Below are 228,302 nucleotides of genomic sequence, written 5' to 3' on the forward strand. Positions count from 1 at the left end.
GATGTCGCTGATGATCTGCTGCGCAATCGCCTGAACCTGTTTTTTGGTCATGGCCGACATAACGCCTTCCCAGGCCGACGATGAGGTGTCATAGGTCCGGGTTCCTATCAGGCTCCCCGATTTCAAGTCAGAAAAGTCTGCACTTGAATTGACCCAGGCGTTGCCCACCATAATGCCAGCGCCATAGCGTGCACCCGGCGTCAGGTAGCGAAAGTTGCTCACGTTGATGGTGATGCCAACGCCATCCTTGGTGCCCGAACTCAAGGTCTGAGCCTCTGTGAGGCCGTAGCCGGCACGGGCGGCCTCTGCTTGCAGGGCTTCATTCCAGTCGCGCTGTAAAAGCGGCCAATCCTCATTCTGCTGGACCTTGGTGTTCCCTTTGAAATTGACCACCAGGTTTTGCTTCGCTGACTCCTGGATGGCCAGCGTTCCTGCGCCGCCACTTTTCACCGATGCCGCGCAACCCGTCAGAAGTGATAGGGCCAGGAGGCATGAAAAGGAGAGCAAAAACTTTGGATTTTTCATTGAATCTCCATATCCAGAACGATTGGGTTGGCAGTAATAGTCGGTAGTGGCGATCTGATGGCAGATATCAGGGCGCGCAATCTTGAGGTGCAGCCACTTATTTCGTCAAGCTGCTCGGCAGCTTTCAATGAACCGACGCCCAAATGAGGCTCACTCCAGCAGCCGCAGTGGCCTGAAGCCTGAATGACCAAACCCCAGATGCAACAAAACCCGCACTTGGCGGGTTTTGTCTTGCTTCGTATTTGGTGGAGCCGGGGGGATTTGAACCCCCGTCCGCCAGTACTCCGCTGTCGGTACTACATGCGTAGCCGTGTCTATTGAGTTAACCCTCAGCGACCCGACGGGCAGGGTGCTTTGGGCGAGTTGTGTAAGTTTTAGCCGCTTCGTCCACAACGTACTGCACGGCGATTCTGTTCTATATGACAATCACTTTGGGTTTACAGACATCCCCTGATGATTGCTGGACCCGAAGGTACCAGAAGGGAAGGGCTAAGGCTGCTTACGCAGCGAGAGCGTATTCCCCGTAGGTTTCGTCATTGGCAACTATAAGAAGTTGCAACAGTGGATTTACGAGTTCTGTTACCAACTCGGCATGCACCTAAAGTTTCGCAACCGGCGTCGAATCCTAAACGGCCCCGAGCCTATTGCTCTGTGAATCAAAGTGAGCAACAAGCCTGCGCAGTGTACGCCAACGCGGCTCAGAAGGCCAACCCGAAGGTTGGCCACCACAGATTATGGGTTGGGTTCGTTGCGCTGTTTGTCAGCGAGTGCCGATGCCTGGGTGGCCTCGGTGACGCATTTTTTGTCGTCCCCGGAAGCTTGGGAAGCTTCGGCGCTGGACACCAGTCTTTTGATCTCCATTGCGGTGTTGCCGGAGTTCGCCGGCAGTGAATTCACTTTGCTTTTGAGCTCTTGCAGCTTGCTCGTACAAAGGTTGTTGTCCGCAGCAAAGACGGGAGAGGCCAACATTGCAGCAGAAATGAACAGACCAGCGAGTGCGGTACGTTTCATGGATATCTCCTTGAACTGATGGTCTCGGTGCTGCCGTATGAGCGTGCGGCTCGGCCGAGGTCGGAAAATAAGCCACGATTGAATGGGCCTACTTAAAGACTGCGATATTGCGCAAGAATTCGTTTACTGCAGAAGAAGCTATGAAAATGACCCAACCCCAAATGCAACAAAACCCGCGGATTGGCGGGTTTTGTTTTGCCTCGTATCAGCTGGCGCCGGGGGAGCCAGAAGGCCAACCCGAAGGTTGGCATTGTGCTGGGGTTATTGTTTGCCGCCGTCACTTGTTTTCTGAATGGCCTGAATAGTTTGGGTGGTCTCGGCGATGCAATCATCAGTCCCTTGCTTGGTGCCTTTTGCATGATCAGTTTTGGCTTTCTCGACGCTGTCCATTACCTGTTCAGTCATTTCCGGAGGAATCTGTGCCTTGGCATTTTCGATGGTTTTCAGGTTGACCGCACAGAGGTCTTCGACGGCAAACGAGGGGGACGCCATCAGCGAGACAGTAACGAACAGACCTAACAGTACAGAACGTTTCATGTGTATCTCCTTGAACTGAGGGTCCAGGCATTTGCTGGCCATCAGGACGGGCTGCCGATTTTGGGTAAGGCCCGGCAATGACCGGGCTTAATCAGTGGACTACGGCGGTGCGTCAGGGTTCTATTTTTCTTCAGAGGGCCCTCGCCCGAGTCACCCGATCCACCAGATAGACCAGCCCGTGGTAGTCAATTCCACCGTGTTGCGTCAGACCGATCTCACAGGTGCGACTGGTGGAAATCCCCTCGCTGCACTGTTGCACCGCATCCTTGAGCGTGCGCAGCGAATGAGCGTTCAGCTCCGGCGTGGTAAAGCCCTTGTCGCCGGCAAATCCACAGCAGTGAATACCTTCGGGAATGACCACGGATTTGCTGCACTTGCGCGCCAGATCGATCAGCGCCTGACTTTCCCCCAGGTGCTGAGTGCTGCACGTAACGTGTACCGCGATTGGCGCTTCCTGCGGCGTGAATTCGAGCCTGTCCATCAAATGCGTACGGATGAAACGCACTGGGTCGTACAGGTCCAGTCGAGCATCACCCGGGTCCTGAGCCAGGCGCAGAGTGCAGGGGCTGGTGTCGCAGTAAATCGGATCGAGCCCGCCACGGCTGGCGTGCAGTAACGCGCCAATCAGCTCCTGGCGTTTGTGTTCGGCCTGTTCGGCGTAGCCCTTGGAGGCGAACGGCTGACCGCAGCAGAGACTGTCCTGATTGTCCGGAAAGACTACCTGGTAACCGGCTTTTTCCAGCAAGCCACGGGTTTTGTCGTACAGCGACATTTGTTCTTTATCACCGGCTGCCGGACCCATCACCCGCGAGACGCAGGCCGCCAGGTACACCACTCGCGGACGCGCATCCGTCACGGTCGGGCTGAAGCGAATGGCCTTTTCCGGCTGCGGCATGGCATTGGTCCATTGCGGGACCTGACCTTTGGATAGCTTCGTCAGCGTTGCCGAAAGTTTCGCCAGACGCGGCGCTCCCAGCAGCATCCGCGCACCGTTGGCCACGTGCAGGGTGAAACGTGCGCCTTGCAACGCGGTGGCGAAATTGCCTTCAAGCCAGTTGGCAGTTTTCGTATGCGTCGCCTTACGGCTGCGGAGCTTTTTCACCAGCTCGCCGGTATTGATTCCTACAGGGCAACGCTGGGCGCACAACCCGGTGGCGGCGCAGGTGTCGATGCCCTGGTATTCGTAAGCGGCTTCCAGTTCGGTGGTATCCACGCCTGCACGTTTCTTCGCCTGAATGTCACGCCAGATCACGATGCGCTGGCGCGGGCTCAGGGTCAGGCCTTTCGACGGGCAAACCGGCTCGCAGAAACCGCACTCTATGCACTTGTCCACAATCTCGTCGGCGGCCGGCAGCGGTTTCAGATGCTTCAGGTGGATCTGCGGATCGTCGCTCAGCACCACGTCGGGATTGAGAATGCCGTTAGGGTCGAGCAGGCGTTTGAGCTGCCACATCAACTGGTAGGCATCGCTGCCCCATTCCAGTTCGACGAAGGGCGCCATGTTGCGGCCGGTGCCGTGCTCGGCCTTCAGCGAACCGCCGAATTCCACGGCGACCAATTGTGCGACGTCATCCATGAACGCCTGATAGCGTGCGACTTCTTCCGGGTTGTTGAAGCCTTGGGTGAAGACAAAGTGCAGATTGCCTTCCAGGGCGTGTCCGAAAAGAATCGCTTCGTCGTAGTGATGTTTGTCAAACAGCTCGATCAGACGGTTTACGCCGATGGCCAGTTGTTCTACCGGGAAGGTCACGTCTTCGATGATCACCGTGGTGCCGGTTTTGCGCACCGCACCGACGGCGGGGAAAGTGTCCTTGCGAATGGCCCAGAGACGAGCGTTTTCGACTGGGTCTTCGGTGAAGTCGACCTGTTTCTCCACCGGGAATGAGGCCAGTGACGCCATGATTTGCGCCAGTTGCTCATGCAGCAAAGTGGACGACGCAGCGCGGGATTCGATCAGCAGGGCGCAGGCATTGTTCGACAGATGCTGTACGAAAGCCGGCATGCCCGGCTTGTTCTGCACCGAGCGCAGACTGCGGCGGTCCAGCAGTTCCACGGCCGACACCGGTTGGCTTTTCAGCACGGTGACGGCGTTGCAGCAGGTTTCCACATCCGGGAAAACGATCAGCGCTGAGGCCTTGTTCGGGTGGTCGATCACGGTGTCGTAAGTCACTGCGCTGATGAACCCGAGCGTGCCTTCGGAACCCACCAGCAAGTGGCTCAAGATATCCACAGGTTCATCGAAATCCACCAGGGCGTTGAGTGACAGGCCGGTGGTATTTTTCAGACGATATTTGTGGCGGATTTTTGCGGCCAAATCGGAATTGGCGCGGGTCTCGCGACCCAGTGCCGCCAGACGATCAAGCAGCGCTGCGTGGCTCTCGCGAAACGCCGCGACACTTGCCGCATCTTCGGTATCAAGGCAGCTGCCGTCGGCGAGCACCAGGCGAATACCGGCCAGCGTGTGATAGGTGTTTTGCGCCGTGCCGCAGCACATGCCGCTGGCATTGTTGGCGACAATGCCACCGATTTTGCAGGCGTTGATCGACGCCGGGTCCGGACCGATCTTGCGCCCGAACGGTGCCAGCCACGCATTGGCCTGCGCGCCGATCACGCCCGGTTGCAGGCGGATTTGCGTGCCCTGGCCGCGGATCTCTCGACCGTTCCAGTTATCCCCAAGCACGATCAGCACCGAATCGCTGATGGCCTGGCCGGACAGGCTGGTGCCGGCGGCGCGGAAGGTCACCGGGACTTGGTCCCGTTGCGCCAGTCCGAGCAGTGCCACCACTTCATCTTCGGATTCAACGCGGATCACCAGTTTCGGAATCAGCCGGTAGAAACTGGCGTCGGTGCCGAAGGCCAATGTCGACAGTGGATCGTCGAAACGTCGCTCTTGGGGGATCAGTTTCTGTGCATCTCGCAGGAAAGCCGCCGGTAGACTCATTGGTCCTCCAGGATCAAAACCACCAGGTCTTTCGGACCGTGAGCGCCATAGGCCAGGACTTGCTCGATGTCGGCGGTCTTCGACGGGCCGGAGACCAGCAGCGCGTTGGTCGGCATGCCTTGCGCCCAGTTGAATTCCTGCTGCACCTGATAGAAGTTGTCGCGGATTTCACTGGCCTTGAGCAGGGCGAAATGCACCGGCGGCACCAGGCTCATCAAGCGTGGTTCTTCCCGCGTCGGCCAGAGAATCAGACTGCCCGTGGCAGCGATTGCTCCGAGGGTTCCGGTCAGACTGGCGGGCGTGTCGTTGAACAGCTCGGCTTTCCATTCTTCGACCGGACGGTCGTAGGACTTGAGCGTTGGTAGCCCCGGATTTTTCTCCCAGTGCTGAGCGATACGTTGACCATGAGGCGTAGTCGGCGCGATCAACAAGCTCGGCAATTGGCGATCGCGCAGCAATTGCGCCAGCAGCTCTGGCCAGCCGTCGCCTGATGTCAGATGGATTTCCGTGTGCACCGCTTCCATCAGTTTGCGCAACTGCGGGATCCGTTGTTCCGGGGCATAGGTGTAGGGCGCTGTCACCAGTTCGACGTTGAATTCGTCAGGCACGGGCGTGGTGCCGGTCAGACTATTCCGTAACTTGGCGAGGATATTTTGTTTGGCGCTCATCAGCGGTCTCCCTGTTTGGCCAAGTGCTCGCGGGCCATGTCGTGCAGTGAGCGGGCAGCGGGTTTCGGGGCGCTGTGGTTTTGCGTCCACGGGCCGACGTTACTCGGGGCGAGGGCGCGCAGTCGTGTGGCGAAAAAGCCGAACAGCCGGTACAGCGTCGGCGAGCTGTTGAGCTTCGCCCAGGCATTCCAGATAAAGCGTTCCCTGCGCGAATACTTGCTGCCCTGGCCGCGCATGACTTGATGCGGACTGTCCGGGGCTTTGACGTTCTCTTCCCGTAGGCGACGCAGTAAGGCCGGGATAGGAATTTTTACCGGGCAGACTTCACCGCAGGCACCGCACAGTGACGACGCGCTCGGATGGTCCGGGACATTCGCCAGGCCGACCATGTGCGGGGTGATGATTTTTCCGATAGGCCCAGGGTAAACCTCCCCATAGGCATGACCGCCGATTCGAGTGTAGACCGGGCAATGATTCATACAGGCGCCGCAGCGAATGCAGTTCAGGGTCTGGCGCAGTTCGCTGTCGGCAAAAGCCTGGCTGCGACCGTTGTCGAGCAATACCAGGTGCACTTCCCGGGGGCCGTCGAGTTCATGCTCCTTGCGCGAGCCGGAGATCATGTTGACGTAAGTGGTGATCGGCTGGCCCAGCGCGGAGCGTGTCAGCAGTGACAGCAAAGGGACCACGTCCCGCAGGTTTTCAACGACTTTTTCGATGCCGGTCACGGCAATGTGAACCGGCGGGACCGTGGTGGTCATTCGGCCGTTGCCTTCGTTTTCCACCAGCAACAGGGTGCCGGTTTCGGCCACGGCGAAGTTGACGCCGGAGACGCCGATGTCCGCTTCGAAAAATTTCTGTCGCAAGACTTTGCGACCGATCTGAATGAGTTGGTCAACGTCCTTGGTGTACTCCACGCCAAGTTTGTCGTGGAACAAGGACGCGACCTGACCGGCATTCTTGTGGATCGCCGGCATAATAATGTGTGAAGGCTTCTCGTGGTCGAGCTGGACGATGTACTCGCCCATGTCCGATTCCAGACATTCAATGCCCTGTTCAGCGAGGAAATGATTCATCTCCATCTCTTCGCTGACCATCGATTTGCCCTTGATCACTTGCCGCCCCTCGTGAGCGCGGATGATCGAGAGGACGATGCCATTGGCTTCGTCCACCGTTTCCGCCCAGTGCACTGTCACACCGTTGCGGGTCAGGTTCTGTTCAAGCTGCTCGAGCAGGTCGGGCAACTTCGATAACGCACGGGCGCGGACAGCATTGCCCAGCGCTCGCAAATGTTCTCTTTCATGGGCATCGCTGAAGGACGTTGCCCGTTTTGTCATCAGTGAATCCATTGCAGTGCGAAAGTTGTTTCGCAACTGCTTGTCACCCAACGCCGTGTGAGCGCGGGTGCGGAAATCTTCTTCTACGGCAACCGTAGGAATAATCGCGGAAGCGTTCATTGGCCGCCTCCGGTTCGCTGCCAGAGGAAACTGGCCAGATGCTGACCGCGCAACGCTTCCTTCTGTTTCTCCAGCGAGCCGTTGATGTTCATCAGGCAACCGCAGTCGGCACTGAGTACCTTGTGCGCGCCGGATTCCTTCAACGACCGGGTCTTGTCAGCCACCATCGCGCCGGAAATGTCTGGCATACGGACGCTGAATGTCCCACCAAAGCCACAGCATTCACTTTCATGGCTATGGTCGACGCGTTCCACATTGCCCAGCTGCGCCAACAACTCGCGGCCGTGCAGGTGGGTGTTCATCTCGCGACGTGCCGAGCACGAGGTGTGCAACGCCACTTTTACCGGTTCGCCGCTGTCCTTGAGCTGCACCTTGCAGACGAACAACAGGAACTCGGCCAACTCATAAGTCCGGGCCGCCAGCGCCCGAACCTGTTTCAGTGTTTCCGGCTCGTCCTTGAACAAGTCGGCGTAGTGTTCGCGCAGCATGCCGGCACACGATCCCGACGGCACCACCACTGGATAGTCGCCGGCGAACAGCGCCAATTGCGAGCGTGCAACGGTCCGGGCCTGGTCGGTGTAACCGGAGGTGTAGGCCGGTTGCCCGCAACAGCTTTGCCCCTGCGGGTACTCGACACGAATGCCTTCGCGTTCCAGCAGGTGAATCGCATCCATCCCGGCTTCCGGGTAGAACAAATCCACCACGCAGGTCCCGAACAGGTAGACCCGTGACGGTTTTTCGCTGGGATATTGCCGAGGCTCGGGCAGTGGCGGGGCGACGCGGGTCGCGTTTGGCACGGCGTTGTAAAAAAGCTCGCTCATCAGGCGTGTCTCTCGGCCGGTTATCCGTCCGCTGAGGCTGCTGAAATATAGAGGGTGATTCTTTCAGCAGCCTTACAGACCGGGTTGTGGATAGCTGACGCCGGAATCGTAGTCCGGCGTCGGTTTTTGCTGTTTGTCTTGTAGTACTTAGTGCACCAGCATGCCGGTGAACCAGTAGGCCTGAGCCAGGGTGATCAAGCCGACGATGGTTGCGAAGAACAGGCTGTGCTTGAGGGTGAAGCGGAACAGATCCGACTCCTTGCCCACCAGACCGGTCGCGGCGCAGGCCACGGCGATCGATTGTGGCGAGATCATCTTGCCGGTTACGCCGCCGCTGGTGTTCGCCGCGACCAGCAAGGTGTCGTTGACGCCGATCTGGTGTGCGGTAGTCGCCTGCAACGAGCTGAACAGCGCGTTGGACGACGTATCGGAACCGGTCAGGAACACGCCCAGCCAGCCGAGGAACGGCGAGAAGAACGGGAACGCTGCGCCGGTGCCTGCCAGTACCAGGGCCATGGTCGAGGACATGCCCGAGTAGTTGGTGACGAAGGCAAACGCCAGCACCATGCCGATGGACAGAATCGGCCAGCGCAGTTCGTAGAAGGTCTCTCTCAAAGTGGTAAGACCAGTTTTGACATTGATCTTCAGTACCAGCATCGAGATCAACGCGGAGAAGAAAATCGCCGTGCCGGTCGCGGAAATCGGGTCGAGTTTGAACACAGCCGGGATAGCAGTCGGGGCGGCCACGATCGGTGCGACCTTGATCACCATTTGGTCCAGGTGCGGGATCGCGAAGTTGAACACCCAGCTGTACATCGACCCGCCAGCGGCAAACATCGCCTTGAAGGGTTTCAAGGTCCAGATGGTCACCAGCACGGTGAGGATCAGGAATGGTGACCAGGCTTTGAGAATTTCACCGAGGCTGTAGGGCGAAGCCACGGTGCTGCGCGGCAGGCCGAAACCGCCAGCGCTGGCGCTCACCACGGAAGCCGAGACGGCACCGACGATGTGTTGGCCTGCAGCGCGTTTTGGCTGCCAGACTTTCAGGAACAGCGTCAGGGAGATCAGGCTGGCCAGGGCCGAGGTGATGTCCGGCAACTCAGGGCCGATGAAGTTCGAGGTGAAGTATTGGGTGATGGCAAAGCTCAAGCCAGCGACCAGTGCTGCCGGCCAGGTTTCCCGCACGCCGCGCAGGCCGTCCATCATGAACACCAGCCAGAACGGCACGAACAGCGACAGCAGCGGCAGTTGGCGGCCCGTCATGGCGCCGATTTTGAACGCGTCGATACCGGTCACTTGCCCGGCCACGATGATTGGAATCCCCAAGGCACCAAACGCCACCGGCGCCGTGTTGGCGATCAGGCAAAGGCCAGCGGCGTACAGCGGATTGAAGCCCAGTCCTACAAGCAGTGCGGCGGTAATCGCTACCGGTGCGCCGAAACCGGCTGCACCTTCAAGGAATGCACCGAAGCAGAAACCGATCAGCAACACCTGCAAGCGCTGGTCGTCGGTGATCGAGAGGACGGAGCTGCGGATCACTTCGAACTGACCACTCTTGACCGTCAGTTTGTAGAGGAACACGGCAGCCACGATGATCCACGCAATCGGCCACAGGCCGTAAGCGAAGCCATACCCGGCGGCGGCGAATGCCATGTCGACCGGCATCTGAAAGGCGAAGATGGCGACCGCAATGGACAAGGCCAGCGTGATGCTGCCGGCCACGTGCCCTTTGAGCCGGAACACGGCCAACGCCAGAAAGAAAAACACGATGGGAATTACGGCCGCGAGCGCGGAAAAGCCGAGGCTGCCGAGCGGGGTATAGAGCTGTTGCCAGGTTTGCATATGGGGTGGCCCCTAATTGTTGTTGGTCAGGCACTGTTCAGCGTTCTTGGATAATTGGTAATACCAATTTACAATCGCTGTTCGCTAGGGTAAAAGCCTTATAGGCGGTGTGTCAATTTGCCGCCCTAAAACTTTTGTCGAACAAGCGCTATGGCTCCCGAGTGGTGCGCTTGAACAAATGCCGTCGGGTAGGTGCTGGTACAGCGCCGATAGGCCAGAATAGAGAGCCCGGCGAGCCGTCGGGATCGTGGAGATTTGAGTTATGGGGTTTGATCAAATTCGTCAGCGCCGTTTGTCTGACGATATTGTCGAGCAGCTCGAGGGGATGATCCTCGAGGGCACGCTGAAGGCAGGTGAACGCTTGCCGGCAGAACGCGCGCTGGCCGAGCAGTTCGGCGTGTCACGCCCTTCGTTGCGCGAAGCGATTCAGAAGCTGGCGGCCAAGGGCTTGCTGGTCAGTCGCCAGGGCGGCGGAAATTATGTGGTGGAATCACTGGGCACGACCTTCAGTGATCCGCTTCTTCATCTGCTGGAAAGCAACCCCGAGGCCCAGCGTGATCTGCTGGAGTTTCGCCACACCCTGGAAGCGTCCTGCGCCTATTACGCAGCGCTGCGCGCCACGGATGTCGATCGCGAGCGACTGACTGCGGCCTTTAATGAATTGCAGGATTGCTACACGCGTCACGATGAAGTGAGCCGGGCGGAAGAGGGCGCGGCGGATGCGAATTTTCACCTGGCAATCGCCGAAGCCAGTCACAACGCGGTGTTGCTGCACACCATTCGCGGGCTGTTCGATCTGCTCAAGCGCAACGTGGTGACCAACATCGGCGGTATGTACAAGCAGCGCACTGAAACCCGCGACATGCTGATCACGCAGCACCGGGAGTTGTACATGGCGATTATCGAAGGTAGGGCGGAGCAGGCGCGGGAAGTCTCCAGTCGACACATTTTGTATGTGCAGGAAGTACTGGAAGAGGTGCGTCAGGAAGTGCAGCGCATGGCCCGGGCGGAGCGGCGCAAGGGGATGTAGTCAGTCAGTTTTGTATCGTTTTTGCGATTGCCTTCGCGGGCAAGCCTCGCTCCTACAGGATTACGCGGTCCTGTAGGAGCGAGCGGGCGGCGTTCCGACTTGCCCGCGAAGGCGGTCTCAAGGAAGGAAATTACTCTTCCTTGCCCTTGTTGCGCACCGCACGCTGCAACTCGCGACCGGCGTCGCGTTCGCGTTCGGTGTCACGCTTGTCGTATTCCTTCTTGCCCTTGCCCAACGCGATCTCGCACTTGACCATGTGCTTGCTCCAGTACCAGGACAGGCACACGCACGCGTAACCCTTTTGCTGCACGGCGGCGGCCAGCTTTTCCAGCTCTCGGCGGTTGAGCAGCAATTTACGGGTGCGCGTCGGATCAGCGATGACGTGGGTGCTGGCGGTCGTCAGGGGGGTGATGTGACTGCCGAGCAGCCAGGCTTCCCCATCCTTGAGCAGCACGTAACTGTCGACCAGTTGCAGCTTGCTCGCCCGCAGACTTTTTACTTCCCAGCCGGCCAGGACCAGACCAGCCTCGAACCGATGTTCGATGAAGTAATCGTGTCGCGCCTTTTTATTTTGCGCGATGGTCCCTGTTGGGTGTTTCTTCTGTTTAGCCATAGGGGCGGCATTATAGGGAGTTGCAAGCGAGTCGGCTACGGTGACGCAGCGTGCTTGAGCAGGTTGATTGAATCCCGGACAATGCGCCCTCTTTTTTCAATGCTTGGACGTGGTAACGATGTCGACAGACAAGGTTTCTGTCCACGGCAGTTGGGCTAGCCGCTGGGTCTTCATACTCGCCGCGACCGGTTCGGCCGTGGGCCTGGGTAGCATCTGGAAGTTCCCGTACATGGTCGGGGTCTACGGCGGCGGTGCGTTTGTGTTGATGTTCCTGGCCTGTATCGCACTGATCGGCGTGCCGGTCATGCTGGCGGAAACCCTGATCGGCCGGCGCGCCCGGCAAAGTCCGGCCAACGCCTTGAAGGTGCTGGCGCTGGAGGCGGGGCATTCGGGAAAGTGGTCCTGGGGCGCGTTCGCCGGGATGATCACGGCTCTGCTGATCCTGTCTTTCTATAGCGTTGTCGGCGGCTGGTCGCTGGATTACATCATCGACATGGGGCGCGGCGATTTCCAGGGGGTAACGCCCGATCAGGTTGGCGCTTACTTTGGCAGGGTGATCGCCGACCCATGGCGCCTGACACTTTGGCACACGATTTTTATGCTGCTGTCCGCCATTGTGATCGCCAAAGGCGTCGTCGCCGGGCTTGAACGCAGCCTGCGCATCATGATGCCGTTGCTCTTTGTGATGATTCTGGTGCTGCTGGGTTACAGCATGACCACCGGCCATTTCATGGAGGGCGTGCATTTCATGTTCGACTTCCACCCGGAAAAAGTCCTCGACGGCTTGCTGCCCGCCATGGGGCATGCGTTCTTCTCCCTCAGCGTGGGCGTGGGTTCGATCATGATCTACGGCGCTTACATGCCTAAGGACTCGTCGATTTCAGGCACCGTCGTCGGAGTAGCGCTGCTCGATACCTTTGTTTCGCTCGTGGCCGGCCTGGCGTTGTTTCCAATAGTGTTTGCTGCCGGCCTGAATCCGAGTGAAGGCCCTGGCCTGATGTTCGTCAGCCTGCCATTTGCCTTTGGTAACGTAGCGTTCGGCCAGTTGATGGGCGTAGTGTTTTTCGTGCTGGTAGCGATTGCGGCCTGGAGTTCGGCGATTTCGTTGCTGGAGCCGATGGTGGCTTACCTGGTTGAACGTACTAAAGTCAGTCGCGCCTGGGTGACGTTCTGGCTGGCGTTCACGTGCTGGTTCGTCGGTCTGGGGACGGTGTTTTCCTTCAATATCTGGAAGGAAGCCAGGTTTTTCGTGAACGAAGGCGGAATGTTCCATCTCTATCAATGGGGTGCGGCCGGCGGCCTGGATTTCTTTGGCGTGATCGATTTCTTTACCTCGCGGATCATGCTGCCACTCGGTGGTTTGTGCTTCGTGGTGTTTGCGGGCTGGGTGATGGGGCGTGAAGCGGTGCGCGACGAGTTGTCGATCCGCAGCCCCATGTTGTTCAATCTGTCCCTGTTTTTGATGCGCTATGTAGCGCCCATCGGCATTCTCGTAGTGTTTGCCGCCCAGCTGTGGAAGTGACGCTGACATGACGACACACATTCAACGTTCGGCACTGCTGCCGTATCCGGCGCAAGCGCTGTATGACCTGGTCAATGACGTGGCGCGTTACCCGGAGTTTCTGCCGTGGTGCTCGTCGGCCGAAGTCCTGGAAAGCTCTCCCGAGCATATGCGCGCGAGCGTAGGTGTGGCCAAGGGTGGTCTCAGCCAGCATTTCGTGACGCGCAACGCGCTGGTTCCGGGGCAATCGATCGAGATGAACCTCGAGGAAGGCCCGTTCACTCAGTTGCATGGCATCTGGGTGTTCAAGGCATTGACCGACAAGGCCTGCAAGATCAGCCTGGACCTTTCGTTCGATTACGCCGGGCCGATTGTTCGCGCGACCCTGGGGCCGCTGTTCAATCAGGCGGCCAATACGCTGATGGATGCGTTCTGCCAGCGCGCCAAGCAAATGCATGGTTGAGGCCGTGATCGAGGTTGAGGTGGTGTATGCCGCCGTGGACCGTCAGGTGCTTCTCTGTGAAACGGTGCCCGCAGGCACGACAGTGCGGATGGCTTTGCTGGAGTCGAGGGTGGCCGAGGCGTTTCCGGAGCTGGATCTGGCTAATTGTCCCGTGGGGATATTCGGCAAGGTGGTCGCGGATCCGGACATTCGTCAGGTTCAGGCGGGGGATCGCATCGAGATTTATCGGCCGCTGCTGGCTGATCCGAAAGAGGTTCGCCGGCTTCGCGCCGCCAAGGCTGCCGAGGCCAAAGCGCGGAATCAGTGATGCGCCAAACGCCAGACAATAAAAAACCCGGACATTCCGGGTTTTTTATTGCGTCGCAAATTACTGCGGCGAGGTTTCCAGCGGTTCTGGCGTCGGGACCGGTACGGTTTCTACGCCGTCCACGTCCTTCTGGATCTGATCCAGCAACGAACCCGGCTTGACCGGTTTTTCCGGTTTCGGCTTCTCGGCGTTTTCTGCAGGTGCGGTCACGTTAGTGCCGCTGTCCTTGCCGAGAATGGCTTCGTCCCGGCTCACGCCTGGCATGAAATCACCAGAGAGGCTGACAAGTTGGTCATTTGGGTTGAAGATAACGCTAATGCGTTCCTGTTGGCGTTCACCGCCACCCGGTTGCAGGCTGTACAGATAATCCCAGCGATCGGCATGGAACGTGTCGGTCAGCAGAGGGTTGCCCATGATAAACCGTACTTGCCGACGGGTCATTCCCGGGCGTAACTGGTCTATCATGTCCTGCGTGACGACATTGCCCTGCTGGATGTCGATTTTGTAAACCCCGGGGAATGAACAACCGGCGAGTGCGAGCAGTCCCACAAAGGTGAAACTGGTTAGCAAGAGCTTGGTGTTTTGCATCGGTGGGCGACTTCCACTATCTTGGCTGGGACAACGTAAACGCCGATCATACCCGCATTAAGAGAAGCTGCGAAGCAGCATCGCGAGAAAGCTGACCATGGTTGAAAATAGCGAACTACGCAAAGCCGGCCTCAAAGTGACCCTCCCACGGGTCAAGATTCTGCAAATGCTCGATTCCGCCCAGCAACGCCACATGAGTGCCGAGGATGTTTACAAGGCGCTGATGGAGGCTGGTGAGGACGTTGGTCTGGCCACGGTTTACCGTGTACTGACCCAGTTCGAGGCAGCTGGCCTTGTGGTGCGGCACAACTTCGATGGAGGCCATGCGGTCTTCGAGCTGGACGACGGCAAGCATCACGACCATATGGTCAACGTCGAGACCAGTGAAGTGATCGAATTCTTCGACGAAGAAATCGAGCGTCTGCAGAAAGCCATCGTCGATAAGTATGGCTTCGAGATGGTTGATCACAATCTGGTGCTGTACGTACGCAAGAAAAAGTAAGCATGTCGCGCGAACTTCAGGTTCGTGAAACGAGCGAAGGCGACCCCAGGGTCGCCTTCGTGCTTTCTGCCGTTCCTAAATTTTTGCGGTAACGACCATTTTCTTGGCGTGAGCCAAGGATTCCTTGGTCAGGTCGATGCCACCCAACATGCGTGCCACTTCTTCGACGCGATCGTTCTTGCTTAGCTTGGAGACGGCTGTGTGTGTCGCATCCTCGCCGCGCACCTTGTGCACAAATAGATGCTGGTGCCCTTGCGCCGCCACTTGTGGCAGGTGAGTCACTGTGAGGACTTGCCCACGCTCACCTAGGCGACGCAGTAGCTGGCCGACAATCTCCGCTGTTGGACCGCCAATGCCCACGTCCACTTCGTCGAATACCAGGGTCGGTACGCGCGAAGTCTGTGCAGTGATCACCTGAATCGCGAGGCTGATCCGCGACAACTCACCGCCTGAGGCTACTTTGGCCAGGGCTTTCAATGGTTGCCCAGGGTTGGCGCTTACCAGCAGTTCGACCTGTTCCAGTCCGTTCGGCAGCAACTCATCGCTGCCGTTGGGGCGCAGCTCGATGGTAAAGCGTCCACCGGGCATGCCCAGTCGCTGGATTTCCTGTTCCACGGCACTGGCCAGACTGCTTGAGGCCTGGTGGCGCAAGTCGCTCAGCTCCCGGGCCTTTTCCTGATAGTGACGGGCATAGGAGGCCAGTTCGTCGCTTAGCCGCTCGATGGATTCATCATTGGCATTCAGGGTTTCGATTTCATCCAGCAGCCGCTGCTGCATCTCGGCGACCTCGGTCGGCTGGATGCGGTGTTTGCGCGCCATGGTGTAGATCGCATCGAGGCGTTCTTCCAGGTACTGAAGGCGCGCCGGGTCGGCGTCGAAGTTATCGAGGAAGCGATTCAGCTCGCCCACCGCTTCTTCAACCTGGATCTGCGCACTGGTCAGCAAGCTGCTGGCTTCGCCCAGTGCGCCAATCGAGTTGTTCACGCTCGACAGGCGATTGAGGCTTGCAGTCAGGGCGTTCAGGACATTTCCGGAATCACTTTCGCTGCATTGTTCGACCACTTGTCGGCAGATGCCCAGCAGGGTTTCGGCGTTGGTCAGGTTCTTGTGTTCCTGCTCCAACTGCTCCAGTTCGTTTTCACCGAGGCCGAGGTTTTCAAGTTCCTCGAGTTGATAGCTGAGCAATTGATGGCGAGCGCGCTGCTCGTCGCCGGAGTTGGACAGTCGTTCCAGCTCCTGGCGGGTCTGGCGCCAGCGCTGGGCGGCCAATTGCACTTGGCGGGCAAGGTCGGTGGCGCCGGCGTATTCGTCGAGCAGGCGGCGGTGAGTGTCGGTCTTGAGCAGGGATTGGTGCTCGTGCTGGCTGTGGATATCAATCAGCAACTCGCCCAGGGCCTTGAGGTCACCCAGTGGGCAGGGCGTGCCGTTGATGTAGCCACGCGAACGTCCTTCGGCGGTGATTACCCGCCGCAGGATGCACGGGCCATCGCTTTCGAGGTCGCGCTCGGCCAGCCAGGCGCTGGCTTCGGGGATGTCGACCAGGTCGAAGGTTGCAAGGATGTCGGCCTTGTCAGCGCCGGGGCGGACCACGCCACTGTCGGCGCGATCGCCCAAGGTCAGGCCGAGGGCGTCGAGCATGATCGACTTGCCGGCGCCGGTTTCCCCTGTGATCACGCTCATCCCGCGATCGAGTTCGAGATCGAGATGTTCGACGATGGCGTAGTTGTGTACGGACAGGTGCACCAGCATAAAGGCCGCTCCCAGGCTTTAGGTCTGGTTATTTATACAGTGTTTTATTTGTGCCTGACAATGCCCTCGCTTAGCTCGATTTGCTTGGTCCGACGAAATCGTTAGCGCATCGAGGAATGGCAATGCAGCTGTTTTTTGTAGGGTTAATCATATCGAGCCCCTTGAAGCTGATTTTTGCGGCCCCATATACCGGGACAGAAGCGCGAGTTGAGCTCGCGGACGAAATTGAAAGGAGAAATCTATGGCTGACGAACAGACAGTGGATACGCAAAATCTAGACGCCGATCAGGCTGCCCAGGATTCGGGTAATGACCTGGCGGCTCGTGTACAAGTGCTCGAAGAGCAACTGGCTGGCGCCCAGGATCAGGCCTTGCGTGTAGCGGCTGATCTGCAGAACGTCCGCCGCCGCGCCGAGCAGGATGTAGAAAAAGCGCACAAATTCGCCCTGGAAAAATTCGCAGGCGATTTGCTGCCGATCATCGACAGCCTGGAGCGTGGTCTGGAGTTGTCCAGTCCGGATGACGAAAGCATCCGTCCAATGCGCGAAGGCATCGAGCTGACCCTGAAAATGTTCCAGGACACCCTGAAGCGTTATCAGCTGGAAGCGATCGATCCGCATGGCGAACCGTTCAACGCCGTTCAGCATCAGGCAATGGCCATGCAGGAAAGCGCCGACGTAGAGCCGAACAGTGTGCTCAAGGTGTTCCAGAAGGGCTATCAGCTCAACGGTCGTCTGCTGCGCCCGGCCATGGTCGTGGTCAGCAAGGCCCCTGCGCCGGTTTCGCCTTCGATTGACGAGCAGGCTTGAAATTAGCCGCAAGGCCCCCATTTAGAAGTCAAGCGTTTAAGTGCTACCGCAGTTAGCCACCACTGCTGCGGCAACCAAATCCAAAGTTTCGGGAGAGTGAACATGGGCAAAATTATCGGTATCGACCTGGGGACTACCAACTCCTGCGTCTCCGTGCTTGAAAACGGCGTAGCCAAAGTAATCGAAAACGCCGAAGGCGCGCGTACCACGCCGTCGATCATCGCTTACGCCAACGATGGCGAAATCCTGGTTGGCCAGTCGGCCAAGCGTCAGGCTGTGACCAATCCGCACAACACCCTGTATGCGGTGAAGCGTCTGATCGGTCGTAAGTTCGACGAAGAAGTCGTACAGAAAGACATCAAGATGGTCCCTTACAAAATCGCCAAGGCTGACAACGGCGACGCGTGGGTAGAAGTGAACGGCCAGAAAATGTCGCCGCCACAAATCTCGGCTGAAATTCTGAAGAAAATGAAGAAGACCGCCGAAGACTACCTCGGCGAACCAGTGACCGAAGCGGTGATCACCGTTCCGGCCTACTTCAACGACAGCCAGCGTCAGGCGACCAAAGACGCCGGTCGCATCGCAGGCCTGGACGTTAAACGTATCATCAACGAACCGACCGCAGCCGCTCTGGCTTACGGTATGGACAAGGCGAAAGGCGATCACACCGTGATCGTTTACGACCTGGGCGGCGGTACTTTTGACGTTTCCGTGATCGAAATCGCGGAAGTCGATGGCGAGCACCAGTTCGAAGTATTGGCCACCAACGGTGACACGTTCCTGGGTGGTGAAGACTTTGACATTCGTCTGATCGACTACCTCGTCGACGAATTCAAGAAAGAAAGCGGCATGAACCTCAAGGGTGACCCGCTGGCCATGCAGCGCCTGAAAGAAGCCGCTGAAAAAGCCAAGATCGAACTGTCCTCGAGCATGTCGACCGACGTGAACCTGCCGTACATCACTGCAGACGCCACCGGTCCCAAGCACTTGAACGTGAAAATCTCCCGCGCCAAGCTCGAAGCGCTGGTAGAAGACCTGGTTCAGCGCACCATCGAACCTTGCCGCATTGCTCTGAAAGACTCCGGCATCGACGTTGGCGCGATCAACGACGTGATCCTGGTCGGCGGTCAGACCCGTATGCCACTGGTTCAGAAGCTGGTGACCGAGTTCTTCGGCAAAGAAGCACGTAAAGACGTGAACCCGGACGAAGCCGTTGCCATGGGTGCTGCTATCCAGGGCGCCGTATTGGCCGGTGACGTGAAAGACGTTCTGCTGCTCGACGTCAGCCCGCTGACACTGGGTATCGAAACCATGGGTGGCGTGATGACCGCGCTGATCGAGAAAAACACCACGATTCCTACCAAGAAATCGCAAGTGTTCTCGACTGCCGACGACAACCAGGGCGCCGTGACCATTCACGTGCTGCAAGGCGAGCGTAAGCAAGCGGCTCAGAACAAGTCGTTGGGCAAGTTCGACCTGGCCGAGATTCCACCAGCGCCACGCGGTGTGCCACAAATTGAAGTGACCTTCGACATCGATGCCAACGGCATCCTGCACGTAGGCGCCAAAGACAAGGCTACCGGCAAGGCTCAGTCGATCGTGATCAAGGCCAACTCCGGTTTGTCTGATGAAGAGATCGAGAAAATGATTCGCGATGCTGAAGCGAACTCCGAGGAAGACCGCAAGTTCGAAGAACTGGCGACTGCCCGCAACCAGGGCGATGCACTGGTTCACTCGACTCGTAAAATGGTCGCGGAAGCAGGCGATAAAGTGACTGCTGAAGAGAAGGCTGCAATCGAAGCTGCTGTTGTTGCTCTGGAAGCCGCTGTTAAAGGCGACGACAAAGCTGCAATCGAAGCCAAAGTTGAAGAGCTGTCGAAAGTCTCCGCTCCAGTGGCGCAGAAGATGTACGCCGAACAGGCTCAGCCTGCTGAAGGCGCGGCACCGCACGACGAAAAAGCTGAAAAGGCTGACGACGTTGTCGATGCCGAGTTCGAAGAAGTCAAAGACCACAAGTAAGTTGTTGGTCGCCCGGTTGACTGCCTTGAGGCGGTGACTGGTAGGATGTCGCCGCGCGGGAGCCTGCTCCCGCGTTGGCGTGTCTGGAGTACACGAATTTTTACAGCATGCGACAGCGCTCGTGTGTTGGCGGTATGGCCGGGAATGCTCCTGCTTTTCGAGCCGAAAGTACTGCAATGAATCAAAGACCAGGATCGTTGAATTGACGTGAGTTGGGTCCGGGCCTGTATTGGGGCTCAACGAGTTTGGCGAGGCTCAGGAGAGGTTTGCCGAACGTCCTTAAGAGTGCAAAGACTTATGGCAAAGCGTGACTATTACGAAGTATTGGGTGTTGAGCGTGGCACAAGCGAAGCGGACCTGAAAAAGGCCTACCGTCGCCTGGCGATGAAGCACCACCCGGACCGTAATCCCGATGACAAAGCGTCGGAAGAGATGTTCAAGGAGGCCAACGAGGCCTACGAAGTGCTGTCCGATTCCAGCAAACGCGCGGCGTACGACCAGTACGGTCACGCCGGTGTCGACCCGAGCATGGGTGGCGGCGGTGCCGGTTTTGGCGGTCAGAACTTCTCCGACATCTTTGGTGATGTCTTCAGTGACTTCTTCGGTGGCGGTCGCGGCGGTGCTCGTGGCGGCGCCCAGCGCGGCAGCGACCTGCGTTACACCCTGGAGCTGAATCTGGAAGAAGCGGTGCGCGGCACAACCGTGAATATCCGCGTTCCGACACTGGTCAACTGCAAGCCATGCGATGGCTCGGGTGCCAAGAAAGGCTCCTCGCCGATCACCTGCCCGACGTGCGGCGGTATCGGTCAAGTCCGCATGCAGCAAGGTTTCTTCTCGGTGCAGCAGACCTGCCCGCGCTGCCATGGTCAGGGCAAGATCATTTCCGATCCATGCACCTCCTGCAACGGTGACGGCCGCGTTGAAGAGTACAAAACCCTTTCCGTGAAAGTGCCGGCCGGTGTCGACACCGGTGACCGCATTCGTCTGTCCGGCGAAGGCGAGGCGGGTGCTCAGGGCGGTCCGACTGGCGACCTGTACGTGGTGATCAATGTGCGCGAGCACGCGATCTTCCAGCGCGACGGCAAGCACCTGTTCTGTGAAGTGCCGATCAGCTTCGTCGATGCGGCGCTGGGTGGCGAGCTGGAGATTCCGACCCTTGATGGTCGGGTCAAACTGAAAATCCCTGAAGGGACTCAGACCGGCAAACAATTCCGTGTGCGCGGCAAAGGCGTTGCGCCCGTGCGTGGTGGCGGTGCCGGTGACCTGATGTGTCGTGTGGCGGTCGAAACCCCGGTCAACCTGGGACGTCGTCAACGCGAATTGCTGGAAGAGTTCCGCAGTTCGCTGGCGGACGACAACAGCCATTCGCCGAAAACCACCGGCTGGTTCGAAGGCGTGAAGCGCTTCTTTGGCGATCTGTAAGGAGTGAGCATGCGACGTATAGCTGTGATGGGCGCTGCTGGCCGCATGGGCAAGATCCTGGTCGAAGCCGTGCAGCAACGTGCACCGCTGACTGGCCTGACCGCCGCCATCGTGCGCCCCGGCAGCACGCTGATTGGCGTGGATGCCGGTGAGCTGGCTTCGTTGGGGCGTATTGGCGTACCGCTGTCCAGTCATGTGGAAGCGGTGGCTGAAGAATTCGATGTGTTGATCGATTTCACGCTCCCTGAAGTCATGCTGAAAAATCTGGCGTTCTGCCGTAAGGCAGGCAAGGCGATGGTGATCGGCACGACCGGCCTGGACGCTGCGCAGAAGCAGTTGCTGGTCGAGGCGGGCAAGGACATTCCTATCGTGTTCGCGGCCAACTTCAGTGTCGGCGTGAACCTTTCGCTGAAGCTGCTCGACATGGCTGCTCGCGTGCTGGGTGATGAGGCGGATATCGAAATCATCGAGGCTCATCATCGGCACAAGATTGACGCGCCTTCAGGCACGGCCTTGCGCATGGGCGAAGTGATTGCCAGCGCGCTGGATCGTGATTTGCAGAAGGTCGCGGTCTACGGGCGTGAAGGTCACACCGGTGCGCGTGAGCGTGAGACGATCGGTTTTGCGACTGTGCGTGGCGGTGATGTGGTCGGTGATCACACGGTGCTGTTCGCTTGTGAGGGTGAGCGCCTCGAAATCACGCACAAGGCGTCGAGTCGCATGACTTTCGCCAAGGGTGCGGTGCGTGCGGCATTGTGGCTGGACGGTCGTGAGCCAGGTCTCTACGACATGCAGGACGTGCTCGACCTGCGTTAAGATGCACCCGAAACCGGGTTCCAACCCATCGGTGGGGCCCGGTTTTATTACGCCAAGCGACGTCCTGTCGCATTCCCCGGCCTTTAGGGCTCATTGGCGGTAGACCAAAAATGCCTTTTTCTGTAAGCTACAGCTTTAGTGTGTCCACTAAAAGCGCGCAGAATAATTCAGTGAAGAAGCGGGGTGACGTGTCCATACGTCACTCCGCTTTTTTACAACCTGCGATCGCCCTTTCAGGCTTTATTTACGGGAGGTCTTCTTGACTAAGCCAGCCATACTCGCCCTTGCTGATGGCAGCATTTTTCGCGGCGAAGCCATTGGAGCCGACGGTCAAACCGTTGGTGAGGTGGTGTTTAACACCGCAATGACCGGCTATCAGGAAATCCTTACCGATCCTTCCTACGCCCAACAGATCGTTACCCTGACTTACCCGCACATCGGCAACACCGGCACCACGCCGGAAGATGCCGAGTCCGACCGCGTCTGGTCCGCTGGCCTGGTCATCCGTGACCTGCCACTGGTTGCGAGCAACTGGCGTAACACGATGTCCCTGTCCGACTACCTGAAAGCCAACAACGTTGTGGCCATTGCCGGTATCGACACCCGCCGCCTGACGCGCATCCTGCGTGAAAAAGGCGCGCAGAACGGCTGCATCATGGCCGGTGACAACATTTCCGAAGAGGCGGCTATCGCCGCTGCTCAAGGCTTCCCTGGCCTCAAAGGCATGGACCTGGCGAAAGTCGTCAGCACCAAGGAAACCTACGAGTGGCGCTCGACTGTCTGGGATTTGAAAACCGACAGCCACGCGACCATCGACGCTTCCGAGCTGCCGTACCACGTGGTTGCCTACGACTACGGCGTCAAGCTGAACATTCTGCGCATGCTGGTCGAGCGCGGTTGCCGCGTCACCGTGGTGCCGGCTCAAACGCCTGCAGCTGACGTGCTGGCGATGAAGCCGGACGGCGTGTTCCTGTCCAACGGCCCTGGCGATCCGGAGCCTTGCGACTACGCGATCCAGGCGATCAAGGATGTACTGGAAACCGAGATTCCGGTATTCGGTATCTGCCTCGGTCACCAGTTGCTGGCTCTGGCCTCCGGCGCCAAGACTCTGAAAATGGGTCACGGCCACCACGGTGCCAACCACCCGGTCCAGGATCTGGACAGCGGTGTGGTGATGATCACCAGCCAGAACCACGGTTTTGCGGTAGACGAAGCGACCCTGCCAGCCAACGTCCGCGCGATTCACAAATCGCTGTTCGACGGCACCCTGCAAGGTATCGAGCGTACCGACAAGAGCGCCTTCAGCTTCCAGGGTCACCCTGAAGCCAGCCCTGGCCCGAACGACGTAGCACCACTGTTCGATCGCTTCATCAACGAAATGGCCAAGCGACGCTGATCGCTCGCCTTGATGCAGCAAAGCTTGAAGGCGGTCCCGACAGCGGTGGCCCCTTCAAGGCTTCAAAGATTGAACAAGACGGCTTGCCGACTGACCTGCGGATTTGAGTGACAAACCCATGCCAAAACGTACAGACATTAAAAGCATCCTGATTCTCGGCGCTGGCCCGATCGTTATCGGCCAGGCCTGCGAATTCGACTACTCCGGCGCCCAGGCCTGCAAAGCCCTGCGCGAAGAGGGTTACCGCGTCATCCTGGTGAACTCCAACCCGGCCACCATCATGACCGACCCGGCCATGGCCGACGCCACCTACATCGAGCCGATCAAGTGGCAGACCGTTGCCAAGATCATCGAGAAAGAGCGTCCGGACGCGCTGCTGCCGACCATGGGTGGCCAGACTGCTCTGAACTGCGCACTGGATCTGGAGCGCGAAGGCGTTCTGGAGAAGTTCGGCGTAGAGATGATCGGTGCCAACGCTGACACCATCGACAAGGCTGAAGATCGTTCGCGCTTCGACAAGGCGATGAAATCCATCGGCCTGGACTGCCCGCGTTCGGGCATCGCCCACAGCATGGAAGAGGCCAACGCGGTTCTTGAGCGTCTGGGCTTCCCGTGCATCATCCGTCCGTCCTTCACCATGGGCGGCACCGGTGGCGGTATCGCTTACAACCGTGAAGAGTTCGAAGAAATCTGCGCCCGCGGTCTCGACTTGTCGCCGACCAAAGAGCTGCTGATCGACGAATCCCTGATCGGCTGGAAAGAATACGAAATGGAGGTTGTCCGCGATAAGAAGGACAACTGCATCATCGTCTGCTCCATCGAAAACTTTGACCCGATGGGCGTGCACACCGGTGACTCGATCACCGTTGCTCCGGCACAGACCCTGACCGACAAGGAATACCAGATCCTGCGTAACGCCTCCCTGGCGGTACTGCGCGAGATCGGCGTGGAAACCGGCGGTTCCAACGTCCAGTTCGGCATCTGCCCGGACACCGGTCGCATGGTCGTCATCGAGATGAACCCGCGGGTTTCCCGTTCCTCCGCCCTGGCCTCGAAAGCCACCGGTTTCCCGATTGCCAAAGTCGCGGCCAAACTGGCGGTGGGTTACACCCTCGACGAGCTGTCGAACGACATCACCGGCGGCAAGACTCCGGCGTCCTTCGAGCCGTCCATCGACTACGTCGTCACCAAACTGCCACGTTTCGCCTTCGAAAAATTCCCGAAAGCCGACGCACGCCTGACCACTCAAATGAAGTCGGTCGGCGAAGTCATGGCCATCGGCCGGACCTTCCAGGAATCCCTGCAGAAAGCCCTGCGCGGCCTGGAAGTGGGCGTTTGCGGTCTGGACGAGAAGGTTGACCTGAGCAACCCGGAAAGCATGAGCGTGCTCAAGCGCGAACTGACCGTTCCGGGCGCTGAGCGTATCTGGTACGTGGCTGACGCCTTCCGCGCCGGCCTGTCGGTCGAAGACATCTTCGGCATGAACATGATCGACCCGTGGTTCCTGGTGCAGATCGAAGATCTGATCAAGGAAGAAGAGAAGGTCAAGACCCTGGGTCTGGCTAGCATCGACCGCGACGTGATGTTCCGCCTCAAGCGCAAAGGCTTCTCCGATATGCGTCTGGCCAAGCTGCTGGGCGTGACCGAGAAGGCGCTGCGTCGTCATCGCCACAAACTCGAGGTTTACCCGGTCTACAAGCGCGTTGACACCTGCGCAGCCGAGTTTGCCACCGACACCGCTTACCTCTATTCGACATACGAAGAAGAGTGCGAAGCCGCGCCGTCGGGTCGCGACAAGATCATGATCCTCGGCGGCGGTCCAAACCGTATCGGCCAGGGCATCGAGTTCGACTACTGCTGCGTACACGCGGCACTGGCCCTGCGCGATGACGGTTACGAGACCATCATGGTCAACTGCAACCCGGAAACCGTTTCCACTGACTACGACACCTCTGATCGTCTGTACTTCGAGCCAGTGACCCTGGAAGACGTGCTGGAAATCGTCCGCGTCGAGAAGCCGAAAGGCGTGATCGTCCAGTACGGCGGCCAGACTCCGTTGAAGCTGGCTCGCGCTCTGGAAGAAGCGGGTGTGCCGATCATCGGCACCAGCCCTGACGCCATCGACCGTGCCGAAGACCGTGAGCGCTTCCAGCAGATGGTTGAGCGTCTGAACCTGCGTCAGCCGCCAAACGCCACTGTGCGCAGCGAAGACGAAGCGATTCGTGCCGCTGCCAAGATCGGTTACCCGCTGGTGGTGCGCCCGTCCTACGTATTGGGCGGTCGTGCGATGGAAATCGTCTACGAAGAAGAAGAGCTCAAGCGCTACCTGCGTGACGCGGTGAAAGTGTCGAACGACAGCCCTGTGCTGCTCGACCACTTCCTCAACTGCGCCATCGAAATGGACGTGGATGCGGTCTGCGACGGCACCGACGTGGTGATCGGCGCGATCATGCAGCACATCGAGCAGGCTGGCGTTCACTCCGGTGACTCCGCGTGCTCCCTGCCGCCGTACTCGCTGCCTGCCCACATCCAGGACGAGATGCGCGAACAGGTCAAGAAAATGGCCCTGGAACTGGGCGTGGTCGGCTTGATGAACGTTCAGTTGGCGCTGCAAGGCGAAGACATCTACGTCATCGAAGTCAACCCGCGCGCTTCCCGTACCGTACCGTTCGTGTCCAAGTGCATCGGTGTTTCCCTGGCGATGATCGCAGCACGCGTCATGGCCGGTAAAACCCTGAAGGAAATCGGCTTCACCAAAGAAATCATTCCGAACTTCTACAGCGTGAAAGAGGCGGTCTTCCCGTTCGCCAAATTCCCTGGCGTGGACCCGATCCTCGGCCCAGAGATGAAGTCCACCGGTGAAGTGATGGGCGTGGGCGACACCTTCGGCGAAGCGTTCGCCAAGGCCCAAATGGGCGCCAGCGAAGTGCTGCCGACCGGCGGTACCGCGTTCATCAGCGTGCGTGACGACGACAAGCCACTGGTTGCAGGCGTGGCCCGTGATCTGATCAACTTGGGCTTCGAAGTGGTTGCCACTGCCGGTACTGCCAAGCTGATCGAAGCCGCAGGCCTGAAAGTGCGTCGTGTGAACAAGGTGACTGAAGGTCGTCCGCACGTGGTCGACATGATCAAGAATGACGAAGTCACCCTGATCATCAACACCACCGAAGGTCGTCAGTCGATCGCTGACTCGTACTCCATTCGTCGTAATGCCCTGCAGCACAAAATCTACTGCACCACCACCATTGCTGCTGGCGAAGCCATCTGCGAAGCGCTGAAGTTCGGTCCCGAGAAGACCGTGCGCCGCTTGCAGGATCTACACGCAGGATTGAAGGCATGATCAAATACCCAATGACCGTCCAGGGCGCGAAAGCCCTGGAAGAAGAACACGCTCACCTGACCAAGGTTGTCCGTCCGAAGCTCAGCCAGGACATCGGCACGGCCCGCGAGTTGGGTGACTTGAAGGAAAACGCCGAATATCACGCTGCCCGCGAGCAGCAAGGTATGGTCGAGGCGCGGATTCGTGACATCGAAGGCCGGATTCAGAATCAGGTCATCATCGACGTCACGACCATTCCTCACACCGGCAAAGTGATTTTCGGCACCACCGTTGAAATCGCCAACGTCGAGACAGATGAGCGCGTCACTTACCACATCGTGGGTGAGGATGAGGCTGACTTCAAACTCGGCAAGATTTCGGTAGGTTCGCCATTGGCCCGCGCCTTGATTGCCAAGGAAGAGGGTGATGTGGTCGCCGTGAAAACGCCAGGTGGCGTTATCGAGTACGAGATTGTCGAAGTTCGCCATATCTGAAAGAAGGCGCCCACTTCGTGCGGGCGCCGTGCTTTGGCAGCTGACGCAGATGTTGTGGGTTGGCGGCCTGTGGCTGTTGCACATCGGTCTGCTGCCGGTGCTGGGCCCAATTGGCCTGGCGCCGCTGCTGATCGACGAAATTGCAGGCGAGCTGAACTCGCTGATGGTGGGTTTCGCCGCAACGTGCGTGATTTTTCAGGTTTTGGTGCTGGTTCAGGCCGAGGGCCTTGCCAGTCTATGGCGCGATATTCGCGGGCAACTGCTGATGATGGCGCTGTATGCGTGCGCGATGTATGTCGCGGTGCGTGTCGGCTGGCCGGATGCAGTGCGTTGGCAGGTGTTCAGTTATCTGGTTCTGGGTTTTTCCGGGCTGGTTCTGGTGTTGCAGCCCGTGCCGGGATGGAGTGGCAGGGTGCGCGAAGCACACCCTTGACCCTTGCCATCATTTGAAGCGATGGACGTTCGACAGCTGCTTGTTGACGCTGAAGTTCTTGCGGTAAATCAGTGCCATCTTGCCGATGACTTGAACCAGATCCGCTTTACCGGCCTTGCAGAGCTCTGCAATGGACGCCAGGCGCGATTCGCGATCGAGGATGTTGAGCTTGATTTTGATCAGCTCGTGATCCGCCAAAGCGCGTTCAAGTTCGGCTAACACACCTTCAGTCAAACCGTTGTCAGCCACAATCAAAACTGGTTTCAGATGGTGGCCAATGGATTTGTACTGTTTCTTCTGCTCTTGAGTGAGCGGCATAATCTGACCCTTTCGTCTGTATTCTGTAAAATGGCGGCCATTTTACCCGAGGGTTCGTGGATCCGCCCAATTAATCACGACCCTTATCATCGAGGTGCCCAATGGCGCGTTCCAAGACAAGCCTTGGTTGGCTGAAAAGACATGTCAATGATCCGTATGTGAAGCAGGCGCAGAAGGATGGTTACCGCTCGCGTGCGAGTTATAAGCTTCTGGAGGTCCAAGAGAAATACAAGCTGATCCGTCCGGGTATGAGCGTTGTCGACCTGGGTGCGGCGCCCGGTGGCTGGTCGCAGGTCACTAGCCGGCTGATCGGCGGGCAGGGGCGTCTGATCGCGTCGGACATCCTTGAAATGGACAGCATTCCGGACGTGACTTTCATCCAGGGTGACTTCACCCAGGACGAAGTGCTCGCTCAGATCCTTGAAGCCGTGGGTAATTCGCAGGTGGACCTTGTGATTTCCGATATGGCCCCCAATATGAGTGGTACGCCTGAGGTGGACATGCCAAAAGCCATGTTTCTATGTGAGCTCGCTCTTGATCTGGCGGCTCGGATACTCAAGCCGGGTGGTAATTTCGTGATCAAGGTGTTTCAGGGCGAAGGGTTTGATGCTTACGTGAAGGACGCTCGTCAGAAATTCGACAAGGTCCAGATGATCAAGCCGGACTCTTCCCGTGGCAGTTCCCGCGAGCAATACATGCTGGCTTGGGGCTACCGCGGCCGTAGTGAGTAAATCGAGGCTTTTTTGCGGGTCGATAGGATTTTCGTATTTCGCCCGGTGGGAAATAGCGAATATTGTGTAGAAAGTGTTTCACAAAGGGTTACAGACGGCGCCTGCCAGAGCCGTAGGTAATGTAGTAAGTTAGGCCGGTGAATATCATGCGAAGCGCGCGCCATTAGCGGAGCTTGCTTCAGAGGGTAGTTAATTGAACGATATGGCAAAGAATCTGATCCTGTGGTTGATCATCGCGGCTGTCCTGGTGACGGTGATGAACAACTTCTCCAGCCCTAACGAGCCGCAGACCCTCAACTATTCCGACTTCATCCAGCAGGTCAAGGATGGCAAGGTCGAGCGCGTAGCCGTTGATGGCTATGTGATTACCGGTAAGCGCAGCGATGGCGACAGCTTCAAGACCATCCGTCCCGCTATCCAGGACAACGGTCTGATCGGCGACCTCGTGGACAACCACGTGGTAGTCGAAGGCAAGCAGCCTGAACAGCAAAGCATCTGGACTCAACTCCTGGTCGCGAGCTTCCCGATCCTGGTGATCATTGCCGTGTTCATGTTCTTTATGCGGCAGATGCAGGGCGGTGCCGGAGGCAAGGGCGGGCCAATGAGCTTCGGCAAGAGCAAGGCGCGCCTGCTCTCCGAAGATCAGGTGAAAACCACCCTGGCTGACGTTGCCGGTTGCGACGAAGCCAAGGAAGAAGTCGGCGAACTGGTCGAATTCCTTCGTGATCCGGGCAAGTTCCAGCGCCTGGGCGGTCGCATTCCCCGCGGCGTGCTGATGGTCGGTCCTCCGGGTACCGGTAAAACCTTGCTGGCCAAGGCGATTGCCGGCGAAGCCAAAGTGCCGTTCTTCACCATTTCCGGTTCCGATTTCGTCGAAATGTTCGTCGGCGTCGGTGCGAGCCGTGTTCGCGACATGTTCGAGCAGGCCAAGAAGCACGCGCCATGCATCATCTTCATCGATGAAATCGACGCCGTCGGTCGCCACCGTGGTGCCGGCATGGGCGGTGGTCACGATGAGCGCGAGCAGACTCTCAACCAGTTGCTGGTAGAGATGGACGGCTTCGAAATGAATGACGGCATCATCGTCATTGCCGCAACCAACCGTCCGGACGTACTGGACCCTGCGTTGCTGCGTCCGGGCCGTTTCGACCGTCAGGTCGTGGTTGGTCTGCCGGATATCCGCGGTCGTGAGCAGATTCTCAAGGTCCACATGCGCAAAGTGCCAATGGGTGACGACGTCGCTCCAGCGGTGATTGCCCGTGGTACCCCTGGTTTCTCCGGTGCCGACCTGGCCAACCTGGTAAACGAAGCGTCGTTGTTCGCTGCCCGTACCGGCAAGCGTGTCGTCGAAATGAAAGAATTCGAACTGGCCAAGGACAAGATCATGATGGGCGCCGAGCGCAAATCCATGGTCATGTCCGAAAAAGAGAAGCAGAACACCGCTTATCACGAAGCTGGCCATGCCATTGTCGGTCGCGTCGTGCCTGAGCATGACCCGGTGTATAAGGTCTCCATCATCCCGCGCGGTCGTGCGCTGGGTGTGACCATGTTCCTGCCGGAAGAAGATCGCTACAGCCTGTCCAAGCGTGCGTTGATCAGCCAGATCTGCTCGCTGTACGGCGGCCGTATCGCTGAAGAAATGACCTTGGGCTTCGACGGTGTTACCACCGGAGCCTCCAACGACATCATGCGTGCCAGCCAGATTGCGCGAAACATGGTGACCAAGTGGGGCCTGTCGGAAAAACTCGGTCCGTTGATGTACGCCGAAGACGAGGGCGAAGTATTCCTCGGTCGTGGCGGCGGTGGTCAGAGTGCAAGCTTCTCCGGTGAGACAGCCAAGTTGATCGACTCCGAAGTTCGAAGCATCATTGACCAGTGCTACGGCACGGCCAAGCAGATCCTCACGGATAACCGCGACAAGCTCGATGCCATGGCTGATGCCCTGATGAAGTACGAAACGATCGATGCTGAGCAGATTGACGACATCATGGCAGGCCGTACGCCTCGTGAGCCTCGCGACTGGTCGGGTGGCACCGGTACTTCCGGAACACCTCCGGCTGTGCAGGATCCGCGTCCGGAAACACCGATCGGCGGTCCGGCTGCTGACGTTTAAGGTTTGAAATGACTTCTGTTCAGTCCTCGACCCGGTTGCCTTGCGGCAACCGGGTTCTTGATTTGGCCCAGACGCATGTCATGGGTATTCTCAATGTCACCCCCGATTCCTTTTCCGATGGCGGCCAATACAGCCAGCTCGATGCGGCCCTGCGCCACGCCGAAGCCATGGTGCTGGCGGGCGCGACGCTGATCGATGTCGGCGGTGAGTCGACCCGGCCCGGTGCCAGGGTGGTTTCGCCGCTCGAAGAGCTGGAGCGTGTAGCGCCAATCGTCGAGCGCATCAATCGCGAGCTGGATGTGATCATCTCGGTCGATACCTCTACGCCAGCCGTCATGCGCGAAACCGCGCGGCTGGGGGCGGGTTTGATCAATGACGTTCGCGCGTTGCGCCGTGAAGGCGCCCTGGACGCGGCGGCGGACACCGGTTTGCCGGTTTGTCTGATGCATATGCTCGGTGAACCGGGCGACATGCAGGACAACCCGCATTATCAGGACGTGACCAGAGAGGTGGGCGAGTTTCTCGCCGAGCGCATGGCGCAGTGTGCATCAGTCGGAATACCGGCTGAGCGGATCATCCTGGATCCGGGTTTCGGCTTCGCCAAAACCTTGCAGCACAATCTAAGTTTGTTCAAACATATGGAAGCCCTGCATATCTTCGGGCGCCCCCTGTTGGTCGGGGTTTCGCGCAAGAGCATGATAGGTCAGGCCTTGAATCGCCCAGTCGGAGAACGACTGCATGGCGGTTTGGCACTCGCGGCGCTGGCGTCATTCAAGGGTGCGCGTATATTGCGCGTCCATGATGTGGCCGAAACCGTCGATGTGGTGCGAATGATCGCTGCAGTGGAATCAGCCGAATAAGAATGATGGAGTACTTATGACTAAGAAATACTTTGGCACCGACGGCATTCGTGGTCGGGTCGGCGTGTACCCGATTACTCCTGAATTCATGCTCAAGCTCGGTTGGGCTGCGGGCATGGCGTTCCGTAAAATGGGCGCCTGCAAAGTGCTGGTGGGTAAAGACACCCGGATCTCCGGGTACATGTTCGAATCGGCGCTCGAGGCCGGGCTGACTTCGGCGGGTGCCGACGTGATGCTCCTGGGCCCGATGCCGACCCCGGCCATCGCTTATCTGACGCGTACGTTCCATGCCGAAGCCGGGATCGTGATCAGTGCTTCGCACAATCCTCACGATGACAACGGCATCAAGTTTTTCTCCGGCAAGGGCACCAAGCTGCCGGATGAAGTCGAGCACATGATCGAAGAGTTGCTCGACACCCCGATGACCGTCGTTGAGTCGAGCAAGATCGGCAAGGTGTCGCGTATCAACGACGCTTCGGGCCGTTATATCGAATTCTGCAAAAGCAGCGTGCCGACCGGCACCAGCTTTTCGGGCTTGAAGATCGTGATCGATTGCGCTCACGGTGCGACCTACAAGGTAGCGCCGAGTGTGTTCCGCGAGCTGGGGGCCGACGTTGTTGTGCTTTCCGCGCAGCCAAATGGCCTGAATATCAATGACAACTGCGGTTCGACCCATATGGGGCAGTTGCAGGCTGCCGTGCTGGCTGAGCACGCCGATCTGGGGATTGCTTTCGACGGTGATGGCGATCGGGTTCTGATGGTCGATCACACCGGCGCCGTCGTCGATGGTGACGAGCTTTTGTTCATCATTGCCCGCGACCTGCATGAGCGTGACCTGCTGAAAGGTGGCGTGGTCGGGACATTGATGAGTAACCTGGGGCTGGAACTGGCCCTTGCGGATCTGTCGATTCCATTTGTGCGTGCGAACGTCGGTGACCGTTATGTGATCGCGGATCTGCTGGAGCGCAACTGGCTGGTGGGTGGTGAGAACTCGGGTCATATCGTTTGCTTCAATCACACCACCACCGGTGATGCGATCATTGCAGCGTTGCAGGTGCTAATGGCGTTGCAGACGCGCTCCGAAGGGCTGGGTCAAGCCCGGCAGGCGCTGCGCAAGTGCCCTCAGGTGCTGATCAACGTGCGGTTCGGCGGTGGTGCGAGCCCGTTGGATCATCCGTCAGTCAAAGAGGCCAGCGAGCGCGTGACCAAAGCCATGGCAGGCCGTGGGCGCGTGTTATTGCGCAAGTCCGGAACGGAGCCGTTGGTGCGAGTCATGGTCGAAGGCGAGGACGAAACACAGGTTCGCGGCTACGCCGAAGAGCTGGCAAAACTGGTTACTGAAGTTTCTGCCTGAATTCGGCTTGCCAGCCTTGATTGTGTTGGGTAACATCTGCGCCCACTTTGACCGACGAGGTACAGCATGCGTCGCCCTATGGTAGCTGGTAACTGGAAGATGCACGGTACCCGCGCCAGCGTCGCTGAGCTGATCAAAGGCTTGCGTAATTTGGCCTTGCCGAGCGGTGTTGATGTAGCGGTATTCCCGTCTTTCCTGCATGTCAATCAAGTGATTGATGGTCTGGAGGGCAAGTCGATCAAGGTCGGCGCGCAGAACGCTGCGGTGGAATCCAGGCAAGGTGCATTGACCGGTGAAGTTGCACCGAGTCAGTTGGCTGATGAAGGTTGTTCCCTGGTGCTTGTCGGGCATTCCGAACGCCGCCAGATCATCGGCGAGAGTGATGAAACACTGATTCGCAAGTTCGCAGCGGCACAGGAATGTGGCTTGATTCCGGTGTTATGCATAGGGGAAACCCTCGAGCAGCGCGAAGCCGGTAAAACTCTTGAAGTTGTCGGGCATCAGCTCGGCAGTGTCATCGAGAAGCTGGGTGTCGGTGTTTTTGCAAAGGCAGTAATCGCTTACGAGCCGGTCTGGGCCATTGGCACCGGGCTGACTGCTTCGCCGCAACAGGCGCAGGATGTGCACGCAGCCATTCGCGCTCAGTTGGCGGCAGAGAATTCTGAGGTCGCACAAGGTGTGCGGCTTCTATACGGCGGCAGCGTGAAGGCGGCCAATGCGGTCGAACTGTTCGGCATGCCGGATATCGATGGGGGGCTCATTGGTGGAGCTTCCCTGAATGCAGATGAGTTCGGTGCGATTATTCGCGCCGCGGGAAACTGAAAAAATGCTGGAAACAGTCGTAGTCGTTTTTCATCTGCTGGGTGCATTGGGCGTAGTTGCTCTGGTATTGCTGCAGCAGGGTAAAGGTGCGGATGCTGGCGCGTCTTTCGGAGCAGGTGCTTCAAATACTGTGTTCGGAAGCCAAGGTTCCTCTACCTTTCTTAGTAAGTTTACTGCTATACTTGCCGCCGGTTTCTTCATAACCAGCTTGGGGTTAGGTTACTTTGCTAAAGAGAAGGCTCACCAGCTGACTCAAGTAGGTTTGCCAAACCCGGCAGTGTTGGAAGTTCCAAAGCAACAACCGGCTTCTGATGATGTCCCGGTGCTTCAAGAGCAAAAGTCGGCTACTCCAGCGACTGACGTGCCTCCAGCTCAAGAGCAAAAGTAAGAAGGGTTTCAAACGTAGTATTGCCGAGGTGGTGGAATTGGTAGACACGCAACCTTGAGGTGGTTGTGCCCATAGGGTGTAGGGGTTCGAGTCCCCTTCTCGGTACCAATTATCAGGAGAGCCCGCTGTTGCGGGCTTTCTTGTAGGTGGAAGGTTACATTGACCCTGTCAGGGATCGGTCGTATACTTCCGCCCCCAGCTTTGTCGCGGGGTGGAGCAGTCTGGTAGCTCGTCGGGCTCATAACCCGAAGGTCGTCGGTTCAAATCCGGCCCCCGCAACCAGTTTAAGGAGCCCCTTTTAAGGGGCTTTTTGTTAGCTGGATACTTTCTACGCCGCTGTTCGACGGCGTTTCAAGGATGGGCGTTTCGCCCATTTTTTTATTTTGCATAGCATGCACATACATGCACGAGGGGGTTCAGGTGTCGAGCAAGCTAGAAGAGTTGCAGGCCTTGTTGGCCCCGGTGGTCGTGGCCCTAGGCTATGAATGCTGGGGTATTGAGTTCTCGGCTCAAGGTCGCCACTCAATGTTGCGCGTTTATATTGATAAAGAAGGCGGCGTGCTGGTGGACGATTGCGCCATCGTCAGCCGTCAGATCAGCGGTGTCCTGGATGTTGAAGATCCAATCGCCGTTGAATACACCCTTGAAGTTTCCTCGCCTGGCATGGAACGCCCACTGTTCACTATTGAGCAGTTTGCAAAATTTGCCGGTGAACAAGTGAAGATCAAGCTGCGCTCGCCTTTTGAAGGACGACGCAACTTTCAGGGCCTTCTGCGCGGTGTAGAAGAGCAGGACGTCGTGGTGCAGGTAGAAGACCATGAATTCCTGTTGCCGATCGATATGATCGACAAGGCCAACATTATTCCCAGTTTTGACTGAGACGCGGATCCCGCGGATCCAATGGCTTGCGAAAGGCGAGGCGTACGATGAGCAAAGAAGTACTGCTGGTTGTTGAGTCGGTATCCAATGAAAAGGGCGTACCGGCAAACGTAATTTTTGAAGCGCTGGAGCTGGCTCTGGCCACCGCTACCAAAAAGCGGTTTGAGGACGAAGTCGATCTACGTGTGGAAATCAATCGCCACACCGGTGCTTACGAGACATTCCGTCGCTGGACGGTTGTCGAAGAAGCAGACCTGGACGATCCGGCCATCGAAACCTGGCCGAGCAAGGTTGCCGAAACGCATCCTGGCGCCAAGGTTGGCGATGTAGTCGAAGAAAAAATCGAATCCATCGAGTTCGGCCGTATCGCTGCACAGACTGCCAAGCAAGTCATTGTGCAGAAAGTTCGCGAAGCCGAGCGTGCTCAAGTCGTTGACGCCTATCGCGAGCGCCTGGGGGAAATTATCTCCGGCACCGTGAAGAAAGTGACCCGCGACAACGTGATCGTCGACCTGGGCAACAACGCCGAAGCGTTGCTGGCTCGTGAAGACATCATCTCTCGCGAAACCTTCCGGGTTGGTGTGCGCCTGCGTGCACTGCTCAAGGAAATCCGCACCGAGAACCGCGGCCCGCAGTTGATCCTGTCGCGTACCGCGCCGGAAATGCTGATCGAGTTGTTCCGCATCGAAGTTCCGGAAATCGCTGAAGGCTTGATCGAAGTAATGGCTGCCTCCCGTGACCCGGGTTCGCGCGCCAAGATCGCGGTCCGCTCCAAGGACAAACGCATCGACCCGCAAGGCGCTTGCATCGGTATGCGCGGTTCGCGCGTCCAGGCAGTGTCAGGTGAGTTGGGCGGTGAGCGTGTGGACATCGTCCTGTGGGACGACAACCCGGCTCAGTTCGTGATCAATGCAATGTCGCCGGCTGAAGTGGCGGCAATTATCGTTGACGAAGATGCCCATGCAATGGACATCGCCGTTGGCGCAGACAATCTGGCTCAGGCCATCGGTCGCGGTGGTCAGAACGTGCGTCTGGCCAGCCAATTGACTGGCTGGACCCTGAACGTGATGACCGAATCGGACATCCAGGCTAAGCAGCAAGCAGAAACCGGCGACATCCTGCGCAACTTCATCGACGAGCTGGAAGTCGACGAAGACCTGGCACAGGTGCTGGTAGATGAAGGCTTCACCAGCCTGGAAGAGATTGCCTACGTACCGTTGGAAGAAATGCTCAACATCGACGGCTTTGACGAAGAAACCGTCAACGAGCTTCGCGCTCGTGCCAAGGATCGTTTGTTGACCAAAGCCATCGCTACTGAGGAAAAGCTGGCAGACGCCCATCCGGCCGAAGACCTGCTCTCGCTTGAGGGTATGGACAAGGATTTGGCGATGGAACTGGCGGTGCGCGGCGTAATTACCCGCGAAGACCTGGCCGAGCAGTCTATTGACGACCTGCTCGACATCGACGGCATTGACGATGATCGTGCCGGCAAGTTGATCATGGCCGCCCGAGCCCACTGGTTCGAGTAATTAGGCGCGGCCTGAGGAGAGAAGTGCATGACGCAAGTCACGGTGAAACAACTGGCCGATGAGGTCAAAACACCGGTAGAGCGCCTGTTGCAGCAGATGCGTGAGGCAGGTCTGCCGCACACCGCCGCCGAAGAACATGTGACTGACAGTGAGAAGCAATCTTTGCTGACTCACTTGAAAAGCAGCCACAAGGCGAAAGTGGAAGAACCACGCAAGATCACACTGCAGCGTAAAACCACCAGCACCCTGCGTGTTGCTGGCAGCAAAAGCATCAGTGTTGAAGTCCGTAAAAAGAAAGTTTTCGTACAGCGCAGCCCGGAAGAAATCGAAGCCGAGCGCAAACGCGAACTGGAAGAACGTCGCGCAGTAGATAATGCTGCTCGTCAGAAGGCTGAAGAAGAAGCCAAGCGTCGCGCCGAAGAAGAAGCGCGTCGCCAGCCTGCTGCTGCGCAAACCGCTTCCAACGACGCCGTTGCAGCGCCGGTTGCAGTTGCCGAACCCGTACGTGAAAGCGCACCGGTTGTTGCCGCTGCGCCTGCTCCGTCTGCTGACGTTCGCAACAAGCAGAACGAACAGCGCCGTCCGGACAAACCACGTGCCGACGATAACAATCGTCGTGGCAGTGGTGATGGCGAGCGCAAAAACGCTCCGCATCGTGCTTCGGTCAAGGAAAAGGCGCCTGCTCCACGTGTTGCGCCACGCACTACCGACGAAGAAAGCGATGGCTTCCGTCGTGGTGGTCGCGGCAAGGCCAAGCTGAAGAAACGCAACGCTCACGGTTTCCAGAGCCCAACCGGCCCTGTAGTGCGCGAAGTGAAGATCGGCGAGACCATCACTGTTGGCGATCTCGCCCAGCAGATGTCGGTCAAGGCGGCTGAAATCATCAAGTTCATGTTCAAACTGGGTACTCCAGCGACCATCAACCAGGTACTGGACCAGGAAACTGCCCAACTGGTTGCTGAAGAGCTGGGCCACAAAGTGACCCTGGTCAGCGACACCGCCCTGGAAGATTCCCTGGCCGAGTCCCTGAAGTTTGAAGGTGAAGCGTTCTCCCGTGCTCCGGTCGTGACCGTAATGGGCCACGTTGACCACGGTAAGACCTCGCTGCTCGACTACATCCGTCGTGCCAAGGTAGCTGCAGGCGAAGCCGGCGGTATCACCCAGCACATCGGCGCGTACCACGTTGAAACCGAACGCGGCATGGTCACCTTCCTCGACACCCCGGGTCACGCCGCGTTTACCGCAATGCGTGCTCGTGGTGCCAAGGCGACCGACATCGTGATCCTGGTGGTTGCAGCGGACGACGGCGTTATGCCGCAGACCGTTGAAGCTGTTCAGCACGCGAAGGCTGCCGGTGTTCCGCTGGTTGTAGCTGTGAACAAAATCGACAAGCCGGGCGCCGATCTCGATCGCATCCGCAGCGAACTGTCGGTTCACGGCGTGACCTCGGAAGAGTGGGGCGGCGACACCCCGTTCGTATCGGTTTCGGCGAAAGTCGGTACTGGCGTGGACGAGTTGCTCGAAGCTGTTCTGCTGCAAGCCGAAGTTCTGGAACTGAAAGCGACTCCATCGGCTCCAGGCCGTGGCGTTGTGGTTGAATCGCGTCTCGACAAAGGTCGTGGCCCGGTTGCAACCGTTCTGGTTCAAGACGGTACCCTGCGCCAAGGCGACATGGTGCTGGTCGGTTCTAACTATGGCCGTGTACGTGCCATGCTCGACGAGAACGGCAAGCCAATCAAAGAAGCCGGTCCTTCCATCCCTGTCGAGATCCTCGGCCTGGACGGTACCCCGGACGCTGGCGACGAGATGAGCGTGGTTGCCGACGAGAAGAAAGCCCGTGAAGTGGCTCTGTTCCGTCAAGGCAAGTTCCGCGAAGTCAAACTGGCCCGTGCTCACGCCGGCAAGCTTGAAAACATCTTCGAGAACATGGGCCAGGAAGAGAAGAAGACGCTCAACATCGTCCTCAAATCCGACGTCCGTGGTTCGCTGGAAGCGTTGAACGGTGCCTTGAACGGCCTGGGTAACGACGAAGTGCAAGTGCGTGTTGTCGGTGGCGGTGTCGGTGGTATCACCGAGTCCGACGCCAACCTGGCACTGGCCTCCAACGCTGTACTGTTCGGCTTCAACGTGCGTGCCGATGCCGGCGCTCGCAAGATCGTCGAGCAGGAAGGTCTGGATATGCGTTACTACAACGTGATCTACGACATCATCGAAGACGTCAAGAAAGCCCTCACCGGTATGCTGGGCAGCGATGTTCGCGAGAACATCCTGGGTACCGCTGAAGTCCGTGACGTGTTCCGTTCGCCGAAGTTTGGCGCGATCGCCGGTTGCATGGTTATCGAAGGTGTTGTTCACCGTAACCGTCCAATCCGTGTACTGCGTGAAGACATCGTTATCTTCGAAGGCGAGCTGGAATCCCTGCGCCGCTTCAAGGATGACGCTTCCGAAGTACGTGCCGGCATGGAATGCGGTATCGGCGTGAAGAGCTACAACGACGTCAAAGTCGGTGACAAGATCGAAGTCTTCGAGAAGGTTCAGGTTGCTCGCAGCCTCTAACTCGCGCACTTCAAGGGCCACGCCGAGCCGCCGCATGCAGATGCGCGGCACAGCGTCTGGACTCTAAACGCAACGCCCGGTCTGGCTTTTGTCAGGCCGGGCGTTTGCCGCTTTCAGACCCTTCGGGTTTCACCGTGGGGCAGTAACAGGTAACAAGACATGGCAAAAGAATACAGCCGTACCCAACGTATCGGCGATCAGATGCAGCGTGAGCTGGCACAGCTGATCCGTCGTGAAGTCAAAGACCCGCGCGTTGGCCTGGTCACCATTACCGCTGTTGAAGTCAGCCGTGACGTCGGTCACGCCAAGATCTTCATCACCGTGATGGGCCAGGACAACGCCGAAGACATCGCGCAAAGCATCAAGGTGCTCAACTCCGCCGCCGGTTTCCTGCGCATGCAGCTGGCCCGCGAAATGAAGTTGCGCAGCGTTCCGCAGCTGCACTTCCACTACGACGAAAGCGTCGTGCGTGGTGCGCACCTGTCGGCACTGATCGAGCGTGCGGTGGCTGAAGACAGTCAGCACCCGGTTGCGGCAGAAGCCGAAGACACCAAGGAGTAATCGGTGGCTCAGGTCAAACGTATCCGTCGTAACGTCAGCGGCATCATCCTGCTCGACAAACCGCTGGGGTTCACCTCCAACGCGGCGTTGCAGAAGGTCCGCTGGTTGCTGAACGCCGAGAAGGCCGGGCACACCGGCAGTCTCGATCCGCTGGCCACCGGCGTGTTGCCGTTGTGCTTCGGTGAGGCCACCAAGTTCTCGCAATACCTGCTCGATTCCGACAAGGGTTACGAAACCCTGGCGCAACTGGGCAAAACCACCACCACGGCGGATGCCGAAGGTGAAGTTTTGCAGGAACGCCCGGTGACCGTTGGTCGATCCGATGTCGAAGCGGTACTGCCGAAATTTCGTGGGCAAATCAGTCAGATACCACCGATGTACTCGGCGCTCAAGCGTGATGGCCAGCCGCTGTACAAGCTGGCACGTGCAGGCGAAGTAGTGGAGCGCGAACCGCGTTCTGTTACTATTGCGCGCTTGGAATTGCTGGCCTTTGAAGGTGATACTGCGCGGCTTGTGGTGGATTGCAGCAAAGGCACCTATATCCGCACCCTGGTGGAGGATATTGGTGAGCAACTCGGTTGTGGCGCGTACGTTGCTGAATTGCGACGTACCCAGGCCGGGCCTTTCACACTGGCGCAGACGGTCACGCTTGAAGAGCTGGAAGCGGTACATGCCGAAGGCGGCAACGAAGCGGTCGATCGCTTCCTCATGCCATCGGACAGCGGCCTGCTGGATTGGCCACTGTTGCAATTCTCGGAGCACAGCTCGTTCTACTGGCTCAACGGCCAACCGGTACGAGCCCCGGATGCACCGAAGTTCGGCATGGTACGGGTACAGGATCACAACGGTCGCTTCATCGGTATCGGTGAAGTGAGCGAAGACGGGCGCATCGCGCCGCGTCGACTGATTCGGTCAGAATGACCGGACGAGGGTGGCTGTCAACAGGCACGGTCACTACTCATTTTTAGATACAGGGATTTGTCCCTGGCCTGTTGAAGCTGTTTTTCTGAAACAGTTTCCTGATAAAAGGATTGCCTCATGGCTCTCGACGTTCAAGAAAAAGCTCAAATCGTTGCTGACTACCAGCAAGCTGTTGGTGACACTGGTTCGCCAGAAGTGCAAGTTGCACTGCTGACCCACAACATCAACAAACTGCAAGGTCACTTCAAGGCCAACGGTAAAGATCACCACTCCCGTCGTGGTCTGATCCGCATGGTAAACCAGCGCCGTAAGCTGCTGGACTACCTGAAAGGCAAGGATCTGGGCCGTTACCAGGCTCTGATCGGTCGCCTGGGTCTGCGTCGCTAATAAGCGATTGCGCTAGAGGTTGGTTGTCTGTCGTACGTCAGTGGGTTTCCCGCTGGCGCATGGCAGGCTCCCAGCCTCAAGTTTTATCTGGATACACGTTTTACCCTGGACAGGCGTTGGGCCGATTCCCGACATTGCCCAAGAATTTCGCAAGAAGACAAGTTCCCCAAGAGCCACAAAAGAAGGTAGGACACCGTGAACCCGGTAATCAAAAAATTCCAGTTCGGTCAGTCGACCGTTACCCTCGAGACTGGCCGCATCGCGCGTCAGGCCTCCGGCGCAGTATTGGTCACCGTTGACGACGACGTCAGCGTATTGGTGACCGTAGTCGGTGCCAAACAAGCCGATCCAGGCAAGGGCTTCTTCCCTCTGTCCGTTCACTACCAGGAAAAGACTTACGCTGCCGGTAAGATCCCTGGCGGTTTCTTCAAGCGCGAAGGCCGTCCTTCCGAGAAAGAAACCCTGACTTCCCGACTGATCGACCGTCCGATCCGTCCGCTGTTCCCGGAAGGCTTCATGAACGAAGTGCAGGTTGTCTGCACCGTCGTTTCGACCAGCAAGAAGACCGATCCGGACATCGCTGCGATGATCGGTACCTCGGCTGCGCTGGCCATCTCCGGCATTCCTTTCGATGGCCCGATCGGCGCTGCCCGCGTTGCGTTCCACGAAAGCACCGGCTACCTGCTGAACCCGACTTACGAACAACTGAAAGCATCGAGCCTGGACATGGTCGTTGCCGGTACTTCGGAAGCCGTTCTGATGGTTGAATCGGAAGCCAAAGAGCTGACCGAAGACCAGATGCTGGGCGCGGTACTGTTTGCTCACGACGAGTTCCAGGTTGTGATCAACGCTGTCAAAGAACTGGCCGCTGAAGCTGCCAAGCCGACCTGGACCTGGGCTCCACAGCCAGAAGCCACCGCTCTGCTGGGCGCTATCCGTGCCGAGTTCGGCGACGCGATCTCCCAGGCTTACACCATCACCATCAAGGCCGACCGTTACGCTCGTCTGGGCGAACTGAAAGACCAGGTGGTTGCCAAGCTGTCCGGCGAAGAAGGTCAGCCGACTTCCGCTGAAGTCAAAGCCGCTTTCGGCGAAATCGAATACCGCACCGTTCGCGAAAACATCGTTAACGGCAAGCCACGTATCGACGGCCGCGACACCAAGACCGTACGTCCTTTGAACATCGAAGTCGGTGTTCTGCCAAAGACCCACGGTTCGGCACTGTTCACCCGTGGTGAAACCCAGGCTCTGGTTGTTGCAACACTGGGCACCGCCCGTGACGCACAGCTGCTGGACACCCTGGAAGGCGAGAAAAAAGACCCGTTCATGCTGCACTACAACTTCCCTCCGTTCTCGGTAGGTGAGTGTGGTCGCATGGGTGGCGCTGGCCGTCGCGAAATCGGTCACGGCCGTCTGGCCCGTCGTTCGGTTCAGGCCATGCTGCCTGCTGCCGACGTGTTCCCGTACACCATCCGTGTGGTGTCGGAAATCACCGAGTCCAACGGTTCGAGCTCCATGGCTTCGGTCTGCGGCGCTTCCCTGGCTCTGATGGACGCCGGCGTTCCGATGAAGGCACCGGTTGCCGGTATCGCCATGGGTCTGGTTAAAGAAGGCGAGAAATTCGCCGTCCTGACCGACATCCTGGGTGACGAAGACCACCTGGGCGACATGGACTTCAAAGTAGCCGGTACCGCCAAAGGTGTGACCGCGCTGCAGATGGACATCAAGATCAAAGGCATCACCGAAGAAATCATGGAGATCGCTCTGGGCCAAGCCCTGGAAGCGCGCCTGAACATCCTCGGTCAGATGAACCAGATCATTGGCCAGTCGCGTACCGAACTGTCGGAAAACGCTCCGACCATGATCGCGATGAAAATCGACACCGACAAAATCCGTGATGTCATCGGTAAAGGCGGCGCGACCATTCGTGCGATCTGTGAAGAGACCAAGGCTTCGATCGACATCGAAGACGACGGCTCGATCAAGATCTTCGGCGAAACGAAGGAAGCGGCTGAAGCAGCACGTCAGCGCGTACTGGGCATCACCGCTGAAGCTGAAATCGGCAAGATCTACGTCGGCAAGGTTGAGCGCATCGTCGACTTCGGCGCATTCGTCAACATCCTGCCGGGCAAGGACGGTCTGGTTCACATCTCGATGCTGAGCGACGCTCGCGTTGAGAAAGTGACCGACATCCTGAAAGAAGGTCAGGAAGTGGAAGTTCTGGTACTGGACGTGGACAACCGCGGCCGTATCAAGCTGTCCATCAAAGACGTCGCAGCAGCCAAGGCTTCGGGCGTTTAATTACCCCTACGCCTGACCGCTTCAACGTTATAAAAAATGCCCCGCAGTGAAAACTGCGGGGCATTTTTTTGTCTGCATGAAATTGAGACAAATCGCTAAGTTGCCTGACCTGAAAGTCAGTGCTAGGTTTAGCCCACCGCCCGTGTAGCTCAGTTGGTAGAGCAGCGCACTCGTAACGCGAAGGTCGCAGGTTCAATTCCTGTCTCGGGCACCAGCGACACTTTGTTTTCAAATGATCCACGAATGGTTCTGAAGGCCAGAAAAACCGCGCTTCACACCGTTTTTCTGCGTCAGAGAGATCCTTGATGATCCAGATCCATCTTCCATTCCCCCGATCAGCGAGAACGACATGACCGTTAAAGAATTGACCCAGGAAGCCAGGCACGAAGAAGCACTGAAGAAGTACTTGCTTGATTCGCCCCAGCTAGCCGATGAGATCAAGGACCTGCCCGCCGACGATCAGAAAGACCAGATTCAGTGGGCGTTCGAGGATGAGGCGGAAGCCCAGGGCTTGCAGCCGTGGGAACTGACGCTCAAGTACACCTCGAGCCCGGAAGAATTCGAGGCGGCGCGCCTGGCGCTGCACAAGGAGGCGGCCGAGGTATTGGGCGTCGAGTGGGAAGAGTACTGCGAGATGAACAATCTAGTCGTTTGACAGCGACAAGCTTCAAGCTTCAAGCCGCAAGCTACAGGCAAAGCGAGACCGCTTGTAGCTTGTAGCTTGTAGCTTATGGCTTGCAGCTCCTCAGAGACTGAGTCGCATCGACAGATCGACAGCCTTCACATCCTTGGTCATCGCGCCAATCGAAATGTAATCCACCCCCGTTTCGGCGATCGGCAGCAACGTGCTTTCGTTGATGCCGCCGCTGGCCTCCAGTTTTGCCTTGCCGCCATTCAGGCGCACGGCTTCGCGCATGTCATCCAGGCTCAACTCGTCGAGCATGATGATATCGGCACCGGCTGCCAGGGCTTCTTTCAGCTCCGCCAGGCTTTCCACTTCGATCTCTACCGGTTTGCCCGGGGCGATCTTGTGCGCGGCGTTGATCGCTTCAGGGATGCCCCCGCAGGCGGCGATGTGGTTTTCCTTGATCAGGAAGGCGTCGTACAAACCGATGCGGTGGTTGTGGCAGCCGCCGCAGGTCACTGCATACTTTTGCGCCAGACGCAGCCCCGGCAGGGTTTTACGGGTATCGAGCAGCTTCACCTGCGTTTCGCCAACGAAATCCGCCAGGTATTGCGCGCGCGTGGCCACGCCGGACAGCAATTGCAGGAAATTCAGTGCGCAGCGTTCGCCTGTCAGCAGCGAGCGCGCGGGGCCTTCGAGGTGGAACAGTGCCTGATTGGGCTTCACCCGTTCGCCATCGCGCACCTGCCAATGCACGGCCACTCGCGGGTCCAGTTGCCGGAACACGGCATCGACCCAGGCGGTGCCGGCGATGACAGCGGCGTCGCGGGTGATGATGGTGGCTTTGGCCAGGCGTTCGGCCGGGATCAGCTGCGCGGTGATGTCGCCGCTGCCGATGTCTTCGAGCAACGCACGGCGCACGTTGGCTTCGATTTCGGCGGTCAAATCGGCGAGACGTAGATTCGGCATAACGGACTCCACAAACAAAGTGGCCCGATTATAGGGCCATGGCGCGGAGCAACCCAAGGCGTGAGAGACCTTCCGGTCGCTCTGAAACCTGCATTTGGTCGATTTGCCCGAGCAATTGGCGTTAAGCGGCGGTCAATCTGAAACGTCTATTTCAGTAAGAAGCTCAGAGTCCGCTGGCACACGGGACATCTTTTGCAAGATAATGCGCCTTTCGTTTGACGTCATAGCTTTGACGTAATTTGTGTCCCGGATTATTGAATGACAGCGGTTGGGCAGTGTCCGCCGTTGAGCGCGGTTGTGAGGCCGGCGCACCGATCTACCGACGCATCACCGTTTCAGGAGGCCAGGATGCACAACGACGGGAATGTAGTGCCTTTGCACAAGGCAACTACCGATCAGGCGACACCTTCGCCGCTCGCCCGTGTGCCTGTGATTCTGCTTCAGGTTCGCGACAAGGCTGCGCTACAGCTCAGGCACGGTTTGCAGGAGCTGTTCGATAACGCCGACGACACGCTGTTCGAAATGGCTGACCGCGCCCGAGACGATGTCGAGCAGAACCTCTTTTTCGAAGCCATGCGCGACTTGCGCCTCAAGCGCAAAAGTATCGAACGGGTGTTTCTCGAACAATTCCTCGAGGCGTTTGTCGGGCTCACCCGGAACGACACTGCCAGGTCTGCCTTGCCCCGGACACTGCCCTTCGACACCTCGGCTGCGCAGTCCGGCGATGACCTGGAGCGCAGCGTGGCGGTGGAGGCCATGGTCAACAAGGTGCTGAGCCGTGACGGTTTCGGTCTCGATCAACTGACCGCTCGGCTCAGCATGTTGCTGGGCAAGAAGCTGGTGGCTCAGCACAACCCGCTGGGCCCGGCGATGCTGTGTGATTACTTCATGCAGGCCGGGTGTAATCTCGGGGTGGAAATCAAGGTCAAGCTGATCATCCTGAAGCTCTTCGAGCGCTACGTACTCAGCGACACCGACCAGCTCTATACCGAAGCCAATCAACTGCTGATCGCCACCGGCATATTGCCTGACCTCAAGCCCGCGCCGACGCGGCGTGCGACCGATCGGGCGGAGGCCAGTGTCCATGCCGAGCCCGCCGAAGCCGGTATCCACCCCGGTAGCATGCAGATCGACGACGGCGTGCAAGAGGTTTTCGCGGCGCTGCAGGAGCTGCTGTTCCACGTACGCGGCAGTGTCGCGCCGACGCTGGAAGTCAGTGCCACGGCGCAGCCGATTTCCACCCGCGACCTGCTGCGCCTGCTCTCGCATTTGCAGCAATACGTGCCGGTGCCAGCCGCCCAGGACGATTTCGACCTGCGCAACCAGCTTGAACAATTGCTGACCCGGGTCAGCGTCAAAAGCGGTAAGTCGCGCGTCGTTGGTGTGGCCGATGAAGACGTGATTAACCTGATCGCCATGCTGTTCGAATGCATCCTCGATGACCGCAACCTGCCGGATTCTCTCAAGGCGCTGATTGGCCGCTTGCAGATCCCGATGCTCAAAGTGGCCGTGCTCGACAAGAGTTTCTTCAGTCGCAGCAGTCATCCGGCCCGCCGTCTGCTCAACGAAATCGCCGCTGCGGCCATGGGGTGGGGCGAATGCGATGATCATCAGCGCGACAGTCTGTACCTGCGTATCGAGCAAGTGGTTCAGCGTTTGTTGAACGATTTTGTCGACGATCCAGCCATTTTTTCCGAACTGTTGGCGGATTTTCTCGCGTTCACCAGCGATGAACGTCGTCGCAGCGAGCTGCTGGAACAACGCACCCGCGACGCTGAAGAAGGTCGCGCCAAAACCGAAATGGCCCGTCAGCGCGTCGAACGGGCGCTAAACCAGGTCCTGTTGGACAAGATTCTGCCGCAGCGGGTGGTGGCGTTTGTCCAGGAGGCCTGGAGCCAGGTGCTGTTGCTGACCTGCCTCAAGCACGGCGATCAGTCGGCCGAATGGCATGCCGATGTGCAAACCATGGAACAACTGGTCTGGAGCGTGCAGCATCATGACGAACCTGACGCCAGCCTGCGCCTGTTGGCACTGGTGCCGGGGTTGCTCAAGTCCTTGCGTGACGGGTTGAGCAGTTCGGCGTTCGATCCGTTCGCCACCGGGGAGTTTTTCAGTGAACTGGAAAGCCTGCACGTTCAGCTGTTCGAGCGCCCGGATCAGACACCTGCATCCACCCGCGAAGCCGATGCGCCGGTGATGGTGCAAGTGCAGGAAGAAATCGTCCTGTGCACCGCCGACGAAGGGGCGGTGGTGTCGACCTCGGTGCGCTTGCCGACGGATGAAGCGGGCCTGATTCAGGTCGATCAACTGCACGTGGGTTGCTGGGTCGAATTTCAGGAGGACGAGGATCACAACCTGCGCTGCAAGCTGGCTGCGATCATCGAGGCCACGGGCAACTACATTTTCGTCGACCGCACCGGGATGAAAGTACTGGAACGCAGCCGTACCGGCCTGGCCCTGGATTTTCGCCGTGGCGCGGTGCGAACCCTGGACGACACCTTGCTCTTCGACCGGGCGCTGGAGTCGGTAATCGGCAACCTGCGGCGTCTCAATCGCGGCAAGTGATCGCGCGCCGGGGGGCTATCGCGGCATACTGGGCGCCAACACAGTCGACGTTGAAGGAACCTGTATGCAGTTGGACCCCGCGAGCGGTTGGTGTCAGGGCGTGAATGTATGTCCGTCACCCAACTTCAATGCGCGCCCCACGGGCGAAATTTCCCTGCTGGTGATCCACAACATCAGTCTGCCGCCGGCGCAGTTCGCCACCGGCAAGGTGCAGGAATTTTTCCAGAATCGGCTGGATGTCACAGAGCATCCCTACTTTGAAGGGATCGCTGACCTGCGGGTGTCCGCGCACTTTCTGATTGAGCGTGACGGCACTGTCACTCAGTTTGTCTCATGTCTTGAGCGCGCCTGGCATGCTGGCGTGTCGTGTTTCGACGGTCGGGAAATCTGTAACGACTTTTCCTTGGGCATCGAGCTCGAAGGCACGGATGACCTACCGTTCACCGACGCTCAATATGAGGCGTTGACGGCCCTGACCTTGCAGCTGCAAAGCACTTTCACGGCCATCACCGCACAGCGCATCTGCGGACATAGCGACATCGCGCCGGGGCGCAAGACCGATCCGGGGCCGGCGTTCGACTGGGCTCGTTATCGCACCGCCTTGGCGCGCCGCCCTGGCTAAAGAGGAACAAGAATGAGTTTTCTGGTGTTGCTGTTGGCGGTGTGGATCGAGAAATTCTCGGCCCTGCGCCATCGGATTCAACGTGACGGTGGCTGGGTACGCGAGCTTCACAAGCTTGAAGTCAGCCCGCGTCTGGCCAACCGTCCGTGGTTGATGTTGGTGATTCTGGTGTTGCTGCCGGTGGCGCTGCTGGGCTTGCTACTGGTGGTTCTGGAGCCGGTGGCTTACGGACTGTTGGCGTTGCCGGTGCATTTGCTGGTGGTCATCTACAGCCTGGGTCGCGGCGATCTGCTGGCCGGTCTCGGGCCGTTTCGCGATGCCTGGCGCCGGGAAGACCTGCAGGCCGCCGCTCACGTGGCACAGCGCGACCTGGATATTTGCGCCGACAGCGGCGAACAACTGCTGGAGCGGGTGGAAGGGCATCTGCTCTGGGAGGCCTACCAGAGCTTTTTTGCGGTGATTTTCTGGTACTTCCTGTTGGGCCCGGTGGCGGCGTTGAGCTATCGACTGCTGGCACTTGCCGAAGAACACGGGCAGAACCTCGCTGTCGTCGAGCGCGCCGCACAATTACGCCACGCGTTCGATTGGGTGCCGGTGCGTCTGCTGGCGGCCAGCTTCGCGTTGGTCGGCAACTTTGTCGCGGTCAGCCGGGTGATGCTGCACGAACTGCTGAACTGGAACATCAGCGCCGCCCAGTTGATCGAGAAGGTCGGGCTGGTGGCCGGTGAAATTCCTGCGCCGGTGGTCGGGCCGGACGGCATCAACAGTCTCGACCGGATCTGGGAATTGCTGCTGCGAGCGGCGGTGCTCTGGTACGCCGGTTTTGCGCTGTGGACCGTCCTTCCCTAAGTACACCGACCTCTGTAGGAGCAGAGCTTGCTCGCGAAGACGGTGTGTCATTCAACAGTTAAGTTGCCTGACACACCGTCTTCGCGAGCAAGCTCTGCTCCTACAAGGACCGTGCCCTCTCTCACGTTAACCTTAAGTTACAAAACCTCCCGCCGATTTAAGCTATACAGAGATAGCACTGAATAGTGGCTATCTGCTGTCTGTCTGTGCCTGCCAATAAAAATAAGAATGCAAAGGGAGACTTCCAGTGAAGAGCTTGCTCTATCCCGCCGTCGCGCTAATGAATCGCCTGAGCTTCGGCATGAAGTTCAGCCTGATCAGCGTTCTGTTCCTGGTGCCGATGCTGGTGACCAACTTTTACCTGGTGCGCGATTCCTATCGTGAATTCCAGGGCACTCAGGTCGAACTGCAGAGCCTCGACCTGCTGGGCAGCAGCCTGACCTTGCGACGCGACCTGGAAACCCTGAACAATCTGGTGCAGATCAACGTCACCCTTGGCCAGTCCGGCAAGGCAGGAAATGTCGAGTCCAAGATCAGTGCCCTGGAACAAAGCGTTTTGGCCCGCCTGCAAGGGCTGGCGGCGATGACCACCGATCCAGAACAAATCACGGTTTTTGATGGCAAACGCGATGAAATGATCACCGCGTTCAAGGCCCAGCAAGCAGAAAACTCCCTGCAAAGCAAAAGTGCGCTGATCGGCAAGTTGCTCGGCAATGCACAGATTTTCAGCCAGATCATCGCCAGTCAGGCAGGTTTGAGCCGTGACAGCCAGAGCGACATGCGTCAACTCACTGAACTCATCACCAACGTCACGCCGCCCGTCACTCAGACATTGGGCGATGGCCGGGCAATGGGCTCTTACTCTCTGGGGCAAGGGTTCCTGAATTCTTCTTCGAGCACCCGTTTCGATGAGTTGCTGGCGCAGATCGAAAAGCTGCAGGCCGAGTACGGCCTGAAATTGCAGGACGCGCTGGGCTCAAGCAAAGCGGCGCGTGAAACCCTGACCGCCCAGGCCGAGAGCAGTAAGGCGACGCTGAAAAAAGCCAGTGAACTGTTCGAAGAACAAGTGGTGATGGCAGACACCCTCGATGCGCCGTGGCAGGCCTTCTACGATCAGGTCACCGGCCTGATGGACCAGACTTACCAACTCAACGAAGCCACCCTGAAATTCCTCGATACCCAGTTGCAACAGCGACTGACTCAGAACCGTACGCACATGGTCCTGCAGGCCGTCGCGCTGTCGGTGGTATTTGTGTTGATCTTCTACCTCTACGGCGGCTTCTACGCCTCGACCCGCACCACCCTCAAGCGTCTTGGCGCGATGATGGACAAGGTGGCAGCCGGTGACATGACCGTGACCTTCAACGCCAACAGCCGTGATGAGCTGGGTGAGTTGGGCGAGGTGTTCAACGGCACCGTGAAGAAAATCCATGACTTGATCGAGCGTGTCGGCCACACCGTCGGTGAAGTCGAGCGTCAGGCCGGTCAGGTCGAGAATGTGTCGGCCCAGAGTAACCAGGCCGTCGCGGGGCAGCGCACGCAGATCGAACAGGTCGCCACGGCCATGAATCAGATGTCGGCCACGTCACTGGAGGTGGCCCGCAGTGCTGCGGCGGCGGTCAACAGTGCCCACAGTGTCAACGACGAGACCATCAGTGGGCGCGGTCTGGTGGAGTCGCAACAGGGGAGCATTGCTGCCCTCGCGAGCGAGATCGATCAGTCAGTCCTGGTGATCAATCAACTGGCCAGCGACAGCCAGTCCATCAGTCGCGTGCTGGAGGTGATCAAGAGCATCGCCGAGCAGACCAACCTGCTGGCGCTCAACGCGGCCATCGAAGCGGCCAGGGCGGGCGAGCAAGGCCGAGGTTTCGCGGTGGTGGCGGACGAGGTCCGGACCCTGGCCAAACGCACCCAGCAATCCACTGAAGAAATCGAGCAGATGATTGCCAAACTGCACAGTGGTGTCGGCGCAGCGGTGAAAGCCATGGGCACCAGCCATCAAATGGCCAATGGCACGGTGGGGCAGTCGGAAAAGGTCCAGCAGGCGCTGGAAAATATCCTTGGGGCGGTGGGAATGATCGTCGACCAGAACCAGCAGATCGCCGCCGCCGTAGAACAACAGACCGCCGTGGCGCACGACATCGACCAGAACATCGTCGAGATCAACCGTGCCGGCGAGCGCACCGCCGAAGGCGCGCACCAGACCGAGGATGCCAGTCGGGCGTTGTCGGCTCAGGTGGTGGAGCTGAAACAATTGATCAGCGCGTTCCGGGTTTGAAGCCGCACCGCTTCCTTGTAGGAGCGAGCTTGCTCGCGATGGACGTCAACGATGACTCGTGTTGTCTGGATGAACGCGTCGTTTGAACGTTTTTCGCGAGCAAGCTCGCTCCTACAGGAGGGCCGTATTACCAGTTGAACACTTCACACGCATTGGTCGTGCTGACGGCGGCCAATCGTTCCGGGCTGACCGCCATGATTTCAGCCAGCGCCGAACAGATCGCCGGCAGATGCGCCGGGCTATTTCGCAGACCGGGGAACATCGCGGGCGCCATGTCCGGTGAGTCGGTTTCCAGGACCACCGACTCCAGCGGCAACTCAGCCAACACGCGGTGCATGCGCAAGGCCTGCGGCCAGGTCGCCGCGCCGCCAAGACCCAGCTTGAAGCCGAGCTTGATGTACTCGCGGGCCTCTTCCTTGCTGCCGGCGAAGGCGTGAATGATGCCCGCGCGTTTCAACTTGAAGCGCTTGAGCGTGGCAATCACCGCCGCATGGCTGCGTCGCACGTGAATCAGCGCCGGTAGATTGAAGTCCGCCGCCAGTCGCAGTTGCGCGTCGAACAGGGCCTGCTGGCGCTCACGGTCGAGGGTTTCGATGAAGTAATCCAGGCCGATCTCGCCCACCGCACACAGCTGGCGGTGACCGGCCAGACGGGTCAGCCAGTCACCCAGTTCGTGCAAGTCTTCAGGCCGGTGATCATCCAGATAAACCGGGTGCAAACCGAACGCCGCGTGCAGATCGGGATCGCTCAGCACCAAATCCCAGACTCGCTGCCAATTGGCCTGATAAACCCCCAGCACCACCATCCGCCGCACGCCGAGGGCGCGGCTCTGGGCGAGCAGCGCCTGACGATCCTCGTCGAAGTCCGGAAAGTCCAGATGAGTGTGGGTGTCGATCAGCTCCACGGTTCAGTCCTGGCGAATACGCTGCTTGAAGGTCCGCGCGATGGCTTGCACGCCGGGCTGGTAATCGGACTGCTCGATGGCGGCGAGGGCCAGTTGCAGCGCTTTGTCGGCGATCAACTGGTGCTGCTGGGCCATGGCGTTGACCGGCAGTGGCAGAAAGTCCAGCAGCTGCGTATCTCCGAATGTGCCGAGGCGCAGCGGGCGGGTTTTCATCGGGAAGTCGTGCAGCGCGTCGAATACGCCCTGAAGCAACACGTAGGACGTGGTCACCAACGCATCCGGCAAATGACCCAGGCGCTGGAGCATTTCTTCCATCAACTGCCTGCCGCATTCGCGGCTGAACGATTCGCCGTGTTCGATCAGGATCTCGCCTTTGAACCCGGCCAGCGCTTCCTTGAACCCTGCTGCCCGCTCCTGGCTGATGCTCAGTTCAGGGCGTGCGCCGATCAGGGCGATCTGCTTGGGCAGCGGGTCGAGCAGGCTGCGCGTCAATTGCAGGCTGGCTTCGCGATCATCGCTGATCACCGAGCAGAAATGCTCAGGCTCCATGACCCGGTCGATGGCGATGATCGGGATACCCTTGGCTTGCAACTGACGGTAACTGTCGTCACCGGTCGGCAGGCAACTGGCGACGATCAACGCGTCGCAACGCCGGGCGCGGAACAGTTGCAGCAATTGCCGTTCACTATCCGGCGCATCGTCGGAGCTGGCGATCAGCAACTGATAACCGCGGGCCCGGGCACCTTGCTCCAGCAGTTTGGCGATTCGCGCGTAACTGGGGTTTTCCAGGTCCGGCAAAATGAAGCCCAGGGTGCGGGTGTGCCGACTGCGCAGCCCGGCCGCCTGGGGGTTGGGCGTAAAGCCATGCTGCTCGACGACCGCGCGCACGCGCTCGACGGTGGCACTGCTGATGCGTTGCTGTTCGGCCTTGCCATTGATGACATAACTGGCGGTGGTCACGGACACACCGGCCAGTTGGGCGATATCACTGAGTTTCAACTCGGGTTTTCCTTGTTTGTCGGCCGACATTTTCGCCAATCCTACCCGATTCAGGCAGGCAACTATTGTCGCAGCCAATCCGACAAGTTGGACTTCAAGGATGGGACATTATCGAGTAACGTGCCAATCATTCTAGATTAAACGTTTCAGCAAGCGTATTTTCTACGTTTCAGGTGCATTTGGCCGGTTCTGCCGTGAAACCGCCAAAAGTGATGATTAAGCGCCTAAGCTGACTCATTCAAAACAATACCTGGCACCTCAAGGTGCCAAAAAGGAGAAAGCATGCTCGAGCTCACGATAGAGCAGATTTCCATGGGCCAGTCGGCCGTGGACAAGTCCGCAGCGTTGCATCTGCTGGCACAACATCTGGTCGCCGATGGCCTGGTGGCGGATGGTTATCTCGCCGGTTTGCAAGCACGCGAAACCCAGGGCTCGACCTTTCTCGGTCAAGGTATTGCCATCCCCCACGGTACGCCGGAAACCCGCGATCAGGTGTTTTCCACCGGCGTGCGGCTGATGCAGTTTCCCGAAGGCGTGGATTGGGGCGACGGTCAGATTGTTTACCTGGCGATCGGCATCGCCGCAAAATCCGATGAACACTTGCGACTCCTGCAACTGCTGACCCGCGCCCTCGGCGAAACCGATCTGGGCCAGGCCCTGCGTCGCGCCAGTTCCGCCGAAGCGTTGCTGAAACTGCTGCAAGGCGCGCCGCAGGAGCTGGCGCTGGATGCACAGATGATCGGCCTGGGTGTGTCGGCCGATGACTTCGAAGAACTGGTCTGGCGCGGTGCCCGTTTGCTGCGCCAGGCAGATTGTGTGAGCAATGGTTTCTCCGCCGTGTTGCAACAGGTCGAAGCGCTGCCACTCGGCGATGGCTTGTGGTGGTTGCACAGCGAACAGACGGTCAAACGCCCGGGCCTGGCGTTCGTCACCCCGGATAAACCGATGCGTTATCTTGGTCAGCCGCTGAGTGGCCTGTTCTGTCTGGCCAGTCTCGGCGAGGCGCATCAGGCCTTGCTCGAACGCCTTTGCGCGCTGCTGATCGAAGGCCGTGGCCATGAACTGGGCCGCGCCACCAGCAGCCGCAAAGTCCTCGAAGTGCTCGGCGGCGAACTGCCGGCGGACTGGCCGAGCGCGCGCATTGCTTTGGCCAACGCCCACGGTTTGCACGCACGCCCGGCGAAAATCCTCGCGCAACTGGCGAAGAGTTTTGAAGGCGAGATTCGCGTACGCATTGTCGACGGACAGGACAGCGCGGTGTCGGTGAAGAGTTTGAGCAAGTTGCTCAGCCTCGGCGCCCGTCGCGGTCAGGTGCTCGAATTTATCGCCGAGCCGAGCATTGCCGCCGACGCCTTGCCAGCCTTGCTGGTCGCGATTGAAGAAGGGCTCGGTGAAGAAGTCGAGCCATTGCCTGCCGTGAGCCAGCAGCGCGAAGTGATTACGGACGTGGCCGAAGTGCTGCTCGCACCGGCGTCCGGTAGCGTGGTTCAAGCCATCCCGGCAGCGCCGGGCATTGCCATCGGCCCAGCGCATATCCAAGTGCTGCAAACCATCGAATACCCGCTGCGCGGTGAGTCCGCCGCCATTGAGCGCGAGCGTCTCAAGCAAGCACTGGCAGATGTGCGTCGCGACATCGAAGGCTTGATCGAGCGCAGCAAGTCCAAAGCCATCCGCGAGATTTTCATCACCCACCAGGAAATGCTCGACGACCCGGAATTGACCGATGAAGTCGAGACTCGCCTCAAGCAGGGCGAAAGCGCTGAAGCGGCATGGATGGCGGTGATCGACGCGGCGGCGAAACAACAGGAATCGCTGCAGGATGCCTTGCTCGCTGAGCGCGCGGCAGATTTGCGTGATATCGGCAGACGAGTGCTGGGGCAACTGAGCGGCGTCGAAACCCCGAGCGAACCCGATCAACCGTACATTCTGGTGATGGACGAAGTCGGTCCTTCCGACGTGGCGCGTCTCGATCCAACCCGCGTCGCCGGCATTCTCACCGCCCGTGGCGGCGCTACCGCGCACAGCGCCATCGTCGCCCGCGCGCTCGGTATTCCGGCGTTGGTCGGTGCAGGTGCGGCGGTGTTGCTGCTGGCGCCGGGTACGCCGTTACTGCTCGATGGCCAGCGCGGTCGCTTGCATGTAGACGCCGATGCGGCGACCTTGCTGCGCGCCACCGAAGAGCGTGACACCCGCGAGCAACGCTTGAAAGCGGCTGCCGAACAACGTCATCAACCGGCACTGACTACCGACGGTCACGCGGTGGAAGTGTTCGCCAACATCGGTGAAAGCGCTGGCGTCACCAGCGCAGTGGAGCAGGGCGCCGAAGGCATCGGCTTGCTGCGCACCGAGCTGATTTTCATGGCCCACTCGCAGGCGCCCGACGAAGCAACTCAAGAAGTCGAATACCGTCGTGTGCTCGATGGCCTCGCCGGTCGGCCGCTGGTGGTGCGCACCCTCGACGTCGGTGGTGACAAGCCGCTGCCGTATTGGCCGATTGCGAAAGAAGAAAACCCCTTCCTCGGCGTGCGCGGCATTCGCCTGACCTTGCAGCGTCCGCACATCATGGAGGCGCAATTGCGCGCCCTGCTGCGTGCCGCCGACAACCGCCCGCTGCGCATCATGTTTCCGATGGTTGGCAGCGTCGATGAGTGGCGTCAGGCGCGGGACATGACCGAACGACTGCGTCTGGAAATCCCGGTTGCAGACCTGCAACTGGGGATCATGATCGAGGTGCCTTCGGCGGCATTGCTGGCGCCGGTGCTGGCCAAAGAGGTCGACTTCTTCAGCGTCGGTACCAACGACCTCACTCAATACACCCTGGCCATCGACCGTGGTCATCCGACCTTGTCCGCCCAGGCTGACGGCTTGCACCCGGCGGTGCTGCAACTGATCGACATCACCGTGCGCGCGGCCCATGCCCATGGCAAATGGGTCGGCGTGTGCGGCGAGCTGGCGGCCGATCCGCTGGCGGTGCCGGTGCTGGTCGGTCTCGGCGTGGACGAGTTGAGCGTGTCGGGCCGCAGCATTGCCGAGGTCAAGGCGCGCATCCGCGAACTCAGCCTGACCCAGACTCAAACCCTTGCCCAACAGGCCCTGGCCGTCGGCAGCGCGAATGAAGTACGCGCATTAGTGGAGGCCCTGTAATGGCCAAGATCCTGACCCTGACCCTCAACCCGGCGCTGGACCTGACGGTGCAGTTAGCGCGCCTTGAACCCGGTCAGGTCAATCGCAGCGACGAGATGCACACCCACGCCGCCGGTAAAGGCGTGAACGTGGCGCAGGTGCTGGCGGACCTTGGGCATCAGCTCACCGTTAGCGGTTTCCTCGGCGAAGACAATCTCCAAGCGTTCGAAACCCTGTTTGCCAAACGCGGTTTTGTCGACGCGTTTATCCGCGTCCCCGGCGAAACCCGCAGCAATATCAAACTGGCGGAAAGTGATGGGCGCATCACTGACATCAACGGCCCGGGGCCGATGGTCAGCGAGGCGGCGCAGCAGGCGTTGCTTGATCGCCTCGATCAGATTGCGCCCGGTCATGATGCGGTTGTCGTTGCCGGCAGCCTGCCTCAAGGCATCAGTCCCGAGTGGTTGCAGGCGCTGATCGTGCGCTTGAAAAATCTTGGCTTGAACGTCGCGCTGGACACCAGCGGCGAAGCGTTGCGGGCGGCGCTAAAGGCCGGCCCGTGGCTGATCAAACCGAACACCGAAGAACTGGCCGAAGTGCTCGGTTGCGAAGTGATTTCGGTCGCGGCTCAAGCCGAAGCTGCGAGCCGCTTGCATGCGCAAGGCATCGAGCACGTGGTGATTTCCCACGGTGCCGATGGCGTGAACTGGTTCAGTGTCGGCTCGGCGATGCATGCCACGCCACCCAAGGTTAGCGTCGCCAGCACAGTGGGCGCGGGGGATTCACTACTGGCCGGCATGCTTCACGGTCTGCTCAGCGCCGACACGCCGGAACAGACCCTGCGCACCGCCACGGCGATTGCCGCGATGGCGGTGACCCAGATCGGTTTCGGAATCGGCGATGCGGCTCAATTGGCGCGGCTTGAACAGGGTGTGCGCGTGCGTCCCCTGACAGAACAATAAGAGGGTTTGTCATGAAGTTAGCCATTGTTACGGCCTGTCCGAACGGCATGGTCACCAGTGTGCTGTGCGCCCGTTTGCTCGATGCCGCGGCGCAGCGGCAGGGCTGGAGCACCAGCGTCGAAGTGGTGGATGCGGCGCACCCGGAACGCCAGTTGTCGGCGGCCACGATCGAGGCTGCCGAGTGGGTGTTGCTGGTGACCAGCGCGCCGGTGGACATGTCACGATTCGTCGGCAAACGCGTGTTCCAAAGCACCCCGGCGCAAGCCCTGCAAGATGTGGAAGCGGTGCTGCGACGCGGTGCTGAAGAGGCTCAGGTTTACGTCGCCCCCGAAGCCGTGGCCGAGCCAGTCGCCTTCGTTAAAAACGCCCCGCGCCTGGTCGCGATCACGGCGTGCCCGACCGGCGTCGCTCATACCTTCATGGCCGCTGAGGCTTTGCAGCAAGCGGCGAAACGTTTGGGGTATGACCTGCAGATCGAAACCCAGGGCTCGGTCGGCGCGCGCAATCCGCTGAGCGCGGCGGCGATTGCCGACGCGGACGTGGTGTTGCTGGCCTGCGATATCGAAGTCGCCACCGAGCGTTTTGCCGGCAAGAAAATCTACCGTTGCGGCACTGGTATCGCGTTGAAGCAAGCCGAAGCGACGCTGAATAAAGCACTGGCCGAAGGCAAGCAGGAAAGTGCTGCGACCGGCGCCAAAGGTCCGGCCAGGCAAGAGAAGACTGGCGTCTACAAACACCTGCTGACCGGCGTGTCGTTCATGTTGCCGATGGTGGTGGCGGGCGGTCTGATGATCGCGTTGTCGTTCGTCTTCGGCATCACCGCGTTCAAGGAGGAAGGCACACTTGCCGCCGCGCTGATGCAGATCGGTGGCGAGACTGCGTTCAAGCTGATGGTGCCACTGCTGGCGGGTTACATCGCCTACTCGATCGCCGATCGCCCGGGCCTTGCGCCGGGGATGATCGGTGGTCTGCTGGCGAGCACGTTGGGTGCCGGTTTCATCGGTGGGATCATTGCCGGTTTCATCGCCGGTTACGCGGCGCAGGCGATCAATCGGTATGCGCGTTTGCCGCAAAGCCTCGAAGCGCTGAAGCCGATCCTGATCATCCCGTTGCTGGCAAGTCTGTTCACCGGTCTGGTGATGATCTACGTGGTCGGCAAACCGGTGGCCGGGATGCTCGCCGGGCTCACGCACTTCCTCGACAGCATGGGCACCACCAACGCGATTCTGCTGGGAGTGTTGTTGGGCGGGATGATGTGCGTCGACCTTGGCGGGCCGATCAACAAGGCGGCGTATGCCTTCTCGGTGGGGCTGCTGGCGTCGCAAAGTTATGCACCGATGGCGGCGACCATGGCGGCCGGCATGGTGCCGCCGATTGGTCTGGGAATCGCCACGTTCATTGCCCGACGCAAGTTCGCCCAGGCTGAGCGCGAGGCCGGGAAAGCGGCGTTGGTGCTGGGGCTGTGCTTCATCTCCGAAGGCGCCATTCCGTTTGCCGCAAAAGACCCGCTGCGGGTGATTCCGGCGAGCATTGCCGGCGGCGCGCTGACCGGTGCGTTGTCGATGTACTTCGGCTGCAAACTGATGGCGCCGCACGGCGGGTTGTTCGTGTTGGCGATCCCGAATGCGATCAACCATGCGCTGCTTTATTTGCTGGCGATTGTGGCCGGGAGTTTGCTGACGGCGGTGGTTTATGCGGTGGTCAAGCGACCGGAAGTCGTTGAGCTGGCAATAGAGCCCGTCAGCGCCTGACGCAAAACCCTGTAGGAGCCGAGCTTGCTCGCGATGGCGATGTGACAGTTACCGTTTTCGTTGAATGTTGCACCGCCATCGCGAGCAAGCTCGGCTCCTACAGTGATCTCTGTCGTACACAAGATTTGTGTCCAACGCCGTAACCTGTGGGAGCGGGCTTGCTCGCGATGGCGTCAGCGGCAACACCATCAAGCAGGGGTTTTGTACTCATTCTCCCGCTGCAACGCCCGCGCTTGAACCACATCCAGCACAGCGCAGCCTTCACGCATGAGCAGATGCACCGCGCGGGTGATACGCGTCAGATCGCAGTCGGACGTGTTTCTCAGATTCAGGCTGGATAGCGTGTCTGACAAATCGCGAACCACGGTGAAGCGATGCATGGCGCAGGCGGTGAGTTCACTGAGTTCTTTGTGGGTGTTGACGAAGAGCACCGGTGTTTCGGCGTCGTAGGTATCGATCGGGAGGTAACGCGGCATGACTTGGAACATGATGTAACTCCTGTAATTGGAGCTACCACCATTCGCAGCCAAACGAAGAGGGTGGCAGCCATACGCGGGTTGGCCGACCGGGCACAGGAACCGGCACACCCGAAGGTGTCCCACGCACAGCTGCCATAAAACAACACCTCAGGCACAAAGTGCCTGAGGAGGTGTTGCTACGCTGTAGCGTTCCTGCACCGACCGGCCAAGGTCGTTCGCGGTGTTCTCCGCGAGCCCGAACTATGGAGTCGATACCGAAACGCGGCAACAAGATACGTTGTAGGAAACGTCTTGAAAAGTTGTGTGCCTCATGATGATCATTTCCACCCGTGTGAGAGAACGACGCATACCCTGTAGGAGCAGAGCTTGCTCGCGAAGGCGGTGTAGCTGTCGGCATCGTTGGTGAATGTAAAACCCTCTTCGCGAGCAGCTCGGCTCCTACAGGGATTTGTGATGTTGCTGATTTTTGTGTCATGCCCGAGTCACACGGCCATGTTTTAGTTTTTCCTTTTTCAGGGAGAACACCATGAGCGAATTCGACCTCGGTCGCCGTCGTGTCATGCAAGCGGTCGGCGCCGGGCTGTTGTTGCCCGGCCTTGCGCCGGCGGTGATCGCTTCGGTCAAGGATCGGCCGCAACTCACCGATGGCGTGCAGTCCGGCGACGTGCTGGGTGACCGGGCGATGGTCTGGAGCCGCAGCGATCGTCCGGCGCGGATGGTGGTGGAGTGGGACACGCGCAGTGTGTTCGGCAACCCGCGCCGGTTCGTCTCGCCCCTCGCCGACGCCCGTAGCGATTTCACCGCGCGTATCGAGCTCACCGGTCTGCCCGCCGACCAGGCGATTTTCTATCGCGTGCATTTCGAGGACGCCCAGAGCGGCGTCACCAGCGAACCCTGGTTTGGTCACTTGCGCAGCGTGCCGCAGACCCGGCGCGACATCCGTTTCGTCTGGAGCGGCGACACCGCCGGCCAGGGTTTCGGCATCAACCCGGACATCGGCGGCATGCGCATCTACGAAGCCATGCGCTTACGCCTGCCGGACTTCTTTATCCACAGCGGCGACGCCATCTACGCGGACGGCCCGATACCGGCGCAACTCACCACCGAAAGCGGCCGCGTGTGGCGCAACATCACCAGCGAAGCCAAGAGCAAAGTTGCCGAAACCCTCGACGAGTATCGTGGCAATTACCGTTACAACCTGTTGGACGAAAACGTTCGCCGCTTTAACGCTGAGGTGCCGCAGATCTGGCAATGGGACGACCATGAAGTGGTGAACAACTGGTCGCCGGGCAAGCAACTGGATGAGCGCTACAAGAGCAAAGATATCCACAGCCTGGTGGGCCGTGCGCGGCAGGCCTGGCTCGAATATGCACCTCTGCGTTTGCAGAGCGCCGATAGCGGCGGGCGGATTTATCGCAGGCTCGGTTACGGGCCGATGCTCGATGTGTTTGTGCTCGACATGCGCAGTTATCGCGAGGCCAACGACGACAACCTTGGCGCCGTCAAACCATTCCTCGGTCGTGAACAACTGGACTGGCTCAAGCGTGAATTGAAAGGTTCTCAGGCCCAGTGGAAAGTCATCGCCGCCGACATGCCGATCGGCCTCGGCGTGCCCGATGGCGAAGTCAGCCCCGGCGTGGCGCGCTGGGAAGCGGTGGCCAACGGTGATCCCGGAGCGGCGCAGGGGCGTGAGCTGGAAATCGCTGAGCTACTTGGATTCCTGCGGGCGCAACAGGTGCGCAATTTCGTTTTCCTGACGGCGGATGTGCATTACTGCGCAGCCCATCATTACCACCCGGATCGTGCGGCGTTTCAGGACTTTGAACCGTTCTGGGAGTTTGTTGCCGGGCCGTTGAATGCGGGGAGTTTTGGACCTGATCCGCTGGATAAAACCTTTGGGCCGCAAGTGGTGTTCGAGAAGGCGCCGCCCGCGCAGAACATGTCGCCGTTTGCCGGGTTTCAGTTTTTTGGCGAGGTGAATATTGAGGGAACGACAGGGGAGATGAGTGTGGTGTTGCGGGATTTGGATGGGGTGGCGGTGTTTGAGCAGAAGTTGCAGCCGGTTTGACGACACCGATCCCTTGTAGGAGCCGAGCTTGCTCGCGATAGCGATCTGACAGACAACACCCATGTTGGATGTCAGATCGCTATCGCGAGCAAGCTCGGCTCCTACAGGGTTGGAGGGGGGTCAGTAAACGTCGCGGCGGTAGCGGCCTTGTTCGATCAGGCGGTCAACCTCTTCAATCCCCAGCACTTCGTTGAGCACGTGATCCACCCCTGAAGCCATCCCCTGCAAGCTGCCGCAGATGTAAATCACGGCACCGTCGGCCAGCCATTGCTTGAGCAGATCGGCCGATTCACGCAAGCGATCCTGCACGTAGATTTTTTCGGCCTGATCCCGCGAAAACGCCAGGTCCAGACGCTCGATGTCCCCCGAAATCAGCCACTCTTCCAGCTCGGCGCGGCACAGGTAGTCGTGCTCGCGATTGCGCTCGCCAAACAGCAGCCAATGACGTTGCTGCCCATCGGCGATTCGCGCCTTGAGCAAACTGCGCAGCCCGGCCAGGCCGGTGCCGTTGCCCAGCAGGATCATCGGCACCGGTTCGACCGGCAGATGGAAACCGCTGTTGCGTCGTACGCGCAAACTGATGGTGCTGCCCACGGGTGCGTGTTCGGTCAGCCATCCGGAACCGATACCCAGACTGCCGTCGTGATGCAGCTCCTGGCGCACGATCAGTTCCAGCACGCCGTCGGCGGCAATCGAGGCGATGGAGTATTCGCGCATGGCCAACGGCACCAGCGCGTCCACCAGTGCTTGCGCGTGCAGGCCAACGAGATGGGCGCGGTTCTCGGGCAATTGTCGACTGGCGAGGCCTTGTTCCAGAGATTGCGACAAGTCATCGAGCATCACCGCGGCCCGACCATCAATGCCCAGGCCGTCGAGGAAATGTTCGATCGCCCACGGGCAGTTGCGTGGCAACACTTCCACCAGATCACCGGCCAGCCAGCTGCTGGTGGTCGGGGCCGCGAGACCCAGCAGGTACACCGGCGAACCGCTGCTGTCCGGGTTCATCAATTCGCGGCGGGTGAGTGTCCAGTTGTCGTAGCTCGGCGCTTGCCAGGTGTCCACGGGCGCCTGTCCGGTCAGCAGGCCGAGTTGTTGCTGCCAGTGACGCAAGGCGTAAGGGTCGCCGCAATCGACTTCCACGGGCGCGAACAGGTTCTTGCCGCCGTGCTCGCCGAGCCAGGTGTGCAATCGGCGGGCGAAACCGCAGAAGTGCTGATACTGGCGATCACCGAGTCCGAGCACCGCGTAATTCAGGCTCTCCAGGCTCAACGCGCGCCCCAGCACCTTGCGTTCGAAACCGCGGGCGCTGTCCGGTGCTTCGCCGTCGCCGAAGGTACTGACCACGAACAGAGCGTTGCTCGAATCATGCAGGTCCTGTTCGCTGACATTCGCCAGCGGTGAAACCTTCACCGGCAGACCGGCAGCCTGCAATTGCCCGGCGGTCTGCCAGGCCAGTTGCTCGGCAAACCCGCTCTGGCTGGCGAAACCGATCAGCCACGCCGGCGCGTCGTTGCCCGGTTGTGCGAAACCTTTGCGGGCGTCCTTGATCTGCTTTTTCTTGCGCCGACGATCCAGGTACAGCAACCAGCCAGTGATGAAAAACAGCGGCATGGTCAGCGCGCTGATCGTCAGGATGATCCGCCCGACAATCCCGAAGTAACTGCCGACGTGCAGCGCGTAAATGCTGGTCAGTAGCTGCGCCTTGAGGCTCTTGTCGCTGTAGCGGTCGTGGCGTTTGACGATGCCGGTGGCTGGATCGAGGGTGATCTGGTTCAGCGCGCGGTCGTGTGGCGAGGAGTTCAACAGGTAAAACACGGTCGCCGGTTGCCCGGCTACGGGCGGCATGCGGATGTTGTAGGCGCTCAGTGCCGGACCGGCAGCGCTGTAGATGCTGCTCCACATCGCGCCGTAATCGGCGGTCGGTGCCGGGCCTTCGGGCGCCGGGCCACGATTGCGAACCCGCTCGTTCTGCGGTGAATCGGACAGCAATCGGGTCAGGCCTTTGTTGTACCACTCGTAAGACCAAGACAAACCGGTCAGCGCCGCCAGGAGGTAAAACACCAGGCACCAGGTGCCGGCCACCGAGTGCAAATCCCAATTGAAGCTGCGGCCCTTTTTCTTCCAGTCGAGGGTCAGCCAGGCGCGCCAGCTTTTCCACTGGCGCGGCCAGCGCAGGTAAAGGCCGGACAGGCAGAAAAACACCAGGATCAGCGTACAGGCTCCGGTGATCTGCCGACCGGTATCGCCCATGGCGAGGAAACGGTGCAGTTGCAGCATCAGGCCGAAGAAATCCTGGCCGGTGGCGTCGCCCGTGAATTGCGCGGTGTAGGGATCGAAGTAGCGCATCTCCCCGCGACGTTCGCCCGGCGGCGGTGTGAAGATCACCCGCGCGGCGTTGCCGCTGTCGGTGTCGACCCAGAGCATCGAGACTTTCTTGCCCGAGGCGCCTTCGATTTTTTCCACCAGTTCGGCGGGCGGCAGCACGCCGGCAACCTGCTTCTCGACCTGCAACACCGACGGGTTCAGTGCGCGCAGGATTTCATCCTCAAACGACACTGTCACCCCGGTGATGCCCATCAGGGCCAGGACCAGCCCGGCACTGATACCGAAAAACCAGTGCAACTGGAACAGGGTTTTCTTCAACACGTTGCTCGCCTTGTCCGTTCGAAAATTGTCATCACGGCGCGCATTATGCCGTGGGCTGTCGAGAAGCATTCTTTTTTACGCACAAAAGCCCCGTTCATGTGGATGAGCGGGGCCTGGCCCAATGCCAATTCTGTAGGAGCGAGCTTGCTCGCGATGGTCGTCAACGATAACGCGGAAAACCTGACACCCCGCGCTGTTTTCGAGTTCTTCGCGAGCAAGCTCGCTCCTACAGTGTTTGCCGATCAGAAGTGGAAGTTGGCGCTCAGCAGGGCGGTACGACCCGCCGCCACGTGGGCGTAGTGGTTCTGCAGTATCTGGTCGAAGTAACGCTTGTCGGTCAGGTTCTGCACGTTGAGTTGCAGGTCGACGTTCTTGGTCAGGCGATAGCTGGCCATTGCGTCGTAGCGCCAGTAGGACGGGATCTCCACCGAGTTGGCGACGTTGCCGAACTGCGAGTCGACGAACGTGGCGCCGGCGCCGACGGTCAACTTGTCTGGTACCAGGTCGTAGGTCGACCAGAACGTGAAGTTGTTCCGTGGGGTGCTTGGCATGTGGTTGCCTTCATCGGCGGCGAGGGTGGTTTTGACCACTTCGCTTTCCATGTAGGTGTAGCCACCGAAGACCCTCCAGTTACGGGTCAGCTTGCCGGCGTAGCTCAGTTCCAGGCCATTGACCTGCTGTTCGCCGTCCAGCACTTGAGTGGTGCCGCCGTCCGGATCGTTGATCCGCGCGTTGGTTTTCTCGGTGCGGAACAGGGCGGCGGTCAGCGACAGGTCGTCACCGAAGAAGTCCCACTTGGTACCGATCTCGTAATTGCGGTTCTTTTCCGGGTCCAGATCGGTGTTGTTCGCCGCCAGGTCCAGGCCGCCGTTGCCGCTGGTTTCACCGGACGGGTTGCTGGAGGTGGAGTAAGCCGCGTAGATGCTGCCGTTCGGCAACGGGTTGTAGACCACACCGATCTGGTAGTTGACCAGGTCGCTGGTGTTCTCACGGGAGAAGTCGTTCGCTGGCGCTGTGCTGCTGGCGTTGGCGTGGCCGCTGGATTTGACCTGGTAGTTGTCGTAACGCAGGCCCAGGTTCAGGGACCACTGCTCGTTGAACTTCAAGGTGTCGAACACATAAGCGGCGGCAGTTTTGGTGTCGGTGTCGGTGAAAGCAGCGCTGTCGGTGATCCTGCCGTTCCAGTTATCCCCAGGCGTCGGATTGTACAGACTGGTGCAGTCGCCGGAGCGGAAGAGTGCAGGGTTGCACGTCGTGCCGCTGGCAGCCGACGTCAGGATGTACGGGCGGTTGTGGGTGTCCTGATAGGAAAACTCAAGGCCGGTGACCAGGCTGTGCTCGATGGCGCCGGTGTTGAACCTGGCACTCAGGTCTGTCTGGTTGATCCAGCCGCTGGACGTTGAATTACGGCTCTTGGCGCCACGGTACACACTGCCCCTGGCGACGTTGCCCTTGCTGTCGTCCGGGTTGGTGACGATGTAGTCCAAAGTCGAACGGGACATGCGGAAACTGTTGGACACGGTCAGGTCATCATTCAGATCGTGCTCGATCTTGATGGTGCCGCTGTCATTGGTGGTTTCGCGATAGTCGCGATTGGTCAGGCCGTAGAAATTGTCGCGGTCGACATGCGCCGGTTTGTCGACGTTGTACTTGCTGCGGGCCGGGTTCAGGGTCAGCGGAATGCCGTAGTCCGGCATGTCGTCGGTTTCGACGTGGTAGTAACCGAGGGTCACACGGGTGTCGGTGCCCAGGCCGAAAGCGAACGTCGGCGCCACACCCCAGCGGCTGACGTCCACGGTGTCACGGCCGGCGACATTGGCTTCGTGTTTCATCAGGTTCAGGCGGAAGGCCGAGGTGTCGGTCATCTGCTGGTTCAGGTCGAGTGTGGTGCGCTTGGTCTGATCCGAGCCCCAGGTGAAGCCGCCGTTGTAGAAACTGCCCAGTTTGGCGGTCTTGCTCACCAGGTTCAGGCTGCCACCGGTGGAGCCGGCGCCGGTGAAGGCCGATCCCGGGCCTTTGCTGACTTCGATCGATTCTACGTTAAAGATTTCGCGGCTCTGGGACGCCGGGTCGCGCATGCCGTCGACGAAGGTGTCGCTTTCAGCGTTGAAGCCACGAATGATCGGACGGTCGCCCGCCGGGTTGCCGCCTTCGCCAGCACCGAAGGTGATGCCCGGTGTGGTGCGCAAGGCGTCGACCAGGCTGGTGGCGCCCGTGTCGCGGATCACCTGCTGCGGAATCACGGTGACGCTTTTCGGTGTTTCGCGCAGCGGTGCGGTGTATTTCTTGTTGGCTGAGGTATCGGTCTTGTAGGAGGTGTCGTCCTGAGCTTCGCCGCTGATAGCGGTAGCGCCCAGGGAAATCACGTTGCCCGGTGCATTTTCATCGGTTTTTTCAGCCGCGAAAACCATGTGCCCCGCGGAGCTGGCAGTGATCGCCACGCCAATTGCAGAAGCGAGTAAACGCGGTGAACTGACCGGTAATTGTAGTTGTTGGCGTGACATGTGAATTCCCCTCCCCAAGGATTTGAGGCCGCGGAATATAGGGTAAACGCGTCTATGTATCAATTGCGAAACGTTTCTATTCGTACTGAATTTACATTCTTTACAATTTACCCTTACGGTTTTTGGTGTTTCGTTCGTCGTGGGGGTTTTACAGAGTCAATAAGAATCAATACCATTACCGCTCTTTTGCCTTCAGGTGTATTTCCATGCTGCTGCACATCCCCGGCGTGTTCGCTAAAGAAGAAGTGCAGCGCATCCGCGAGGCTCTGGAACAGGCGGATTGGGCGGACGGAAAAATAACCGCCGGTTACCAGTCGGCCAAGGCCAAGCACAATCTGCAACTGCCGGAAGGTCATCCGCTGGCCAAGGAAGTCGGTGCGGCGATGCTGGAGCGGTTGTGGAAAAATCCGCTGTTCATGTCCGCGGCATTACCGCACAAGGTTTTTCCTCCATTGCTGAACTGTTACACGGCGGGTGGCAGTTTCGACTTTCATATCGACAATGCCGTGCGTCAGCCCAAAGGCAGCATCGAGCGCGTGCGCACCGACCTGTCGGCCACGCTGTTCTTCAGCGAGCCGGAGGATTACGACGGCGGTGAACTGGAAATCCAGGACACCTTCGGCACCCAGCGGGTGAAATTGCCTGCGGGCGACATGGTCCTGTATCCCGGCACCAGCCTGCACAAGGTCAATGCCGTCACCCGTGGCACTCGCTATGCCTCATTCTTCTGGACCCAAAGCCTGGTCCGCGAAGACAGCCAGCGCGCGCTGCTGTTCGAGATGGACGGGGCGATCCAGCAGCTGACGCAGGAGTTGCCGGATCACCCGTCGCTGATCCGCCTCACGGGCACGTATCACAATCTGCTGCGTCGCTGGGTCGAGGTATGAGTTATCAATTGCGCCGCAAAGAAGTGCTCGACGGCGATCATCTCAAAGCCATGCTCAATGAAAGTCCCGCTCGCGCGGCTCAGGCGATTCTGATCGCTGCCCGCGAAGGCGTGCTCGATGCTCAGGCCTTGCTCGGTCAAATCCTGCTGGATGGGCAGGGCATTGAACTGGATCAAAAACTGGCGGTGCGCTGGTTCCAGATCGCCGCGCAGCGCGGGCACTTGATGGCGCGCAACATGCTCGGCCGTTGTCATGAACATGGCTGGGGCTGCGAGGCCGACGCTTCAGTCGCTGCCAGGCATTATCGAGTCGCCGCCGAAGCCGGACTGGATTGGGCGATGTACAACTACGCCAATCTGCTGGCGACCGGGCGCGGCGTGGACGAGGACCAGATCCAAGCGCTGAATCTCTACCGTCGCGCTGCGGAACTGGGCCATGCGAAGTCGATGAATCTGTTGGGACGTTATCTGGAAGACGGGCGGGTTTGTCCGGCAGATCCGCAAGCTGCGCGTGATTGGTATCGACGTTCGGCAGCTGGCGGAGATTTTCGCGGGCAGTTCAGTTACGCCGCCGTGCTGGCGGATGAAGGCAATATCGATGAGGCCCTGAGATGGCTGCACAAGGCACTGGACGGTGGCAATCTGAATTTCCTGCGGGTGGCGAGCAAGGCGCTGTTGAGTGCCGTGAATCCGCAAGTTCGTGAATTGGCGGCCCTCTATCATCAACGCGTTGTTCAGATGAGCGATGAGCGGAGCGTATCAGGGGTTGTTGAGTAGGTTTAAATCACTATGATTGGAAACTAATCACCTCTAATCAAATTGCTTCCTGGAGACGAAATCATGGCTGCAACCAAAGTGCTGACTGCCCATGTACCCCTGGAACTGGCGGATAAAATCGATCAGATGGCCGCGAAGATGGAGCGTTCACGGGGCTGGATCGTGAAGCAAGCGCTTGCCGACTGGGTCGATCTGGAAGAGGAACGCAGCCGGCTTACTCGTGAGGCAATGGCTGACGTTGACGCCGGACGCGTGATTGATCATCAGTCTGTCCAGGCCTGGGCAGAAAGTTTGGGTACTGATAAGCCGTTGCCGGTACCGTACTGATGGAGTTGAAGTGGACGAGCAAGGCGTTATCGGATCTCGCCCGACTTTTTGATTTTCTTGCGGTGGTCAATCGTCCTGCGGCAGCCCGCACCGTGGAATCTCTCGTTCAGGCCCCCACGGCCTTACTGAGCAATCCGCGAATCGGAGAGCGAGTCGACGAGTTTGAACCGCGAGATGTGCGACGACTTTTGGTCGGCCATTACGAAATGCGGTATGAGATTCAAGGCTCCACGCTCTATATCCTTCGTCTTTGGCATGTGCGAGAAGACCGATAAAAGCTGCTCCGACAGCCTGGAATGTCAGACACAAAAAAGCCCATGACACGTCATGGGCTTTTTGATTTCTACCTGCAGCGTTTTACACGTAGAACGATTTCAGCGGCGGGAAGCCATTGAATTCAACCGCGCTGTAACTGGTGGTGTAAGCACCGGTCGACAACCAGTACAAACGATCACCGATCGCCAGGTTCAACGGCAAACCGTACTTGTAGTTCTCGTACATGATGTCGGCGCTGTCGCAGGTCGGGCCGGCGATGACCACTTCTTCCACTTCGCCTTTCTTCTCGGTCCAGATCGGGAACTTGATGGCTTCGTCCATGGTTTCGATCAGGCCGGAGAACTTGCCCACATCCGTGTACACCCATCGCTCTACCGCGGTACGGGATTTACGTGCCACCAGCACCACTTCGCTGACCAGGATGCCGGCGTTGGCGATCAAGGAACGGCCCGGTTCCAGGATGATTTCCGGCAGGTCATCACCGAAGTCTTCCTTGAGGAAACGGATGATTTCTTCAGCGTAGGTTTCCAGGCTGTTGGTGCGGGTGATGTAGTTGGCCGGGAAGCCGCCACCCATGTTGATCAGTTTCAGGTGGATGCCGTCTTCTTCTTTCAGACGCTCGAAGATCACTTTGACCTTGGCGATCGCCGCGTCCCAGACGCTGATGTCACGTTGCTGCGAACCGACGTGGAACGAAATGCCGTAAGGCACCAGGCCCAGGTCGCGAGCGAGGATCAGCAGGTCCATGGCCATGTCGGTCTGGCAGCCGAATTTGCGCGACAACGGCCAGTCAGCGGTGGTCGAGCCTTCGGTGAGGATGCGCACGTAGACTTTCGAGCCCGGTGCAGCCTTGGCGATGTTGCGCAGGTCGGCTTCGGAGTCGGTGGCATACAGGCGTACGCCCTTCTCGTAGAAGTAGCGAATGTCCTTGGATTTCTTGATGGTGTTGCCGTAGCTGATGCGATCCGGGCCGACGCCCTGGTTCATCACTTTGTCGAGCTCGTAGATCGAAGCGATGTCGAAGTTCGAGCCTTTCTCTTTGAGCAGGTCGATGATTTCTACGGCCGGGTTGGCCTTGACTGCGTAGTAGACCTTGGCGAATTCGAAACCAGCGCGCAGGTCGTCATAGGCCTGGCTGATCATCGCGGTGTCGATCACCACGAACGGGGTTTCTTGTTTGTCGGCGAAGGCCTTCATTTTCTGGAAGGTATCGCGCGCGAAATAGTCTTCGACGTTGATCGACATGCTGGGAACTCCTACTGGCAAACTGAAATTATCAATGGGTGCAAATGAACGTCCTCCGTATCCCCACTTTGGTTCGCCTACTTCCCAAGGCATGTCGCCGAAAGCAAAAAGGCCACGGGAGGCGGTGCTTCCCTTGGCCTTGCTGTCTCGTCGTCAGTACTTGAGCCGGATGGATCGTTTCCAGCATGGACGTTCGGCGCGAACTTTAGGGCGTGAGGGGCTTGAGATCAACAAAAAATGTCGCGTTTTTGCACGCTTCCGTCGTGCGGTCCCGGACAGCTACTGATGTAACCGACCTGCATGACAGTGTGATGTTCCCCGAATGGAGAGTTTGAGAGGGATTTGTAGGGCTTTTGTGGCGAGGGAGCTTGCTCCCGCTGGGCTGCGAAGCAGCCCCAAAATCAGGCAATGCAGTTCTTCAGAAGGACCGCATTGCCTGATTTACGACTGCTTCGCAGCCGAACGGGAGCAAGCTCCCTCGCCACAGGGGCAGATCAGGCGACAGCAGTCTCTGCTGGCGAAACAATACTGGTCTTGCCCCCACGAGACTTGCCGGAACTCAAATACTCGGCAATCGATTCCTGGGTCACCTCCCCGAGAAACACCCGCTCGGCATCCATCACCGGCAACCACGAGCGATTGAACTCGTACATCCGCGACAGCAGGATGCGCAAATGCTCGTCGTACGCCGCCGTAGCGTTGAACTCGCGCAGGTATTGCGCGCAAGTGCCGGTCTGACGGTGCAGGTCGCGACGACGCACGTAGCCCAGCGCCTCGTTGTCGGAGCAAGTCACCACTACATAACGACGGTCCAGTTCGTCCATCAACTCCAGCGCTTCGGCCACCGGCGTTTCCGGGCTGACCGACGGCGCGTTGTCGGCCGCGTCTTCGGCCTTCACCAGCAACAGACGCTTGAGCGTGCTGTCCTGGCCGACGAAGTTGCTGACAAAGTCGTCCGCCGGGTGCGCGAGCAGCGTGTCCGGGTGATCGATCTGCAACAGTTTGCCGGCACGGAAAATCGCAATCTTGTCGCCCAGCTTGATCGCCTCGTCGATGTCGTGGCTGACCATGATCACGGTCTTGTTCAGCGCGCGTTGCATCTCGAAAAACTCGTTCTGGATCATCTCGCGGTTGATTGGGTCGACCGCGCCGAACGGTTCGTCCATCAACAACAATGGTGCATCCGCCGCCAGGGCGCGAATCACGCCGATCCGTTGCTGCTGACCACCGGACAATTCACGCGGGTAGCGCGTCAGATACTGCTTGGGCTCGAGCTTGATCATGCTCATCAACTCGCGGGCGCGGTCGTGGCATTTCCGTTTGTCCCAGCCCAGCAGGCGCGGGACGATGGTGATGTTTTCCTCGATGGTCATGTTCGGGAACAGACCGATCTGCTGGATCACATAACCGATGTTGCGACGCAGAGTCACAGCGTCGAGGTCGGTGGTGTCTTCTCCGTTGATCAGGATCTTGCCCGAGGTCGGTTTGATCAGGCGGTTGATCATCTTCAGCGTGGTGCTTTTGCCGCAGCCCGATGGCCCGAGGAACACACAGATTTCGCCTTCGTTGACGGTCAGGCTGACCGAGTCCACGGCTTTCACATCTTTGCCGTTGCTTTGGAAGGTCTTGCTGAGGTTTTGAAGTTCGATCATTTGAGCAGTCCTTTTGGAGTCAGCGTGCGTTGCAGCCATTGCAGAAGCAGGTCGGCGAAGATGGCCAGGAGACTGACCAGCACGGCGCCGACGATCAGCATCGACATGTCGCTGCGGCTGATGGAAGCGAGAATGAGTACACCGAGGCCACCGGCGCCGATGGTCGCGGCGATGGTCATGACACCAATGTTCATGACCACGGCGGTACGCACGCCGGCGAGGATCACCGGCACGGCGATGGGCAGTTCGACCATGCGCAAGCGCTGGCCGAAGGTCATGCCGATGCCGCGTGCGGCTTCGCGAATACCCGGTTCGACGCCGGTCAGGGCGAGGTAGGTGTTACGCATGATCGGCAGTAGCGAATACAAAAACACCGCCGTGATTGCGGGCATCGGACCAAGGCCTTGGCCGAACTTGGAGTAGAACGGCAGCAGCAGGCCGAACAGTGCAATCGACGGCACGGTCAGCAGCACCGTGGCGCTGGCTTGCAAAGGGCCGGCGAGCGTCGGGAAGCGTGTCATCAGAATGCCCAGCGGCACGCCGACCAGAATCGCCAATGTCACGGCGATGCCGACCAGGGTGATGTGCTGCCAGGTCAGGTGCAGCACCAGCGGCCAGTCGAGATGGGAAAAGGCGTTCAGAAATTCCATGGCTTTTCCTCCTTAGTTGATTGGATGCTGGCGCAGGAAATCGGCGGCAACGGATGAAGGGCTTTCGTGATCGACATCGACCCGCGCGTTGAGCTGGCGCATGGTTTCGTCATCGAACAGCTCGGCCAGGGGTTTGATCTCTTGCGCCAGTTTCGGATGGGCATCGAGGTAAACCTGACGCACCACCGGCGCGGCGGTGTAGTCCGGGAAGTAGTGCTTATCGTCTTCGAGCAACTTGAGCTTGAAGGCGTTCAGGCGACCGTCGGTGGTGTAGACCAGACCGGCAAACACCTGGCCATTGCGCAGGGCGGTGTAGACCAGCCCGGCATCCATCTGGCGGATGTTGTTGCGGGTCAGGTTCATGCCGTAGAGGTCGACCATGCCGTCCAGGCCGTCGGAACGGTTGGCGAACTCGGTGTCCAGCGCGACGAGGTGATTGGTTTTCGCCTCAGCCTGCAGCACTGTGTTCAGTTCGCTGATGGTGTTGATCTGCGGGTAGGCCTTTGCGGTTTTTTCCGGCAGGGCCAAGGCGTAGGTGTTGCTGAACTTCGACGGGGTCAACCAGATCAGGCCTTTTTTCGCGTCGAGTTCTTTCACCTTGGCGTAGGACTGCGCGCTGTCGAGTTTTTCGGTGACATGGTTGTAGGCCACAAGCGACACGCCGGTGTATTCCCACATCAAATCCAGTTGGCCGCTTTCGTGGGCGCTGCGGGCGAGGTTGCTGCCCAGACCGCCGGTCACCTGGGTGTCATAACCCTTGGTGCGCAGGTATTGGGAGGTGATTTCCGCGAGCAGGGTTTGTTCGGTGAACACCCGGGCGCCGATGCGGATCACCGGTTTTTCAGCGGCTTGGGCAAATCCTGCGAACAGCAGAACGCAGCCTATTAAAAAGCTTAATTTCTTCATAAATATTCCTTTGCCGAGGCTTAAGACGGGCGGAGGCCGCGTTCGAGCCAGAGGCGGCTGGCGAGTGTCACCAGACCGTCGAGCAGCAAGGCCAGCAGGGCGGTGCAGGCCGCGCCGAGCAGCAGTTGCGGCTGATTGTTCAGGGCGATGCCAGGGAAAATCAGGCTGCCCAGACTGTTGGCGCCGATCAGGAACGCCAGCGGTGCGGTACCGACATTGATCGCCAGCGCCACGCGCACGCCACCGATGATGATCGGTACGGCGTTCGGCAGTTCGACCCGCCACAGCACTTGAGTCGGCGTCATGCCGATGCCGACGGCCGCTTCCTTCAGCGAACCCTGAACATTTTTCAGGCCTTCATAGGTGTTGCGCACGATCGGCAACAACGAGGCGAGGAACAGGGCGAAGATCGCGGGGCCGCTGCCGATGCCGAGGATGCCCAGGGCGATGGCGAGTACGGCGAGAGGTGGCACGGTGTTGCCGATGTTGAAGATCTGCATGAAGCGTTCGGCGCGTCCCACCATGGTCGGGCGGCTGAGGAAGATGCCGGCGGGGATGCCCACAACGAGGGCGGCCAGCATGGAAACGAGGACGAGAATCAGGTGAGCTTGCAGGTAAAACAACAAATCGTCGCGGTAATGTTCGATCGTGTTGATGCCAATCCAGTGGACCAGCAGGGCCAGAAGGGCGACGACAACCGCTCCTCCTATCAGCCCTTTGCCATAGCGAATAGCCACAGGCGGACTCCTTTTTACTTTGTCGGCGAACGCAGTCCCGTGGGGCATGCCATTCCTGGCTGCCGGGAAATACAACGTTCGCGAGAAGCAGCTCATGCCGAACGCCTTCCCTGTAGGAGCGAGCTTGCTCGCGAAAAATGTCCAGACACCGCGGTTAACCAGATAGCCCGCGTTATCGTTGACGTCCATCGCGAGCAAGCTCGCTCCTACAGGGGGAATGCGTACGGCTTATCGAGCCATAAGCGCAGCCTCGTCAGGCTAACTTGCAGGTTTTTCAAACCCTGCTACGAGTGCTGTAACAGGGGAGTGGACGCCTCCACCTTTTAAAAGGTTCCATATTTAACAGCAGATAGCCACCCTTGATGCCCAACCACGTACCTGTAGGAGCCGGCTTGCTGGCGATGGCATCACCTCGGTGTATCTGACAAACCAAGGTGATGCCATCGCCAGCAAGCCGGCTCCTACAAAGTTCCGTGCGTCCGGGCGGGCGGTGGTCCGTGACAGTCGGTTTGCGCTATACTCGCCGCCCTTTTTTGAATCACCGCCAGGCGATTTCCCATGACCAAACAGGCCGCCGAAGTCGCGAAACGCCGCACTTTCGCCATTATTTCCCACCCCGATGCCGGTAAAACCACCATCACCGAGAAGCTCTTGCTGATGGGCAAGGCGATTGCGGTTGCCGGCACGGTGAAGTCTCGCAAGTCTGACCGCCATGCCACCTCCGACTGGATGGAAATGGAAAAGCAGCGGGGTATCTCGATTACCACGTCGGTCATGCAGTTCCCGTATCGCGAACACATGATCAACCTGCTCGACACCCCGGGCCACGAAGACTTCTCCGAAGATACCTACCGCACCCTGACGGCGGTGGACTCGGCATTGATGGTCCTCGACGGCGGTAAGGGTGTAGAGCCTCGGACCATCGCGCTGATGGACGTTTGCCGTCTGCGTGACACGCCGATCGTCAGCTTCATCAACAAGCTCGACCGTGACATCCGCGACCCGATCGAACTGCTCGACGAAATCGAAGCGGTCCTGAAGATCAAGGCGGCGCCGATCACCTGGCCGATCGGTTGCTACCGCGACTTCAAAGGCGTTTATCACCTCGCCGACGACTACATCATCGTGTACACCGCCGGTCACGGCCACGAGCGCACCGATGTGAAAATCATCGAGAAGCTCGATTCCGATGAAGCTCGCGCGCACTTGGGTGACGAATACGATCGCTTCGTTGAACAGCTGGAATTGGTGCAGGGCGCCTGCCACGAATTCAACCAGCAGGAATTCCTCGACGGCCAGCTGACCCCGGTGTTCTTTGGTACTGCACTGGGCAACTTCGGTGTCGATCATGTGCTCGACGCTGTGGTCAACTGGGCGCCGAAACCGCTGGCCCGTGTGGCCAACGAGCGCACCGTGGAACCGGTGGAAGAGAAATTCGCCGGCTTCGTGTTCAAGATCCAGGCGAACATGGACCCGAAACACCGCGACCGTATCGCCTTCATGCGTATCTGCTCCGGCAAATACGAAAAGGGCATGAAGATGCGCCACGTGCGCACCGGCAAGGACGTGCGGATCGGCGATGCCCTGACGTTTTTCTCCTCCGAGCGTGAGCAACTGGAAGAAGCGTTCGCCGGCGACATCATCGGCCTGCACAACCACGGCACCATCCAGATCGGCGACACCTTCACCGAAGGTGAAGTCCTGGGCTTCACCGGCATCCCGCACTTCGCCCCGGAACTGTTCCGTCGCGTGCGTCTGCGTGACCCGCTGAAATCCAAGCAACTGCGTCAAGGCTTGCAGCAGCTGGCGGAAGAGGGCGCCACCCAGGTGTTCTTCCCTGAGCGGAGCAACGACATCATCCTCGGCGCCGTCGGTGTGCTGCAGTTCGATGTGGTCGCCAGCCGCTTGAAAGAGGAATACAAGGTCGAGTGCTCCTACGAGCCGATCACCGTGTATTCCGCGCGCTGGATCGATTGCGACGATAAGAAGAAGTTCGAGGAGTTCCGGGTCAAGGCCGTGGAAAACCTTGCGGTCGATGGCGGTGGTCACCTGACTTATCTGGCCCCGACCCGGGTCAATTTGGCGCTGATGGAAGAGCGCTGGCCGGATGTGAAATTCCGTGCGACGCGTGAGCATCATTAAGCGCTGAGCGGCAAAACCAAAAGCCCCGTTGCGAAAGCACCGGGGCTTTTTTGTGCCCGACACAATCCCCTGTAGGAGCGAGCTTGCTCGCGATGCCCGTCGGTGCTCCACGGGTTGTCAGGCAGATCGCATTATCGTTGACGTTTTTCGCGAGCAAGCTCGCTCCTACAAGAGAATGTTCCCTGGTGGAACATCATCTGCCATTGTTCACCCTGCTTGCGCCAGATCGAGCTCCGCAAGCTGTTGGCAGGAGAGCGCTGGTCGATGGAGACGGTGTGACAGCGATAGGTCACCAGCACGGTGTGTTCTGACAACGGCGTGATTGCGAATTCGCTGATCGTGCGCTGGGTGAGGGGTTGGTGAGGTAACTGCTCGACCAGATCTGCTTTGGTCCAGACGCTGCCGCTGGCGCCAAACTCGATGAAATCATCGGCGATCAGGCGCGAAATTTCTTCGGCATCACGTCGGGTTGACTGTGCCAGGAGACGTTGTTCAAGTTGCAGCAGTGTTTGTGACAGATCCATGGCAGTTGCCTGTGTTTGAGTTGTTCAGCATTACTTTGGCGGAATGGACGCTAGTTAACATCGATCCCCAGGTCAACTTGGCGCTGATGGAAGTGATGGCTGGAAGTGAAACTCCGTTTGGCTCGTCAGCATCTATAAAAATGACTCAGTACGCCTGTGTCAGGAATTTCTGTAGGTGCTTTTACGGAGTTTTGTAGCCTGGCTCTGTTTTTCAGTTCTCCGGTCTTTTACCCGAGACATGTACGTTTTTGACGTCTAGCTTTCGATGGGCATTTCGCAAGTAGCGACTTCCCTTGAGCAGGAGCACAAGACAAATGGATGTGATGAAAACTGATACGGATGCACTGGCAACCCAACGACCTTCGACTCCCATTTCTGTTATCGAGCGTTACTACGATCTGATCGTCAGCAGTGCTCCTGGTTTCGAAGTCAGCGCCAGCGACGACGCTTTTGAACCTTCGATGAAGTTGCCTGCGATGGAGCCGCGTATGCAGGCCTTCCTATCTGTAGCCACTGCGCAGTTTTTCGAGATGGGCCGTTACCGAGATATACCGTTGCGTTTGTTCGACCTGAGGCAAAACGCAAGTACTCAAACCACCAAGACCTTTGCTTCGACGCTGATTGTTGCACGTGCCATTCGCCATATTCAGGATACCGGGGACAACATCCTGTTGTTTTCCCCCTCTTCTGGAAATAAAGCCATTGCTCTGCGTGATGCGGTTCTGCGGGCATTGAAAACCAAGCTGGTTCATCCAGAGCAGTTACGCATCGTCACGCTGACGCCTGCCCAGACGATTGGAAAACTACGTAGAACCGAACTTTATGACGACCCTCGGTTGCGCGCTCTGAATCCCGTGTTCGTGCTGGATACCGAGTCGCCGGAATCAGTGAAGGCTGTTGGGCAACAGTTCAAGGACCTCTTCAATCGTCGTCCATTGGGTGATTCGAAGTTGTGGCATTCCCTGCGACTCGAGAACTACCGGTTTTCTGATCAGGCCCGGGCTTTTTTTGACTTTGAGTATGGTGACGCCTGGGACACTGATCGCAAGACCGTGCATGTGCATGCGGTGTCGAGTGCATATGGTCTTCTGGGATATTGCTCAGGTGTGGAAGTGATGAAGCGTCACGGGACACAGGTTTCCACTCCTTCATTTTTATTGGTTCAACATCTCGCAACCAGTGACATGGTTCTGCACTTGCTCGACGGGGATTTCGGGGGCGCTTCTGCTCCGCGCTATACGCAGGCTGCCAACGGTTTATGGGTACAGTCGGAATCTGCGCACTTTCCCGCCGCGACATGGAGTCCAGACGAAGTGCTCGAACCGACTTTTTACACGCACCTGCCAGCTACCGCAGTGGAAATGACTGCGCAGGTCAGGGCCAATGGTGGCTCGGGAATAGTCGTTTCGCTTCACGAGTGCATACAACGCTATAGCGAATGCACTCAATTGCTCGCTAATACGCCGGTCAGCTTGCCAGCTGATCCTCGTGATCTGAAAGAGTGGTCATTAGTGATGGCTATGACAGGTTGCCTGAATGCAATCGATCGACAGTTACTTGAAGGTATGGACGGTTGCACCATCCATGCGTCGGGCACCTATTGCCGGGGGGATTTTGAAGCCATTCCCGCTGACGGGTTATCGTTCATTGATAGCGCTGAAGAAATGATGACGATCCTTCGTAATCGTTGTAATCCATGAACGCTGATTCTCACTTGATCAGCAAAGCGCTCTGCCATTTCCGCATTTATCGGGGCTACTCCAGAGCTGGAAAAACGGCATGCTTTGTTTATGTAGGCGTGGCTGAAGGTTTGGTTTATATCGCCTCATTTGTGGAGCAATGTTTTTTCGAAAATTCGCACGTAGAGCAAGAAGGAACACTGGGATGGCACCAGCTTGAGGACTTCATGAAACAGGACCAGACCGACATGTGCTTGTTGATGGCGCCCATGGAAGTCATCCAGCAATGCCGGCAGCATGGTGATGTTTTCGGCGTGAGCAGGATTCACCAGCAAGTTGATGTCTCAGCTGGATGGCAGCATGTACTGAGCCAACTCTCCCATCGAGAAAACAAGCGTCGCACTCAATTGGACAGACAAGGTTTTAGTTTCGATGTGTCGCTTGAAGATGAAGACTTCTTCGCTTTCTACCGCTCGATGCATACCCCGACAATGAGCGCCCGTCATGGTTGTTTTGCCCGGAGCGTGCCGGAGCAAGCTGCTTATCTCGACTTGTTTAAACAAGGCGTGTTGTTTCGAGTCCATTTAAAGGGTGAATGGGTGGCGGGAAGTATTTCCCAGATTAATGATTCGACGCGCACCTTGAATGCGCGGCTGATCGGAGTAAAGGATGGTGCCGCCGTTTACCGGGCAAATGGAGCGCAGAATTACGTCTATCACGCGATCCTCGAGTGGGCATCAGCCCAGTCAGCGATTGATTGTGTCGACTTCCAGGGCTGCGAGCCCTTTTTGAGTAAAGGAACATTCCAGTACAAGAAACGGTTTGGGGCGACGGCAGTTGTTCCTGAAAATGCATTCGGCCAATGGCGCTTGCTGATTCGAGCAAGGACGCTTTGTGCATCCACCAGACACTTTCTCATCAACAACCCGTTAATGGGGCTGGATAGCGAAGGACGGTTGCAAGCGCAATATTTTTTTGATGCAGAGCGTGGGGCTCGCTTGGATATTCCTTTCGCGTCAAAGGGCATCTATAGCGAAGTAAGACGCAACCTGGATCAATGGGATGGCTGATCGGCACACTTACCTGATTCGGGTCAGTGGCTACTTTTGCCCAATGGCCTGGGTGCTTGCTGCGTTTATCTTCATCAGTCGGTTGAGCGCCATGGTCAAACTGTTCATGGCGTTGTATCTGCGTCAGGCGCTGGCGCTGCCGATTGAAACCGTGGGCTGGTTGTTGTCCGGGTATGGAGCCGGCTTGCTGATAGGGTCGATGGGGGGAGGATTGCTGAGTGATCATTTTTCGACGGCACGACTCACTGCCGCATTGTTTTTTGTCTCGGCGTGGGTGTTGGTCTTGTTGGGACTGGTTACAGATGTGCTGTTTTTGGCAGGCTTGTTGTTATTCAGCGGAGTACTTGATGGTGCGATTCGCACGCTCCATCAACGCTTGATCATGGAGTATTGCGAGGTTGCACAGCGGGCTCGCACGCAGTCATTGAACCGTGTTGCCAGCAATCTGGGCATGGCAGTTGCCGGTGTGGTGGGGGGCGTCCTGGCGCAGACGGATTTTCGCTGGGTATTTTTTCTCAGCGCCGCCATGTCGTTGCTGGCCTTGGTCTGGTTTGTCCGGGCGACACTTCATCGAGATGTTCTGAGGCTGGATGAGGGCTCCTATAGTGCTTCAGGTTCTTGCGTACCTTATCGGGACAAGCCTTTCCTCTGGTTGTTGGGGGCCGCAGTCTTGCTCGGCCTTGCCTTTGAACCGGTCTACAGCATGTTGGGTAACTATTTACTTGATTACTATCGGTTGGGTACTGAGGTCATTGGTTGGCAATTTGCGCTCAACGCAGTGCTGGTGGTGGTACTGCAAATCCCGTTGTCTCATTGGAGTGAGCAGTGGAGCGCACGCTGGCGGCTGCTGACAGGCAGCGTGCTGCTGGCCTTCGGGCTCGGAATGTTGCCCTTTGGCGCTGGTGTGCTCTACCTCTGCCTTTCGACCGTTATCTGGACGCTTGGCGAAATTCTCTTTATGCCAACTCTGAATGTGATGGTTATGCAGCGTGCACAAGCGGGTAGAAGCGGGCATTACTTCGGTCTTTTTTCAATGTGCTGGAGCGCGAGCGTGCTGCTTTCCCCGACGCTTGGCGGCCAACTTTATGGCCATTTTGGCGGGCATAGTGTCTGGCTTGGGTGTGCGGCTTTGGCAGTCCTGTCCATGCCTCTGGTTTGCCAGGCAACTCGCAGAGAGCCCACTGAATTTAGCTGATCTGGTTATACCAATTATTCAAAACCAATCTCTTCACAAACGGCCTTCCGTCCATTCGTTAGCGTCCTATCTGGAGAACCGCGCTGATCGGAACTAGATTTCACTCAGCGCCACGCAGGCACCCCATGCTGCACTTTAGAAAGGATGGAATCGGCTATGAGCATTTTTCAAAGCATTGTGTTGTTGCTGAAGGTTTTGGTAATGCTGTCGGTTGGCATGTCAGCGGCAGCGTGGGCTGAATGCCCGGATCATGATGAACAAGCGTCGAGCGGGCAGGTGACGCACGCCGGGCTGATGATCGCCGCGTCCGAGTCGGAGCCAGGCGACCAGGGTCAGGGCGGCAGCGCGGATGATGATGACTCGACCACCGAGGATCCGGATGCCGATACCGATGAAGATGAAGGGGCTTAAGTAGCAGGCAAAAGAAAACCCCTTTTTCCCCGACTGATGCGCAGCCAGGGCAGAAGAGGTTTTTGAACAGGTCGAGTAACCCATGTGGGAGCGAGACCGGCTTGCCGGCGATGGCGGTGTGTCAGTGTCAGTTATGCTGATTGACACTCCGCTTTCGCCGGCAAGCCGGTCTCGCTCTCACAGGTTTTTCAGGCCGCTGTTACGCCGCGCCGTCGAGGAATTGCTCAGCGTAATGACAAGCCACCTGACGATTATCCAGCAGGCGCAAGGCCGGCTCTTCAGTGCTGCAGCGCTCGGTCGCATACGGGCAACGCTTGTGGAAAGCGCAGCCCGACGGAGGGTTCAACGGGTTGGGCAACTCGCCGACGATCTTGATTTTCGGCTTGTTCGGGTCCGGGTGAATGGTCGGGGTGGCCGACAGTAACGCCTGGGTGTATGGGTGCAACGGGCGTTCGTAGATGTCGTTCTTCGGGCCCATTTCCACTGGGCGGCCGAGGTACATCACCATCACGTCATCGGCAACGTGCTGCACCACCGCCAGGTTGTGGGAGATGAACACGTAGGCCGTGTTGAACTCTTGCTGCAAATCCATGAACAGGTTCAACACCTGCGCCTGAATCGAGACGTCCAGCGCCGAGGTCGGTTCGTCCGCGACCAGCACTTTTGGTTGCAGCATCATTGCGCGGGCGAGGGCGATCCGCTGGCGCTGACCGCCGGAGAACATGTGCGGGTAACGCTGATAATGCTCTGGGCGCAAACCCACCTGCTTCATCATCGCCTGCACTTTCTCGCGACGTTCGGCCGCGCTCAGGCTGGTGTTGATCAGCAGCGGTTCGGCGAGTTGATCGCCGACCTTTTGCCGAGGGTTCAACGAGGCATACGGGCTCTGGAACACCATCTGCACGTCTTTGCGCAGTTGCTTGCGTTGAGCCTTGTCGGCGCCGGCGACTTCCTGCCCGGCGATTTTCAACGAACCGGAGGACGGCTCTTCGATCAGCGTCAGGGCGCGGGCCAGGGTGGATTTGCCGCAACCCGATTCGCCTACGACGGCGAGGGTCTTGCCGGCTTCCAGTTCGAACGACACACCGTTCAGGGCGCGGACGGTCGCATGGCCCTTGAACAGGCCTCGGGACACTTCGTAGTGACGGGTGAGGTCGCGGGCGGTAAGTACGACGGCCATTACGCCACCTCCTGGTTCAGCGGGTAGAAGCAGCGGGCGAGGCTGTTGCTTTTCGGGTCAAGGGTCGGACGTTGCGCACGGCAGTTGTCCTGCACATACGGGCAGCGCGGCGACAGCAGGCAGCCTTGCGGGCGGTCGTAACGACCGGGAACGATGCCCGGCAGCGTGGCCAGGCGCGTGGCGCCGAGGCTGTGTTCCGGAATCGCCTTGAGCAGTGCTTCGCTGTACGGGTGCGCCGGAATGTCGAACAGCTGCGGCACCTGACCGACTTCGACCGCCTGGCCGGCGTACATCACGCACACACGCTGGGCGGTTTCGGCCACGACCGCGAGGTCGTGAGTGATCAGCACCAGGCCCATGTTCTGCTCTTTCTGCAACGCCAGCAGCAGGTCCATGATCTGCGCCTGAATCGTAACGTCGAGGGCGGTGGTCGGTTCGTCGGCAATCAGCAGTTTCGGCTCGCCGGCAATCGCCATGGCGATCGCAACACGCTGGCTCATGCCGCCGGACAGTTGGTGCGGGTAGGCGTCCATACGGCTGGCGGCGCCCGGGATTTCCACTTTTTCCAGCAGCTCGATGGCGCGGGCGCGGGCTTGCTTGCCGGACATTTTCAGGTGCAGGCGCAGCACTTCTTCGATCTGGAAACCGACGGTGTAGCTCGGGTTCAGCGCGGTCATCGGGTCCTGGAAGACCATGGCCAGGTCTTTGCCGACGATTTGCCGACGCTGACGGTTGCTGAGCTTGAGCATGTTCTTGCCGTCGAAGTTCAGGGCGTCGGCCGTGACGATCCCCGGATGTTCGATCAGGCCCATCAGCGCCATCATGGTCACGGATTTACCGGAACCTGACTCGCCAACGATGGCCAGCACTTCGCCCTTGTCCACGGAAATGTCGAGCCCGTCGACCACCGGAACGGCGTTCTTGTCGCCGAAGCGAACGTTGAGATTCTTGATTTCTAACAGTGACATTTGAATCTCCTCAGGCGGCGTTCTTGAGTTTCGGGTCCAGCGCATCGCGCAGGCCGTCGCCCATCAAGTTGATTGCCAGCACGCTGAGCAAAATGGTCAAACCAGGCAGACTGACGACCCACCAGGCGCGTTCGATGTAGTCGCGAGCCGAAGCCAGCATGGTGCCCCACTCAGGCGTCGGCGGTTGTACGCCAAGGCCGAGGAAGCCCAGTGCCGCGGCATCGAGAATCGCCGAGGAGAAGCTCAAGGTCGCCTGAACGATCAGCGGCGCCATGCAGTTGGGCAGCACGGTGATGAACATCAGGCGCGGCAGGGTGGCACCGGCCAGGCGCGCAGCGGTCACGTAGTCGCGGTTCAGCTCGCCCATCACCGCAGCGCGGGTCAGACGAACATAGGACGGCAGGGACACCACGGCGATCGCGATCACGGTGTTGATCAGGCCAGGGCCGAGGATGGCGACAATCGCCACGGCCAGCAGCAACGATGGCAGGGCCAGCATGATGTCCATCAGACGCATGATGGTCGGGCCGAGCAGGCGCGGGAAGAACCCGGCGAACAGACCCAGCAGGATGCCCGGTATCAGCGACATCACCACCGACGACAGGCCGATCATCAAGGACAGGCGCGAGCCATTGATCAGACGCGACAGCAGGTCACGCCCCAGTTCATCGGTGCCGAGCAGGAACTGGATCTGCCCACCTTCCAGCCAGGCCGGCGGGGTCAACAGGAAGTCGCGGTATTGCTCGCTCGGGTCATGCGGCGCGACCCACGGCGCGAATATCGCGCAGAAAATCACCAGCAGCATGAACATCAGGCCGGCGACGGCCCCTTTGTTCCTGGAGAACGCGTGCCAGAATTCTTTGTACGGGGACGGGTACAGCAGGCTTTGATCGACTGCTACCGCTGGAATTGGAGTGGTCATGGTCATGATCTCAGCGCTGATGACGGATGCGTGGGTTGGCAAAGCCGTAGAGGATGTCCACCACGAAGTTGACCAGAATCACCAGGCAGGCGATTAACAGGATGCCGTTCTGCACCACGGGATAATCCCGTGCGCCAATGGCTTCGATCAGCCATTTGCCGATGCCGGGCCACGAGAAGATGGTTTCGGTCAGGACCGCACCGGCCAGCAATGTGCCGACTTGCAGGCCGACCACGGTCAGCACCGGAATCAGCGCGTTGCGCAGGCCGTGAACGAACACCACGCGCGACGGCGACAGGCCTTTGGCGCGCGCGGTACGGATGTAGTCCTCACGCAGCACTTCGAGCATCGACGAACGGGTCATCCGTGCAATAACAGCCAGCGGGATGGTGCCGAGCACGATGGCCGGCAGGATCAGGTGATGCAGGGCATCGAAGAACGCACCGACGTCATCGGCCAGCAGCGTGTCGATGAGCATGAAGCCGGTGCGCGGCTCGATGTCATAGAGCAGGTCGATCCGCCCGGACACCGGGGTCCAGCCCAGGGACACCGAGAAGAACATGATCAGGATCAGGCCCCACCAGAATATCGGCATCGAATATCCCGCCAGGGAGATGCCCATCACCCCATGGTCGAACAGGGATCCTCGCTTGAGTGCCGCGATCACCCCGGCCAACAGGCCCAGGATGCCGGCGAACAACAGGGCGGCCATGGACAGTTCCAGGGTCGCGGGGAATAGGGAAGTGAATTCGCTCCAGACGCTTTCCCGGGTACGCAGGGATTCGCCGAGATCGCCGTGGGCCAGTTTGCCAATGTAATCCAGGTATTGGGCATACAGCGGTTTGTTCAGACCTAGGCGTTCCATTGCCTGAGCATGCATTTCGGGGTCGACTCGACGTTCGCCCATCATTACTTCCACGGGGTCGCCTGGAATCATGCGAATCAACGCGAAAGTCAGCAAGGTGATGCCGAAGAACGTGGGGATCAATAACCCCAATCGGCGGGCAATAAAACTAAACATCTTGTGGTGTACCTCATCAGCCGGTTAGGCGTGCCCGGCATGCCTGGGTCAGGAATACCGGGAGTTTCTTATCTACTTCACCTGGGTGGTGGCGAAGTTATTAGTGGTGAGCGGGCTAATGTGGTAGCCCTCTACGTTATTGCGCATTGCGGTGAACATACGGGTGTGCGCCATGCTGATCCATGGCTGGTCCTGGTTGAAGATCTCCTGTGCCTGCTCATAGAGCGCTGCGCGTTCGGCAGGGTTCACTTTAGCCCGGGCCTCATCGATCAGCGTCTGGAACTTCTCGTTGCACCAGCGCGCGTAGTTTTCGCCGTTTTTGGCCGCTTCGCAACTGAGCATAGGCGTCAGGAAGTTATCCGGGTCGCCGTTATCGCCCGCCCATCCGGCGGAAACCATGTCGTGCTCGCCGTTTTTCGCGCGCTTGAGCATTTCGCCCCATTCCATCACGCGGATGTCGATCTTGATCCCGACCTTGGCCAGGTCCGCCTGCATCATCTGCGCGCCGAGCATCGGGTTCGGGTTGGTCGCGCCACCGCCGTTGCGGGTGAACAGGGTAAACACGGTGCCTTCCGGAACGCCTGCCTCTTTCAACAGCGCGCGGGCCTTGTCGAGGTCGCGGGCGGGGTTTTTCAGGCTGTGATTGTAACCGAGCAGGGTGTCCGGGTACGGATTGACCGCTGCCGTCGCATTGCCTTTGCCAAACAACGCGTTGACCGCTGCTTCCTTGTCGAAGGCGATGTCGATGGCTTTACGTACGCGCACGTCGCTCAGGTATTTGTGCGTGGTGTTGATGGCGATGTACGCGACGGTCATTGCGTTCAGCTCGTCGACTTTCAGCTTGGTGTCTTTCTTGATGCTCGGGATGTCATCCGGCTTCGGATACAGCGCGATCTGGCACTCGTTGGCCTTGAGCTTTTGCAGGCGCACGTTGTTATCGGTGGCGATGGCCAGGATCAGCGCGTCAGCCGGTGGCTTGCCGCGGAAATAGTCCGGGTTGGCCTTGAAACGAACCTGAGCGTCCTTGTTGTACCGCTGGAAAACGAACGGCCCGGTGCCGACCGGTTTGTTGTTCAGGTCGCCGGTCTTGTTGGCTTTAAGCAACTGGTCGGCGTATTCGGCGGAATAGATCGAGGAGAAGGCCATGGCGATGTCGGCCAGGAACGGCGCTTCGCGGCGGGTCAGGGTGAATTTGACGGTGTTGTCGTCAACCTTCTCGACGCTTTTCAGCAGTTCCTTGAAGCCCATGCTTTCAAAGTAAGGGAAGCCCACGCTCGACAGTTTATGCCACGGGTGATTCGGGTCCAGCTGGCGCTGGAAGCTCCAGACCACGTCGTCGGCGTTCATGTCGCGGGTCGGCTTGAAGTATTCGGTGGTATGAAACTTGACGCCTTTGCGTAGGTGGAACGTGTAGGTCAGGCCGTCTTCGCTGATGTCCCAGGACTCGGCCAGTGCCGGAATCACTTCCGTGGTGCCGGGCTTGAAGTCCGCCAGACGATTGAAGATGGTTTCGGCTACCGCATCGGCTGTGACTGCAGTCGTGTACTGGACCATGTCGAAGCCTTCCGGACTGTTTTCGGTGCAAACCACCAGGGGTTTGGCCGAGACGCCAACGGCAACACTCAGCAACGCGGCAGCGATGGCCGCACGTAGGGGAAGCATTTTCATCGAGAACCCTCTGCAATCGGTTAAAGGACAAAAGCCGAACGGCCGACTCATCATGAGTCGACCGTCGGCTGGCACTTTTTACAAAATTTTGAACGGGATGGTGGTCACGAGACGGAACTCGTTGATGCTGCCGTCAGCCTGGTTATCGCTGGCGCGGTGGGTGGTGTAGGTAGCGCGAACTGTGGTGGCCTTGAGCGGACCGCTCTGTACGGCGTACGAAGTACCGATGCCGTATTCATAGTGGTTCTCGCCGTCCATTTTGCGCACGTCGTAGGCGGTGCCGTTGTAGTGCGTACCGTCGATGCCCCAGCCGCGAGCCTGGTAGATGTTGAACTTCAGGCCTGGCACGCCGTATTCGGCCATGTTCAGGCCGTAGGCGATCTGGAAGGACTTCTCGTTCGGGCCGTTGAAGTCGGACAGCAAGGAGTTGGCCAGGTAAATGCCGTTGGTTTCATGCAGGTAGTCGAAGTACTCGTTACCGTTCACTTCCTGGTAAGAGAACGTCAGGCTATGGGCGAGGTGAGTCAGGCCCAACGACAGCGAGTAAGTGTCGTTGTCGATCTCACCCATCAACTTTTTGCCTTCGTCGACGGTTTTGTAATAGTTCAGGCCGGTGGTCAGGCTCAGGATCGAGCTGTCGCCCAGTTCGTGAGTGGCGCCAAAGTAGTACTGGTTCCAGAAATCTTCTACGTTGGTCGCGTACAGGCTGGTTTTCAGGCTTTTCAGCGGCTGATAGTTCAGACCTGCGGTGTTTACGTGGTCGGTTTCAGCGCCATTGGCCGAGTACTCGGATGTGAATTTGGTCAGGCTCTGCTCGGTACGAGGCGATACGCGGTCGAAGGTGCCGAGGTCGAACGACAGGTTGTCGAACTCTTCGCTGTGAATGGCCACACCTTCAAAGCTCGAAGGCAGCGGACGGTTGCCGATGACGTCGACGATCGGGCTGCTGAAGTTCTGGCGGCCGGCGGTCAGGGTGGTGTTGGAGATACGCGCCTTCACGTTGGCCAGGCCCAGTTTGCTCCACTGATCCACCGCGTCGCCGTTGGTGTGAGCCAGGGTACGGTTGGAACCGCCCTTGATGTCTTCGCGGCTACGATCCAGTGCAATGGCATTGTAAGCAGCGACTTCGGTGCTGAAACCCACGGTGCCTTGGGTGAAACCCGAGGTGTAATTCAGGATAGTGCCCTGAACCCAGTTGATACGGCGCGTGCCGTTCAGGGTCTCGCCGTGGCGCTCGTAGTTGTAGGTAGCGCCTCGTTGTTTATCTTCGTTGGCGTACCAGTTACGGGTGCTGCCCGACAGGCTCTGGCCATCAATGAAGCCCTTGGCTTCCGACTGTGCATTGGTGCTTGCCAGTTGGGTCGGAACGAAGTCCTGGCTCTGGGATTCTGCGTACGCCGTGGCGGTGACGCTGCTGATGGCCAGGGCCAATAACGCAGTGCTGCTCAGTTTCATGGGTGAAGCTCCTTTTTTTTTTTCTAATGCCGGTCTTTTTTGGTGATCCGACTATTGGTTTTGACCTGAGTCAGAGCATCGCAAACGTTTGCTTCAGGCCTTATAGGCGAATTACGGCAATACGCTTGCGTGAGGGCGGAATCCGCCCCCAGCGTTTTTGGCTAATCGGTTATTGGTCGATACTGACGCCCGAGAACACGTTGCGGCCGAAAGGACTCACCTTGAATCCTTCGACTTTGGCGCTCAACGGCTGGTTGACCGTCGAGTGGGCGACAGGCGTGATCGGCACTTGCTGCTTGAGCAACTGCTGAGCCTGTTTGTAGAGCACGGTGCGCTGGTCACGATCGGTGACGACCTTGGCCTGCTTGATCAGCTTGTCGTAAGCCGGATCACACCATTGGGAATAGTTGTTGCCGCCAATGGCGTCGCAGCTGTAAAGCGTGCCGAGCCAGTTGTCCGGGTCCCCGTTGTCACCGGTCCAGCCAATCAGGCTGACATCGTGCTCGCCATTCTTGGTGCGCTTGATGTACTCGCCCCATTCGTAGCTGACGATCTTCACTTTGAGACCGATTTTCGCCCAGTCCGCCTGGAGCATCTCGGCCATCAACTTGGCGTTCGGGTTATACGGGCGCTGAACCGGCATCGCCCATAAAGTGATTTCGGTGCCTTCCTTCACGCCGGCAGCCTTGAGCAGTTCCTTGGCTTTTTCCGGGTTGTAGGCGGCGTCTTTGATGGTGTCGTCGTAGGACCATTGGGTCGGCGGCATGGCGTTTTGCGCAAGTTGCCCGGCGCCTTGGTACACCGCGTTGAGAATGCCTTGTTTGTTCACCGCCATGTCCAGCGCCTGACGCACTTCGAGCTGGTCGAACGGCTTGTGGCGCACGTTGTAGGCGATGTAGCCGAGGTTGAAACCGGGCTTCTCGATGAGTTTGAGTTTCTCGTCGTTCTTCAGCGCGTCGACGTCGGCGGGACGGGGGTGCAGGGTGATCTGGCACTCATTGGCCTTGAGCTTCTGCACCCGCACCGAGGCGTCGGTGTTGATGGCGAAAATCAGGTTGTCGAGCTTGACCCGGCTCGGGTCCCAGTACTGCTTGTTGCCGCTGTAACGGATGTTGGAATCTTTCTGGTAGCTCTTGAACACGAACGGCCCGGTGCCGATCGGCTTCTGGTTGATGTCGCTCGGCTTGCCTTCGGCGAGCAGCTTGTCGGCGTACTCGGCGGACAGGATGGCGGCGAAGCTCATGGCGATGTTCTGGATGAACGCGGCGTCCACGCTGTTGAGCGTCATGACCACAGTCAGCGGCCCGGTCTTCTCGACCTTGGCGATGTTCTTGTTCAGGCTCATCCCGTTGAAATACGGGAATTCGGTGGGATAGGCCTTACGGAAAGGTTGCTGCGGATCGAGCATGCGATTGAAAGTGAACAGCACGTCGTCGGCGTTGAAATCACGGGTCGGCGTGAAGTACTTGGTCGTGTGAAAATTCACCCCTTCGCGCAGGTGAAAGGTGTACTTGAGGCCGTCCTCGGAAATATCCCAGCTTGTTGCCAGGCCTGGTACGACGTTGGTGGCGCCTTTTTCGAACTCTGCCAGTCGGTTGTACAACGGCTCGGCGGCGTCGTTATCGGTCGCGGTCGTGTACTGCGCGGTGTCGAAGCCAGCCGGGCTGCCTTCGGAGCAGAACACCAGGCTGTTGTTGGCGGCCTGGCTGATGGAAGTGGCGGCCAGCAGGCCGGTGCCCAGCAATGCGGATAAAACCAAGGTATGGCGCATGACGCTCCCTTTTCTTTTTCTCTAAGTGTTTTCAATGAGCCGCTGTCCCGTCCGGGGACGTGGAGGTATCACTGATCTCAAGCCATGGCGTGCAGCAAAACCGAGAGCCCACACATGAACTGGTCAGATCCCGACGGTATGAGCCGTGGGTCTGGCAGTAAATGCGTAAAGTCCTAAAGACTTGTAGGAAAGGGCAACGCGTCCGATGTCACTGCTGTAGTCCGCAGCGGAACTGGATGTAGGTTGTTTCCGGCTTTCTCGGTAGATAAAACAACGGCGACGTCAAAAACGTCGCCGTTGCCAAATCTTATTTGCTGACGCTAACGCCGTAGAAGGAGTTCAAGCCGAACGGGCTGATCTTGAAATCCTGCACTTCGTTGCGCATGGGTTGGAACACCGTCGAGTGAGCGATAGGTGTCATTGGAACGGCGTCTTTGAGGACGTGTTGCGCCTGCTTGTACAGTTCGGTGCGCTTGCCCTGGTCGGTCGTGCGCTTGGCTTCTTTGACGATGCCGTCGAACTTCTTGTCGCACCATTTGGAGAAGTTGTTGCCCTGCAGCGAGTCGCAGCCGAACAGCACGTTCAGCCAGTTGTCCGGGTCACCGTTGTCGCCGCTCCAGCCAATCAGCATCGCGCCGTTTTCGCCGCCTTTGGAGCGCTTGATGTACTCGCCCCACTCGTAGGTCACGATCTTGGCTTTGATGCCGATCTTGGCCCAGTCGGACTGCAGCATTTCTGCCATCAGCTTGGCGTTCGGGTTGTACGGACGCTGCACCGGCATTGCCCACAGGTTGATCTCGGTGCCTTCCTTGACGCCGGCTTCCTTGAGCAGCTCTTTGGCTTTCTCAGGGTTGTACGGCGCATCCTTGATGGTGGTGTCGTAAGACCACTGGGTCGGCGGCATGGCGTTGACGGCCAGTTGACCGGCACCCTGGTAAACCGAGTCGATGATCTGTTGTTTGTTGACGGCCATGTCCAGTGCCTGACGCACTTTCAGTTGGGCCATCGGGTTCGGCTGATCGCTGCCCTTGATCTTGTCCATCACGTTGTAGGCGATGTAACCCAGGTTGAAACCGGCCTGGTCAGGCACCTTCAGGGTTTTGTCTTCTTTCAGCGCCTTCAGGTCTGCCGGACGCGGGAACAGAGTGATCTGGCACTCGCCCTTCTTCAGCTTCTGGATACGCACCGACGGGTCGGTGGTGATGGCGAAGATCAGGTTGTCGATCTTGACGTCGTCAGGCTTCCAGTAGTCCTTGTTCCCGGTGTAGCGGATGTTGGAGTCTTTCTGGTAGCTCTTGAACACGAACGGGCCAGTGCCGACCGGCTTCTGGTTGATGTCGGCGGCTTTGCCTTCTTTCAGCAGTTGAGCGGCGTACTCGGCGGACTGCACCGATGCGAAGCTCATGGCCATGTTCTGGATGAACGCGGCATCAACTTCTTTCAGGGTAAACTTGACGGTCTTGTCGTCGACTTTGTCGATCTTGGCGATGTTGGTGTCCATCGCCATGTCGGTGAAGTACGGGAATTCGGTCGGGTACGCCTTACGGAACGGGTCATCCTTGTTAATCATGCGATTAAAGGTGAACAGCACGTCGTCGGCGTTGAACTCGCGAGTCGGCTTGAAGTACGGGGTGGTGTGGAACTTGACGCCTTCACGCAGGTGGAAGGTGTAAGTCAGGCCATCATCGGAGATGTCCCACTTGGTCGCCAGACCAGGAATCACGGCGGTGCCGCCGCGCTCGAACTGAGTGAGGCGGTTGAACATGGTTTCTGCAGAGGCGTCGAAGTCGGTTCCGGTGGTGTACTGACCAGGATCAAAACCGGCCGGGCTCCCTTCGGAGCAAAACACCAGGTTAGTCGCCGCTTGGGCGAAAGGTGCGGCAGCTAACAAGCTGGCGCCGACTAAAAACGGAATGACCGCGTGTTTAAGCATGTTGGCCTCATGATTTGTTGTCATTTTTGGAATTAGAGGACGACCTCGTGAGCCGTGCCTGCGGATACTTATGCAGGGGCCATACCCAATGCAAGATCCTGAATGGTTACAAGCCTTAAACAGTGGCACGTACGTACCTTAATGTCGCATATGTGTAAATTCGTGCGCATTTGACCGTTTGCGCAGGGTTTTTTCGGTGCAAACCCTGCACTGGCAGGGGGCGATCGTGGCGTCTGGTGCACCCGGTTGGAGCGTGGTGTTACTTATTTATACCCATCCCCGCAGGAGGGGGGACTGATCTTGAAGTCGGTGACGGGCTGGAACACCGCCGAGTGGGTGATTGGCGTGCCAGGTATTTGTTGTTTAAGGATTTGTTGTGCACGTGGGGGCAGTTTGCCTCATTGCTGTTTGTCAGCGGACACCTTGGCGGCCAGGCAGCCGACCAGGTTTTTGCCGTCGGTGTACATATCCATTTCTGCGGTAACGGCGGCTTGTGGTTTCGCCCTTACGGCGAGTCCCTTTTGTCAAACGCCACAAAAGGAACCAAAAAGTCTTGCCCCAGCGTCCGGCACCTCGCTCCGGTCCTGCTCCGTGGGCCCGCCGCCATCGGCCATCCATGGCCGGCGGCGGCTAACCCGGCATCCATGCCGGGTTGCCCACTGCGCAGAAACTCCACTCGGCCTCCCGAAGGGGCCGGCAGATCAAAAGCGCAAGGCGAGCTAACGCTCGGCCTCGTGGTTTGGTGGGTGTACGCCGATCTGCTTTTGTAGGAGCAGAGCTTGCTCGCGAAGGCGGCCTGACAGCCGACCCGATTTTCGCGGATGTCCTCGGATCCTGTGGGAGCTGGCTTGCCAGCGATAGGCGGCCTGTCAGCCGACCCATTTCTCTCAGATATTCGCTGACCCCCCGTGGGAGCGAGACCGGCTTGCCGGCGATGGCGGCGGTGCGATCACCACAAACAAGGCAGTCCCACCTCTGTCTTTATGTCAGGCAATAAAAACGCCGATCACGTTGGTGATCGCCGTCTTTTTATGCCGGTTATCGAATCAAGGCAGCAACACTTCAACCACCCCATCCGCCGTCATGCTGACCTGGCTGGTGCCGGCCTCGACTTCCGGCGTCACCGGCGCGGCGTCCATGCTCGCCGCTTTCATCATCATCGGCCCGCGCATGTACGGTTGCGGGTAACCGTTGCTGTTGAGGTTCAAGTTGACGATTTTGTAACCCTTGCCGCCCAGTGCATCGGTGGCCAGTTGTGCGCGGGCTTTGAAGGCCGTCACAGCATCTTTCAGCAACGCGTCTTCGCTGGCCTTTCGGGTTGGCGTGGCGATGGCGAAGTCCATGCCGCCCATTTTCAGGTCGGTGAGCAGTTCGCCGGTCAGCTTCGACAGCGCGGCGAAGTCGGAGCTTTCCAGACGCAGTTCGGCGCGTTCACGCCAGCCGGTGATTTTCTGGCCTTTGGTGTCGTAGATCGGGTAGCTGTTGCGGCTGCCCTGGCGCAGGGTGATGTCTTTGACTTGCTTGGTCTGGGCCAGCGCCTTGTTCATGGTGGTGCTGACGTCCGCGGCGAGTTTGGCCGGGTCGGTGTTTTGTTCTTCGGTGTAGAGGGTCACGATCATCAGGTCGCGGGCGACTTCCTGACTGACTTCGGCGCGCAGGGAAATCTGGTTGTAATGCAGCTCGTCGGCGGCCAGGGCCGGAAGGCTGGCGACGGTGCCAGCGCTGAGGGCAAGAAGGGCGGCGCTGCGGCGGAAAGTGTGCATGAAAACTCCTTGGACGATGCGCAGGGGTTGGGTCCGAGCCTGCGTGAAACCATCAGACTCTAGCTTTAATGATCCGGTTCGCACAGTTACAACTTCTATACAGATGGATTGACGGTGGCCCTGTGGCGAGGGGGCTTGCCCCCGTTGGACTGCGGAGCAGTCCCAGAACTGCCAATGCGTTTTATCAGTCAAACCGAGTCAGCCAAATGGCGTCTGCTTCGCAGCCGAACGGGGGCAAGCCCCCTCGCCACAGGAGTACTTCGTCACAGATACATTACTTGGTGCATGTGGCCGTTTGCCGCACTTTTGCCTGCCAGCCTCCGTGCTTGGTTATACTCCGTGCGATCCGCCTGGAGCGCTCATCAGGAGAGCTCATGCTCGCCCCCGTTCAAATCACTTCCGCGACTCGTCAGAACCTCTGGCGGCTGACGTTCATCCGCACCCTGGTGCTGGCCGCCCAGGCCGGTTCCGTGGGCCTGGCTTACTGGTTCGACTTGCTGCCGCTGCCCTGGTTTCAACTGGCCGCGACCCTCGGTTGTTCGATGTTGCTGTGCGCGTTCACGGCGATTCGCCTGCGCACTTCATGGCCCGTCACCGAACTCGAATACGCCGTGCAACTGGCCTGCGACCTGTTTATCCACAGTGCCTTGCTGTATTTCTCCGGCGGCTCGACCAACCCTTTCGTTTCTTATTACCTGGTGCCGCTGACTATCGCCGCCGTGACGCTGCCATGGCGTTATTCGGTGATCCTGTCGGGCATCGCGCTGACGATGTACACCTTGCTGCTGGCGCGCTTCTATCCCCTGCAAACCTTCCCGATTGCCCGGGAAAACCTGCAGGTCTACGGGATGTGGCTGAGTTTCGCCCTGGCCGCGGCGGTGATTACCTTCTTCGCCGCGCGCATGGCTGAAGAGCTGCGCCGCCAGGAAGAGCTGCGCGCTATCCGTCGCGAAGAAGGTCTGCGCGATCAGCAATTGCTGGCCGTCGCCACCCAGGCCGCCGGTGCCGCCCATGAACTGGGCACGCCACTGGCGACCATGAGCGTGCTGCTCAAGGAAATGCGTCAGGACCATCACGACCCGATGTTGCAGGACGACCTGAGCGTGCTGCAGGATCAGGTCAAACTGTGCAAAGAGACCCTGCAGCAGCTGGTTCGGGCGGCAGAGGCCAATCGCCGTCTGGCGGTGGAAATGCAGGACGTCACCGACTGGCTCGACGAAGCGCTGAACCGCTGGCACCTGATGCGCCCGGAAGCCAGCTACCGCTTCCAGCGTCTGGGCCAGGGCACCGTGCCGCGCATGGCGCCGCCGCCGGACCTGACCCAGGCGCTGCTGAATCTGCTCAACAACGCCGCCGACGCTTGCCCCGAAGGGCTGCAAGTGACGCTGGACTGGAATGCCGAGGATTTGACCATCAGCATTCGCGACCACGGCGCCGGTGTGCCGCTGGCCATCGCCGAACAGATCGGTAAACCGTTTTTTACCACCAAGGGCAAAGGTTTCGGCCTGGGCCTGTTTTTGAGCAAGGCCAGCGTGACACGCGCCGGCGGCTCAGTGAAACTCTACAGTCATGAGGAAGGCGGCACGCTCACCGAGCTGCGCCTGCCCCGTGTCGCCCGAGGAGACGAACATGAGTGACGAGATCCAAGTCGAAGGCGAAGAACTGCCGCATTTGCTGCTGGTAGATGACGACGCCACGTTCACCCGCGTGATGGCGCGCGCCATGGCTCGCCGGGGTTTTCGCGTCAGCACCGCCGGTTCCGCCGAAGAAGGCCTGACCATCGCCCAGGCCGACATCCCGGATTACGCCGCGCTGGACCTTAAAATGGACGGCGATTCGGGCCTGGTGTTGCTGCCGAAACTGCTCGAGCTCGACCCGGACATGCGCGTGGTGATCCTCACCGGTTACTCGAGCATTGCCACCGCCGTCGAGGCGATCAAGCGCGGTGCCTGCAACTACCTGTGCAAACCGGCGGATGCCGATGACGTCCTTGCTGCGCTGCTCTCCGAGCACGCCGACCTCGACACCCTGGTGCCGGAAAACCCGATGTCGGTGGACCGCCTGCAGTGGGAACACATCCAGCGCGTGTTGACCGAGCACGAAGGCAACATCTCCGCCACTGCCCGCGCCCTGGGCATGCACCGCCGCACGCTGCAGCGCAAACTGCAGAAGCGTCCCGTTCGTCGCTGAACCTGCGCTGAACGAATGCCGGCCACGCCTCGCGACAAACCGAACCGATCATCTATGATCGGTTCGTGCCTGTACTTTTCTTTATCGAGCCTTATCCATGAATCAGAACGCTGAATATTCCGCGGTCAACGATGCTGTGCGCGGGCAGTTTTTTCGCAAAGTCTGGGCGATGATCACGCCTTACTGGCGCAGCGAGGAGAAGGTCAAGGCCTGGACGCTGCTGATCGCGGTAATTGCGTTATCGCTGATCAGCGTGGGCATCTCGGTGTGGTTCAACACCTGGTACAAGGATTTTTACAACGCTCTCCAGCAAAAAGATGAAGCGGCGTTCTGGCGGCTGATTCTGTACTTCTGCGGGATTGCGGCGGTGGCGATTGTCGGTGCCGTGTACAGGCTCTACCTGACCCAGATGCTGACCATTCGCTGGCGTGCCTGGCTCACGGAAAAGCATTTCGCCCGCTGGCTCGGCAACAAGAACTACTACCAGCTGGAGCAGGGCGGTTACACCGATAACCCGGACCAGCGGATCTCCGAAGACCTCAACAACTTCACCTCCAATACCCTGGAACTGGGTATCGGTTTGCTGCGCAACATTGTCAGCCTGGTGTCGTTTTCGATCATTTTGTGGGGCGTGTCGGGCAGTATCGAAGTGCTCGGTTTTACCATTCCCGGCTACATGTTCTGGTGTGTGCTGGTGTATGCCGTGATCGGTAGCTGGCTGACCCATTTGATCGGTCGTCGCTTGATCGGCCTGAACAACCAGCAACAACGTTTCGAAGCCGATCTGCGTTTCTCCATGGTGCGGATTCGCGAAAATGCCGAAAGCATCGCGTTGTACAACGGCGAGCCGAATGAAAACCGTCGCTTGAGCAGCCGTTTCAGCATGGTTTGGCACAACTTCTGGGACATCATGAAGGTGTCCAAGCGTCTGACGTTCTTTACCGCAGGTTACCAACAGGCAGCCATCATCTTTCCGTTCATCGTCGCTTCGCCGCGTTACTTGTCCGGCAAGATCGAACTCGGCGAGCTGATGCAAATCAGCTCGGCGTTCGGCAACGTGCAGGAAAGTTTCAGCTGGTTTATCAGTGCGTACCAGAACCTCGCGTCGTGGCGCGCCACATGCGATCGTCTGCTGAGTTTCCGCCAGGCCATGACCGACAATGAAGAGCGTGCGCCAGCCATTGACGTGCAGAATCAAGGTGATGCGTTGAAGGTGCATAACCTGGGCCTCGACCTCGCTGATGGTCGTCACCTGCTGACCAACGCCGACATGACCGTGGAGGAGGGCGAGCGCGTAATGCTCAGCGGCCGTTCCGGCAGTGGCAAGTCCACGTTGTTTCGGGCGATGGGGCATCTGTGGCCGGCGGGCCACGGCAGCATTCGTCTGCCGACGGCGCGCTATCTGTTCCTGCCGCAAAAGCCTTACCTGCCGATTGGCACACTGCGCGAGGCGTTGAGTTATCCACAGGCCGGCGACACCTATCCGAACGAGCGTTACGTTCACGTGCTGGAAACCTGTCGTTTGCCGCACCTGGTTTCACGCCTGGACGAAGCGAATCACTGGCAACGCATGCTCTCACCGGGTGAACAGCAACGTCTGGCCTTTGCCCGTGCGCTGCTTTATGCACCGCAATGGCTGTACATGGACGAAGCGACCTCGGCGATGGACGAGGAGGACGAGGCGTCGCTGTATCAGGCGCTGATCGATGAGATTCCGGGGCTGAGCATTGTCAGCGTCGGGCATCGCAGCAGCTTGAAACGATTCCATCCACGGCATGTTCGTATCGACAATGGCCATCTGGTGGACCAAACCGTAACCGCATAACACCACTGCCCCCTGTAGGAGCAAAGCTTGCTCGCGATGAACGATGACGCGGTTCTCAGTCGGAAACCGCGTAACGGCCATCGCGAGCAAGCTTTGCTCCTACAGGGGGCGGTGGTGATCGTACAACCGCCTTGCGCTATGATGCGGTTTCAGCCGAATTTTTCGAGACAGACGTTCACCATGGAAAACCCGATCGACGCACCACGCCTCCCTCGCAAGCGCCGCAGCCTCGCACAGGAACTGGTGACGGTGCTGTCCGAGCAGATCCGCGACGGTCACCTCAAGCGCGGCGACAAGTTGCCCACCGAGTCGGCGATCATGGATGCCCATGGCGTCAGCCGCACCGTAGTGCGCGAGGCGATTTCCCGTTTGCAGGCGGCCGGGCAAGTGGAAACCCGCCATGGCATCGGCACCTTCGTGCTCGATACGCCGAGCCCGAGCGGTTTCCGTATCGATCCGGCCACCGTGGTGACGCTGCGCGATGTACTGGCGATTCTGGAACTGCGCATCAGCCTCGAAGTGGAATCCGCCGGCCTCGCGGCGCAACGCCGCAGCCCTGAACAGTTGGCGTTGATGCGCGCCGCGCTGGACGCCTTGAACGAAAGCGCGGCCCACGCCAGCGATGCCGTGGCCTCGGACTTTCAGTTCCACCTGCAAATCGCGCTGTCGACCGGCAACCGCTATTTCACCGACATCATGACCCACCTCGGCACCAGCATCATTCCGCGTACGCGCCTGAACTCGGCGCGCCTGGCCAATGATGATCAGCAGCACTACATGAGCCGTCTGAGCCGGGAGCACGAAGAGATCTACGATGCGATTGCGCGCCAGGATTCCGATGCGGCGCGGGCGGCGATGCGCTTGCATTTGACGAACAGCCGCGAGCGGTTGCGCCATGCCCATGAAGAGGCCGAGGCGCAGCGGGGCTAATACTCCAACCCGGATTACGGGTTGTCCGAGAGCCCGCCATCGCTAGCAAGCCAGCTCCTACAGTGGGTCTCGGGTGTTCACAGACAAGGAGCTGGCTTGCTAGCGATTGGGCCAGCGGTCGTTACACCACAGCGTCAGCCAGTACGAAGAATCGAACGATCCACCCTCACCGCCAACCGGCCTGCGCCAGGTGCGGCATCGAACACCACATCCCCATGCTCACCCACCACCGCCCGAGCAATCACCGCTCCCTTGGCCAGCAACTCCAGCGGCGCACCCTTCAGCGATTGCCCCGAAGCCAGTTCCAGTTTCAATTTGATAGTCATCATCGATCTCCTTATCAGGCCACGTTGCCAGTCGGGTTGTAGTCCTTGAGCAGCAGGTAAGTGCTCCAGCCCCACCAGTCATCCACCGTGGCAGTGTCGTTCAGATTGTTTACGTCCTTGCGCCGCAGCACCTTGTTACCCTCGACCTTGAACAGCGGCGAGAAATTACCCGTCGGGCTCAACACTGCTTGCAGATCAGGCAGTTTTTTCAATGCCGCGAAACTGCCGGGTGACGGGGCGATGCCGCTTAGGTACGCCTCGAATATTTCATCCGCCGACACTTGAACCGCTTGATTGACCTGGAGGCGATTGGCGCTGTCGATTGCATCGAAGTAGCGCTTGTCGCCATACGCATGCCATTGAGCGCCATCGCCATTGCGCACGTTGAGGCCGAACTTGCTGTCTTCGTCGTGCATGAAGCGTGTAATCAACGAGCCCAGATCACTCGGCGTGACCACCGCCGCCAACTGTTTGCGTGGCACGCGCAGGTGGCCGGCGGAAAACAGGTCGGTCAGGTAGTGATCGGCGAAAGCGTTCATCGCGTATGCCAGTTCCAGCGACTTGTCGTCGCCCGTGTTGTGGGCGATCACCGCTTGTTGCAACGCGGCGGTGTGCCCGGCGATGTAGGCCAGCAGTGCCCACTCGGCGAAGTGATCGGCATTGTTGGCCGCCAGTTTCAGATAGCGGCCCAATGGATACAGGGCTGAAACAAAACTGCCGCCACCGGTGATCTTGTTCCACTCCTCCGACAACGTATCACCCAAGGCGTCATAGGCCTCGTGCGGCTGTTTGCCATCCTTGATCGCTTGTTTAACTACGGCGATTTCCTTTTGCATGACAGCGAGAATCAGCTTCGCCTCGGCATTGGACGCCGGCAGTACCGCCAGGGAATTGAAAGCCTCGGTAAACGCTGGATCCGGTCGGCGGCAGTCGCGCCTTCGCTGATCGGTTTATCGGGAATGCCATAGAAATCACCCCCTAGTGCAACGACCTGCCCATAGGTCAGGGCCAACCCGTTCGGCAAGTGCAGCTCGACCTGCGACGCCACTATCGCGGGGGCGTCCTTGACGAAACGCAGCAGCGTGTTGTCGCCGATGGCCGTGTGTTCACCACCCTCGAACCTCAGCTGTGGCTTGCCTTTCAAGGCGTTGTCGGATGCAGAGGTGGACGGTTGATGGGCGTCGGTGCCATGGGCATTCAGGCGCAGGACCAGATGGTCATTACCTCTAATGGCGATGCCGTTCTCGGTAAACAGATCATCCAGACCCGCGATGACCTGCTTCGGTTTTTCCTGCGTTTGTGTGTGTAGACCTGACATTTCTATCTCCTTGATATGTCGTCGGTGTGCTTTAAGACAACTGTATGTATATACAGTTATTCAGAGCATAGAGGAGAACTTTCCTACGTCAAGAAAATACTTTTCCGACGCATAAATTTTGGATGCGGCGATGAAATGCAGTTGACGGTTGTTTTTTAGGTTGTACGATGACCTACAACTTCGGCGCAGGCTGAACGATTTCCTCACACACAAACGTGCTACCCAGGGTGTTCGAATAATGAATCCACAAGAACTGAAGTCCATCCTCTCTTCCGGTCTGCTGTCTTTCCCGGTTACCGATTTCAATGCTCAGGGCGACTTCCATCGCGCGGGCTACATCAAGCGTCTCGAATGGCTGGCCCCATACGGCGCCTCGGCTCTTTTCGCCGCAGGCGGCACCGGTGAGTTCTTCTCTCTGGCGGCCAGCGAATATTCGGAAATCATCAAGACCGCCGTCGACACCTGCGAAACCAGCGTGCCGATTCTGGCCGGTGTGGGTGGTTCGACCCGTCAAGCCATCGAGTACGCACAGGAAGCCGAGCGTCTGGGCGCCAAAGGCCTGTTGCTGCTGCCGCACTACCTGACCGAAGCCAGCCAGGACGGCGTCGCCGCCCACGTTGAAGCCGTGTGCAAATCGGTAAAAATCGGCGTGGTGGTTTACAACCGTAACGTCTGCCGCCTGACCGCGCCGTTGCTGGAACGTCTGGCCGAGCGCTGCCCGAACCTGATCGGCTACAAGGATGGCCTGGGCGATATCGAGTTGATGGTGTCGATCCGTCGCCGCCTCGGCGATCGCTTCAGCTACCTGGGCGGTTTGCCGACCGCCGAAGTCTACGCCGCTGCTTACAAGGCGTTGGGCGTGCCGGTCTACTCCTCGGCGGTGTTCAACTTCATCCCGAAAACCGCGATGGATTTCTACCACGCCATTGCTCGCGAAGATCACGCCACTGTCGGCAACATCATCGACGACTTCTTCCTGCCGTACCTGGACATCCGTAACCGCAAAGCCGGTTACGCGGTGAGCATCGTCAAGGCCGGGGCGAAGATTGCCGGCTACGACGCAGGTCCTGTGCGTGCACCGCTGACTGACCTGACCGGCGAAGAGTACGAAATGCTCGCCGCGCTGATCGACAAGCAAGGTGCGCAATAACACACCCAATTAAGCAAGGCCGCTGAGTGATCAGCGGCTTTTTGTGTGAGGACTTCTTTTGAAGGGGAAAGCCAGATGGCAGATGCAAAGCGTTTCGATAACTACATCAACGGTGAATGGGTGACGGGCAGTGATTACTGCGCCAACATCAATCCGTCCGAGCTGACCGATACCATCGGCAACTACGCCAAGGCCGATCTGGCCCAGGTCCACACCGCCATCGACGCCGCTCGCGCCGCGTTTCCGGCCTGGTCGACTTCGGGTATTCAGGCCCGCCACGATTCACTGGACAAGGTCGGTACTGAAATCCTCGTTCGCCGCGAGGAGCTTGGCACCTTGCTCGCCCGTGAAGAAGGCAAAACCTTGCCTGAAGCCATCGGCGAAGTGACCCGCGCCGGTAACATCTTCAAGTTTTTCGCCGGTGAAACACTCCGGTTGTCTGGCGACTACCTGCCGTCGGTACGTCCGGGCGTCAACGTCGAAGTCACTCGCGAAGCATTGGGCGTAGTTGGCCTGATTACCCCGTGGAACTTCCCGATTGCGATCCCGGCATGGAAAATCGCCCCGGCCCTGGCTTACGGCAACTGCGTCGTGCTGAAACCAGCTGATCTGGTTCCGGGTTGCGCCTGGGCGCTGGCTGAAATCATCTCTCGCGCAGGTTTCCCGGCCGGCGTGTTCAACCTGGTGATGGGCAGCGGTCGCGTGGTGGGCGATGCGTTGGTGCAGAGTCCGAAAGTCGATGGCATCAGTTTCACCGGTTCCGTCGGTGTCGGTCGTCAGATCGCCGTCAGCTGCGTGTCGCGCCAGGCCAAGGTCCAGCTGGAAATGGGTGGCAAGAACCCGCAGATCATTCTCGACGACGCCGACCTGAAACAAGCGGTCGAGCTGTCGGTACAGAGCGCGTTCTACTCCACCGGTCAGCGTTGCACGGCATCCAGCCGCTTCATCGTCACCGCCGGGATTCACGACAAGTTCGTCGAAGCCATGGCCGAGCGCATGAAGTCGATCAAGGTCGGCCATGCGCTGAAAACCGGCACCGACATTGGTCCGGTGGTTTCCCAGGCTCAGCTCGAACAGGACCTGAAATACATCGACATCGGCCAGTCCGAAGGTGCGCGACTGGTCAGCGGCGGTGGTCTGGTGACTTGCGATACTGAAGGCTACTACCTCGCACCGACGCTGTTTGCCGACAGCGAAGCGGCGATGCGCATCAGCCGTGAAGAGATCTTTGGCCCGGTGGCCAACGTGGTTCGCGTCGCGGATTACGACGCGGCACTGGCCATGGCCAACGACACCGAATTCGGTTTGTCGGCGGGCATCGCCACCACGTCGCTGAAATACGCCAACCACTTCAAGCGCCACTCCCAGGCCGGGATGGTGATGGTCAACCTGCCGACGGCGGGCGTGGATTACCACGTTCCATTTGGTGGGCGTAAAGGCTCATCCTATGGTTCCCGCGAGCAGGGTCGCTACGCGCAAGAGTTCTACACGGTCGTAAAAACTGCCTACATCGGTTCCTGATACACGCAATACCTGTGGGAGCTGGCCTGCCAGCGATGGCATCACCGCGGTGTGACTGACATACCTATGTGCCCGCATCGCTGGCAGGCCAGCTCCCACAAAAAACAAGACCGTTATTACCCGCATAAAAATAATCAGTGGGAGTACATCTACATGCAATCGACTCAGAAGCCGACTCACGTCCGTTATTTGATCCTGCTCATGCTGTTTCTGGTGACCACGATCAACTACGCCGACCGGGCTACCATCGCAATCGCCGGCTCCAGCCTGCAAAAAGACCTCGGCATCGACGCGGTCACCCTTGGCTACATCTTCTCTGCATTCGGTTGGGCCTACGTGGCCGGGCAAATTCCCGGTGGCTGGCTGCTGGACCGTTTCGGCTCGAAAAAAATCTACGCGCTGAGCATTTTCACCTGGTCATTGTTCACCGTGCTCCAGGGTTATGTCGGCGAGTTCGGCATGTCCACGGCGGTGGTTGCGCTGTTCATGCTGCGCTTTCTGGTGGGCCTGGCCGAAGCGCCATCCTTCCCCGGCAACGCACGCATTGTCGCGGCCTGGTTTCCGACGGCTGAACGCGGCACCGCTTCGGCGATCTTCAACTCGGCGCAATACTTTGCCACCGTGTTGTTCGCACCGCTGATGGGCTGGATCGTCTACAGCTTCGGCTGGCAGCACGTGTTCATCGTCATGGGCGTGATCGGCATCATCTTCTCGGGCATCTGGCTGAAGGTGATCTACAGCCCGCGCCAGCACCCGATGATCAACGACGCCGAGTTCAAGCACATCGCCGACAATGGCGGCATGGTCGACATGGACCAGGACAAAGGCAAGGGCAAAAAGGTCGATGGTCCGAAATGGGACTACATCCGCCAGTTGCTGACCAATCGCATGATGCTCGGCGTGTACCTGGGCCAGTACTGCATCAACGGCATCACCTACTTCTTCCTGACCTGGTTCCCGGTGTACCTGGTGCAAGAGCGCGGGATGACCATCCTGAAGGCCGGTTTCATCGCCTCGTTGCCGGCGATCTGCGGCTTCATCGGTGGTGTGCTCGGCGGGGTGATTTCCGATTACCTGCTGCGCAAAGGCCATTCCCTGACCTTCGCCCGCAAGGCGCCGATCATTGCCGGCCTGTTGGTCTCCAGCAGCATCGTCGCCTGCAATTATGTCGATGTTGAATGGATGGTTGTCGGCTTCATGGCCTTGGCATTCTTCGGCAAAGGCGTGGGTGCGCTGGGTTGGGCGGTGGTGTCCGATACGTCGCCGAAACAGATCGCCGGTCTCAGCGGTGGCTTGTTCAACACCTTCGGCAACATCGCTTCGATCACCACGCCCATCGTGATTGGCTACATCATCAGTTCCACCGGTTCGTTCAAATGGGCGCTGGTGTTTGTCGGCTGCAACGCACTGGTCGCCGTGTTCAGCTACCTGGTGATCGTGGGGCCGATCAAGCGTGTGGTGCTCAAGGAACCGCCAGTCAGCGGTCCTGAAACCAACAACAAATTGTCTCAAGCGCATTCCTGAGGAGCGGCGTCATGCAGTTGATTGAACACTCCGACTCGCCGCGCTACATCCGCCTGCACGAGCGGGACAACGTAGTGATTGTGGTCAATGACCAGGGCGTACCGGCCGGCACCGAATTTCCCGATGGCCTGTTGACTGTGGACTTCGTGCCGCAGAGCCATAAAGTCACCCTGGAAGACATTCCAGAGGGCGGTCAGGTGATTCGTTACGGCCAGGTCATCGGCTACGCGTTGCAGCCGATTCCGCGCGGCAGTTGGGTCAAGGAAGATCAACTGCGCATGCCCACCGCGCCACCGCTGGACAGCTTGCCGCTGTCCACCGAAGTGCCGGCCGCGCAGGCACCGCTGGAAGGTTTCACATTCGAGGGTTATCGCAACGCCGACGGCACCGTCGGCACGCGCAACATTCTCGGGATTACCACCACGGTTCAGTGCGTCACCGGTGTGCTCGATCATGCGGTCAAGCGCATCAAGGATGAGTTGCTGCCCAAGTATCCGAACGTCGATGACGTGGTGGCGCTGACCCACAGTTACGGCTGTGGCGTGGCGATCACCGCCACCGACGCATACATCCCGATCCGCACCGTGCGCAACCTGGCCCGTAACCCGAACCTGGGTGGCGAGGCCTTGGTCATCAGCCTGGGCTGCGAGAAATTGCAGGCCGGGCAGGTGATGCACGAGAACGACAGCTCGGTGGATTTGAGTGATCCGTGGCTGTATCGCTTGCAGGATTCGAGTCACGGTTTCACTGAGATGATCGAGCAGATCATGGCGCTGGCCGAGACTCGTTTGAAGAAGCTCGATCAACGTCGCCGGGAAACCGTGCCGGCGTCCGAGCTGATTCTCGGCATGCAGTGTGGCGGTAGCGATGCGTTCTCCGGCATCACCGCCAACCCGGCCCTGGGTTTTGCTTCTGACCTGTTGCTGCGGGCTGGCGCGACGGTGATGTTCTCCGAAGTCACTGAAGTGCGCGATGCGATTTACTTGCTGACCTCCCGTGCCGAAACCGAAGAAGTCGCTCAGGAACTGGTGCGGGAAATGGACTGGTACGACCGTTATCTGGCCAAGGGCGAAGCGGATCGTAGCGCCAACACCACGCCGGGCAACAAGAAGGGCGGGTTGTCGAACATTGTCGAGAAGTCGTTGGGCTCGATCGTCAAATCCGGCAGCAGCGCGATCAACGGGGTGCTTGGTCCTGGCGAACGCTTCAAGCGCAAAGGCCTGATTTTCTGCGCGACCCCGGCCAGTGATTTTGTCTGCGGGACGTTGCAACTGGCGGCGGGGATGAACCTGCATGTGTTCACCACCGGGCGCGGTACGCCGTATGGTTTGGCGATGGTGCCGGTGGTGAAGGTGTCAACCCGGACTGAATTGGCGCAGCGCTGGCCTGACCTGATCGACATCGATGCCGGGCGGATTGCGACCGGGCGGGCTTCGATTGAAGATCTTGGGTGGGAGTTGTTTCACTACTATCTGGATGTGGCCAGCGGGAAGAAGCAGACGTGGGCCGAGCAGCACAAACTGCATAACGACATCACCCTGTTCAACCCTGCACCGATTACCTAAGACCGAGTCGCCTGCATCGCGGGCAAGCCTTGCTCCTACGGTTATATGTCGTTCACGCCATTGCGTACGACGCAGACCTGTAGGAGCAAGGCTTGCCCGCGATAGCGTTCTCCCAGACGCCGATGTCCTCCGTGGCTTATCATTAGCCCCCTAACGACGCCCACCCAAGGTAACTCCCGGCATGCTGGCAATCTTCCTCGAAACCCTGAACATCACCGCGCCAGTGTTTGCCATGCTGTTTCTGGGTGTGCTGCTCAAGCGCATCGAATGGATCAACGACAACTTCATCCACACCGCGTCGGCCCTGGTGTTCAACGTCACCATGCCGGCGTTGCTGTTTATGGGCATCCTGCATGCCGACCTGCACGCCGCGCTGCAACCGGCGCTGCTGATCTATTTCTCGATTGCGACGCTGGTGTGTTTCGCCATCGCCTGGGGCTGGGCGATCTGGAAGTGTCCGCGTGAAGACCGCGGAATTTACACCCAGGGCGCCTTTCGCGGCAACAATGGCGTCATCGGTCTCGCACTGGCGGCGAGCATGTACGGCGATTACGGGATTTCCCTCGGGGCGATTCTCGCGGCGCTGGTGATCCTGTTCTACAACACCCTCTCGACCATTGTGCTGGCGGTCTACAGCCCGGTGATCAAGTCCGATCCGTGGAGTATCTGCAAAAGCGTGATGGTCAACCCGCTGATCATCAGCGTGTTTGCGGCGGCGCCGTTTGCGTATTTCAAGATCGGCTTGCCGGGCTGGCTTGAGACGTCGGGGCAATATCTGGCGCAAACCACGTTGCCGTTGGCGTTGATCTGTATCGGCGGCACGCTGTCGCTGGCGGCCATGCGCAAGAGCGGCAACATGGCGCTGAGTTCCAGCCTGGTGAAGATGATCGGCCTGCCGGTGCTGGCAACGCTGGGCGCTTGGCTATGGGGTTTTCGCGGGGCGGAGTTGGGGATCTTGTTCCTGTACTTCGGCAGCCCGACCGCGGCGGCCAGTTTTGTCATGGCCCGGGCGGCCAATGGCAATCATGAACTGGCGGCGGCGATCATTGTGATCACCACGTTGATGGCGGCGGTGACCACCAACATCGGGATCTTTTTGTTGCAGTGGGGTGGGTGGATCTAGCTTCGGGATTTGCGGTGTTCTTCAGGGCCTCATCGCGAGCAGGCTCGCTCCCACAGGGGAATGCATTCCAAATGTGGGAGCGAGCCTGCTCGCGATGGCGGTAGACCTGGCAACGGAATGCCGGCGGCTTACTCTGGCTTCTGGTAGGTATCAATCACTTCCTGCGCCGCCCGGAATGCATCGATCGCCGCCGGCACGCCCGCATACACCGCACAATGCAGCAACGCCTCGCGAATCTCTTCCACGGTGCAACCGTTGTTCAGCGCACCGCGCACGTGGCCTTTCAATTCCTGCGGGCACTTCAGCGCGGTCAGCGCGGCGAGGGTGATCAGGCTGCGGGTTTTCAGCGGCAGACCTTCGCGATTCCACACGCTGCCCCAGGCGTGTTCGTTGACGAAATCCTGCAACGGCTGGGTGAACTCGGTGGCATTGCCCAACGCGCGGTCGACGAAGGCGTCGCCCATCACTTGGCGGCGGACTTCAACGCCGGGCTTTTTATTGTCGGTCATGGCAATTCCCTCTTGTGGTGTTGGCGACGCCAGGCGCGCAGCGACGTGAACAACAGAAACGCCACCAGCGCCGGCAGGACGAAAAACAGCATCAGGTGTTCAAGCTTGCCCGCCAGCGGCATGCCGGTGGTGAACGACACCACGTGCAGACCGTACGCCAGGTACAAACCCAGAAACAGCAGACCTTCGGCGCGGGTCACCCGATAACCGGAATAGAACATCGGCAAGCACAGCGCCGCGACGCCGAGCATCACCGGCAAGTCGAAATCCAGCGCGTTGGGCGAAACCGACAACGGTGACGGCGCGATCAGTGCGGTAACGCCCAGCACGCCCAGAAGGTTGAACAGGTTGCTGCCGATCACGTTGCCTACGGCGATGTCGCGCTGACCACGCAAGGCAGCGATCAACGAAGTGGCCAGCTCCGGCAGGGAGGTGCTGACGGCGACGATGGTCAGGCCGATGATCCGTTCCGACAGTCCCAGGTCAGTGGCGACCGATACCGCGGCGACCAACAGCAAGTGCCCGGCGTACACCAGCATCGCGAGGCCGACGACGATCATCAGCAGGCTGGTGAGCCACGGAGCTTCAGGGCCTTCGTGGGAGGTCGATTGCGGACGGACCGAGTGCCGTGACTGTCGCAGCAACAAGCCCAGATACAGCGCCAACGCCGTCAGCAGCATCACGCCATCGACCCGGGTCAGTTCTTTATTCCACGCCAGCACGAACACCAGCAGGCTGGCACCGATCATCAGCGGAATGTCGAGGCGCACCAGTTCCCGCGAAACCCGCAGCGGGATAATCAGCGCCGAGAGCCCCAGGGTGACGAGGATGTTGAAGATGCTACTGCCAATCACGCTGCCGACGGCGATGTCGGCGTTCTGCGCCAATGTGGCTTGCAGGCTGACCGCCATCTGCGGCGCGCTGCTGCCGAGGGCGACGATGGTCAGGCCGATGATCAGCGGTCGCACATGCAGTCGCGCGGCCAGGCGCACGGCGGCGCGCACCATCAGTTCGGCGCCGGCGATCAGCAGAACCAGGCCGCTGAGCAGTTCAATCATGCTGAGCAGGGGTATGTCGGCGAGTCCGAAAATGGTCGGGGCTCCGTCAGTCAGTCGAGGGCTTGCACGCGAACCCGTGCGGTGCCGCTTTTGAGCATGCCCAGTTGCTCGGCGGCTTCATGCGACAAGTCGATCAGGCGCCCGCGAGTGTGCGGCCCGCGGTCATTGATACGCACCACGCAGGATTTGTCGTTCTTCAGATTGGTGACCTTCACCCGCGTACCAAAGGGTAGTTGGCGGTGGGCGGCGGTCAGGGAATTCTTGTCGAAACGTTCACCGCTGGCGGTGCGTTTGCCCTGGTGTCTGGCGCCGTAGTAGGACGCCACGCCTGACTGGTCGTAGCCGTGTGGATCGACGACATCGGTGCTGGCGCAACCGGCGAGCAGAGAGAGTAGGGCGCAAAGGCTGAGCAGACGCTTCATTCAAGGTTTCCCGAAAACAAATGTGGGAGCCAGCCTGCTGGCGATCGCGGAGTGTCAGACACGGGTATGTTGAATGTCAGACCGCTATCGCCAGCAGGCTGGCTCCCACAAGGGGCGGAGCCAGATTTGAGGGCTGGCTCCATTCTCATCAGCCTTCGAGCTTGCTTTTCAGCAGTTCGTTGACCTGTTGCGGGTTGGCCTTGCCTTTGGAGGCTTTCATGGCCTGGCCGACGAAGAAGCCGAACATCTTGCCGCGTTTGGCTTCGTCTGCCGCGCGGTATTGCTCGACCTGCTCGGCGTTGGCCGCGAGCATTTCGTCCAGCACCGCCGAGATCGCGCCGCTGTCGGTCACCTGCTTGAGGCCGCGCTTGTCGATGATCTCGTCCGCGCTGCCTTCGCCGTTGGCCATGGCTTCGAACACCACTTTGGCGATCTTGCCGGAGATGGTGTTGTCCTTGATGCGCAACAGCATGCCGCCCAGTTGCTCGGCCGAAACCGGCGACTGCTCGATGTCCAGGCCCTGTTTGTTCAGCAGGCTGCCCAGTTCAACCATGACCCAGTTGGCCGCCAGTTTGGCGTCGCCGCCAATGCTCGCGACTTTCTCGAAGTAATCGGCTTGCTCGCGGCTGGTGGCCAGGACGCTGGCGTCGTAGACCGACAGACCGAACTGCTCCTGGAAACGCTCGCGTTTCTGCGGTGGCAGTTCCGGCAATGTTGCGCGCACGTCATTGAGGAACGAGTCCTCGATGACCACCGGCAGCAGGTCCGGATCGGGGAAGTAACGGTAGTCGTTGGCTTCCTCTTTGCTGCGCATCGGACGGGTTTCGTCCTTGTTCGGATCGTACAGGCGGGTCTGCTGGATCACCTTGCCGCCGTCTTCGATCAGTTCGATCTGACGCTGCACTTCGCTGTTGATCGCCTTCTCGATGAAGCGGAACGAGTTGACGTTCTTGATCTCGCAGCGGGTGCCATATTCAACCTGGCCCTTCGGACGGATCGACACGTTGCAGTCGCAACGTAGCGAACCTTCGGCCATGTTGCCGTCGCAGATGCCCAGGTAACGCACCAGCGCGTGGATGGTCTTGACGTAGGCCACGGCTTCCTTGGCACTGCGCATGTCCGGCTCTGAGACGATTTCCAGCAGCGGCGTGCCGGCACGGTTCAGGTCGATGCCGGTGGCGCCGTTGAACTCTTCATGCAGGCTTTTACCGGCGTCTTCTTCAAGGTGCGCGCGCGTCACGCCGACACGTTTGATCGTGCCGTCGTCCAGCGCGATGTCCAGGTGGCCCTTGCCAACGATCGGCAATTCCATCTGGCTGATCTGGTAGCCCTTCGGCAGGTCCGGGTAGAAATAGTTTTTACGGGCGAACACGTTGTGCTGGCCGATCTCGGCATCGATCGCCAGACCGAACATCACCGCCATGCGCACCGCTTCCTGGTTCAGCACCGGCAATACGCCGGGCATACCGAGATCAACCAGGCTGGCCTGGGTGTTCGGCTCGGAACCGAAGGTGGTGGAACTACCGGAAAAGATTTTCGACCGGGTGGTGAGCTGGGTATGAATCTCCAGCCCGATCACGACTTCCCATTGCATGTGTTTCTCCTCAGAAGCCGGTTGGGGTGCGGGTGTGCCAGTCAGTGTTCAGCTGATACTGGTGCGCAACGTTGAGCAAGCGGCCTTCCTGGAAATACGGGGCGAGCAGTTGCACGCCGACCGGCAGACCGTCGACAAAACCTGCCGGCATGGACAGGCCCGGCAGACCGGCGAGGTTGGCGGTGATGGTGTAGACGTCTTCCAGGTATGCAGCGACCGGGTCGCTGTTCTTGGCGCCGAGCTTCCAGGCCGGGTTCGGTGTGGTCGGGCCGAGGATGATGTCGACCTCGTTGAAGGCGGCCATGAAGTCGTTCTTGATCAAGCGACGAATCTTCTGCGCCTTCAGGTAGTAGGCGTCGTAGTAGCCGGCGGACAGCGCGTAGGCGCCGACCATGATCCGGCGCTGCACTTCCGCACCGAAACCTTCGCCACGGGAACGCTTGTACAGATCTTCCAGGTTTTTCGGGTCTTCGCAGCGATGGCCGAAACGCACGCCGTCGAAACGCGACAGGTTGGAAGAGGCTTCTGCCGGGGCGATCACGTAGTACGCAGGAATCGCGTGCTGCATGTTCGGCAGGCTGATTTCCTTAATCACGGCGCCGAGCTTTTTCAGCTCTTCGACACTGGCCATGACCAGGTCGGCGATGCGCGGGTCCAGGCCAGCGCTGAAGTATTCCTTCGGCACGCCGATGCGCAGGCCTTGCAGCGAACCGTTGAGGCTGGCGCTGTAATCAGGCACGGGTTCGTCGATGCTGGTGGAATCCTGCGGATCGAAACCGGCCATGCCTTGCAGCAGGATCGCGCAGTCTTCGGCCGTGCGGGCCAACGGGCCGCCCTGATCGAGGCTGGAGGCGTAAGCGATCATGCCCCAGCGCGAAACACGACCGTACGTCGGTTTCAGGCCGGTGAGGTTGGTCAGTGCAGCGGGCTGACGGATCGAGCCGCCGGTATCGGTGCCGGTAGCCGCCGGCAACAGGCGCGCCGCGACCGCCGCAGCGGAACCGCCGGACGAACCACCCGGAACGTGTTCCAGGTTCCACGGGTTTTTCACCGCGCCGTAGTAGCTCGACTCGTTGGCCGAACCCATGGCGAATTCGTCCATGTTGGTCTTGCCCAGCGTCACCGCGCCGGCTGCCGCCAGTTTGGCAACCACGGTGGCGTCGTACGGTGCTTTAAAATTGTCGAGCATCTTCGAGCCGCAGCTGGTGCGGATGCCCTGGGTGCAGAACAGGTCTTTATGGGCGATCGGCGCGCCGAGCAGGGCGCCGCTCTCACCATTGGCCCGGCGTGCGTCAGCGGCTTTCGCCTGCTGGAGCGCCAGGTCTTCGGTGAGGCTGATGAAGCTGTTGAGCTGAGGATCGAGCTGGGCGATGCGCGCCAGCAGGGTTTTGGTCAGCTCTTCGGAAGAAAACTTTTTATCGGCGAGTCCGCGGGCGATCTCGGCCAGAGTCAATTGATGCATTGCAGGCTCTTTCCCTTTAGTCGATGACTTTCGGAACCAGATACAGGCCGTTTTCGACCGCTGGTGCGATGGACTGGTAGGCCTCGCGATGATTGGTCTCGGTCACGACGTCTGCACGCAGGCGCTGGCTGGCTTCCAGTGGGTGGGCCAGCGGCTCGATACCGTCGGTATTGACCGCCTGCATTTCGTCGACCAGACCCAGAATGCTGTTCAGGGCCGAAGTAATATGTGGAAGATCAGCATCATCGAGGCCAAGGCAGGCCAGATGAGCGATTTTTTCCACGTCGGAGCGTTCAAGCGCCATTGCGATTCTCCAGTGGAAAACAGAACGGACGGCGTCCGTGTGTTAGATTGTCTGAACACTACCGCATTTCTACGGTCATAAGGCCGCGATTGTGGGGGTTGGTGCACAGAAAAGCGGCCAATTTAACATATTGGCGCCTTGCCCAAAATCCCTGTCGTTGTTAGAGTTTGCCGCACTTTTTTACCCACGCGTTGCCTAGGGTCCCTTTCCCATGTTCAAGAAACTGCGTGGCATGTTTTCCAGCGATCTTTCCATTGACCTGGGCACTGCCAACACCCTTATTTACGTGCGCGAGCGCGGCATCGTCCTGAATGAGCCATCGGTTGTGGCTATTCGGACACACGGTAACCAGAAAAGTGTCGTTGCTGTCGGCACCGAGGCCAAGCGCATGCTCGGCCGTACGCCGGGCAACATCGCGGCCATTCGTCCGATGAAGGACGGCGTCATTGCCGACTTCAGCGTCTGCGAAAAGATGCTGCAATACTTTATCAACAAGGTTCACGAAAACAGCTTCCTGCAGCCGAGCCCTCGTGTGCTGATCTGCGTTCCGTGCAAATCCACTCAGGTTGAGCGTCGAGCCATCCGTGAATCGGCCCTTGGTGCCGGCGCACGTGAAGTGTTCCTGATCGAAGAGCCAATGGCTGCTGCGATCGGTGCCGGCCTGCCGGTTGAAGAAGCCCGCGGCTCGATGGTCGTCGATATCGGTGGTGGTACCACTGAAATCGCACTGATCTCCCTGAACGGTGTGGTTTACGCCGAATCCGTACGGGTTGGCGGCGACCGCTTCGACGAAGCGATCATCACCTACGTGCGTCGCAACTACGGCAGCCTGATCGGCGAATCCACTGCCGAGCGCATCAAGCAGGAAATCGGTACTGCCTACCCGGGCGGCGAAGTTCGTGAAGTCGACGTTCGTGGCCGTAACCTGGCCGAAGGCGTTCCACGTGCATTCACCCTGAACTCCAATGAAGTGCTGGAAGCTCTGCAAGAGTCCCTGGCCACCATCGTTCAGGCTGTGAAAAGTGCGCTGGAGCAATCGCCTCCGGAGCTGGCTTCCGATATCGCCGAGCGTGGCCTGGTACTGACCGGTGGTGGCGCCTTGCTGCGTGACCTCGACAAGTTGCTGGCCCAGGAAACCGGTCTGCCGGTGATCGTTGCCGAAGACCCGCTGACCTGCGTTGCTCGCGGCGGTGGCCGTGCATTGGAAATGATGGATAAACACACCATGGACCTGCTGTCGAGCGAGTGATCTCGCCCGATGCATCTATGCTGTTGAGCGCGCAGGCGGCACTTTGCAGTGCTGCCTGTTTGCGTTTACCTTCTGTCAGTCTGTATCCAGGCCGGTCTGCCGTATGAATAAAGAAAAAATTTGCCTGGGAGGAGCGGCTTATTAAACCGCTTTTCACCAAAGGGCCTTCACTGGGCGTGCGCTTGTTGGTGCTGGTCGTGCTATCGGTCGCACTGATGGTGGTCGATGCCCGCTTCACACTGCTCAAGCCAGTGCGTAGCCAGATGTCGCTGGTGCTGATGCAGTCTTACTGGATCACCGACCTGCCGCAGCGGCTATGGCAAGGTGTGGCCAGCCAGTTTGGCAGCCGTACCGAGCTGGTCGCCGAAAACGAAAAACTCAAGACCGAAAACCTGCTGCTGCAGGGGCGCATGCAAAAGCTTGCCGCCCTCACCGAGCAGAACGTTCGGCTGCGCGAGTTGCTCAATTCCTCCGCGCTGGTCAACGAGAAGGTCGAAGTGGCCGAGTTGATCGGCATGGACCCCAATCCCTTCACCCATCGCATCATCATCAATAAAGGTGAGCGCGACGGTGTGGTCCTCGGTCAGCCGGTGCTCGATGCCCGCGGCCTGATGGGCCAGGTGGTCGAGTTGATGCCGTACACCTCCCGTGTGCTGCTGCTGACCGACACCACCCACAGCATTCCGGTGCAGGTGAACCGTAACGGTCTGCGGGCGATTGCCAGCGGCACCGGCAACCCTGAACGCCTGGAATTGCGTCACGTTGCCGACACGGCGGATATCAAGGAAGGCGATCTGCTGGTCAGCTCCGGCCTTGGCCAGCGGTTCCCGGCGGGTTACCCGGTGGCAACGGTCAAGGAAGTGATTCACGATTCCGGCCAGCCGTTCGCCATTGTCCGCGCCGTGCCGACGGCCGCCTTGAATCGCAGTCGTTACTTGCTGCTGGTGTTCAGCGACACCCGTACGCCGGAAGAGCGCGCAAACGATGCTGCTCAGGCCCAGGAAAACCTGGATGCGCAGGGCGGCGGGCCAATCATTCCCGCGACCGTGCCGAAACCTGTCGGCGTGATTGCCCCGGCTGCCGCTGCTGTCCCCGTCGTTCCCGTCGTCGCGCCTGCGGCTGCAACTCCGGCCAAGCCTGCTGCCACAACCCCGGCCAAACCCGCCGCCGCACATCCCGCCGCCGCCAAGCCGCCCGCGACGACTCCGGCCGCCAAACCACCGGCGACGCAACCCGCTGTCGTGAAGCCTGCTGCCAAACCGCCTGTCTCCGCGCCGGCCACCCCAGAGGGAAGAGAATAATGGTCGGTGCTACCGCCTCCCGAAACGGCTGGATGGTCTGGCTGACATTCGCCATCGGCATGCTGCTCAGCGTTTCGCCGCTGCCGCAATTCATGGAAATCCTTCGTCCGCTCTGGCTCGCCTTGCTGCTGGCGTTCTGGGCGTTGGCCCTGCCGCAGAAAATCGGCATGGTCACCGCGTGGTGCCTGGGCCTGGCCGAAGACGTGCTCTACGGCACGTTGCTGGGCCAGAACGCGTTGATCCTGACCCTCATCACTTTCCTGGTGCTGTCGCTGCAACAGCGGCTGCGGATGTTCCCGATGTGGCAACAGAGTCTGGTGATCCTGGTGATCTTCGGCCTCGCGCAGCTCGTTCAACTCTGGCTCAGCGCCCTGACCGGCAACCGTCAGCCAACGCTGGCGCTGGTCTTGCCGGCACTGGTCAGCGCGTTGCTCTGGCCGTGGATCAGCTTCGGTTTGCGCGGTCTGCGTCGACGTTACAAAATCAACTGATTCGGTCAGGCATTTGCCCATACCTCGACAGGGAGATGTCTTGATGAAACGTGTTTACCTCGCCTCAGGCTCGCCGCGTCGGCGTGAACTGCTCACGCAGATCGGCGTGCCGTTCTCCGTCATCAGCGCGGACATCGACGAAAGCCCTTTGAATCATGAATCGCCGTCGGCCTATGTCGAGCGCCTCGCGCGCGGCAAGGCTGAAGCCGGGCGTGGCACGGTCGTGTCCGACGCAGCATTCTGCGTGCTGGGCGCCGACACCGCCGTGGTGCTCAACGGGAAAATTCTCGGCAAACCGGTGGACGAAGCCGATGCGTGCGCCATGCTTATGATGCTGGCCGGTCGAGAGCACGAAGTGCTGACCGCCATTGCCGTGCTTGACGGTGAACGTTGCGAGTCACGGGTTGTGCGCAGCCTGGTACGTTTTCGCCCCATCAGCATCGATGAAGCGGCGGCCTACTGGGCCAGTGGCGAACCTCGGGACAAGGCCGGTGGCTATGGCATTCAAGGACTGGGCGCGGTGTTTGTCGCCGGGCTCAATGGCAGCTACTCGGCGGTGGTCGGACTGCCGCTGTGCGAAACCGCTGAGCTGCTCGGCCATTTCGGCATACCCTGTTGGCAAACCCTTAACGCGCGCTGAGCGTCGTACTGACAAGATGCGGCCATTATCGTGAACATGCCTGAACGAGACCCTGCCATGAGTGAAGAGATCCTGATCAACATCACGCCGATGGAATCGCGCGTGGCGGTGGTTGAAAACGGTGTCCTGCAAGAGGTCCACGTCGAGCGCACGCAAAAGCGCGGGATCGTCGGCAACATTTATAAAGGCAAAGTCGTGCGGGTATTGCCGGGGATGCAGGCGGCCTTCGTCGACATCGGCCTGGATCGCGCCGCGTTCATTCATGCTTCGGAAATTTCCCTGCGCGAAGGCCCTGCGGTCGAGAGCATCAGCGCGCTGGTTCACGAAGGCCAGAGCCTGGTGGTGCAAGTCACCAAGGACCCGATCGGTTCCAAAGGCGCACGCCTGACCACGCAACTGTCGATTCCTTCGCGTTATCTGGTGTACATGCCGCGCACCGCGCATGTCGGCATTTCCCTGAAGATCGAAGACGAAGCAGAGCGTGATCGCCTCAAGCAAGTGGTCACCGATTGCGTGGCCAAAGAAGGCATCAAGGAGGCTGGCGGCTTCATCCTGCGTACCGCCGCCGAAGGGGCCGGGGCCGATGAAATTCTCATGGACATCCGCTACCTGCGCAGGCTCTGGGATCAGATCAACGAGCAGATCAAAACCATCAGCGCGCCGAGTGTGATCTACGAAGACCTCGGCCTGGCGCTGCGCACCTTGCGCGATCTGGTGAGCCCGAAGATCGAGAAGATCCGCATCGACTCCCGGGAAACCTTCCAGAAAACCACGCAGTTCGTTGCCGAACTGATGCCGGAAATTGCTGATCGTCTGGAGCATTACCCGGGCGAGCGGCCGATTTTCGACCTGTACGGCGTCGAAGATGAAATCCAGAAAGCCCTCGAACGCAAAGTCCCGCTGAAGTCCGGCGGTTACCTGGTGGTTGATCCGGCTGAAGCCATGAGCACCATCGACGTCAACACCGGGGCGTTCGTCGGCCATCGCAACCTTGAAGAAACCATTTTCAAGACCAACCTCGAAGCCGCGACTGCCATCGCTCGCCAGCTGCGCCTGCGCAACCTGGGCGGGATCATCATCATCGACTTCATCGACATGGAAGACGAAGAGCACCAGCGTCAGGTGCTGCGCACGCTTGAGAAACAACTGGAGCGCGATCACGCCAAGACCAACATCATCGGCATCACCGAGTTGGGCCTGGTGCAGATGACTCGCAAGCGCACCCGCGAAAGTCTCGAACAGGTGTTGTGCGAGCCCTGCAGCAGCTGCCAGGGCCGCGGCAAGCTCAAGACGCCGGAAACCGTTTGCTACGAAATCTTCCGCGAAATTCTCCGTGAGGCTCGTGCCTATCAGGCGGAAGGCTATCGTGTATTGGCGAACCAGAAAGTCGTCGATCGCCTGCTGGATGAAGAGTCGGGCAACGTCGCCGAGCTCGAAGGTTTTATCGGACGCACCATTCGGTTCCAGGTGGAAACCATGTACTCCCAGGAACAATACGACGTGGTGCTGCTCTGAATCGCTGTGCTTCACCCCCACTAGAACGGCTGGCCTCAGCTTTTTGCAGTATTTTTGCCATGGGAGCCAACTGACATGGAGCGTCTGACACGCATTTTGGCCGCACTGACCCGCTGGGGTCTGGGCCTGTGCGCGTTGGCTTTGGTGCTGATGGCGCTTTACGTCAGTCTCGGCCGCGAACTGACGCCGCTGGTGGCTGAGTATCGGGCCGAAGTCGAAGCCAAAGCCGGCGCTGCCCTGGGCATGCCGCTGCACATCGGTGAACTGGAAGGTAACTGGCGCGGCTTCGCGCCGATTCTGCTGGCTCACGACGTGATGGTCGGCGAGGGCGCCAACACCCTGCGCCTGGATCAGGTACGTGCGGTGCCGGATCTGTGGGCCAGTCTGCTGGCGCGTGAAGTGCGCATCGCCCACCTTGAACTCAATGGTTTGAAGATCAGCCTCAAGGAAGGCGCGGACGGTCATTGGGCGCTGGAAGGCTTGCCGGTGCAGCAGGATCAGCCGCTGGACCCGGAACAGTTGCTCAATCGCCTGCAAATGGTCCAGCAACTGTCGGTGCTCGACAGCCAGGTCACCTTGCAACCGCTGGACCATCCGCCACTGACCTTGACCTACGTTGGCCTGAACCTGAAAACCGGCGTCTCCCGGCAGCGACTCGACGCGCGGCTGACCCTGCCCGACGGTCAGCCAGTGGCCATGAGCCTGCGCACTCGCATTCGCGCCAGCCAGTGGAAGGACGGCGAAGCGGAGGCTTACGTGAGCCTGCCGCAAAGCGACTGGTCGAAATGGCTACCTGAACGCCTGACCCGGCAGTGGAATTTTTCCGAGATCAAGGCCGGTGGCGAGCTGTGGGTCAACTGGAGCAAAGGCGCGCTGCAAAGCGCCGCGATCCGCTTGAACGCGCCGCAGATCAAGGGCGCCTACGCCGAGCGCAAGCCGATCCAGATCAACAACCTGGCGCTCAACAGCTATTTCCAGCGCAGTGCCGAAGGCTTTCTGGTGACGGTGGACTCGCTGTCCATGAACTTCGGCGAGACCCGCTGGGAATCGCGCCTGCAACTCAAACAAAGCCTGGCCACCGACAAGACCGAAGAACTCTGGCACCTGCAAGCCGACCGCCTCGACCTCACTCCGCTCACACCGCTGCTGAATGCCTTGGGGCCATTGCCTGAAGGCGTCGCCACCGCCGTGGAGCGGCTCAAGGTGACCGGTGGTTTGCGCAACGTGCTGGTCGACTTCCGGCCCAACGCTACCGACGACAGCAAGGTCAGCTTCGCCGCCAACCTCGACCAGATCGGCTTTGACGCCTACCACGGCGCCCCTGCAGCGCGAAATGTCAGCGGCAGCATCAGCGGTGACCTCGGTCACGGCGAACTGCGAATGGACAGCAAGGATTTTGTCCTGCACCTCGACCCGATTTTCGCCAAGCCATGGCAATACATTCAGGCCAACGCCCGGCTGACCTGGAAGCTTGATAAAGAAGGCTTCACCCTGATCGCCCCGTACCTGAAAGTGCTGGGCGAGGAGGGCAAGATTGCCGGGGACTTCCTGATCCGCCTGCATTTCGATCATACCCAGGAAGACTACATGGACCTGCGGGTCGGCCTGGTCGATGGCGACGGCAAATACACCGCGAAGTACCTGCCGCAAGTGCTCAGCCCGGCGCTGGACGAATGGCTGCGTACGGCCATTCTCAAAGGCGCGGTAGATCAGGGATTCTTCCAGTATCAGGGCTCGCTGAATCATGGTGCCGCCGACACTGCTCGCAGCATCAGCCTGTTCTTCAAGGTTCACGATGCCGAACTGGCGTTCCAGCCGGGTTGGCCGCATGTCAGCAAGGTCAGTGGCGATGTGTTCATCGAAGACAGTGGCGTGCGAATTCTGGCCAGCAAAGGCCAGTTGCTCGACACACAAGTCAGCGACATCTACGTCAATATTCCCCACGCACCCGCCGGGCAAAACCCACACCTGCTGCTCGATGGCGCTTTCGCCGGCGGGTTGGGTGATGGCCTGAAAATCCTCCAGGAAGCGCCGATCGGCACCGCCGCCACCTTCGCCGGATGGGAAGGCGAGGGTGATCTGCAGGGCAAGCTGAAACTCGATATTCCGCTGGTCAAAGGCGAACAGCCGAAGATCCTCGTCGACTTCAAGACCGCCAAGGCGCGCTTGAAACTCGCCGAACCCGCCCTTGAGCTGACCCAGCTGAAGGGAGATTTCCGCTTCGACAGCACCAAGGGGTTGAGCGGGCAGAACATCACCGCTCGCGCCTTTGACAAACCGGTCACTGCGCAGATTTTCGCCGACGGCAGCCCGGGCAACATCAAGACCCGTGTCAACGCCTCGGGCCAGGTCGAGGTGAAGAAGCTCACCGACTGGTTGAGCGTTACCCAGCCGTTGCCGGTGTCCGGCCTGATCCCTTATCAGTTGCAACTGAACCTGGATGGCCCCGACAGCCAGTTGATGGTCAATTCGAACCTCAAAGGCGTGGCGGTGGATTTGCCGGCGCCGTTCGGCATGGCGGCCGACGTCGGACGCGATACGACCTTCCGCATGACCCTGCAAGGGCCGGAGCGGCGTTACTGGGTCAAATACGGCGAGCTTGCAAATTTCACGTTCGCAGCACCGCCCGGCAATTTTGCCGACGGTCGCGGCGAATTGTTCCTCGGTGGCGGCGACGCCGTGTTGCCCGGTGCCAAAGGCCTGCGGGTGCGCGGCGTGTTGTCGGAGCTGGATGTCGGCCCGTGGAAAGACCTGGTGGACAAGTATGCCGGCCAGGATCCGGGTGGCAGCGCCAAGCAGTTGCTCAGCAGCGCCGACTTCAAGGTCGGCAAGCTCAGCGGCATCGGTACCACCCTGGATCAGGCTTCGATGCAGTTGAACCGTAAACCGACGGCGTGGGCGTTGCAGCTCGACAGCCAGCAGGTCAAGGGCAGCGCCGCTATCCCTGACGCGAAAGCCGCGCCGATTGCGATCAATCTGCAATACGTGCGTTTGCCGGCGCCGGACCCGACGGTCCTGGCCGATGAAAACTCGCCGGATCCACTGGCCACCGTTGATCCGACAAAAATCCCGGCGCTGGATGTCACCATCAATCAACTGTTCCAGGGGCAGGATCTGGTGGGGGGCTGGTCGCTGAAAGTGCGTCCGACCGCCAAGGGCATTGCGCTCAATACGCTGGACCTGGGCCTCAAGGGCATTCTGTTGCAGGGCAGCGGCGGCTGGGAAGGTGTGCCCGGTGCATCCAACAGTTGGTTCAAGGGTCGGGTCAGCGGCAAGAACCTCGCGGATGTGCTGAAAGGCTGGGGCTTTGCGCCCAGTGTCACCAGTGAAGAATTTCACATGGATGTCGATGGTCGCTGGCCCGGTTCACCGGCGTGGCTGGCCACCAAGCGTTTCTCCGGCACCCTCGATGCGTCGCTGAACAAAGGCCAGTTCGTTGAAGTCGAGGGCGGCGCCCAGGCGTTGCGGGTATTTGGCCTGCTCAACTTCAACTCCATCGGCCGGCGCTTGCGTCTGGACTTCTCCGACTTGTTTGGCAAAGGTCTGAGTTACGATCGAGTCAAGGGGCTGCTGGACGCAAAGAACGGGGTTTACGACACTCGTGAACCGATCGTGCTGACCGGCCCGTCGAGTAATCTGGAACTCAATGGCAAGCTGGATCTGGTGAACGATCAGGTCGATGCGAAACTGCTGGTGACCTTGCCGGTGACCAACAACCTGCCGATTGCCGCGCTGATCGTCGGCGCACCCGCCATCGGCGGCGCGTTGTTCCTGATCGACAAACTGATCGGTGACCGCGTGGCGCGCTTCGCCAGCGTGAAGTACACCGTCAAAGGCCCGTGGAAAGAGCCGAAAATCACCTTCGACAAACCTTTTTGAAACGCCATCCTTCGGACCGATGGAGTAGCATGGCCAAAGTGACGTTCCCCCTGTAGGAGCGAGGCTTGCCCGCGAACCGACGCACCGCGGTGTGTCAGGAACGACGCCTTCGCGGGCAAGCCTCGCTCCTACGGGTATGTGTTGATTCCAGATAAGGGTAAGGCCATGTCTTTAGCGGTGATTCAAATGGTCAGCCAGAGCGATGTGCTGGCCAATCTGGCCCAGGCTCGTCGGCTGCTCGAACAAGCGGCAACCGGTGGCGCGAAGCTGGCTGTGCTGCCGGAAAATTTCGCCGCTATGGGCCGCCGTGACATCGCTGACATCGGTCGCGCAGAGGCGTCGGGCGAAGGTCCGATCCTGCCCTGGTTGAAACAGACCGCTCGCGACCTCAAGTTATGGATAGTGGCCGGCACCTTGCCGTTGCCGCCGGTGGATCAACCGACGGCGAAAGTGCATGCCTGCTCGCTGTTGATCAACGATCAGGGCGAGACGGTGGCGCGCTACGACAAGCTGCATTTGTTCGACGTGGACGTGGCGGATAACCGCGGGCGATATCGTGAATCCGATGACTATGCTTATGGCAGTGGCGTGGTGGTCGCCGACACGCCCGTCGGTCGGGTCGGCCTGACGGTGTGTTATGACCTGCGATTCCCGGAGCTGTACAGCGAATTGCGCGCTGCCGGTGCGGAGTTGATCACCGCGCCGTCGGCCTTTACCGCCGTGACGGGAGCGGCGCATTGGGATGTGCTGATTCGAGCGCGGGCCATCGAGACTCAGTGTTATGTGCTCGCGGCTGCTCAGGGCGGAACGCATCCGGGGTCGCGAGAGACCTTCGGCCATGCCGCGATCATCGACCCGTGGGGACGAGTGCTCGCGCAACAGGATCAAGGCGAGGCCGTGCTGCTGGCCGAACGCGATAGCAGCGAACAGGCGTCCATCCGGGCGCGGATGCCGGTGTCCAGTCACCGGCGCTTTTTCTCGCAGGGCGCCCGGCGACCTGCCTCAGAACGATGAATTTAAGGCGTAAAGCATATGAGCGAGTTGTTGTCCTCAGTCAGTGAACACCTCCTGGCGCCCGGCGGCGTCACTATCGAGAGCCTGCAAGGTGTGCTCGGCGATCTGGCCGGCCCGGGCATCGATGCCGCCGACCTGTATTTCCAGGGGCAGATTTCCGAGTCGTGGGCGCTGGAAGACGGGATCGTCAAGGAAGGCAGCTTCAACCTCGACCAGGGCGTTGGCGTGCGCGCGCAATCGGGTGAAAAAACCGGTTTTGCCTACAGCAATGCGATCACCCTGGAAGCCTTGGGCGCGGCGGCGCGTGCCGCTCGTTCGATCTCCCGCGCCGGACAGAACGGCACGGTGCAGGCGTTCACCACTCAGGATGTCGCCCAGTTGTACGGGCCGGATAACCCATTGGAAGTGCTGACCCGCGCCGAGAAAGTCGAGCTGCTCAAGCGTATCGACGTCGCCACTCGCGCCCTCGATCCGCGTATCCAGCAAGTGACCGTGAGCATGGCCGGTGTCTGGGAACGCATTCTTGTTGCTTCGACCGACGGCAGCCTGGCGGCGGATGTGCGGCCGTTGGTGCGTTTCAATGTCAGTGTGATCGTTGAGCAGAACGGTCGCCGCGAGCGCGGCGGTCATGGCGGCGGCGGTCGTACCGATTACCGTTATTTCCTCGCCGAAGACCGTGCCATGAGCTACGCCCGTGAGGCGCTGCGTCAGGCGCTGGTTAACCTTGAAGCCATTCCGGCGCCGGCCGGCACGTTGCCGGTGGTACTGGGTTCGGGCTGGTCCGGTGTGCTGCTGCACGAAGCGGTCGGCCACGGTCTGGAAGGTGATTTCAACCGCAAGGGCAGCTCCGCTTACAGCGGGCGTATGGGCGAAATGGTTGCATCCAAACTCTGCACCATCGTTGATGACGGCACGCTGGCCGGTCGCCGTGGCTCGCTGAGTGTCGACGACGAAGGCACGCCGACCGAGTGCACCACGCTGATCGAAAACGGCGTACTCAAAGGCTACATGCAGGACAAGCTCAATGCGCGCCTGATGGGCGTGGCCCGCACAGGCAATGGTCGTCGCGAATCCTACGCGCATCTGCCGATGCCGCGCATGACCAACACTTACATGCTGGCGGGCGAAAGCGATCCGGCGGAAATCATTGCGTCGGTGAAACGCGGCATCTACTGCGCCAACCTCGGCGGCGGTCAGGTGGACATCACCAGCGGCAAATTCGTGTTCTCCACCAGTGAGGCGTACCTGATCGAAGACGGCAAGATCACGGCACCGGTCAAAGGCGCGACATTGATCGGCAACGGGCCGGAAGCCATGAGCAAGGTGTCGATGGTCGGTAACGATCTGGCGCTGGACAGCGGCGTGGGCACGTGTGGCAAGGATGGGCAGTCGGTGCCGGTGGGTGTCGGCCAGCCAACGCTGAAAATCGATGCGATCACTGTGGGTGGCACAGGATCCTGATGGATGGAGCTTCGGGTGAGCCGCGTGGCGACTCACCCGAGAAGGGACTTAACGCAGACCGCGTTGAGTCTCGTCCAGCTCACGGATGTACTTGAATATTTTACGGCTCGACGCTGGTGGCTTGTTGGTCGCCAGTTCGTGCTGGGCCTGACGGATCAGGGAGCGCAACTGCTGACGATCAGCCTCCGGGTAGTCGAGCACGAACTTCTCCAGGACTGCATCGTCGCCCGCGATCAAGCGATCGCGCCAGCGTTCCAGGCCATGGAAACGTTCGTTGTACTGCCGGGTAGAGGCATCGAGTTGATCGAGCAAAGTCAGAATGGCGTCAGTGTCCTGATCGCGCATCAGTTTGCCGATGAACATAAGGTGCCGTTTACGCGCGATATTCGCGGTGTGCTTGGGCGCATCGGCCAGTGCCCGGCGCATAGCGTCGGTCAATGGTAGTTTTGCCAGCAAGTCAGGCTTGAGCGTTGTAAGGCGTTCGCCGAGGTCAACCAGAGCATGCAGCTCGCGTTTAACCTGGGATTTGCTTTTTTCTCCCGTATCGAGGGAGTCGTCGTAAGAATCAACCATGGTGGCCGTCCGCAAAGAAACGCCGCCATGATAACCAGTCGGGGGCCGCTTGTCCGGCCCGGTCGCTCGAAGGCCTTTACCGAAAGCAGAATTTGAGTGGAGAACAGCATGAGTGCAGTTGAAAGCGTCGGCCCACAAGCGTTGCCGGCACTGCAAGAACAAGTCGAGCAGATCATCGCTGAAGCCAAGCGCCAGGGCGCGAGCGCCTGTGAAGTGGCGGTGTCCCTGGAGCAGGGCCTGTCGACCTCTGTACGCCAGCGCGAAGTCGAAACCGTCGAATTCAACCGCGATCAGGGCTTTGGCATCACCTTGTATGTTGGCCAGCGCAAGGGCTCGGCCAGCACCTCGGCCAGTGGCCCGGACGCGATTCGTGAAACCGTCGCTGCAGCGCTGGCCATCGCCAAACACACCTCCGAAGACGAAGCCGCCGGCCTGGCGGATGCTGCGCTGATGGCCAAGGATCTGCAGGATTTCGACCTGTTCCATCAATGGGACATCACACCGGAGCAAGCCATCGAGATGGCCTTGAGCTGTGAGGCGGCAGCGTTTGCCACCGACAGCCGGATCAAGAATGCCGACGGCACCACCCTCAGCACTCACCAGGGCTGCCGCGTTTACGGCAACAGCCACGGTTTTATTGGCGGTTACGCCTCGACTCGCCATAGCCTGAGCTGCGTCATGATCGCCGAGGCCGATGGCCAGATGCAGCGCGATTACTGGTACGACGTGAACCGGCAGGGCAATTTGCTGACTGACCCGGTGAGCATCGGCCAGCGAGCAGCGCAGCGTGCAGCGAGCCGTCTGGGTGCGCGTCCGGTGCCAACCTGTGAAGTGCCGGTTTTGTTCTCCGCGGAACTGGCCGGTGGTTTGTTCGGCAGTTTCCTCTCGGCGATTTCCGGCGGCAGCCTGTATCGCAAATCGTCGTTCCTGGAAGACACCCTTGGGCAGAAGTTGTTCCCGGAATGGTTGACCATCGATGAGCGCCCGCACCTGATGCGCGCCATGGGCAGTTCGGCGTTCGATGGCGATGGCCTAGCGACTTATGCCAAACCGTTCGTCGAAAAGGGTGAGTTGGTGTCCTATATCCTCGGCACCTATTCCGGTCGCAAACTCGGCATGCCGAGCACCGCCAACGCTGGCGGCGTGCACAACCTGTTCGTTACCCACGGCGACGAAGACCAGGCGGCGTTGCTGCGGCGCATGGGCCGTGGCTTGCTGGTCACCGAGTTGATGGGCCAAGGCCTGAACATGGTTACCGGCGATTACTCTCGCGGTGCGGCGGGCTATTGGGTCGAGAACGGCGAGATCCAGTTTGCGGTCCAGGAAGTCACCATCGCCGGCAACATGCGCGACATGTTCAAGCAGATCGTTGCAGTGGGTAATGACCTGGAATTGCGCAGCAACATTCGCACGGGTTCGGTGTTGATCGAGCGGATGACTGTCGCGGGTAGCTAAGTCTCCCCCATTACACAAAAAAGACGCGCCACTCATTGGGTGGCGCGTCTTTTTTTGGGGGATATTCTTTGTTTGTGGCGAGCATAGTTTTTAGTTCGCCAACTTTACAACTCATGCGCCATTCCCTGAACCACCCTTCAAAACTCAAATGGAACAGACACGCACAAACGCGGCGAACCAGTGGTTGGTGCTTCCTCGATAACCGACAGCTGATGTCGTGGTTTTCACTATGCATTAGACAGAAATATGGAAATAACTCCGATTATTGGTACTCGGAAAGCCGAAACTAATGAATTATTCGCCTGAGCGATATTTGAAAGTTGATGGTTAGGGGTTGATTGTAAGGTATTTTTTTATCTCTAAAGGACTTTTTGCCAATGCTATTATCCAAGGTCGGAAGCGAATCTCGTGTCTCCCAACTCCCTGATGTATCGACTTCTCCAGTGCATCAATCAGCACTTAAAGATTTGGTTAAAAAAACTGAAAACGTCCCGGCCGCACTAAGCCTAAACCAAAGCCTACCTCTATCTGATCTTCAATACGAACCACAGCAAATCCTTAAAAAAAATCTGGTTACGGCGGAAATTAAACTAAAGTCTGTCATGGAGAGAGCGTTCTATCCGGCTCAATTGGTTGAACAGTTGGAAGTTTTGGATGCGTTTAAAAGAGCTACGGACGCGTTCGAACAGTCCCCAGGGACTTCAGCGCAAATTCCTGCAGTCCGCGATTACTATGGCGATTCGTCCGATTCAGAGTGATAGCAATGGAGCAAGTGTTTAAAAGACTTGACCATCCGTATTGCACATAAACCCGGTGCCGGGACGCTCAAGCGTACCGGCACGGTATTTCCCTTTAAAACTAATATGAACGCACCCGTCCATCACACTTTGCGTAACTACGCAGACGGGTACTGGTGTGGCAGCAACTCCGTGATCTCACTTGCCCGCTACGACGATCGTTGCCTCAGAAGACCATAAGAACGCGGCAAAGACTTATCGACGAGTGTGTCACGAAGGTGCCTTGCCAGCTTGTTCAATCGCCTTCGCGAGCAGGCTCGCACACACTGAATCTCGCTGATGCTCTCGGGGTTGTTTTGCTTCTCATTATCATTTAATAATAAATCTCATTACCGAATGAGCCCGAATCATGAGTTCTGCCTTGCACGAGCAGCCTTACCTCGAAAGCTGGCGCTGGATGAGTCGCCAGATCCGCTGCGCGATGGATCCCGACGAGCCTCGCCTGATCGAACATTACCTGGCCGAAGGCCGGTATCTGGCGTGCTGCACGGCGACCTCACCCTGGACCATCGCCGAAACCTCTTTCCGTTTGCTGCTCGACACCGCCGCCGATGTCGCGCTGCCCTGGCACTGGCGGACCTATTGCCTGGATCAGGCGTGGCGCCCGCTGCGCGAACTCGAACGCCTCTCCCTTTGCAAGTGCCGCCTCAAGCGCTGGCAAAGCTACACCTGGCAACTGGCGACCTGCGACCTGCGAGTTGCAGCCTTCGATTCCTCTTACTGAACTGGTGCAAGGATTTTCTGATGAACAAGACTCGTATTGAGCGCGACAGCATGGGCGAACTCCAGGTCCCGGTGGACGCCCTCTACGGCGCACAGACCCAGCGTGCGGTGAATAACTTCCCGATCAGCGGTAAACCGATGCCGGTGCAGTTCATCCGCGCACTGATCCTGGCCAAGGCCGCCGCCGCCCGGGCCAATATCGAACTCAAGCAGATCAGCGAATCCCAGGGCAAAGCCATCGTCGACGCGGCACTGGGCTTGCTTCAGGGCGACTTCATGCAGCACTTCCCGGTGGATATTTTCCAGACCGGTTCCGGCACCAGTTCCAACATGAACGCCAACGAAGTGATTGCGACCCTGGCCAGCCGTCTGCTCGGTGAGCCGGTGAACCCCAACGATCACGTCAATTGCGGCCAGAGCAGCAACGACATCATCCCGACCACCATCCACGTCAGCGCTGCGCTGGCGTTGCATGAGCAACTGCTGCCGGCGCTGGTGCGTCTGGTGCAGGTGATCGAGCACAAGGCTGAAGAGGTTCACCATCACGTCAAAACCGGTCGCACTCACTTGATGGACGCGATGCCAGTGCGCATGAGCCAGGTGCTCAACGGTTGGGCGCAACAGCTGAAGGCCAACATCGGCCATCTGCAGGATCTGCTGCCAAGTCTGCAATCCCTGGCGCAGGGCGGTACTGCGGTGGGCACCGGGATTAATGCGCATCCCGAGTTCGCCGGGCTTTTCAGCCAGCAACTGACAAAGTTGACGCAAGTGCAATTCACGCCGGGCACCGATTTGTTCGCATTGATCGGCTCCCAGGACACCGCCGTTGCGCTCTCCGGGCAACTGAAAACCACCGCTGTTTCGCTGATGAAAATCGCCAACGACTTGCGCTGGATGAACTCCGGTCCGCTGGCCGGTCTCGGTGAAATCGAACTCGAAGCCTTGCAGCCGGGCTCGTCGATCATGCCCGGCAAGGTCAATCCGGTGATCCCGGAAGCCACCGCCATGGTTGCCGCTCAAGTGATCGGCAATGACACGGTCATCACCATCGCTGGCCAGTCGGGCAACTTCGAACTGAACGTGATGCTGCCAATCATCGCCCAGAACCTGCTGAGCAGCATCGAGTTGCTGGCCAACGCCAGCCACCTGCTGGGTGAAAAGGCTATCGCCAGCTTCAAGGTCAACGAAGCCCGGATCAAGGAGGCGCTGTCGCGCAACCCGATTCTGGTCACTGCACTCAACCCGATCATTGGTTACCAAAAAGCCGCTGAAATCGCCAAGAAGGCTTATCAGCAAGGCCGTCCGGTGATCGATGTCGCTCTGGAACACACCGACCTGACGCGTAGCCAACTGGAAGAGTTGCTCAATCCGGAAAAGCTCACCGCAGGCGGCGTGTAATCACCGCAACCGCTTTGGAGGCTCACCATGGAGCACTGGAAACGCACGATCGAAAGGGCAAACCGCTGTTTCATGCTGGGCGAACTGGTGGATGCCCGCGAGGCTTACCTGCAGGCATTGGCCCTGGCCCAGGTGTTGTTCGAGCGCTGGGCGGATGCCGACGAAGCGGTGGCGGCCTGCGTCATTTCCCACCACAACCTGGCGGACCTGCATTTACGTCTGAACCAGCCGGAGGAGAGCGCCGAATACCTGTGCGCCATCCACCAGCGGCTATTGAAGACGATACAGGACCCGCGACTGGCGCCGGCATTACGCGAAGCAGCACTGCGTCAGAGCAGCAAAACCTACGTCGAACTGCTGAATTTCATCAGCGAGCACGGCGAATACCCGCGTACTCATCGTTTGCTGCACACCGATGCCGCGTCGCCCGCTGCGCCTCTACATCATGGAGTCCATTGAAATGGCTTTTAGCTTGCCTGCCTTGCCGTACGCCTACGATGCCCTGGAGCCGCACATCGATGCGCAGACCATGGAAATCCACTACACCAAGCATCACCAGACCTACATCAATAACCTGAACGCCGCCGTCGAAGGCACCGAGTTTGCCGAGTGGCCGGTGGAGAAACTGGTGGCTGCCGTTCAGCAACTGCCGGAAAAACTTCGCGCGGCGGTGATCAATCAGGGTGGTGGTCATGCCAACCATTCGCTGTTCTGGGAAGTCATGGTACCCAACGGCGGCGGTCAGCCGGACGGCGAGCTGGCCAAGGCGATCGACGACCAACTGGGCGGTCTCGACCGTTTCAAGGAAGCGTTCACCAAAGCCGCGCTGACCCGTTTCGGCAGCGGCTGGGCCTGGCTGAGTGTGACCCCGCAAAAGACCCTGGTCGTGGAAAGCAGCGGTAACCAGGACAGTCCGTTGATGAGCGGCAATACACCCATCCTCGGCCTGGATGTCTGGGAGCACGCCTATTACCTGCAATATCAAAACCGTCGCCCGGAATACATCAACGCGTTTTACAACGTGATCAATTGGCCTGAAGTCGCTGCGCGCTATCAGGCTGCACTGGTTTAAGTCTTCTATAAAAACAATCCTGGGCTGACTATGGGCACTGAAACACTGGCGATCGTAAGTGGACGGATGTTTCGTTACGCATTGGGGTCGCTTTCACTGTTGGCGGGTATGAGCTTGTTGGTCGCCCAGGGCCTGGCGTGGCTGGATCTTGAACCAAAACTGCTACGCGCCTTACAGGGCGGTGCGATCTGCGCCTTGGGTACCGCCCTGGGCGCGGTGCCGGTGCTGGTGATTCGGCGCATGCCCCAGGCGGTCAGCGATACGCTGCTCGGCTTCGGCGCCGGGGTGATGCTCGCGGCGACGGCATTTTCGCTGATCGTCCCGGGTATTGCTGCGGCTGAAAGCCTGGGGCTGACGCCTTGGGCGGCCAGCGGGCTGATCAGTTTCGGAATCATGTTGGGTGCGTTCGTGTTGTTTCTGGTGGATCGGAAGGTGTCTGGCGCATCGCCGGAAATGCTCGTCGGCACGCTGGAACGGCCGGTCATTCCACCACGGATCTGGTTGTTCGTGTTTGCCATCATTGCCCACAACATTCCAGAAGGCATGGCGGTCGGTGTCTCGGCGGGTGGCGGCATGCCCGATGCCGACAGTCTGGCCATGGGCATTGCCTTGCAGGATGTGCCGGAAGGGCTGGTGATTGCGCTGGTCTTGGCCGGGGCAGGGATGTCGCGAGTCAAGGCGTTCCTGATCGGTGCGGCGTCAGGGTTGGTCGAGCCGGTCTTTGCGCTGTTGTGCGCCTGGCTGGTGAGCCTGGCCGAGTTGCTCTTGCCATTGGGCCTGGCACTGGCGGCCGGGGCCATGTTGTTGGTGGTGACGCATGAAGTCATTCCCGAGTCGCGCCGCCATGGTCACGACAAGCTGGCCAGCCTTGGGCTGCTGATCGGGTTTTGTTTGATGATGGTGATGGATACCGCGCTCGCCTAGGCGAGCGTTATTCGCCTTCGTCGAAGTAACGATTGATCAAGTCTGTCAGTGCATCTAGTGCTTTCTGCTCGTCTTCGCCTTCGGTACTGATATAGATTTTTGTGCCCTTGCCCGCAGCGAGCATCATCATTGCCATGATGCTTTTGCCGTCGACCGTGGATTCCGGCGTCCGTCCTACTCTGATCGTGCAGTCTTTGAACTCGCCGGCGACTCCAACGAATTTCGCAGAAGCGCGGGCATGCAGGCCCAGTTTGTTGATGATTTCGATTTCCAGAGCAGGCATCGCGATGTGAATCCTTTAGCTGAGGTCGCGGTGGCGGACCTGGACGTTCTTCAGGGATTTTTGCAGGACCTGGCCCAGACGTTCGGTCAGGTAGACGGAGCGGTGATGCCCGCCGGTGCAGCCAATGGCAATGGTGACATAAGCACGGTTGCTGGCGGCAAAGCGGGGCAGCCATTTGAGCAGGTACGTGGAGATGTCCTGGAACATCTCCTCGACGTCCGGCTGGGCCGCGAGGTACTCGGCAACCGGTTGATCAAGCCCGGACTGATCGCGTAGCTCCGGCTTCCAATAGGGGTTCGGCAGGCAGCGCACGTCGAACACCAGATCGGCATCCACTGGCATGCCCCGCTTGAATCCGAAAGACTCCACCAAAAAAGCAGTGCCGGGTTCCGGCTGGTTCAGCAGGCGCAACTTGATGGTATCGCGCAGCTGATACAGGTTCAGGTTGGTGGTATTGACCTTGAGATCGGCGAGGTCGGCAATCGGCCCGAGCAGGTTGGTTTCATCGTTGATCGCCTCGGCCAGCGAGCGATTGGCGCTGCTTAGCGGGTGACGACGGCGGGTTTCCGAAAAGCGCTTGAGCAAGGTTTCTTCGTCGGCATCCAGGTACAGGACATCGCACTGGATATGTCGGCTGCGGACTTCTGCGAGCAGTTCCGGAAAACGGGTCAGGTGACTCGGCAAGTTGCGTGCGTCGATGGAGACGGCAACCAGCGGCTGCGCAAGCTCAGTATGAATCAACGCACGTTCAGCCAGTTCCGGCAGCAACCCGGCGGGCAGGTTGTCGATACAGTAATAGCCGTTGTCCTCGAGAACATCGAGTGCGGTGCTTTTACCTGAGCCGGAACGGCCACTGACGATGATCAAACGCATGATTAGTGCCCGTTTTGCTCGTCCAGGACAACCTGATACAAGGCTTCATTGCTCGCGGCGCTGCGCAGGCGATCACGGACTTCCTTGCGATCAAGCATGCTGGCGATCTGGCGGAGCAATTCAAGGTGCGCATCGGTAGCCGCTTCCGGGACCAGCAGAACGAACAGCAGGTCAACCGGGGCGCCGTCGATGGCGTCAAAATCGATGGGAGCGTCCAGGTGCATTAAAGCACTGATGGGCGAGGTGCAACCTTTCAGCCGACAGTGGGGGATAGCGATGCCGTTACCAAAACCGGTCGAGCCAAGTTTTTCACGGGCAATCAAAGCCTCGAAGACATCTTGCATCTCCAGGGCCGGCACTTCGCGGGCGATCAGATTGGCAATTTGCTCGAGGGCTTTCTTTTTGCTGCCGCCCGGCACGTTCACGAGGGAACGGCCGGGGGTCAGGATGCTTTCAAGTCGGATCATGGGTTGGGAGTGTTAACGACCGGTCGCGCCCTGGAGGAGGCTTTGGGTCTTTTCCTTATGCTTTTTGAGTTGTTTATCCAGCTTGTCGGTCAGCGCGTCGATCGCCGCGTACATGTCGGTATGTTCCGCGTTTGCGACCACTTCATTGCCGGGAATATGCAGCGTGGCTTCGATTTTCTGCTTCAGCTTCTCGACCGTCATCGTGACTTGCACGTTGGTGATCTTGTCGAAATGCCGCTCTAATCGTTCGAGTTTTTCGCCGATGTAGGTGCGAAGCGGTTCGGTCACTTCCAGTTGGTGTCCACTGATGTTGACTTGCATACAGCTTCTCCTTCGTTGCCAGTGCATAAAGCGGTAGATCAGATGATCTACCACTGGAACGCTGTGGCGTGGCTCTACATCAACCGCTTGCGTTCGCTCGAAGGCGCGATCCCGAGGGATTCGCGGTACTTGGCGACGGTGCGGCGAGCCACCTGAATGCCTTGTGCCTCCAGTAAACCAGCGATCTTGCTGTCACTCAACGGCTTTTTCTGATTTTCCGCCGCAACCAGTTTTTTGATGATCGCGCGGATCGCCGTGGACGAGCATTCGCCGCCTTCGGAGGTGCTGACGTGGCTGGAGAAAAAGTATTTCAGCTCATATATACCCCGAGGGGTATGCATGAATTTTTGCGTGGTCACCCGGGAAATCGTCGATTCGTGCATGCCCACCGCTTCGGCGATGTCATGCAGCACCAACGGTTTCATCGCTTCGTCGCCGTATTCCAGAAAACCGCGTTGATGCTCGACGATCTGGGTGGCAACTTTCATCAGGGTTTCATTACGGCTCTGCAGGCTCTTGATGAACCAGCGGGCCTCTTGCAACTGATTGCGCATGAAGGTGTTGTCGGCACTGGTGTCGGCGCGGCGCACGAAACCGGCGTATTGGGCGTTGACCCGCAGCCGCGGTACCGATTCCTGATTAAGCTCCACCAGCCAGCGCTCGTTGTCCTTGCGCACGATCACGTCGGGAACGACGTATTCGGCTTCACTGGACTCGATCTGCGAGCCAGGGCGTGGGTTGAGGCTCTGTACCAGTTCGATGACCTGGCGCAGTTCATCTTCCTTGAGCTTCATGCGGCGCATCAGCTGGCTGTAGTCGCGGCTGCCGAGCAAGTCGATGTAGTCGGTGACCAGGCGCTTGGCCTCGGCCAGCCAAGGCGTCTTGGCGGGCAACTGGCGCAATTGCAGCAGCAGGCATTCACCGAGGTTGCGGGCGCCGATGCCGGCCGGTTCGAATTGCTGGATGCGATGCAGGACGGCTTCGATCTCGTCCAGTTCGATGTCGAGTTCCGGATCGAAGGCTTCGAGGATCTCCTCGAGGGTTTCGTCCAGGTAGCCCTGATTGTTGATGCAATCGATCAGGGTCACGGCGATCAGACGATCAGTGTCGGACATCGGCGCCAGGTTCAGTTGCCACAACAGATGGCTTTGCAGGCTTTCACCGGCCGATGTGCGGGTGGTGAAATCCCACTCGTCATCATCGTTGCTCGGCAGGCTGCTGGCGCTGGTTTGGTAGACGTCTTCCCATGCGGTGTCGACGGGCAGTTCGTTGGGAATGCGCTCGTTCCAGTCGCCCTCATCGAGGTTGTCCACCGTTGGGGCGGTTTCCTGGTAGGAGGGTTCTGAGACGTCGGCGTTGGGTTGCTGCTCGGCTTTGTCGGCCAAGGGGTCGGCGTTATCGAAGTCGTCGCCTTCTTCCTGGCGTTCGAGCATCGGATTGGACTCCAGGGCCTCCTGGATTTCCTGTTGCAGGTCCAGGGTCGACAATTGGAGCAGGCGGATGGCCTGTTGCAGCTGCGGTGTCATCGTCAGCTGCTGGCCCATTCTCAAGACTAGCGATGGTTTCATGGCAGGGGCTTAACACCTTATTCGCCGGCGCACATGCGCCATCCACTACAGGGCGCCGGAGCGCCAAACATAAGCAAATTATATGCCTGAAACTGCAACGTTTGCCTAGAGCGCTGTAACAATAAAAAACTGTTGATTTTTTATCGAGACAAGCGCTCGGCGACTAGCCAGACACCTCAGCGCTTACAGGCGGAACTCATGGCCCAGATAGACTTCTTTCACGAGGTCGTTGGCCAGGATGGTGGCCGAATCACCTTCGGCGATCAGTTGACCATCGTTGACGATGTAGGCGGTTTCGCAGATATCCAGGGTTTCACGGACGTTGTGGTCAGTGATCAGTACGCCAATGCCCTTGGCCTTGAGGTGGTAGATGATCTGCTTGATGTCGCCCACCGAAATCGGGTCCACGCCGGCGAAGGGTTCGTCGAGGAGGATGAATTTCGGACTGGTTGCCAGTGCCCGGGCGATTTCCACGCGGCGGCGTTCACCACCGGACAAGCTCATGCCGAGATTGTCGCGGATGTGGCTGATGTGGAATTCCTGCAGCAGGCTTTCCAGCTCTTTGCGACGATCGGCCTTGTCGAGTTCCTTGCGGGTCTCGAGGATGGCCATGATGTTGTCGGCGACCGAGAGTTTGCGAAAGATCGATGCTTCTTGCGGAAGATAGCCGATACCGGCCTTCGCGCGACCGTGCATCGGCTGGTGGCTGACGTCCAGATCGTCGATCAGGACGCGGCCCTGATCGGCCTGGACCAGGCCGACGATCATGTAGAAGCAGGTGGTCTTGCCGGCGCCGTTAGGGCCAAGCAGGCCGACGATCTGACCGCTGTCGATGGACAGGCTGACGTCGCGCACGACCTGACGGCTCTTGTAGCTCTTGGCCAGATGCTGAGCTTTCAGAGTTGCCATTACGGGGCCTTTTGCTCGTCGGTTTTCTTTTTCGGCTGGATCACCATGTCGATGCGCGGGCGCGACTCGGTCACGTTGGCGCCTGTGGCACGGCCGGCGCTGGCGAGCTTTTTGTTGGTGTCGTAGACGATTTTCTCGCCTTGGGTAACGTTGCCGTCCTTGTCGATGACTTTGGCGCGATCGATCAATACGACGCGGTCTTGCGAGGCGTGGTACTGGATGGTGACGCCGTAGCCCTGAACCGGCTTGGTGTCGCCAGCGGTCTGCAGCTGCTCGAAGTAGGCCAGGTTGCCCACCGAAGTCACCACGTCAATGTCACCGGCCGCGGTGCGGGTGATGGTGACCTTGTTGCCGGTAACCTTCATCGAGCCCTGGGTAATGATCACGTCGCCGGTGTAGGTGGCAACGCCGTTCTTGTCGTCCAGTTGGGCATCGTCGGCCTGAATGCGGATAGGCTGCTGTTGATCGTTCGGCAGAGCCCAGGCGCTCACGCTTCCCAGTGCTGCGCCCAGACCGAGCAAAATAGGGAGAGTTTTAACGAGCCTCATACTGTCCTCTTACGTTCGATAGCAGGTGTATCCTGCTTTCTTTCAAATACGCTTTCATTCCCTTGCCAGTCGAGACACCACCAGCGCCGTCGATTCTAACGGGTTGATCGGTCTGCGCATATTGCTGCTGCGGGAACACTGTCATGCGGGTGGTGGTAATCAGGGTCTTGCGGTTTTTCTCGTCGAAACGCGTGATGCGCACCGAGTCGATCAGTTCGACCTGGGTGCCGTCCGGATTGACTTCGCCATGTTCGCTCTGGACGTGCCAGGGGAATTGGGTGCCGCGGAACAGGTTCAGGTCCGGATTGGTCAACAACGTCACTTCGGTCGCCTTCAGGTGTTCAACCTTGTCGGACGTCATTTCGTACTGCAGTTTGCCGTCCGGCAGGTACTGCACGCTGTGGGCGTTGAGTGCGTAATAGTCGATCGCGCTTTCATCGACCGTAGCCACTGGCTTGTCGAGGAAGCGTTCCGGGCTGATGTTCCAGTAACCGACCGCCGCAAAAATCGCTGCGATGCAACCGAACACCAGGATGTTGCGAAATTTCTTGCTCAGCATAGTTGGCTCACAGGTACGCAGCGTTGGCCGCATCGAGGCGGCCCTGGGCGCGCAGGATCAATTCGCAGAATTCGCGGGCGGCACCCTCGCCACCACGGGCCTGGGTGATGCCGTGAGCGTGTTCACGCACGAAGCTGGCGGCATTGGCCACCGCCATGCCCAGGCCGACGCGGCGAATCACCGGCAGGTCCGGCAGGTCGTCACCGAGATAGGCGACCTGCTCATAGCTTAGGTTGAGTTGGGCGAGAAGTTCGTCCAGCACCACCAGTTTATCTTCGCGACCCTGATACAGGTGGGGAATGCCGAGGTTCTTCGCCCGTCGCTCGACCACCGGGGTCTTGCGGCCGCTGATGATAGCGGTCTGCACGCCGGCTGCCATCAACATCTTGATGCCCTGACCGTCGAGCGTGTTGAAGGTCTTGAATTCGCTGCCGTCTTCAAGGAAGTACAGGCGCCCGTCGGTCAGGACGCCGTCGACGTCGAATACCGCCAGTTTGATCTGTTTGCCGCGTTGCAGCAGGTCCGTGCTCATTACATTACTCCTGCACGCAGCAAGTCGTGCATGTTCAAGGCGCCGACCGGACGGTCTTCGCTGTCGACCACGACCAGCGCGTTGATTTTATGGTCTTCCATGATTTTCAGGGCCTCGGCGGCGAGCATCTCGGCGCGGGCAGTCTTGCCGTGGGCGGTCATGACCTGGTCGATCGTGGCGCTGTGAATATCGATGCTGCGATCCAGGGTACGGCGCAAATCGCCGTCGGTGAAGATCCCGGCGAGTTTGCCGTCGGCTTCCAGGATAACGGTCATGCCCAGGCCCTTGCGGGTCATTTCCATCAGCGCGTCCTTGAGCAGAGTCCCGCGCAGGACTTGCGGCAACTCCTGTCCGGCGTGCATGACGTTTTCCACTTTCAACAGCAGGCGTCGGCCCAGCGCGCCGCCGGGGTGGGAAAAGGCGAAGTCTTCAGCGGTGAAGCCGCGGGCTTCGAGCAGCGCAACGGCCAGGGCATCGCCCATGACCAGGGCGGCGGTGGTCGACGATGTCGGTGCCAGGTTCAGCGGGCAGGCTTCGTGTTCGACATGCACATTGAGATTGACCTCGGCAGCCTTGGACAGCGGTGAATCGGGGTTGCCGGTCACGCTGATCAATTTGATGCCCAGGCGTTTGATCAACGGCAGCAGGGTGACGATTTCATTGGTGGAGCCGGAGTTCGACAGGGCCAGGATGATGTCGTCGCGGGTAATCATGCCCATGTCGCCGTGGCTGGCTTCGGCCGGGTGCACGAAGAACGCTGTGGTGCCGGTGCTGGCCAGGGTGGCGGCAATCTTGTTGCCGATATGCCCTGATTTGCCCATGCCGACCACGACTACGCGGCCTTTGCTGGCCAGAATCATCTCGCAAGCGCGTACGAAATCTGCGTCGATAAGGGGCAGCAAGCCTTGTACGGCTTCCAGTTCGAGGCGGATGGTGCGTTGTGCTGATTGAATCAGGTCGCTGGATTGGCTCATGTCAGAAATCGTATAGCCTGATGAAAAGGCGGCGATTATAGCGGTAATGATCGAAACCCTCACGCAAGTTCGTCGCGCTTTGACATTCCCTGTTACCGAATCCCTCTAAATAACGCTTTTTACCGGTCAGGTTGCTCAACATGGCCAGGCTTGGCCCTTGGGCGCTTGGCCTTTGCAGTGATATAGTTCGCCGCCAGTTCGGCCTGCCCGGGAGGTATGTGCTTTCGCAAGAAAGTCAGGCGTCCGAGTGAGAGGCTGCATCGCAAGGAGTTTAGATGAGTGCCGATAACGCCTACGCGGTCGAGCTGAAGGGACTGACCTTCAAGCGCGGTGCGCGCAGCATTTTCAATAACGTCGATATCCGTATTCCGCGCGGCAAGGTCACCGGCATCATGGGGCCTTCCGGGTGTGGCAAGACCACACTGTTGCGTTTGATGGGCGCCCAATTGCGCCCGACCAAGGGTGAAGTCTGGGTCAACGGTCAGAACCTGCCGAAACTGTCGCGCAGTGATTTGTTCGATGCACGCAAGCATATGGGTGTGCTGTTTCAGAGCGGCGCGCTGTTTACCGATCTCGATGTGTTCGAGAACGTTGCCTTTCCCCTGCGCGTTCATACCGAGCTTCCGGAAGAAATGATCCGGGACATTGTCCTGCTCAAATTACAGGCCGTGGGCCTGCGTGGCGCCATCGACCTGATGCCTGACGAGCTGTCCGGCGGCATGAAGCGCCGCGTCGCGCTGGCCCGGGCGATTGCCCTCGATCCGCAGATTCTCATGTATGACGAACCTTTCGTCGGTCAGGACCCGATCGCCATGGGTGTATTGGTGCGCTTGATCCGCCTGCTCAACGATGCCCTGGGCATTACCAGCATCGTGGTCTCCCACGACCTGGCCGAGACCGCGAGCATCGCTGACTACATCTATGTGGTCGGCGAAGGCCAGGTGTTGGGGCAGGGCACGCCCGAGGAACTGATGAACTCGCAAGAGCCACGGATTCGCCAATTCATGACCGGCGAACCCGACGGCCCGGTCGCATACCACTTTCCAGCGACGGATTACCGCGCAGATCTTCTGGGGAAGCGTTGATGCGCAAGATTTCACTCATAGAACGCGTGCGCCGGTTCGGCCACGCCGGCATCGACGTGCTGGCGGTGTTCGGCCGTTCGACGATTTTCCTGTTTCATGCCTTGCTTGGCCGGGGCGGCATTGGCGGCGGTTTCGGCCTGCTGATCAAGCAACTGCATTCGGTGGGCGTGATGTCCCTGGTGATCATTGTGGTCTCCGGGGTGTTCATCGGCATGGTGCTGGCGCTGCAAGGGTTCAACATTCTGTCCAGCTACGGTTCGGAGCAGGCGGTCGGGCAGATGGTTGCCCTGACTTTGCTGCGCGAACTGGGCCCCGTGGTCACGGCATTGCTGTTCGCCGGACGCGCCGGTTCGGCCCTGACGGCTGAAATCGGCAACATGAAATCCACCGAGCAGCTGTCCAGTCTGGAAATGATTGGTGTCGACCCGCTCAAATACATCATTGCCCCGCGCCTGTGGGCCGGCTTCATTTCCCTGCCGGTGCTGGCGATGATTTTCAGCGTGGTGGGTATCTGGGGCGGTTCGTGGGTGGCCGTCGACTGGCTGGGTGTGTATGAAGGTTCCTACTGGTCCAACATGCAGAACAGCGTGACGTTCACTGATGATGTGCTCAACGGCATCATCAAAAGTATCGTCTTCGCCTTTGTCGTGACCTGGATCGCCGTATTCCAAGGCTATGACTGCGAGCCCACATCCGAGGGGATCAGTCGTGCCACTACCAAGACCGTGGTGTATGCCTCGTTGGCTGTACTCGGCCTGGACTTTATTCTGACCGCCTTGATGTTTGGAGATTTCTGATGCAAAACCGCACCCTGGAAATCGGTGTCGGCCTTTTCTTGCTGGCTGGCATCCTGGCTTTGCTGTTGCTGGCGTTGCGGGTGAGTGGCCTGTCCCCGAGCGCAACCACCGATACTTATAAACTTTATGCCTATTTCGACAATATCGCCGGTTTGACGGTCAGAGCTAAAGTGACCATGGCCGGTGTGACCATCGGCAAGGTCACGGCAATCGATCTGGATCGCGACAGTTTCACCGGTCGGGTAACGATGCAACTGGAAAAGCGCGTAGATAACCTGCCGACTGACTCCACTGCATCTATTCTGACGGCGGGCCTGTTGGGCGAGAAATACATCGGTCTCAGCGTGGGCGGCGAAGAAGGCCTGCTCAAGGATGGTGGAACCATCCACGACACCCAGTCGTCGCTGGTGCTCGAGGACCTGATCGGTAAATTCCTGCTCAATACCGTTAGCAAAGACGCCAAATGAGGAGCTTTTGAATGATCTCTACCTTGCGACGTGGCCTGTTGGTAGTACTCGCGGCCCTGCCGTTGATGGCTAACGCCGTGGCGGCGCCTTCCGCGCACGAACTGGTCCAGGACACCACGACCCGGTTGCTGGCGGATCTGTCAGCCAACAAAGAGAAGTACAAGCAGGATCCGCAGGACTTTTATACGGCGCTGAACACCATCGTCGGCCCTGTGGTGGATGCCGAGGGCATCTCCAAGAGCATCATGACGGTCAAATATTCGCGCAAGGCCACGCCTGCGCAAATGAAGACCTTTGAAGAAAACTTCAAAAAGGGCCTGTTCCAGTTCTATGGCAATGCCCTGCTCGAGTACAACAATCAGGGCATTGTCGTCGACCCTGCCAAGGATGAGTCGGGAGACCGCACCAGCGTTGGCATGACGGTCAAGGGCAGCAACGGCGCGATCTATCCTGTGTCCTACACGCTCGAAAAGATCAATGGCGAGTGGAAGCTACGCAACGTGATCATCAATGGCATCAACATCGGCAAGCTGTTCCGCGATCAGTTCGCTGATGCGATGCAGCGCAATGGCAACGACCTGGACAAGACCATCAATGGTTGGGCCGGTGAAGTCGCCAAAGCCAAGGAAGCCAGCGAGAAGCAAACCCCCGAGAAGCAAGCCCAATGAGTGTATCGGCCATTCGCATGAATGAATCCGGCGAGCTGATGCTTAGCGGGATGCTGGACTACCGCACCGGCCCGGGCCTGCGCAAGCAGGGCCAGGCGCTGATCAAGGCCAGCAAGGCCGCCGCCTTGGTGGTGGATTGTTCGGCGGTGTTGAAGTCCAGCAGTGTCGGCTTGTCGCTGCTGCTGTGTTTCATGCGTGATGCGGAGGAGGCCGGCAAGCCGCTGAGCATCCGTGCAATGCCCGAAGACATGCGCGAAATTGCTCAGGTCAGCGAATTGACCGAGCTGTTGGCGCATCCCTAACCGCATCGATAATAAAGCCCCCCGTCAGAGTCCTGCTTCGCGGGGTTCGCAGGCGCGGGGCTTTTTTGTATGATGTCCGACCCGCGCGCACAGGGCGCCGATTGAGGTTGAGCATGCAGGCCGTAGAAGTGAAGAGCTTCCTTGAAGGAAAGCTGCCCGGAACGCACGTAGAAGTTGAGGGCGAAGGCTGCAATTTCCAGCTGAACGTGATTAGCGATGAACTGGCGGCGTTGAGCCCGGTGAAGCGTCAGCAGCAGGTCTATGCCCATTTGAACCCATGGATCACCGATGGCAGCATCCATGCGGTCACTATGAAATTTTTCAGCAGCGCGGCCTGGGCCGAGCGCACCTGAGCCCAAGGGCGTCGAGATTCTTATGGATAAATTGATTATTACCGGTGGCGCTCGTCTTGATGGCGAGATCCGCATTTCCGGGGCAAAGAACTCTGCCCTGCCGATCCTGGCTGCAACCTTGCTGTGCGATGGCCCGGTTACCGTTGCCAACCTGCCGCACCTGCATGACATCACCACCATGATCGAACTGTTCGGTCGCATGGGCATCGAGCCGGTGATCGACGAGAAACTCAGCGTCGAAATCGACCCGCGCACCATCAAGACCCTGATCGCACCGTACGAACTGGTGAAAACCATGCGTGCGTCGATCCTGGTACTGGGCCCGATGGTTGCCCGTTTCGGTGAAGCCGAAGTCGCACTGCCTGGCGGTTGCGCCATCGGTTCGCGTCCGGTGGACCTGCACATCCGTGGTCTTGAAGCCATGGGCGCGGTCATCGACGTCGAAGGCGGCTACATCAAGGCCAAGGCCCCTGAAGGCGGCCTGCGCGGTGCGCACTTCTTCTTCGACACCGTCAGCGTGACCGGTACCGAAAACATCATGATGGCCGCCGCTCTGGCCAAGGGCCGCAGCGTTCTGGCCAACGCCGCACGCGAGCCTGAAGTCGTCGACCTGGCGAACTTCCTGATCGCCATGGGTGCCAAGATCACTGGCGCCGGCACCGACACCATCACCATCGATGGCGTCGAGCGTCTGCACACCACCACTTACAAAGTGATGCCTGACCGTATCGAAACCGGCACCTACCTGGTGGCTGCCGCCGTGACCGGCGGTCGCGTGAAGGTCAAGGATACGGATCCGACCATCCTCGAAGCCGTCCTGGAAAAACTCCGTGAGTCGGGTGCCGAAATCACCTGCGGCGAAGACTGGATCGAGCTGAACATGCACGGCAAGCGGCCAAAAGCCGTCAACGTGCGGACCGCTCCGTACCCGGCGTTCCCGACCGACATGCAGGCGCAGTTCATCTCGCTCAACGCCATTGCCGAAGGCACCGGTGCGGTGATCGAGACGATCTTCGAAAACCGCTTCATGCACGTCTACGAGCTGCACCGCATGGGCGCCAAGATCCAGGTCGAAGGCAACACCGCCATCGTCACCGGCACCGAGAAGCTGAAAGGCGCGCCAGTCATGGCCACCGACCTGCGTGCTTCGGCCAGCCTGGTGATCTCGGCGCTGATCGCCGAAGGCGACACCCTGATCGACCGCATCTACCACATCGACCGTGGTTACGAGTGCATCGAAGAGAAACTGCAGATGCTTGGCGCCAAGATCCGTCGCGTACCGGGCTAGTTTTTTGCTGCATGGGCATAAGGATGTGCCCACATGTGGTGTAACAGCGTAGCGAGCGAATGCAAGACAAGGCGAAAACTGGCGAGAAACGGCTGGGGTCGCACCCGACTTGACTTTAGTCAATGAGCATTTCGAGCCAGTTTTCAACGCAGGATTGCAGAGCGCAGTAGCTGTTACGCCACATGGATGAATTCGTTTCAAGTCGAGGGTGCTTCGCCCTCGATGTGTGTCCGGCGCCAATTGTGACCGGGCACGTACCTTGATAAGGACTGACGTTTCCCATGTTGACCATCGCACTGTCCAAGGGCCGCATCCTTGACGACACCCTGCCGCTTCTGGCTGAAGCGGGCATCGTGCCGACCGAGAATCCGGACAAGAGCCGCAAGCTGATCATCCCCACGACCCAGGCCGATGTACGCCTGCTGATCGTGCGCGCCACCGACGTGCCGACTTACGTCGAGCATGGTGCCGCTGACCTGGGCGTCGCCGGTAAAGATGTGCTGATGGAATACGGTGGCCAGGGCTTGTACGAGCCTTTGGACCTGCGAATTGCCCTCTGCAAGCTGATGACCGCTGGCCGTGTCGGCGATGTCGAGCCCAAGGGCCGTCTGCGCGTGGCAACCAAGTTCGTCAACGTTGCCAAGCGCTATTACGCCGAACAGGGTCGCCAGGTCGACATCATCAAGCTCTACGGCTCGATGGAACTGGCGCCGCTGATCGGTCTGGCGGACAAGATCATCGACGTGGTCGACACCGGCAATACGCTGCGCGCCAATGGCCTGGAACCTCAGGATTTCATTGCCGACATCAGCTCCCGGCTGATCGTCAACAAAGCTTCGATGAAAATGCAGCACGCCCGTATCCAGGCGTTGATCGACACCCTGCGCAAGGCAGTGGAGTCTCGACACCGCGGCTGACTCACCCGCGCGGCCATAAACCGCGCCCGTCTATCCGCCTCATAGCCAGAATTCTCAGGTGCCCAAGCGGAAACGACTGCTAAGTTAGGGCGCCTGAGTTTTTTGCCAATTCTATGAGGCTCTCGCTATGACCGCACTGACTGCAATTCGCCGACTCAACGCTGCTGACCCGGATTTCGCACATCATCTGGATCATCTGCTGAGCTGGGAAAGTGTGTCTGACGACTCGGTCAATCAGCGGGTGCTGGACATCATCAAAGCCGTGCGCGAACGCGGCGATGCGGCGCTGGTGGAATTCACCCGGCAGTTCGATGGTCTGGACGTCGCCTCGATGGCCGACCTGATCCTGCCGCGCGAACGCCTGGAACTGGCTCTGACCCGAATCACCGTGCCTCAGCGCGAAGCGTTGGAAATAGCCGCGGCCCGTGTGCGCAGCTACCACGAGAAGCAAAAGCAGGATTCCTGGAGCTACACCGAAGCCGATGGCACCGTGCTGGGCCAGAAGGTCACGCCACTGGATCGCGCCGGTCTGTACGTGCCGGGCGGCAAGGCGTCTTACCCGTCCTCCGTCCTGATGAACGCTATTCCGGCCAAGGTTGCCGGCGTGACCGAAGTGGTCATGGTAGTGCCGACCCCGCGTGGTGAAATCAACGAGCTGGTGCTGGCCGCCGCCTGCATCGCCGGCGTTGACCGCGTCTTCACCATCGGTGGTGCACAAGCCGTTGCCGCGCTGGCTTACGGCACCGAAAGCGTGCCGAAGGTCGACAAGGTGGTCGGTCCGGGCAACATCTATGTCGCCACCGCCAAGCGCCACGTATTTGGCCAGGTCGGCATCGACATGATCGCCGGTCCGTCGGAAATCCTTGTGGTGTGCGACGGCAAGACGGATCCGGACTGGATCGCCATGGACCTGTTTTCCCAGGCCGAACACGACGAAGACGCCCAGGCGATTCTGGTCAGCCCGGACGCCGAATTCCTCGACCAGGTCGCTGCCAGCATCGCCAAATTGCTGCCAACCATGGAGCGTGCCGAAATCATCGAAACCTCGATCAATGGCCGTGGTGCGCTGATCAAGGTGCGCGACATGGAACAGGCGATCGAAGTGGCCAACCGCATTGCGCCGGAGCACCTGGAGTTGTCGGTCGCTGACCCGCAAGCCTGGTTGCCGCAGATCCGTCACGCGGGCGCGATCTTCATGGGCCGTCACACCTCCGAAGCCCTGGGCGACTATTGCGCCGGTCCGAACCACGTGCTGCCGACCTCAGGCACCGCGCGCTTCTCATCGCCGCTGGGCGTGTACGACTTCCAGAAACGCTCGTCGATCATCTTCTGCTCCGAGCAGGGTGCGTCCGATTTGGGCAAGACCGCTTCCGTGCTGGCCCGTGGCGAGTCGCTGACCGCCCACGCCCGCAGCGCCGAATACCGTATCGTTGACGAGCAAAAGGGAAACTGAACATGAGTAAATTCTGGAGCCCGTTCGTCAAGAATCTGGTGCCTTACGTGCCGGGCGAGCAGCCGAAACTGGCAAAACTGGTGAAGCTCAACACCAACGAAAACCCGTACGGCCCATCGCCAAAAGCCCTGGCGGCGATGCAGACCGAGCTGAACGACAACCTGCGTCTGTACCCGGACCCGAACAGTGATTTGCTCAAGAACGCAGTCGCCAGGTATTACGGCGTGCAGAGCAATCAGGTGTTTCTCGGCAACGGTTCCGATGAAGTCCTGGCACACATCTTTCACGGTTTGCTACAGCACGATAAACCGCTGTTGTTCCCCGACATCAGCTACAGCTTCTACCCGGTTTACTGCGGGTTGTATGGCATCACGTTCGACGCGGTGCCGCTGGACGAGCAGTTCCAGATCAACCCGGCGGACTACGCCAAACCAAACGGCGGGATCATTTTCCCTAACCCGAACGCGCCGACCGGTTGCCTGCTGGCGCTGGACGCAGTTGAGCAGATCCTCAAGGCCAGCCCGGATTCGGTGGTCGTGGTGGACGAGGCTTACATCGACTTCGGTGGCGAAACGGCGATCAGTCTGGTGGACCGTTATCCGAATTTGCTGGTGACTCAGACCTTGTCCAAGTCCCGTTCACTGGCCGGCCTGCGGGTAGGCCTGGCGGTCGGACATCCGGATTTGATCGAAGCGCTGGAGCGGATCAAGAATAGCTTCAACTCGTACCCGCTGGATCGCATGGCGAATGTCGGCGCGGCGGCTGCGTTCGAGGACCGTGAGTACTTCGACAAGACGTGTCGTCTGGTGATCGAAAACCGTGAATGGGTGATCTCGCAGTTGCAGGGCAAGGGTTTTGAAGTGCTGCCGTCGGCGGCGAACTTCATTTTCGCCCGTCATCCGCAGCACGATGCGGCGGGGCTGGCAGCGAAGTTGCGCGAGCAGGGTGTGATCGTCCGGCACTTCAAGCAGGAGCGGATTGCCCAGTTCCTGCGGATTTCCATTGGCACGCCGGAGCAGAATCAGGCGCTGATCGACGGCCTGGGCGATCTCTAAGCCAACACTGACCCTGTAGGAGCAAGGCTTGCCCGCGAAGAACGATGACACGGTGCATCAAGTACACCGCGTTATCGTTCTTCGCGGGCAAGTCGGATCGCCGCCCGCTCGCTCCTACAGTGTTTTTGTGTTGCTGCTTACTCTTCTTCTTTCTCTTTCATCGGAGCAGGCGGCGGACGCAAACCGATTTCCGCGGTCAGCTTCAGCTCCTTGCCGTTACGCATCACCAGAATCGTGACTTTGTCGGTCGGCTTGATGCGTGCGACCTGATTCATCGAGCGACGACCATCGCCCGCCGGTTCGCCGTCGATAGTGAGGATCACGTCACCCAACTGCAGACCCGCCTTCTGCGCCGGGCCGTCACGGAAAATCCCCGCGACCACGATACCCGGGCGCCCCGACAGACCAAACGACTCCGCCAGTTCCTGCGACAACGGCTGCACTTCGATACCCAGCCAGCCGCGAATCACCTGGCCGTGTTCGATGATCGACTTCATCACTTCCATGGCCAGTTTCACCGGGATCGCGAAACCGATGCCTTGCGAGCCGCCGGACTTGGAGAAGATCGCGGTGTTGATGCCGGTCAGGTTGCCGTTGGCGTCCACCAGTGCACCGCCGGAGTTGCCGGGGTTGATCGCGGCGTCGGTCTGGATGAAGTCTTCGTAGTTGTTCAGGCCCAGCTGGTTACGGCCGGTGGCGCTGATGATGCCCATGGTCACGGTCTGGCCGACGCCGAACGGGTTGCCGATGGCCAGGGCCACGTCGCCGATGCGGATGTTGTCGGAGCGGCCGACGGTGATCGACGGCAGGTTTTTCAGATCGATCTTCAGGACCGCGAGGTCGGTTTCCGGGTCGCTGCCGATGACGCGGGCCAGGGTTTCACGGCCGTCCTTCAACGCGACCACAATCTGGTCGGCGCCGCTGGTCACGTGGTTGTTGGTCAGCAGATAACCTTCCGGGCTCATGATCACGCCGGAGCCAAGGCTCGATTCCATGCGCTTCTGCTTGGGCGCATTGTCGCCGAAGAAGCGGCGGAACTGCGGGTCTTCGAACAGCGGATGGTTCGGCTTGTTGATGACTTTGGTGGTGTACAGGTTCACCACCGACGGCGCGGCGGTGGTGACCGCGTCGGCATACGACACCGGCCCCTGCTGCATCGTGGTGGTTTGCGGGGCTTGCTGCAGGTTGACGTCGAGGCTCGGAAGCCCGACCCACTGCGGGTAACGCTGGATGATCAATAAAGCGATAAGCACGCCGGCCAACAGCGGCCAGCCGGAAAAACGCAGCGCTTTGAGCATTAAGCACGTCCTGAGAGGTTGCAGGCGGTATGAGACCGCCCATAATGTCGCGCATTATACGAGGCCGCGCGCGCCTCTGAACGGGATATTTAGGAGTCTTTTATGGCCGTCGCCCTGAGCACCCTGGTCGAAGAAGCCGACCGTTATCTGAACAGTGCAAAGATTGCCGATTATTGCCCCAACGGGTTACAGGTTGAGGGGCGGCCGCAGGTGATGCGCATCGTCAGTGGCGTCACCGCCAGTCAGGCGTTGCTGGACGCGGCGGTCGAAGCCCAGGCCGATCTGGTGCTGGTGCATCACGGTTATTTCTGGAAGGGCGAGAACCCGTGCATCACCGGCATGAAGCAGCGTAGGTTGAAAACCCTGCTCAAGCACGACATCAGCCTATTGTCCTACCATCTGCCGCTGGATCTGCATCCGGAAGTCGGCAACAACGTGCAGCTCGCACGTCAGCTGGACATCACCGTCGAAGGCCCGCTCGATCCGGATAACCTTAAAATTGTCGGTCTGGTGGGCTCTCTGAACGAACCGGTGACACCGCGTGATTTCGCACGCCGCGTGCAGGAAGTCATGGGCCGCGAGCCGTTGCTGATCGAAGGCAGCGAGATGATCCGCCGGGTCGGCTGGTGCACCGGTGGCGGCCAGGGTTACATCGATCAGGCCGTACTCGCCGGGGTCGACCTGTACCTGAGCGGTGAAGCGTCCGAACAGACTTTCCACAGCGCCCGGGAAAACGACATCAGCTTCATCGCCGCCGGCCACCACGCGACCGAGCGCTATGGTGTTCAGGCGTTGGGCGATTACCTGGCGCGACGTTTTGCGCTGGAGCACATCTTCATCGATTGCCCTAACCCGATCTGAAACGCGCCCTATAACTGTAGGAGCGAGCCTGCTCGCGAAAAACCCGAGAACACCGCGGGGTGCCAGTTTTCCCGTGTCATCGTTGACGACCATCGCGAGCAGGCTCGCTCCCACATGGGTATATTCATATACCCTTTCGATCTAGCCCGCGTCCTGATTAGAAGAGGTCGCTGTGCTAGGATTCCCCGCTCGAACACGGCCCGCTGGCCGTCCATAAGATCGTTTTCGTGAGTAGCCATGGTCGACAAACTGACGCATCTGAAACAGCTGGAGGCCGAAAGCATCCACATCATCCGCGAGGTCGCCGCCGAGTTCGATAACCCGGTGATGCTGTACTCCGTCGGTAAAGATTCCGCCGTGATGCTGCACCTTGCGCGCAAGGCATTCTTCCCGGGCAAACTGCCGTTCCCGGTGATGCACGTCGACACCCGGTGGAAGTTCAAGGAAATGTACGCGTTCCGCGACCGCATGGTCGAAGAGCTCGGCCTTGACCTGCTGGTGCACGTGAACCCCGATGGCGTTGCGCAGGGCATCAACCCGCTGACCCACGGCAGTGCCAAGCACACCGACATCATGAAAACCGAAGGCCTCAAGCAGGCCCTCGACAAGTACGGCTTCGACGCCGCTTTCGGTGGTGCTCGCCGCGACGAAGAGAAATCCCGTGCCAAAGAGCGCGTGTACTCCTTCCGCGACACCAAGCACCGCTGGGACCCGAAAAACCAGCGTCCAGAGCTGTGGAACGTCTACAACGGCAACGTCAACAAGGGCGAATCGATCCGTGTTTTCCCGTTGTCGAACTGGACCGAACTGGACATCTGGCAGTACATCTACCTCGAAGGCATCCCGATTGTGCCGCTGTATTTCGCCGCCGAGCGCGACGTCATCGAGATGAATGGCACCTGGATCATGATCGACGACGAACGCCTGCTCAATCACCTGAGCGACGAAGACAAGGCGCGCATCGTCAAGAAGAAAGTCCGTTTCCGCACACTGGGTGACTACCCGTTGACCGGTGCGGTCGAGTCCGAGGCCACCAGCCTGACCGACATCATTCAGGAAATGCTCCTGACGCGAACTTCCGAACGCCAGGGCCGGGTCATCGATCACGATGGCGCAGGCTCGATGGAAGAAAAGAAACGGCAGGGGTACTTTTAAGCTTCGAGTTACAAGCGGCAAGCTGCAAGTTAAGGGCGGTATGCGTAACGTTGTGGTTTGGTGCTTGTGGCCGGTTGCTGCGAGCCGTGATTGGGTTGCTCGTTATGGATTTCGAGAGACTGGTTGTTTGGCAGCGTAGCAAGTGTTTGGCGGTGGGTATTTACAGAGAGTTTGCGCGTTGCAGGGATTTTGGTTTCAAGGATCAAATCACCCGCTCCGCACTTTCGATGCCTTCGAATATCGCTGAAGGCATGGAGCGGCGCAGCGCCAAGGAAAAAGTACGTTTTCTTTGGATCGCCAAGGCTTCCTGTGGGGAATTACGCACCCAACTCCTCATTGCCCGTGAAATTGCTTACATCGCCGATCCACTGGCTGAAAATTGGATTACAGAAACTCGCGAGCTTTCAAGAATGCTCTGCGGCTTGATCAACAAAATTTCTGACTAGCTGTACGCCGACAAGCTTGCCGCTTGAAGCTTACAGCTCGGAGCTTAAACCCAATGAGCCACCAATCCGATTTGATCAGCGAGGACATCCTCGCCTACCTGGGCCAGCACGAACGCAAGGAAATGCTGCGCTTTCTGACCTGTGGCAACGTCGACGACGGCAAGAGCACCCTGATCGGGCGCCTGCTGCACGACTCCAAGATGATCTACGAAGATCACCTGGAAGCCATCACCCGCGACTCGAAAAAAGTCGGCACCACCGGCGAAGACATCGACCTGGCCTTGCTGGTCGACGGCCTGCAGGCCGAGCGTGAGCAGGGCATCACCATCGATGTCGCTTACCGCTACTTCTCCACCGCCAAGCGCAAATTCATCATCGCCGACACCCCTGGCCATGAGCAGTACACCCGCAACATGGCCACCGGTGCATCCACCTGTGACCTGGCGATCATCCTGGTCGATGCCCGTTACGGCGTGCAGACCCAGACCCGTCGCCACAGCTTCATCGCTTCGTTGCTCGGCATCAAACACATCGTGCTCGCCATCAACAAGATGGACCTCAACGGCTTCGACGAAACTGTGTTCGAGTCGATCAAGGCCGATTACCTGAAGTTCGCCGAAGGCATCGCGTTCAAGCCGACCACCATGGCCTTCGTGCCGATGTCGGCGCTGAAGGGCGACAACGTGGTGAACAAGTCCGAGCGCTCGCCGTGGTACACCGGCCAGTCGCTGATGGAAATTCTCGAAACCGTCGAGATCGCCAGCGACCGCAACTACACCGACCTGCGTTTCCCGGTGCAGTACGTCAACCGTCCGAACCTGAACTTCCGTGGTTTCGCCGGCACCCTGGCCAGCGGCGTCGTGCACAAGGGCGATGAAGTCGTTGTGCTGCCGTCGGGCAAGAGCAGCCGCGTGAAATCCATCGTCACCTTCGAAGGTGAACTGGAGCATGCCGGTCCGGGTCAGGCTGTGACGCTGACCATGGAAGACGAGATCGACATCTCTCGCGGCGACTTGCTGGTGCACGCCGACAACCAGCCGCAAGTGACGGACGCTTTCGACGCCATGCTGGTGTGGATGGCCGAAGAGCCGATGCTGCCGGGCAAGAAATACGACATCAAACGCGCCACCAGTTACGTGCCGGGTTCGATCACCAGCATCGTCAACCGCGTTGACGTGAACACCCTGGAAGAAGGTCCGGCCAGTGCACTGCAACTGAACGAGATCGGCCGGGTCAAGGTCAGCCTCGACGCCGCGATCGCGCTGGACGGTTACGCGAGCAACCGCACCACCGGTTCGTTCATCGTCATCGACCGTTTGACCAACGGCACCGTTGCCGCCGGCATGATCATCGCTCAACCGTTGGCGCATGGCAGCAGCACGCACCACGGCAAACTGGCGCACGTTGCCACCGAAGAACGCGCTCAGCGCTTCGGCCAGCAACCGGCCACCGTGTTGTTCAGCGGCTTGTCGGGCGCGGGCAAAAGCACCCTGGCTTATGCGGTTGAACGCAAGCTGTTCGACATGGGCCGTGCGGTGTTCGTGCTTGATGGCCAGAACCTGCGTCATGACCTGAACAAAGGTCTGCCACAGGATCGCGCCGGGCGTACCGAGAACTGGCGTCGTGCGGCACACGTTGCGCGCCAGTTCAACGAGGCCGGTTTGCTGACGCTGGCCGCCTTTGTTGCGCCAAGTGCCGAAGGTCGTGAACAGGCCAGGGATTTGATCGGCAAGGAGCGTCTGCTGACGGTCTACGTCCAGGCCTCGCCGACGGTCTGTGCCGAGCGTGATCCGCAAGGTCTGTACGCGGCGGCCGGGGATAACATCCCGGGCGACTCCTTCCCGTACGACGTGCCGCTGGACGCTGATCTGGTGATCGACACCCAGTCGCTGTCCCTGGAAGAAAGCGTCAAGCAAGTGCTGGATCTGCTGCGTCAGCGCGGCGCGATCTAAGCGTTAGCCGTTAATAAAAACCCGCCGATGAGTGATCATCGGCGGGTTTTTTTGTGCCTGGGAGGACGCCTTCGCGGGCAAGCCTCGCTCCTACGGATTTGGGGTGATCGCAACACATGACACGACACAAACCCGTAGGAGCGAGGCTTGCCCGCGAAGAGGCCGGAACAGACGCCTGATTACTTCGCCGGATACTCCCGATGCATCTGCTCCAGCAACGCATCCTTGTCTAGCCAAAGCTGATTGATCCACCCCTGAAACTGCAATCGGTATTCCCCATCCTGGTCGTAGTTCTTGCCGATGAACTGCGGCGGAATCTTCAGCTCCTGAAAATGCACCACCACGTCCTTCACGTTCCCGCAGAGCAAATCCCAATACCCCGGACGCCCGCCCGGATAGTGAATGGTCACGTTGACGATGGACTCCAGTTGCTCACCCATCGCATCCAGCACAAACGCAATGCCACCGGCCTTGGGCTTGAGCAAATACTTGAACGGTGATTTCTGCTGGGAGTGCTTGCCTTCGGTGAAGCGTGTGCCTTCAACGAAATTGAAAATCCCCACCGGATTGTTGCGAAACTTCGCGCAGGTCTTGCGGGTGGTTTCCAGATCCTTGCCTTTCTTCTCCGGGTGCTTTTCCAGGTAGGCCTTGGAGTAGCGTTTCATGAACGGAAAGCCCAACGTCCACCACGCCAGGCCAATCACCGGCACCCAGATCAGCTCTTGCTTGAGAAAGAACTTCAGTGGCTGGATGCGTCGGTTGAGGACGTACTGCAACACCATGATGTCGACCCAGCTCTGATGGTTGCTGGTGATCAGGTACGAGTGCTGGTAGTCCAGACCTTCAAGGCCGCTGAGGTGCCAGCGGGTGCGGCAGACCAGATTCATCCAGGCCTTGTTGTTGCTGATCCAGGCCTCGTGGGTATGGCTCATCAGCCAGCGTGTGAAACGCTGGGTGAGGGCGAAGGGCAACACTTTGAAAATCGCCACGCAGAACAGAAACGAGCAGAGCAAAATCGTATTCAGTGCCAGCAACAACGATGCAATCACGCCGCGCACGGCGGCAGGCAGGGAATCCAGCATTTAAAGATCCAAAGGTCGGTTGGCAGCTTGAATCGCGGTCAACGCGATGGTGTAGACGATGTCATCGACTTGCGCGCCGCGCGGCAGGTCGTTCACCGGTTTGCGCAGGCCTTGCAGCATCGGCCCTAGGCTGACGCAATCGGCGCTGCGCTGCACGGCCTTGTGCGTGGTGTTGCCGGTGTTCAGGTCGGGGAACACGAACACCGTGGCACGACCGGCGACCTGACTGTTCGGCGCCAGTTGCCGGGCGACGGTTTCGTTGGCGGCGGCGTCGTATTGCAACGGGCCGTCGATCAGCAGCGAGTTCTGTTGTTCATGGGCGAGCAACGTCGCTTCGCGGACCTTCTCGACTTCTTCACCGCTGGCCGATTCGCCGCTGGAGTAGCTGATCATCGCCACGCGCGGGGTGATGCCAAACGCGGCAGCCGAGTCAGCGCTTTGCAGGGCAATCTCGGCCAGTTCGCTGGCGCTCGGGTGCGGGTTCATCACACAGTCGCCATAGACCAGCACTTCTTCGGGAAACAGCATGAAGAATACCGACGACACCAGGGTGCAGCCCGGCGCGGTCTTGATCAACTGCAGGGCCGGGCGAATGGTGTTGGCGGTGGAGTGGATGACGCCGGACACAAGGCCGTCGACTTCATCCAGCGCCAGCATCATCGTGCCGATGACCACGGTGTCTTCCAGTTGTTGCTCGGCCATCGGCGCATTGAGGCTTTTGCTTTTGCGCAGGGCAACCATTGGCTCGACGTAGCGTTCGCGAATCAGGTCCGGATCGAGAATCTCCAGGCCTGGCGGCAGCTCGATATCGTGCGCCCGAGCGACGGCTTCGACATCTTCCGGTTTCGCCAGCAACACGCAACGGGCGATGCCGCGCGCCTGACAGATCGCCGCGGCTTGCACGGTCAGCGGCTCGCTGCCTTCGGGCAGCACGATGCGTTTGTTGGCGGCCTGGGCGCGCTGGATCAGTTGATAACGGAATACTGCCGGCGACAGGCGCATTTCCCGTGGCGTGCCGCAACGCTGGTGCAGCCAGTTGGCATCGAGGTGGCTGGCGACGAAGTCGGTGATGATTTCCGCACGCTCGCGGTCGTCGATCGGGATTTCCTTGTTCAGGCCATTCAACTGGTTGGCGGTGTCGTAGGAGCCGGTGCTCACTGACAACACCGGCAAACCGGCCTGCAACGCGCCACGGCACAGGTCCATGATGCGCGGGTCGGGCAGGGTGTCGCTGGTGAGCAGCAGGCCGGCCAGCGGCACGCCGTTCATGGCGGCGAGGCTGACGGCGAGGATGATGTCGTCGCGATCACCCGGCGTCACCACGAGTACGCCGGGCTTGAGCAGCTCCACGGTGTTGCGCATGGTGCGGGCGCAGATGATGATTTTGGTCATGCGCCGGGTTTCGTAATCGCCGGCATTGAGGATTTGTGCGCCCATCAGGTCGGCGACGTCGCGGGTGCGCGGCGCGTTCAGTTCCGGCTGGAACGGGATGCAGCCTAGCAGACGGAAATCACCGCTGCGCAGCAAGGGCGAATGCTCCTTCAGGCGCGAGGCGAAGGCGTCCATGCTTTCGTCGGTCTTGACCTTGTTGAGGATCACGCCGAGGACTTTCGGGTCTTTCGGACCGCCAAACAATTGCGCCTGCAATTCCACGCGACCGGAGAGCTCGGTCAGCACTTCGTTTTCCGGTGCCGAAACCAGGATCACGTCGGCGTCGAGGCTCTTGGCCAAATGCAGATTGACCCGCGCGGCGTAACTGGCGCTGCGGGTCGGGACCATGCCTTCGACGATCAGCACGTCCTTGCCGATGGCGGCTTGCTGATAGAGCGTGATGATTTCTTCGAGCAGTTCATCGAGCTGACCGTCGCCGAGCATGCGCTCGACGTGGGCCAGACCGAGTGGCTGAGGCGGTTTCAAGCCGTGGGTGCGTGCCACCAGTTCGGTGGAGCGCTCAGGCCCGGTGTCACCCGGATGGGGCTGGGCGATCGGTTTGAAAAAGCCGACTTTGAGGCCGGCCCGCTCAAGTGTACGCACCAGCCCGAGGCTGATGGAGGTCAGACCCACACCAAAATCGGTGGGCGCGATAAAAAAAGTTTGCATGCGAATTCTCTGAAGGAGCATGACAAAGGTGATCATCTATAACTGACGATCTACCGAAATTCAGTCGCCAAGGTTATCGCTAACCGAGCCTTGTGCGCACCAACCACATTCAAAGGGCTGGCCTATTTTTTCAATACGTTGCGCGGGGTCCAGGACCCAGGCGCGTGATTGCCAGGGTGGCTGGTGGCGCAGGTGCTGGGTATGACCACAGGACAGCTCGGCCACCCAATGCCCGTCCTCGTCCTGATGAAAACCGGTGACCGTCGAGCCTTTCGCCGCGATCCGTCTGTCCGGGTTGTGTTCGCTTTCGGACGATTGCTTCGCTAAACTTGGCCTTTCTAAATTCTTATGCAAAAGGTCTCGCCCCATGCTGATCGCCGCCAATAAGGCTGTCTCCATCGACTATACCCTGACCAACGACGCTGGTGAGGTCATCGACAGCTCCGCCGGCGGCGCGCCGCTGGTCTACCTGCAAGGTGCAGGCAACATCATCCCGGGCCTGGAAAAGGCTCTGGAAGGCAAAGCAGTCGGCGACGAGCTGACCGTAGCCGTTGAACCTGAAGAGGCTTACGGCGAATACGCTGCCGAACTGGTCAGCACCCTGAGCCGCAGCATGTTCGAAGGCGTCGACGAACTGGAAGTGGGCATGCAGTTCCACGCTTCCGCTCCGGACGGCCAGATGCAGATCGTCACCATTCGTGATTTGGACGGCGACGATGTCACCGTCGACGGCAACCACCCGTTGGCCGGTCAGCGCCTGAATTTCCAGGTCAAGATCATCGACATCCGTGACGCCAGCCAGGAAGAAATCGCTCATGGTCACGTCCATGGCGAAGGTGGCCATCACCACTGATTTTCTGCGCTAAGCTCAGAGAACTGGAGAGGCGCCCGAGGGCGCCTTTTTAGTCCGCGGCTGTCCCTGGTGACACCGCCAAGAGGCTGTTTCGAGAAGAACACGGGAATTTGGAGTTCGTCATGAGTGCTTTTCACGACCTTAAACTGACAGCCCTGGATGGTCAGGAGCTTCCGCTGGCGCCCTTCAAGGGGAACGTCGTGCTGGTGGTCAACGTTGCCTCCAAATGTGGCTTGACCCCACAGTACGCGGCGCTGGAAAACCTCTACCAACAATACAAAAGTAAAGGCTTCAGCGTGCTGGGCCTGCCGTGCAACCAGTTTGCCGAACAGGAACCGGGCACTGAGCAGGAGATCCAGGAGTTCTGCAGCCTCAACTATGGCGTGACTTTTCCGTTGTCCAGCAAGCTGGAAGTCAACGGCCATGATCGTCATCAGCTGTACCGTCTGCTGGCGGGCGAGGGAGCCGAATTCCCGGGCGACATTACCTGGAACTTCGAAAAATTCCTGCTGGGCAAGGACGGTCGCGTATTGGCGCGGTTCTCGCCGCGTACGGCGCCGGATGATCCTTCCGTCATCCAGGCCATTGAAAAAGCCCTGAGCTGACCCCCCCTGTAGGAGCGAGGCTTGCCCGCGAAGGCGGTCGATCAGTCGACATCATTGCTGACTGACCTGACGCTTTCGCGGGCAAGTCGGATCGCCGCACCGCTCGCTCCTGCAATGCCTCCTGCCTTTTGACCCTTAATCACCCAGATCAATAGTGCTGTGCATCGCTCGCAGCTGCGCATATTATCGCCGTCATAAAGTTACCACTCGTCGATAGCGTTTCCGTGGAGCGTCTCATGCCAGTAAAAGCCCTGTTCAAACCGTTCCATCTCGGCACCCTTGAACTGCCGACCCGCGTCGTCATGGCCCCGATGACCCGCTCCTTCTCGCCGGGCGGCGTACCCAATTCCAAAGTAATCGAGTACTACCGTCGTCGCGCCGCTGCCGGCGTTGGCTTGATCATCACCGAAGGCACCACCGTCGGCCACAAGGCCTCCAACGGCTATCCGAACGTGCCGCACTTCTACGGTGAGACCGCGCTGGCCGGCTGGAAGAAAGTCGTCGACGCGGTACACGCCGAAGGCGGCAAGATCGTTCCGCAGCTGTGGCATGTTGGCAGCGTGCGTCGCATCGGCACCGAGCCGGACGCGAGTGTGCCGGGTTACGGTCCGTCGGAAAAATTGAAGGATGGCCAGGTCGTGGTTCACGGCATGACCAAACAAGACATCCAGGACGTGATCGCCGCGTTCGCCCAAGCCGCCAAAGACGCGCAAAGCATCGGCATGGACGGTGTGGAAATCCACGGTGCACATGGCTATCTGGTGGACCAGTTCTTCTGGGAAGGCAGCAATCAGCGTACCGACGAATACGGCGGCAGCCTGGCCAACCGTTCGCGCTTCGCCATCGAGCTGATTCAGGCGGTGCGTGCAGCGGTCGGTGAGGGCTTCCCGATCATCTTCCGTTTCTCCCAGTGGAAGCAGCAGGATTACACTGCGCGTCTGGTGCAAACCCCGGAAGCCCTGGGCGAGTTCCTCAAGCCGTTGTCCGACGCCGGCGTGGACATTTTCCACTGCTCGACGCGCCGTTTCTGGGAGCCGGAGTTCGACGGTTCGGAGCTGAACCTGGCCGGCTGGACGCGCAAACTGACCGGCAAGCCGACCATCACCGTGGGCAGCGTCGGCCTGGATGGCGAGTTCCTGCAGTTCATGGTCAACACCGACAAGATCGCCCAGCCGGCCAGCCTGGAGAAGCTGCTGGAACGTTTGAACAATGATGAGTTTGATCTGGTGGCGGTAGGGCGTGCGCTGCTGGTGGACCCGGACTGGGCGCAGAAAGTGCGTGATGGTCGTGAAGAAGACATCCTGCCGTTCAGCCGTGAGGCGTTGATGACGCTGGTTTAAACAGCGACTGGCAAGGCCCCATCGCCAGCAGGCTGGCTCCCACAGGTTCCGTGTACACCGCAGAACCCCTGTGGGAGCCAGCCTGCTGGCGATGACTGACCCAATGTCACCCTAGGCTCAGGGCAAGGTCGGTGCATTCGGCACCACTTGCTCCCCAACACAAGCCCCCCGCAACTGCCCCTCGAACTGCTCGATAATCGCCGCCCAACCCTGACGACTCGCATGCTGACGCGCATTGAGCCTTACGCACCTCAAGGTTTCGCGCTCCTCCAGCAACCACGCCGCCGCATCGCTGAACGCCTCTTCATCCCCCGGCATCGCCAGCACACCGTTGTAGCCGTGGCGGATATGCTGCGCCGCCGCCGCTTGATCGTAAGCCACAACCCCCAGCCCCGAGGCCAACGCCTCAAGCACCACATTGCCGAAGGTTTCGGTCATGCTCGGAAACAGAAAAACATCCCCGGACGCATAGTGGCTGGCCAGGGCTTCGCCGCGTTGTGAACCGCAGAAAATCGCCCCGGGCAGTTCCTGCTCCAGCGACGCTCGTTGCGGGCCATCGCCGACGATGATCAGTTTTATGTTTCGCTGTGGATAAGTCGCTGCCAGCGTGTCGAAACAGCGCTTGAGCAAGCCAAGGTTTTTCTCCGGCGCCAAACGTCCTACGTGAATGAGGGCAATGTCTTTCTCGCCAAGGCCCCACTGTTCGCGCAGCGAGGGCAGACGTTTAGTCGGGTGAAACAACTGGCTGTCGACCCCGCGAGACAACAATGCAAGGCGCTCGAAATGCCGGCGTTCCAGTTCCAGTCGCTGGCTGACACTCGGCACCAGGGTAAGGGTCGAGCGGTTGTGAAACCAGCGCAGGTAGTGGGTCAGTAGGCGTGCGAGCAAGCCGAGCCCGTACTGGTTGGAGTACTGCTGGAAATTGGTGTGAAAGCCGCTGACCACCGAAATCCCCAAGCGTCGAGCTGCGCGCAACGCGGATAATCCCAGCGGTCCTTCCGTGGCGATGTACAAAACGTCCGGGCGATGGCGCTTCCAGCGCCGCAACAGCTTGTGCATCGACGACTGACCCCATTGCAACCCCGGATACCCCGGCAGCGGCCAGCCCCGGCACAGCAGCAATTCATCATCGCTGCCCAGCTGCTGATCGCAACCCTGCCGTGGCCGCACCAGTTCCACCTGATGCCCGCGCGCGCGCAAACCGTCGCACAAGCGGCCAAGGGTATTGGCCACGCCGTTGATTTCGGGAGGGAAGGTTTCGGTGATCAGGGTGATATGCAGAGCTGTCGTCATGACCTCAGTGTCGGCTGAGGCCATGTCGTCGTTGTGGCGTTTTGATGATGGATTTGTGACTGATTCAGCGTTGGGTCACCAGATTCTCTGCGCCACGCTCCCTCACCCAAAACAACGTCGCGCCCGCCACAGCCGCCGGCATCATCAAAATGTTGACCACCGGAATCAGCAACACCAGATAAACACTCCCGCCGAAACTCATGCTCTGCCAGCGCTTCTCACGCAGCCAGGCGAGCATCTCGTTCCAGCCCAGTTTGTGGTTGTCCGCCGGGTAGTCGATGTACTGGATCGCCATCATCCACACACCGAACAGCAGCCACAACGGCGCGGCGATGATGTTCACCACGGGGATGAATGACAGGATGACCAACCCGATCGCCCGCGGCAGGAAGTAGCCGAGTTTGCGCATTTCCCGAGCCAGGGTGCGCGGGATCATGGCGATCAGTTCGCCCCAGCTGAAAGCGGGGAAGTCGTCGGTGCCGCGCACCACCACTTCGACTTTCTCCGCGAGAAAGCCGTTGAACGGCGCGGCGATGACGTTGGCCAGCATGGTGAAGGTGAAGAACACCATCAACACCACCAGCACGACAAAGATCGGCCAGAGCACGTAACTGAGAAAACTCAGCCAGTCGGGCAAGGACGGCATCAGCGTATCGACCCACAGGCTGAATTGATGGCCGGCCAGATAGATCAATCCGACGAACAGCACCAGATTGATTGCCAGCGGCAACAACACGAATAAACGCAGGCTGGGACTCAGGACCAGCTTGAGGCCTTCGCGCAGGTATTGCGGGCCGGACAGAACAGGGGCGGGCATATCGTGCTCCGAGCAGAGGGGAAACGCGCCGACCTTACCGGCTTTGCCTTACGGGCGAAAGCGCGGTTGCAGTATCGACATCAACTGTAACAAAGGCGCCTATATATAAGCGGCAACCGGATAGAGACCGCCTATGAGCTGGATTGTTAAACCGTATTTCCTTAATCTTCGCCCCCTCGATACGCTGCACCCAATCTTTTTACAGGACTGTCGAGTTCAAGCCTTCCCCAAGTGCTTTCAACAGTCCTTTTTTATTCCCGCCGGCAACCCGGCGTTCCGCGCCAGGTGTTTCGGGCCGGTCAACAGGAGCAGGTCATGTCTGAAGTCCGTCATTCGCGAGTGATTATTCTCGGTTCCGGCCCTGCCGGTTACAGCGCCGCGGTCTATGCCGCCCGTGCCAACCTCAAGCCACTTTTGATCACCGGCATGCAAGCCGGCGGTCAACTGACCACCACCACCGAAGTCGACAACTGGCCGGGCGATGTCCACGGCCTGACCGGCCCGGCGCTGATGGAACGCATGAAAGAGCACGCCGAGCGCTTTGAAACCGAGATCGTTTTCGATCACATCAATGCCGTGGACTTCGCTGCCAAGCCGTACACCCTGACCGGCGACAGCGCGACCTACACCTGCGACGCCCTGATCATCGCCACCGGTGCCAGCGCTCGTTACCTCGGTCTGCCGTCGGAAGAAGCGTTCATGGGCAAAGGCGTTTCGGCCTGCGCGACCTGCGACGGCTTCTTCTACCGCAACAAGCCAGTGGCCGTGGTCGGTGGCGGTAACACTGCCGTGGAAGAAGCGCTGTACCTGGCCAACATCGCCAGCACTGTGACCTTGATCCACCGCCGCGAAACTTTCCGCGCCGAGAAGATCCTGATCGACAAGCTCAATGCCCGCGTTGCCGAAGGCAAGATCATCCTGAAACTGAATTCGAACCTGGACGAAGTCCTGGGCGACAACATGGGCGTGACCGGTGCCCGTCTGAAGAACAACGACGGCAGCTTTGACGAGCTGAAAGTCGACGGCGTGTTCATCGCCATCGGCCACACCCCGAACACCTCGTTGTTCGAAGGTCAGCTGACGTTGAAAGACGGCTACCTGGTGGTGCACGGCGGTCGTGAAGGCAACGCCACCGCGACCAACCTCGAAGGTATCTTCGCGGCTGGCGACGTGGCTGACCATGTGTATCGTCAGGCGATCACCTCCGCTGGTGCTGGCTGCATGGCGGCACTGGATGCCGAGCGTTATCTCGACGGTCTGCAGAACGCTTCGTTCTGATTCTGTTGAAATGAAAAAACCGGCTTCGGCCGGTTTTTTTGTGCCCACAGAAAGTGCGGTTAACACAAACCCTTGTGGGAGCTAGCCTGCTAGCGATGGTGTGTCAGTCACATCGATGTAGCTGACACACCATCGCGAGCAGGCTAGCTCCCACAGGGACTGCATGGGCTTTAAATTCAAACTAGTTTCTTCAGGCATGCCTCAAGAATATCCAGCCCTTCCTCCAGCACGGTGGCCTCGGTGGTCAGTGGCGCCAGCAACCGGATGATGTGGCGCGACTTACCGCTGGGCATCAGCAGCAAGCCGGCTTCTCGCGCCAGGGCCAGTAGGTGCGTTAGTTGCGCCGGGGCCGGTGTGCCGTCGGCATGGGCCAGCTCGATGCCACGCATGGCGCCGACGCCGGTCAGGCGTCCGAGAAAGGGCGAAGTCTTGTTGGCGCGCCAGGATTGGTAACGGCTGACGATCGCTTCTTCCTGCTGCGTACCCCAGGCTTGCAGGTTGGCATCGGACATTTCGTCGAGCGTCGCCAACGCGGCAGCGCAAGCAATCGGATTGCCCGAGTAAGTGCCGCCCAGTCCGCCCTTGGGCAAGGTGTCGAGCAGCGACTTGCGCCCGACCACCGCACCCAGCGGCACACCGCCCGCGATGCTTTTGCCGAGCAGGATCAGGTCGGGCTCGATGCCCAGGCGAGAAAACGCAAAGCGCTCGCCGGTGCGGCCGAACCCGGACTGGATTTCATCGGCGATCAACAGGATGTTTTTTTCATCGCACAAGCGTCGCAGCGCTTGGGCGAACTCGACGTCCATGGCCAGGAAGCCGGCTTCGCCCTGCACCGGTTCGACGATAAAACACGCCACGTCGTCGACATCGATTTCGACACTGAACAGTCGATCCATCGCCTTCAGCGCTTCGGCGCAGGTCACGCCGTTGTCTTCGCTGGGGAAGGGCAGGTGGTACACCGGACCGGGCAGCACGCCGACTTTCTGTTTGTAGGGCGCGACTTTGCCGTTCAGGTTGAGCGTGGCGAGTGTGCGTCCGTGAAAGGCGCCGTCGAAGGCAATGACGGCCGTACGACCGGTCGCGCCACGGACGATCTTCAACGCGTTTTCCGCCGCTTCCGCGCCGCTGTTGGTGAGCATGCCGCTGACCGGGTAATCCACCGGAATGAACGCGGCCAGGCGATCCATGAAATCGAGGTAGGGCACGTGCGGCGCCGCGTTGAACGCGTAGTGCGTCAGCCGGGTGGCTTGGTCGCGGATGGCCTCGACGATGCGCGGATGGCAATGGCCGAGGTTCAACACGCCGATGCCGCCGACAAAGTCGATGTAGCGTTTGCCATCGATGTCCCAGACCTCGGCATTTTTGCCGTGGCTGAGGGTGACAGGATGAACGATGTTGATCGACCGGCTGATGGATTCGCTGCTCATGGATGACCGACTCTGAAGAAGGGAGGCTTCTTTTTATCTAAGCCGCGAGCAGAGGTGCCCGGCAAACGAAATAAAGTTGGCGGGTCAATCTTAAAAGTCGGGATGTGTGGTGAACGACTGTAGGAGCACGGCTTGCCGGCGATGGCGATCTTGAGGTCGCCATCGCCGGCAAGCCGTGCTCCTACAATTTAGCGGCGGGTCAGCGGCTGCTGGGTGAATTTCACACCGGCCAGACCGTGGGCAATCAACGCACGAATATTCCCGTGATCACTGCCCTCAGGCGTCGCCACTACCGAGCGGTAATGCTCGCCAAACGCCAACAGCGCTTCTTCATCGCTCAGGCCCTCCAGCAGCGCCAGACCCAAGGTCTTGCACGAACCTTCGTTCTGCCCGGCCGCATTTTCCACACCGCCGTTGTTGAATGCCTGGGGCTGGTAGTCGTAACCCGCGGCGATGAACGCCAGGGTGTCGGCAAAAACGTGTTCGCCGCTCTTGAGGCTGGCGCGCAGGGTGTTCAAATCACTCATTGGGTTTTCCTTTGACGAACGCCGCTTGTTGTTCGGCGCTGGCTTCTTGCTGGTATTGGGCTTTCCACTCGGCGTACGGCATGCCGTAGACCACTTCGCGGGCGTCATCGAGGCTGACCTCGATCTGGCGTTCATCTGCCGCGGCCTTGTACCACTTGGACAGGCAATTGCGGCAGAAACCCGAGAGGTTCATCAGGTCGATGTTCTGCACATCCTTGCGGCTGTCCAGGTGCGCGACCAGCCGGCGGAAGGCGGCGGCTTCAAGTTCGAGGCGTTGTTGATCGGTCATGGGGGTCTCTGCGAGACAGCTTCAAGCGGCAAGCTTCAAGCTGCAAGTTGGGATGCGTTGGTCGTTAGCTTACCGCTTGAAGCTTGAAGCTTGAAGCTTGAAGCTTAGCGGCTCGCCGCCAGCGTAATCGACACCGACTCGGCGAAACGCAAGGCGTGGGGCTTGTCGACTTCGACCTCGGCGTACAGCACCGACGCATTGGCCATGACCAGGTCGAGAATTTCCTGGGTCAGTCGCTCTAGCAGCGCGAAGCGATTGCCTTCGACGTGAGCGATGATCGCCTTGGTGATGGTCCGGTAATTGAGCGCGTGATCGATGTCGTTGTCACGCACCGCTTCCTGAGCGGCGTACAGGATGGTCAGGTTGATCAACACATCCTGCTTGTTGAGGATTTCATCCTCGTTGATCCCGATGAACGTCCGCAGGCACAGGTCCTTGACCCGGATGCGTGCCATTCCTGGTTGAAGTTGTGGCATTGCTACTTGCTCCGTCCAATCAATTGCAGGAACTCCTGGCGGGTGTTGCTCGACTCGCGGAAGGCGCCGAGCATCACCGAGGTGTTCATGGTCGAATTCTGTTTCTCGACGCCGCGCATCATCATGCACATGTGCTGTGCTTCGATGACCACCGCGACACCCGCGGCACCGGTCACCTGTTGCACCGCGTCGGCGATTTGCCGGGTGAGGTTTTCCTGGATTTGCAGACGACGGGCGAACATGTCCACCAGTCGCGCAATCTTCGACAGACCCAGCACTTTACCCGTTGGAATATAAGCCACATGCGCCTTGCCGATGAAGGGCAGCAGGTGATGTTCACACAGCGAGTACAGCTCGATGTTGTCGACAATGATCATTTCATCGTTGTCGGAGGCGAACAACGCACCGTTGACGATTTCTTCGACACTCTGCGCATAACCGTGACACAGGTACTGCATGGCCTTGGCCGCGCGCAGCGGCGTATCAAGCAAGCCTTCGCGGTCGGGATTTTCACCGAGGCCGATGAGGATCTCGCGATAGCTCTGGGACAGGGATAACGTCATGGAACATCCTCGCAGGCCAATCTATTTGAGGTGCCGTCCGCCGTTGACGGTCAGGGTCGTGCCGGTGACATAAGGGTTGTCGAGCAAATAACGCAGGCTCTGGTAGATCACTTCGCTGCCGGGTTCGATGCCCAGCGCAGACTTGGCCAGGACCTTGGCGCGGTAGGCCGCGTCGTCGTCGGGATTAAACAGTAGCAGGGCTGGGGCGATGCCGTTGACCTTGATGTCCGGTGCGTACTTCGCGGCGAAGGACAGTGTGAGACTGTCGAGCCCGGCTTTGCTGGCGCAGTAGCCGATGTGTTTGCTGCTGCCCTTGCGGGTGACGTCATCGCTGATGTGCACGATGTCGGCCGGGCTCGAGCGTTGCAGCAAGTCGGCGCAGTGCAGGTTGATCAGGTAGGGCGCCAGCATATGCACGCTGAACAGGCGGGTGAAGGCAGCGGCGTCGGTGTCCGGCGTTTCGGTCAGCCATTCGGAGGCGTTGTGGATGATCGCGCGCAGGCTGTCGGTTTGGTTTTTCAGTTCGCTGATGAAGGCGAAAATTCCGGCTTCGGTGGAAAGGTCTGCGAATACCGCCGTCGCGCCCAAGTCACGCAACGCCTGTACGCCGGGGCGTTCAGTGCGATAGCTGAAGATCACGGCATGGCCGTCTTCGAGCAGACGCTGCGCGCAGTGCAGACCGACACGCTGGCCGGCACCGGTAATGAGGATCGGGGCGGAGGAAGAAGTCATGAACGGCTCGCGTCGCGGTAAGAGCAAAACTATACCAGCGAGCGGCGGCATTCACCTACCGGGGGGCGTCCTCTGTGTGCGAGCCTGTGTGGCGAGGGAGCTTGCTCCCGCTTGAGTGCGCAGCACTCACAAAAGGGGCCGCTACGCAGCCCAGCGCGAGCAAGCTCGCTCGCCACAGGGGATTATCAGTGGTTTTGAGTGGAGGGTTCGGTGGGCAACGAACGTGCTGGTGTGCTGTTCAGCCAACCGGCCAGCATTCGGGTCGACAGTGGAATGAAGAAGTACACCATCAACGGCGTCAGGCACAACGTGCTGATCAACACCCGAGGAAGCAGGCTCATTTCGCCGAGCAGCGGCCCCAGCAAAAAGTTGAACAACAACGACACCGGGAAGAACGCCAGCCAGATTGCCACGGCCTGTTTCCAGCGTGGTGGACGTTGGCCGGCAGCGCCGAACCAGCCTTCGATGCCGCTCACGCGATGTTCTGTCTTATGCGCAAACAGGTCGCTGCCGCGTGCAAGCCAGGCGGTACGCGAGGCGGAATGCTCCCAGGCGTGCATGGTCTGCTCGTTGGCGAAGCGGAAAATAATCTGGAATTCGTCATCGTCGGGCGGCGGGGCGAGCACGCCTGAGCCGAGATAACCCTGGAAGTCGGTGGCCAGTTGTTCGCCTTCGCGCAACCAGGCCATCAGGTCCTGATAACGCCCATCGGCGACGCGGCGCGCAACCATCAGCGTGACGGGTGAGGTAGACATTGTGTATCTCCGTATGGACAACGCGTCACTCCGGATAGGAGTTTTCGCCAGGCGCAGCGCCGGGGTGGTGGGCTGCGTCTCGGAACAAGCAAGGATTATTCCGGATTCTACAGGTTATGCCCCCGATAATCGTTGCTCATCTAAGTCTTGAATGATGATGGGGCAAGAGGGTTAGAATGGGATCCAATTTAAACACGGACGTTGACCTGCCAAATGCCTGTCCTGACTGACGATGTCGCTGGTACTCAGACTGTTCCGATTGAACAGGAAGAGCTGTTTCCGATTCGCGAGGTGTCTCGGCTGACAGGCGTCAACCCGGTCACGCTGCGGGCATGGGAGCGCCGTTATGGTCTGATCCAGCCTATGCGCACCGAAAGCGGGCATCGATTGTACGCCGTGGCCGATATCGAGCGGGTCCACAGTATCCTTGCCTGGCTCGACCGCGGCGTTGCCGTCAGCAAGGTCGGCAAGATCCTGGCCAGGACCGCGCCGCTGCAGGCGCTGTCACACCTCATCCCCAACGAACTGGTGCAAGCGGACTACGCGCAGTGGCAGAAACAGGTCAAGGCGGCCGTCAGCGCGTTTGATGAGTTCCAGCTGGAGCAGGTCTATGGACAGATCTTTTCCAGTTACCCCCTGACGGTGGCGTTCCAGGACATTCTGATTCCGCTCTGGCAGCATTTGCTGCAACGCCATGAAGGGTTCGGTCAGACAAGCGAGTGGCTTTTCCTGGATGGCTTTCTGCGTTCTCGCGTGTTGCAGCGCCTGCTGCTGGTGCGTGTCATGCAGCCGCGTCGCGTGATTGTCGGTGCTCTTAACGATCAATGTCGCGAGCTTGAAGTGCTGCTCACGGCGCTGTTTCTGAGCAATGTCGATTCGGCGATTCAAGTACTGGCGCTCGGTCAGCCCTTCGACGAATTGACCCTGGTCTGCGAACGAGTCAAGCCACAGGCGTTGGTGCTGGTGTCCAATCATGCTCCAGCCCCTGAACTACCGCGGCGTTTGAACCGGCTGGCCATGAGCCTGGATTGCCAGTTGATGCTCGCCGGTGATGCGTCGGATCTGGCGCAGGAGGACCTGGCCGGCTCGTCCATCGGCTGTTTGGGTAACGAGGGAATGGTGATGCGTCAGCGTCTGAAACAGTTCCTGGCAGGCAGCCTGGATACCTGAATCAGAGGTGCATGGCGGGATGCGTCAGCCGATGCTGCTGAAGGATGTACTGGCGCAGGCGCTCGGTTTCGTCGGTGTCGCTTTGACTCAACTGATACGCGTAGAAACCGTTGTCGGTTTCCTTCTCAAAGGTGCCGCGCATCGCGATTCGTTCATAGCCTGACGGGCTGAACCACAACGCGAAATGCTTGGGCGGTTTGGTCTTGTTGCGAACTTCCAGCAAGACGCCTTTGAACGACACCTCGTGCACCCACATCGTACCGGGCTGGCCATTGGCATTTTCCAGCGCGACCGGTTCGTCGAGTACCAGGCGCCATGGCCGGACCAATGGCCCGTCCTCATAGATGCTGGGGACGCCGAGGCGTAAATGCAGCGCATGAAACTCGTCTTCCACAAGATGCAACGGGAAGGTCATTTGCTGATTTTCGAAATTGGCCTGGATGGTGACCTGCTCATGTGCGGCAAGGCGCGTGAGCAAGTCACGGATTTGCGAACCACCGTTGACGAGCAGGCTCGACGTCGCATCCCGCACATTGAGTTGCGGGTTGTGTTGCATGGTCTGGATGAAATCCAGCTCATCCTGGGTCAGGAGTGCGTCGCGTTGCATGATCTGCTCGAAAGAAATAGTTACACAGTCATTGGTGATTGTAGTTAATGACAATCAATTCACGGTTTGGTTTTCGCCGTTCGTCGCTTTTAGCGCGGCAAGCTCTTTTTGAAGCTCGGCCACTTGCGCCTCCAGCTGCGTAACCCGTTGCTGCGCCTTGACCTGGACAGTCACGTCTTTTTGCACGCCGACAAAATAAGTCTGGCCGTCGCTCGGGTTTTTCACCGTGGAAAGCGACAGCTCATTCCAGAATGGGGTGCCGTCCTTGCGGTAATTGCGCAGGATTTCCCGACAGGAACCGCCGCTGGCCAGCGCCTCGCGAACCAACGGCAGCGCTTCCTGATCGCGGTCGCCTGACTGCAGAAAGCGGCAATCCTGGTAGAGGATTTCTTCGCTGGTGTAGCCGGTCAGACGTTCGAACGCCGGGTTGACGTAAATCAGAATGTTGTCTTGCTCGCCTTCTTTTTCGGCGATCACGATGCCGTCGTTGGATGCGTTGATCACCATTTGCAGCAGTTGCGCGTTGATCATTGAAGAATCCCTTCCTGATTGATTGACGTTCTGCATTCTAAAAGAACAATGAGGTCTCTGCTGTTAATATCCCGGTCTTTTATTCAGCTTCAGGATCAGATTGATGAAAGTCGCCATCCTTTCCGGCTCGGTGTACGGCACGGCTGAAGAAGTCGCCCGCCACGCTGCGAACATATTGAAAATTGCGGGATTCGAAACCTTTCACAACCCGCGTGCAAGCCTCGCCGATGTCCAGGCCTTCGGCCCCGAAGCCTTTCTGGCGGTGACTTCGACCACCGGCATGGGTGAACTGCCGGACAACCTGCAACCCTTGTATTTCGCCATTCGCGATCAGTTGCCGGCGGCCTGGCGCGGTTTGCCGGGTGCTGTCATCGGCCTGGGTGATGCGAGCTACGGCGACACGTTCTGCGGCGGCGGCGAACTGATGCGTGAACTGTTCGGCGAGCTGGGCATCCGCGAAGTGCTGCCGATGCTGCGTCTGGACGCCAGCGAAAGCGTCACACCGGAAACCGATGCCGAGCCCTGGCTGGCGGAACTGGTCACGGCCCTGCGCGGCTGACTGGCCGTTCGCTGAGCGGTGCAAGTCAGGCTGCGGATCGTTTGACGGTGCGGGGGCATGGTTCTGACGGGGCTGTTGAACAGGGGCGCTGCGCCGTTGCTGGCGTCGGTGTTTTGACATGGATCCAGGCTTGTTTGCGCACTGACTCGCTAGGCCATCAAGCTGGCTGCCAATGCAACTACACGAACCTCGAGGGCTGACTAGACTCGGTAGTCATTGGAAACACTCCATAATAAAAAGCGAGGTTCCTTGCCGTGAGCGTAGCCCCCCTCCAATCGCCCCACAGTGTCAAAGACCAGGTCAGCGCCGCCGAGTGGCAGGCCCGTGTCGATCTGGCTGCCTGTTATCGCCTGGTCGCCCTGCATGGCTGGGATGATCTGATTTTCACCCACATTTCCGCCAAGGTGCCCGGCACCGAAGACTTCCTGATCAACCCGTTCGGGCTGATGTTTCATGAGATCACGGCGTCGAGTCTGGTGAAGGTCGATCAGGCCGGCAACAAGCTGATGGACAGCCCTTACGAGATCAACCCGGCGGGGTACACCATCCACAGCGCCGTGCATGAAGTGCGTCACGATGTGGTTTGCGTGCTGCATACCCATACGGCGTCGGGGGTTGCGGTGTCGGCGCAGAAGCAAGGCATTTTGCCGATCAGTCAGCAGTCGTTGTTTGTCCTGTCCAGCCTGGCCTACCACGCCTACGAAGGCGTTGCGCTGAACCATGAAGAGAAGGCGCGGTTGCAAGCCGACCTTGGTGAAAACAATTTCCTGATGCTGCACAACCACGGTCTGCTGACCTGTGGCGGCACCATCGCCGACACGTTCCTGATGATGTTCACCTTTCAGCGCGCCTGCGATATCCAGGTGATGGCGCAGAACGGTGGCGCGGAACTGATCGCTATCGAACCGCAGATTCTGGCGGGCGCCAAGGCGATGATCGCCGGCGTCACCAAAAGTGCACAAGGGATGGGCGGCGCGCTGGCCTGGCCAGCGTTGCTGCGCAAACTCGATCAACAAGACCCGGGTTATAAACTCTGATGCCACTCGCCGAGATCCCGCTGTGTGTCTGGCGCAAACGCGGCCAGACGTTCGTATTCCGTGGCCAGACCATTCGTTACTGGACGGCAGGGCAGGGTGAGCCGCTGCTGCTGATCCATGGCTTCCCGACTGCCAGTTGGGACTGGCATTACCTGTGGCAGCCGCTGGCCCAGCGCTATCGGCTGATCGCCTGCGACATGCTTGGCTTTGGTGATTCCGCCAAACCGGTGGACCACGAATACAGCCTGCTGGAGCAAGCCGATCTGCAACAGGCATTGTTGGCGCATTTGAATGTGGAACAACCGGTACACGTGCTGGCCCACGATTATGGCGACAGCGTGGCTCAGGAACTGCTGGCCCGGCATTACGAGTCGCGCATTCATCTTGGCAGTTGCGTGTTCCTCAATGGCGGCCTGTTTCCGGAAACCCACCGCCCGGTACTGATGCAGAAACTGTTGCTCAGCCCGCTGGGCTGGATGATCGGCCGAGCCTTTTCCCGGGATACGCTGGTGAAGAGTTTCCGGCAGATCTTCGGACCGCAAAGCCGTCCTACCGAGAGTGAGATGGATGATTTCTGGAGCCTGGTGGACAGCAATCACGGGCCTCGGATCATGCACAAACTGATTGCCTACATTCCCGAACGACGCGTCCAGCGCGAACGTTGGATCAGCGCGATGCAGCGCGGTGATGTGCCGCTGCGGGTGATCGATGGCGAGGCCGATCCGGTCTCCGGCGCGCACATGGTCGAGCGCTATCGGGAGTTGATCCCTGAACCGGATACGGTGCTGTTGCCGGGCATTGGCCACTACCCGCAAACGGAAGCGCCAGCGCAGGTGCTGAAACATTATCTGGCGTTTCGCGATCGGCTGATTGCGGCGCCGCTAAAGGCGGCCTGTTCCTGATTATCCCCCTGCCTTATCGAGCACCATTCAGCCTTACCTGTGTTCATTGTGACCAGCAGCGCCTTGCCTGAGACTCGGACTCATTGTCCCTTGGTCTGCTGGAGTCCCCCCAATGAATGAGCCTGTGCGCTTCGAAGATAAAGTCGTGATCATCACGGGAGCCGGTGGCGGCCTCGGGCGCGCCCATGCGCTGTTGTTCGCGAAACAGGGCGCCAGGGTGCTGGTCAACGATCTCGGCGGCTCGGCTCAAGGCGAAGGCGCTAACGCATCTGCAGCCGACCGTGTAGTGGCTGAAATTCGCGAGGCCGGCGGCACTGCCGAGGCTAACCATGACTCCGTCACCGATGGCGACAAACTGGTGCAACACGCCCTTGACGCCTTCGGCCGTGTCGACGTGGTGGTCAACAACGCCGGGATCCTGCGGGACAAGACCTTTCACAAAATGGACGACGCCGATTGGGACCTGGTTTACCGCGTCCACGTCGAAGGCGCCTACAAAGTCACCCGCGCCGCGTGGCCGCACCTGCGCGAGCAAAACTATGGTCGTGTGATCTTCACGGCGTCGACCTCGGGTATTTACGGCAACTTTGGCCAGTCCAACTACGGCATGGCCAAACTCGGCCTCTACGGCCTGACCCGCACGCTGGCCATCGAAGGCCGCAAAAACAACATCCTGGTCAACGCCATCGCCCCCACCGGCGGCACCCGCATGACCGAAGGCCTGATCCCGCCGCAAGTGTTCGAACAACTCAAACCGGAACTGGTCAGCCCGCTGGTGGTGTACCTCGCGAGCGAAATCTGCCAGGAAACGTCGGGGTTGTTTGAGGTCGGCGGCGGCTGGATGGGCAAGGTGCGTTGGGAGCGTAGCCTGGGCGCCGGGTTTGATCCGCGGATCGGTTTTTCGCCGGAAGATGTGGCGGCGCACTGGCAGCAGATCTGTGATTTTGAAGGGGCTGCGCATCCGAAGGACAACATTGAAGCGTTGAAGGAGATGATGGGGAATTTGCAGAAGTACGCGCTCTGATTCCTTCGCTTTCGGCAGGGCTCGCCTGAGACCTGCCATCCCTCAAAAAACCATCGCCCATAAAAAAGGCCGCTGCAAACGCAGCGGCCAAAGTAAGACGTTGGATCAAGGAGCTACAAATCAACGTCAGTGAACACGGGGCGATGAGTCGAAACCTTCGATTCATCTGAAATCTGTCGCCAATGGCGTGGACTGATCACACGGCATCGCTGTGTGCTGTCAGGCGGTTTCCCTTGAAAGCCCGACAAGAATAAGCGCCTGAGCCCAAAGGAAAAATAGCGATTCCAGACATGCAGTGTTGCAGTCTGGGCAACAGTCCCGCGTTCATGCATCCGACGGATAAACCCTCATCCACTCTATCCATACCTACGCAAACCCTCGCCCAAATCCATTCATCCTTTAGAGCTACACAACGAATACCTCCTTCGTGCGCTTATCGCCCCCGACCTGCGGCAGTAGGGTGTGGCCTTCTGTCACTCACCGGGGAAGACGCATGACAAAAACAACAATGCGCGCCATCTTCACACCGCAGGCGCTGGCCGCTGCGGTTGCCTTGGGTTGCTGTGCCCAGGCGCAGGCCGTTTCATTCAACATTGGCGAAATCGAAGGGACGTTCGACTCCTCGCTGTCCGTCGGCGCGAGTTGGGGCATGCGCGATGCCGACAAGTCGCTGGTGGGCGTCGTCAACGGCGGGACCGGCCAGGCATCGACCGGTGACGACGGGCGACTGAACTTCAAGAAGGGCGAGACCTTCTCCAAGATCTTCAAGGGCATTCACGACCTCGAACTGAAGTACGGCGACACCGGCGTGTTTGTCCGTGGCAAGTACTGGTACGACTTCGAATTGAAGGACGAAGACCGCGAGTTCAAGCCGATCAGCGACCACAATCGCAAGGAGGGTTCCAAGTCTTCCGGTGCGCAGATCCTCGATGCTTTCGTCTACCACAACTACTCAATCGCCGATTTGCCGGGCACTGTGCGCGCCGGCAAACAGGTGGTGAGTTGGGGCGAAAGTACCTTCATCGGCAACTCGATCAACAGCATCAACCCGGTCGACGTTTCAGCCTTCCGCCGTCCTGGTGCGGAGATCAAGGAAGGTCTGATTCCGGTGAACATGCTGTTCGCCTCTCAGGGCCTGACCGACAAGCTCACTGTGGAAGGCTTCTATCAGCTGGAGTGGGATCAGACCGTTCTCGACAACTGCGGCACCTTCTTCGGTGGTGACGTGGCGGCGGACGGATGCACCACGGGATACACGGTTGCCAGCCCGGCGATTGCGCCGTTGCAACCCATCGCCGCAGCGTTTGGCCAGGGCTTTCTGGTCGGCCGCGAAGGCGTGATTGTTCCCCGTGGCGGCGACCGCGATGCCCGCGACTCCGGGCAATGGGGCACGGCGCTGCGCTGGCTGGGTGACGACACCGAGTACGGTCTGTACTTCATGAACTACCACAGCCGTACACCGAACGTCGGCACCACCACCGCCGGGCTGGGTACGCTGGCACGGATCCCGGCCATCGTCGGTGCCGCCAACGCCATTGCACCCGGCACCGGTTCGGCACTGGCCCAGAGTGTGATGCTCGGTCGTGGCCAGTATTACCTCGAATATCCGGAAGACATCCGCCTCTACGGCGCGAGCTTCTCCACCACATTGCCTACCGGCACGGCGTGGACCGGGGAAATCAGCTATCGCCCGAACCTGCCGGTGCAGGTCAATAGCACCGACCTGACCCTGGCCTTGCTCAACCCGATCGCGGGCGGCGCGGCTTCGCCGATTGCCACCCGGCCTGGCGCCGACAACAAGGGCTATCGCCGCAAGGAAGTGACGCAGATCCAGAGCACCCTGACGCACTTCATCGATCAGGTTGCAGGGGCCGACCGACTGACCCTGGTGGGTGAGGCGGCGGTTGTCCACGTCGGTGGTCTGGAAGCCCGCAGCAAGCTGCGTTATGGCCGTGACTCGGTGTATGGCGCATACGGTTTTCGCGGTGACAGGGACGGTTTCGTGACCTCGACCTCGTGGGGCTACCGCGCCCGCGCCATCCTTGATTACAACAACGTGATCGCCGGGATCAACTTCAAACCGAACCTGTCGTGGTCCCACGACGTCGCCGGTTACGGCCCCAACGGTCTGTTCAACGAAGGCGCCAAGGCGATCAGCGTCGGCGTAGATGCGGACTATCGCAACACCTATACCGCGAGCTTGAGTTACACCGATTTCTTCGGTGGTGACTACAACACCCTGGAAGATCGCGACTTCCTGGCGTTGAGCTTTGGCGTGAACTTCTGATCTGGCTGAGAAGGATGATTTCAATGCGCAAGATGATTCTGCAATGCGGCGTTCTGGCCCTGAGTCTGTTGGCCGTCGATGTGAAGGCTGCGGTGTCGCCGGAAGAAGCGAACACACTCGGCAACAGCCTGACGCCATTGGGCGGTGAAAAGGCCGGCAACGCCGATGGCTCGATTCCGGCCTGGACTGGCGGCCTGCCGAAAAACGCCGGCGCGGTGGACAGCAAAGGTTTCCTGGCCGACCCGTTCGCCAATGAAAAGCCGCTGTTCACCATCACCGCGGCGACGGTCGACAAATACAAGGACAAGCTTTCCGACGGGCAGATCGCGATGTTCAAGCGCTACCCGCAGACCTACAAGATCCCGGTCTACCCGACCCACCGCACGGTGGCCTTGCCTGCGGACATCTACGAGTCGGCCAAACGCAGCGCGTTGAACGTGACGCCGATCAACGATGGCAATGGCCTGGCCAATTTCACCGGCAATCGCTATTACGCGTTTCCGATTCCGAATAACGGCGTCGAAGTGATCTGGAACCACGTCACCCGTTATCACGGCGGCAATTTGCGTCGCACCATCACCCAGGCCACGCCGCAATCCAATGGCGATTTCACGGTGATCCGCTTCAAGGATGAAGTCGCGGTGCCTTCGCTGCTGGGGGATTTGAAGCCGGGCAGCGACGAGAACGTCCTCAACTATTTCAAGCAGGAGGTGACGGCACCGGCGCGGCTGGCGGGCAACGTGCTGCTGGTTCACGAGACCCTCGATCAGGTCAAGGAGCCGCGCAAGGCGTGGATTTACAACGCGGGTCAGCGTCGCGTGCGGCGTGCACCGCAAGTGGCCTATGATGGTGTCGGCACGTCGTCCGACGGGCTGCGCACCACCGACAACTTCGACATGTTTTCCGGCGCACCGGATCGTTACGACTGGAAGCTGATCGGCAAGAAGGAAATGTACATCCCTTACAACAGCTACAAGCTCGACTCGCCCGACCTCAAGTACACCGATGTGATCAAGGCCGGGCACATCAATCAGGACCTGACGCGCTATGAGTTGCACCGGGTCTGGGAGGTTGTCGCCACGGTCAAGCCCAACGAGCGGCACGTCTATGCCAAGCGGCACATGTACATCGATGAAGACAGTTGGCAGGTGGCGCTGGCGGATCACTACGACGGTCGCGGTCAGCTGTGGCGTGTAGCCGAAGGGCACGCCCAGTTCTACTACGATCATCAGGTGCCGGCCTATACCGTTGAAGCGCTGTATGACCTGATCGCCGGTCGCTACATTGCCCTGGGGATGAAGAACGAAGAGAAGCGCAGCTTCGAATTCGGTATCGATGCCAAAGCAGGTGACTACACGCCGGCAGCGTTGCGGAGTACAGGGGTGAGGTAATCATTCCTACAGCTCTTACAGAAAAAGGTGACTTTGCGGTCACCTTTTTTATAGGTGTCGATCAGTGTGTTGAATACTTCTTCAATAAGCGGTGTAGAGAGGGCTAGGGTGGCGCCACAATTATAAAAAGGCGCACCACTATGACCGCCATGACCCCGTGTCTGGACCGTCCTGGACTCTTGCCCCGTTTGTCTTCCCATCACTTGTCTCGCGACCGGTTGATCGAGCCGTTACTGGCCTCGACAGCGCGGGTGAAACTACTCTGTGCGCCGGCCGGCAGTGGCAAGAGTGCGCTGCTCATCGAATGCCTGCTGCGGGCGCCGGAACAGTGTCACGTCTGTTGGCTGCCGTTGGCGGGTGCGTCGTTGAGTGCCGGCGAATTTCGCCAGCGGCTGGCTCGGGCGTTGGGATCGGACTCAGCGGACGAATCCGGATTGCTGGCGTACCTGGCGCAATTGCAAACGCCGACCTGGCTGTGTCTGGATGACTATTGCCGCACCCCCAACCCGGAGCTCGATCTTTTGCTCGACCGGCTATTGGCGATCAGCAACCCGCTGATTACCTGGTGGTTGAGTGCTCGTCGCCGTCCGCCCTGCAATTGGCCACGCCTGTTGCTCGCTGATGAACTGTACGACTGCGAGCGCGCTACGCTGGCCTTCACTCGAGCTGAAATCGCCCGGCTGCTGCATCACCTGGAACCGGAGCAGGCCGCCAAGCGTGCCAGCAGGATTGTCGAACTGAGCGGCGGCTGGTGCGCGGGCGTGCGGATTGCGCTGCTGCAAAAATGCGCCTGGTCACGCCATGAGCAACTGCACGGTCGACCCGACACGCTGCACGATTACCTTGAGCACGAATTGTTCAGCATTCTGACCCCGGAGCTCACGGAAGCCTGGCGGGTGCTCGCCCATCTGCCCCGATTCAATGCCCGGTTGTGCGACCACTTGTTCGGTGCGGGAGAGGGCGCCCAGTGCCTGAGCACGTTGCAGGCGCTGGGTTGCTTTATCGAGCCCTGGCAGGATTCGACAGACTGGCTGCAGATTTTCGCGCCGCTCACGCAGTTGATGCGCGAAGAGCAATGGCCGGAGGGACGCTCCTGGCATCGTCGCGCCTGTCAGTGGTTCGCCGCCGAACTGGACTGGAAAGCCGCATTTGAACAGGCCTTGCTGGCGCAAGAGTTCGAAGTCGCGGTCAGCCTGTTGCAGCATTTCAGTTTCGAGCACCTGTTCGAGGAGCAGACAGTGGTGCTGTTGTTGCGTCTGCATGAGCGACAAGGCGAGGAGCTGATGCTGGGCTCGCCGCAATTGGTGGGGCTGATCACCGCGGCTTTGCTGTTCGCCGGTCGATTCGAGCAGGCGGGCGAATGCATCGGGCATCTGTCGCGCTTCATGCCTCAGCCGTCGGCGCTCAACCACGGGCAACTGATTGCACGGTGGCAGGCATTGCAAGGTTGGCTCCTGCATTTGCAGGGGCGCATGGAGCCTTCGCGGGCGCATTTGCTGGAGGCGCTCAGCGAGCTCGGCCCGGAACTGTGGAGCGCCCGGTTGATGTGCCTGTCGGGCCTGACCCAGCAAGCGCTGCTGCGAGGCGAGCTTGACGTGGCGCAGGCCCTCAACCGTGAGGCGTTGTGCCTGGCGCGCGCGCAAGGCTCGCTGGTGTTCGAAGGGTTGCTGGAACTCGATCACGCGCAATTGCTCGAGCAACGGGGCGCGTCCGGCAGGGCCGAGCACTTGCTGGCGAACATGCACGATTTGCTCGCCCAACGGCAACCGCTGGCCGAACCGTTACTCGGGCGGATCGCCTTGCGTCGTGGGCGTTTGAGCCTGTCTCAGGGGCGAGATGCGCAGGCGTCCGAGTACTTCGAGAGCGGACTGCAGATGTGCCTGCGCAGCCAGGACAAGCGCGTGCTTTACGGTTTTCTCGGTCTCGCGCAGCTGGCCGCCAATCGCCTGGACTACGCCCAGGCCTTTGTCCTTCTGCGTGACGCCGAACGCTTGATGCAACAACGACGGATTCCCGACACGGTCTATCGCAGTGCTCTGCTGCACATCAGCTGCCATTTCTGGTTACAGCAGGGGCGTCCGGAACTGGCCCGTGAAGCGCTGACCCGGGTACTGCGTCACTATCACGGCCACCATGCACGTCAGGCGCCGCCGGCCACGCTGGAGCTGATCCCCAGTCTTGAATATCTGCTGGTGCTGACTGACGTTTATCTGGGGCAGGCGCAATCACCGGTGGAACGGCTTGAGGGCCAGTTGCAGTCGGTCCGGCAGCGAGGGATGTCGGGGCTGCAAGCGCAGTTGCACCTGGCACTGGCTGAAGTTGCCTGGCTGACGGGTGACATGCTGATGGCGCGCCAGTCGTTGCAGGAAGGCGTGGCGCTGATCGAGCGCTGTAATCTGCAACAGACCCTGCGCGATCTTCAGTTGCGCCAGCCACGGTTGCCAGAGGCCATCGGGCGCGCCGAGCCGGGCAGTTATCCGGAACCGATGGCCCCGGTCCAGAGCGGGTTAAGTCAGCGAGAAATAGAAGTACTTAAATTAGTGGCTCAAGGGAATTCCAATCAACAAATAGCCGACCAGTTGTTCATATCGTTGCATACAGTAAAAACCCATGCGCGACGGATCAATGGGAAGTTAGGGGTAGAGCGTAGAACTCAGGCCGTGGCCCAGGCGAAAGTATTGGGTATCGTTGTTTGAAGTTTTGATTGTTTACGAATGCATACAACTAGTGGGGTGTACTTCGGCTGCTGAGATGTTTATAAATTGTGCGTCGACACGGTCAATGAATATTTGTATTTTTTTGGCGTCTGTTGGTCGGCTCATAATTAATTGAAAGGATGCAATTTATGAGAACTGGTTTGCTCGAAGAATTGAGTGCGAAACTCAACAAGATTTTTCAGGATACGGGCTACACGATCAATGCCGATGATACCTACCTCAATTCGGTAGTGATCAATGCTCAGGGTGAACAGGTCGTTGACTACTCGGAAAGTCTGAGTTGGGCGATCATGGAGAAAGTACAGTCTGATGAAATACCGGCTTTTAGTGATAAATATGCCGGTGTATTTTCCGAGCAGTGGACCTTTGACCCTGCCTATCAAATTGTTGAATTGGATATTGAACAAGTCAACTTGTTCGGGCGCGCAGTGGTCGAGTCCAATCGCTACAAGTAATCGATAAATTATCCGTCCGGCAACGCTGCCATGGCTGGCAGCGTTGCCGGATTATTTATTTTGAAATGTGCAAAAGGAAGCGCGCATGAATATTAAAGTTTTAGAAAGCAGCGTTCAGGAAGAACTTATGCGACCGTCCAGGCGGATGCTGGCGGAACAACCGCAGCAGATTCCCGATTGGCTCCAGCGTGCCAGTGAAGAAGATCGCCAGTATTACTTCGATGCGGAACAGGCATTGGCGAGCAATGAACAAACGGTGAATGAACTGCTGGAGGAGGCCAGGTCCCTCAGGGCGTTCGCAGATTTTTATGCCAGGGAGTTTGTCAGGATTCTCACGGGTGAAATCATCGATCCCCAGCAGCTCTTCGTCAGCGCCCGGCATACGTTTTATGTCGGGCAACAGAAAGTCGTTCAACGCAATCGATTGACCCTTCCCGAGTTCATGCTCAACGGTTTGCATGACCCGGCCAGCGTTCCACTGGAGATTACCCTCGAAGGAGAGACGCTGCCGTCCGGCGTGACCGAACAAGACCTGTTGGACGTGCTGGGCGACACCAGTATGCGTTCGCTGTACGCAGAAAAATTTGAAGAGAAATACGCCAGTGAAGAGGCCATTGTCGCTCTGCAAGCCCGCTTGAACAGTCGCACAGACCTGAGTTCGTTCAGTGCGAAACTGCAAGATCACATCAATGATCAAAGTCTGAAAATCGTCGATCTGACCAGTCAGCAGGCTGAAGGCTACTCCCTGGGCGAACTGTCGTTTAACGGCTGGGAAAAACCTTTCCACGGGATGATTGTTTATTGCGGGCCGGAGGGCGAAGCCGGCCCTTGCGTGCTCTATGCGCCGCAAGCGCCTGATGGCAGAACGTGGCACGAATTTACGTCCTTCAGGCAACTGAACTTTCATATGGCCGAATGGGTGGGATCGCCAGAAGGACGCAGTTAACTGGGCCGACAATCTCACGCCACTGAGCGACGAAGCATCGAAGCGTATATGAGGCTTGTACTGCGGTTGCCGAGTCAGTGGCGGGGCATCAAGCGCAGAAGTTGGCCTGGGTCAGGAGACGGAGCGTTACGCCAGGGAGTTTTGCTCAATATCGAATGGCTGCGGGGCGAAATCGAGGCGTCCACCCCTGCCGGTTATCGTTCCGCATCGTCCTATCATCGAAAATATTTCGCTCGTTTGAACACCGAACTCAAGGCGCTGACCCGGCTTGCCAGCCACGAAGCGGGGCTGATCAGTTACGAAAAATTTGTCTTCAATCTTGTAAAAGAGAGGGCAGACGAGCGGATGGCTTATCACGGCGAGCCGGTGTCCGTTAACCCCGACCTGATCATGGTGGAGCTGGAGGATGGGCAGTCAATGACGCTGACTCAGTTCATCCTCAGAGAACATCACATCACCCTGGAAACCGGTCCGTCGCATAGACCCGGAGATTATCCGCGATTCCGATTGTTGCCGGAACATCCACCGATGTCCGACCTGGTGGGTAACTACGCTTTAGGCTGGTCGAGGACGCTGCGTCCGGGCGAAAAATACATCGATATGCTGTATTCGGATTATCTCGACAAGGACTCTTCGACTTACGCGTTCAGGCGTGACGTGTATGTAAACGTGCAGTTGCATGAAATGCAGCGCGCCGCGTTGGCCGAACTATTCAGCGGTGTACTGGAACGCGGTCACTATTCGCGCATCGAACAGGCCATTGACCGACTGCGCACACCGGAACCCACTGATCCGATTGTTGCCGACTACCCTGATTCTCCCAAGCGCGAAGGTGTCTATGAGTTTCATCTGGCAAATCGCAGGATCCAGGGTGTGTATGTCTTGCGCACAATGGAAAACGGCGGCGTACAGGATTGGTTGTACACACCGCACGCGCCGGATGACCGGTGGTTTCGTCCGTTGGCCGATTTTTCCAGGTCGATCAGGAACGCGGGTCTGGGTACCTATTACTGCCAACGGGCTAAATTCACCGATCAGCGAGTGGTCAAAAACTACGTTGAAGAGGTTATTCACAGCCGGGACGATGTCGAGCCACCGGCGTTGCTAGTCAACAGCCGTGTCTTCGACTTCTCCCTTTGCTACGGCGCCATGATCGGCCAGATCATCAACGGGGTTGATGCCCAAACCACCAGCCTCATTGAGATTATCGCGAAGCTGTCCTACGACGCGGTCGTTGCGGCTGTCTCAGTCATAGGTTGTATCTACCCACCGATTGGTCTCGGACTCAGTGCCGTCGTGATCGCGAAAGGGGTGTTTGAGGGCGGGTTGGCCTACCACGACGGCAAGACCGAGGAGGTCTTTTCCAGTTTCCTGGATTGTGTGCTGGAACTGGCGACATTACGCATCGGTAAGGTGGGGTTTTCGCAGGCTCAAAAGCTGATTGCGAAACGCTTGGGCGATGTGAATACCTGCATGAGCGTTGTCTCGGCCTACAGTGGTAAAACGGCAGATTTGGCGGTTATCACCGAATTGATGAAAGAGGCATTGGCCGAGCCTGATTCCAGCGAGCAGACGCTGCTGGAGTAAACCCGACTAACCGGATACGACAATCGGCTCATACCCCATCCGCCAACTCACGGCCCGCGTCGCCGCCAGCAACCGCTGCGCCGCCGGGCCGTTTTCGTCAGCGTGAAACAGTGAGGTCGGGCCGACAATGGTCATGACGGCCGCCACGTTCCCCACGGCGTTGAACACCGGTGCCGACAAGGCATCCACCCCCGGCATCAACAAACCATGGACATGGTGCAGACCGCGTGCGCGGATCTGTTCGCACAATGCCGCGTAGGCCTGATCGTCTGCCAAGGCATGGGAGGTTGCGGTTTGCAATTCCTGCTCGCGCAACTCCACGGTTTCGCGTTTGGGCAGAAACGCGCCAAACACCAGCCCCGTCGATGAGCTGAGCAACGGCAACACCGAGCCCAATTGCGTGACCACCGTCACCGCGCGTACCGCCGGTTCGATATGCACCACGGTCGCGCCCTGATTGCCCCAAACCGCCAAAAAGCACGTTTCGTTCAACTCATCGCGCAGCTCGGCCAGGGGCAGGGCGGCAACTTTCAGCACGTCCATACTGTTGAGTGCAGCCAGTCCCACGCGCAGGGCTTCGCGCCCCAGGCCGTAATGGTTGGTGGCCGTGTTCTGTTCGGCAAAACCGCTGGCAATCAAGGCCTGCAAATAACGGTGAACCTTGCTCGCCGGCATCTGCACGTGCTCGGCCAGGCGCGACAACGAGGTCGATGGCGACAACTCGGCCAGCGCCTTGAGGATGTCGGTGCCGACCTCGGCCGAGCGGACTTTCTGTTTATCGTTGCTGCGCGGCGTTTCCATGGAGGCGGTCTGATCCCGGGACGAATGGGCGTCTTTATAGCTTGACGGTCAATACCAATCAAATTACGTTATGCGTAATTTAATTACGATAAAAATAACCCAGGCGTGCCACGACCTCTGAATCAGAGTGACAGGCCATTGCCTACTCCCTGTTCAGGAGGCTCCATGAACCTCGATTCAACGGCGCCAGCGCTGGCTTATCAGTCCGGCTTCGGCAACGAATTCAGCAGCGAGGCGTTGCCCGGTGCATTACCCGTCGGCCAGAACTCCCCGCAGAAAGCGCCGTACGGTCTCTACACCGAACTGTTCTCCGGCACTGCATTCACCATGGCCCGCAGTGAAGCGCGGCGCACCTGGATGTACCGCATTCAGCCGTCGGCCAATCACCCGGCGTTCGTCAAACTGGACCGGCAACTGGCTGGCGGCCCGCTGGGTGAAGTGACCCCCAATCGCCTGCGCTGGAACCCGTTGGACATCCCGACCGAGCCCACCGACTTCATCGACGGGCTGGTGAGCATGGCGGCCAATTCGGCGGCGGAAAAACCGGCCGGAATCAGCATCTACAGCTACCGCGCCAACCGCTCCATGGAGCGTGTGTTCTTCAATGCCGACGGCGAGTTGTTGCTGGTTCCGGAGCAGGGACGGCTGCGCATCGCCACTGAACTGGGCGTACTGGAACTTGAACCGCTGGAAATCGCCGTACTGCCGCGCGGTCTGAAATTCCGCGTCGAACTGCTCGACCCGCAGGCGCGCGGCTACATTGCGGAAAACCACGGTGCGCCATTGCGCCTGCCGGACCTCGGACCGATCGGCAGCAACGGCCTGGCCAATCCGCGAGACTTCCTGACGCCGGTCGCCCATTACGAAAACCTCAAGCAGCCGACCACCCTGGTGCAGAAATTCCTCGGTCAATTGTGGGGCTGCGAGCTCGATCATTCGCCGCTCAACGTGGTCGCCTGGCACGGCAACAACGTGCCGTACAAATACGACCTGCGCCGTTTCAACACCATTGGCACGGTCAGTTTCGACCATCCGGATCCGTCGATTTTCACCGTCCTCACTTCGCCGACCAGCGTCCACGGTCTGGCCAATCTGGACTTCGTGATCTTCCCGCCACGCTGGATGGTGGCAGAGAAAACCTTCCGGCCACCGTGGTTCCACCGCAATCTGATGAACGAATTCATGGGCCTGATCAAGGGCGAATACGACGCCAAAGCCGAAGGCTTCGTGCCCGGTGGCGCGTCGCTGCACAGCTGCATGAGCGCCCACGGCCCGGACGGTGAAACCTGCACCAAAGCGATCAACGCCGAGCTCGCCCCGGCGAAAATCGACAACACCATGGCCTTCATGTTCGAGACCAGCCAGGTGCTGCGCCCGAGTCGCTTTGCCCTCGATTGCCCGCAACTGCAAACCAACTACGACGCCTGCTGGGCCACGCTGCCCGCCACTTTCGACCCGACCCGGAGATAACCCATGACTCAGACTTCCATCACTCGTAGCTGGGTTGCCTCCGCCAACGGCCATGCGGATTTCCCGCTGCAAAACCTGCCGCTGGGCGTATTCAGCGTGAAAGGCGGTGCGCCGCGCAGCGGTGTGGCCATCGGTGACCACATCTTAGATCTGGAAGCGGCGCTGGAGGCCGGCCTGTTCGACGGCGCGGCAAAAACTGCCGTCGAAGCCACCTGTGGCGGTCAGCTCAATGCGTTTTTCGAACTGGGCCGCGAGGCTCGCGTCGCCCTGCGTGAACGCTTGGTCGAACTGTTCCAGGAAGGCAGCACCCTGCACGGCAAGATCGAAGCCCAAGGCGCAAAACTGCTGCCGCTGGCGGCAAACTGCGAGATGCACCTGCCGGCGAAAATCAACGATTACACCGACTTCTACGTCGGCATCGAGCACGCGCAAAACGTCGGCAAACTGTTCCGCCCCGACAACCCCTTGCTGCCGAACTACAAGTACGTGCCGATTGGTTATCATGGTCGCGCGTCGACCATTCGCCCGTCCGGCACCGACGTTCGTCGTCCGAAAGGCCAGACCCTGCCGGCCGGCCAGACCGAGCCGACCTTTGGCCCGTGCGCACGTCTGGATTACGAACTGGAACTGGGTATCTGGATCGGTCAGGGCAACGAGATGGGCGACTCGATCGCCATCGGTGACGCCGCCGATCACATCGCCGGTTTCTGCCTGCTCAACGACTGGTCGGCGCGGGATATCCAGGCCTGGGAATACCAGCCGCTAGGGCCGTTCCTGTCGAAAAGTTTTATCACCAGCATTTCGCCATGGGTGGTGACAGCCGAAGCGCTGGAGCCGTTCCGTCGCGCTCAGCCAGCACGTCCTGAAGGCGATCCACAGCCGCTGCCGTACCTGTCCGATAAACGCGATCAGGCCGCTGGCGCCTTCGACATCGAACTGGAAGTGCTGCTGCTGACCGAAGCCATGCGCGAGCAGAACCTGCCGCCCCATCGCCTGACCCTGAGCAACACGCAACACATGTACTGGACCGTGGCGCAACTGGTTGCGCATCACAGCGTCAACGGCTGCCAGTTGCAGGCGGGTGACCTGTTCGGTTCGGGTACGTTGTCGGGGCCGGAGAACGGTCAGTTCGGCAGTCTGCTGGAAATCACCGAAGGCGGTAAAAAACCGATCGAACTGGCGTCGGGCGAGGTGCGTAAGTTCCTCGAGGACGGCGACGAAATCATTCTGCGTGCCCGTTGCAGCCGCGACGGTTTTGCCTCCATCGGTTTCGGCGAATGCCGCGGCAAAGTGCTGCCGGCGCGTTAAGAGGATCGGGTCATGGAACTCTATACCTACTACCGCTCGACCTCGTCTTACCGGGTGCGTATCGCGTTGGCATTGAAAGGGCTGGATTACCAGGCGCTGCCGGTCAACCTGATCGCACCGCCGGGTGGCGAACATCGCCAGCCAGCGTATCTGGACATCAACCCGCAAGGCCGGGTGCCGGCCTTGCGCACCGATGAAGGCGAGTTGCTGATCCAGTCACCGGCGATCATCGAGTTCCTGGAGGAACGTTATCCACAGGTGCCGCTGCTGTCCAAAGACCTCGCTGCTCGCGCGCATGAACGGGGCGTGGCGGCGGTGATCGGTTGCGATGTGCATCCGCTGCACAACGTCAGCGTGCTCAACCGGCTGCGGCAGTTGGGGCACGATGAAACACAGGTGGTCGAGTGGATTGGACACTGGATCGGCCAGGGTCTGGCGACGGTCGAGCAGTTGATTGGCGATGAAGGTTATTGCTTTGGCAATGAGCCGGGAGTGGCGGATGTGTATCTAATTCCGCAGCTGTATGCGGCTGAGCGCTTCAACATTTCGCTGGAGGCATATCCACGGATTCGTCGAGTGGCGGCGCTCGCCGCGACACACCCGGCATTCATCAAGGCGCACCCGGCGAACCAGCCAGACATGCCTTAGTGCTGCACGCAAATCCTTGTAGGAGCGAGCTTGCTCGCGAGGGTCGCCAACGATGATGCGGGCTGTCTGGATGACCGCGTTGTTCCGGCGTTTTTCGCGAGCAAGCTCGCTCCTACAAGGGAGTCAGTGAACGATTGAGTTGGGCGGCAGGTGCCCCAGCCGTTCAGTCAGGCGAATCCGCTGGATCGGGTCGTCGCTGAGCAGCAGCGCATGCTCCAGATCGAAACGCTCGGCGTTCGGGCAGTCCAGCCGTTGGTACAGGCTAGCCCGGGCCAGGTAATCGGAGGCGCTCGCGTTGCCCAGCTCCAGTACACGCTCGGCGTCGATCAGAGCGCCGATGTAATCATCGTGAGAAAGGTGCAACTGGCGCAGGTTGCGTGACAACCGCTGCAGCATCTGCACCGGCTCGGCAGTCAGCAGATGTTCGGCGCTGAGCTTCATGTTCGGGCCGTACTGGCGTTGCAACAGTTCACGGCAATCGTTGGGGTACAACCGGCGTCCACCGCAAGGGTCGAGCAAATGATCGGCCCCCGGTACCCGCAGCAGGAAATGCCCGGGGAAGTTGACCCCGACCATGGGGATTTCCAGGCCTCTGGCCAGTTCCAGCGCAATCAGCCCCAGTGCCAGCGGTTGTCCGCGCCGGCGTTCCAGCACTTTGTCGAGTAAGGCCGCTTGCGGGCGCAAGGGGGTAAAGTCGTCCTGGGCGAAGCCCAGGTCATTCAGGCGTCGCAACAGCGGTTGGGCCAGTTCGCTCACCGGCAGCATCGGCAGACCGTAACTGACGCGTTGTTGCAGGTCCTTGACATTGGCCAGGACCGCCGCTGGATTCACTTCTTTGTCATGCTCAACGGACATCCACAGCGCTGCCTCGAACAGCGCGGGCGGTGATCGTTGCAGACAGTCGAAGAAGCGTTGGCGGGGCGTCATCAAAATCTCCGGGGAATGCCTCGTTTTAGCCTCGTCTGCGGCGTTCGTCCAGTGGCACGCCGGGTTATGTCCGAAACCGCTGAATAGCCGCGCTGCTTATTCCGGTGCGCTTCTGCAATTTTTGGGCGCGAGCCTATACTGGCGACTACAAGAAGTGATTCGGGAGCCCCTACGATGTTCGCTCTCATGCAAAGCACTCGCCTTGAATCCCTGCATCTGAGCGTCGATTCGGTCACCGGGTTGAAGGCGGTCATTGCCATCCATAACAGCCGTCTCGGGCCTGCCCTGGGAGGTTGTCGTTACCTTGCCTATCCCGACGACGAGTCCGCGATCGAGGATGCCATTCGCCTTGCCCAAGGCATGAGTTACAAAGCGGCGCTCGCCGGTCTGGCGCAGGGTGGTGGCGTGGCGGTGATTGTGCGACCGGTCCATGTGGAAAACCGCGCGGCACTGTTCGAAGCGTTTGGCCGCTGCATCAATCAGCTCGACGGCCGCTACATCACTGCCATCGACAGCGGCACCTCGGTGGCGGACATGGATTGCATCGCCCAACAGACCCAGCACGTCACCAGCACCACCTCGGCGGGCGACCCGGCGCCTCACGCGGCGATGGGCGTGTTCACCGGCATTCGTGCCACCGCCATGGCCCGCCTGGGCAGCGATAACCTCGAAGGCCTGCGCGTGGCCATTCAAGGCCTGGGCAATGTCGGTTTCGCCCTGGCCGAACAGCTGCATGCCGCCGGTGCCGAACTGCTGGTCAGCGACATCGATCACGGCAAGGTGCAACTGGCCATGGAGCAACTCGGCGCTCACCCGATTGCCAACGATGCGTTGCTCAGCACGCCTTGCGACATTCTCGCGCCGTGCGGCCTCGGCGGCGTACTCAACAGCAATACCGTCACGCAACTGCGATGCTCGGCGGTGGCGGGTTCGGCGAATAACCAACTGACTCATCTGGATGTCGCGGATCAACTGGAACGGCGAGGCATTCTTTACGCGCCGGACTATGTGATCAATGCGGGCGGGCTGATCTACGTCTCGCTCAAACACCGCGGCGAAGAGCTGACGACCATTACCGCCCACCTGTCGAAAATCAGCTCGAGGCTGACCGAAGTCTTTGCCCATGCCCAGGCGGAGAAACGTTCGCCTGCACGGGTGGCGGACGAATTGGCGGAGAAAGTGTTGTACCGCTGAAGGCTCACTGCGTCCTTCATATCGCTGGCAAATTCTAAAGTCCTGACTACGCTGCAAGCGGGATGGCGCAACGCCACCCGCCCGGTTGATGAGGGCCTGCCAGCGTCTGGGGCAATCATGACTGGCGCAATGCTTTTTCGTGATTTCAAGGAGCGAATCATGTCTTCCAGTTCTTCTCTCACCTGCAATTTCACGATCAACTCCAGTCTCGATATTGGCGTGTCGTTTGTCAGCGACGATAACGGCGCCAATTACGGCGGGCAGATCACTTATTTTCACCCCTGGCACCGCAGGTCCGGTGAGCACCGGTTTGTGGGACAGCGACGGCAACGTCTTCTTTACCCTCTACCAGTCTGAAAACCCGGCTATCAACTGCGTGATCAACTCGGGATCGACGCCCGGTTCCTGGGACCCCTATATAGAGGTCGCCCAGCAAAACGGTCTGATCTGCACCATCACCGGCCCAGTGTCGCAACCCGGTGAAAATACGTTTGGCTATACCCTCGACGTGGTGCCGAGCGCCGGCGTTGGTCAGGGCGCCGTTACGGCTCAGGCAGCCGGATCGCCGACGCCTCAACACGTTGCGCGAATGTTGCTTCCTGCGGGCGGCAAAGAGGCATGGACGCTGATCATGCAGGGCAATGCTGCGGTGCCCGACGACATCAGCGTTGGCTCGCCGGTCGTCATGGCGTGGGCGCGGTTTGACGACGGGACCCAGGTGGCCGGCGGTGTCTACAAATCTGACACCCCGACGGATTACAACGTCAAGTTCATGTGGGTGCTGGACGCCGACGGTAATCAGTATCCCGGTTGGCCCATCGATGTCAGCGATCACGAGGACTTCCTCAACAATGGCTACCTGTTTTCACTGACGCCCGACAGTGATGAGGTCTACCTGCTGAACGTCGTTGAACGGCCATGGGTGAAATCATGACCACTACTTACACCTTCTCCGTCAGCCTGTTCGACGCGAGCGTCAACCCGAACGGGTTGCAGGTTTGGCAGAGCGGCACGTTGACGTTCGACACCGTTTCGATGACGGGTGCATTGGCGCTTCCGGGTTTTTACAAAGATCCGATCCCTTACGAGGGAAGCGCCGTATCGCCATCAACGTCGGCAGGCACGACCATCGAGGCCTCGGGCAAAAGTGCCAAGGCACAGATCACCTTCACGGTGACCTATAACTTTGATGGTTTTCTTTTCAACGGCAGCTATGTCGGCGGTTTGATCAGCGTGCTCGACTACGGCGCACAAGAGACCTATCTCTACGTCATCCAGGGGCTTTCTTCGCAGTCGCCATCGGGGGCGACATTCCGTGGAGGCTCGACAGCTGCGGACAAGCGAACGCCGCGAACGGCTTGAGCCCCGGTTTTTCGCAGGCATGAAAAAGGCCCTGAGCCATTCGACTCAGGGCCTATTCAATTCGGGTGTTGCTTACTTCGGCGTCTTGGCAGCTTTGGCTGGCTTGGTCGGCTCAGCAGCTTCAGCAACTTCAACGGGTTCAGCCTTTTCTACCACTTCCGCCGGCGCATTCAGCAGTTCGGACAACGCATCCGGCTGGCTCTTGAACGCCTTGGCGAACACATCGCGATTCTTCGCCATGTAGATCCCGGCTTCTTCCACTTGCTGCTCGGTCAGGGACGGAACGGCTTTTTGCAACACTTCAGCCAGCAATTCGGCCAGTTCGAGCATTTTGTCATGACGGTCAGCTTCGGCTTTATCCATGAACAAGCGCTCCAGATCTCGGCTGCTGCGGTATACCACTTCGACGGCCATTCACCACCTCACATGCCTTCACGATAGTTGTCTGTTTCGACCACTGTATTTATATACAGCGAAAAGGATAAGCGAATCCCTGCGCTTTGGGTAGTGGCTTTTTAATGTAGACCGAATTCAGGGTTGCCCTGCAACATAGAATCTCCCACAGGGTGCGACCAAACGCCACGGAGCGCGTTTTAGAGCACCTCGCCATCATGTCGCAGGGCCACTGGCCTTTTTTCTGCATGCAGAACAACCGTCACGTCCAACCCGCATCATCCGCTCGAACCGAGCTAAGGAAGAATCATCGTGAAAATCAACTGGGCCGAGAACCTGCGGCAGAACGTGCACCAACTGGCCGAGTCCCTGGGCAATCTGTTCGTCGAGACCTTCCACTACCTGGCGCTGTTCGCCATTGGTGCGGTGACCGCGTGGGCGGCGGTGATGGAGTTTCTGGGGATGATCGAAGAGGGGCACATCAAGATCGATGACATCTTGCTGCTGTTCATCTACCTCGAACTGGGCGCGATGGTCGGGATTTACTTCAAGACCAACCACATGCCGGTGCGCTTTCTGATCTACGTGGCGATCACCGCGCTGACGCGTTTGCTGATCTCCAACGTCTCGCACCACAACCCGCCTGATCTCGGCATCATTTACCTGTGCGGCGGGATTCTGCTGCTGGCGTTTGCGATTCTGGTGGTGCGTTACGCCTCGTCGCAATTCCCTTCGGTGAAGATCGAACACCCGCAACGCAAGATCGATGCGGGTTCCGGTGAGCATCCCGAAGTGGAGAAGGGCGAGATTTAAAGGCGCATGGTGGGCCGCGGGTGGCCTTTGGTTGGCGGCGGCAGCTTGTGGTTGTCGCCGTCGGTCATGGCTTCGAGGATGGTCATGGCGCACTGGCCCTGTTCGATGGCAATGCCGAACTGGATGCTTTGCACCAAACGTTTGAGGCGCTTGGGGTCATTGCGTTGTTCGGCGCTGATCATCCGTTTGGCCACGACACGGCCACTGTTGGACAGGGTTAGCATGATGCTGCCGTCCAGACCCTGAATGCTCAGGTTGATCTGGTAATCCGGTGCAAAGGCATCGGTAATGAGCTGAAAGGGGTTGTCCATGATGCGTCACCGCCTGATTGAACGTGCAGTTATTGACCGGCCATGATCGGGTTGGTTCGCAACACTGGACCATCGGCATGTCGCTCGCTGAGGTTTTCAAAAATCCTTTTTGCCTCGTCAGAGATGTAGCAAGGGGCATGCCGGAAAAATTGTCGAACAATGATCGCCCCTGTAGGAGCGAGCTTGCTCGCGATGGTCGTCAACGATTACGCGTGTTTACTGGCTAAACGCGGTGCTCTGAAGTCCATCGCGAGCAAGCTCGCTCCTACAGGAGATCTTGCCCGTTTCGGGGCGTGTGTTCGCAGACGGTGCAATCAGACCGATCAGCACTCCACCCAGCTGACAGCCAGGCCGCCCCGTGAAGTCTCTTTGTATTTGTCATGCATGTCGGCGCCGGTATCGCGCATGGTGCGGATCACCCGGTCCAGGGAAATGAAGTGTTTGCCGTCGCCGCGCAGGGCCATTTGCGTGGCGTTGATCGCCTTCACGGCAGCGATGGCATTGCGCTCGATGCACGGCACCTGCACCAGGCCGCCGACCGGGTCGCAGGTCAGGCCGAGGTTGTGTTCCAGGCCGATTTCGGCGGCGTTTTCCAGTTGCTCCGGCGTGGCCCCGAGCACATCCGCCAGACCGGCGGCGGCCATGGCGCACGCCGAACCGACTTCGCCCTGACAGCCGACTTCGGCGCCGGAGATCGAGGCGTTTTTCTTGCACAGAATGCCGACCGCCGCCGCGCCTAAAAAGAAAGCCACGACATCATCGTCCGACGCGTCCGGGTTGAATTTCATGTAGTAGTGCAGAACGGCGGGAATGATCCCTGCCGCGCCGTTGGTGGGCGCGGTGACCATTCGTCCTCCGGCTGCGTTTTCTTCGTTCACGGCGAGGGCGAACAGGTTCACCCATTCCATCGCCGAGAGCGTGGAAGTGATGACATTCGGCTTACCGATTTCCAACAGGCTGCGATGCAATTTCGCCGCACGACGTGGAACATTCAGACCGCCGGGCAGGATGCCTTCATGGCGCAAGCCCTGCTCGACGCACTCGCGCATCACCGACCAGATATGCAGCAGGCCCTGACGGATGTCGGCTTCGCTGCGCCAGGCCAGTTCATTGGCCATCATCAATTCGGAAACCCTGAGTCCATGCTGATTGCAGAGCTTGAGCAGTTCGGCGGCGCTGGAGAATTCGAACGGCAGTGGCACTTCACTGATCGGCGCGATGCCGGGCTCGGCTTCGGCCGCTTCGATGATGAAACCGCCGCCGATCGAGTAGTACGTTTGCTCCGACAGCTCACCGGTTTCGCCGAAGGCTGTCAGAGACATGGCGTTGGGGTGGTAAGGCAGGCTCTCGTCGAGCAGCAGCAAATCGCGGTGCCAGTCGAAGGCAATGGTGGTTTGGCCGGCCAGATTCAGTTCGCCGGTCTCCAGCAATGTGTTGATGCGGCTGTCGATGCAGGTCGGATCGATGCTGTCCGGCCATTCGCCCATCAGGCCCATGACACAGGCGCGGTCAGTGGCGTGGCCAACGCCGGTGGCTGAGAGGGAGCCGTATAGGCGGATTTCCACCCGACGGACGGCGTCGAGCAAATTCTGCTCAATCAGTGCCTGGGCGAAGGTCGCGGCGGCGCGCATCGGGCCGACGGTGTGGGAACTGGACGGACCGATGCCGACTTTGAAAAGATCAAAAACACTGATAGCCATGCTAAAGCCTATACAAGCAATGGAAGAGAAATCGCTGCCATTTTCGTAGGACAAGCGCAATGTCGGCGATACTGACTACCTCGGTCCTACGTGACCAACGAAACTTCCTAAGACAGCCTTTAGCAGGACTAAACAATGAGTCGCCAATTGCACGCCCAGACTTACGTCTGGCTGCACGTGTTTTCCTGTGCCGCGCGGCACTTGTCGTTCACCCGTTGCGCCGAAGAACTGCACATCACGCCGGGTGCGGTCAGTCAGCAAATCCGCCAACTGGAAGAACGGCTGGGGTTCCGACTGTTTCACCGGCGTGCCCGGGGTGTGGAGTTGAGCGCGGAGGGCCAGCGACTGGCCATTACGGTCAACGAGGCTTACGGCAGCATCGACGCCGAATTGCGACGACTGGACGCCGGAATGATCAGCGGGATTTTGCGGGTGCGCTCGATTCCATCGTTCCTGAGCAAATGGCTGACCCCGCGTCTGCCGCGCTTGCAGCAGCGTTTCCCGGACATTCAATTGCGCCTGGTGGCGGAGGACAGCAGCGTGCCGTTGCACGAGGGCGACTTCGACCTGGCCATTGATCTGAATGACGGCAGTTACCCCGGCTTGTTATCCACGGCCTTGCTCGACGAGCAGATCTTCCCGGTCTGCGCGCCGAGCCTGTTGCGCGGGCGGCCGCCGTTGCACGGCCCGGCAGACCTGTCGCACTTTCCGCTGTTGCACGACATCACGGCCTGGCGCGGCAGTTATGAATACGCGGAATGGGAGTTCTATCTCAACGCCATCGGCTTCGAAGGCGCGGACGTTCGTCGCGGGCACACGTTCAATCGCAACCACCTGACCATCGAAGCGGCGATTGCCGGTATGGGCGTGGCGATTGCGCGGCGGACGTTGCTCAACGATGAGCTGGATCGGGGGACGTTGATTGTGCCGTTTGGTCTGGCGGTGCCGAATCACAAACGTTACATGCTGCTTTATGCGCCGGGGGCGCTGAGCCATCCGGGCGTGCGCGCGGTGCATGACTGGCTGGTGGAGGAAGCGGCGGTTTTTCGAAGCCTGCACCCGCTGGCGGAGCGGCAGATGTGAGTAATTATGACAAAGAAGTGAAGCGACCCAACTCCCGACCTTAACAGCGCTTTTGCTCCTTGTCCGGCTTTTTTTGCGAATGAAAATTTATCTTTTTCCAGGGGTTGAATTGTTCGTCGCACAGACCGATTGTGTAACCAAGAGGTCGCGGTGACGACGCCCAAGGGCCAGCCGATGTGCCTCTCGCTAGCTAGCTGAAATAAGGGATGAACTATGCAAATCCAAGTCAACAGCGATAACCATATTCAAAGCAGCATCCGACTGGAGGAGTGGGTACGTACTACCATTGAGAGCACGCTAGAACGTTATGAAGAGGACCTGACCCGCGTCGAGGTTCACCTGCGGGACGAGAACGGCGACAAGCCCGGTCCCCACGATTTGCGCTGCCAGCTGGAAGCGCGGCCAAAAGGCCACCAACCGATTTCTGTGACCCATAAGGCCGAGAACCTGGAACTGGCGATCGACGGTGCGGCTGAAAAACTCGAACACGCGCTGGAACATCTGTTCGGCAAACTGCGGGGCAAACCCCGTGCCGCTATAGTGCCGTTCGAAAGGCCCACTGCCGATGCACTGCTGGAAGACGAATTTCTCGAGAACGAACAGGCTGCACAAAACGGCTGACGCCTGAAACCACTTCTTTACCTTTCCACCACTGAAAACGGGCCTGCTATGCAGGCCCGTTCTTGTTTCAGGGTTTGGTTAACTCTTCAGGTTGATGAATACCTGTGGCGAGGGGATTTATCCCCGTTCGGTTGCGAAGCCGTATCCCCATACATGCGGTATATCTGATACATCGTGATTGCGGTTTTGGGGCTGCTTCGCAGCCCAACGGGGATAAATCCCCTCGCCACAATGATGCTTGCCTCCAGGCATCATTGGACCAAAGCGCAGGAAAAGCCGGATCTTTTTGCGTATGAGAATATTTATCATTAATATTGCGACCTTGTTGGCCCCCTGACTTTCTCGCGGCCTCACCCGTTTCAAGGTCGAAACATGAAAGTACTCCCCGTTTCCTATCGATTGGCCGTCACCTCGCGAGTGCTGGCCGCAGTGCTGGGCGGCTATATCGTCGCGGCGCTCGCCAGTGTCAGCTTGAGTCTGTGGGTGCCCATGGCCCGCGCCGACGCCGTGGTGACCGGGATGATGACCTCGTTTCTGGCCTACCTGTGCGCGGTGATCTGGTGTTTTGCCTGCCGCAGCGCGTGGCGGGCCTGGCTCGGGTTGATCGTGCCGAGTCTGGTGCTGGCGGCGGTGTCGGGGCTGGCGTATTGGATGGGCCACTCATGAAAGAGGGCTTTCGTCAGGCGATGGCCTGGTTGCACACCTGGGCCGGGTTGATCTTCGGCTGGTTGCTGTTCGCGATTTTCCTGACCGGCACACTGGCCTATTTCAAGGATGAGATCAGCCACTGGATGCAGCCGGAAATTCCTGCCCGTTCGGTGACCTCCGAAGCCAGTCTGACCCTGGCACAGAACTACCTTCAGCAACACGCCGCCGGTGCCTCGCGCTGGCTCATCGACCTGCCCGATGCGCGCGAACCCGGCCTGTCAGTACGCTGGCAGCAGACCCCGGCCAAGCGTGGCGAACGCGGCCAGTTCACGGAAAAACTCCTCGATCCGCAAACCGGCGCCGAAGTGCAGGGCCGCGAAACCACTGGCGGCGAGTTCTTCTACCGCTTCCACTTTCAACTGCAAATGCCTTATCCGTGGGGTCGCTGGCTGTCGACCATCGCCGCCATGGTGATGTTCGTCGCGCTGATCAGCGGGATCATCACCCACAAGAAAATCTTCAAGGACTTCTTCACCTTCCGTCCGCGCAAGGGCCAGCGTTCCTGGCTCGACGGGCACAACGCGGTGGGCGTGCTGGTGCTGCCGTTTCACCTGATGATCACCTACAGCAGCCTGGTGATTTTCATGTCGATGGTGATGCCGGCGAGCATCCTGGCCTCGTACAACGGTGATGTGCGGGCGTTTTTCGATGAGGTGTTTCCGGCGTCTACTACGCCGGAGCTGGCGGGCAAACCGGCTGAATTGGCGCCGCTGGCACCGCTGCTGGAAAAGGCTCGCGAGCAGTGGTCGGGCGGGCAGGTCGGGCGGCTCACCGTGAACAATCCGGGCGATGCGAATGCCTCGGTCGTGCTGGTGCGTGACGGCGCCAACCGTGTGGTCCACGACTTCGGCAGCGCCGTGACCTTCAACGGCGTCACTGGGCAGTTGCTCGCTACGACGCCGGAGCAATCGCTGCCGAGGGCGATTGCCGGCAGTTTCTACGGGTTGCACATGGGCCATTTCGCCGGCCCGGTGCTGCGCTGGTTGTACTTCATCTGCGGGTTGGCCGGCACGGCGATGATCGGCACCGGGCTGGTGGTCTGGCTCGGCAAGCGTCAGCTCAAGCATGCGAAAAGCGGCGTGATGCCGTTCGAGTTGCGGCTGGTGGACGTGCTGAACATCGCCGGCATGTCCGGGTTGATGGTCGCCGTGGCCGCGTTCTTCTGGGCCAATCGCCTGTTGCCGGTGGACATGGCCGCGCGCGCGGATTGGGAAGTGAACAGCTTCTTTATCGTCTGGGGCTTGAGTGTGTTGCATGCCGTGGTCCGCCGTGGCCGTGCGGCGTGGGTCGAGCAGTTGGCGCTGGTGGCGCTGCTGTTTGGCGCGGTGCCGGTGCTGAACGCCCTGACCACGCCGTATCACTTGGGTCTCACGCTGGCGCAGGGCGATTGGGCCATGGCCGGTTTCGACCTGACGTGTCTGGGCAGCGGTCTGTTTTTCGCCTGGGCCGCGTGGAAAATGCAGCGTTCGGGACAGGCTGAAGCCGTTATTCAACAACGTGCGCAACCGATCACCCTTGAGCGAGAGGCGAACTGAATGTTGCTGGCCCTGTTGCTCTGTTACGGCGGTTTTACCGCGCTATGTTTATCGATGGACCGGCATCACGCCGAGTTGTTGGGCCGCAAGCCGTCGGCCCGTCGCCGCCAGGGCATGAAGCTCGGTGGCTGGGTGTTGCTGGCCTTGTCGCTGTGGGCGGCGGTGGCTTCGACCGGTTGGGGCCTTGGGTTGGTGGAGTGGTTTGCGGTGCTGATGCTCAGTGCATTGCTGCTGGTGCTGTTGATGCCCTATCGACCGCGTCTGGCGTTGTCACTGGCCGGTATAAGTCTGCTCATCAGCCCTGTTGCCGCGTTTGCGCAGTACTGACCTGATGATCACCAGTCCTCCTGATTCCCACGACGACGAACCTCGCGGAGCGCGTGCGCATTTCCTGCAGGTGTTCTTGTCCCAGCGTTCGCAAATGGAAGCGCTGGTGAACCGTCGTGTCGGGTGTCGGGCAACGGCAGCAGACCTGGTGCAGGACTTGTTTTTGCGCTTCTGGCGCCGGCCGCTGGTGCAGGTCGAAGAGCTCAGCACGTACCTGTTGCGCTGCGCCGGCAACATCGCCATCGACCACTTGCGCAGCGAAGGCACGCGCGTGCGGGTCAATGAAGGCTGGCAACCGGATCAGCCCGACAGCCACGGCAGTGAACCCCAGGCTGCGCTGGAGGCCGGCAATGATTTGCGCCACGTCGAAGCGGCGTTGCGCGCGTTGCCCGAGCGCACGCGGCAGATTTTTCTGCTCAACCGCATCCACGGCCGCAAATACGCCGAGATCGCCAAGGCCATGGGGTTGTCCCAAAGTGCCGTGGAAAAACATATGATGCGCGCCCTCGAAGCCTGCAAGGCCAGCCTGCGGGATCCCGAACCGCGCACGCCAAGGAAAGCACCGTGAATCAGCTTGACCGCGTCACCCCGACGCCCGCTCAGGAACAGGCCGCTTTCGCCTGGTTGAGTCTGTTGCATGACCAGCCGAGCAGCGGCGACCAGGCCACGTTCAGCCATTGGCTGCAAGCCGACCCGGCCCATGCCGAGGCCTACGCCCAGGCGCAAGTGGTGTGGGAATTGAGCGAAGTGCCGGCGCGCACGCTGGCCAACGAAGACGCGTTTGCCTTGCAGGGTTACCTCAACGCCATGAATCAATCGCGTCGCAGCAGTGTTCGGCGCTGGTCCGGTGCGCTGGCGATGGCGGCGTGCCTGTTGTTGATGATCAGCCTCGGTTCAGGCTGGCAGCCGATGCGATGGGTCGACGATCTTGGCGCTGATTATGTATCGGCGCCGGGGGAAATTCGCACCGTCACGCTGGCGGATCAATCGCAAGTCACCCTGGATGCCGACAGTGCCATCGCCGTGGATTTCAGTCGGGGCGAGCGCCACGTTCATTTGCGTCGCGGCGCCGGTTTCTTCAGCGTGACGCACACGGGCGAGCCGTTTGTGGTGGATGCGGAAAAGGGTCAGGCACGGGTGCTGGGCACGCAGTTTGAAGTGCGTTTGCAACCCCATGGCGCTCAGGTCACGGTGTTGTCCGGCCGGGTTGGCGTGACGGCGGACAAGCACGCCGAGCAGCAGATTCTGACCGCCGGCCAACAAGTGGCTTACGGCGAAGGTGCGGCGGAAAAACTGCAGGCAGTGGACAGCGAAGCGCAGTTGGCGTGGCGCCAGGGCTGGCTCAACTACTACAAGGCGCCGCTGGCCGATGTGGTGCAGGATTTGCGCCGTTATTACCCGGGGCGGATTGTGCTGCTCAATGATGAACTGGCGGCGCGGCGGGTCAGTGGCAGTTTTCCGGGCAAGGATCCTCTGGCGGTGTTGAGTTCGTTGCAGGGGGTGATGGGGTTTGAGCAGCATAGCGTTTTGGGGCATTTGATTATTTTGCGGTGAGGCTGCTGGCCTCATCGCGAGCAAGCTCGGCTCCTACAAGGGATCGGTGTCGAACCACATTTTTGTGATCAACACACATCCCCTGTAGGAGCCGAGCTTGCTCGCGATGACGGCAGATCAGACGCCAAATTCCTCAAGGGAAAATTATTTTCAACTTTCTGGTGAGGTAAACCCAAGCCCCATCCGTGTAGTGACTGAAACTGCGAGTCATTCGCATCCGTAGCGGTTCTACACAGGTCATGAGCAATGAAGTCCAGGGCAAAATCGGGTTCGGTCAAACAGTGGTTGGGTGCCTCGGCGTTGGTTGTTTCGGCATTGGCGTTGCTGCCATTGAGCGTGGCATTGGCCGCTGAGGCCGGCACGACGCAGCAGCGTTCGCAGTTCAACTTTGCGATGGCCGCCAAACCGCTGCCTCAGGCCTTGAGCGACTTCAGCCGGATTACCGGCATCAGCGTGGTCTACACCGACGAAGCGCCATACGGCATTACCGCGCCAGCCGTCAGCGGGCAGATGAGCGCCGAACAGGCGATCCAGCGTTTGCTCAGCGGTTCGGGTTTGACCTTCCGTCGCACCGATGCTCACACCCTGGCGCTGGAACCGCAGCCCACCGAAGGCGCCCTGAACCTGGGCGCGACCACCATCACCTCGGTGATGGATCAAACCATGAGCTACCAGCCGCCGCCCACCAGTTCGGTGATGCGCTCGTCGGCCTTGCTCCAGGAAATTCCCCAGACCGTCAACGTGATCCCGGCCCAGGTCATTCGTGACCAGGCACCGCGCAACCTCGATGACGCGCTGGCCAACGTCAGCGGCATCACCCAGGGCAACACGCTGGGCAGCACCCAGGATTCGGTGATGACCCGCGGTTTCGGCGACAACCGCAACGGCTCGATCATGCGCGACGGTATGCCAGTGGTGCAGGGCCGTGGCCTCAACGCCACGGTCGATCGGGTCGAAGTGCTCAAGGGCCCAGCCTCCTTGCTCTACGGCATCCAGGACCCGGGCGGCGTGGTTAACATGGTCAGCAAGAAACCTGAACTCGAGCAGTACAACGCGTTGACCCTGCGCGGCTCGACCTACGGCGACGGCAAAAACGGTAGCGGTGGCGGCCTCGACAGCACCGGCGCGCTCGGTGATTCCGGGCTGGCGTACCGCATGGTGCTGGACCACGAAGACGAAGATTACTGGCGCAACTTCGGCACCCACCGCGAGACCCTGGTGGCGCCATCCCTGGCCTGGTTCGGTGAAAGCACCAAGCTGTTGTTCGCCTATGAACACCGTGAGTTCCTGACCCCGTTCGACCGCGGCACGCTGATCGACCCGCGTGACAACCATCCGCTGGACATCTCCCGCGATCGTCGCCTCGACGAGCCGTTCAACAACATGGAAGGGCGCTCGGACCTGTATCACTTCGAGGCCGACCACGAGCTCAACGACAACTGGAAAGCTCACTTCGGCTACAGCTGGAACCGTGAAACCTACGACGCCAGCCAGGTGCGCGTCACGGCCATCAACACCGCCAAAGGCACGCTGACCCGCAGCATGGACGGCACGCAAAACGCGATCAGCACCGACCGCTTCACCACCGCCAGCCTCGAAGGCAAGGTCAATGTGCTGGGCATGCAGCATGACCTGGTGTTCGGCGTCGATGACGAGTACCGCAAGATCTACCGCGAAGACCTGATCCGCCAGAAAAGCCTGACCACCTTCAGCTACCTCAACCCGGTCTATGGCCGTGAAGTCGCCGGCACCACCGTCAGCCCGGCCGACAGCGCGCAGACCGATTTGCTGCGCAGCGATTCGCTGTTCCTGCAGGACTCGATCCACCTCACCGACCAGTGGATTCTGGTGGCTGGCGGACGTTTCCAGGAGTACGACCAGTACGCCGGCAAAGGCGTGCCGTTCAAGGCCAACACCGACAGCAACGGCCAGAAGTGGGTGCCGCGCGCCGGTCTGGTGTACCGCTACACCGACGCGTTGTCGTTCTATGGCAGCTATACCGAATCGTTCAAACCCAACTCGACCATCGCCCCGTTGAGCGGCAGCAGCACCGTGCTCGACGGCAGCGTTGCACCGGAAGAAGCCAAGTCCTGGGAAGTCGGCGCCAAGCTGGATATTCCGGGCCGTGTGACGGGTAACGTCGCGCTGTTCGACATCAAGAAACGCAACGTGCTGGTGGCCAATTCCGAAGGCCCGGTGACGATCTACAGCGCTGCCGGTGAAGTGCGTTCCCGTGGGCTGGAAGTGGATTTGACCGGCCAGCTCAGTGACCGTTGGAGCATGATCGGCAGCTATGCCTACACCGATGCCGAAGTGACCGAGGACCCGACCTACAAAGGCAAAAAACTGCAAAACGTCGCCAAGAACACCGGCTCGCTGTCGGCGGTCTATGACTTTGGCACCATCGTGGGTGGCGATCAGTTGCGGGTCGGCGCGGGCGCGCGGTATGTCGGTGAGCGGGCGGGCAACGCAGTGAATGATTTTGATCTGCCGAGCTACACCGTGGCCGATGCATTCGCCACCTACGACACCAAGGTCGAAGGGCAGAAGGTCAAGTTTCAGCTCAACGTGAAAAACCTGTTTGACCGCACCTATTACACGTCGGCGGCGAGCCGGTTCTTTGTGTCGATGGGGGATTCGCGGCAGGTGTCGCTATCTAGCACTTTGGAGTTCTGATCAGAGACCGCGTTATCGTTCTTCGCGGGCAAGCCTCGCTCCTACAGGTTCGGCACCGTCCTTGTAGGAGCGAGGCTTGCCCGCGAAGGCGGTACCACAGGCGCTGAAGATTTCAGGACTACCGCAAAAACGCCTGCCGATATTCGCCAGGCGTCCCACCGAGAACCTGGCGAAACCGGTTGGTAAAGTGACTCGCACTGGCAAACCCGCACGCCAGCGCAATCTCCCCCAATGGCTGCGATGTCGTCCGCAGCAACTCCCGCGCCCGGCTCAGCCGCCGCGCCAACACATACTGATGCGGCGGCAAACCAAAGCTCTCTCTGAACATCCGCGCAAAGTGATACTCCGACAGCGCACACAAACCCGCCAACTGCCCCAGGCTGATGGCTTCGGCCAACTGATTGTCGATGAACTCGACCAACTGCCGTCGCTGATGTGCAGCCAACCCACCCTTGAGCCGCAAACCGTCGCGCATCCCGACTTGGCCGAGCAGCACGTGGCTGAGCATTTCATGGGCCAGGCTGCTGGTGAGCAGGCGTTCGCCGGGTTCATCCCAGTTGAGTGTGAGCATCTGGCGAAAGCGCCGTGCTTGTTGCGGGTCGTCGAGAAAGGTCCCTTCGCGCAACTGCAGCTCGCGAGGTTCGCGGTCCAGCAGCGTGACGCAGCCGAGGGCGAACTGTTCGGGGCTGAAATACAGATGGGCCAGGCGAATGTCGCCGTTGATCACCCAGCCTGACTGATGGTCGGCGGGCAGGATGCACAGCTTGTCTGGGCCGCCCTTGGTGCCAGGCTGGTCGCGGCGAAAGGTGCCGGTGCCGCCGGCGATGTAGCAGGACAAGGTATGGTGGCTCGGCGCTTCGTAGTCCTGGGCGTCGTGATGGTTGCTCCACAAGGCTGCAGCCATGCCGTCACCGAGCTCGGCGCTGTGCTCGAGGCGAGCATTGGGCGAGCGGTTGAGGGCTTGAAAGACTTGCAGGGTTTCCAGTGCGGGCATGATCGGTTCTCTCCAACGCTTTGCATCCTACTCCGTAGACGTTGGCCTGCCAGCCTCTGCGCCGACAAAAGCGCAAGTTTATGCAAGTGCAAAAGGATTGCGCGAAGGACACTGAACCCCTAACTAGGCAATGCCCTGTGGCGAGGGAGCTTGCTCCCGCTTGAGTGCGCAGCACTCACAAAGGGGCCGCTGCGCAGCCCAACGCGAGCAAGCTCGCTCGCCACAGAAGCAAACAGCATTGCCACTTCCCGGAGTCCTTGGCCATGAACCTTTCGCTGTACTTGCTGACCGTGCTGATCTGGGGCACCACCTGGATTGCCTTGAAATGGCAACTGGGGGTGGTGGCCATTCCGGTGTCGATCGTCTATCGCTTCGGCCTCGCCGCGCTGGTGCTGTTCGTGATGCTGTTGCTCAGCCGCAAGCTGCAAGTGATGAACCGTCGCGGGCACCTGATTTGTCTGGCGCAAGGGCTGTGCCTGTTTTGCATCAATTTCATGTGCTTCCTGACCGCCAGCCAGTGGATACCCAGTGGCCTGGTGGCCGTCGTGTTTTCCACCGCGACGCTATGGAATGCCCTGAACGCGCGGGTGTTCTTCGGCCAGAAAATCGCCCGCAACGTCCTGTTGGGTGGTGCACTCGGTTTGCTGGGGCTGGGTTTGCTGTTCTGGCCAGAACTGGCCGGCCACACCGCCAGCCCGGAAACCTTGCTGGGCCTGGGTCTGGCGTTGCTCGGAACGCTGTGTTTCTCGGCGGGCAACATGTTGTCGAGCCTGCAGCAGAAGGCAGGTCTCAAGCCGCTGACCACCAACGCCTGGGGCATGGCCTACGGCGCGGCGATGCTGTCGGCGTGGTGCCTGGTCAAAGGCATTCCGTTCGACATGGAATGGAATGCGCGTTACATCGGATCGTTGCTTTACCTGGTCATTCCGGGCTCGGTGATCGGTTTCACTGCCTACCTGACGCTGGTCGGGCGAATGGGCCCCGAGCGTGCAGCCTATTGCACGGTGTTGTTCCCGGTGGTGGCGCTCAATGTGTCGGCGTTTGTCGAAGGCTACCAATGGACCGCACCGGCGCTGGTGGGGCTGGTGATGGTGATGCTGGGCAACGTGCTGGTGTTTCGTAAACCCAAGGCGCCGATGGTGCCAGGACACGGCAAGCTGGCTTAAGAGAATACCCTGTAGGAGCGAGCCTGCTCGCGATGGACTCAAGGCCACCGCGGGGCATCTGGTTTCCCGCGTTATCGTTGACGACCATCGCGAGCAGGCTCGCTCCCACAGGGGCCAGGGTCAGCCTTTCCAGACTTGTGGATTGACCAGATCCTGCGGCCGCTCGCCCAGAAGTGCACTGCGCAGATTGGCCAGTGCACGGTTGGCCATGGCCTCGCGGGTTTCGTGGGTCGCCGAGCCGATGTGTGGCAAGGTCACTGCGTTTTTCAGTTGATACAGCGGCGATTCGGCCAGCGGTTCTTTCTCGTAGACATCCAGCCCGGCGCCCCGGATCTGATTATTTTGCAACGCTTCGATCAGTGCCGGTTCGTCCACCACCGGGCCGCGGGCGATGTTGATCAGGATCGCGCTCGGCTTCATCAACGCCAGTTCTCGGCGGCTGATCAGGTGTTTGGTCTTTTCACTGAGCGGCACCACCAGGCAGACAAAATCGGCCTCGGCCAGCAGCTCATCCAGGCTGCGGAACTGCGCGCCGAGTTCTTGTTCCAGCGCGGTTTTGCGGCTGTTGCCGCTGTAGATAACGGGCATGTTGAAACCGAGCCGACCGCGACGGGCGATGGCCGCGCCGATATTGCCCATGCCGACAATGCCCAGGGTTTTGCCATAGACATCGGTGCCGAACAACGGGGCGCCGACGGTCGCTTGCCATTGGCCGGCCTTGGTCCAGGCGTCCAGCTCGGCAACGCGGCGGGCACTACTCATCAGCAGGGCGAAGGCCAGGTCCGCGGTGCTTTCGGTGAGGACATCAGGCGTGTTGGTCAGCATGATCCCGCGTTCGTTGAAATAGGCGACGTCATAGTTGTCGTAGCCGACCGACACGCTGGACACCACTTCCAGTTTGCTCGCGTTCTCCAGTTGCGCCCGGCCGAGCTTGCGACCCACGCCGATCAGGCCATGGGCGTGGGGCAGGGCTTCGTTGAATTGAGCGTTGATGTCGCCGTTTTTCGGGTTGGGCACGATGACGTCGAAGTCCTGCTTGAGGCGTTCGATCATTTCAGGCGTGATGCGGCTGAAGGCGAGGACGGTCTTTTTCATGGGAGGAGGGCTCGTCGGGCGGGGAGAATGCTAAGCACGCTAACATTCTTCCCGGACCTTGTGTAGGAGCGAGCTTGCTCGCGAAAAACCTGAGATCGCCGTTGGGTGTCAGGCTTGCCGCGTTATCGTTCACGACCATCGCGAGCAAGCTCGCTCCTACAATAAATTGGGCTCAGTTCGCCAACCGTGCCCCAGCCAGACTCCCGCTCAACTCATACGCCGCCAGTTCCGCCTGATGCGCCGCCAGAATATCCGGCAACGACCCGCGCAAATACTCGACCCAGGTCTTGATCTTCGCATCCAGGTACTGCCGCGAGGGGTAGATCGCGTACAGGTTCAGTTCCTGCGACCGGTAGTTCGGCATCACCCGCACCAGCGAGCCGTTACGCAACCCTTCAATCGCCGCATACACCGGCAATACGCCGACGCCCATGCCGCTGGTGATCGCGGTCTTCATCGCGTCCGCCGAGTTCACCAGAAACGGCGAGTTCTGAATGGTGACCATTTCCTGGCCTTCGGGCCCGTCGAAGGTCCACTTCTCCAGTGGAATCACCGGGCTCACCAGGCGCAGGCACGCATGGTTCAGCAAATCGCTGGGCTTGTGCGCGCAGCCGTTGGCTTTCACGTACGCCGGCGAGGCGCAGACGATGCTGTAGGTGATGCCCAGACGCTGGGACACAAAACCCGAATCCGGCAGTTCGCTGGCGAGGACGATCGACACGTCGTAGCCCTCGTCGAGCAAGTCCGGCACGCGGTTGGCCATGGTCAGGTCGAAGGTCACGTCAGGGTGAGTCTTGCGATAACGGGCAATGGCGTCGATCACGAAGTGCTGACCGATGCCGGTCATGGTGTGCACCTTGAGCTGCCCGGCCGGGCGCGCGTGGGCGTCACTGGCTTCGGCCTCGGCTTCTTCGACATAGGCCAGGATCTGCTCGCAACGCAACAGGTAGCGCTTGCCGGCCTCGGTCAGGGCGATGCGACGAGTGGTGCGGTTGAGCAGGCGGGTTTGCAGGTGGGCTTCCAGGTTGGAGACCGCGCGCGAGACGTTGGCCGTGGTGGTGTCGAGTTGCACGGCGGCGGCAGTGAAGCTGCCGGCCTCGGCCACGTAACTGAAGGCGCGCATGTTTTGCAAAGTGTCCATGGGGTGCTCTCGGGTGCGATGGCAAATTGTGACACGAAGTTTCAGAGTCTGAGACCCCGACCAAGGGATTATCGCGTTAACGGTAACAAAGATTCACAGGAATCCCGGCTTATCGCCAATCAACCCCACCTCTAAGATTGCGCCGGCTCCTACAACCTCCTCTCTTTCAGGAAATCGCAGCAGTGCCGCGTCGCATCAGCAGAGCGCTTCAGACGCTCAGTGTTTTGGCTTTAACCCTGGCAATCAGCGGCTGCATCGGAACCGGAGGTATTGCCCCGCAGGGCAAGGCACTGGAGGCCAATTCACTGGCCACCGACGAAGCCATCCAGAGCGCCGCGCAGGACGCTCACTGGCCCACCGCACAATGGTGGCAAGCCTACGGCGACCCGCAACTGAGCCGCTGGATCGACCTCGCCCTGCAAGGCAGCCCGACCATGGCCATGGCGGCCGCGCGAGTGCGTCAGGCCAAATCCATGGCTGGCATCGCCGAATCCGCCGAGTCGCTGCAGATCAACGGCGAATCCACCCTCAAGCGCCACAACTGGCCCACCGATCAGTTCTACGGGCCGGGTGAGTTGGCCAACACGACGACCTGGGACAACAACGCTGCGCTGGGCTTCAGCTACGCCCTCGACCTTTGGGGCCGCGAAAGCAATGCCACTGAGCGCGCCGTGGATATGGCGCACATGAGCGTCGCTGAAGCGCGCCTGGCGCAGCTCGAACTGCAGAACAATATCGTGCGCGCCTACATCGAACTGTCGCTGCATTACGCGCAACGGGACATCGTTGCTGCGACCCTGAAACAGCAACAGCAAATTCTCGACCTCGCACAGAAGCGTCTGAACGGCGGCATCGGCACGCACTTCGAAGTCAGCCAGGCCGAAACGCCGCTGCCGGAAACCCACCGCCAGCTCGATGCCCTTGATGAAGAGATAGCCCTCAGCCGCAACCAGCTCGCAGCCCTGGCAGGCAAGGGGCCGGGCGACGGCGCACAGTTGCAGCGGCCGACGCTGGCGTTGGGCACGGCGCTGAAATTGCCGTCGTCGCTGCCCGCGCAATTGCTCGGCCAACGCCCGGACGTGGTCGCCAGTCGTTGGCAAGTCGCGGCCCAGGCGCGGGGCATCGATGTGGCTCACGCCGGTTTCTACCCCAACGTCGATCTGGTCGGCAGCCTCGGCTACATGGCCACCGGCGGCGGGGCGCTGGAGTTTTTGACCGGCAAGAAACTCAATTACAGCGTCGGCCCGGCGATCTCGCTGCCGATTTTCGACGGCGGCCGTTTGCGTGCCGAGCTGGGTGAAGCCTCTGCCGGTTACGACATCGCCGTGGCCAAATACAACCAGACCCTGGTCAACGCGTTGAAAAACATCTCCGACCAGTTGATCCGCCGCGAGTCCATGGACAAGCAGCAAACCTTCGCCGCCGAGTCCGTGGCTACGGCGCAGAAGACCTACGACATCGCGATGATCGCTTATCAACGCGGACTCACCGATTACCTCAACGTGCTCAATGCCCAGACCCTGTTGTTCAAGCAGCAGCAAGTCCAGCAGCAAGTCCAGGCTGCGCGGCTCAGTGCTCACGCCGAATTGGTGACGGCGCTCGGCGGTGGTCTTGGTGCGGGTAACGACGTGCCGAACTCCGAACAGACTCAAGTGCCGAAAACCCCGAGCCTTTTGCGTTGAACACAACACCTGTGGGAGCCAGCCTGCTGGCGATGAGGGCAGCACAGTCAACATTGATGTCGACTGACACTCCGCTATCGCCAGCAGGCTGGCTCCCACAGGTTTCATTGAGCAGGAATTTATGACGCCCTTGCCCGCACCGCTGCGCTGGCTCTACTCCCTTGATTGGCGCCGGGGTTTCTTCGACTGGGCACGCAGTGACGGCGTGACCTGGGTCTACATTTTCAAGGTGTTGTTCGCCGCGTTCCTGACCCTGTGGCTGGCGATGCGTCTGGAATTGCCGCAACCGCGCACGGCGATGATCACGGTGTTCATCGTCATGCAGCCGCAAAGCGGTCAGGTGTTCGCCAAGAGTTTCTACCGCTTTCTCGGCACCTTGACCGGGTCGGCCGTGATGGTCGCCCTGATTGCCTTGTTCGCGCAAAACACCGAGTTATTCCTGGGTTCGCTGGCGATCTGGGTCGGTATCTGCTCGGCCGGTGCGGCGCGGTATCGCAACTTTCGCGCGTATGGTTTTGTGCTGGCCGGGTACACCGCCGCGATGGTCGGGTTGCCGGCCCTGGCGCACCCGGACGGCGCGTTCTTGGCGGCGGTCTGGCGCGTGCTGGAAATCTCGTTGGGGATTCTCTGCGCCACGGTGGTCAGCGCTGCGATCATGCCGCAAACCGCCAGCGCAGCGATGCGCAACGCCTTGTATCAGCGCTTCGGCGTGTTCGCCTTGTTCGTCACCGATGGCTTGCGCGGTCGCAGCAAACGGGACGCTTTTGAAGCGAGCAACGTGCGCTTCATCGCCGAGGCGGTCGGCCTGGAAGGGCTACGTAGCGTCACCGTGTTCGAAGACCCGCACATGCGCCGGCGCAACGGTCGGCTCAGTCGTCTGAACAGCGAATTCATGGGCATCACTACGCGCTTCAACGCCTTGCACCAATTGCTTGAGCGCTTGCGCAGCAGCGATGCCGATCACGTGGTCGCGGCAATCAAACCGGGCTTGCAGGACCTGGCTGAAGTGCTCGACGGCTTCAGTGGTCGTGCCTTGACCAGCCCCGATGCGGCACGTTTGGTCATAGCGCTGAGCGTTTACAAGGAAGGGCTGCCGGCAAGGGTTCGCAGCCTGCGGGCGACCTTTCAGGAGAGCAACCCGAGCGACGCCGAACTGCTCGATTTCCACACCGCGTACGAGCTGCTCTACCGCTTTGTCGACGACCTGCACAGTTATGCACAGACCCACGCGTCCCTGGCCGATCACCGCCATGAACGGGAGCAATGGGACGAACCGTTTACCCCCCAAACCAACTGGACGGCATCCGCCGCTTCGGGGATTCGCGCGGCGTTCATTCTGGTCGTGCTCGGCAGCTATTGGGTCGTAACGGCGTGGCCGAGCGGGGCAACCATGACCCTGATTGCAGCGGCGACTGTCGGGTTGTCCGCCGCGACACCCAATCCAAAACGCATGGCATTTCAGATGGCCTGCGGCACGTTCCTCGGCGCGCTGATCGGCTTCGTCGAGATGTTTTTCATCTTCCCGTGGATCGACGGTTTTCCACTGCTGTGCGTGATGCTCGCGCCAGTGATCGTGCTCGGTTCGTTCCTGACTTCGCGCCCGCAATACGCCGGTATCGGCCTCGGCTTGCTGATTTTCTTCAGCACCGGGTCGGTGCCGGACAACCTTACCGTGTACAACCCTTACACCTTCATCAATGACTACATCGCCATGGTGCTCGGCATGCTGGTGTGCGCGGCGGCGGGGGCGATTATCCTGCCGCCGAACAGCCGCTGGTTGTGGCGTCGGCTGGAACAGGATTTGCGCGGGCAGGTGGTGTACGCGATCAGCGGCAAACTCAAAGGCCTGGCCTCAAGTTTTGAAAGCCGCACGCGGGACTTGCTGCACCAGGCCTACGGTCTCGCGGCCGGCCAGCCGCAGGTGCAGCGGGACTTGCTGCGCTGGATGTTGGTGGTGCTGGAGGTCGGTCACGCGATCCTCGAGCTGCGCAAGGAACAGGCGATTCTTCCAGTGCACCCGGCGTATGCCGAATCGCAGCCGTGGCGCCAGGCCATCCGCGTGATGGGCCGCTCGCTGGTGCGGCTGTTTCTGCAACCGAGCCAGAGCAATCTGGAACGCGGATTGATCGCGGTGGACCATGCGATCAGCCGCGTACAAGCCACTGACGAACCCTTCGCCCCGCACTTCGATACCTCGGCATTGCGTCGGGTGAAGAGCTACCTGCACTTCATCCGCACCTCGTTGCTCGACCCGCAATCACCGCTCGCTGCTTACATGAACACCCCGCCTCAAGGACTTGAACATGCCTCGTGAAATCGCCTTCCACGGCGTGTACATGCCGACCATGACGCTGATGTTTTTCATCGCCGCGGCGCTGGCCTGGGCGCTCGACCGGTTCCTGTCCGGGTTCGATCTGTACCGTTTTTTCTGGCACCCGGCGCTGCTGCGCCTGAGTCTGTTTACCTGTCTGTTTGGCGCCCTGGCGCTGACTGTCTACCGTTGACTCTCTACCACTGACTCTCTATCACTGAAGAAGGCCCCGATGAAAAAGCTTTTCAGCCTGCTCGCGACTCTGCTGGTGCTGGCCCTCGCGCTATGGATCGGCCGGACCCTGTGGGTGCATTACATGAACACGCCGTGGACCCGCGACGGCCGGGTGCGCGCCGACATCATCAACGTCGCCGCCGACGTCACCGGGGAAGTGGTGGACGTGCCGGTGCGCGACAACCAACAGGTGAAGAAGGGCGACCTGCTGATGCGCATCGACCCCGAGCACTACCGCATCGCGGTCAAACAGGCGCAGGCACTGGTGGCTTCACGCAAGTCGACCTGGGAGATGCGCAAGGTCAACGCCCATCGCCGCGCCGACATGGATGCCCTGGTGATCTCCAAAGAAAACCGCGACGACGCCAGCAACATCGCGGACTCGGCCCTCGCCGATTACCAGCATGCGCAAGCGCAACTGGAAGCGGCCGAACTGAACCTCAAACGCACCGAAGTGCGGGCGGCGGTGGACGGTTATGTGACCAACCTCAACGTCCATCGTGGCGACTACGCACGCATCGGCGAAGCGAAAATGGCCGTGGTCGACATGAACTCGTTCTGGGTCTACGGCTTCTTCGAAGAAACCAAGCTGCCGCACGTGCGGGTGGGCGATAAGGCCGACATGCAGCTGATGAGTGGCGAAGTATTGAAGGGGCACGTGGAGAGTATTTCTCGCGGGATCTACGACCGTGACAATCCGGAAAGTCGTGAGCTGATCGCCGATGTGAACCCGACCTTCAACTGGGTGCGCCTGGCACAGCGCGTGCCGGTGCGGATTCACATTGATGAAGTGCCGGAGGGGGTGCTGTTGGCGGCGGGGATTACGTGCACGGTGGTCGTCAACTCATTGTAGGAGCGAGCTTGCTCGCGATGAACGAGAGGGCACCGCGTGTATTCAGAATGTACGCATCATCGTTGACGTCCATCGCGAGCAAGCTCGCTCCTACAGTTGTCGTAGTCAGCAAAACGTCTCATGCAAATGTCGCCAAATCACCTTGCCATCTGCCCGCTTTTCAAACACCACGGTCGAGCGCCGATCCGAGTGCAGGCCGGTGGCATCGGACTGTTGCTCGCGGTAACTCACGGTTGCACCGCCGTCATGTAACGCGAGGCCACGTAACTCGCCAAGCTCAATCCGGAACCCGAGTTTCTTGCCGCCCGCCAGCATGAACAACTCTTCCAACGCCGCAAAATCCAGCACCCGGCCCAACGGCGAGACCATGGAAAACTGCGGCGAAAAACGTGTCAGCAGGTGTTCAAGTTCGGTGGCGTCCCGTTCTTCGGCCAGCCATTGTTCGATGGCGACATGCGCCTGGATCACTTCGTCGAAGTATTCGGTGTAGTCGGTCATGTCATTTCCTGAAAAATCTGCTGAGCCTATTCTGACGCCTTCGCGGGCAAGCCTCGCTCCTACAGAGAGCGCTGCTTGACCTGTAGGAGCGAGGCTTGCCCGCGAAGAACGATAGCTCGGTCTCAGAGATGCCCACTCAACCCGAATCGCTTCCTCAACCCCGACTCCAGCAACCCTTTCGGCACCAACCCGGCCAACAACGGCATCGCCCGGCTGCCGTTGCCCAAACGAATCAGTCGCGGCGGTTTGCTCTGCTGCACAGCCTTGAGCAAACTGGCGGCAAATTCATTGGCCGGGGTCGGGTTGCCCTGGGATGCGTTGGCCCGTGCCCGAATACCTTCACGCAACGGAAACCACGGTGATTGTTCGCTGATCAATTGCTCGGCCTCAGCCCCGGCGTTCTTGGCAAAACTGGTGTCGATGGCGCCCGGCTGAACCTCCATGACCCGCACACCGAACGGCGCCAGTTCCATGCGCAACGCATCGCTCAAGGCGTGCACTGCCGCTTTCGACGCGCAATACGCGCCGGCAAACGGTGTGACCAACACCCCGGACACACTGCCGATATTCACCACCAGCCCTTTGGCCCGGCGCAGCACCGGAAACAGCGCACGCGTCACGCCGACAATGGAAAACACATTGGTCTCGAACTGCCGCTGCAGGGCCGGCACACCGCCGTCGAGCAACGGCCCCATCGCGCCGTAACCGGCGTTGTTGATCAGCACGTCGAGGCCGCCATGCTGTTGATTGATCTGCTCGCTCAACTGGTCGAGCGCCGCGCCATCGTTGACGTCCAGTTGCACGGCGGTGAAACCGGCCGCCGCCAGAACCGCCACGTCTTCAGCCTTGCGGGCGCTCGCCCAGACTTCGTAACCGGCCGCTTTGAAAGTGTCGGCCAGGGCGCGGCCAATGCCGCTGGAACAACCGGTAATCAATGCAATGGGCATGGCGCATTCCTTGTGCAGATGAGAAAAAAGGGACTAGTCAGAGAAACTACCCTGTAATCGCTCGGCGCGAAACTCTAGGGTTTGCGGGCGATAACCGGGACGCAGCGGCGGCATGGGCAAGCAATCTTCCCAATTCGCCCCCGCCTGCAATTCGCCGGGGCCGCGATAACGCGGCGCAGTGTATTGATTGTCGGCCAGATTGACCGTATCGCCCGGTGCATACGCGGCGATGCGCCAACGCAATTCGGTCAGCGGCACGTCGTTGCCGTTGTTCATTGTCAGCTGCAATGGGCGATCCGCCGGGCAGTGCTCCGGTGCATAGGTGATACGTAATTCTAGACGTGCCAGTTGCTTGACCTCGCGGTTGTCCATCCAGATCACCCAAGTGGCCACCAGACCCAAGCCAATGGCGGCCGCGACCGACACGGGTAAGGCCTTGGCCGGGTAACGCAGCAACAGGATCAGCCAGGTGATGACCAGCAGGACGCCGATGAACATGACGCACAACCTCGGGAGGGGAGAAGGTCATCCTACCTAAGCGCAGGTGAGGTGGCGATGGGCTTGATGTTGGCGGTGTTCTGTCTGGCCTCATCGCGAGCAAGCTCGCTCCCACATTCGATCCCATTTCTCCAGGAAGAACTCGGTCAAATGTGGGAGCGAGCCTGCTCGCGATGAGGCCAGTCGAGGCAACACAAAACACTCAGACAAAAAAAGCCCCCGCCCAACCCGCTGCGGATAGGGAAACGCAGCGTGCTGGACGGGGGCTTTTCGTTTTACTGAACGCTTACTGCGCGATGGTTTTCACCGACACGCCGCGCTCGATTGGGGTCGAACGACCATAGATATCTTCAAACCGCTCGATATCGTCCTCACCCAGATAACTACCCGATTGCACTTCGATGATCTCGAGTGGAATCTTGCCCGGGTTGCGCAAACGGTGAACCGAAGCAATCGGAATGTAAGTCGACTGGTTCTCACACAGCAGGAACACGTTTTCGTCGCAGGTCACTTCAGCCGTGCCGCTGACCACGATCCAGTGTTCGGCGCGGTGGTGGTGCATTTGCAGGGACAGGCACGCGCCCGGTTTGACCGAGATGTGCTTGACCTGGAAGCGCCCGCCCATGTCCACCGAGTCGTAGGAGCCCCACGGACGATAGACTTCGCAGTGGTTCTGGGTTTCGCTGCGGCCCTGTTCGTTGAGGGTGTTGACCATCTGTTTCACGCCTTGGACCTTGTCCTTGTGGGCGATCATCATGGCGTCCTTGGTTTCGACGACCACGATGTTTTCCAGGCCAATCACCGACACCAGTTTGCCGTTGCCGTGGATCATGCAGTTTTTGCTGTCCTGAATGACTACGTCGCCTTTGGTGACGTTACCGTTGACGTCTTTGTCATTCACTTCCCACAGCGACGCCCAGCAACCGACATCGCTCCAGCCTGCAGTGAGTGGTACGACGCAGGCGCGCTGGGTTTTTTCCATCACCGAGTAGTCGATGGAGTTGTCCGGGCAGCAGGCGAAGGTGGCTTCGTCGATGGTGACGGTGTCGGCGTCCTGTTTGCTGCGCTCAAGGGTCAGCAGGCAGGTGTCGTAGATGTCCGGATCGTGTTTTTTCAGCTCTTCGAGGAAGCGGCTGGCGCGGAACAGGAACATGCCGCTGTTCCAGAAGTAACCGCCGGACTCGACGAACTCGGTGGCACGTTTGACGTCCGGTTTTTCGACGAAGTGCGAGACGCGGCTGACGCCTTCCGGCAGCAGCGAGTCATTGGTGGACTTGATGTAGCCGTAGCCGGTTTCCGGTTTGGTCGCCGGCACACCGAACAGCACCATTTCGCCGTTTTCGGCGGCGACAGTGGCCAGGGCCAAGGCGCGTTGCAGGGCTTTCTGATCTTCCAGCACGTGGTCGGCTGGCAGCACCAGCATCAGCTCGTCGCGACCTTCGTTGATCAGCATCATCGCGGTCAGGGCCACGGCCGGCGCGGTGTTGCGGCCGAACGGTTCCATCAGGATGCGCTGGGTTTCCAGCTTACGGTTGCTCAGCTGCTCGTTGACGATGAAGCGGTGGTCTTTGTTGCAGACGACGATCGGGGTGTCCATGCCTTCGAACACCAGGCGTTCCAGGGTTTGCTGGAACAGCGTGTGTTCGCCGGTCAGGGCGAGGAACTGTTTAGGGAACTGCTTACGGGAAAGCGGCCAAAGACGTGAGCCACTACCACCTGACAAGATCACCGGAATCATGTTGTTACTCCTTGAAAATCGTATGGGTCAGAGCTACTGCGTTCTGTCGTTTCACTCTTGTTCTTATTCCGTGTCCCGACTGACACCCCGGTCCCTTGTAGGAGCGAGCTTGCTCGCGATGGACGTCAACGAAAACGCGTGCTGTCTGGATAAACGCGTTGCCCTTGCGTTTTTCGCGAGCAAGCTCGCTCCTACAGGGGGACATGGGTCAGTCCGGGAAAATGTGTTAGCGCGTCGAAACCGGGCGTTTTACCCAGACTGGCGACAGGCTGCTGCCGTTGCCGGTGACGTACAGCACCGCCGCTTCACCGCGTTCCAGGGCAACCGGCTTCACGTCGCCCACTTTCGTGGCGCCATCGTATAGGGCCAGGCTGACTTTGACCGGGTTGATTTCACGCTCGCCACGGCCCTTGGCGGCCACGGATGGCACCACTTCAGTCTTGCCGTCAGCGGTTTTCAGGGTCAGGGCCTTGTCGCTCAGGTTCTGTACGCGAACCAGGGATTTCTGCTTGTTCTTGAACGGCGGCTCTTCGATCAGTTGCGGCGCGCCGCTGGCGTTGTTGACCAGGGTGTAATAGTGATCGCCGGCCAGTTTCACCGGCAGGGTCTGGCTGCCGACCTTGGCGCTGTAGTCGCCGCCCGGCATGAAGCTGAAGTCAGTGCTGGACAGCGGCGCGACTTCGGCCAGGTTGGTGGTGCCGACGGTGGCGCTGACTTCAGCGTTACCGGCGTTGTAGACACGCACGAAGCTCGAGCCTTTCGGTGCGGTCGGGCCGTAGAGCGCGGCGTCACCGGCGAAGGCGTTCATGGAAAGGACGCTGAAGGTCGCGGCCAGAGCAACTGCTTTTAAGGAGCTAGCGGCGAGACGGCGAGGAGTAGTAGTGAAAGTCATGGAAGTACCTCTCTCTTTCAGTTTTGCGCCCGGTCGGGCGTCTCGGATTTAGTGTTTGCGGCTACGTTTTGTTGGCGGGCGCCGGCTTCTTTGAGCTCTGCGACCCACTGTGGGTCGGCGTCGCCGATTTCGTTGTTCACAGGCAGATAACGTTCAGGAAACTCCCAGATCAGCACCTGTGGCGGGCTGTTCTTGAAAGCATCGCTTTTCAGGTAGCTGAGCATCGGCAGAATCGGGCCGTGGCCGTCTTCGGCGTAATTGACCACGTCGCTGTGCAGCGCTTCTTTCAGCGCACCGACGAAGTTCCAGTTCGGGTTGGCGCTGTAGCTGGTGCCGATCAGGGCCACTGGCACTTCGGTGTTGGCGAACAGCGCGTCATCACCGCCAGCCTGATCGTCGGCGACCACGGTGTTGCGTTTCTGCAACGGTTCGGTCGCCGGCATCAGGTTTTCGAACAGCGGATCGAGCGGCAGGAACAAGCGCAGGTCACCCTTGTGGGTCACTTTCTCTGCCGGCTCGGTGACGAAGCGCTGTGGCTCGCCGCTGAGCGGGGCTTTTTCGGCAATGGTCTTGGCCAGGGTCTCGGCGGCGATTTGCGCGCCTTCCGGGGTCCAGTGGGTGTCGGTACGCAGGAACACTTGCTGACCGTCGAGCTTGGCCTTCAGCAGCGGGCCGTACAGGTCGGGCGCGATGATCTTGTTGGCCGCCACACGGGCGTGGAAGTCCTCATAGAGGTTGGCGTGAATGCTCGAAGGCTTCACTTCGCCCAGGTGTTCCGGGTACAGGCGAGTCTTGGCCGGCACGATCGCCATCACCAGTTTCACGCCTTTGGCTTTCAGTTCCTGGCGCACGCCTTCAACCAGCGCGTAGTTGCCTTGCAGGTTCAGTTCTTCGTTGACGATCGGGTTGAATTCCTCATCGCTGTACAACCACTGATCGCGACCGAGCACGACGCCCGGACGACCTTCGTTGAACAGTTTGAAATCCAGCGCGGCCCAGAGATTGGTGCCCAGACGCTTGATCGGGAACTCGTCGTCGTAGTGCGTCTCGACGGCTTTGGTCCAGCGACCGTTGAGCACGGTGGTTTCGGCGCTGGTGTTGAACCCGAGGAAACTGCGCGTGGACCACACGCCCAGCACCAGCAAGGTCAGCAGGAACAGGCCGATGTAGAGAATGCGTAATGAGCGGGTCATGGTCAGATCCCTCAGAACTGGAAGTAAAGGAACGGCGAGAAGCTTTGCGCCGAGAGTTTGAAAATCGAAGCGATGAACAGCACCAGTACCAGCGTGCGCATCACGTAACGCGACCAGTCCGCCGTCCAGTAGGCCGGTTGCACGGTCGCTTCAACGCCGACGGTGTAGCCAGGCTCGTGGATGCTGCCCGGGTTGTCGCCCGGTACGGCTTTGATCATTCCTGGGGTAGCGGTGGCCGGGCCATCGGCCTCGACGTTCACAACAGGCTTGGTCTTCTCAGGCGGCAGGTTGGTGTAGAAGTCACGGATGCCGAAGAACGCCAGGGTCATGTAAGCCACCACCAGAGTTGCCACTTGCAGACCGGTGAGGCTGGCCTGGTTGAGTTCTGACAGCGACCATTCGCCGAAGCTGAACATCGCGCCGTACATACGGCCGGCGACGTGCAGGTTTTCCGAGCGGAAGATCACCCAGCCCATGACAACGAGCAGGAACGTCAGGGCCCAGCGGATCGGGTTGATGCTGCGCGGCGAGGTGTTCAGGCCCAGCGCTTTTTCAATCGCCAGCCACATGCCGTGCCACGCGCCCCACACGATGTAGGTGATGTTCGCGCCGTGCCACAGACCACCGAGCAGCATGGTCAGGAACAGGTTGCGATAGGTCATCAGCGTGCCTTTGCGGTTACCGCCCAGCGTGATGTACAGGTAGTCACGCAGCCAGGTGGACAGGCTGATGTGCCAGCGACGCCAGAACTCGGTGATCGACTGACTGATGTAAGGCTGCTTGAAGTTTTCCATGAAGCGGAAACCCATCATCAGGCCCAGGCCGATGGCCATGTCGCTGTAACCGGAGAAGTCGAAGTACAACTGCGCGGTGTAGGCGAGGGCGCCGAGCCAGGCGTCGCCCGTGGTCGGGTTCTGCAAGGCGAAGCAATGGTCGGCCACCACCGCGAGGGTGTCGGCGATGAAGACCTTCTTGATGAAACCCTGCATGAACCGCGTGGCACCTTCGGAGAACTTGTCGAGGGTGTGGGTGCGGTTGTTGAACTGGTCGGCAAGGTCGCGAAAACGCAACACCGGACCGGCAATCAGGTGCGGGAAGATCGCCACGAACGCCGCAAAGTCGATCAGGTTGCGGGTCGCCGGTGTGTCACCCCGGTAGACGTCGATGATGTAGCTGATGGACTCGAAGATGTAGAACGAGATCCCGATCGGCAACAGCACGTGGGTCAGGATGAACGGCGACAGACCGACCGACGTCATCATCGCGTTGATGCTGTCGACGCCGAAGTTGGCGTACTTGAAGTAGCCGAGAATGCACAGGTCGACGCCCACGCCCAGTAGCAGCCAGCGCTGGGCCGGTTTGGTCCTGACGCCTGCGGCGCCGACTTTGAGGCCGATCCAGTAGTTCCACAGCGTGACGGCGGCGAACAGCGCGAGGAAGTCCACGCGCCACCAGGCATAGAACACATAGCTGGCGATCAGCAGCAGCAGGTTGCGATAGCGTATTCCGCTCAAGTAGTACATGCCGAGAAAGATCGGCAGGAACAAAAACAGGAACACGTTGGATGAAAATACCATCCCGGTCTCTCCATGTTTAACCAACAGTCAAGGGCCAACGGCCCCCCCAAACCCCCCACCGAAAACCGGGGGGCGTAACACACAAAAACTTGCGTCTCGCACAGACCTTGTGGCGAGGGGGCTTGCCCCCGTTCGGCTGCGAAGCAGTCGTAAAACCAGCAAACGCGTTTTGCCTGATTGACCGCGTTGTCGGTTTTTTGGGGGCGCTACGCACCCCAACGGGGGCAAGCCCCCTCGCCACAATGGATAGCTTTAGCCTTAAGACCCTTTGCCTTTCTCGTTGGCCGGGTCGTAGACCTTGGTCAGGTCACCCCCGAGGCGGAACGTCTTGAACGGCTGCATCTCGTGCTTCTTCTCAAGCACATCCGGCGAGCAGGTGTAGAGCGTGCAGAACGGTTCGAGCCAGGCGAATTTCGAGTCGACCTTCAGGTCGGTCATGTCCTGCTCTTTACCGTTCTTCTTCTCGAATTCGTCCGGGTCTTCAACCCCGGCCAGCACTCGATCACCCAGGCGTTTCAGCGCGCCGTTGTTTTCCTGACGCAAGTCCACACCGTTGACCTGAGCGAAACTGGCGATCATCGCCAGCGGCGGCAGGGCGTAGTTGTGGTAGGCGAGGGCGCGTTGCTGGCGCTTCAGTTCGTTCGGCAGGAAACCCTGGGCGTCGACCTGATTGGCGCCGACCTTGTATTCCTTCACGGCCCAGTCGAACAGGTCGCGGCGATTGGTGGCGACGGACGTTGCCATCACCGACCACGCTGCCCAGTACGAGTGGTTGTTGGTTTGTTCCAGCGGCAGGTTGTCCCAGTCGCTGACCACCTGATCGGCCATCTTGCTGAACCAGGCTTCGATCAACTGCGACTCTTGCTGATGGTTCGCCAACGGATGCGAGTCGGAAAACTTCAGGCGAATGTAAGACGACGCCATGCTGCCCAGCGCCCATTTGCGCATGGACTTGCCGGTGTGGTTGAAATCCTTGGACATCAACGCGTCAGCCTTGGCCCACGCGGTCAACCAGTTCAGGGTGCATTCAAGCTGTTCCGGGCGACCGTCACGCATGAACTGCATCACGCGCTTGCTGGTGCCGCGCTCGATTTGGGTGATGCCGGCGGTGCTGTCGCGGAAGGCTTTTTCCGATTGCTTGTTCAGGGTCGAACGCGCCTTGTCGGAGCCTTCGTACTTGCTGCGAAATTGCAGCGAGCCGGTGTACGGCGTCGGCATCGCGTCGCAGCTGGCCTTGAAGTCGCCGGTCTTCACTTTTTCGATCGGCGCGAAGTAACCCTGTGGCGGGCGCAGTGGCGCGGCGGCCTGAGTGGCGCCGGCAAACATGGCCAGGCTCAACAGGGACGGTGCGATCAAACTTTTCAAAGTTCGGGTTTGCATAATTGCCTCATTGCCCGGCTTGAGCAGTTTTCAGCCCAGCACCCGGGAACACGTTGCGTTTGCAGATTTTCGCTTCGACTTTCTGTGGCGCGGCACCTGCTTCAGGGCCCTGGACTTCGACGGCCAGCAGATTCTGCGAGGCCCAGTCTTCGTCCGTGCGCAACTCAAAGGCGAAACGCCCGTCGGTATCGGAGGTTTCCGGTTTATCGATCTTGATGTCCTCGTGGCGACCGTTCATGTACCAGAGGGTGGCTTGCAGGGTTTTCACCGACGGATCGGCGAAACGGATGTCAACCTGGTGACTGCTGTTTTGCAGGTTCAGGTTCTTGCTGTTAACCATCAATTCGTTCTTGCCCGGTTTCAACGTGGCGCTGCCGCTCATCTGTGCATCCTTTCCTTCGCAACCGTTGTCCAGCAACGCCATCATCTGGCGGTAGATGGTTTCCTGGTCGAGGCGATAGAGCGGCGAGAATTCCCAGATCAGGATCTTCGGCGGCTTGGTCTGGAACTCTTCGCTGCCCAGGTACTGCAGCATCGAACCTTCCAGGCCACCGCCGGGGAACGCCACGTTGAGGATGTCGGCGCCGATGGCCTCTTCGAGGAAACCGGCGAAGTTGTAGTTCTTGCCACTGTGGCTGGTGCCGACCAGGGTGATCTCCGGATTGCCGGAGTCACTGAACAGATCGCCATCCGCCGCTTCGCCTTTCGGCTCGGTGGTGAACTGATCCATGTACTGGATCGCGTAGCTGGTGCCACAGAGTTGACCGGCCATATTGTGTAACGTTCCGGTCTTGCCCATGCGACCCGACTTGTGGCTCTCGAATTCGCGTTTCGGAATGCCGGCAAACTCAGGCAGTTGCTTGATTTTCTCGCCGACGATTTTCGCCGTGCGCTGGGCGCCATACGGCGTCCAGTGCTGGTCGCCGCGGAAGTAGAAGTCGTGGGCGGGCAGGGTGTCGGGCAGCGATTCGTTGGTCAGCGGCGACAGGTCCGGCACTACGTAACCCATCTGCTCGAAACGGCCGAGCATGGTCTTGTAGTTCCTCAAGGCCTTGTCGAAATCGAATTTGGCCTTGTCTTCCGGATTGAGCTTGTTGCGGTTCACCAGGCCACGAGTGGGTTGATAAACAACAACGAGCTCCACGCCTTTGCTCTTGAACGCATCGTGCAGTTCTTTCATGCGTTTGTAGCCGGCGGGCGTGGTGTCGAATTCGGTGCGCAAGTCTTCCTGCGTACGGAACAGCCAGTCGCCCTGAGCCTGCACCAGCGTGGTGAAGTTCTGCTGATAACGCGTGGTGTAGTTCTTTGCGTCGTGTGCTTCCGGGCACAGGTTGCAGCACGGCTCGGCGTTGAATGCCGGTGCCTTGGCTTCATCGGCACGGGCGCCGGCGCTGGCCGCGAGAATGCCGGCGGCCAGGGCCGACAGGCTGAGTAATTTGATCAAGTGTGAGTGCATAAAATTATCCTCAGTCCCGCATTTCGGTCTGGCGTTCGACAGGGTCGATCAGCACGGCTTTCTGCTGGCGTACCAGCAGGTCGAGAATTTCATCCTGACGCTCGCCGAGAATCCCGTTGAAGCTGATGCCGCTGGATTTGGTCGGGGCGAGCATGGACACGCGATACAGCTCGACGCTCAACGGCGAGTCGATGGACAGCGGTCCGCTGCCGTTACCGGCGAGTTCGCCGCCAACGATGATCAGCGACACCTGGGCATCGAACGGATCGAGCTTGATGTCGCGGTCGGTGTCGCTCAGGTCCTTGATGTGGCCGTAGACGCCGGTCAGTCCGTTGGCCATGGCCAGGTTTTCGTAGAGGCGGATGTTCACGCTGTTACGAATACGAATGCCGTGACGCTTGTTGCTGATCACCTTGTTGGCCCACAGCAGATTGTCGGCACTCTCGTAGAGGGTGATGCCGTCGGTGTGGTTCTTGTAGATCTCGTTGTAGGCGATGATGTTGTTGACGCTGTTACGGTCGATCACCAGGCCCGACAACTTGTTGTCGTAGCTGCGGTTGTTGAAGATGAAGCTGTCGTTGACCTCACGGGAAATAATGATCCCGTGCTTCTTCTTGGTCCCGTAGACGGTGTTGTCAGCGATGATCAGACCGTGGGAACGGTCATGCGGGTCGATGCCGTAGACGATGTTGTCTTTGTAGGTGTTGCCCTTGACCACGAAGTCGCGGGTTTCGTAGCAGTAGAAGCCGTACCACATGTCCGAGAACTCGGAGCCGACGATCCAGCCGCTCGGTTCAGGACGCTTGAGCACTTTGGCCATGTTCGGCGTGTACTGGGAAACACTCACACCGTACGACTTACTGTTGGCGTAGCCGAAACTGGCGATCTTGCTGTTGGCGATGTAGGTCTGGGTGCCGCCCCAGGACAGCAGGAACGGACGGAATTCCTTCGGTGACTTGAACGTCGCCGGGCCGTTGTCCTTCTCGCGCCAGCCGGTGATCTTGGTATCACGCACAAACAGCTGGCCGTCGTTGACCAGGAACGAACCGGCCTCCTGGGACAGGCGCAGCTCCTGGGTCTGCTTGTCGATTTCCAGGATGCCCTTCTCTCCGACCACGATCGGCAACTTCGCCAGGAACACGCCCGGCGAGGTTTCGCTGAAGTACTGCTTGGGCAGTTTCTTCGCCAGATCCTTGAGGTTCATGTAGCCGTCGTCGATGAAAATCGCCTGCGGGATGCCGTGCTGACGCACCACCCATTCGGCCATTTTGTTATCGCCGCCGATGAAGTCCTTCAGGGCGTTTTCCTGCATCATCCGGCGCACGCTGATCTTGCCGGCCTTGGTGCGCACGATTTTCGCGGCGATGGCTTCGGCGGTGTAGCCGGAGATGTCCGGCAGTTTCGGTTTTTCCAGCTCCAGCGGCGCGGTTGGCGCGCTGCTGACGGTGTAGGTCTTGGCCTGTTGCAATTCCTTGGCCGTGGTCACCGGCTTGACCGGCTCCACATTGGCGAAGCACGCCGAGCTTGCCAGCAGCATCGCGCCGGCCAGCAAGGTCAACGAGCCTCTCTTCGGACTGTTCATGTCAGGAACTCCCTTAGCGGTTCGCATCAGAAGCGCCAGATCACGTCGACGAACGCGCGATGCATGTACGAGTCGACTTCTTTGCCGTAGGCATCGCCCGGCTTGAACACACCGCCACGCAAGCGCACGAGGGCCGACGGTCGTCGATCGACTGGCTCAACGCGGCAGGCAACAGGCCTTGCTTGAAGTATTTGGTGACGACGAGGTCCATTTCCTGACCGAGGTCGTTGCTACCCTCTTTGAGCGGTAACGAGGTGCTCGCGCCACTGCCATCGGTATCGTTATCGACGGCGTTGATGCCGTTACTGGCGACCGACTTGTTGCTGTCGACGCGCCAGAACTTGTGGTAGATCACACTGGCGTCGTATTCGTCGTTGAGCATCCACGAACCGAACAATGTAGCGGACTGCATGTTGTTCATTTCGCCACGGAAGGCTTCGCCGAAACGGTGAACCCGCGAGCGCGTACCGGTGTAGTTCGAGCGGTTGCTTTCCAGGCCGTTCTGTTCGTAGTCGGCACTGGCGCGGGCATAGGCTGCACCGACTTGCCATTGCGGATCGAGGCGCAGGCGCACACCGATGTCGGTCGCCCAGCCGTTGAGGTCTTCACCATGCTTGGCGTCGGTCGGGCGGGTGCCGTTGGCGTTCAGCTCATTCACCGTGTCGGTGTCGCCGCTCATGCCGGTGACGCTGCCCCAGTAATTGACGGTGTTGGTGTTGCGATAGTTGTACGCATCGCTGTCGGCGGTGAGGCCGAGCCAGCTGATGTCGCCGTTCTGTTTCTTGTCCAGCGAGTCGCCGGCCACACCTGGTTCCGGGTAGTCGAGCTTGCCGTCATCGTGGGTGTGATGGCCGCGGATCCCGACCCAGTTGCCCGGCGTCCATTGATACGCCGCATCGGCGTAGAGGTGCAGGCGATCCTTGTCTTTCGGTGCCAGTTCTTTCAGGTCGGTGCGGTATTCGCTGAAGCGTTCGGCGACACCGACGTTGGCGCGCAACAGGGTGGTGTCGAAGGTCCAGTTCAGGGCTTCGATGTTGGTGTCGCGCCATTGGCCGTCGTCGTTGCGCAGGCGTTGGCGACCGAGCTTCAACTGCTCGCCCGGATACGGCGTGAGGCCGCTGTAGCCGACCCAGAATTCGCGCATGGCCAGGTAGTTTTTCTTGGTCTTGCGATCACCGTTGTCGGTGGTCTGGGTGCCGTCGCTGTCGGACTGCTGCAAGGTGTCGGTTTCGATGATGTCGGTGGACGTCACGGCCTGACCCATGGCGTAGGCGCTCCACGCGCCGCTTTCGCCATAGACCCATGGACGCAAGTCGAGACCGACGCCGCTGACGTCGCCGCCACTGGCGGTGCCGAGGTCACGGTCGTCTTCGGACTGGCCGGTGACTTTCACGTCGAGACCGTAGTTCTGGGTTTCGGTCAGGGCCGCCAGGGTTGGACACGACCACAAGAGGGCGAATGACAGGCCGATACCGGCCTTCACGAATGGATTCAACTTCATAGGGATTCCTCGCCGTCTTCTTCTTCCAGGGCATGCAGTTCCAGCGTGTTCGGGCTCAAGGCGCCACGAACGGCCTGTTCTTGTTTCAACAGGCGTTGGGCCTCTTTGATCTGGGCAGGCGGCAGTTGGGCTTCGAGTGTTTGCGCAAGCTCGGTGGCTTGCGGGGTGTTCTGGGCCTTGGCCAATTGGCTGAAGACATAAGCGTTGAGCGGGTCGGGCCGGGTGCCCTTGCCTTGGGAAAACAGCTGGGCGATGGCGAAGTCGGCGCTGTTCTGGCCGTTGCGCGCAGCAGTCAGCAGGTGATCCAGTGCCTTCTGCGAATAGACCTTGCCCAGGTAACCGCGGCGGTAGATCTGGCCGAGGTAGTAATCGGCGGAGACTTCTTTGCCGACGGCTTTCTGGAAATGTTCTTCGGCGACTTTCGCGTCGGCCGGCACCCATTTGCCTTCATAGTAGAGCTTGCCGAGCAACAGTTCGGCGCGCGGCTGGTCAGCGGCACGGCCGTTGTCCAGGTACTTCATCATCTTGTCGACATCGCCGAGTTCCGGGAAGTCGTAGAGCAATTGCGCCAGGCTGACCCACGAAGCGGGGTAGGCGGGGGCGATGCCTTCGAGCAGCGATTGAGCGGTTTTCTCGTCGGTCTTGCCCAGGCTCGCATCGCCCAATACACGAGCAACGCTGTCAACGCGCTGAGCGGAAACGGTGCCGCGGGTATGCGCCGCTTGCATCTGCTTGATCAGCTCGGCCTGCTGTTCCGCTTTGCCTTGTTTCTGGTAAACCGTGGCCAGCTCGACGTAGCAGATGTCGGTGGTGTTCAACGCGGCTTTGCAGATGGTGACGACTTCGTCCAGGTGCTGGTCGTAGGTGCCCTGGGTGCGATAGAGCAGCACTTGGGCCAGGCCCGCTTCCGGTTTGCCTTCGGCGCGCCATTGGCTGATCTGCTGTTGCGCGTTGACGTTCGGGAAACTGTGGGGGTATTGCAGGTACAGCATCGCCAGCGGGATCAGCGTGTTGCCTTCGCCATTGGCCGAGGCTTTTTTCAACAGGCCTTCGGCTTCGTGCTGTTCGGCTTCGGTGGAACCGGGCTTGGCCACCAGCAGGCGACCCAGACGAGCCTGAGCTCGCGGCGAAACGTCGGCCGCGGCGCGATAAGTCGCCTCGGCCTGCTTGACCTGCGCCGGGTCGCGGCTGTCGACCTGGATATCGGCCAGGCCTACTTGAGCCTCGCTGTAACCCAGGTCGGCCAGTTGCTTGTAGTTCTGCTGCGCCAGCGTGGTGTCGCCGCGCTTGAGGGCTTCATTGGCCAGGCGCTGGTCGGGCAGGCCGGCGCAACCGGCCAGGCTTACGGCCAGGGCCAAAGCACACACCGTACCCATGTGGGAGCCAGCCTGCTGGCGATTCAAGCGGCTCGGTACATCAGACAAACCGCGGCGATCCCATCGCGAGCAGGCTCGCTCCCACAGGGACTGCGGCGTATTCGAGATTTTTGTGATGGTCACGGGCATGTCCTCTGCTTAAATACCGGAAGCCATGGCTTTATCGATCAGCCAGTTCAGGTTCGGGCCACGGTCGCTGTTCACTTCAACCGGGCGGCCGGCGAATTTGCTGTCCAGCGGTTCGTCAGGCTGGATCAGCACGCGGATGTCGGACGACAGGTCGGCGCTTTTCAGGCTGGTGCTGCTGACGATCTTGCCGGTGCGGGTTTTGTCTTCGCCGGCAATCTGGAAGCTGACGTTGGTGCCTGGACGCACATCGCCGAACTGGCGATAGGAGAAGCGCGCTTCGACGTTGGCTTCGCTGTTGCGCGGCACCAGTTGGAAGATCACGTCGCCCTTGCTGGCGTACTGACCGTTGGCGACCATTTGCTGGGCCACGGTGCAATCGCACGGCGACGTCAGGGTGCCGGTCATTTGCTTGCCGAACAGTTCTTCAACCTTGGCCGGTTGCAGTTGATTGTCGTCCAGATGGCCCTTGAGTACGTCGAGCATGCTGGTGCTGAACGTAGCCAGCGGTGCGCCTTTGGCGGCAACGCCGTCAGCCTTGATCAGGCTCTGCACGGTGCCGTCGCGCGGCATGGTGATGTTCATGCCCTGCACGCTGACCAGACCGGCCTGCGCATGACTGACGAAGTACATGCCGTACACCGATTTGAAGATGAAACCGAACGCCGCCAGGCCGACGATGAAAATCGCCAGGCTGAAGGTCACTGCACGCAGACGACCGAGCGCGGTCATGCCGTGGCCGCCATCCTTGACCTTGCGCGCCTTGGTGAAGTTGTCGCGCTGCAGGGTCGCCAGCACTTCACCCATGCTGACGATGTCGCCGGCCAGGTGAGAAGTGATCAGGTGGCGCAGGGTCGAGATGTCTTGTGGTTCCAGGTTCTGGAACTGGCAGCCGGCACGACCGGTCTGGCGGTCGAAGGAGCGCACTTGCAGCTCCACGTCCATGGCCAGGCCGAGGTTATCGATGACGAACTGCAGGCGAGCCTTGTACACGTCGCCGATCTTCAGTGGCAGCTGACCGGCGTTGAAAGCCAGGCCGCCAGCGGAGAGGTCGATCACTCGAGCTTCCATCGGGGTCCGGTCCGGACCGAAGAAGCGCAGCTTGGCCGGAATTTTCACTCGGGCGTGTTGGCGCTGGGCTTCTGACTCATGCACTACGTTGGCGTTGACGGCGGTATTCATAGGGGCGATTTCCTGGTTAATTCAATAAGGGGGCGGTCAGACCATCATCAGCAGCACGGCGACAAAAATGCTGCCGGCGGAGAAGGTCATGGTCCGAGACGACCAAGTGTTGAACCAACGTTGAAAGCTGGCGAGATCACGGGTCAGTTTGGTGTCCTGGCGAGTCCAGGATTGTTGGTCGAGGCGGAAGAACACGTAGATCTTCACCAGCGCGCCGACGATCTGGTTGTAATAGAGAATCGCCGGGTAGGCCGGGCCGATCCGGTGACCGGAGCAGGACAGCAGCAGGGTCAGGATCAGGCGTGTGATGCCGATCCACAGCAGGTACACCAGGATGAACGCGGTGCCGTACTTGAAGGATGCGATGATCGCGACCGTCAGGCCCAGCAGCGAGGTCCACATCGACACGCGCTGATCGAACAGCACCACCGAGGTGAACAGACCGAGGCGTTTAACACCAAGGCCCAGAGCGCGGGCGTTCTGGCGCAGGTTGTTGCCGTACCAGCGGAACATCAGTTTGCGGCTGGCCTTGATGAAGCTTTTTTCCGGCGGGTGTTCCACGGTGTGGATCGCGGCGTCCGGCACGTAGAACGTGTCGTAGCCCAGACGCATCAGGCTGAACCAGCTCGACTTGTCGTCACCGGTGAGGAACTTGAAGCGACCCAGGCGCCAGTGTTGCAGCGAGTCGCTTTCCACGTCGGCGATGAAGTCCGGGTCGGTCACCACGGTTGCGCGGAACACCGACATCCGGCCGGTCATGGTCAGCACGCGCTTGGACAATGCCATCGAGCACATGTTGATGTGACGCTGGGCGAAGCGCAGTTTGTGCCACTCGCTCATGATGTAGCCGCCGCGCACTTCGCAGAACTCGTTGGTGGTCAGGCCGCCGACGTTGCTGAACAACTGGAACCACGGCACGGTCTTGAGCACGACGCCTTCGGCGAGCACGGTGTCGCCATCGATCACGGCAACCACTGCACGGTCGTCCGGCAGGTGGCGGGAGATGGCGCGGAAACCGTAGGCCAGGCCGTCACGCTTGCCGGTGCCGGGAATGCGCACGAAGTCGAGCTTGACCCGCTCCGGCGGATTCATCTTGGCCCAAAGGTTTTTCACCAGTTTCTCATCGGACATTTCCACGATCGAGCAGACCATGGTGGTCGGCAGACCGCAGTCGATCGCTTCGCGAATCACCGAGGCATAGACCTGGGCAGTGGTCAGCGCGTCGATACGAAAACTGGTGACCATCAAAAACACATGGGACGGGTCTGCCGCTTTACCCAGCTTGCGCACTTTGCGCCGCAGGTGCGGGTAGACCACGTACAGAAACAGCATGCCGCGCAGGAAGTGCGTGGCACCCATCGAATAGCGCCAGATCCCGATGAAGCCGATCAGGAAAATGAAATCCTTCGACTCGGAATCGAACGTAGTCGCAGGCAACGCCATGGCGATGCCCATCAGAATACTTAAGTAAAACAGCCAACCGGCGGCCTGAAGTAGGCCGTGCTTTAGCCTGTGCATAGTCAACATCCTAAAGTCAGTTGCAAGCCCCAAGCTCCAAGCGACAAGCCTGGAGCGAGGCGCTTTTGAACTTGCGGCTTGGAGCTTGAAGCTTGCGGCTGCTTTACCAGCAGATGCCTTCAGTCCGGCCACTCACGCTGGTGGCTTTGGACATGAAGCCGACCAGGTCGATCACTTGCTTGCCGTGTGGAGCCTGTTCCGCCAGAGCGCGGAATTTTTCGTCACGGTTGCCGAGGATGATCACGTCGGAGTTGTTGATCACGTCGTCGAAGTCGGAGTTGAGCAAGGACGAGACGTGAGGGATCTTCGACTCGATGTAGTCCTTGTTTGCACCGTGAACGCGGGCGTATTCGACGTTGCTGTCGTAGATGCTCAGGTCGAAACCCTTGCCGATCAGCATTTCAGCCAGTTCGACCAGCGGGCTTTCGCGCAGGTCGTCGGTGCCGGCCTTGAAGCTCAGGCCCAACAGGGCGACTTTGCGCTTGTCGTGGCTGGAAACGATTTCGAAGGCGTTCTGCACCTGGGATTCGTTACTGCGCATCAGCGAGTTCAGCAACGGTGCTTCCACATCCAGCGAACCGGCGCGGTAGGTCAGGGCGCGAACGTCTTTCGGCAGGCAGGAGCCGCCGAACGCGAAACCAGGGCGCATGTAGTAC

203 protein-coding genes, 3 tRNA genes, 1 other RNA gene and 4 pseudogenes (2 of these 211 only partly in view) are annotated in these 228,302 nt (G+C 59.5%); 120 read left to right on the forward strand and 91 right to left on the reverse strand.

The genetic code is table 11. The features are described 5' to 3' along the window. The 9 genes from ACA066_RS03635 to ACA066_RS03675 all read right to left on the reverse strand — a co-directional run. A protein-coding gene (locus ACA066_RS03635; RefSeq protein ID WP_497698165.1) for a hypothetical protein crosses the window boundary here: on the reverse strand, positions 1-525 show its 5' portion. 21 nt of this gene lie to the left of the window's left edge; the window shows 525 of its 546 coding nt (coding positions 1-525); the start codon lies at positions 523-525; its stop codon lies beyond the left edge, outside the window. A 243-nt stretch (positions 526-768) separates the two neighbouring features. Next, positions 769-1,162, reverse strand: a transfer-messenger RNA (tmRNA) gene (gene ssrA, locus ACA066_RS03640). A 95-nt stretch (positions 1,163-1,257) separates the two neighbouring features. Next, positions 1,258-1,536, reverse strand: a complete 279-nt coding sequence (locus ACA066_RS03645) for a PA2433 domain-containing protein (protein ID WP_497698166.1) — start codon at positions 1,534-1,536, stop codon at positions 1,258-1,260. Positions 1,537-1,797: 261 nt separating this feature from the next. Further along, the gene (locus ACA066_RS03650; protein WP_497698167.1) at positions 1,798-2,073 is read right to left on the reverse strand and encodes a PA2433 domain-containing protein; all 276 of its coding nucleotides are present in this window, start codon (positions 2,071-2,073) and stop codon (positions 1,798-1,800) included. Positions 2,074-2,203: 130 nt separating this feature from the next. Then, positions 2,204-5,014: an FAD-binding and (Fe-S)-binding domain-containing protein gene (locus ACA066_RS03655; RefSeq protein ID WP_497698168.1), complete on the reverse strand. Its 2,811-nt coding sequence runs from the start codon at positions 5,012-5,014 to the stop codon at positions 2,204-2,206. Continuing rightward, positions 5,011-5,682: a LutC/YkgG family protein gene (locus ACA066_RS03660; RefSeq protein WP_497698169.1), complete on the reverse strand. Its 672-nt coding sequence runs from the start codon at positions 5,680-5,682 to the stop codon at positions 5,011-5,013. The genes ACA066_RS03655 and ACA066_RS03660 overlap by 4 nt, the downstream gene beginning before the upstream one ends. Further along, positions 5,682-7,136: a LutB/LldF family L-lactate oxidation iron-sulfur protein gene (locus ACA066_RS03665; RefSeq protein WP_497698170.1), complete on the reverse strand. Its 1,455-nt coding sequence runs from the start codon at positions 7,134-7,136 to the stop codon at positions 5,682-5,684. Before ACA066_RS03665 ends, ACA066_RS03660 begins: the two co-directional genes overlap by 1 nt. Then, positions 7,133-7,957: a (Fe-S)-binding protein gene (locus ACA066_RS03670; protein WP_497698171.1), complete on the reverse strand. Its 825-nt coding sequence runs from the start codon at positions 7,955-7,957 to the stop codon at positions 7,133-7,135. The genes ACA066_RS03665 and ACA066_RS03670 overlap by 4 nt, the downstream gene beginning before the upstream one ends. A 147-nt stretch (positions 7,958-8,104) precedes the next feature. Next, positions 8,105-9,799, reverse strand: a complete 1,695-nt coding sequence (locus ACA066_RS03675) for a lactate permease LctP family transporter (protein WP_497698172.1) — start codon at positions 9,797-9,799, stop codon at positions 8,105-8,107. Between the two features lie 262 nt (positions 9,800-10,061). On the opposite strand from ACA066_RS03675, the gene ACA066_RS03680 reads away from it, so the two are divergent. Further along, entirely contained in the window at positions 10,062-10,829 is a 768-nt protein-coding gene (locus tag ACA066_RS03680; protein WP_497698173.1) for a GntR family transcriptional regulator, read from the forward strand. 130 nt (positions 10,830-10,959) lie between these two features. Here ACA066_RS03680 and smpB read toward each other — a convergent pair whose 3' ends face one another. Continuing rightward, positions 10,960-11,442, reverse strand: a complete 483-nt coding sequence (smpB, locus tag ACA066_RS03685; RefSeq protein WP_008029800.1) for an SsrA-binding protein SmpB — start codon at positions 11,440-11,442, stop codon at positions 10,960-10,962. A gap of 118 nt (positions 11,443-11,560) precedes the next feature. On the opposite strand from smpB, the gene ACA066_RS03690 reads away from it, so the two are divergent. Genes ACA066_RS03690 through ACA066_RS03700 form a run of 3 tightly spaced genes read left to right on the forward strand, consistent with a single transcriptional unit; the run spans position 11,561 to position 13,713 of the window. Next, positions 11,561-12,964: a sodium-dependent transporter gene (locus tag ACA066_RS03690; protein ID WP_497698174.1), complete on the forward strand. Its 1,404-nt coding sequence runs from the start codon at positions 11,561-11,563 to the stop codon at positions 12,962-12,964. A 7-nt stretch (positions 12,965-12,971) separates the two neighbouring features. Beyond that, positions 12,972-13,406 (forward strand): type II toxin-antitoxin system RatA family toxin, encoded by a 435-nt coding sequence (locus ACA066_RS03695; RefSeq protein WP_497698175.1) that lies wholly within the window; start codon positions 12,972-12,974, stop codon positions 13,404-13,406. Continuing rightward, positions 13,399-13,713: an RnfH family protein gene (locus ACA066_RS03700; protein WP_497698176.1), complete on the forward strand. Its 315-nt coding sequence runs from the start codon at positions 13,399-13,401 to the stop codon at positions 13,711-13,713. Before ACA066_RS03695 ends, ACA066_RS03700 begins: the two co-directional genes overlap by 8 nt. Positions 13,714-13,773: 60 nt before the next feature. Here the strand turns inward: ACA066_RS03700 and ACA066_RS03705 are convergent, their stop codons facing one another. After that, positions 13,774-14,301, reverse strand: a complete 528-nt coding sequence (locus tag ACA066_RS03705; protein WP_150633548.1) for an outer membrane protein assembly factor BamE — start codon at positions 14,299-14,301, stop codon at positions 13,774-13,776. 97 nt (positions 14,302-14,398) lie between these two features. Between ACA066_RS03705 and fur the strand changes: the two genes are divergently transcribed. Beyond that, positions 14,399-14,803 (forward strand): ferric iron uptake transcriptional regulator, encoded by a 405-nt coding sequence (fur, locus tag ACA066_RS03710; RefSeq protein ID WP_461951940.1) that lies wholly within the window; start codon positions 14,399-14,401, stop codon positions 14,801-14,803. Between the two features lie 75 nt (positions 14,804-14,878). On the opposite strand, the gene recN is transcribed toward fur, so the two are convergent. Next, a complete protein-coding gene (recN, locus tag ACA066_RS03715; protein ID WP_497698177.1) occupies positions 14,879-16,552 on the reverse strand; it encodes a DNA repair protein RecN in 1,674 nt (557 codons plus the stop codon). A gap of 241 nt (positions 16,553-16,793) precedes the next feature. Between recN and grpE the strand changes: the two genes are divergently transcribed. From grpE to ACA066_RS03755, 8 genes are all read left to right on the forward strand, one after another. Further along, positions 16,794-17,360: a nucleotide exchange factor GrpE gene (grpE, locus tag ACA066_RS03720; protein WP_497698178.1), complete on the forward strand. Its 567-nt coding sequence runs from the start codon at positions 16,794-16,796 to the stop codon at positions 17,358-17,360. Positions 17,361-17,462: 102 nt separating this feature from the next. Then, entirely contained in the window at positions 17,463-19,379 is a 1,917-nt protein-coding gene (gene dnaK, locus ACA066_RS03725) for a molecular chaperone DnaK (RefSeq protein WP_497698179.1), read from the forward strand. A 297-nt stretch (positions 19,380-19,676) separates the two neighbouring features. Beyond that, positions 19,677-20,801: a molecular chaperone DnaJ gene (gene dnaJ / locus ACA066_RS03730; RefSeq protein ID WP_497698180.1), complete on the forward strand. Its 1,125-nt coding sequence runs from the start codon at positions 19,677-19,679 to the stop codon at positions 20,799-20,801. A gap of 9 nt (positions 20,802-20,810) precedes the next feature. Next, entirely contained in the window at positions 20,811-21,617 is an 807-nt protein-coding gene (gene dapB / locus ACA066_RS03735; RefSeq protein ID WP_214380585.1) for a 4-hydroxy-tetrahydrodipicolinate reductase, read from the forward strand. 259 nt (positions 21,618-21,876) lie between these two features. Beyond that, entirely contained in the window at positions 21,877-23,013 is a 1,137-nt protein-coding gene (gene carA, locus ACA066_RS03740) for a glutamine-hydrolyzing carbamoyl-phosphate synthase small subunit (protein ID WP_214380586.1), read from the forward strand. Positions 23,014-23,131: 118 nt separating this feature from the next. Next, entirely contained in the window at positions 23,132-26,353 is a 3,222-nt protein-coding gene (gene carB / locus ACA066_RS03745; RefSeq protein ID WP_497698181.1) for a carbamoyl-phosphate synthase large subunit, read from the forward strand. After that, positions 26,350-26,826 carry a transcription elongation factor GreA gene (gene greA, locus ACA066_RS03750; protein ID WP_150633542.1) on the forward strand — a complete coding sequence of 159 codons (477 nt, stop codon included), beginning with the start codon at positions 26,350-26,352 and terminating at the stop codon, positions 26,824-26,826. Before carB ends, greA begins: the two co-directional genes overlap by 4 nt. Before the next feature lie 28 nt (positions 26,827-26,854). Further along, positions 26,855-27,259: an MFS transporter gene (locus ACA066_RS03755; protein ID WP_497698182.1), complete on the forward strand. Its 405-nt coding sequence runs from the start codon at positions 26,855-26,857 to the stop codon at positions 27,257-27,259. 9 nt (positions 27,260-27,268) lie between these two features. On the opposite strand, the gene ACA066_RS03760 is transcribed toward ACA066_RS03755, so the two are convergent. Further along, positions 27,269-27,577 carry a YhbY family RNA-binding protein gene (locus ACA066_RS03760; RefSeq protein WP_017336468.1) on the reverse strand — a complete coding sequence of 103 codons (309 nt, stop codon included), beginning with the start codon at positions 27,575-27,577 and terminating at the stop codon, positions 27,269-27,271. Positions 27,578-27,678: 101 nt separating this feature from the next. Between ACA066_RS03760 and rlmE the strand changes: the two genes are divergently transcribed. The 17 genes from rlmE to ACA066_RS03845 all read left to right on the forward strand — a co-directional run bounded on the left by rlmE (position 27,679) and on the right by ACA066_RS03845 (position 43,634). Beyond that, positions 27,679-28,308 carry a 23S rRNA (uridine(2552)-2'-O)-methyltransferase RlmE gene (gene rlmE / locus ACA066_RS03765; protein ID WP_007900501.1) on the forward strand — a complete coding sequence of 210 codons (630 nt, stop codon included), beginning with the start codon at positions 27,679-27,681 and terminating at the stop codon, positions 28,306-28,308. 202 nt (positions 28,309-28,510) lie between these two features. Further along, positions 28,511-30,421, forward strand: coding sequence for an ATP-dependent zinc metalloprotease FtsH (ftsH, locus tag ACA066_RS03770; protein WP_045060045.1), 1,911 nt, complete (start codon positions 28,511-28,513; stop codon positions 30,419-30,421). A gap of 8 nt (positions 30,422-30,429) precedes the next feature. Beyond that, a complete protein-coding gene (folP, locus tag ACA066_RS03775; RefSeq protein ID WP_497698183.1) occupies positions 30,430-31,281 on the forward strand; it encodes a dihydropteroate synthase in 852 nt (283 codons plus the stop codon). A 16-nt stretch (positions 31,282-31,297) separates the two neighbouring features. Then, positions 31,298-32,635 (forward strand): phosphoglucosamine mutase, encoded by a 1,338-nt coding sequence (gene glmM, locus ACA066_RS03780; RefSeq protein WP_497698184.1) that lies wholly within the window; start codon positions 31,298-31,300, stop codon positions 32,633-32,635. 66 nt (positions 32,636-32,701) lie between these two features. Next, positions 32,702-33,457: a triose-phosphate isomerase gene (gene tpiA, locus ACA066_RS03785; protein WP_497698185.1), complete on the forward strand. Its 756-nt coding sequence runs from the start codon at positions 32,702-32,704 to the stop codon at positions 33,455-33,457. 4 nt (positions 33,458-33,461) lie between these two features. Next, positions 33,462-33,845: a preprotein translocase subunit SecG gene (gene secG, locus ACA066_RS03790; RefSeq protein WP_017336473.1), complete on the forward strand. Its 384-nt coding sequence runs from the start codon at positions 33,462-33,464 to the stop codon at positions 33,843-33,845. A 22-nt stretch (positions 33,846-33,867) separates the two neighbouring features. After that, positions 33,868-33,953 (forward strand) — tRNA-Leu (locus ACA066_RS03795). Positions 33,954-34,050: 97 nt separating this feature from the next. Further along, positions 34,051-34,127: transfer RNA gene (locus ACA066_RS03800), tRNA-Met, on the forward strand. Between the two features lie 138 nt (positions 34,128-34,265). Beyond that, positions 34,266-34,724, forward strand: coding sequence for a ribosome maturation factor RimP (rimP, locus tag ACA066_RS03805; RefSeq protein ID WP_010463487.1), 459 nt, complete (start codon positions 34,266-34,268; stop codon positions 34,722-34,724). A gap of 47 nt (positions 34,725-34,771) precedes the next feature. Next, on the forward strand, positions 34,772-36,253 hold the full coding sequence (gene nusA / locus ACA066_RS03810) for a transcription termination factor NusA (RefSeq protein WP_007900474.1): 1,482 nt from the start codon (positions 34,772-34,774) through the stop codon (positions 36,251-36,253). 27 nt (positions 36,254-36,280) lie between these two features. Continuing rightward, entirely contained in the window at positions 36,281-38,809 is a 2,529-nt protein-coding gene (gene infB / locus ACA066_RS03815) for a translation initiation factor IF-2 (protein ID WP_497698186.1), read from the forward strand. A 159-nt stretch (positions 38,810-38,968) separates the two neighbouring features. After that, positions 38,969-39,370 (forward strand): 30S ribosome-binding factor RbfA, encoded by a 402-nt coding sequence (gene rbfA, locus ACA066_RS03820; protein ID WP_192309540.1) that lies wholly within the window; start codon positions 38,969-38,971, stop codon positions 39,368-39,370. 3 nt (positions 39,371-39,373) lie between these two features. Beyond that, positions 39,374-40,291, forward strand: a complete 918-nt coding sequence (gene truB, locus ACA066_RS03825; RefSeq protein ID WP_497698187.1) for a tRNA pseudouridine(55) synthase TruB — start codon at positions 39,374-39,376, stop codon at positions 40,289-40,291. Positions 40,292-40,408: 117 nt separating this feature from the next. Beyond that, positions 40,409-40,678 carry a 30S ribosomal protein S15 gene (gene rpsO / locus ACA066_RS03830; RefSeq protein WP_003176135.1) on the forward strand — a complete coding sequence of 90 codons (270 nt, stop codon included), beginning with the start codon at positions 40,409-40,411 and terminating at the stop codon, positions 40,676-40,678. A 195-nt stretch (positions 40,679-40,873) separates the two neighbouring features. Beyond that, the gene (gene pnp, locus ACA066_RS03835; protein ID WP_008005453.1) at positions 40,874-42,979 is read left to right on the forward strand and encodes a polyribonucleotide nucleotidyltransferase; all 2,106 of its coding nucleotides are present in this window, start codon (positions 40,874-40,876) and stop codon (positions 42,977-42,979) included. 138 nt (positions 42,980-43,117) lie between these two features. Continuing rightward, positions 43,118-43,193 (forward strand) — tRNA-Thr (locus ACA066_RS03840). A 135-nt stretch (positions 43,194-43,328) separates the two neighbouring features. Continuing rightward, entirely contained in the window at positions 43,329-43,634 is a 306-nt protein-coding gene (locus tag ACA066_RS03845) for a DUF6388 family protein (protein ID WP_497698188.1), read from the forward strand. A 90-nt stretch (positions 43,635-43,724) separates the two neighbouring features. Here the strand turns inward: ACA066_RS03845 and nadC are convergent, their stop codons facing one another. Further along, a complete protein-coding gene (gene nadC / locus ACA066_RS03850) occupies positions 43,725-44,573 on the reverse strand; it encodes a carboxylating nicotinate-nucleotide diphosphorylase (protein ID WP_497698189.1) in 849 nt (282 codons plus the stop codon). A gap of 348 nt (positions 44,574-44,921) precedes the next feature. On the opposite strand from nadC, the gene ACA066_RS03855 reads away from it, so the two are divergent. The 4 genes from ACA066_RS03855 to ACA066_RS03870 all read left to right on the forward strand — a co-directional run bounded on the left by ACA066_RS03855 (position 44,922) and on the right by ACA066_RS03870 (position 50,887). Beyond that, positions 44,922-47,138 carry a DUF1631 domain-containing protein gene (locus tag ACA066_RS03855; protein ID WP_497698190.1) on the forward strand — a complete coding sequence of 739 codons (2,217 nt, stop codon included), beginning with the start codon at positions 44,922-44,924 and terminating at the stop codon, positions 47,136-47,138. Between the two features lie 64 nt (positions 47,139-47,202). Beyond that, a complete protein-coding gene (ampD, locus tag ACA066_RS03860; protein WP_497698191.1) occupies positions 47,203-47,760 on the forward strand; it encodes a 1,6-anhydro-N-acetylmuramyl-L-alanine amidase AmpD in 558 nt (185 codons plus the stop codon). A 12-nt stretch (positions 47,761-47,772) separates the two neighbouring features. After that, entirely contained in the window at positions 47,773-48,609 is an 837-nt protein-coding gene (gene ampE / locus ACA066_RS03865; RefSeq protein ID WP_497698192.1) for a regulatory signaling modulator protein AmpE, read from the forward strand. A 247-nt stretch (positions 48,610-48,856) separates the two neighbouring features. After that, positions 48,857-50,887 carry a methyl-accepting chemotaxis protein gene (locus ACA066_RS03870; RefSeq protein ID WP_497698193.1) on the forward strand — a complete coding sequence of 677 codons (2,031 nt, stop codon included), beginning with the start codon at positions 48,857-48,859 and terminating at the stop codon, positions 50,885-50,887. A gap of 127 nt (positions 50,888-51,014) precedes the next feature. On the opposite strand, the gene ACA066_RS03875 is transcribed toward ACA066_RS03870, so the two are convergent. Both ACA066_RS03875 and cra read right to left on the reverse strand, forming a co-directional pair. Continuing rightward, the gene (locus tag ACA066_RS03875; protein WP_497698194.1) at positions 51,015-51,791 is read right to left on the reverse strand and encodes a TatD family hydrolase; all 777 of its coding nucleotides are present in this window, start codon (positions 51,789-51,791) and stop codon (positions 51,015-51,017) included. A gap of 3 nt (positions 51,792-51,794) precedes the next feature. Further along, entirely contained in the window at positions 51,795-52,790 is a 996-nt protein-coding gene (gene cra / locus ACA066_RS03880) for a catabolite repressor/activator (RefSeq protein ID WP_497699803.1), read from the reverse strand. A gap of 282 nt (positions 52,791-53,072) precedes the next feature. Between cra and ptsP the strand changes: the two genes are divergently transcribed. From ptsP to ACA066_RS03895, 3 genes are read left to right on the forward strand one after another with little or no spacing between them, the layout of a single operon-like run. Further along, complete coding sequence (gene ptsP / locus ACA066_RS03885) at positions 53,073-55,934, forward strand: phosphoenolpyruvate--protein phosphotransferase (protein ID WP_497698195.1); 2,862 nt, start codon at positions 53,073-53,075, stop codon at positions 55,932-55,934. Continuing rightward, on the forward strand, positions 55,934-56,875 hold the full coding sequence (gene pfkB, locus ACA066_RS03890; RefSeq protein ID WP_497698196.1) for a 1-phosphofructokinase: 942 nt from the start codon (positions 55,934-55,936) through the stop codon (positions 56,873-56,875). The genes ptsP and pfkB overlap by 1 nt, the downstream gene beginning before the upstream one ends. A gap of 11 nt (positions 56,876-56,886) precedes the next feature. After that, positions 56,887-58,626 (forward strand): PTS fructose-like transporter subunit IIB, encoded by a 1,740-nt coding sequence (locus tag ACA066_RS03895; protein WP_497698197.1) that lies wholly within the window; start codon positions 56,887-56,889, stop codon positions 58,624-58,626. Positions 58,627-58,814: 188 nt separating this feature from the next. On the opposite strand, the gene ACA066_RS03900 is transcribed toward ACA066_RS03895, so the two are convergent. After that, a complete protein-coding gene (locus tag ACA066_RS03900) occupies positions 58,815-59,114 on the reverse strand; it encodes a hypothetical protein (RefSeq protein WP_497698198.1) in 300 nt (99 codons plus the stop codon). Between the two features lie 517 nt (positions 59,115-59,631). On the opposite strand from ACA066_RS03900, the gene ACA066_RS03905 reads away from it, so the two are divergent. Beyond that, entirely contained in the window at positions 59,632-61,173 is a 1,542-nt protein-coding gene (locus ACA066_RS03905; RefSeq protein WP_497698199.1) for an alkaline phosphatase D family protein, read from the forward strand. A gap of 120 nt (positions 61,174-61,293) precedes the next feature. Here ACA066_RS03905 and ACA066_RS03910 read toward each other — a convergent pair whose 3' ends face one another. Further along, positions 61,294-63,819, reverse strand: a complete 2,526-nt coding sequence (locus tag ACA066_RS03910) for a PepSY domain-containing protein (RefSeq protein ID WP_497698200.1) — start codon at positions 63,817-63,819, stop codon at positions 61,294-61,296. Between the two features lie 242 nt (positions 63,820-64,061). Continuing rightward, positions 64,062-66,323 carry a TonB-dependent receptor gene (locus ACA066_RS03915; RefSeq protein ID WP_497698201.1) on the reverse strand — a complete coding sequence of 754 codons (2,262 nt, stop codon included), beginning with the start codon at positions 66,321-66,323 and terminating at the stop codon, positions 64,062-64,064. 206 nt (positions 66,324-66,529) lie between these two features. On the opposite strand from ACA066_RS03915, the gene ACA066_RS03920 reads away from it, so the two are divergent. The 4 genes from ACA066_RS03920 (at position 66,530) to ACA066_RS03935 (ending at position 68,588) form a co-directional block, all read left to right on the forward strand. Continuing rightward, complete coding sequence (locus tag ACA066_RS03920) at positions 66,530-67,210, forward strand: Fe2+-dependent dioxygenase (protein ID WP_497698202.1); 681 nt, start codon at positions 66,530-66,532, stop codon at positions 67,208-67,210. Continuing rightward, positions 67,207-67,986, forward strand: coding sequence for a tetratricopeptide repeat protein (locus ACA066_RS03925; protein WP_497698203.1), 780 nt, complete (start codon positions 67,207-67,209; stop codon positions 67,984-67,986). The genes ACA066_RS03920 and ACA066_RS03925 overlap by 4 nt, the downstream gene beginning before the upstream one ends. Positions 67,987-68,049: 63 nt before the next feature. After that, positions 68,050-68,313, forward strand: coding sequence for a CopG family ribbon-helix-helix protein (locus ACA066_RS03930; protein ID WP_497698204.1), 264 nt, complete (start codon positions 68,050-68,052; stop codon positions 68,311-68,313). Next, positions 68,313-68,588 (forward strand): type II toxin-antitoxin system RelE/ParE family toxin, encoded by a 276-nt coding sequence (locus ACA066_RS03935; RefSeq protein WP_497698205.1) that lies wholly within the window; start codon positions 68,313-68,315, stop codon positions 68,586-68,588. Before ACA066_RS03930 ends, ACA066_RS03935 begins: the two co-directional genes overlap by 1 nt. Before the next feature lie 82 nt (positions 68,589-68,670). Here the strand turns inward: ACA066_RS03935 and ACA066_RS03940 are convergent, their stop codons facing one another. From ACA066_RS03940 to ACA066_RS03960, 5 genes are all read right to left on the reverse strand, one after another. Then, positions 68,671-69,834: a type III PLP-dependent enzyme gene (locus ACA066_RS03940; RefSeq protein ID WP_008024420.1), complete on the reverse strand. Its 1,164-nt coding sequence runs from the start codon at positions 69,832-69,834 to the stop codon at positions 68,671-68,673. A 494-nt stretch (positions 69,835-70,328) separates the two neighbouring features. Beyond that, positions 70,329-71,486, reverse strand: coding sequence for an osmoprotectant ABC transporter ATP-binding protein OsmV (locus ACA066_RS03945; protein WP_497698206.1), 1,158 nt, complete (start codon positions 71,484-71,486; stop codon positions 70,329-70,331). Continuing rightward, positions 71,483-72,136 carry an ABC transporter permease gene (locus ACA066_RS03950; protein WP_007942812.1) on the reverse strand — a complete coding sequence of 218 codons (654 nt, stop codon included), beginning with the start codon at positions 72,134-72,136 and terminating at the stop codon, positions 71,483-71,485. The genes ACA066_RS03945 and ACA066_RS03950 overlap by 4 nt, the downstream gene beginning before the upstream one ends. Positions 72,137-72,148: 12 nt before the next feature. Continuing rightward, entirely contained in the window at positions 72,149-73,042 is an 894-nt protein-coding gene (locus ACA066_RS03955; protein WP_497698207.1) for a glycine betaine ABC transporter substrate-binding protein, read from the reverse strand. A 20-nt stretch (positions 73,043-73,062) separates the two neighbouring features. After that, entirely contained in the window at positions 73,063-73,779 is a 717-nt protein-coding gene (locus tag ACA066_RS03960; protein ID WP_054049992.1) for an ABC transporter permease, read from the reverse strand. Positions 73,780-74,337: 558 nt separating this feature from the next. Between ACA066_RS03960 and ACA066_RS03965 the strand changes: the two genes are divergently transcribed. Then, entirely contained in the window at positions 74,338-75,921 is a 1,584-nt protein-coding gene (locus ACA066_RS03965; RefSeq protein WP_497698208.1) for a peptide chain release factor 3, read from the forward strand. Between the two features lie 131 nt (positions 75,922-76,052). Here ACA066_RS03965 and ACA066_RS03970 read toward each other — a convergent pair whose 3' ends face one another. Beyond that, positions 76,053-76,445: a nuclear transport factor 2 family protein gene (locus ACA066_RS03970; protein ID WP_497698209.1), complete on the reverse strand. Its 393-nt coding sequence runs from the start codon at positions 76,443-76,445 to the stop codon at positions 76,053-76,055. Between the two features lie 314 nt (positions 76,446-76,759). Here ACA066_RS03970 and ACA066_RS03975 point away from each other — a divergent pair, with 314 nt between their 5' ends. The 4 genes from ACA066_RS03975 (at position 76,760) to ACA066_RS03990 (ending at position 80,800) form a co-directional block, all read left to right on the forward strand. After that, the gene (locus tag ACA066_RS03975) at positions 76,760-78,145 is read left to right on the forward strand and encodes a DUF6002 family protein (RefSeq protein ID WP_497698210.1); all 1,386 of its coding nucleotides are present in this window, start codon (positions 76,760-76,762) and stop codon (positions 78,143-78,145) included. Continuing rightward, the gene (locus ACA066_RS03980) at positions 78,142-79,194 is read left to right on the forward strand and encodes a GNAT family N-acetyltransferase (RefSeq protein WP_497698211.1); all 1,053 of its coding nucleotides are present in this window, start codon (positions 78,142-78,144) and stop codon (positions 79,192-79,194) included. The genes ACA066_RS03975 and ACA066_RS03980 overlap by 4 nt, the downstream gene beginning before the upstream one ends. Next, positions 79,187-80,389: an MFS transporter gene (locus ACA066_RS03985; RefSeq protein ID WP_497698212.1), complete on the forward strand. Its 1,203-nt coding sequence runs from the start codon at positions 79,187-79,189 to the stop codon at positions 80,387-80,389. The genes ACA066_RS03980 and ACA066_RS03985 overlap by 8 nt, the downstream gene beginning before the upstream one ends. 156 nt (positions 80,390-80,545) lie before the next feature. Next, the gene (locus tag ACA066_RS03990; protein WP_497698213.1) at positions 80,546-80,800 is read left to right on the forward strand and encodes a hypothetical protein; all 255 of its coding nucleotides are present in this window, start codon (positions 80,546-80,548) and stop codon (positions 80,798-80,800) included. A 199-nt stretch (positions 80,801-80,999) separates the two neighbouring features. On the opposite strand, the gene ACA066_RS03995 is transcribed toward ACA066_RS03990, so the two are convergent. The 9 genes from ACA066_RS03995 to ACA066_RS04035 form a co-directional block, all read right to left on the reverse strand. Then, positions 81,000-81,980 (reverse strand): peptide ABC transporter ATP-binding protein, encoded by a 981-nt coding sequence (locus ACA066_RS03995; RefSeq protein ID WP_497698214.1) that lies wholly within the window; start codon positions 81,978-81,980, stop codon positions 81,000-81,002. Then, positions 81,980-82,948: an ABC transporter ATP-binding protein gene (locus ACA066_RS04000; protein ID WP_017336503.1), complete on the reverse strand. Its 969-nt coding sequence runs from the start codon at positions 82,946-82,948 to the stop codon at positions 81,980-81,982. The genes ACA066_RS03995 and ACA066_RS04000 overlap by 1 nt, the downstream gene beginning before the upstream one ends. Before the next feature lie 10 nt (positions 82,949-82,958). Further along, the gene (locus ACA066_RS04005; RefSeq protein WP_497698215.1) at positions 82,959-83,870 is read right to left on the reverse strand and encodes an ABC transporter permease subunit; all 912 of its coding nucleotides are present in this window, start codon (positions 83,868-83,870) and stop codon (positions 82,959-82,961) included. Between the two features lie 10 nt (positions 83,871-83,880). After that, the gene (locus ACA066_RS04010) at positions 83,881-84,891 is read right to left on the reverse strand and encodes an ABC transporter permease subunit (protein ID WP_017336505.1); all 1,011 of its coding nucleotides are present in this window, start codon (positions 84,889-84,891) and stop codon (positions 83,881-83,883) included. Positions 84,892-84,963: 72 nt separating this feature from the next. Beyond that, entirely contained in the window at positions 84,964-86,559 is a 1,596-nt protein-coding gene (locus tag ACA066_RS04015; RefSeq protein ID WP_497698216.1) for an ABC transporter substrate-binding protein, read from the reverse strand. A 78-nt stretch (positions 86,560-86,637) separates the two neighbouring features. Further along, positions 86,638-88,014, reverse strand: coding sequence for an OprD family porin (locus ACA066_RS04020; RefSeq protein ID WP_497698217.1), 1,377 nt, complete (start codon positions 88,012-88,014; stop codon positions 86,638-86,640). 169 nt (positions 88,015-88,183) lie between these two features. Beyond that, a complete protein-coding gene (locus ACA066_RS04025) occupies positions 88,184-89,785 on the reverse strand; it encodes an ABC transporter substrate-binding protein (RefSeq protein WP_497698218.1) in 1,602 nt (533 codons plus the stop codon). 307 nt (positions 89,786-90,092) lie between these two features. Next, complete coding sequence (locus ACA066_RS04030; RefSeq protein WP_497698219.1) at positions 90,093-91,718, reverse strand: ABC transporter substrate-binding protein; 1,626 nt, start codon at positions 91,716-91,718, stop codon at positions 90,093-90,095. Between the two features lie 1,046 nt (positions 91,719-92,764). Beyond that, entirely contained in the window at positions 92,765-93,481 is a 717-nt protein-coding gene (locus ACA066_RS04035) for an SIMPL domain-containing protein (protein WP_497698220.1), read from the reverse strand. Between the two features lie 374 nt (positions 93,482-93,855). On the opposite strand from ACA066_RS04035, the gene ACA066_RS04040 reads away from it, so the two are divergent. From ACA066_RS04040 to ACA066_RS04055, 4 genes are all read left to right on the forward strand, one after another. Then, positions 93,856-95,118: an ATP-binding protein gene (locus tag ACA066_RS04040; protein ID WP_497698221.1), complete on the forward strand. Its 1,263-nt coding sequence runs from the start codon at positions 93,856-93,858 to the stop codon at positions 95,116-95,118. Further along, positions 95,111-95,671, forward strand: a complete 561-nt coding sequence (locus tag ACA066_RS04045; RefSeq protein ID WP_017336511.1) for a response regulator transcription factor — start codon at positions 95,111-95,113, stop codon at positions 95,669-95,671. The genes ACA066_RS04040 and ACA066_RS04045 overlap by 8 nt, the downstream gene beginning before the upstream one ends. A 97-nt stretch (positions 95,672-95,768) precedes the next feature. Continuing rightward, on the forward strand, positions 95,769-97,496 hold the full coding sequence (locus tag ACA066_RS04050; RefSeq protein WP_497698222.1) for an ABC transporter ATP-binding protein/permease: 1,728 nt from the start codon (positions 95,769-95,771) through the stop codon (positions 97,494-97,496). A 180-nt stretch (positions 97,497-97,676) separates the two neighbouring features. Beyond that, on the forward strand, positions 97,677-98,426 hold the full coding sequence (locus tag ACA066_RS04055) for a FadR/GntR family transcriptional regulator (protein WP_497698223.1): 750 nt from the start codon (positions 97,677-97,679) through the stop codon (positions 98,424-98,426). A gap of 134 nt (positions 98,427-98,560) precedes the next feature. On the opposite strand, the gene ACA066_RS04060 is transcribed toward ACA066_RS04055, so the two are convergent. Both ACA066_RS04060 and ACA066_RS04065 read right to left on the reverse strand, forming a co-directional pair. Continuing rightward, entirely contained in the window at positions 98,561-98,752 is a 192-nt protein-coding gene (locus tag ACA066_RS04060) for a hypothetical protein (RefSeq protein ID WP_497698224.1), read from the reverse strand. 14 nt (positions 98,753-98,766) lie between these two features. Then, positions 98,767-100,070, reverse strand: a pseudogene (locus ACA066_RS04065) (phospholipase). A gap of 238 nt (positions 100,071-100,308) precedes the next feature. Here ACA066_RS04065 and kdgD point away from each other — a divergent pair. From kdgD to ACA066_RS04090, 5 genes are all read left to right on the forward strand, one after another. After that, positions 100,309-101,220: a 5-dehydro-4-deoxyglucarate dehydratase gene (kdgD, locus tag ACA066_RS04070; RefSeq protein WP_497698225.1), complete on the forward strand. Its 912-nt coding sequence runs from the start codon at positions 100,309-100,311 to the stop codon at positions 101,218-101,220. 75 nt (positions 101,221-101,295) lie between these two features. Further along, the gene (locus ACA066_RS04075; RefSeq protein WP_497698226.1) at positions 101,296-102,741 is read left to right on the forward strand and encodes an aldehyde dehydrogenase family protein; all 1,446 of its coding nucleotides are present in this window, start codon (positions 101,296-101,298) and stop codon (positions 102,739-102,741) included. A 66-nt stretch (positions 102,742-102,807) separates the two neighbouring features. Beyond that, positions 102,808-104,265: an MFS transporter gene (locus ACA066_RS04080; RefSeq protein ID WP_497699804.1), complete on the forward strand. Its 1,458-nt coding sequence runs from the start codon at positions 102,808-102,810 to the stop codon at positions 104,263-104,265. 11 nt (positions 104,266-104,276) lie between these two features. Then, a complete protein-coding gene (gene garD, locus ACA066_RS04085; protein WP_497698227.1) occupies positions 104,277-105,830 on the forward strand; it encodes a galactarate dehydratase in 1,554 nt (517 codons plus the stop codon). Positions 105,831-106,011: 181 nt separating this feature from the next. Further along, positions 106,012-106,953 carry an AEC family transporter gene (locus ACA066_RS04090; protein ID WP_497698228.1) on the forward strand — a complete coding sequence of 314 codons (942 nt, stop codon included), beginning with the start codon at positions 106,012-106,014 and terminating at the stop codon, positions 106,951-106,953. A 128-nt stretch (positions 106,954-107,081) separates the two neighbouring features. Here ACA066_RS04090 and ACA066_RS04095 read toward each other — a convergent pair whose 3' ends face one another. The 6 genes from ACA066_RS04095 to gatC form a co-directional block, all read right to left on the reverse strand. Continuing rightward, positions 107,082-107,462 carry a carboxymuconolactone decarboxylase family protein gene (locus tag ACA066_RS04095; protein WP_109627965.1) on the reverse strand — a complete coding sequence of 127 codons (381 nt, stop codon included), beginning with the start codon at positions 107,460-107,462 and terminating at the stop codon, positions 107,082-107,084. After that, complete coding sequence (locus tag ACA066_RS04100; protein WP_497698229.1) at positions 107,459-108,520, reverse strand: calcium/sodium antiporter; 1,062 nt, start codon at positions 108,518-108,520, stop codon at positions 107,459-107,461. Before ACA066_RS04100 ends, ACA066_RS04095 begins: the two co-directional genes overlap by 4 nt. Positions 108,521-108,570: 50 nt before the next feature. Then, on the reverse strand, positions 108,571-108,942 hold the full coding sequence (locus ACA066_RS04105; protein ID WP_497698230.1) for a septal ring lytic transglycosylase RlpA family protein: 372 nt from the start codon (positions 108,940-108,942) through the stop codon (positions 108,571-108,573). A 148-nt stretch (positions 108,943-109,090) separates the two neighbouring features. Then, entirely contained in the window at positions 109,091-110,536 is a 1,446-nt protein-coding gene (gatB, locus tag ACA066_RS04110) for an Asp-tRNA(Asn)/Glu-tRNA(Gln) amidotransferase subunit GatB (RefSeq protein WP_497698231.1), read from the reverse strand. Between the two features lie 10 nt (positions 110,537-110,546). Beyond that, positions 110,547-111,998, reverse strand: coding sequence for an Asp-tRNA(Asn)/Glu-tRNA(Gln) amidotransferase subunit GatA (gatA, locus tag ACA066_RS04115; RefSeq protein WP_497698232.1), 1,452 nt, complete (start codon positions 111,996-111,998; stop codon positions 110,547-110,549). Positions 111,999-112,014: 16 nt separating this feature from the next. Beyond that, on the reverse strand, positions 112,015-112,302 hold the full coding sequence (gatC, locus tag ACA066_RS04120) for an Asp-tRNA(Asn)/Glu-tRNA(Gln) amidotransferase subunit GatC (RefSeq protein ID WP_007941222.1): 288 nt from the start codon (positions 112,300-112,302) through the stop codon (positions 112,015-112,017). A 211-nt stretch (positions 112,303-112,513) separates the two neighbouring features. Between gatC and mreB the strand changes: the two genes are divergently transcribed. The 8 genes from mreB (at position 112,514) to tldD (ending at position 123,852) form a co-directional block, all read left to right on the forward strand. Next, positions 112,514-113,551 carry a rod shape-determining protein MreB gene (gene mreB / locus ACA066_RS04125; protein WP_002555108.1) on the forward strand — a complete coding sequence of 346 codons (1,038 nt, stop codon included), beginning with the start codon at positions 112,514-112,516 and terminating at the stop codon, positions 113,549-113,551. Positions 113,552-113,691: 140 nt separating this feature from the next. Further along, on the forward strand, positions 113,692-114,852 hold the full coding sequence (gene mreC, locus ACA066_RS04130; RefSeq protein WP_497699805.1) for a rod shape-determining protein MreC: 1,161 nt from the start codon (positions 113,692-113,694) through the stop codon (positions 114,850-114,852). Beyond that, on the forward strand, positions 114,852-115,343 hold the full coding sequence (gene mreD / locus ACA066_RS04135; RefSeq protein ID WP_497698233.1) for a rod shape-determining protein MreD: 492 nt from the start codon (positions 114,852-114,854) through the stop codon (positions 115,341-115,343). Before mreC ends, mreD begins: the two co-directional genes overlap by 1 nt. Positions 115,344-115,386: 43 nt before the next feature. Further along, complete coding sequence (locus ACA066_RS04140; RefSeq protein ID WP_497698234.1) at positions 115,387-115,983, forward strand: Maf family protein; 597 nt, start codon at positions 115,387-115,389, stop codon at positions 115,981-115,983. A 57-nt stretch (positions 115,984-116,040) separates the two neighbouring features. Further along, a complete protein-coding gene (rng, locus tag ACA066_RS04145; RefSeq protein WP_282375071.1) occupies positions 116,041-117,498 on the forward strand; it encodes a ribonuclease G in 1,458 nt (485 codons plus the stop codon). Between the two features lie 75 nt (positions 117,499-117,573). Then, entirely contained in the window at positions 117,574-121,377 is a 3,804-nt protein-coding gene (locus ACA066_RS04150; protein ID WP_497698235.1) for a YhdP family protein, read from the forward strand. A gap of 165 nt (positions 121,378-121,542) precedes the next feature. Then, positions 121,543-122,391: a carbon-nitrogen hydrolase family protein gene (locus ACA066_RS04155; protein WP_497698236.1), complete on the forward strand. Its 849-nt coding sequence runs from the start codon at positions 121,543-121,545 to the stop codon at positions 122,389-122,391. Positions 122,392-122,409: 18 nt separating this feature from the next. Beyond that, entirely contained in the window at positions 122,410-123,852 is a 1,443-nt protein-coding gene (tldD, locus tag ACA066_RS04160; protein WP_214380679.1) for a metalloprotease TldD, read from the forward strand. Between the two features lie 48 nt (positions 123,853-123,900). Here tldD and yjgA read toward each other — a convergent pair whose 3' ends face one another. Further along, complete coding sequence (gene yjgA, locus ACA066_RS04165) at positions 123,901-124,425, reverse strand: ribosome biogenesis factor YjgA (RefSeq protein ID WP_007901505.1); 525 nt, start codon at positions 124,423-124,425, stop codon at positions 123,901-123,903. Positions 124,426-124,533: 108 nt separating this feature from the next. Here yjgA and pmbA point away from each other — a divergent pair, with 108 nt between their 5' ends. The 7 genes and pseudogenes from pmbA to ACA066_RS04200 all read left to right on the forward strand — a co-directional run bounded on the left by pmbA (position 124,534) and on the right by ACA066_RS04200 (position 130,794). Further along, positions 124,534-125,880: a metalloprotease PmbA gene (pmbA, locus tag ACA066_RS04170; protein ID WP_497698237.1), complete on the forward strand. Its 1,347-nt coding sequence runs from the start codon at positions 124,534-124,536 to the stop codon at positions 125,878-125,880. Positions 125,881-126,257: 377 nt separating this feature from the next. Next, entirely contained in the window at positions 126,258-126,638 is a 381-nt protein-coding gene (locus ACA066_RS04175) for a hypothetical protein (RefSeq protein WP_497698238.1), read from the forward strand. 388 nt (positions 126,639-127,026) lie between these two features. Further along, positions 127,027-127,441, forward strand: a pseudogene (locus ACA066_RS04180) (FagA protein). Next, positions 127,422-128,798 (forward strand): class II fumarate hydratase, encoded by a 1,377-nt coding sequence (locus ACA066_RS04185; RefSeq protein ID WP_497698239.1) that lies wholly within the window; start codon positions 127,422-127,424, stop codon positions 128,796-128,798. Before ACA066_RS04180 ends, ACA066_RS04185 begins: the two are co-directional and overlap by 20 nt. 27 nt (positions 128,799-128,825) lie before the next feature. Next, complete coding sequence (locus tag ACA066_RS04190; RefSeq protein ID WP_497698240.1) at positions 128,826-129,257, forward strand: DUF2753 family protein; 432 nt, start codon at positions 128,826-128,828, stop codon at positions 129,255-129,257. Position 129,258: 1 nt separating this feature from the next. Next, positions 129,259-129,870, forward strand: coding sequence for a superoxide dismutase (locus ACA066_RS04195; protein WP_084318106.1), 612 nt, complete (start codon positions 129,259-129,261; stop codon positions 129,868-129,870). A gap of 30 nt (positions 129,871-129,900) precedes the next feature. After that, a complete protein-coding gene (locus ACA066_RS04200; protein ID WP_497698241.1) occupies positions 129,901-130,794 on the forward strand; it encodes a ZIP family metal transporter in 894 nt (297 codons plus the stop codon). A gap of 7 nt (positions 130,795-130,801) precedes the next feature. On the opposite strand, the gene ACA066_RS04205 is transcribed toward ACA066_RS04200, so the two are convergent. The 10 genes from ACA066_RS04205 to ACA066_RS04250 form a co-directional block, all read right to left on the reverse strand. Next, on the reverse strand, positions 130,802-131,077 hold the full coding sequence (locus ACA066_RS04205; protein WP_392885318.1) for an HPr family phosphocarrier protein: 276 nt from the start codon (positions 131,075-131,077) through the stop codon (positions 130,802-130,804). A gap of 15 nt (positions 131,078-131,092) precedes the next feature. Then, a complete protein-coding gene (rapZ, locus tag ACA066_RS04210) occupies positions 131,093-131,950 on the reverse strand; it encodes an RNase adapter RapZ (protein ID WP_017336538.1) in 858 nt (285 codons plus the stop codon). A 2-nt stretch (positions 131,951-131,952) separates the two neighbouring features. Next, entirely contained in the window at positions 131,953-132,417 is a 465-nt protein-coding gene (gene ptsN, locus ACA066_RS04215; RefSeq protein ID WP_214380686.1) for a PTS IIA-like nitrogen regulatory protein PtsN, read from the reverse strand. A gap of 12 nt (positions 132,418-132,429) precedes the next feature. Beyond that, positions 132,430-132,738 (reverse strand): ribosome hibernation-promoting factor, HPF/YfiA family, encoded by a 309-nt coding sequence (gene hpf / locus ACA066_RS04220; protein ID WP_007941242.1) that lies wholly within the window; start codon positions 132,736-132,738, stop codon positions 132,430-132,432. A gap of 74 nt (positions 132,739-132,812) precedes the next feature. Then, positions 132,813-134,306 carry an RNA polymerase factor sigma-54 gene (locus ACA066_RS04225; RefSeq protein ID WP_017336540.1) on the reverse strand — a complete coding sequence of 498 codons (1,494 nt, stop codon included), beginning with the start codon at positions 134,304-134,306 and terminating at the stop codon, positions 132,813-132,815. Positions 134,307-134,489: 183 nt separating this feature from the next. After that, complete coding sequence (gene lptB / locus ACA066_RS04230; RefSeq protein WP_497698242.1) at positions 134,490-135,215, reverse strand: LPS export ABC transporter ATP-binding protein; 726 nt, start codon at positions 135,213-135,215, stop codon at positions 134,490-134,492. Continuing rightward, positions 135,215-135,763 (reverse strand): lipopolysaccharide transport periplasmic protein LptA, encoded by a 549-nt coding sequence (lptA, locus tag ACA066_RS04235; protein WP_497698243.1) that lies wholly within the window; start codon positions 135,761-135,763, stop codon positions 135,215-135,217. The genes lptB and lptA overlap by 1 nt, the downstream gene beginning before the upstream one ends. After that, a complete protein-coding gene (lptC, locus tag ACA066_RS04240; protein ID WP_497698244.1) occupies positions 135,750-136,322 on the reverse strand; it encodes an LPS export ABC transporter periplasmic protein LptC in 573 nt (190 codons plus the stop codon). Before lptC ends, lptA begins: the two co-directional genes overlap by 14 nt. Positions 136,323-136,329: 7 nt before the next feature. Continuing rightward, positions 136,330-136,854 carry a KdsC family phosphatase gene (locus ACA066_RS04245; protein WP_008037377.1) on the reverse strand — a complete coding sequence of 175 codons (525 nt, stop codon included), beginning with the start codon at positions 136,852-136,854 and terminating at the stop codon, positions 136,330-136,332. Continuing rightward, a complete protein-coding gene (locus ACA066_RS04250) occupies positions 136,854-137,828 on the reverse strand; it encodes a KpsF/GutQ family sugar-phosphate isomerase (protein WP_497698245.1) in 975 nt (324 codons plus the stop codon). Before ACA066_RS04250 ends, ACA066_RS04245 begins: the two co-directional genes overlap by 1 nt. 275 nt (positions 137,829-138,103) lie before the next feature. Here ACA066_RS04250 and ACA066_RS04255 point away from each other — a divergent pair, with 275 nt between their 5' ends. The 10 genes from ACA066_RS04255 to hisC all read left to right on the forward strand — a co-directional run bounded on the left by ACA066_RS04255 (position 138,104) and on the right by hisC (position 146,213). Then, positions 138,104-138,913 carry an ATP-binding cassette domain-containing protein gene (locus ACA066_RS04255; RefSeq protein WP_028623782.1) on the forward strand — a complete coding sequence of 270 codons (810 nt, stop codon included), beginning with the start codon at positions 138,104-138,106 and terminating at the stop codon, positions 138,911-138,913. Beyond that, a complete protein-coding gene (gene mlaE, locus ACA066_RS04260; RefSeq protein ID WP_084318116.1) occupies positions 138,913-139,710 on the forward strand; it encodes a lipid asymmetry maintenance ABC transporter permease subunit MlaE in 798 nt (265 codons plus the stop codon). Before ACA066_RS04255 ends, mlaE begins: the two co-directional genes overlap by 1 nt. Beyond that, positions 139,710-140,177, forward strand: a complete 468-nt coding sequence (gene mlaD, locus ACA066_RS04265) for an outer membrane lipid asymmetry maintenance protein MlaD (protein WP_046045861.1) — start codon at positions 139,710-139,712, stop codon at positions 140,175-140,177. Before mlaE ends, mlaD begins: the two co-directional genes overlap by 1 nt. Before the next feature lie 11 nt (positions 140,178-140,188). Then, positions 140,189-140,845, forward strand: a complete 657-nt coding sequence (locus tag ACA066_RS04270; RefSeq protein ID WP_497698246.1) for an MlaC/ttg2D family ABC transporter substrate-binding protein — start codon at positions 140,189-140,191, stop codon at positions 140,843-140,845. After that, the gene (locus ACA066_RS04275; RefSeq protein ID WP_497401869.1) at positions 140,842-141,147 is read left to right on the forward strand and encodes an STAS domain-containing protein; all 306 of its coding nucleotides are present in this window, start codon (positions 140,842-140,844) and stop codon (positions 141,145-141,147) included. The genes ACA066_RS04270 and ACA066_RS04275 overlap by 4 nt, the downstream gene beginning before the upstream one ends. A 113-nt stretch (positions 141,148-141,260) precedes the next feature. Continuing rightward, on the forward strand, positions 141,261-141,500 hold the full coding sequence (locus tag ACA066_RS04280; RefSeq protein WP_497698247.1) for a BolA family protein: 240 nt from the start codon (positions 141,261-141,263) through the stop codon (positions 141,498-141,500). Positions 141,501-141,522: 22 nt separating this feature from the next. Then, the gene (murA, locus tag ACA066_RS04285; RefSeq protein ID WP_017336551.1) at positions 141,523-142,788 is read left to right on the forward strand and encodes a UDP-N-acetylglucosamine 1-carboxyvinyltransferase; all 1,266 of its coding nucleotides are present in this window, start codon (positions 141,523-141,525) and stop codon (positions 142,786-142,788) included. 281 nt (positions 142,789-143,069) lie between these two features. After that, positions 143,070-143,705, forward strand: coding sequence for an ATP phosphoribosyltransferase (hisG, locus tag ACA066_RS04290; protein ID WP_007901570.1), 636 nt, complete (start codon positions 143,070-143,072; stop codon positions 143,703-143,705). Between the two features lie 127 nt (positions 143,706-143,832). Beyond that, the gene (gene hisD / locus ACA066_RS04295) at positions 143,833-145,158 is read left to right on the forward strand and encodes a histidinol dehydrogenase (RefSeq protein WP_497698248.1); all 1,326 of its coding nucleotides are present in this window, start codon (positions 143,833-143,835) and stop codon (positions 145,156-145,158) included. A 2-nt stretch (positions 145,159-145,160) separates the two neighbouring features. Then, positions 145,161-146,213, forward strand: coding sequence for a histidinol-phosphate transaminase (hisC, locus tag ACA066_RS04300; protein ID WP_497698249.1), 1,053 nt, complete (start codon positions 145,161-145,163; stop codon positions 146,211-146,213). Between the two features lie 137 nt (positions 146,214-146,350). On the opposite strand, the gene algW is transcribed toward hisC, so the two are convergent. Further along, complete coding sequence (gene algW / locus ACA066_RS04305) at positions 146,351-147,511, reverse strand: Do family serine endopeptidase AlgW (protein WP_497698250.1); 1,161 nt, start codon at positions 147,509-147,511, stop codon at positions 146,351-146,353. A 102-nt stretch (positions 147,512-147,613) separates the two neighbouring features. On the opposite strand from algW, the gene ACA066_RS04310 reads away from it, so the two are divergent. From ACA066_RS04310 to cysN, 4 genes are all read left to right on the forward strand, one after another. Beyond that, positions 147,614-148,372 carry a Nif3-like dinuclear metal center hexameric protein gene (locus ACA066_RS04310; protein ID WP_008037366.1) on the forward strand — a complete coding sequence of 253 codons (759 nt, stop codon included), beginning with the start codon at positions 147,614-147,616 and terminating at the stop codon, positions 148,370-148,372. 237 nt (positions 148,373-148,609) lie between these two features. Beyond that, positions 148,610-149,527: a sulfate adenylyltransferase subunit CysD gene (gene cysD / locus ACA066_RS04315; protein ID WP_010463281.1), complete on the forward strand. Its 918-nt coding sequence runs from the start codon at positions 148,610-148,612 to the stop codon at positions 149,525-149,527. A gap of 104 nt (positions 149,528-149,631) precedes the next feature. Further along, on the forward strand, positions 149,632-149,973 hold the full coding sequence (locus ACA066_RS04320) for a four helix bundle protein (RefSeq protein ID WP_463259415.1): 342 nt from the start codon (positions 149,632-149,634) through the stop codon (positions 149,971-149,973). A gap of 53 nt (positions 149,974-150,026) precedes the next feature. Continuing rightward, positions 150,027-151,925 carry a sulfate adenylyltransferase subunit CysN gene (gene cysN, locus ACA066_RS04325; protein WP_497698251.1) on the forward strand — a complete coding sequence of 633 codons (1,899 nt, stop codon included), beginning with the start codon at positions 150,027-150,029 and terminating at the stop codon, positions 151,923-151,925. A gap of 179 nt (positions 151,926-152,104) precedes the next feature. Here cysN and yihG read toward each other — a convergent pair whose 3' ends face one another. From yihG to ACA066_RS04340, 3 genes are read right to left on the reverse strand one after another with little or no spacing between them, the layout of a single operon-like run. After that, positions 152,105-153,007: a 1-acylglycerol-3-phosphate O-acyltransferase, YihG family gene (gene yihG / locus ACA066_RS04330; RefSeq protein ID WP_497698252.1), complete on the reverse strand. Its 903-nt coding sequence runs from the start codon at positions 153,005-153,007 to the stop codon at positions 152,105-152,107. Continuing rightward, complete coding sequence (pta, locus tag ACA066_RS04335) at positions 153,008-155,107, reverse strand: phosphate acetyltransferase (RefSeq protein WP_497698253.1); 2,100 nt, start codon at positions 155,105-155,107, stop codon at positions 153,008-153,010. Between the two features lie 60 nt (positions 155,108-155,167). After that, entirely contained in the window at positions 155,168-155,506 is a 339-nt protein-coding gene (locus ACA066_RS04340) for a DUF3565 domain-containing protein (RefSeq protein WP_497698254.1), read from the reverse strand. Between ACA066_RS04340 and ACA066_RS04345 the strand changes: the two genes are divergently transcribed. The 3 genes from ACA066_RS04345 (at position 155,475) to ACA066_RS04355 (ending at position 157,905) form a co-directional block, all read left to right on the forward strand. Further along, positions 155,475-155,960, forward strand: a complete 486-nt coding sequence (locus tag ACA066_RS04345; RefSeq protein ID WP_497698255.1) for an FKBP-type peptidyl-prolyl cis-trans isomerase — start codon at positions 155,475-155,477, stop codon at positions 155,958-155,960. The two genes, ACA066_RS04340 and ACA066_RS04345, sit on opposite strands and share 32 nt — an antisense overlap. A 122-nt stretch (positions 155,961-156,082) precedes the next feature. Beyond that, positions 156,083-156,565, forward strand: coding sequence for a glutathione peroxidase (locus tag ACA066_RS04350; RefSeq protein WP_497698256.1), 483 nt, complete (start codon positions 156,083-156,085; stop codon positions 156,563-156,565). 236 nt (positions 156,566-156,801) lie between these two features. After that, a complete protein-coding gene (locus ACA066_RS04355; protein ID WP_497698257.1) occupies positions 156,802-157,905 on the forward strand; it encodes an NADH:flavin oxidoreductase in 1,104 nt (367 codons plus the stop codon). A gap of 117 nt (positions 157,906-158,022) precedes the next feature. On the opposite strand, the gene ACA066_RS04360 is transcribed toward ACA066_RS04355, so the two are convergent. After that, positions 158,023-159,222, reverse strand: a complete 1,200-nt coding sequence (locus tag ACA066_RS04360; RefSeq protein WP_497698258.1) for a glycosyltransferase family 4 protein — start codon at positions 159,220-159,222, stop codon at positions 158,023-158,025. A gap of 40 nt (positions 159,223-159,262) precedes the next feature. Beyond that, positions 159,263-160,015, reverse strand: a complete 753-nt coding sequence (gene cysZ, locus ACA066_RS04365) for a sulfate transporter CysZ (protein ID WP_497698259.1) — start codon at positions 160,013-160,015, stop codon at positions 159,263-159,265. Between the two features lie 315 nt (positions 160,016-160,330). On the opposite strand from cysZ, the gene trxB reads away from it, so the two are divergent. Further along, complete coding sequence (gene trxB, locus ACA066_RS04370; protein WP_497698260.1) at positions 160,331-161,293, forward strand: thioredoxin-disulfide reductase; 963 nt, start codon at positions 160,331-160,333, stop codon at positions 161,291-161,293. Positions 161,294-161,469: 176 nt separating this feature from the next. On the opposite strand, the gene ACA066_RS04375 is transcribed toward trxB, so the two are convergent. From ACA066_RS04375 to ACA066_RS04405, 7 genes are all read right to left on the reverse strand, one after another. Then, positions 161,470-162,720 carry a 2-aminoadipate transaminase gene (locus tag ACA066_RS04375; protein ID WP_497698261.1) on the reverse strand — a complete coding sequence of 417 codons (1,251 nt, stop codon included), beginning with the start codon at positions 162,718-162,720 and terminating at the stop codon, positions 161,470-161,472. Between the two features lie 188 nt (positions 162,721-162,908). After that, positions 162,909-163,247: a HopJ type III effector protein gene (locus ACA066_RS04380; protein ID WP_008037347.1), complete on the reverse strand. Its 339-nt coding sequence runs from the start codon at positions 163,245-163,247 to the stop codon at positions 162,909-162,911. Beyond that, a complete protein-coding gene (locus ACA066_RS04385; RefSeq protein ID WP_497698262.1) occupies positions 163,240-163,536 on the reverse strand; it encodes a DUF1244 domain-containing protein in 297 nt (98 codons plus the stop codon). Before ACA066_RS04385 ends, ACA066_RS04380 begins: the two co-directional genes overlap by 8 nt. 104 nt (positions 163,537-163,640) lie before the next feature. Then, positions 163,641-164,012, reverse strand: a complete 372-nt coding sequence (gene folX / locus ACA066_RS04390; RefSeq protein WP_007970304.1) for a dihydroneopterin triphosphate 2'-epimerase — start codon at positions 164,010-164,012, stop codon at positions 163,641-163,643. Positions 164,013-164,014: 2 nt separating this feature from the next. Continuing rightward, the gene (gene folE, locus ACA066_RS04395; protein ID WP_497698263.1) at positions 164,015-164,575 is read right to left on the reverse strand and encodes a GTP cyclohydrolase I FolE; all 561 of its coding nucleotides are present in this window, start codon (positions 164,573-164,575) and stop codon (positions 164,015-164,017) included. A gap of 21 nt (positions 164,576-164,596) precedes the next feature. Further along, positions 164,597-165,307: a dihydromonapterin reductase gene (gene folM, locus ACA066_RS04400; RefSeq protein ID WP_497698264.1), complete on the reverse strand. Its 711-nt coding sequence runs from the start codon at positions 165,305-165,307 to the stop codon at positions 164,597-164,599. A 185-nt stretch (positions 165,308-165,492) separates the two neighbouring features. Then, positions 165,493-166,062: an antibiotic biosynthesis monooxygenase gene (locus tag ACA066_RS04405; RefSeq protein ID WP_497698265.1), complete on the reverse strand. Its 570-nt coding sequence runs from the start codon at positions 166,060-166,062 to the stop codon at positions 165,493-165,495. A 213-nt stretch (positions 166,063-166,275) separates the two neighbouring features. Between ACA066_RS04405 and ACA066_RS04410 the strand changes: the two genes are divergently transcribed. Further along, a complete protein-coding gene (locus tag ACA066_RS04410) occupies positions 166,276-167,232 on the forward strand; it encodes a MerR family transcriptional regulator (RefSeq protein WP_497698266.1) in 957 nt (318 codons plus the stop codon). Position 167,233: 1 nt separating this feature from the next. On the opposite strand, the gene ACA066_RS04415 is transcribed toward ACA066_RS04410, so the two are convergent. Together ACA066_RS04415 and ACA066_RS04420 are read right to left on the reverse strand one after the other, a co-directional pair. Continuing rightward, a complete protein-coding gene (locus ACA066_RS04415) occupies positions 167,234-167,839 on the reverse strand; it encodes a hypothetical protein (protein ID WP_497698267.1) in 606 nt (201 codons plus the stop codon). Between the two features lie 54 nt (positions 167,840-167,893). Next, positions 167,894-168,370: a PAS domain-containing protein gene (locus ACA066_RS04420; RefSeq protein ID WP_497698268.1), complete on the reverse strand. Its 477-nt coding sequence runs from the start codon at positions 168,368-168,370 to the stop codon at positions 167,894-167,896. Between the two features lie 103 nt (positions 168,371-168,473). On the opposite strand from ACA066_RS04420, the gene ACA066_RS04425 reads away from it, so the two are divergent. The 10 genes from ACA066_RS04425 to ACA066_RS04470 all read left to right on the forward strand — a co-directional run bounded on the left by ACA066_RS04425 (position 168,474) and on the right by ACA066_RS04470 (position 181,275). Further along, on the forward strand, positions 168,474-168,929 hold the full coding sequence (locus tag ACA066_RS04425; RefSeq protein WP_497698269.1) for a flavodoxin: 456 nt from the start codon (positions 168,474-168,476) through the stop codon (positions 168,927-168,929). A gap of 254 nt (positions 168,930-169,183) precedes the next feature. Then, a complete protein-coding gene (locus ACA066_RS04430; RefSeq protein ID WP_497698270.1) occupies positions 169,184-169,966 on the forward strand; it encodes a class II aldolase/adducin family protein in 783 nt (260 codons plus the stop codon). After that, positions 169,966-170,868 (forward strand): alpha/beta fold hydrolase, encoded by a 903-nt coding sequence (locus tag ACA066_RS04435; RefSeq protein WP_497698271.1) that lies wholly within the window; start codon positions 169,966-169,968, stop codon positions 170,866-170,868. Before ACA066_RS04430 ends, ACA066_RS04435 begins: the two co-directional genes overlap by 1 nt. 112 nt (positions 170,869-170,980) lie before the next feature. Then, positions 170,981-171,892 (forward strand): SDR family oxidoreductase, encoded by a 912-nt coding sequence (locus ACA066_RS04440; RefSeq protein WP_497698272.1) that lies wholly within the window; start codon positions 170,981-170,983, stop codon positions 171,890-171,892. 493 nt (positions 171,893-172,385) lie between these two features. Further along, the gene (locus ACA066_RS04445; protein WP_497698273.1) at positions 172,386-174,179 is read left to right on the forward strand and encodes a DUF1302 domain-containing protein; all 1,794 of its coding nucleotides are present in this window, start codon (positions 172,386-172,388) and stop codon (positions 174,177-174,179) included. Positions 174,180-174,202: 23 nt separating this feature from the next. After that, complete coding sequence (locus tag ACA066_RS04450; RefSeq protein ID WP_497698274.1) at positions 174,203-175,570, forward strand: DUF1329 domain-containing protein; 1,368 nt, start codon at positions 174,203-174,205, stop codon at positions 175,568-175,570. 140 nt (positions 175,571-175,710) lie between these two features. Further along, positions 175,711-178,266 carry a LuxR C-terminal-related transcriptional regulator gene (locus ACA066_RS04455; protein WP_497698275.1) on the forward strand — a complete coding sequence of 852 codons (2,556 nt, stop codon included), beginning with the start codon at positions 175,711-175,713 and terminating at the stop codon, positions 178,264-178,266. 149 nt (positions 178,267-178,415) lie between these two features. Beyond that, a complete protein-coding gene (locus tag ACA066_RS04460; protein ID WP_497698276.1) occupies positions 178,416-178,742 on the forward strand; it encodes a hypothetical protein in 327 nt (108 codons plus the stop codon). Positions 178,743-178,827: 85 nt separating this feature from the next. Further along, a complete protein-coding gene (locus tag ACA066_RS04465; RefSeq protein WP_497698277.1) occupies positions 178,828-179,688 on the forward strand; it encodes a dermonecrotic toxin domain-containing protein in 861 nt (286 codons plus the stop codon). Positions 179,689-179,829: 141 nt separating this feature from the next. Next, positions 179,830-181,275, forward strand: coding sequence for a hypothetical protein (locus tag ACA066_RS04470; protein WP_497698278.1), 1,446 nt, complete (start codon positions 179,830-179,832; stop codon positions 181,273-181,275). A 6-nt stretch (positions 181,276-181,281) separates the two neighbouring features. On the opposite strand, the gene ACA066_RS04475 is transcribed toward ACA066_RS04470, so the two are convergent. Further along, on the reverse strand, positions 181,282-182,076 hold the full coding sequence (locus ACA066_RS04475; protein WP_497698279.1) for an IclR family transcriptional regulator: 795 nt from the start codon (positions 182,074-182,076) through the stop codon (positions 181,282-181,284). 165 nt (positions 182,077-182,241) lie between these two features. Between ACA066_RS04475 and hmgA the strand changes: the two genes are divergently transcribed. From hmgA to maiA, 3 genes are read left to right on the forward strand one after another with little or no spacing between them, the layout of a single operon-like run. Next, positions 182,242-183,546: a homogentisate 1,2-dioxygenase gene (gene hmgA, locus ACA066_RS04480; RefSeq protein WP_497698280.1), complete on the forward strand. Its 1,305-nt coding sequence runs from the start codon at positions 182,242-182,244 to the stop codon at positions 183,544-183,546. Positions 183,547-183,549: 3 nt separating this feature from the next. Beyond that, positions 183,550-184,854, forward strand: coding sequence for a fumarylacetoacetase (gene fahA / locus ACA066_RS04485; RefSeq protein WP_497698281.1), 1,305 nt, complete (start codon positions 183,550-183,552; stop codon positions 184,852-184,854). 12 nt (positions 184,855-184,866) lie between these two features. Beyond that, complete coding sequence (maiA, locus tag ACA066_RS04490) at positions 184,867-185,502, forward strand: maleylacetoacetate isomerase (RefSeq protein ID WP_497698282.1); 636 nt, start codon at positions 184,867-184,869, stop codon at positions 185,500-185,502. A 123-nt stretch (positions 185,503-185,625) separates the two neighbouring features. Here maiA and ACA066_RS04495 read toward each other — a convergent pair whose 3' ends face one another. Continuing rightward, a complete protein-coding gene (locus tag ACA066_RS04495; RefSeq protein ID WP_497698283.1) occupies positions 185,626-186,429 on the reverse strand; it encodes a SirB1 family protein in 804 nt (267 codons plus the stop codon). Between the two features lie 174 nt (positions 186,430-186,603). Here ACA066_RS04495 and ACA066_RS04500 point away from each other — a divergent pair, with 174 nt between their 5' ends. The 3 genes from ACA066_RS04500 to ACA066_RS04510 all read left to right on the forward strand — a co-directional run bounded on the left by ACA066_RS04500 (position 186,604) and on the right by ACA066_RS04510 (position 188,985). Next, positions 186,604-187,623 (forward strand): Glu/Leu/Phe/Val dehydrogenase family protein, encoded by a 1,020-nt coding sequence (locus tag ACA066_RS04500; RefSeq protein ID WP_497698284.1) that lies wholly within the window; start codon positions 186,604-186,606, stop codon positions 187,621-187,623. A 298-nt stretch (positions 187,624-187,921) separates the two neighbouring features. Then, entirely contained in the window at positions 187,922-188,557 is a 636-nt protein-coding gene (locus ACA066_RS04505) for a hypothetical protein (RefSeq protein ID WP_497698285.1), read from the forward strand. Next, a complete protein-coding gene (locus tag ACA066_RS04510; protein WP_497698286.1) occupies positions 188,554-188,985 on the forward strand; it encodes a hypothetical protein in 432 nt (143 codons plus the stop codon). The genes ACA066_RS04505 and ACA066_RS04510 overlap by 4 nt, the downstream gene beginning before the upstream one ends. 159 nt (positions 188,986-189,144) lie before the next feature. Here ACA066_RS04510 and ACA066_RS04515 read toward each other — a convergent pair. Then, positions 189,145-189,399, reverse strand: a pseudogene (locus ACA066_RS04515) (YebG family protein); the annotation flags it as partial. A gap of 291 nt (positions 189,400-189,690) precedes the next feature. Here ACA066_RS04515 and ACA066_RS04520 point away from each other — a divergent pair. Continuing rightward, the gene (locus ACA066_RS04520; RefSeq protein ID WP_497698287.1) at positions 189,691-190,191 is read left to right on the forward strand and encodes a phosphate-starvation-inducible protein PsiE; all 501 of its coding nucleotides are present in this window, start codon (positions 189,691-189,693) and stop codon (positions 190,189-190,191) included. On the opposite strand, the gene ACA066_RS04525 is transcribed toward ACA066_RS04520, so the two are convergent. Both ACA066_RS04525 and ACA066_RS04530 read right to left on the reverse strand, forming a co-directional pair. Next, complete coding sequence (locus tag ACA066_RS04525; protein WP_497698288.1) at positions 190,188-190,502, reverse strand: DUF3509 domain-containing protein; 315 nt, start codon at positions 190,500-190,502, stop codon at positions 190,188-190,190. The genes ACA066_RS04520 and ACA066_RS04525 overlap by 4 nt on opposite strands. Before the next feature lie 323 nt (positions 190,503-190,825). Further along, the gene (locus ACA066_RS04530) at positions 190,826-192,202 is read right to left on the reverse strand and encodes an L-serine ammonia-lyase (protein WP_497698289.1); all 1,377 of its coding nucleotides are present in this window, start codon (positions 192,200-192,202) and stop codon (positions 190,826-190,828) included. Between the two features lie 135 nt (positions 192,203-192,337). On the opposite strand from ACA066_RS04530, the gene ACA066_RS04535 reads away from it, so the two are divergent. The 8 genes from ACA066_RS04535 (at position 192,338) to ACA066_RS04570 (ending at position 200,706) form a co-directional block, all read left to right on the forward strand. Further along, positions 192,338-193,285 carry a LysR substrate-binding domain-containing protein gene (locus tag ACA066_RS04535; protein WP_497698290.1) on the forward strand — a complete coding sequence of 316 codons (948 nt, stop codon included), beginning with the start codon at positions 192,338-192,340 and terminating at the stop codon, positions 193,283-193,285. Between the two features lie 213 nt (positions 193,286-193,498). Next, on the forward strand, positions 193,499-193,906 hold the full coding sequence (locus ACA066_RS04540) for an HPF/RaiA family ribosome-associated protein (protein ID WP_497698291.1): 408 nt from the start codon (positions 193,499-193,501) through the stop codon (positions 193,904-193,906). A 372-nt stretch (positions 193,907-194,278) separates the two neighbouring features. Further along, a complete protein-coding gene (locus tag ACA066_RS04545) occupies positions 194,279-194,572 on the forward strand; it encodes a DUF3649 domain-containing protein (RefSeq protein WP_497698292.1) in 294 nt (97 codons plus the stop codon). Continuing rightward, positions 194,569-196,149: a PepSY-associated TM helix domain-containing protein gene (locus ACA066_RS04550; RefSeq protein WP_497698293.1), complete on the forward strand. Its 1,581-nt coding sequence runs from the start codon at positions 194,569-194,571 to the stop codon at positions 196,147-196,149. Before ACA066_RS04545 ends, ACA066_RS04550 begins: the two co-directional genes overlap by 4 nt. Further along, the gene (locus ACA066_RS04555) at positions 196,150-196,476 is read left to right on the forward strand and encodes a DUF3325 domain-containing protein (protein WP_497698294.1); all 327 of its coding nucleotides are present in this window, start codon (positions 196,150-196,152) and stop codon (positions 196,474-196,476) included. It abuts the gene before it with no gap. Between the two features lie 4 nt (positions 196,477-196,480). After that, positions 196,481-197,044 carry an RNA polymerase sigma factor gene (locus tag ACA066_RS04560; RefSeq protein WP_497698295.1) on the forward strand — a complete coding sequence of 188 codons (564 nt, stop codon included), beginning with the start codon at positions 196,481-196,483 and terminating at the stop codon, positions 197,042-197,044. Beyond that, positions 197,041-198,030, forward strand: coding sequence for a FecR family protein (locus ACA066_RS04565; protein ID WP_497698296.1), 990 nt, complete (start codon positions 197,041-197,043; stop codon positions 198,028-198,030). Before ACA066_RS04560 ends, ACA066_RS04565 begins: the two co-directional genes overlap by 4 nt. 246 nt (positions 198,031-198,276) lie before the next feature. After that, a complete protein-coding gene (locus ACA066_RS04570) occupies positions 198,277-200,706 on the forward strand; it encodes a TonB-dependent siderophore receptor (protein WP_497698297.1) in 2,430 nt (809 codons plus the stop codon). A gap of 118 nt (positions 200,707-200,824) precedes the next feature. Here ACA066_RS04570 and ACA066_RS04575 read toward each other — a convergent pair whose 3' ends face one another. Beyond that, a complete protein-coding gene (locus tag ACA066_RS04575; protein WP_497698298.1) occupies positions 200,825-201,700 on the reverse strand; it encodes a helix-turn-helix domain-containing protein in 876 nt (291 codons plus the stop codon). A gap of 263 nt (positions 201,701-201,963) precedes the next feature. Here ACA066_RS04575 and ACA066_RS04580 point away from each other — a divergent pair, with 263 nt between their 5' ends. Continuing rightward, on the forward strand, positions 201,964-202,866 hold the full coding sequence (locus ACA066_RS04580; protein ID WP_497698299.1) for a DMT family transporter: 903 nt from the start codon (positions 201,964-201,966) through the stop codon (positions 202,864-202,866). Positions 202,867-202,986: 120 nt separating this feature from the next. Here ACA066_RS04580 and ACA066_RS04585 read toward each other — a convergent pair whose 3' ends face one another. Both ACA066_RS04585 and ACA066_RS04590 read right to left on the reverse strand, forming a co-directional pair. Beyond that, positions 202,987-203,961 carry a 2-hydroxyacid dehydrogenase gene (locus tag ACA066_RS04585; RefSeq protein ID WP_084318172.1) on the reverse strand — a complete coding sequence of 325 codons (975 nt, stop codon included), beginning with the start codon at positions 203,959-203,961 and terminating at the stop codon, positions 202,987-202,989. Between the two features lie 172 nt (positions 203,962-204,133). After that, positions 204,134-205,102, reverse strand: coding sequence for a LysR family transcriptional regulator (locus ACA066_RS04590; protein ID WP_497698300.1), 969 nt, complete (start codon positions 205,100-205,102; stop codon positions 204,134-204,136). A 182-nt stretch (positions 205,103-205,284) separates the two neighbouring features. Between ACA066_RS04590 and ACA066_RS04595 the strand changes: the two genes are divergently transcribed. From ACA066_RS04595 to ACA066_RS04610, 4 genes are all read left to right on the forward strand, one after another. After that, complete coding sequence (locus ACA066_RS04595; protein WP_497698301.1) at positions 205,285-206,784, forward strand: efflux transporter outer membrane subunit; 1,500 nt, start codon at positions 205,285-205,287, stop codon at positions 206,782-206,784. A gap of 121 nt (positions 206,785-206,905) precedes the next feature. Then, positions 206,906-209,098, forward strand: a complete 2,193-nt coding sequence (locus ACA066_RS04600; RefSeq protein WP_497698302.1) for an FUSC family protein — start codon at positions 206,906-206,908, stop codon at positions 209,096-209,098. Continuing rightward, positions 209,088-209,288 (forward strand): DUF1656 domain-containing protein, encoded by a 201-nt coding sequence (locus tag ACA066_RS04605; RefSeq protein ID WP_007896379.1) that lies wholly within the window; start codon positions 209,088-209,090, stop codon positions 209,286-209,288. The genes ACA066_RS04600 and ACA066_RS04605 overlap by 11 nt, the downstream gene beginning before the upstream one ends. 39 nt (positions 209,289-209,327) lie before the next feature. Further along, on the forward strand, positions 209,328-210,182 hold the full coding sequence (locus tag ACA066_RS04610; protein ID WP_497698303.1) for an efflux RND transporter periplasmic adaptor subunit: 855 nt from the start codon (positions 209,328-209,330) through the stop codon (positions 210,180-210,182). A 105-nt stretch (positions 210,183-210,287) separates the two neighbouring features. Here ACA066_RS04610 and ACA066_RS04615 read toward each other — a convergent pair whose 3' ends face one another. From ACA066_RS04615 to ACA066_RS04685, 15 genes and pseudogenes are all read right to left on the reverse strand, one after another. Beyond that, positions 210,288-210,680, reverse strand: coding sequence for a DUF4440 domain-containing protein (locus tag ACA066_RS04615; RefSeq protein ID WP_497698304.1), 393 nt, complete (start codon positions 210,678-210,680; stop codon positions 210,288-210,290). Positions 210,681-210,802: 122 nt separating this feature from the next. Beyond that, complete coding sequence (locus tag ACA066_RS04620; RefSeq protein WP_497698305.1) at positions 210,803-211,627, reverse strand: SDR family oxidoreductase; 825 nt, start codon at positions 211,625-211,627, stop codon at positions 210,803-210,805. 33 nt (positions 211,628-211,660) lie between these two features. Further along, positions 211,661-212,125, reverse strand: coding sequence for a multidrug transporter (locus ACA066_RS04625; protein ID WP_461951808.1), 465 nt, complete (start codon positions 212,123-212,125; stop codon positions 211,661-211,663). 286 nt (positions 212,126-212,411) lie between these two features. Next, complete coding sequence (locus tag ACA066_RS04630) at positions 212,412-213,863, reverse strand: mannose-1-phosphate guanylyltransferase/mannose-6-phosphate isomerase (RefSeq protein ID WP_497698306.1); 1,452 nt, start codon at positions 213,861-213,863, stop codon at positions 212,412-212,414. 226 nt (positions 213,864-214,089) lie between these two features. Then, the gene (locus ACA066_RS04635; RefSeq protein ID WP_497698307.1) at positions 214,090-214,755 is read right to left on the reverse strand and encodes an alginate O-acetyltransferase AlgF; all 666 of its coding nucleotides are present in this window, start codon (positions 214,753-214,755) and stop codon (positions 214,090-214,092) included. A 17-nt stretch (positions 214,756-214,772) separates the two neighbouring features. Further along, on the reverse strand, positions 214,773-215,948 hold the full coding sequence (locus ACA066_RS04640; protein WP_497698308.1) for an alginate O-acetyltransferase: 1,176 nt from the start codon (positions 215,946-215,948) through the stop codon (positions 214,773-214,775). Between the two features lie 11 nt (positions 215,949-215,959). Then, positions 215,960-217,525 carry an MBOAT family O-acyltransferase gene (locus ACA066_RS04645; protein WP_497698309.1) on the reverse strand — a complete coding sequence of 522 codons (1,566 nt, stop codon included), beginning with the start codon at positions 217,523-217,525 and terminating at the stop codon, positions 215,960-215,962. A gap of 258 nt (positions 217,526-217,783) precedes the next feature. After that, a complete protein-coding gene (locus tag ACA066_RS04650) occupies positions 217,784-218,905 on the reverse strand; it encodes a mannuronate-specific alginate lyase (protein WP_497698310.1) in 1,122 nt (373 codons plus the stop codon). Positions 218,906-218,912: 7 nt separating this feature from the next. Continuing rightward, a complete protein-coding gene (locus ACA066_RS04655) occupies positions 218,913-220,361 on the reverse strand; it encodes an alginate O-acetyltransferase (RefSeq protein ID WP_497698311.1) in 1,449 nt (482 codons plus the stop codon). A gap of 10 nt (positions 220,362-220,371) precedes the next feature. Next, the gene (gene algG, locus ACA066_RS04660; RefSeq protein WP_497698312.1) at positions 220,372-221,943 is read right to left on the reverse strand and encodes a mannuronan 5-epimerase AlgG; all 1,572 of its coding nucleotides are present in this window, start codon (positions 221,941-221,943) and stop codon (positions 220,372-220,374) included. 26 nt (positions 221,944-221,969) lie between these two features. Then, positions 221,970-223,444: pseudogene (locus ACA066_RS04665) on the reverse strand (alginate export family protein). Beyond that, a complete protein-coding gene (gene algK, locus ACA066_RS04670) occupies positions 223,441-224,943 on the reverse strand; it encodes an alginate biosynthesis TPR repeat lipoprotein AlgK (protein ID WP_497698313.1) in 1,503 nt (500 codons plus the stop codon). Before algK ends, ACA066_RS04665 begins: the two are co-directional and overlap by 4 nt. Positions 224,944-224,958: 15 nt before the next feature. Continuing rightward, positions 224,959-226,128: a PilZ domain-containing protein gene (locus ACA066_RS04675; RefSeq protein ID WP_497698314.1), complete on the reverse strand. Its 1,170-nt coding sequence runs from the start codon at positions 226,126-226,128 to the stop codon at positions 224,959-224,961. 36 nt (positions 226,129-226,164) lie between these two features. Beyond that, positions 226,165-227,646, reverse strand: a complete 1,482-nt coding sequence (alg8, locus tag ACA066_RS04680) for a mannuronan synthase (RefSeq protein ID WP_497698315.1) — start codon at positions 227,644-227,646, stop codon at positions 226,165-226,167. Positions 227,647-227,749: 103 nt separating this feature from the next. After that, on the reverse strand, positions 227,750-228,302 hold the 3' portion of the coding sequence (locus ACA066_RS04685; protein ID WP_497698316.1) for a nucleotide sugar dehydrogenase. It continues 764 nt past the right edge of the window; the window shows 553 of its 1,317 coding nt (coding positions 765-1,317); the start codon falls outside the window, past its right edge — the gene reads right to left on this strand; its stop codon occupies positions 227,750-227,752.

It is taken from the genome of Pseudomonas sp. LBUM1651, from assembly GCF_059716135.1.

What these genes read in the sequence shown, in the direction of transcription:
- ACA066_RS03645 (WP_497698166.1), bottom strand. Translation starts at nt 1,536, where the DNA reads ATGAAACGTACCGCACTCGCTGGTCTGTTCATTTCTGCTGCAATGTTG.
- ACA066_RS03650 (WP_497698167.1), bottom strand. Translation starts at nt 2,073, where the DNA reads ATGAAACGTTCTGTACTGTTAGGTCTGTTCGTTACTGTCTCGCTGATG.
- ACA066_RS03655 (WP_497698168.1), bottom strand. Translation starts at nt 5,014, where the DNA reads ATGAGTCTACCGGCGGCTTTCCTGCGAGATGCACAGAAACTGATCCCC.
- ACA066_RS03660 (WP_497698169.1), bottom strand. Translation starts at nt 5,682, where the DNA reads ATGAGCGCCAAACAAAATATCCTCGCCAAGTTACGGAATAGTCTGACC.
- ACA066_RS03665 (WP_497698170.1), bottom strand. Translation starts at nt 7,136, where the DNA reads ATGAACGCTTCCGCGATTATTCCTACGGTTGCCGTAGAAGAAGATTTC.
- ACA066_RS03670 (WP_497698171.1), bottom strand. Translation starts at nt 7,957, where the DNA reads ATGAGCGAGCTTTTTTACAACGCCGTGCCAAACGCGACCCGCGTCGCC.
- ACA066_RS03675 (WP_497698172.1), bottom strand. Translation starts at nt 9,799, where the DNA reads ATGCAAACCTGGCAACAGCTCTATACCCCGCTCGGCAGCCTCGGCTTT.
- ACA066_RS03680 (WP_497698173.1), top strand. Translation starts at nt 10,062, where the DNA reads ATGGGGTTTGATCAAATTCGTCAGCGCCGTTTGTCTGACGATATTGTC.
- smpB (WP_008029800.1), bottom strand. Translation starts at nt 11,442, where the DNA reads ATGGCTAAACAGAAGAAACACCCAACAGGGACCATCGCGCAAAATAAA.
- ACA066_RS03690 (WP_497698174.1), top strand. Translation starts at nt 11,561, where the DNA reads ATGTCGACAGACAAGGTTTCTGTCCACGGCAGTTGGGCTAGCCGCTGG.
- ACA066_RS03695 (WP_497698175.1), top strand. Translation starts at nt 12,972, where the DNA reads ATGACGACACACATTCAACGTTCGGCACTGCTGCCGTATCCGGCGCAA.
- ACA066_RS03700 (WP_497698176.1), top strand. Translation starts at nt 13,399, where the DNA reads ATGGTTGAGGCCGTGATCGAGGTTGAGGTGGTGTATGCCGCCGTGGAC.
- ACA066_RS03705 (WP_150633548.1), bottom strand. Translation starts at nt 14,301, where the DNA reads ATGCAAAACACCAAGCTCTTGCTAACCAGTTTCACCTTTGTGGGACTG.
- fur (WP_461951940.1), top strand. Translation starts at nt 14,399, where the DNA reads ATGGTTGAAAATAGCGAACTACGCAAAGCCGGCCTCAAAGTGACCCTC.
- recN (WP_497698177.1), bottom strand. Translation starts at nt 16,552, where the DNA reads ATGCTGGTGCACCTGTCCGTACACAACTACGCCATCGTCGAACATCTC.
- grpE (WP_497698178.1), top strand. Translation starts at nt 16,794, where the DNA reads ATGGCTGACGAACAGACAGTGGATACGCAAAATCTAGACGCCGATCAG.
- dnaK (WP_497698179.1), top strand. Translation starts at nt 17,463, where the DNA reads ATGGGCAAAATTATCGGTATCGACCTGGGGACTACCAACTCCTGCGTC.
- dnaJ (WP_497698180.1), top strand. Translation starts at nt 19,677, where the DNA reads ATGGCAAAGCGTGACTATTACGAAGTATTGGGTGTTGAGCGTGGCACA.
- dapB (WP_214380585.1), top strand. Translation starts at nt 20,811, where the DNA reads ATGCGACGTATAGCTGTGATGGGCGCTGCTGGCCGCATGGGCAAGATC.
- carB (WP_497698181.1), top strand. Translation starts at nt 23,132, where the DNA reads ATGCCAAAACGTACAGACATTAAAAGCATCCTGATTCTCGGCGCTGGC.
- greA (WP_150633542.1), top strand. Translation starts at nt 26,350, where the DNA reads ATGATCAAATACCCAATGACCGTCCAGGGCGCGAAAGCCCTGGAAGAA.
- ACA066_RS03760 (WP_017336468.1), bottom strand. Translation starts at nt 27,577, where the DNA reads ATGCCGCTCACTCAAGAGCAGAAGAAACAGTACAAATCCATTGGCCAC.
- rlmE (WP_007900501.1), top strand. Translation starts at nt 27,679, where the DNA reads ATGGCGCGTTCCAAGACAAGCCTTGGTTGGCTGAAAAGACATGTCAAT.
- ftsH (WP_045060045.1), top strand. Translation starts at nt 28,511, where the DNA reads ATGGCAAAGAATCTGATCCTGTGGTTGATCATCGCGGCTGTCCTGGTG.
- folP (WP_497698183.1), top strand. Translation starts at nt 30,430, where the DNA reads ATGACTTCTGTTCAGTCCTCGACCCGGTTGCCTTGCGGCAACCGGGTT.
- glmM (WP_497698184.1), top strand. Translation starts at nt 31,298, where the DNA reads ATGACTAAGAAATACTTTGGCACCGACGGCATTCGTGGTCGGGTCGGC.
- tpiA (WP_497698185.1), top strand. Translation starts at nt 32,702, where the DNA reads ATGCGTCGCCCTATGGTAGCTGGTAACTGGAAGATGCACGGTACCCGC.
- secG (WP_017336473.1), top strand. Translation starts at nt 33,462, where the DNA reads ATGCTGGAAACAGTCGTAGTCGTTTTTCATCTGCTGGGTGCATTGGGC.
- nusA (WP_007900474.1), top strand. Translation starts at nt 34,772, where the DNA reads ATGAGCAAAGAAGTACTGCTGGTTGTTGAGTCGGTATCCAATGAAAAG.
- infB (WP_497698186.1), top strand. Translation starts at nt 36,281, where the DNA reads ATGACGCAAGTCACGGTGAAACAACTGGCCGATGAGGTCAAAACACCG.
- rbfA (WP_192309540.1), top strand. Translation starts at nt 38,969, where the DNA reads ATGGCAAAAGAATACAGCCGTACCCAACGTATCGGCGATCAGATGCAG.
- rpsO (WP_003176135.1), top strand. Translation starts at nt 40,409, where the DNA reads ATGGCTCTCGACGTTCAAGAAAAAGCTCAAATCGTTGCTGACTACCAG.
- ACA066_RS03845 (WP_497698188.1), top strand. Translation starts at nt 43,329, where the DNA reads ATGACCGTTAAAGAATTGACCCAGGAAGCCAGGCACGAAGAAGCACTG.
- nadC (WP_497698189.1), bottom strand. Translation starts at nt 44,573, where the DNA reads ATGCCGAATCTACGTCTCGCCGATTTGACCGCCGAAATCGAAGCCAAC.
- ACA066_RS03855 (WP_497698190.1), top strand. Translation starts at nt 44,922, where the DNA reads ATGCACAACGACGGGAATGTAGTGCCTTTGCACAAGGCAACTACCGAT.
- ampD (WP_497698191.1), top strand. Translation starts at nt 47,203, where the DNA reads ATGCAGTTGGACCCCGCGAGCGGTTGGTGTCAGGGCGTGAATGTATGT.
- ampE (WP_497698192.1), top strand. Translation starts at nt 47,773, where the DNA reads ATGAGTTTTCTGGTGTTGCTGTTGGCGGTGTGGATCGAGAAATTCTCG.
- ptsP (WP_497698195.1), top strand. Translation starts at nt 53,073, where the DNA reads ATGCTCGAGCTCACGATAGAGCAGATTTCCATGGGCCAGTCGGCCGTG.
- pfkB (WP_497698196.1), top strand. Translation starts at nt 55,934, where the DNA reads ATGGCCAAGATCCTGACCCTGACCCTCAACCCGGCGCTGGACCTGACG.
- ACA066_RS03895 (WP_497698197.1), top strand. Translation starts at nt 56,887, where the DNA reads ATGAAGTTAGCCATTGTTACGGCCTGTCCGAACGGCATGGTCACCAGT.
- ACA066_RS03900 (WP_497698198.1), bottom strand. Translation starts at nt 59,114, where the DNA reads ATGTTCCAAGTCATGCCGCGTTACCTCCCGATCGATACCTACGACGCC.
- ACA066_RS03905 (WP_497698199.1), top strand. Translation starts at nt 59,632, where the DNA reads ATGAGCGAATTCGACCTCGGTCGCCGTCGTGTCATGCAAGCGGTCGGC.
- ACA066_RS03915 (WP_497698201.1), bottom strand. Translation starts at nt 66,323, where the DNA reads ATGTCACGCCAACAACTACAATTACCGGTCAGTTCACCGCGTTTACTC.
- ACA066_RS03920 (WP_497698202.1), top strand. Translation starts at nt 66,530, where the DNA reads ATGCTGCTGCACATCCCCGGCGTGTTCGCTAAAGAAGAAGTGCAGCGC.
- ACA066_RS03925 (WP_497698203.1), top strand. Translation starts at nt 67,207, where the DNA reads ATGAGTTATCAATTGCGCCGCAAAGAAGTGCTCGACGGCGATCATCTC.
- ACA066_RS03930 (WP_497698204.1), top strand. Translation starts at nt 68,050, where the DNA reads ATGGCTGCAACCAAAGTGCTGACTGCCCATGTACCCCTGGAACTGGCG.
- ACA066_RS03935 (WP_497698205.1), top strand. Translation starts at nt 68,313, where the DNA reads ATGGAGTTGAAGTGGACGAGCAAGGCGTTATCGGATCTCGCCCGACTT.
- ACA066_RS03940 (WP_008024420.1), bottom strand. Translation starts at nt 69,834, where the DNA reads ATGTCGATCAACGTCGAAGACTATTTCGCGCGCGATACCTTCCAGAAA.
- ACA066_RS03945 (WP_497698206.1), bottom strand. Translation starts at nt 71,486, where the DNA reads ATGATCGAACTTCAAAACCTCAGCAAGACCTTCCAAAGCAACGGCAAA.
- ACA066_RS03950 (WP_007942812.1), bottom strand. Translation starts at nt 72,136, where the DNA reads ATGGAATTTCTGAACGCCTTTTCCCATCTCGACTGGCCGCTGGTGCTG.
- ACA066_RS03955 (WP_497698207.1), bottom strand. Translation starts at nt 73,042, where the DNA reads ATGAAGAAATTAAGCTTTTTAATAGGCTGCGTTCTGCTGTTCGCAGGA.
- ACA066_RS03965 (WP_497698208.1), top strand. Translation starts at nt 74,338, where the DNA reads ATGACCAAACAGGCCGCCGAAGTCGCGAAACGCCGCACTTTCGCCATT.
- ACA066_RS03970 (WP_497698209.1), bottom strand. Translation starts at nt 76,445, where the DNA reads ATGGATCTGTCACAAACACTGCTGCAACTTGAACAACGTCTCCTGGCA.
- ACA066_RS03975 (WP_497698210.1), top strand. Translation starts at nt 76,760, where the DNA reads ATGGATGTGATGAAAACTGATACGGATGCACTGGCAACCCAACGACCT.
- ACA066_RS03980 (WP_497698211.1), top strand. Translation starts at nt 78,142, where the DNA reads ATGAACGCTGATTCTCACTTGATCAGCAAAGCGCTCTGCCATTTCCGC.
- ACA066_RS03985 (WP_497698212.1), top strand. Translation starts at nt 79,187, where the DNA reads ATGGCTGATCGGCACACTTACCTGATTCGGGTCAGTGGCTACTTTTGC.
- ACA066_RS03990 (WP_497698213.1), top strand. Translation starts at nt 80,546, where the DNA reads ATGAGCATTTTTCAAAGCATTGTGTTGTTGCTGAAGGTTTTGGTAATG.
- ACA066_RS03995 (WP_497698214.1), bottom strand. Translation starts at nt 81,980, where the DNA reads ATGGCCGTCGTACTTACCGCCCGCGACCTCACCCGTCACTACGAAGTG.
- ACA066_RS04000 (WP_017336503.1), bottom strand. Translation starts at nt 82,948, where the DNA reads ATGTCACTGTTAGAAATCAAGAATCTCAACGTTCGCTTCGGCGACAAG.
- ACA066_RS04005 (WP_497698215.1), bottom strand. Translation starts at nt 83,870, where the DNA reads ATGACCACTCCAATTCCAGCGGTAGCAGTCGATCAAAGCCTGCTGTAC.
- ACA066_RS04010 (WP_017336505.1), bottom strand. Translation starts at nt 84,891, where the DNA reads ATGTTTAGTTTTATTGCCCGCCGATTGGGGTTATTGATCCCCACGTTC.
- ACA066_RS04015 (WP_497698216.1), bottom strand. Translation starts at nt 86,559, where the DNA reads ATGAAAATGCTTCCCCTACGTGCGGCCATCGCTGCCGCGTTGCTGAGT.
- ACA066_RS04020 (WP_497698217.1), bottom strand. Translation starts at nt 88,014, where the DNA reads ATGAAACTGAGCAGCACTGCGTTATTGGCCCTGGCCATCAGCAGCGTC.
- ACA066_RS04025 (WP_497698218.1), bottom strand. Translation starts at nt 89,785, where the DNA reads ATGCGCCATACCTTGGTTTTATCCGCATTGCTGGGCACCGGCCTGCTG.
- ACA066_RS04030 (WP_497698219.1), bottom strand. Translation starts at nt 91,718, where the DNA reads ATGCTTAAACACGCGGTCATTCCGTTTTTAGTCGGCGCCAGCTTGTTA.
- ACA066_RS04035 (WP_497698220.1), bottom strand. Translation starts at nt 93,481, where the DNA reads ATGCACACTTTCCGCCGCAGCGCCGCCCTTCTTGCCCTCAGCGCTGGC.
- ACA066_RS04040 (WP_497698221.1), top strand. Translation starts at nt 93,856, where the DNA reads ATGCTCGCCCCCGTTCAAATCACTTCCGCGACTCGTCAGAACCTCTGG.
- ACA066_RS04045 (WP_017336511.1), top strand. Translation starts at nt 95,111, where the DNA reads ATGAGTGACGAGATCCAAGTCGAAGGCGAAGAACTGCCGCATTTGCTG.
- ACA066_RS04050 (WP_497698222.1), top strand. Translation starts at nt 95,769, where the DNA reads ATGAATCAGAACGCTGAATATTCCGCGGTCAACGATGCTGTGCGCGGG.
- ACA066_RS04055 (WP_497698223.1), top strand. Translation starts at nt 97,677, where the DNA reads ATGGAAAACCCGATCGACGCACCACGCCTCCCTCGCAAGCGCCGCAGC.
- ACA066_RS04060 (WP_497698224.1), bottom strand. Translation starts at nt 98,752, where the DNA reads ATGACTATCAAATTGAAACTGGAACTGGCTTCGGGGCAATCGCTGAAG.
- kdgD (WP_497698225.1), top strand. Translation starts at nt 100,309, where the DNA reads ATGAATCCACAAGAACTGAAGTCCATCCTCTCTTCCGGTCTGCTGTCT.
- ACA066_RS04075 (WP_497698226.1), top strand. Translation starts at nt 101,296, where the DNA reads ATGGCAGATGCAAAGCGTTTCGATAACTACATCAACGGTGAATGGGTG.
- ACA066_RS04080 (WP_497699804.1), top strand. Translation starts at nt 102,808, where the DNA reads ATGTGCCCGCATCGCTGGCAGGCCAGCTCCCACAAAAAACAAGACCGT.
- garD (WP_497698227.1), top strand. Translation starts at nt 104,277, where the DNA reads ATGCAGTTGATTGAACACTCCGACTCGCCGCGCTACATCCGCCTGCAC.
- ACA066_RS04090 (WP_497698228.1), top strand. Translation starts at nt 106,012, where the DNA reads ATGCTGGCAATCTTCCTCGAAACCCTGAACATCACCGCGCCAGTGTTT.
- ACA066_RS04095 (WP_109627965.1), bottom strand. Translation starts at nt 107,462, where the DNA reads ATGACCGACAATAAAAAGCCCGGCGTTGAAGTCCGCCGCCAAGTGATG.
- ACA066_RS04100 (WP_497698229.1), bottom strand. Translation starts at nt 108,520, where the DNA reads ATGATTGAACTGCTCAGCGGCCTGGTTCTGCTGATCGCCGGCGCCGAA.
- ACA066_RS04105 (WP_497698230.1), bottom strand. Translation starts at nt 108,942, where the DNA reads ATGAAGCGTCTGCTCAGCCTTTGCGCCCTACTCTCTCTGCTCGCCGGT.
- gatB (WP_497698231.1), bottom strand. Translation starts at nt 110,536, where the DNA reads ATGCAATGGGAAGTCGTGATCGGGCTGGAGATTCATACCCAGCTCACC.
- gatA (WP_497698232.1), bottom strand. Translation starts at nt 111,998, where the DNA reads ATGCATCAATTGACTCTGGCCGAGATCGCCCGCGGACTCGCCGATAAA.
- gatC (WP_007941222.1), bottom strand. Translation starts at nt 112,302, where the DNA reads ATGGCGCTTGAACGCTCCGACGTGGAAAAAATCGCTCATCTGGCCTGC.
- mreB (WP_002555108.1), top strand. Translation starts at nt 112,514, where the DNA reads ATGTTCAAGAAACTGCGTGGCATGTTTTCCAGCGATCTTTCCATTGAC.
- mreD (WP_497698233.1), top strand. Translation starts at nt 114,852, where the DNA reads ATGGTCGGTGCTACCGCCTCCCGAAACGGCTGGATGGTCTGGCTGACA.
- ACA066_RS04140 (WP_497698234.1), top strand. Translation starts at nt 115,387, where the DNA reads ATGAAACGTGTTTACCTCGCCTCAGGCTCGCCGCGTCGGCGTGAACTG.
- rng (WP_282375071.1), top strand. Translation starts at nt 116,041, where the DNA reads ATGAGTGAAGAGATCCTGATCAACATCACGCCGATGGAATCGCGCGTG.
- ACA066_RS04150 (WP_497698235.1), top strand. Translation starts at nt 117,574, where the DNA reads ATGGAGCGTCTGACACGCATTTTGGCCGCACTGACCCGCTGGGGTCTG.
- ACA066_RS04155 (WP_497698236.1), top strand. Translation starts at nt 121,543, where the DNA reads ATGTCTTTAGCGGTGATTCAAATGGTCAGCCAGAGCGATGTGCTGGCC.
- tldD (WP_214380679.1), top strand. Translation starts at nt 122,410, where the DNA reads ATGAGCGAGTTGTTGTCCTCAGTCAGTGAACACCTCCTGGCGCCCGGC.
- yjgA (WP_007901505.1), bottom strand. Translation starts at nt 124,425, where the DNA reads ATGGTTGATTCTTACGACGACTCCCTCGATACGGGAGAAAAAAGCAAA.
- pmbA (WP_497698237.1), top strand. Translation starts at nt 124,534, where the DNA reads ATGAGTGCAGTTGAAAGCGTCGGCCCACAAGCGTTGCCGGCACTGCAA.
- ACA066_RS04175 (WP_497698238.1), top strand. Translation starts at nt 126,258, where the DNA reads ATGCTATTATCCAAGGTCGGAAGCGAATCTCGTGTCTCCCAACTCCCT.
- ACA066_RS04185 (WP_497698239.1), top strand. Translation starts at nt 127,422, where the DNA reads ATGAACAAGACTCGTATTGAGCGCGACAGCATGGGCGAACTCCAGGTC.
- ACA066_RS04190 (WP_497698240.1), top strand. Translation starts at nt 128,826, where the DNA reads ATGGAGCACTGGAAACGCACGATCGAAAGGGCAAACCGCTGTTTCATG.
- ACA066_RS04195 (WP_084318106.1), top strand. Translation starts at nt 129,259, where the DNA reads ATGGCTTTTAGCTTGCCTGCCTTGCCGTACGCCTACGATGCCCTGGAG.
- ACA066_RS04200 (WP_497698241.1), top strand. Translation starts at nt 129,901, where the DNA reads ATGGGCACTGAAACACTGGCGATCGTAAGTGGACGGATGTTTCGTTAC.
- ACA066_RS04205 (WP_392885318.1), bottom strand. Translation starts at nt 131,077, where the DNA reads ATGCCTGCTCTGGAAATCGAAATCATCAACAAACTGGGCCTGCATGCC.
- rapZ (WP_017336538.1), bottom strand. Translation starts at nt 131,950, where the DNA reads ATGCGTTTGATCATCGTCAGTGGCCGTTCCGGCTCAGGTAAAAGCACC.
- ptsN (WP_214380686.1), bottom strand. Translation starts at nt 132,417, where the DNA reads ATGATCCGACTTGAAAGCATCCTGACCCCCGGCCGTTCCCTCGTGAAC.
- hpf (WP_007941242.1), bottom strand. Translation starts at nt 132,738, where the DNA reads ATGCAAGTCAACATCAGTGGACACCAACTGGAAGTGACCGAACCGCTT.
- ACA066_RS04225 (WP_017336540.1), bottom strand. Translation starts at nt 134,306, where the DNA reads ATGAAACCATCGCTAGTCTTGAGAATGGGCCAGCAGCTGACGATGACA.
- lptB (WP_497698242.1), bottom strand. Translation starts at nt 135,215, where the DNA reads ATGGCAACTCTGAAAGCTCAGCATCTGGCCAAGAGCTACAAGAGCCGT.
- lptA (WP_497698243.1), bottom strand. Translation starts at nt 135,763, where the DNA reads ATGAGGCTCGTTAAAACTCTCCCTATTTTGCTCGGTCTGGGCGCAGCA.
- lptC (WP_497698244.1), bottom strand. Translation starts at nt 136,322, where the DNA reads ATGCTGAGCAAGAAATTTCGCAACATCCTGGTGTTCGGTTGCATCGCA.
- ACA066_RS04245 (WP_008037377.1), bottom strand. Translation starts at nt 136,854, where the DNA reads ATGAGCACGGACCTGCTGCAACGCGGCAAACAGATCAAACTGGCGGTA.
- ACA066_RS04250 (WP_497698245.1), bottom strand. Translation starts at nt 137,828, where the DNA reads ATGAGCCAATCCAGCGACCTGATTCAATCAGCACAACGCACCATCCGC.
- ACA066_RS04255 (WP_028623782.1), top strand. Translation starts at nt 138,104, where the DNA reads ATGAGTGCCGATAACGCCTACGCGGTCGAGCTGAAGGGACTGACCTTC.
- mlaE (WP_084318116.1), top strand. Translation starts at nt 138,913, where the DNA reads ATGCGCAAGATTTCACTCATAGAACGCGTGCGCCGGTTCGGCCACGCC.
- mlaD (WP_046045861.1), top strand. Translation starts at nt 139,710, where the DNA reads ATGCAAAACCGCACCCTGGAAATCGGTGTCGGCCTTTTCTTGCTGGCT.
- ACA066_RS04270 (WP_497698246.1), top strand. Translation starts at nt 140,189, where the DNA reads ATGATCTCTACCTTGCGACGTGGCCTGTTGGTAGTACTCGCGGCCCTG.
- ACA066_RS04275 (WP_497401869.1), top strand. Translation starts at nt 140,842, where the DNA reads ATGAGTGTATCGGCCATTCGCATGAATGAATCCGGCGAGCTGATGCTT.
- ACA066_RS04280 (WP_497698247.1), top strand. Translation starts at nt 141,261, where the DNA reads ATGCAGGCCGTAGAAGTGAAGAGCTTCCTTGAAGGAAAGCTGCCCGGA.
- murA (WP_017336551.1), top strand. Translation starts at nt 141,523, where the DNA reads ATGGATAAATTGATTATTACCGGTGGCGCTCGTCTTGATGGCGAGATC.
- hisG (WP_007901570.1), top strand. Translation starts at nt 143,070, where the DNA reads ATGTTGACCATCGCACTGTCCAAGGGCCGCATCCTTGACGACACCCTG.
- hisD (WP_497698248.1), top strand. Translation starts at nt 143,833, where the DNA reads ATGACCGCACTGACTGCAATTCGCCGACTCAACGCTGCTGACCCGGAT.
- hisC (WP_497698249.1), top strand. Translation starts at nt 145,161, where the DNA reads ATGAGTAAATTCTGGAGCCCGTTCGTCAAGAATCTGGTGCCTTACGTG.
- algW (WP_497698250.1), bottom strand. Translation starts at nt 147,511, where the DNA reads ATGCTCAAAGCGCTGCGTTTTTCCGGCTGGCCGCTGTTGGCCGGCGTG.
- ACA066_RS04310 (WP_008037366.1), top strand. Translation starts at nt 147,614, where the DNA reads ATGGCCGTCGCCCTGAGCACCCTGGTCGAAGAAGCCGACCGTTATCTG.
- cysD (WP_010463281.1), top strand. Translation starts at nt 148,610, where the DNA reads ATGGTCGACAAACTGACGCATCTGAAACAGCTGGAGGCCGAAAGCATC.
- ACA066_RS04320 (WP_463259415.1), top strand. Translation starts at nt 149,632, where the DNA reads ATGGATTTCGAGAGACTGGTTGTTTGGCAGCGTAGCAAGTGTTTGGCG.
- cysN (WP_497698251.1), top strand. Translation starts at nt 150,027, where the DNA reads ATGAGCCACCAATCCGATTTGATCAGCGAGGACATCCTCGCCTACCTG.
- yihG (WP_497698252.1), bottom strand. Translation starts at nt 153,007, where the DNA reads ATGCTGGATTCCCTGCCTGCCGCCGTGCGCGGCGTGATTGCATCGTTG.
- pta (WP_497698253.1), bottom strand. Translation starts at nt 155,107, where the DNA reads ATGCAAACTTTTTTTATCGCGCCCACCGATTTTGGTGTGGGTCTGACC.
- ACA066_RS04345 (WP_497698255.1), top strand. Translation starts at nt 155,475, where the DNA reads ATGCTGATCGCCGCCAATAAGGCTGTCTCCATCGACTATACCCTGACC.
- ACA066_RS04340 (WP_497698254.1), bottom strand. Translation starts at nt 155,506, where the DNA reads ATGGAGACAGCCTTATTGGCGGCGATCAGCATGGGGCGAGACCTTTTG.
- ACA066_RS04350 (WP_497698256.1), top strand. Translation starts at nt 156,083, where the DNA reads ATGAGTGCTTTTCACGACCTTAAACTGACAGCCCTGGATGGTCAGGAG.
- ACA066_RS04355 (WP_497698257.1), top strand. Translation starts at nt 156,802, where the DNA reads ATGCCAGTAAAAGCCCTGTTCAAACCGTTCCATCTCGGCACCCTTGAA.
- ACA066_RS04360 (WP_497698258.1), bottom strand. Translation starts at nt 159,222, where the DNA reads ATGGCCTCAGCCGACACTGAGGTCATGACGACAGCTCTGCATATCACC.
- cysZ (WP_497698259.1), bottom strand. Translation starts at nt 160,015, where the DNA reads ATGCCCGCCCCTGTTCTGTCCGGCCCGCAATACCTGCGCGAAGGCCTC.
- trxB (WP_497698260.1), top strand. Translation starts at nt 160,331, where the DNA reads ATGTCTGAAGTCCGTCATTCGCGAGTGATTATTCTCGGTTCCGGCCCT.
- ACA066_RS04375 (WP_497698261.1), bottom strand. Translation starts at nt 162,720, where the DNA reads ATGAGCAGCGAATCCATCAGCCGGTCGATCAACATCGTTCATCCTGTC.
- ACA066_RS04380 (WP_008037347.1), bottom strand. Translation starts at nt 163,247, where the DNA reads ATGAGTGATTTGAACACCCTGCGCGCCAGCCTCAAGAGCGGCGAACAC.
- ACA066_RS04385 (WP_497698262.1), bottom strand. Translation starts at nt 163,536, where the DNA reads ATGACCGATCAACAACGCCTCGAACTTGAAGCCGCCGCCTTCCGCCGG.
- folX (WP_007970304.1), bottom strand. Translation starts at nt 164,012, where the DNA reads ATGCCACAACTTCAACCAGGAATGGCACGCATCCGGGTCAAGGACCTG.
- folE (WP_497698263.1), bottom strand. Translation starts at nt 164,575, where the DNA reads ATGACGTTATCCCTGTCCCAGAGCTATCGCGAGATCCTCATCGGCCTC.
- folM (WP_497698264.1), bottom strand. Translation starts at nt 165,307, where the DNA reads ATGACTTCTTCCTCCGCCCCGATCCTCATTACCGGTGCCGGCCAGCGT.
- ACA066_RS04405 (WP_497698265.1), bottom strand. Translation starts at nt 166,062, where the DNA reads ATGTCTACCTCACCCGTCACGCTGATGGTTGCGCGCCGCGTCGCCGAT.
- ACA066_RS04410 (WP_497698266.1), top strand. Translation starts at nt 166,276, where the DNA reads ATGCCTGTCCTGACTGACGATGTCGCTGGTACTCAGACTGTTCCGATT.
- ACA066_RS04415 (WP_497698267.1), bottom strand. Translation starts at nt 167,839, where the DNA reads ATGCAACGCGACGCACTCCTGACCCAGGATGAGCTGGATTTCATCCAG.
- ACA066_RS04420 (WP_497698268.1), bottom strand. Translation starts at nt 168,370, where the DNA reads ATGATCAACGCGCAACTGCTGCAAATGGTGATCAACGCATCCAACGAC.
- ACA066_RS04425 (WP_497698269.1), top strand. Translation starts at nt 168,474, where the DNA reads ATGAAAGTCGCCATCCTTTCCGGCTCGGTGTACGGCACGGCTGAAGAA.
- ACA066_RS04435 (WP_497698271.1), top strand. Translation starts at nt 169,966, where the DNA reads ATGCCACTCGCCGAGATCCCGCTGTGTGTCTGGCGCAAACGCGGCCAG.
- ACA066_RS04440 (WP_497698272.1), top strand. Translation starts at nt 170,981, where the DNA reads ATGAATGAGCCTGTGCGCTTCGAAGATAAAGTCGTGATCATCACGGGA.
- ACA066_RS04445 (WP_497698273.1), top strand. Translation starts at nt 172,386, where the DNA reads ATGACAAAAACAACAATGCGCGCCATCTTCACACCGCAGGCGCTGGCC.
- ACA066_RS04450 (WP_497698274.1), top strand. Translation starts at nt 174,203, where the DNA reads ATGCGCAAGATGATTCTGCAATGCGGCGTTCTGGCCCTGAGTCTGTTG.
- ACA066_RS04455 (WP_497698275.1), top strand. Translation starts at nt 175,711, where the DNA reads ATGACCGCCATGACCCCGTGTCTGGACCGTCCTGGACTCTTGCCCCGT.
- ACA066_RS04460 (WP_497698276.1), top strand. Translation starts at nt 178,416, where the DNA reads ATGAGAACTGGTTTGCTCGAAGAATTGAGTGCGAAACTCAACAAGATT.
- ACA066_RS04465 (WP_497698277.1), top strand. Translation starts at nt 178,828, where the DNA reads ATGAATATTAAAGTTTTAGAAAGCAGCGTTCAGGAAGAACTTATGCGA.
- ACA066_RS04475 (WP_497698279.1), bottom strand. Translation starts at nt 182,076, where the DNA reads ATGGAAACGCCGCGCAGCAACGATAAACAGAAAGTCCGCTCGGCCGAG.
- hmgA (WP_497698280.1), top strand. Translation starts at nt 182,242, where the DNA reads ATGAACCTCGATTCAACGGCGCCAGCGCTGGCTTATCAGTCCGGCTTC.
- fahA (WP_497698281.1), top strand. Translation starts at nt 183,550, where the DNA reads ATGACTCAGACTTCCATCACTCGTAGCTGGGTTGCCTCCGCCAACGGC.
- maiA (WP_497698282.1), top strand. Translation starts at nt 184,867, where the DNA reads ATGGAACTCTATACCTACTACCGCTCGACCTCGTCTTACCGGGTGCGT.
- ACA066_RS04495 (WP_497698283.1), bottom strand. Translation starts at nt 186,429, where the DNA reads ATGACGCCCCGCCAACGCTTCTTCGACTGTCTGCAACGATCACCGCCC.
- ACA066_RS04500 (WP_497698284.1), top strand. Translation starts at nt 186,604, where the DNA reads ATGTTCGCTCTCATGCAAAGCACTCGCCTTGAATCCCTGCATCTGAGC.
- ACA066_RS04510 (WP_497698286.1), top strand. Translation starts at nt 188,554, where the DNA reads ATGACCACTACTTACACCTTCTCCGTCAGCCTGTTCGACGCGAGCGTC.
- ACA066_RS04525 (WP_497698288.1), bottom strand. Translation starts at nt 190,502, where the DNA reads ATGGACAACCCCTTTCAGCTCATTACCGATGCCTTTGCACCGGATTAC.
- ACA066_RS04530 (WP_497698289.1), bottom strand. Translation starts at nt 192,202, where the DNA reads ATGGCTATCAGTGTTTTTGATCTTTTCAAAGTCGGCATCGGTCCGTCC.
- ACA066_RS04535 (WP_497698290.1), top strand. Translation starts at nt 192,338, where the DNA reads ATGAGTCGCCAATTGCACGCCCAGACTTACGTCTGGCTGCACGTGTTT.
- ACA066_RS04540 (WP_497698291.1), top strand. Translation starts at nt 193,499, where the DNA reads ATGCAAATCCAAGTCAACAGCGATAACCATATTCAAAGCAGCATCCGA.
- ACA066_RS04545 (WP_497698292.1), top strand. Translation starts at nt 194,279, where the DNA reads ATGAAAGTACTCCCCGTTTCCTATCGATTGGCCGTCACCTCGCGAGTG.
- ACA066_RS04550 (WP_497698293.1), top strand. Translation starts at nt 194,569, where the DNA reads ATGAAAGAGGGCTTTCGTCAGGCGATGGCCTGGTTGCACACCTGGGCC.
- ACA066_RS04555 (WP_497698294.1), top strand. Translation starts at nt 196,150, where the DNA reads ATGTTGCTGGCCCTGTTGCTCTGTTACGGCGGTTTTACCGCGCTATGT.
- ACA066_RS04560 (WP_497698295.1), top strand. Translation starts at nt 196,481, where the DNA reads ATGATCACCAGTCCTCCTGATTCCCACGACGACGAACCTCGCGGAGCG.
- ACA066_RS04570 (WP_497698297.1), top strand. Translation starts at nt 198,277, where the DNA reads ATGAAGTCCAGGGCAAAATCGGGTTCGGTCAAACAGTGGTTGGGTGCC.
- ACA066_RS04575 (WP_497698298.1), bottom strand. Translation starts at nt 201,700, where the DNA reads ATGCCCGCACTGGAAACCCTGCAAGTCTTTCAAGCCCTCAACCGCTCG.
- ACA066_RS04580 (WP_497698299.1), top strand. Translation starts at nt 201,964, where the DNA reads ATGAACCTTTCGCTGTACTTGCTGACCGTGCTGATCTGGGGCACCACC.
- ACA066_RS04585 (WP_084318172.1), bottom strand. Translation starts at nt 203,961, where the DNA reads ATGAAAAAGACCGTCCTCGCCTTCAGCCGCATCACGCCTGAAATGATC.
- ACA066_RS04590 (WP_497698300.1), bottom strand. Translation starts at nt 205,102, where the DNA reads ATGGACACTTTGCAAAACATGCGCGCCTTCAGTTACGTGGCCGAGGCC.
- ACA066_RS04600 (WP_497698302.1), top strand. Translation starts at nt 206,906, where the DNA reads ATGACGCCCTTGCCCGCACCGCTGCGCTGGCTCTACTCCCTTGATTGG.
- ACA066_RS04605 (WP_007896379.1), top strand. Translation starts at nt 209,088, where the DNA reads ATGCCTCGTGAAATCGCCTTCCACGGCGTGTACATGCCGACCATGACG.
- ACA066_RS04610 (WP_497698303.1), top strand. Translation starts at nt 209,328, where the DNA reads ATGAAAAAGCTTTTCAGCCTGCTCGCGACTCTGCTGGTGCTGGCCCTC.
- ACA066_RS04615 (WP_497698304.1), bottom strand. Translation starts at nt 210,680, where the DNA reads ATGACCGACTACACCGAATACTTCGACGAAGTGATCCAGGCGCATGTC.
- ACA066_RS04620 (WP_497698305.1), bottom strand. Translation starts at nt 211,627, where the DNA reads ATGCCCATTGCATTGATTACCGGTTGTTCCAGCGGCATTGGCCGCGCC.
- ACA066_RS04625 (WP_461951808.1), bottom strand. Translation starts at nt 212,125, where the DNA reads ATGTTCATCGGCGTCCTGCTGGTCATCACCTGGCTGATCCTGTTGCTG.
- ACA066_RS04630 (WP_497698306.1), bottom strand. Translation starts at nt 213,863, where the DNA reads ATGATTCCGGTGATCTTGTCAGGTGGTAGTGGCTCACGTCTTTGGCCG.
- ACA066_RS04635 (WP_497698307.1), bottom strand. Translation starts at nt 214,755, where the DNA reads ATGACTTTCACTACTACTCCTCGCCGTCTCGCCGCTAGCTCCTTAAAA.
- ACA066_RS04640 (WP_497698308.1), bottom strand. Translation starts at nt 215,948, where the DNA reads ATGACCCGCTCATTACGCATTCTCTACATCGGCCTGTTCCTGCTGACC.
- ACA066_RS04645 (WP_497698309.1), bottom strand. Translation starts at nt 217,525, where the DNA reads ATGGTATTTTCATCCAACGTGTTCCTGTTTTTGTTCCTGCCGATCTTT.
- ACA066_RS04650 (WP_497698310.1), bottom strand. Translation starts at nt 218,905, where the DNA reads ATGCAAACCCGAACTTTGAAAAGTTTGATCGCACCGTCCCTGTTGAGC.
- ACA066_RS04655 (WP_497698311.1), bottom strand. Translation starts at nt 220,361, where the DNA reads ATGCACTCACACTTGATCAAATTACTCAGCCTGTCGGCCCTGGCCGCC.
- algG (WP_497698312.1), bottom strand. Translation starts at nt 221,943, where the DNA reads ATGAACAGTCCGAAGAGAGGCTCGTTGACCTTGCTGGCCGGCGCGATG.
- ACA066_RS04675 (WP_497698314.1), bottom strand. Translation starts at nt 226,128, where the DNA reads ATGAATACCGCCGTCAACGCCAACGTAGTGCATGAGTCAGAAGCCCAG.
- alg8 (WP_497698315.1), bottom strand. Translation starts at nt 227,646, where the DNA reads ATGCACAGGCTAAAGCACGGCCTACTTCAGGCCGCCGGTTGGCTGTTT.